228 protein-coding genes, 6 tRNA genes and 2 pseudogenes are annotated in these 222677 nt (G+C 63.9%); 145 read left to right on the top strand and 91 right to left on the bottom strand.

The genetic code is table 11. The annotated features are described in order from the left end of the window. Positions 1-129: 129 nt before the first annotated feature. Complete coding sequence (locus ACM43_RS38665) at positions 130-372, top strand: DUF6719 family protein (RefSeq protein WP_157280607.1); 243 nt, start codon at positions 130-132, stop codon at positions 370-372. A gap of 27 nt (positions 373-399) precedes the next feature. On the opposite strand, the gene ACM43_RS28455 is transcribed toward ACM43_RS38665, so the two are convergent. Together ACM43_RS28455 and ACM43_RS28450 are read right to left on the bottom strand one after the other, a co-directional pair. Beyond that, positions 400-654 (bottom strand): hypothetical protein, encoded by a 255-nt coding sequence (locus tag ACM43_RS28455; RefSeq protein ID WP_036027710.1) that lies wholly within the window; start codon positions 652-654, stop codon positions 400-402. 312 nt (positions 655-966) lie between these two features. Next, positions 967-1338: a hypothetical protein gene (locus ACM43_RS28450; RefSeq protein WP_271544626.1), complete on the bottom strand. Its 372-nt coding sequence runs from the start codon at positions 1336-1338 to the stop codon at positions 967-969. Positions 1339-1437: 99 nt separating this feature from the next. On the opposite strand from ACM43_RS28450, the gene ACM43_RS28445 reads away from it, so the two are divergent. Next, on the top strand, positions 1438-1602 hold the full coding sequence (locus ACM43_RS28445) for a hypothetical protein (RefSeq protein ID WP_198399595.1): 165 nt from the start codon (positions 1438-1440) through the stop codon (positions 1600-1602). Positions 1603-1625: 23 nt separating this feature from the next. Here the strand turns inward: ACM43_RS28445 and ACM43_RS28440 are convergent, their stop codons facing one another. Then, positions 1626-1829, bottom strand: coding sequence for a hypothetical protein (locus ACM43_RS28440; RefSeq protein ID WP_157280605.1), 204 nt, complete (start codon positions 1827-1829; stop codon positions 1626-1628). Between the two features lie 315 nt (positions 1830-2144). Between ACM43_RS28440 and ACM43_RS28435 the strand changes: the two genes are divergently transcribed. Then, positions 2145-2864, top strand: coding sequence for a class I SAM-dependent methyltransferase (locus ACM43_RS28435; RefSeq protein WP_271544623.1), 720 nt, complete (start codon positions 2145-2147; stop codon positions 2862-2864). Here ACM43_RS28435 and ACM43_RS28430 read toward each other — a convergent pair. Together ACM43_RS28430 and ACM43_RS28425 are read right to left on the bottom strand one after the other, a co-directional pair. After that, positions 2852-2926, bottom strand: a tRNA-Thr gene (locus ACM43_RS28430). The genes ACM43_RS28435 and ACM43_RS28430 overlap by 13 nt on opposite strands. Before the next feature lie 171 nt (positions 2927-3097). Then, complete coding sequence (locus ACM43_RS28425) at positions 3098-3592, bottom strand: hypothetical protein (protein WP_271544621.1); 495 nt, start codon at positions 3590-3592, stop codon at positions 3098-3100. 282 nt (positions 3593-3874) lie between these two features. Here ACM43_RS28425 and ACM43_RS28420 point away from each other — a divergent pair, with 282 nt between their 5' ends. Together ACM43_RS28420 and ACM43_RS28415 are read left to right on the top strand one after the other, a co-directional pair. Further along, entirely contained in the window at positions 3875-4357 is a 483-nt protein-coding gene (locus tag ACM43_RS28420) for a hypothetical protein (protein ID WP_271544619.1), read from the top strand. A 41-nt stretch (positions 4358-4398) separates the two neighbouring features. Continuing rightward, entirely contained in the window at positions 4399-4911 is a 513-nt protein-coding gene (locus ACM43_RS28415) for a hypothetical protein (RefSeq protein ID WP_271544617.1), read from the top strand. A 260-nt stretch (positions 4912-5171) separates the two neighbouring features. On the opposite strand, the gene rlmB is transcribed toward ACM43_RS28415, so the two are convergent. Further along, positions 5172-6002 (bottom strand): 23S rRNA (guanosine(2251)-2'-O)-methyltransferase RlmB, encoded by an 831-nt coding sequence (gene rlmB / locus ACM43_RS28410; RefSeq protein ID WP_271544615.1) that lies wholly within the window; start codon positions 6000-6002, stop codon positions 5172-5174. 207 nt (positions 6003-6209) lie between these two features. Between rlmB and ACM43_RS28405 the strand changes: the two genes are divergently transcribed. Further along, positions 6210-6295, top strand: a tRNA-Tyr gene (locus ACM43_RS28405). 602 nt (positions 6296-6897) lie between these two features. On the opposite strand, the gene ACM43_RS28400 is transcribed toward ACM43_RS28405, so the two are convergent. From ACM43_RS28400 to ACM43_RS28390, 3 genes are all read right to left on the bottom strand, one after another. Beyond that, positions 6898-7929 (bottom strand): LLM class flavin-dependent oxidoreductase, encoded by a 1032-nt coding sequence (locus tag ACM43_RS28400; RefSeq protein ID WP_271544613.1) that lies wholly within the window; start codon positions 7927-7929, stop codon positions 6898-6900. Between the two features lie 94 nt (positions 7930-8023). Further along, the gene (locus tag ACM43_RS28395) at positions 8024-9004 is read right to left on the bottom strand and encodes an NADPH:quinone oxidoreductase family protein (RefSeq protein WP_271544611.1); all 981 of its coding nucleotides are present in this window, start codon (positions 9002-9004) and stop codon (positions 8024-8026) included. Positions 9005-9060: 56 nt separating this feature from the next. After that, complete coding sequence (locus ACM43_RS28390) at positions 9061-11118, bottom strand: ATP-dependent helicase (RefSeq protein ID WP_271544609.1); 2058 nt, start codon at positions 11116-11118, stop codon at positions 9061-9063. 121 nt (positions 11119-11239) lie between these two features. On the opposite strand from ACM43_RS28390, the gene ACM43_RS28385 reads away from it, so the two are divergent. Then, positions 11240-11833: a TMEM175 family protein gene (locus tag ACM43_RS28385; RefSeq protein ID WP_157280883.1), complete on the top strand. Its 594-nt coding sequence runs from the start codon at positions 11240-11242 to the stop codon at positions 11831-11833. Here the strand turns inward: ACM43_RS28385 and ACM43_RS28380 are convergent. Further along, positions 11800-12174 (bottom strand): YciI family protein, encoded by a 375-nt coding sequence (locus ACM43_RS28380; protein WP_036027698.1) that lies wholly within the window; start codon positions 12172-12174, stop codon positions 11800-11802. The two genes, ACM43_RS28385 and ACM43_RS28380, sit on opposite strands and share 34 nt — an antisense overlap. Positions 12175-12385: 211 nt before the next feature. On the opposite strand from ACM43_RS28380, the gene ACM43_RS28375 reads away from it, so the two are divergent. The 4 genes and pseudogenes from ACM43_RS28375 (at position 12386) to ACM43_RS28360 (ending at position 15428) form a co-directional block, all read left to right on the top strand. Then, complete coding sequence (locus ACM43_RS28375) at positions 12386-12571, top strand: hypothetical protein (protein ID WP_157280597.1); 186 nt, start codon at positions 12386-12388, stop codon at positions 12569-12571. Between the two features lie 27 nt (positions 12572-12598). Next, positions 12599-12802: a hypothetical protein gene (locus ACM43_RS28370; RefSeq protein ID WP_271544604.1), complete on the top strand. Its 204-nt coding sequence runs from the start codon at positions 12599-12601 to the stop codon at positions 12800-12802. A gap of 477 nt (positions 12803-13279) precedes the next feature. Next, a pseudogene (locus ACM43_RS28365) lies at positions 13280-15025 on the top strand (ATP-binding protein); the annotation flags it as partial. A gap of 329 nt (positions 15026-15354) precedes the next feature. Next, positions 15355-15428, top strand: a tRNA-Gly gene (locus tag ACM43_RS28360). Between the two features lie 70 nt (positions 15429-15498). Here the strand turns inward: ACM43_RS28360 and ACM43_RS28355 are convergent. Together ACM43_RS28355 and ACM43_RS28350 are read right to left on the bottom strand one after the other, a co-directional pair. After that, complete coding sequence (locus ACM43_RS28355) at positions 15499-15699, bottom strand: hypothetical protein (RefSeq protein ID WP_271544602.1); 201 nt, start codon at positions 15697-15699, stop codon at positions 15499-15501. An 88-nt stretch (positions 15700-15787) separates the two neighbouring features. Next, positions 15788-16651 (bottom strand): formate/nitrite transporter family protein, encoded by an 864-nt coding sequence (locus ACM43_RS28350; RefSeq protein ID WP_271544600.1) that lies wholly within the window; start codon positions 16649-16651, stop codon positions 15788-15790. 165 nt (positions 16652-16816) lie between these two features. Here ACM43_RS28350 and ACM43_RS28345 point away from each other — a divergent pair, with 165 nt between their 5' ends. The 4 genes from ACM43_RS28345 to ACM43_RS28330 all read left to right on the top strand — a co-directional run bounded on the left by ACM43_RS28345 (position 16817) and on the right by ACM43_RS28330 (position 19061). Further along, positions 16817-17269 (top strand): DUF2231 domain-containing protein, encoded by a 453-nt coding sequence (locus tag ACM43_RS28345; RefSeq protein WP_271544598.1) that lies wholly within the window; start codon positions 16817-16819, stop codon positions 17267-17269. Further along, complete coding sequence (locus ACM43_RS28340) at positions 17266-18600, top strand: PQQ-dependent sugar dehydrogenase (protein ID WP_271544596.1); 1335 nt, start codon at positions 17266-17268, stop codon at positions 18598-18600. The genes ACM43_RS28345 and ACM43_RS28340 overlap by 4 nt, the downstream gene beginning before the upstream one ends. Before the next feature lie 61 nt (positions 18601-18661). After that, a complete protein-coding gene (locus ACM43_RS28335; protein ID WP_036010879.1) occupies positions 18662-18877 on the top strand; it encodes a hypothetical protein in 216 nt (71 codons plus the stop codon). 13 nt (positions 18878-18890) lie between these two features. Next, positions 18891-19061: a hypothetical protein gene (locus ACM43_RS28330; RefSeq protein ID WP_271544593.1), complete on the top strand. Its 171-nt coding sequence runs from the start codon at positions 18891-18893 to the stop codon at positions 19059-19061. Positions 19062-19115: 54 nt separating this feature from the next. Here ACM43_RS28330 and ACM43_RS28325 read toward each other — a convergent pair whose 3' ends face one another. Then, positions 19116-19499, bottom strand: coding sequence for a type II toxin-antitoxin system VapC family toxin (locus ACM43_RS28325; protein ID WP_271544591.1), 384 nt, complete (start codon positions 19497-19499; stop codon positions 19116-19118). Continuing rightward, entirely contained in the window at positions 19496-19753 is a 258-nt protein-coding gene (locus ACM43_RS28320; RefSeq protein WP_157280592.1) for a type II toxin-antitoxin system Phd/YefM family antitoxin, read from the bottom strand. Before ACM43_RS28320 ends, ACM43_RS28325 begins: the two co-directional genes overlap by 4 nt. Positions 19754-19942: 189 nt before the next feature. Between ACM43_RS28320 and ACM43_RS28315 the strand changes: the two genes are divergently transcribed. From ACM43_RS28315 to ACM43_RS28305, 3 genes are all read left to right on the top strand, one after another. Then, entirely contained in the window at positions 19943-21145 is a 1203-nt protein-coding gene (locus ACM43_RS28315; RefSeq protein ID WP_271544588.1) for an MFS transporter, read from the top strand. A 180-nt stretch (positions 21146-21325) separates the two neighbouring features. Next, positions 21326-22555 carry a CaiB/BaiF CoA transferase family protein gene (locus tag ACM43_RS28310; protein ID WP_271544586.1) on the top strand — a complete coding sequence of 410 codons (1230 nt, stop codon included), beginning with the start codon at positions 21326-21328 and terminating at the stop codon, positions 22553-22555. 206 nt (positions 22556-22761) lie between these two features. Next, positions 22762-22977 carry a hypothetical protein gene (locus ACM43_RS28305; RefSeq protein WP_014494475.1) on the top strand — a complete coding sequence of 72 codons (216 nt, stop codon included), beginning with the start codon at positions 22762-22764 and terminating at the stop codon, positions 22975-22977. Between the two features lie 239 nt (positions 22978-23216). Here ACM43_RS28305 and ACM43_RS28300 read toward each other — a convergent pair whose 3' ends face one another. Beyond that, positions 23217-23879: a TetR/AcrR family transcriptional regulator gene (locus ACM43_RS28300; RefSeq protein ID WP_271544581.1), complete on the bottom strand. Its 663-nt coding sequence runs from the start codon at positions 23877-23879 to the stop codon at positions 23217-23219. Between the two features lie 208 nt (positions 23880-24087). Between ACM43_RS28300 and ACM43_RS28295 the strand changes: the two genes are divergently transcribed. From ACM43_RS28295 to ACM43_RS28275, 5 genes and pseudogenes are all read left to right on the top strand, one after another. After that, complete coding sequence (locus ACM43_RS28295; protein ID WP_225142767.1) at positions 24088-25323, top strand: acyl-CoA dehydrogenase family protein; 1236 nt, start codon at positions 24088-24090, stop codon at positions 25321-25323. 131 nt (positions 25324-25454) lie between these two features. Next, positions 25455-26513 carry a phosphotransferase family protein gene (locus ACM43_RS28290; RefSeq protein ID WP_271544578.1) on the top strand — a complete coding sequence of 353 codons (1059 nt, stop codon included), beginning with the start codon at positions 25455-25457 and terminating at the stop codon, positions 26511-26513. Between the two features lie 64 nt (positions 26514-26577). Next, positions 26578-27159, top strand: a complete 582-nt coding sequence (locus ACM43_RS28285; protein WP_333919947.1) for a DUF2199 domain-containing protein — start codon at positions 26578-26580, stop codon at positions 27157-27159. A 171-nt stretch (positions 27160-27330) separates the two neighbouring features. Continuing rightward, positions 27331-27558: pseudogene (locus ACM43_RS28280) on the top strand (NIPSNAP family protein); the annotation flags it as partial. A gap of 20 nt (positions 27559-27578) precedes the next feature. Further along, positions 27579-28205 carry a LysE family translocator gene (locus ACM43_RS28275; protein ID WP_271544576.1) on the top strand — a complete coding sequence of 209 codons (627 nt, stop codon included), beginning with the start codon at positions 27579-27581 and terminating at the stop codon, positions 28203-28205. Between the two features lie 155 nt (positions 28206-28360). On the opposite strand, the gene argE is transcribed toward ACM43_RS28275, so the two are convergent. Continuing rightward, positions 28361-29533, bottom strand: coding sequence for an acetylornithine deacetylase (argE, locus tag ACM43_RS28270; protein WP_271544574.1), 1173 nt, complete (start codon positions 29531-29533; stop codon positions 28361-28363). A gap of 1089 nt (positions 29534-30622) precedes the next feature. Further along, entirely contained in the window at positions 30623-31408 is a 786-nt protein-coding gene (locus tag ACM43_RS28265; RefSeq protein ID WP_109143341.1) for an SDR family NAD(P)-dependent oxidoreductase, read from the bottom strand. Between the two features lie 134 nt (positions 31409-31542). Between ACM43_RS28265 and ACM43_RS28260 the strand changes: the two genes are divergently transcribed. Together ACM43_RS28260 and ACM43_RS28255 are read left to right on the top strand one after the other, a co-directional pair. After that, a complete protein-coding gene (locus ACM43_RS28260) occupies positions 31543-32241 on the top strand; it encodes a histidine phosphatase family protein (protein ID WP_057029612.1) in 699 nt (232 codons plus the stop codon). 33 nt (positions 32242-32274) lie between these two features. Beyond that, a complete protein-coding gene (locus ACM43_RS28255) occupies positions 32275-33042 on the top strand; it encodes an SDR family NAD(P)-dependent oxidoreductase (RefSeq protein ID WP_036010906.1) in 768 nt (255 codons plus the stop codon). 147 nt (positions 33043-33189) lie between these two features. Here ACM43_RS28255 and ACM43_RS28250 read toward each other — a convergent pair whose 3' ends face one another. Then, positions 33190-34425, bottom strand: coding sequence for a serine hydrolase domain-containing protein (locus tag ACM43_RS28250; RefSeq protein WP_271544569.1), 1236 nt, complete (start codon positions 34423-34425; stop codon positions 33190-33192). Positions 34426-34573: 148 nt separating this feature from the next. Between ACM43_RS28250 and ACM43_RS28245 the strand changes: the two genes are divergently transcribed. Next, a tRNA-Trp gene (locus tag ACM43_RS28245) sits at positions 34574-34649 on the top strand. 125 nt (positions 34650-34774) lie between these two features. Here the strand turns inward: ACM43_RS28245 and ACM43_RS28240 are convergent. Then, on the bottom strand, positions 34775-34912 hold the full coding sequence (locus tag ACM43_RS28240; protein ID WP_271544567.1) for a hypothetical protein: 138 nt from the start codon (positions 34910-34912) through the stop codon (positions 34775-34777). Between the two features lie 149 nt (positions 34913-35061). On the opposite strand from ACM43_RS28240, the gene ACM43_RS28235 reads away from it, so the two are divergent. Beyond that, the gene (locus ACM43_RS28235) at positions 35062-35673 is read left to right on the top strand and encodes a hypothetical protein (RefSeq protein ID WP_271544565.1); all 612 of its coding nucleotides are present in this window, start codon (positions 35062-35064) and stop codon (positions 35671-35673) included. A gap of 1878 nt (positions 35674-37551) precedes the next feature. Here the strand turns inward: ACM43_RS28235 and ACM43_RS28230 are convergent. The 3 genes from ACM43_RS28230 to ACM43_RS28220 form a co-directional block, all read right to left on the bottom strand. Further along, complete coding sequence (locus ACM43_RS28230) at positions 37552-38313, bottom strand: glycosyltransferase family 2 protein (RefSeq protein WP_271544563.1); 762 nt, start codon at positions 38311-38313, stop codon at positions 37552-37554. A gap of 141 nt (positions 38314-38454) precedes the next feature. Further along, the gene (locus tag ACM43_RS28225; RefSeq protein ID WP_157280578.1) at positions 38455-38961 is read right to left on the bottom strand and encodes a hypothetical protein; all 507 of its coding nucleotides are present in this window, start codon (positions 38959-38961) and stop codon (positions 38455-38457) included. A 4-nt stretch (positions 38962-38965) separates the two neighbouring features. Continuing rightward, on the bottom strand, positions 38966-39472 hold the full coding sequence (locus ACM43_RS28220) for a hypothetical protein (RefSeq protein WP_271544560.1): 507 nt from the start codon (positions 39470-39472) through the stop codon (positions 38966-38968). Positions 39473-39608: 136 nt separating this feature from the next. Here ACM43_RS28220 and ACM43_RS28215 point away from each other — a divergent pair, with 136 nt between their 5' ends. Next, positions 39609-41306, top strand: a complete 1698-nt coding sequence (locus ACM43_RS28215; protein ID WP_271544558.1) for a hypothetical protein — start codon at positions 39609-39611, stop codon at positions 41304-41306. Here the strand turns inward: ACM43_RS28215 and ACM43_RS28210 are convergent. The 18 genes from ACM43_RS28210 to ACM43_RS28125 form a co-directional block, all read right to left on the bottom strand. Beyond that, entirely contained in the window at positions 41296-42330 is a 1035-nt protein-coding gene (locus tag ACM43_RS28210; RefSeq protein ID WP_271544556.1) for a Gfo/Idh/MocA family protein, read from the bottom strand. The two genes, ACM43_RS28215 and ACM43_RS28210, sit on opposite strands and share 11 nt — an antisense overlap. A 2-nt stretch (positions 42331-42332) precedes the next feature. Then, on the bottom strand, positions 42333-43538 hold the full coding sequence (locus ACM43_RS28205; protein WP_271544554.1) for a class I SAM-dependent methyltransferase: 1206 nt from the start codon (positions 43536-43538) through the stop codon (positions 42333-42335). Positions 43539-43547: 9 nt separating this feature from the next. Next, entirely contained in the window at positions 43548-44753 is a 1206-nt protein-coding gene (locus ACM43_RS28200) for a class I SAM-dependent methyltransferase (protein ID WP_271544552.1), read from the bottom strand. Between the two features lie 215 nt (positions 44754-44968). Continuing rightward, positions 44969-47257, bottom strand: coding sequence for a hypothetical protein (locus tag ACM43_RS28195; protein WP_271544550.1), 2289 nt, complete (start codon positions 47255-47257; stop codon positions 44969-44971). A 28-nt stretch (positions 47258-47285) separates the two neighbouring features. Continuing rightward, complete coding sequence (locus ACM43_RS28190) at positions 47286-48266, bottom strand: lysylphosphatidylglycerol synthase transmembrane domain-containing protein (RefSeq protein ID WP_271544548.1); 981 nt, start codon at positions 48264-48266, stop codon at positions 47286-47288. A gap of 57 nt (positions 48267-48323) precedes the next feature. Further along, positions 48324-48899, bottom strand: a complete 576-nt coding sequence (locus ACM43_RS28185; protein WP_271544546.1) for a WbuC family cupin fold metalloprotein — start codon at positions 48897-48899, stop codon at positions 48324-48326. Further along, complete coding sequence (locus ACM43_RS28180) at positions 48877-49542, bottom strand: class I SAM-dependent methyltransferase (protein ID WP_271544545.1); 666 nt, start codon at positions 49540-49542, stop codon at positions 48877-48879. The genes ACM43_RS28185 and ACM43_RS28180 overlap by 23 nt, the downstream gene beginning before the upstream one ends. 25 nt (positions 49543-49567) lie before the next feature. After that, positions 49568-49960 carry an LIC12192 family sporadic carbohydrate cluster protein gene (locus ACM43_RS28175; RefSeq protein WP_036027635.1) on the bottom strand — a complete coding sequence of 131 codons (393 nt, stop codon included), beginning with the start codon at positions 49958-49960 and terminating at the stop codon, positions 49568-49570. Further along, positions 49953-50759, bottom strand: a complete 807-nt coding sequence (locus ACM43_RS28170) for a sporadic carbohydrate cluster 2OG-Fe(II) oxygenase (RefSeq protein ID WP_025037016.1) — start codon at positions 50757-50759, stop codon at positions 49953-49955. The genes ACM43_RS28175 and ACM43_RS28170 overlap by 8 nt, the downstream gene beginning before the upstream one ends. Beyond that, positions 50756-51874 carry a DegT/DnrJ/EryC1/StrS family aminotransferase gene (locus ACM43_RS28165; RefSeq protein ID WP_271544542.1) on the bottom strand — a complete coding sequence of 373 codons (1119 nt, stop codon included), beginning with the start codon at positions 51872-51874 and terminating at the stop codon, positions 50756-50758. The genes ACM43_RS28170 and ACM43_RS28165 overlap by 4 nt, the downstream gene beginning before the upstream one ends. Then, a complete protein-coding gene (locus ACM43_RS28160; RefSeq protein WP_157280570.1) occupies positions 51864-52970 on the bottom strand; it encodes a DegT/DnrJ/EryC1/StrS family aminotransferase in 1107 nt (368 codons plus the stop codon). The genes ACM43_RS28165 and ACM43_RS28160 overlap by 11 nt, the downstream gene beginning before the upstream one ends. A gap of 8 nt (positions 52971-52978) precedes the next feature. Then, positions 52979-53938, bottom strand: coding sequence for a transketolase family protein (locus ACM43_RS28155; RefSeq protein WP_271544539.1), 960 nt, complete (start codon positions 53936-53938; stop codon positions 52979-52981). A 10-nt stretch (positions 53939-53948) separates the two neighbouring features. Continuing rightward, a complete protein-coding gene (locus ACM43_RS28150; protein ID WP_082641499.1) occupies positions 53949-54797 on the bottom strand; it encodes a transketolase in 849 nt (282 codons plus the stop codon). Further along, positions 54772-55809 (bottom strand): phosphotransferase, encoded by a 1038-nt coding sequence (locus ACM43_RS28145; RefSeq protein WP_271544536.1) that lies wholly within the window; start codon positions 55807-55809, stop codon positions 54772-54774. The genes ACM43_RS28150 and ACM43_RS28145 overlap by 26 nt, the downstream gene beginning before the upstream one ends. Continuing rightward, a complete protein-coding gene (locus ACM43_RS28140) occupies positions 55806-56417 on the bottom strand; it encodes a hypothetical protein (protein ID WP_271544535.1) in 612 nt (203 codons plus the stop codon). The genes ACM43_RS28145 and ACM43_RS28140 overlap by 4 nt, the downstream gene beginning before the upstream one ends. Positions 56418-56422: 5 nt before the next feature. Further along, complete coding sequence (locus ACM43_RS28135) at positions 56423-57424, bottom strand: NAD-dependent epimerase/dehydratase family protein (protein WP_271544532.1); 1002 nt, start codon at positions 57422-57424, stop codon at positions 56423-56425. Positions 57425-57451: 27 nt separating this feature from the next. Beyond that, positions 57452-59017: a PfkB family carbohydrate kinase gene (locus ACM43_RS28130; protein ID WP_157280567.1), complete on the bottom strand. Its 1566-nt coding sequence runs from the start codon at positions 59015-59017 to the stop codon at positions 57452-57454. Positions 59018-59104: 87 nt separating this feature from the next. After that, positions 59105-60121: an SDR family oxidoreductase gene (locus ACM43_RS28125; RefSeq protein WP_271544530.1), complete on the bottom strand. Its 1017-nt coding sequence runs from the start codon at positions 60119-60121 to the stop codon at positions 59105-59107. Between the two features lie 166 nt (positions 60122-60287). Here ACM43_RS28125 and ACM43_RS28120 point away from each other — a divergent pair, with 166 nt between their 5' ends. The 48 genes from ACM43_RS28120 (at position 60288) to ACM43_RS27885 (ending at position 103939) form a co-directional block, all read left to right on the top strand. After that, positions 60288-60875: an SIS domain-containing protein gene (locus tag ACM43_RS28120; protein ID WP_246732087.1), complete on the top strand. Its 588-nt coding sequence runs from the start codon at positions 60288-60290 to the stop codon at positions 60873-60875. Between the two features lie 12 nt (positions 60876-60887). Next, complete coding sequence (locus ACM43_RS28115; RefSeq protein WP_271544526.1) at positions 60888-61904, top strand: lysylphosphatidylglycerol synthase transmembrane domain-containing protein; 1017 nt, start codon at positions 60888-60890, stop codon at positions 61902-61904. An 82-nt stretch (positions 61905-61986) separates the two neighbouring features. Next, a complete protein-coding gene (locus tag ACM43_RS28110) occupies positions 61987-63255 on the top strand; it encodes a class I SAM-dependent methyltransferase (protein WP_157280563.1) in 1269 nt (422 codons plus the stop codon). 329 nt (positions 63256-63584) lie between these two features. After that, positions 63585-63776 carry a preprotein translocase subunit SecE gene (secE, locus tag ACM43_RS28105; protein ID WP_007611620.1) on the top strand — a complete coding sequence of 64 codons (192 nt, stop codon included), beginning with the start codon at positions 63585-63587 and terminating at the stop codon, positions 63774-63776. Continuing rightward, on the top strand, positions 63776-64330 hold the full coding sequence (gene nusG, locus ACM43_RS28100) for a transcription termination/antitermination protein NusG (RefSeq protein ID WP_018647229.1): 555 nt from the start codon (positions 63776-63778) through the stop codon (positions 64328-64330). The genes secE and nusG overlap by 1 nt, the downstream gene beginning before the upstream one ends. A 129-nt stretch (positions 64331-64459) precedes the next feature. Next, the gene (gene rplK / locus ACM43_RS28095; protein ID WP_011088164.1) at positions 64460-64888 is read left to right on the top strand and encodes a 50S ribosomal protein L11; all 429 of its coding nucleotides are present in this window, start codon (positions 64460-64462) and stop codon (positions 64886-64888) included. Between the two features lie 6 nt (positions 64889-64894). After that, on the top strand, positions 64895-65587 hold the full coding sequence (gene rplA / locus ACM43_RS28090) for a 50S ribosomal protein L1 (RefSeq protein ID WP_025037003.1): 693 nt from the start codon (positions 64895-64897) through the stop codon (positions 65585-65587). Between the two features lie 90 nt (positions 65588-65677). Next, positions 65678-66631: a 2-hydroxyacid dehydrogenase gene (locus ACM43_RS28085; RefSeq protein ID WP_271544523.1), complete on the top strand. Its 954-nt coding sequence runs from the start codon at positions 65678-65680 to the stop codon at positions 66629-66631. A 584-nt stretch (positions 66632-67215) separates the two neighbouring features. Next, the gene (rplJ, locus tag ACM43_RS28080) at positions 67216-67734 is read left to right on the top strand and encodes a 50S ribosomal protein L10 (protein WP_036010998.1); all 519 of its coding nucleotides are present in this window, start codon (positions 67216-67218) and stop codon (positions 67732-67734) included. A gap of 54 nt (positions 67735-67788) precedes the next feature. After that, positions 67789-68169, top strand: coding sequence for a 50S ribosomal protein L7/L12 (rplL, locus tag ACM43_RS28075; protein WP_036027614.1), 381 nt, complete (start codon positions 67789-67791; stop codon positions 68167-68169). Positions 68170-68650: 481 nt separating this feature from the next. Further along, a complete protein-coding gene (gene rpoB / locus ACM43_RS28070) occupies positions 68651-72775 on the top strand; it encodes a DNA-directed RNA polymerase subunit beta (RefSeq protein ID WP_158668572.1) in 4125 nt (1374 codons plus the stop codon). A gap of 129 nt (positions 72776-72904) precedes the next feature. Continuing rightward, positions 72905-77101, top strand: a complete 4197-nt coding sequence (gene rpoC / locus ACM43_RS28065; protein ID WP_036011015.1) for a DNA-directed RNA polymerase subunit beta' — start codon at positions 72905-72907, stop codon at positions 77099-77101. A gap of 193 nt (positions 77102-77294) precedes the next feature. Then, complete coding sequence (locus ACM43_RS28060; RefSeq protein WP_271544519.1) at positions 77295-79349, top strand: FAD-dependent oxidoreductase; 2055 nt, start codon at positions 77295-77297, stop codon at positions 79347-79349. A gap of 134 nt (positions 79350-79483) precedes the next feature. Continuing rightward, positions 79484-81529 carry an ABC transporter ATP-binding protein gene (locus tag ACM43_RS28055; RefSeq protein WP_271544517.1) on the top strand — a complete coding sequence of 682 codons (2046 nt, stop codon included), beginning with the start codon at positions 79484-79486 and terminating at the stop codon, positions 81527-81529. A 901-nt stretch (positions 81530-82430) separates the two neighbouring features. Continuing rightward, positions 82431-82802 (top strand): 30S ribosomal protein S12, encoded by a 372-nt coding sequence (rpsL, locus tag ACM43_RS28050; protein WP_007603006.1) that lies wholly within the window; start codon positions 82431-82433, stop codon positions 82800-82802. Between the two features lie 15 nt (positions 82803-82817). Next, positions 82818-83288, top strand: a complete 471-nt coding sequence (gene rpsG, locus ACM43_RS28045; protein ID WP_018647239.1) for a 30S ribosomal protein S7 — start codon at positions 82818-82820, stop codon at positions 83286-83288. A gap of 33 nt (positions 83289-83321) precedes the next feature. Next, positions 83322-85394, top strand: coding sequence for an elongation factor G (fusA, locus tag ACM43_RS28040; protein WP_036027596.1), 2073 nt, complete (start codon positions 83322-83324; stop codon positions 85392-85394). 40 nt (positions 85395-85434) lie between these two features. Beyond that, positions 85435-86625 carry an elongation factor Tu gene (tuf, locus tag ACM43_RS28035; RefSeq protein ID WP_025036994.1) on the top strand — a complete coding sequence of 397 codons (1191 nt, stop codon included), beginning with the start codon at positions 85435-85437 and terminating at the stop codon, positions 86623-86625. 81 nt (positions 86626-86706) lie between these two features. Further along, positions 86707-87015, top strand: coding sequence for a 30S ribosomal protein S10 (gene rpsJ / locus ACM43_RS28030; protein WP_002712302.1), 309 nt, complete (start codon positions 86707-86709; stop codon positions 87013-87015). 52 nt (positions 87016-87067) lie between these two features. Continuing rightward, on the top strand, positions 87068-87781 hold the full coding sequence (rplC, locus tag ACM43_RS28025; protein WP_271544514.1) for a 50S ribosomal protein L3: 714 nt from the start codon (positions 87068-87070) through the stop codon (positions 87779-87781). 1 nt (position 87782) lies between these two features. Beyond that, a complete protein-coding gene (gene rplD / locus ACM43_RS28020; protein ID WP_018647243.1) occupies positions 87783-88403 on the top strand; it encodes a 50S ribosomal protein L4 in 621 nt (206 codons plus the stop codon). Then, positions 88400-88702, top strand: a complete 303-nt coding sequence (locus ACM43_RS28015) for a 50S ribosomal protein L23 (RefSeq protein WP_025036992.1) — start codon at positions 88400-88402, stop codon at positions 88700-88702. The genes rplD and ACM43_RS28015 overlap by 4 nt, the downstream gene beginning before the upstream one ends. 12 nt (positions 88703-88714) lie before the next feature. Further along, a complete protein-coding gene (gene rplB / locus ACM43_RS28010; protein ID WP_271544512.1) occupies positions 88715-89548 on the top strand; it encodes a 50S ribosomal protein L2 in 834 nt (277 codons plus the stop codon). Between the two features lie 12 nt (positions 89549-89560). Beyond that, a complete protein-coding gene (gene rpsS, locus ACM43_RS28005) occupies positions 89561-89839 on the top strand; it encodes a 30S ribosomal protein S19 (RefSeq protein ID WP_008136357.1) in 279 nt (92 codons plus the stop codon). A 10-nt stretch (positions 89840-89849) separates the two neighbouring features. Next, positions 89850-90236 (top strand): 50S ribosomal protein L22, encoded by a 387-nt coding sequence (gene rplV / locus ACM43_RS28000; RefSeq protein ID WP_008549264.1) that lies wholly within the window; start codon positions 89850-89852, stop codon positions 90234-90236. A 17-nt stretch (positions 90237-90253) separates the two neighbouring features. Then, entirely contained in the window at positions 90254-90979 is a 726-nt protein-coding gene (rpsC, locus tag ACM43_RS27995) for a 30S ribosomal protein S3 (protein WP_036011029.1), read from the top strand. Between the two features lie 30 nt (positions 90980-91009). Beyond that, on the top strand, positions 91010-91423 hold the full coding sequence (gene rplP, locus ACM43_RS27990; protein ID WP_008136349.1) for a 50S ribosomal protein L16: 414 nt from the start codon (positions 91010-91012) through the stop codon (positions 91421-91423). Positions 91424-91428: 5 nt separating this feature from the next. Next, positions 91429-91635, top strand: a complete 207-nt coding sequence (gene rpmC, locus ACM43_RS27985) for a 50S ribosomal protein L29 (RefSeq protein WP_157280557.1) — start codon at positions 91429-91431, stop codon at positions 91633-91635. 13 nt (positions 91636-91648) lie between these two features. Further along, on the top strand, positions 91649-91897 hold the full coding sequence (rpsQ, locus tag ACM43_RS27980) for a 30S ribosomal protein S17 (protein WP_024342452.1): 249 nt from the start codon (positions 91649-91651) through the stop codon (positions 91895-91897). A gap of 84 nt (positions 91898-91981) precedes the next feature. After that, entirely contained in the window at positions 91982-92350 is a 369-nt protein-coding gene (rplN, locus tag ACM43_RS27975) for a 50S ribosomal protein L14 (RefSeq protein WP_007603030.1), read from the top strand. Beyond that, entirely contained in the window at positions 92350-92664 is a 315-nt protein-coding gene (gene rplX / locus ACM43_RS27970; RefSeq protein WP_011088142.1) for a 50S ribosomal protein L24, read from the top strand. Before rplN ends, rplX begins: the two co-directional genes overlap by 1 nt. Further along, complete coding sequence (gene rplE, locus ACM43_RS27965) at positions 92657-93214, top strand: 50S ribosomal protein L5 (protein WP_025036988.1); 558 nt, start codon at positions 92657-92659, stop codon at positions 93212-93214. The genes rplX and rplE overlap by 8 nt, the downstream gene beginning before the upstream one ends. A 46-nt stretch (positions 93215-93260) precedes the next feature. Then, the gene (gene rpsN, locus ACM43_RS27960) at positions 93261-93566 is read left to right on the top strand and encodes a 30S ribosomal protein S14 (protein ID WP_028137018.1); all 306 of its coding nucleotides are present in this window, start codon (positions 93261-93263) and stop codon (positions 93564-93566) included. A gap of 14 nt (positions 93567-93580) precedes the next feature. After that, positions 93581-93979 (top strand): 30S ribosomal protein S8, encoded by a 399-nt coding sequence (gene rpsH / locus ACM43_RS27955; RefSeq protein WP_024342456.1) that lies wholly within the window; start codon positions 93581-93583, stop codon positions 93977-93979. 16 nt (positions 93980-93995) lie between these two features. Beyond that, complete coding sequence (gene rplF, locus ACM43_RS27950; RefSeq protein WP_028177973.1) at positions 93996-94529, top strand: 50S ribosomal protein L6; 534 nt, start codon at positions 93996-93998, stop codon at positions 94527-94529. A gap of 11 nt (positions 94530-94540) precedes the next feature. Continuing rightward, a complete protein-coding gene (gene rplR / locus ACM43_RS27945; RefSeq protein WP_024342458.1) occupies positions 94541-94903 on the top strand; it encodes a 50S ribosomal protein L18 in 363 nt (120 codons plus the stop codon). A gap of 47 nt (positions 94904-94950) precedes the next feature. Further along, a complete protein-coding gene (rpsE, locus tag ACM43_RS27940) occupies positions 94951-95547 on the top strand; it encodes a 30S ribosomal protein S5 (protein WP_014494507.1) in 597 nt (198 codons plus the stop codon). A gap of 25 nt (positions 95548-95572) precedes the next feature. Then, entirely contained in the window at positions 95573-95767 is a 195-nt protein-coding gene (rpmD, locus tag ACM43_RS27935; protein ID WP_025036984.1) for a 50S ribosomal protein L30, read from the top strand. Between the two features lie 75 nt (positions 95768-95842). Continuing rightward, positions 95843-96328: a 50S ribosomal protein L15 gene (rplO, locus tag ACM43_RS27930; protein WP_036011044.1), complete on the top strand. Its 486-nt coding sequence runs from the start codon at positions 95843-95845 to the stop codon at positions 96326-96328. Positions 96329-96476: 148 nt separating this feature from the next. Beyond that, positions 96477-97808, top strand: coding sequence for a preprotein translocase subunit SecY (secY, locus tag ACM43_RS27925; protein WP_157280554.1), 1332 nt, complete (start codon positions 96477-96479; stop codon positions 97806-97808). Further along, a complete protein-coding gene (locus ACM43_RS27920) occupies positions 97805-99016 on the top strand; it encodes a preprotein translocase subunit SecY (protein ID WP_271544505.1) in 1212 nt (403 codons plus the stop codon). The genes secY and ACM43_RS27920 overlap by 4 nt, the downstream gene beginning before the upstream one ends. Continuing rightward, a complete protein-coding gene (locus ACM43_RS27915) occupies positions 99013-99870 on the top strand; it encodes an adenylate kinase (protein WP_271544503.1) in 858 nt (285 codons plus the stop codon). The genes ACM43_RS27920 and ACM43_RS27915 overlap by 4 nt, the downstream gene beginning before the upstream one ends. A gap of 187 nt (positions 99871-100057) precedes the next feature. After that, a complete protein-coding gene (rpsM, locus tag ACM43_RS27910) occupies positions 100058-100426 on the top strand; it encodes a 30S ribosomal protein S13 (RefSeq protein ID WP_008549231.1) in 369 nt (122 codons plus the stop codon). A gap of 131 nt (positions 100427-100557) precedes the next feature. Next, entirely contained in the window at positions 100558-100947 is a 390-nt protein-coding gene (rpsK, locus tag ACM43_RS27905) for a 30S ribosomal protein S11 (protein ID WP_007603045.1), read from the top strand. A gap of 114 nt (positions 100948-101061) precedes the next feature. After that, on the top strand, positions 101062-102093 hold the full coding sequence (locus tag ACM43_RS27900; protein ID WP_029674561.1) for a DNA-directed RNA polymerase subunit alpha: 1032 nt from the start codon (positions 101062-101064) through the stop codon (positions 102091-102093). 145 nt (positions 102094-102238) lie between these two features. After that, the gene (gene rplQ / locus ACM43_RS27895; protein ID WP_126258111.1) at positions 102239-102655 is read left to right on the top strand and encodes a 50S ribosomal protein L17; all 417 of its coding nucleotides are present in this window, start codon (positions 102239-102241) and stop codon (positions 102653-102655) included. A gap of 188 nt (positions 102656-102843) precedes the next feature. After that, entirely contained in the window at positions 102844-103632 is a 789-nt protein-coding gene (locus ACM43_RS27890) for an SDR family NAD(P)-dependent oxidoreductase (RefSeq protein ID WP_157280551.1), read from the top strand. A 10-nt stretch (positions 103633-103642) separates the two neighbouring features. Continuing rightward, entirely contained in the window at positions 103643-103939 is a 297-nt protein-coding gene (locus ACM43_RS27885) for a DUF1330 domain-containing protein (RefSeq protein WP_271544499.1), read from the top strand. A gap of 8 nt (positions 103940-103947) precedes the next feature. On the opposite strand, the gene ACM43_RS27880 is transcribed toward ACM43_RS27885, so the two are convergent. From ACM43_RS27880 to ACM43_RS27870, 3 genes are all read right to left on the bottom strand, one after another. Further along, entirely contained in the window at positions 103948-104925 is a 978-nt protein-coding gene (locus ACM43_RS27880; protein WP_271544498.1) for a Bug family tripartite tricarboxylate transporter substrate binding protein, read from the bottom strand. A 25-nt stretch (positions 104926-104950) separates the two neighbouring features. Next, positions 104951-106444, bottom strand: coding sequence for an amidase (locus tag ACM43_RS27875; RefSeq protein WP_271544496.1), 1494 nt, complete (start codon positions 106442-106444; stop codon positions 104951-104953). 97 nt (positions 106445-106541) lie between these two features. Next, a complete protein-coding gene (locus ACM43_RS27870) occupies positions 106542-107555 on the bottom strand; it encodes a zinc-binding alcohol dehydrogenase family protein (protein ID WP_271544494.1) in 1014 nt (337 codons plus the stop codon). Positions 107556-107677: 122 nt separating this feature from the next. Between ACM43_RS27870 and ACM43_RS27865 the strand changes: the two genes are divergently transcribed. Then, entirely contained in the window at positions 107678-108052 is a 375-nt protein-coding gene (locus ACM43_RS27865; RefSeq protein WP_057029641.1) for a winged helix-turn-helix transcriptional regulator, read from the top strand. Between the two features lie 175 nt (positions 108053-108227). Here the strand turns inward: ACM43_RS27865 and ACM43_RS27860 are convergent, their stop codons facing one another. Continuing rightward, positions 108228-109841: an OprO/OprP family phosphate-selective porin gene (locus ACM43_RS27860; RefSeq protein ID WP_271544490.1), complete on the bottom strand. Its 1614-nt coding sequence runs from the start codon at positions 109839-109841 to the stop codon at positions 108228-108230. 313 nt (positions 109842-110154) lie between these two features. On the opposite strand from ACM43_RS27860, the gene ACM43_RS27855 reads away from it, so the two are divergent. From ACM43_RS27855 to blaOXA, 8 genes are all read left to right on the top strand, one after another. Then, on the top strand, positions 110155-111561 hold the full coding sequence (locus tag ACM43_RS27855; protein WP_271544488.1) for a DegQ family serine endoprotease: 1407 nt from the start codon (positions 110155-110157) through the stop codon (positions 111559-111561). Continuing rightward, positions 111558-112895 (top strand): replication-associated recombination protein A, encoded by a 1338-nt coding sequence (locus tag ACM43_RS27850; protein ID WP_271544487.1) that lies wholly within the window; start codon positions 111558-111560, stop codon positions 112893-112895. Before ACM43_RS27855 ends, ACM43_RS27850 begins: the two co-directional genes overlap by 4 nt. A gap of 52 nt (positions 112896-112947) precedes the next feature. Continuing rightward, entirely contained in the window at positions 112948-114162 is a 1215-nt protein-coding gene (locus ACM43_RS27845) for an RluA family pseudouridine synthase (protein WP_271544485.1), read from the top strand. Positions 114163-114202: 40 nt separating this feature from the next. Beyond that, on the top strand, positions 114203-114502 hold the full coding sequence (locus ACM43_RS27840; protein WP_271544483.1) for a hypothetical protein: 300 nt from the start codon (positions 114203-114205) through the stop codon (positions 114500-114502). Between the two features lie 78 nt (positions 114503-114580). Continuing rightward, the gene (locus tag ACM43_RS27835) at positions 114581-115366 is read left to right on the top strand and encodes an ATP12 family chaperone protein (protein ID WP_271544481.1); all 786 of its coding nucleotides are present in this window, start codon (positions 114581-114583) and stop codon (positions 115364-115366) included. Positions 115367-115430: 64 nt separating this feature from the next. Next, the gene (gene fliK / locus ACM43_RS27830) at positions 115431-117032 is read left to right on the top strand and encodes a flagellar hook-length control protein FliK (protein WP_271544479.1); all 1602 of its coding nucleotides are present in this window, start codon (positions 115431-115433) and stop codon (positions 117030-117032) included. Next, positions 117029-117292, top strand: a complete 264-nt coding sequence (locus tag ACM43_RS27825) for an EscU/YscU/HrcU family type III secretion system export apparatus switch protein (RefSeq protein WP_271544477.1) — start codon at positions 117029-117031, stop codon at positions 117290-117292. The genes fliK and ACM43_RS27825 overlap by 4 nt, the downstream gene beginning before the upstream one ends. 71 nt (positions 117293-117363) lie before the next feature. Then, positions 117364-118182 (top strand): class D beta-lactamase, encoded by an 819-nt coding sequence (blaOXA, locus tag ACM43_RS27820; protein ID WP_271544475.1) that lies wholly within the window; start codon positions 117364-117366, stop codon positions 118180-118182. A gap of 16 nt (positions 118183-118198) precedes the next feature. Here blaOXA and ACM43_RS27815 read toward each other — a convergent pair whose 3' ends face one another. From ACM43_RS27815 to ACM43_RS27805, 3 genes are all read right to left on the bottom strand, one after another. Further along, positions 118199-118618 carry a hypothetical protein gene (locus ACM43_RS27815; RefSeq protein WP_271544472.1) on the bottom strand — a complete coding sequence of 140 codons (420 nt, stop codon included), beginning with the start codon at positions 118616-118618 and terminating at the stop codon, positions 118199-118201. 191 nt (positions 118619-118809) lie between these two features. Beyond that, complete coding sequence (locus tag ACM43_RS27810; RefSeq protein WP_271544470.1) at positions 118810-119400, bottom strand: hypothetical protein; 591 nt, start codon at positions 119398-119400, stop codon at positions 118810-118812. A gap of 151 nt (positions 119401-119551) precedes the next feature. Beyond that, positions 119552-119956, bottom strand: coding sequence for a DUF4260 domain-containing protein (locus ACM43_RS27805; RefSeq protein ID WP_271544468.1), 405 nt, complete (start codon positions 119954-119956; stop codon positions 119552-119554). Between the two features lie 140 nt (positions 119957-120096). On the opposite strand from ACM43_RS27805, the gene ACM43_RS27800 reads away from it, so the two are divergent. The 3 genes from ACM43_RS27800 (at position 120097) to ACM43_RS27790 (ending at position 122454) form a co-directional block, all read left to right on the top strand. Continuing rightward, the gene (locus tag ACM43_RS27800) at positions 120097-121629 is read left to right on the top strand and encodes an acyl-CoA carboxylase subunit beta (RefSeq protein ID WP_128264731.1); all 1533 of its coding nucleotides are present in this window, start codon (positions 120097-120099) and stop codon (positions 121627-121629) included. 96 nt (positions 121630-121725) lie between these two features. Further along, on the top strand, positions 121726-122088 hold the full coding sequence (locus tag ACM43_RS27795; protein WP_271544466.1) for a DUF7674 family protein: 363 nt from the start codon (positions 121726-121728) through the stop codon (positions 122086-122088). Between the two features lie 18 nt (positions 122089-122106). Further along, complete coding sequence (locus ACM43_RS27790) at positions 122107-122454, top strand: hypothetical protein (protein WP_157280538.1); 348 nt, start codon at positions 122107-122109, stop codon at positions 122452-122454. Positions 122455-122573: 119 nt separating this feature from the next. Here the strand turns inward: ACM43_RS27790 and ACM43_RS27785 are convergent, their stop codons facing one another. Both ACM43_RS27785 and ACM43_RS27780 read right to left on the bottom strand, forming a co-directional pair. Further along, positions 122574-122726 carry a hypothetical protein gene (locus tag ACM43_RS27785; RefSeq protein ID WP_198399588.1) on the bottom strand — a complete coding sequence of 51 codons (153 nt, stop codon included), beginning with the start codon at positions 122724-122726 and terminating at the stop codon, positions 122574-122576. Between the two features lie 75 nt (positions 122727-122801). Continuing rightward, a complete protein-coding gene (locus ACM43_RS27780; protein ID WP_271544463.1) occupies positions 122802-123455 on the bottom strand; it encodes a glutathione S-transferase family protein in 654 nt (217 codons plus the stop codon). 130 nt (positions 123456-123585) lie between these two features. On the opposite strand from ACM43_RS27780, the gene ACM43_RS27775 reads away from it, so the two are divergent. Together ACM43_RS27775 and ACM43_RS27770 are read left to right on the top strand one after the other, a co-directional pair. Continuing rightward, a complete protein-coding gene (locus tag ACM43_RS27775; protein WP_271544461.1) occupies positions 123586-123900 on the top strand; it encodes a hypothetical protein in 315 nt (104 codons plus the stop codon). A 200-nt stretch (positions 123901-124100) separates the two neighbouring features. After that, positions 124101-124388 (top strand): twin-arginine translocation (Tat), encoded by a 288-nt coding sequence (locus ACM43_RS27770; RefSeq protein WP_109143375.1) that lies wholly within the window; start codon positions 124101-124103, stop codon positions 124386-124388. Between the two features lie 156 nt (positions 124389-124544). On the opposite strand, the gene ACM43_RS27765 is transcribed toward ACM43_RS27770, so the two are convergent. The 3 genes from ACM43_RS27765 to ACM43_RS27755 form a co-directional block, all read right to left on the bottom strand. Further along, positions 124545-124796: a GCG_CRPN prefix-to-repeats domain-containing protein gene (locus tag ACM43_RS27765; RefSeq protein WP_157280534.1), complete on the bottom strand. Its 252-nt coding sequence runs from the start codon at positions 124794-124796 to the stop codon at positions 124545-124547. A 195-nt stretch (positions 124797-124991) separates the two neighbouring features. Beyond that, complete coding sequence (locus ACM43_RS27760) at positions 124992-126002, bottom strand: alpha/beta fold hydrolase (RefSeq protein ID WP_271544458.1); 1011 nt, start codon at positions 126000-126002, stop codon at positions 124992-124994. A 140-nt stretch (positions 126003-126142) separates the two neighbouring features. Then, on the bottom strand, positions 126143-126841 hold the full coding sequence (locus tag ACM43_RS27755) for a winged helix-turn-helix domain-containing protein (protein ID WP_271544456.1): 699 nt from the start codon (positions 126839-126841) through the stop codon (positions 126143-126145). A 158-nt stretch (positions 126842-126999) separates the two neighbouring features. Here ACM43_RS27755 and ACM43_RS27750 point away from each other — a divergent pair, with 158 nt between their 5' ends. The 3 genes from ACM43_RS27750 to ACM43_RS27740 are packed head-to-tail and all read left to right on the top strand — an operon-like array spanning position 127000 to position 128544. Beyond that, positions 127000-127308, top strand: coding sequence for an NIPSNAP family protein (locus tag ACM43_RS27750; RefSeq protein WP_036011128.1), 309 nt, complete (start codon positions 127000-127002; stop codon positions 127306-127308). A gap of 24 nt (positions 127309-127332) precedes the next feature. After that, entirely contained in the window at positions 127333-127683 is a 351-nt protein-coding gene (locus tag ACM43_RS27745) for an antibiotic biosynthesis monooxygenase family protein (RefSeq protein WP_271544454.1), read from the top strand. 51 nt (positions 127684-127734) lie between these two features. Further along, the gene (locus ACM43_RS27740) at positions 127735-128544 is read left to right on the top strand and encodes an isocitrate lyase/PEP mutase family protein (protein WP_271544452.1); all 810 of its coding nucleotides are present in this window, start codon (positions 127735-127737) and stop codon (positions 128542-128544) included. A 180-nt stretch (positions 128545-128724) separates the two neighbouring features. Here ACM43_RS27740 and ACM43_RS27735 read toward each other — a convergent pair whose 3' ends face one another. Next, positions 128725-129114, bottom strand: coding sequence for a hypothetical protein (locus tag ACM43_RS27735; protein ID WP_157280529.1), 390 nt, complete (start codon positions 129112-129114; stop codon positions 128725-128727). A 163-nt stretch (positions 129115-129277) separates the two neighbouring features. On the opposite strand from ACM43_RS27735, the gene ACM43_RS27730 reads away from it, so the two are divergent. Continuing rightward, on the top strand, positions 129278-129922 hold the full coding sequence (locus ACM43_RS27730; RefSeq protein WP_157280528.1) for a trimeric intracellular cation channel family protein: 645 nt from the start codon (positions 129278-129280) through the stop codon (positions 129920-129922). 55 nt (positions 129923-129977) lie between these two features. Here the strand turns inward: ACM43_RS27730 and ACM43_RS27725 are convergent, their stop codons facing one another. Beyond that, positions 129978-131225: a c-type cytochrome gene (locus tag ACM43_RS27725; RefSeq protein WP_271544451.1), complete on the bottom strand. Its 1248-nt coding sequence runs from the start codon at positions 131223-131225 to the stop codon at positions 129978-129980. A gap of 284 nt (positions 131226-131509) precedes the next feature. On the opposite strand from ACM43_RS27725, the gene ACM43_RS27720 reads away from it, so the two are divergent. The 8 genes from ACM43_RS27720 (at position 131510) to ACM43_RS27685 (ending at position 144382) form a co-directional block, all read left to right on the top strand. Then, the gene (locus tag ACM43_RS27720; RefSeq protein ID WP_271544450.1) at positions 131510-135001 is read left to right on the top strand and encodes an indolepyruvate ferredoxin oxidoreductase family protein; all 3492 of its coding nucleotides are present in this window, start codon (positions 131510-131512) and stop codon (positions 134999-135001) included. 923 nt (positions 135002-135924) lie between these two features. Beyond that, positions 135925-137082 (top strand): thiolase domain-containing protein, encoded by a 1158-nt coding sequence (locus tag ACM43_RS27715; RefSeq protein WP_057029662.1) that lies wholly within the window; start codon positions 135925-135927, stop codon positions 137080-137082. Beyond that, positions 137082-137471, top strand: coding sequence for a Zn-ribbon domain-containing OB-fold protein (locus ACM43_RS27710; protein WP_157280525.1), 390 nt, complete (start codon positions 137082-137084; stop codon positions 137469-137471). The genes ACM43_RS27715 and ACM43_RS27710 overlap by 1 nt, the downstream gene beginning before the upstream one ends. Positions 137472-137685: 214 nt before the next feature. Then, the gene (locus ACM43_RS27705; RefSeq protein ID WP_036011141.1) at positions 137686-138546 is read left to right on the top strand and encodes a MaoC family dehydratase; all 861 of its coding nucleotides are present in this window, start codon (positions 137686-137688) and stop codon (positions 138544-138546) included. A gap of 179 nt (positions 138547-138725) precedes the next feature. Continuing rightward, positions 138726-139604: an SDR family oxidoreductase gene (locus ACM43_RS27700; protein WP_271544449.1), complete on the top strand. Its 879-nt coding sequence runs from the start codon at positions 138726-138728 to the stop codon at positions 139602-139604. Positions 139605-139733: 129 nt separating this feature from the next. Beyond that, on the top strand, positions 139734-140687 hold the full coding sequence (locus ACM43_RS27695) for a dihydrodipicolinate synthase family protein (protein WP_271544448.1): 954 nt from the start codon (positions 139734-139736) through the stop codon (positions 140685-140687). Between the two features lie 4 nt (positions 140688-140691). Then, positions 140692-141507, top strand: coding sequence for an NUDIX hydrolase (locus ACM43_RS27690; protein WP_271544447.1), 816 nt, complete (start codon positions 140692-140694; stop codon positions 141505-141507). Between the two features lie 187 nt (positions 141508-141694). Next, on the top strand, positions 141695-144382 hold the full coding sequence (locus ACM43_RS27685; RefSeq protein ID WP_271544446.1) for a PAS domain S-box protein: 2688 nt from the start codon (positions 141695-141697) through the stop codon (positions 144380-144382). Here the strand turns inward: ACM43_RS27685 and ACM43_RS27680 are convergent, their stop codons facing one another. Beyond that, positions 144383-144736, bottom strand: coding sequence for a GrlR family regulatory protein (locus ACM43_RS27680; protein ID WP_271544445.1), 354 nt, complete (start codon positions 144734-144736; stop codon positions 144383-144385). A gap of 251 nt (positions 144737-144987) precedes the next feature. Between ACM43_RS27680 and ACM43_RS27675 the strand changes: the two genes are divergently transcribed. Continuing rightward, a complete protein-coding gene (locus ACM43_RS27675; RefSeq protein WP_271544443.1) occupies positions 144988-145485 on the top strand; it encodes a hypothetical protein in 498 nt (165 codons plus the stop codon). A gap of 59 nt (positions 145486-145544) precedes the next feature. Here ACM43_RS27675 and ACM43_RS27670 read toward each other — a convergent pair whose 3' ends face one another. Further along, positions 145545-145931, bottom strand: a complete 387-nt coding sequence (locus tag ACM43_RS27670) for a VOC family protein (RefSeq protein WP_271544441.1) — start codon at positions 145929-145931, stop codon at positions 145545-145547. 181 nt (positions 145932-146112) lie between these two features. Here ACM43_RS27670 and ACM43_RS27665 point away from each other — a divergent pair, with 181 nt between their 5' ends. The 3 genes from ACM43_RS27665 (at position 146113) to ACM43_RS27655 (ending at position 147592) form a co-directional block, all read left to right on the top strand. Further along, on the top strand, positions 146113-146685 hold the full coding sequence (locus ACM43_RS27665; protein ID WP_271544439.1) for a hypothetical protein: 573 nt from the start codon (positions 146113-146115) through the stop codon (positions 146683-146685). A 162-nt stretch (positions 146686-146847) separates the two neighbouring features. Further along, the gene (locus ACM43_RS27660; RefSeq protein WP_271544437.1) at positions 146848-147366 is read left to right on the top strand and encodes a hypothetical protein; all 519 of its coding nucleotides are present in this window, start codon (positions 146848-146850) and stop codon (positions 147364-147366) included. Positions 147367-147515: 149 nt separating this feature from the next. Then, positions 147516-147592 (top strand) — tRNA-Arg (locus ACM43_RS27655). 75 nt (positions 147593-147667) lie between these two features. On the opposite strand, the gene ACM43_RS27650 is transcribed toward ACM43_RS27655, so the two are convergent. Then, positions 147668-147925: a DUF3775 domain-containing protein gene (locus ACM43_RS27650; protein ID WP_404655611.1), complete on the bottom strand. Its 258-nt coding sequence runs from the start codon at positions 147923-147925 to the stop codon at positions 147668-147670. A gap of 257 nt (positions 147926-148182) precedes the next feature. Between ACM43_RS27650 and ACM43_RS27645 the strand changes: the two genes are divergently transcribed. After that, positions 148183-148458, top strand: coding sequence for a hypothetical protein (locus ACM43_RS27645; protein ID WP_271544435.1), 276 nt, complete (start codon positions 148183-148185; stop codon positions 148456-148458). Between the two features lie 259 nt (positions 148459-148717). Here ACM43_RS27645 and ACM43_RS27640 read toward each other — a convergent pair whose 3' ends face one another. After that, positions 148718-148981, bottom strand: coding sequence for a hypothetical protein (locus ACM43_RS27640; protein WP_036041425.1), 264 nt, complete (start codon positions 148979-148981; stop codon positions 148718-148720). 300 nt (positions 148982-149281) lie between these two features. Here ACM43_RS27640 and ACM43_RS27635 point away from each other — a divergent pair, with 300 nt between their 5' ends. After that, the gene (locus ACM43_RS27635; RefSeq protein ID WP_157280506.1) at positions 149282-149728 is read left to right on the top strand and encodes a hypothetical protein; all 447 of its coding nucleotides are present in this window, start codon (positions 149282-149284) and stop codon (positions 149726-149728) included. Positions 149729-149827: 99 nt separating this feature from the next. Beyond that, positions 149828-150700: a DMT family transporter gene (locus tag ACM43_RS27630; protein WP_271544432.1), complete on the top strand. Its 873-nt coding sequence runs from the start codon at positions 149828-149830 to the stop codon at positions 150698-150700. A 116-nt stretch (positions 150701-150816) separates the two neighbouring features. On the opposite strand, the gene ACM43_RS27625 is transcribed toward ACM43_RS27630, so the two are convergent. Together ACM43_RS27625 and ACM43_RS27620 are read right to left on the bottom strand one after the other, a co-directional pair. Continuing rightward, complete coding sequence (locus ACM43_RS27625) at positions 150817-151110, bottom strand: histone (protein ID WP_271544430.1); 294 nt, start codon at positions 151108-151110, stop codon at positions 150817-150819. Positions 151111-151176: 66 nt separating this feature from the next. Then, on the bottom strand, positions 151177-152568 hold the full coding sequence (locus tag ACM43_RS27620) for a cryptochrome/photolyase family protein (protein ID WP_271545086.1): 1392 nt from the start codon (positions 152566-152568) through the stop codon (positions 151177-151179). Between the two features lie 170 nt (positions 152569-152738). On the opposite strand from ACM43_RS27620, the gene ACM43_RS27615 reads away from it, so the two are divergent. Continuing rightward, positions 152739-154469: a methyl-accepting chemotaxis protein gene (locus tag ACM43_RS27615; protein WP_271544428.1), complete on the top strand. Its 1731-nt coding sequence runs from the start codon at positions 152739-152741 to the stop codon at positions 154467-154469. A gap of 122 nt (positions 154470-154591) precedes the next feature. Here the strand turns inward: ACM43_RS27615 and ACM43_RS27610 are convergent, their stop codons facing one another. Beyond that, positions 154592-155251 carry a peroxiredoxin gene (locus ACM43_RS27610; RefSeq protein ID WP_157280498.1) on the bottom strand — a complete coding sequence of 220 codons (660 nt, stop codon included), beginning with the start codon at positions 155249-155251 and terminating at the stop codon, positions 154592-154594. Positions 155252-155644: 393 nt separating this feature from the next. Here ACM43_RS27610 and ACM43_RS27605 point away from each other — a divergent pair, with 393 nt between their 5' ends. After that, positions 155645-156217 (top strand): hypothetical protein, encoded by a 573-nt coding sequence (locus ACM43_RS27605; RefSeq protein ID WP_271544426.1) that lies wholly within the window; start codon positions 155645-155647, stop codon positions 156215-156217. Positions 156218-157074: 857 nt separating this feature from the next. On the opposite strand, the gene ACM43_RS27600 is transcribed toward ACM43_RS27605, so the two are convergent. From ACM43_RS27600 to ACM43_RS27585, 4 genes are read right to left on the bottom strand one after another with little or no spacing between them, the layout of a single operon-like run. Continuing rightward, a complete protein-coding gene (locus ACM43_RS27600) occupies positions 157075-157395 on the bottom strand; it encodes a response regulator transcription factor (RefSeq protein ID WP_198399585.1) in 321 nt (106 codons plus the stop codon). A 39-nt stretch (positions 157396-157434) separates the two neighbouring features. Further along, positions 157435-158658, bottom strand: a complete 1224-nt coding sequence (locus ACM43_RS27595) for an ABC transporter permease (protein WP_271544423.1) — start codon at positions 158656-158658, stop codon at positions 157435-157437. Further along, on the bottom strand, positions 158655-159380 hold the full coding sequence (locus tag ACM43_RS27590; RefSeq protein ID WP_271544421.1) for an ABC transporter ATP-binding protein: 726 nt from the start codon (positions 159378-159380) through the stop codon (positions 158655-158657). Before ACM43_RS27590 ends, ACM43_RS27595 begins: the two co-directional genes overlap by 4 nt. After that, the gene (locus ACM43_RS27585; protein ID WP_271544419.1) at positions 159377-160801 is read right to left on the bottom strand and encodes an efflux RND transporter periplasmic adaptor subunit; all 1425 of its coding nucleotides are present in this window, start codon (positions 160799-160801) and stop codon (positions 159377-159379) included. Before ACM43_RS27585 ends, ACM43_RS27590 begins: the two co-directional genes overlap by 4 nt. 587 nt (positions 160802-161388) lie before the next feature. On the opposite strand from ACM43_RS27585, the gene ACM43_RS27580 reads away from it, so the two are divergent. The 7 genes from ACM43_RS27580 to ACM43_RS27550 all read left to right on the top strand — a co-directional run bounded on the left by ACM43_RS27580 (position 161389) and on the right by ACM43_RS27550 (position 164929). Next, entirely contained in the window at positions 161389-162030 is a 642-nt protein-coding gene (locus ACM43_RS27580) for a response regulator transcription factor (protein WP_271544417.1), read from the top strand. A gap of 133 nt (positions 162031-162163) precedes the next feature. Then, entirely contained in the window at positions 162164-162565 is a 402-nt protein-coding gene (locus tag ACM43_RS27575) for a hypothetical protein (protein WP_036029057.1), read from the top strand. A 118-nt stretch (positions 162566-162683) separates the two neighbouring features. Continuing rightward, positions 162684-163076 carry a curlin gene (locus tag ACM43_RS27570; protein WP_271544414.1) on the top strand — a complete coding sequence of 131 codons (393 nt, stop codon included), beginning with the start codon at positions 162684-162686 and terminating at the stop codon, positions 163074-163076. Between the two features lie 26 nt (positions 163077-163102). Continuing rightward, positions 163103-163513 carry a curlin gene (locus tag ACM43_RS27565; protein ID WP_157280482.1) on the top strand — a complete coding sequence of 137 codons (411 nt, stop codon included), beginning with the start codon at positions 163103-163105 and terminating at the stop codon, positions 163511-163513. A 45-nt stretch (positions 163514-163558) separates the two neighbouring features. After that, positions 163559-164020 (top strand): curlin, encoded by a 462-nt coding sequence (locus tag ACM43_RS27560; RefSeq protein ID WP_271544411.1) that lies wholly within the window; start codon positions 163559-163561, stop codon positions 164018-164020. Positions 164021-164032: 12 nt separating this feature from the next. After that, positions 164033-164314: a hypothetical protein gene (locus ACM43_RS27555; protein ID WP_271544409.1), complete on the top strand. Its 282-nt coding sequence runs from the start codon at positions 164033-164035 to the stop codon at positions 164312-164314. Between the two features lie 174 nt (positions 164315-164488). Next, positions 164489-164929 (top strand): hypothetical protein, encoded by a 441-nt coding sequence (locus ACM43_RS27550; RefSeq protein ID WP_271544407.1) that lies wholly within the window; start codon positions 164489-164491, stop codon positions 164927-164929. Between the two features lies 1 nt (position 164930). On the opposite strand, the gene ACM43_RS27545 is transcribed toward ACM43_RS27550, so the two are convergent. Then, entirely contained in the window at positions 164931-165773 is an 843-nt protein-coding gene (locus tag ACM43_RS27545; protein WP_271544405.1) for a GNAT family N-acetyltransferase, read from the bottom strand. A 117-nt stretch (positions 165774-165890) separates the two neighbouring features. Here ACM43_RS27545 and ACM43_RS27540 point away from each other — a divergent pair, with 117 nt between their 5' ends. Continuing rightward, positions 165891-166595: an SDR family oxidoreductase gene (locus ACM43_RS27540; protein ID WP_271544403.1), complete on the top strand. Its 705-nt coding sequence runs from the start codon at positions 165891-165893 to the stop codon at positions 166593-166595. Positions 166596-166605: 10 nt separating this feature from the next. Here the strand turns inward: ACM43_RS27540 and ACM43_RS27535 are convergent, their stop codons facing one another. Further along, the gene (locus tag ACM43_RS27535; RefSeq protein WP_271544402.1) at positions 166606-167661 is read right to left on the bottom strand and encodes a serine hydrolase; all 1056 of its coding nucleotides are present in this window, start codon (positions 167659-167661) and stop codon (positions 166606-166608) included. Positions 167662-167941: 280 nt separating this feature from the next. Here ACM43_RS27535 and ACM43_RS27530 point away from each other — a divergent pair, with 280 nt between their 5' ends. The 4 genes from ACM43_RS27530 to ACM43_RS27515 all read left to right on the top strand — a co-directional run bounded on the left by ACM43_RS27530 (position 167942) and on the right by ACM43_RS27515 (position 169878). After that, the gene (locus ACM43_RS27530; protein WP_271544400.1) at positions 167942-168328 is read left to right on the top strand and encodes an ArsR/SmtB family transcription factor; all 387 of its coding nucleotides are present in this window, start codon (positions 167942-167944) and stop codon (positions 168326-168328) included. A gap of 2 nt (positions 168329-168330) precedes the next feature. Beyond that, a complete protein-coding gene (locus ACM43_RS27525; protein ID WP_128266320.1) occupies positions 168331-168822 on the top strand; it encodes an SRPBCC family protein in 492 nt (163 codons plus the stop codon). A 162-nt stretch (positions 168823-168984) separates the two neighbouring features. Further along, a complete protein-coding gene (locus ACM43_RS27520; RefSeq protein ID WP_036013491.1) occupies positions 168985-169482 on the top strand; it encodes a ferritin-like domain-containing protein in 498 nt (165 codons plus the stop codon). A 129-nt stretch (positions 169483-169611) separates the two neighbouring features. Then, positions 169612-169878: a hypothetical protein gene (locus ACM43_RS27515; RefSeq protein WP_271544396.1), complete on the top strand. Its 267-nt coding sequence runs from the start codon at positions 169612-169614 to the stop codon at positions 169876-169878. Positions 169879-169894: 16 nt separating this feature from the next. Here ACM43_RS27515 and ACM43_RS27510 read toward each other — a convergent pair whose 3' ends face one another. The 3 genes from ACM43_RS27510 to ACM43_RS27500 are packed head-to-tail and all read right to left on the bottom strand — an operon-like array spanning position 169895 to position 173023. Continuing rightward, positions 169895-171106 (bottom strand): ABC transporter substrate-binding protein, encoded by a 1212-nt coding sequence (locus ACM43_RS27510; protein ID WP_271544394.1) that lies wholly within the window; start codon positions 171104-171106, stop codon positions 169895-169897. A gap of 21 nt (positions 171107-171127) precedes the next feature. After that, a complete protein-coding gene (locus ACM43_RS27505) occupies positions 171128-172102 on the bottom strand; it encodes a Bug family tripartite tricarboxylate transporter substrate binding protein (protein WP_271544392.1) in 975 nt (324 codons plus the stop codon). 36 nt (positions 172103-172138) lie between these two features. After that, positions 172139-173023 carry an IclR family transcriptional regulator gene (locus tag ACM43_RS27500; RefSeq protein WP_271544390.1) on the bottom strand — a complete coding sequence of 295 codons (885 nt, stop codon included), beginning with the start codon at positions 173021-173023 and terminating at the stop codon, positions 172139-172141. Positions 173024-173238: 215 nt separating this feature from the next. On the opposite strand from ACM43_RS27500, the gene ACM43_RS27495 reads away from it, so the two are divergent. Then, entirely contained in the window at positions 173239-174081 is an 843-nt protein-coding gene (locus ACM43_RS27495) for a hypothetical protein (protein ID WP_036013504.1), read from the top strand. A 63-nt stretch (positions 174082-174144) separates the two neighbouring features. Here the strand turns inward: ACM43_RS27495 and ACM43_RS27490 are convergent, their stop codons facing one another. The 4 genes from ACM43_RS27490 to ACM43_RS27475 all read right to left on the bottom strand — a co-directional run bounded on the left by ACM43_RS27490 (position 174145) and on the right by ACM43_RS27475 (position 178661). Then, the gene (locus ACM43_RS27490; protein WP_271544387.1) at positions 174145-175356 is read right to left on the bottom strand and encodes an ABC transporter substrate-binding protein; all 1212 of its coding nucleotides are present in this window, start codon (positions 175354-175356) and stop codon (positions 174145-174147) included. 42 nt (positions 175357-175398) lie between these two features. Beyond that, positions 175399-176250 (bottom strand): fumarylacetoacetate hydrolase family protein, encoded by an 852-nt coding sequence (locus tag ACM43_RS27485; protein ID WP_271544385.1) that lies wholly within the window; start codon positions 176248-176250, stop codon positions 175399-175401. A 23-nt stretch (positions 176251-176273) separates the two neighbouring features. Then, positions 176274-177797, bottom strand: coding sequence for a bifunctional 3-(3-hydroxy-phenyl)propionate/3-hydroxycinnamic acid hydroxylase MhpA (gene mhpA, locus ACM43_RS27480; protein WP_271544383.1), 1524 nt, complete (start codon positions 177795-177797; stop codon positions 176274-176276). A gap of 72 nt (positions 177798-177869) precedes the next feature. Beyond that, positions 177870-178661 (bottom strand): DNA-binding transcriptional regulator, encoded by a 792-nt coding sequence (locus ACM43_RS27475; RefSeq protein ID WP_271544381.1) that lies wholly within the window; start codon positions 178659-178661, stop codon positions 177870-177872. Between the two features lie 148 nt (positions 178662-178809). Here ACM43_RS27475 and ACM43_RS27470 point away from each other — a divergent pair, with 148 nt between their 5' ends. Then, positions 178810-179793 (top strand): VOC family protein, encoded by a 984-nt coding sequence (locus ACM43_RS27470; RefSeq protein WP_271544379.1) that lies wholly within the window; start codon positions 178810-178812, stop codon positions 179791-179793. An 18-nt stretch (positions 179794-179811) separates the two neighbouring features. Here ACM43_RS27470 and ACM43_RS27465 read toward each other — a convergent pair whose 3' ends face one another. Together ACM43_RS27465 and ACM43_RS27460 are read right to left on the bottom strand one after the other, a co-directional pair. Beyond that, a complete protein-coding gene (locus ACM43_RS27465; protein WP_109143394.1) occupies positions 179812-180474 on the bottom strand; it encodes a response regulator in 663 nt (220 codons plus the stop codon). After that, positions 180471-181853 (bottom strand): sensor histidine kinase, encoded by a 1383-nt coding sequence (locus tag ACM43_RS27460; RefSeq protein WP_271544377.1) that lies wholly within the window; start codon positions 181851-181853, stop codon positions 180471-180473. Before ACM43_RS27460 ends, ACM43_RS27465 begins: the two co-directional genes overlap by 4 nt. 186 nt (positions 181854-182039) lie before the next feature. Here ACM43_RS27460 and ACM43_RS27455 point away from each other — a divergent pair, with 186 nt between their 5' ends. Then, positions 182040-182924 carry a DUF3280 domain-containing protein gene (locus ACM43_RS27455; RefSeq protein ID WP_271544375.1) on the top strand — a complete coding sequence of 295 codons (885 nt, stop codon included), beginning with the start codon at positions 182040-182042 and terminating at the stop codon, positions 182922-182924. Here ACM43_RS27455 and ACM43_RS27450 read toward each other — a convergent pair. From ACM43_RS27450 to ACM43_RS27435, 4 genes are all read right to left on the bottom strand, one after another. Then, a complete protein-coding gene (locus tag ACM43_RS27450) occupies positions 182914-183945 on the bottom strand; it encodes an L-idonate 5-dehydrogenase (protein WP_271544373.1) in 1032 nt (343 codons plus the stop codon). The genes ACM43_RS27455 and ACM43_RS27450 overlap by 11 nt on opposite strands. Positions 183946-183971: 26 nt before the next feature. Continuing rightward, positions 183972-184739 (bottom strand): SDR family oxidoreductase, encoded by a 768-nt coding sequence (locus ACM43_RS27445; RefSeq protein WP_271544371.1) that lies wholly within the window; start codon positions 184737-184739, stop codon positions 183972-183974. A gap of 145 nt (positions 184740-184884) precedes the next feature. Continuing rightward, positions 184885-186135, bottom strand: a complete 1251-nt coding sequence (locus tag ACM43_RS27440; RefSeq protein ID WP_271544369.1) for an arsenic transporter — start codon at positions 186133-186135, stop codon at positions 184885-184887. A gap of 152 nt (positions 186136-186287) precedes the next feature. Then, positions 186288-188765 (bottom strand): hybrid sensor histidine kinase/response regulator, encoded by a 2478-nt coding sequence (locus ACM43_RS27435; RefSeq protein WP_271544367.1) that lies wholly within the window; start codon positions 188763-188765, stop codon positions 186288-186290. 217 nt (positions 188766-188982) lie between these two features. Here ACM43_RS27435 and ACM43_RS27430 point away from each other — a divergent pair, with 217 nt between their 5' ends. The 4 genes from ACM43_RS27430 to ACM43_RS27415 all read left to right on the top strand — a co-directional run bounded on the left by ACM43_RS27430 (position 188983) and on the right by ACM43_RS27415 (position 193575). Beyond that, positions 188983-190053 carry a zinc-binding metallopeptidase family protein gene (locus ACM43_RS27430; RefSeq protein WP_271544365.1) on the top strand — a complete coding sequence of 357 codons (1071 nt, stop codon included), beginning with the start codon at positions 188983-188985 and terminating at the stop codon, positions 190051-190053. A 179-nt stretch (positions 190054-190232) separates the two neighbouring features. Further along, on the top strand, positions 190233-192248 hold the full coding sequence (locus ACM43_RS27425; RefSeq protein WP_271544363.1) for an acetyl-CoA carboxylase biotin carboxylase subunit: 2016 nt from the start codon (positions 190233-190235) through the stop codon (positions 192246-192248). Positions 192249-192412: 164 nt separating this feature from the next. Continuing rightward, positions 192413-193279 (top strand): isocitrate lyase/PEP mutase family protein, encoded by an 867-nt coding sequence (locus ACM43_RS27420; RefSeq protein ID WP_271544361.1) that lies wholly within the window; start codon positions 192413-192415, stop codon positions 193277-193279. After that, on the top strand, positions 193276-193575 hold the full coding sequence (locus ACM43_RS27415; protein ID WP_157280453.1) for an acylphosphatase: 300 nt from the start codon (positions 193276-193278) through the stop codon (positions 193573-193575). Before ACM43_RS27420 ends, ACM43_RS27415 begins: the two co-directional genes overlap by 4 nt. A 129-nt stretch (positions 193576-193704) precedes the next feature. On the opposite strand, the gene ACM43_RS27410 is transcribed toward ACM43_RS27415, so the two are convergent. Continuing rightward, a complete protein-coding gene (locus tag ACM43_RS27410; protein ID WP_271544358.1) occupies positions 193705-195222 on the bottom strand; it encodes a PAS domain-containing sensor histidine kinase in 1518 nt (505 codons plus the stop codon). 136 nt (positions 195223-195358) lie between these two features. Between ACM43_RS27410 and ACM43_RS27405 the strand changes: the two genes are divergently transcribed. Genes ACM43_RS27405 through ACM43_RS27395 form a run of 3 tightly spaced genes read left to right on the top strand, consistent with a single transcriptional unit; the run spans position 195359 to position 198031 of the window. Next, entirely contained in the window at positions 195359-195916 is a 558-nt protein-coding gene (locus tag ACM43_RS27405; RefSeq protein ID WP_271544356.1) for a GbsR/MarR family transcriptional regulator, read from the top strand. Positions 195917-195932: 16 nt separating this feature from the next. Further along, complete coding sequence (locus tag ACM43_RS27400; RefSeq protein WP_271544354.1) at positions 195933-196598, top strand: DUF4166 domain-containing protein; 666 nt, start codon at positions 195933-195935, stop codon at positions 196596-196598. Next, entirely contained in the window at positions 196595-198031 is a 1437-nt protein-coding gene (locus tag ACM43_RS27395; RefSeq protein WP_271544352.1) for a TIGR01777 family oxidoreductase, read from the top strand. Before ACM43_RS27400 ends, ACM43_RS27395 begins: the two co-directional genes overlap by 4 nt. Positions 198032-198088: 57 nt before the next feature. Here the strand turns inward: ACM43_RS27395 and ACM43_RS27390 are convergent, their stop codons facing one another. Beyond that, positions 198089-198940, bottom strand: a complete 852-nt coding sequence (locus tag ACM43_RS27390; RefSeq protein WP_271544350.1) for a LysR family transcriptional regulator — start codon at positions 198938-198940, stop codon at positions 198089-198091. 111 nt (positions 198941-199051) lie between these two features. On the opposite strand from ACM43_RS27390, the gene ACM43_RS27385 reads away from it, so the two are divergent. Continuing rightward, a complete protein-coding gene (locus ACM43_RS27385) occupies positions 199052-199471 on the top strand; it encodes a tautomerase family protein (RefSeq protein WP_157280447.1) in 420 nt (139 codons plus the stop codon). A 45-nt stretch (positions 199472-199516) separates the two neighbouring features. On the opposite strand, the gene ACM43_RS27380 is transcribed toward ACM43_RS27385, so the two are convergent. From ACM43_RS27380 to lipB, 3 genes are all read right to left on the bottom strand, one after another. Continuing rightward, positions 199517-200050, bottom strand: coding sequence for a DNA helicase (locus ACM43_RS27380; protein ID WP_271545084.1), 534 nt, complete (start codon positions 200048-200050; stop codon positions 199517-199519). Further along, positions 199993-200229, bottom strand: a complete 237-nt coding sequence (locus ACM43_RS27375) for a hypothetical protein (protein WP_271544348.1) — start codon at positions 200227-200229, stop codon at positions 199993-199995. Before ACM43_RS27375 ends, ACM43_RS27380 begins: the two co-directional genes overlap by 58 nt. Before the next feature lie 197 nt (positions 200230-200426). Continuing rightward, positions 200427-201164, bottom strand: coding sequence for a lipoyl(octanoyl) transferase LipB (gene lipB / locus ACM43_RS27370; RefSeq protein WP_271544346.1), 738 nt, complete (start codon positions 201162-201164; stop codon positions 200427-200429). 89 nt (positions 201165-201253) lie between these two features. On the opposite strand from lipB, the gene ACM43_RS27365 reads away from it, so the two are divergent. Beyond that, on the top strand, positions 201254-201496 hold the full coding sequence (locus tag ACM43_RS27365; RefSeq protein ID WP_018647371.1) for a FliM/FliN family flagellar motor switch protein: 243 nt from the start codon (positions 201254-201256) through the stop codon (positions 201494-201496). Positions 201497-201691: 195 nt separating this feature from the next. After that, positions 201692-201776: transfer RNA gene (locus tag ACM43_RS27360), tRNA-Leu, on the top strand. 123 nt (positions 201777-201899) lie between these two features. On the opposite strand, the gene ACM43_RS39020 is transcribed toward ACM43_RS27360, so the two are convergent. Beyond that, entirely contained in the window at positions 201900-202076 is a 177-nt protein-coding gene (locus ACM43_RS39020) for a hypothetical protein (protein WP_404540481.1), read from the bottom strand. A 702-nt stretch (positions 202077-202778) separates the two neighbouring features. After that, positions 202779-202994 (bottom strand): hypothetical protein, encoded by a 216-nt coding sequence (locus ACM43_RS27350; protein WP_074448160.1) that lies wholly within the window; start codon positions 202992-202994, stop codon positions 202779-202781. 696 nt (positions 202995-203690) lie between these two features. Here ACM43_RS27350 and ACM43_RS27345 point away from each other — a divergent pair. From ACM43_RS27345 to ACM43_RS27335, 3 genes are all read left to right on the top strand, one after another. Beyond that, on the top strand, positions 203691-203936 hold the full coding sequence (locus ACM43_RS27345; RefSeq protein ID WP_271544344.1) for a hypothetical protein: 246 nt from the start codon (positions 203691-203693) through the stop codon (positions 203934-203936). 283 nt (positions 203937-204219) lie between these two features. Continuing rightward, positions 204220-205260: a serine/threonine protein kinase gene (locus ACM43_RS27340; protein WP_271544342.1), complete on the top strand. Its 1041-nt coding sequence runs from the start codon at positions 204220-204222 to the stop codon at positions 205258-205260. A 37-nt stretch (positions 205261-205297) separates the two neighbouring features. Then, entirely contained in the window at positions 205298-206326 is a 1029-nt protein-coding gene (locus ACM43_RS27335) for a nucleotidyltransferase family protein (RefSeq protein WP_157280442.1), read from the top strand. Positions 206327-206472: 146 nt separating this feature from the next. On the opposite strand, the gene ACM43_RS27330 is transcribed toward ACM43_RS27335, so the two are convergent. Further along, the gene (locus ACM43_RS27330; protein ID WP_081493007.1) at positions 206473-206859 is read right to left on the bottom strand and encodes an H-NS histone family protein; all 387 of its coding nucleotides are present in this window, start codon (positions 206857-206859) and stop codon (positions 206473-206475) included. Positions 206860-207565: 706 nt separating this feature from the next. Here ACM43_RS27330 and ACM43_RS27325 point away from each other — a divergent pair. Then, positions 207566-207934 (top strand): H-NS histone family protein, encoded by a 369-nt coding sequence (locus tag ACM43_RS27325; RefSeq protein ID WP_271544338.1) that lies wholly within the window; start codon positions 207566-207568, stop codon positions 207932-207934. A 62-nt stretch (positions 207935-207996) separates the two neighbouring features. Here the strand turns inward: ACM43_RS27325 and ACM43_RS27320 are convergent, their stop codons facing one another. The 3 genes from ACM43_RS27320 to ACM43_RS27310 all read right to left on the bottom strand — a co-directional run bounded on the left by ACM43_RS27320 (position 207997) and on the right by ACM43_RS27310 (position 213990). Further along, positions 207997-209466, bottom strand: a complete 1470-nt coding sequence (locus ACM43_RS27320) for an exopolysaccharide biosynthesis polyprenyl glycosylphosphotransferase (protein ID WP_271544336.1) — start codon at positions 209464-209466, stop codon at positions 207997-207999. A gap of 147 nt (positions 209467-209613) precedes the next feature. Then, on the bottom strand, positions 209614-211575 hold the full coding sequence (locus tag ACM43_RS27315; RefSeq protein WP_271544334.1) for a hypothetical protein: 1962 nt from the start codon (positions 211573-211575) through the stop codon (positions 209614-209616). A gap of 78 nt (positions 211576-211653) precedes the next feature. Further along, positions 211654-213990, bottom strand: a complete 2337-nt coding sequence (locus ACM43_RS27310; protein ID WP_271545081.1) for an AAA family ATPase — start codon at positions 213988-213990, stop codon at positions 211654-211656. Between the two features lie 351 nt (positions 213991-214341). Between ACM43_RS27310 and rfbC the strand changes: the two genes are divergently transcribed. The 5 genes from rfbC to ACM43_RS27285 form a co-directional block, all read left to right on the top strand. Next, complete coding sequence (rfbC, locus tag ACM43_RS27305; protein ID WP_271544332.1) at positions 214342-214899, top strand: dTDP-4-dehydrorhamnose 3,5-epimerase; 558 nt, start codon at positions 214342-214344, stop codon at positions 214897-214899. 14 nt (positions 214900-214913) lie between these two features. Beyond that, on the top strand, positions 214914-215972 hold the full coding sequence (gene rfbB / locus ACM43_RS27300) for a dTDP-glucose 4,6-dehydratase (protein ID WP_271544330.1): 1059 nt from the start codon (positions 214914-214916) through the stop codon (positions 215970-215972). A 7-nt stretch (positions 215973-215979) separates the two neighbouring features. Continuing rightward, complete coding sequence (gene rfbD, locus ACM43_RS27295) at positions 215980-216966, top strand: dTDP-4-dehydrorhamnose reductase (protein ID WP_271544328.1); 987 nt, start codon at positions 215980-215982, stop codon at positions 216964-216966. After that, a complete protein-coding gene (rfbA, locus tag ACM43_RS27290; RefSeq protein ID WP_157280437.1) occupies positions 216875-217762 on the top strand; it encodes a glucose-1-phosphate thymidylyltransferase RfbA in 888 nt (295 codons plus the stop codon). Before rfbD ends, rfbA begins: the two co-directional genes overlap by 92 nt. 449 nt (positions 217763-218211) lie before the next feature. Further along, positions 218212-222677, top strand: a 4466-nt coding sequence (locus ACM43_RS27285; RefSeq protein ID WP_271544325.1) for a DUF4082 domain-containing protein, incomplete at its 3' end; no start/stop codon positions are given.

The following is a 222677-nucleotide window of genomic DNA, read 5'->3' as shown; positions in this document are numbered from 1 at the left end:
AACGATGCTGGCGCGCCTTCTCACGCGCGTCATGGGGCTGGCGTAAAGCAAAAATAATTTTTGCGGTTTACGGAACTCGCGCTCCGGAACGCGTTATATGACAATTACCGGGCAGGTGGGACGACGGACATGCGTATCTTGGTGTCGGCAGTAGTGCTCTCGTGCTTCGGCTGCTTGCCGTGCTCTGCACAGACAATCCTCAGATCCGAGCCTCTGATGTTGGCACCGTACGAAGTTGCCTTCGTCAAGGACGCTTCATGTCCGTCGGGCAAGGTCATGAAGGTCACCGGCGCCATCCGCGGGCTGCACCGCCGCAAGGCCTGCGTGACTATGCCGGGCGAGCAGGCCTCGCTTGTGGCGGCCACCCCCTGAGCTTTCGCTCCGGCTCTGTGCCGGAGCTCAGGAATTCAGCTCGAGCTCCATTCTGGACTGCCGATCGGCCTCCGCCTTGTTCTTGGCGGGGTCCTCGCCTTGGGCCGCCTGGCACGGCTCGATCTTGTAATCATTGTCGAGCACCCGGCGCGGTCCCGGCCGCTCGTCGTCCGCCGTGACGTCCACGACGAGACCACTCCGCTCGGCGAGCTTCCAGACGTCGGCCTCGCTCGGATAGGCCTTGCTGATTTGGGCGTCATTGCAGAAGAGGGCGTAGGGCATGCATCCCGACTCCAGGAATGCCCGTTAACGAGCTTACGGGGGGTGGGTTCCGGCCACCCGCCCGATCACGCGCCCGTGATCGTCGCGGACGGCTCGTGAGTCCTTAACGAGTCCTGAATCCCGGAAAAAAGAATCCCTGGGACTCTTCGGCCGGAATCAGCGGATGTTTTCCGCCATGACGAGCGACCTGAACACATCCTGCGGGCACATTCTCCTGCCGCTCACGCTGGCGCTGTTCGGCGCCTGCGCGGCCAATCTCTGGCTGGTCTGGTCGTGGTTGTAGGGTCCTGGCTGTAGGCCCCTGACTCAGCCTTATTTTTCGGCCGGTGGACTGGAAGCGTCGCGGATGGCGGCACGCAATTTGGTCAGGGTCGCCGCACAATATTCCTCACGTTCGCGCTCGAAGCGCTCCTGGTGCTTGCGGAAATTGGCGATGCGGGCCTGCATCTCGGCGCGGAAATCGCCGCTCGTCCGCGGCGGCAGAGGCGCGGGCCGCGGCGGAAGGGGGGCTTGCGGCGGTTCGATCTCGACGGTGACCGCCTCCACGGTGGCGATCTCCATCGCGACGGCCGGGCCAGATGCGGGCGCCTCCGGCTGAAGGACGTCATCCTTCCTGCCGGTCACCGATTGGACGAAGGCCAGTGTCTGCGCGATCAGTGCGTCGCGCTCTCTGATCCATTTCATGATCCACCTCAGCCGCGCGTATTCCAGCAAAGCGGCTGCTTCGAATCAAGGCTGTTTGCAAGGGTTGCATATTTTTCCCGGTAGTCCGAAACTGGGCAGATGGATGCATCGAAAGAAAGACCGAACGAGGCGGAGGGCCTGAGGCTCATCCGCGCGTTCCTGACGCTGCCGCCCGGCAAGCGGGCGGAGGTGATCGCGTTTATCGAGGAATTGGCGCGTGTCCACGGCCGGCCCGAGGAGGGCGCCAAGGCCTCGCCGAGGTGAGCAAGGCCTCGCCGAGGTGAGCGCTATCGCTCGCGCGGCTTGACGTTGGGCTCGAACGGCGCGCCGACCACCCGAACCGGGATCTGAGCTGGCGTGCGCGGAGTGGGGTCGATCACGGCTCGATCGGCGACCAGCTTATCGGGCGCCCGCCCCGGCGCCGGCTCGAACAGCGCCAACGTCCCAGCCACGGCGCTACAGCACAGCGTCACCGTCGCCAGCAGAATCATGTTTCGATTTTCTTCCTGGATCCGCATGCGCCGACAACGGCTGACGCGGGAGCCGGTTCCGGGCCGGCGTTTCTCGATGCGAAAACGGGGGCTTTAGATCGCGCCTAGTGCGACAGCACAAGGCCGAGCGCAAGCACGAATAGCATGGCCGTCGTGACGACGGCCGTCACCGCGCCGGCGACGATCTTGGCCTTCTCTTTGGGCGTGGTGGAGCGCATGGTCTCGACGAGACGAATGACGTGCGTAGGTTCGCTGCCAATTTCGAACAGTTCGGCCGGATCGTATAGTGTACCCGCGCCGCAAAAGGCTCGCCCAATGACCGCCGATCGTCCCCCCGTGCTTGCGCACGAACGCTTCGTTGCCGACCGTGACAATTTCTCAGGCCTCGATCTCGCCGCGCGGTTCGCGCGGATCGAGCGGACCAACCTCTGGGGCGCGGCCACTTCGGTGTCCGGCCTCGGCTCGGAGGATGTCGCCACAGCCGCGATCCAGGAGGCGCTGCCTGCATTGCTGCAACGGCTCGGCGCGCGCTCGCTGCTCGATGCGCCCTGCGGCGATGCCGGTTGGATCGGCCGGCTCGAGCTCGATATCGATTACACCGGCATCGACATCGTACCGTCGCTGATCGAGGCAAACCGCCGGCGTGTCGCAGCCGACGGTTTGTCCGGTCGGTTTCTCGTTGCCGACATCACGCGCGATGCGCTGCCGCACGCCGACGTCATTCTCTGCCGGGATTGCCTGGTGCATCTGAGCTTTGCGAACATCTATCGCGCGCTCGCGCAATTTCGGATGAGCGGCGCGCGCTTCCTGCTCGTCACGACCTTTCCGGAGTGGCAAGACAATCACGATTGCGAGGATGGCGACTGGCGCGCGCTCAACATGGAGAAGGCACCGTTTCACTGGCCGGCACCGCAGGCGCTGATCAACGAGCGTTGCGAGGAGGGCAATGGCGGCTGGCGCGACAAGAGCCTCGGCCTCTGGCGGACGGATGGATTGCCGGAGAACAGTTGCGCGTCAGAAGCTGGTGCCGGCTGAGGGGATTGAACCCCCGACCTTCGGTTTACAAAACCGCTGCTCTACCGCTGAGCTAAGCCGGCGATGCCTCAAGAGGCAGGGGCAGAGCTCGGCTCGCGCCGGGGCCGTCCACCCGTGCGCGCCGCAATACCAGACTTGATCGGAAAGTGCCAGAACCGGGAGGTCGTCGTCGCAGGACGTGAATCGGGCGGCCGCGCGGGCCGCCCGATGTGTTGCGTTCGGCTCAAGCCGGCTTACTGGCAGAGCTGCCGGCGGCCGTCCGCGCCCTTGAACCAGGTGCCGGGCGTACAGACGAAGCCGTTGCGCTGGGCATAGGTGCGCCTGTCCCAGTTACGATTGTCCCAGCCGCGGTCCCACGAATTGTCGTAGGCGTAGGAATTGTCCCAGCCGCGGAATGGTGCGGTGGCAATCGCGCCGGCGGTGCCGATCGCGGCGCCCGCGACGCCGGCCGCCGTCCCGACGGCGCCCGCCGCAACGTCGGTTGGCCAGAAGCCGGTGGGGCTCCTGTTCCAGTCGTTATTCCAGTCGCGGTTGGTCTGGCGATAGGCCGCGCGGCGATGGCGATAACCGCTCTCTGTGGTGGCCTGTCCCGGTCCGAAGGTCTGGCAATTGGCGTTTGGGAATTGCGCCGAGCAGCGGCCCTGATTGGTGACGACGGTCTGCGCCATGGCAGAGCCTGCCAGCATGGTCGCTGCGATCGCCGTGGCCCCGAGAAGCTTGATGGTCATGGTTGTTCGCTCCCATTTTGTGGACAGGAGCTAAACGCTGACGGCGCAGGACGTTCCGATGCAACCTTGGGATTTTTCGGATGCGAGCCGTCAAACCGATGTGAGCAGATGCGTTGTTCCAGTCGCGCGGTTCCGCGCCGTTAACGCTTCGCTAGCTCGCCGTGCAGCATTTGAGCGGCGCGCAATCCTTGCACGTTAGGCTTACCGGAATTTGGTGAGTAGGCCTTAACTCTCTCTGCGTCGCGATCGGTTAGGTTGCGCCCGGATAACCGGGGTCTCCTCATGCGTGCCGTGGCGCTCGCCGCCTTTCTGATCGGACTGCCTGCGACGGCGTTGGCCGGCGGTTTCGAGATCGTCGTTCCTGGCCGTCCCGGCGTGCCTGTAATCATCAACAACATCGATGCGTCCTATGCCGTCGTCGAGGGCACCTGGGGCCTCGGCAAGGGCCAGCAGGTGCAGCCCACGATCTATGGCGGACGCTATATCGCCGAGCGGCAGCCCGACGACGTCGGCCATTATTATCCGACGCTGGGCCTGCGGCCGGGCTACGGCCGGCTCGAGGTCGAGCCGCCGGCGAACCGCAAATTGCCCAAGCCCCCCGAGAGCTACCACCAGAGCTGGGGCGCCTCGTCCGCGCCGCTGCCGGCGCAGATGGATCCGCCCGTCGATCCGCCGCCGGTGATCTACGCGCCCGAGATCAACGACCGTCCTCGGCCGCCTCGGCCGCGGCCGCGCACAGAGATACCCGGCAGGCCGCCGGGTTGAGAAACGTGAAAACCAAAAACGGAAATCAACAGGAGAGAGTAATGCGTCAGATGATTTCGGGACTGGTCGCGGCAACTGCCGTGATGTTCGCCGCCACCGCGCCTGCCGCGGCCTGCGGCTTCACCACATGCGCGCCGGTGGCGCCGGTCTATACCGGCTGCAACACCGGATGCGGCGGATATGGTTACGGTTACGGCTACGGCTACGGCTACGGTGCCTATGAGCGTCTCGCCGAGCCGACCACGCAGTATTACTACGTCAACCAGGGGCCGACCTATACCGGTCCGGGCGCCTTCGCGCCGTATCCAACCTATCGCGAGGACGCGGTCGTCGCGCCCGCCAATTACGGCTATGGCTATGGCTATCGTGCCGCTGCGGTCGCGCCGCCGGCCGCTTATCCCTATCGCCGCCCGTACTTCCGCCCCTATCGCTACGGCTACGGCCCGCGCTACGGCTATCTGCCGCGCGTGCACTACGGCCCCCGCTACGGCTACGCCCGCCGCGCCGCGCCGTACTATTACGGCGGTCACCGCGTGCTGCGCCGCTACTACTGATCTCTGATCCGTTACGTGAAGAGACGCCCGTTCGCGTGATGCGGACGGGCGTTTTGCTTTTCTTCAAAACAACCCCATGCACAGTAGCCGGCAACTGTGAAATCAAGGACTTGAAGCGCAATGTGCCCGAGATGAGCGAGCATCGCTCATTAGCTCGTTGTTCGAGCTCCAGATTTCGGAAAAACAGAGATTTCGAATTGATCCGTCGGGCAAAACAGGCCTAGTATGGCATCGTCCGGATATGCGGGGTGCCCAAAGCGCTAGCGCTTCATCAGCCCCAGCCGGCTCGCGCCGACATAGAGCGAGAGTACGGCCGCATTCGAGACGTTGAGGCTCTTGATCTCGCCGGGCATGTCGAGCCGCGCCACGACGCTGCAGGTCTCGCGCGTCAATTGCCGCAAGCCTTTGCCTTCGGCGCCGAGCACCAGCGCGAGCGGCTCGCGCAGTGTGACGTTCGAGAGGTCCTCGGTACCTTCGCTGTCGAGACCGACGGTCTGGAAGCCGCGCTCCTTCAAGGCCGTTAAGGCGCGGGCGAGGTTTTGCACCGTGACGACAGGCACAAGCTCCAGCGCGCCGGAGGCGGCCTTGGCGAGCACGCCCGTCGCCTCGGGGCTGTGACGCGCGGTGGTCACGATCGCCTTCACCGCGAAGGCCGCTGCAGAGCGCAGAATGGCGCCGACATTGTGCGGATCGGTGATCTGGTCGAGCACCAGCACCATGCCTTCCTGCTTGAGCGTCTCGATGTCCGGCGAGGGCAGGGGATCGGCCTCGGCGAGCAGGCCCTGATGCACGGCGTCGGGCGAGAGCAGGCGGTCGATCTCCTGGGGACGGACGATCTCGGGCGCGATGCGGGTCGCGATGTTTTCGTCCGCCAGCCGCCGCGCGGCGTTCTCGGTTAGCGTCAGCTTGTGGATCCGCCGCTGCGGGTTGGCGAGGGCCATGGTGACGGTGTGCCAGCCATAGAGAATGACGGGCCCGTCGGGGTGCGAATCGCGTTCGCGCCAAGCCGGCCGGCCGGTCGATTTCCCTGGTTTGTTGAAGGGCTTAGCCCCCCTGCGGGGGCCCCTCGGGGCGAATTTTTTGTCCTTCATGGGCTCGCTTGTGTCACGGGGGCCCCAATATGGCAATTTGAGTGGCTTCGAGGGCGATTTTAGCTGCTTGCCTTGGTTGACTTTGCCCCACCGCTTCGCCCATAAACGCGCCCGGTCGCGCCCCGATACGGGTTGCCGCGGCCTTCACGTTCCATGGCCGTCTTCGGTCCGCCGGCAAGGTCCGGCCCGATTGTGCTGCCGTCGAGCGGGGGAGTGTCCCGAGTGGCAAAGGGAGCTGACTGTAAATCAGCCGCCTCATGGCTTCGCAGGTTCGAGTCCTGCCTCCCCCACCAGCCTTCGCCCCCCCCCCCCCCCCCCCCCCCCCCCCCCCCCCCCCCCCCCCCCCCCCCCCCCCCCCCCCCCCCCCCCCCCCCCCCCCCCCCCCCCCCCCCCCCCCCCCCCCCCCCCCCCCCCCCCCCCCCCCCCCCCCCCCCCCCCCCCCCCCCCCCCCCCCCCCCCCCCCCCCCCCCCCCCCCCCCCCCCCCCCCCCCCCCCCCCCCCCCCCCCCCCCCCCCCCCCCCCCCCCCCCCCCCCCCCCCCCCCCCCCCCCCCCCCCCCCCCCCCCCCCCCCCCCCCCCCCCCCCCCCCCCCCCCCCCCCCCCCCCCCCCCCCCCCCCCCCCCCCCCCCCCCCCCCCCCCCCCCCCCCCCCCCCCCCCCCCCCCCCCGCTTCGGCTCGGCAAGCCAGCAATAGGTGCTCGTGGCGCGAAGTGAGCGAAGGCTGTCGCGCCGTAGCCCGCAGGGCGTAGGCGGACTGGCTCCGAGCGTGGGTCACTTATCGCTTTGCGAGCTTCGGCTCGGCAAGCCAGCAATAGGTGCTCGTGGCGCGAAGTGAGCGAAGGCTGTCGCGCCGTAGCCCGCAGGGCTTAGGCGGACCGAGACGGTCTCAAAAGCACGCTACCCCATCATCTCCCGCACCATCGGCACCACCTTCCGCCCGTAGAGCTCGATGCTCCGCATCAGCTTCTCGTGCGGCAATGGCCCCGCCGAATACTTCAACTGAAACCGCGAAAGCCCGAGCGCCTTTGCGGTCTTCGCGATCTTGCGCGCCACCGTTTCCGGCGCGCCGACATAGAGCGAGCCGTGCTCGGCCTCATGGACGAACTCGTCGCGTCCCATCGGCGGCCAGCCGCGCTCCTTGCCGATGCGGTCGCGCATCGCCTTGTAATCGGGCCACAGCTCCTCGCGCGCCTGCGCATCCGTCTCGGCGACGTAGCCCGGCGAATGCACGCCGATCGGCTGCGCGGGGCGGCCGAACTCCTTGAACGCGCGGTGATAGAGCTCGACGTAGGGCGCAAAGCGCGCGGGATCGCCGCCGATGATCGCGAGCATCAGCGGCAGATCGTAATGCGCGGCGCGCACCACCGATTGCGGACTGCCGCCGACGCCGATCCAGGTTTTCAATATGCCGTTCTCTACCGGCGGATAGACCAGCTGATCCCGCAGCGGCGGACGCAGCTTACCTTGCCAGGTGACAGGCTGCTGCGACAAGAGCGCAACGAACAGATCGAGCTTCTCCTCGAACAGCTCTTCATATTTGCGCAGGTCGAAGCCGAACAGCGGGAAGGATTCGGTGAACGAGCCGCGGCCGAGGATCACCTCGGCGCGACCGTTGGAAAGCGCATCCAGCGTGGCAAAGCGCTGGAATACGCGGATGGGATCGTCCGAAGACAGCACCGTCACGGCCGAGCCGAGATGGATGCGCTTGGTGCGCGATGCGATCGCGGCCAGCACGGTCTCCGGCGAGGAGATCGCGAAATCGGCGCGGTGATGCTCGCCGAGACCGATGAAATCGAGACCGAGCTCGTCCGCCAGCACCGCTTCGTCGACGACGTTGCGGATCACCTGCGCATGCGGAATCATGTCGCCGGACGCATCTCTTGTGACGTCGCCAAAGGTATCCAGTCCGAATTCGAGCGGTGCGGTCATCGATCAGGTCTCTGTGGAGGAATGATGAGACTTAATGGACGACGGCCAGCCCACAAGGTGGCTTTCGGAAATGCTTGGTTTCCGTTTGTGAATGCTACCGCGCGATCCGCACCACCATCTTGCCGAGCGCAGCGCGCGCCTGCATCGTCTTGAACGCCTCGCGAAAATCCGCCAGCGCGAAGATCTGGCCGACCACCGGCTTCAGCTTGCCGTCGGCGAGCCAGCCCGTCAGCTCCGACATCAGGCGCTTCTGCACGTCGGGCTCGCGCACGGGAATCTGCGCGAGATCGACACCGAGCAGAGCGCCGCCTTTCAGAAGCGGCAGATTGAACGGCAGCGCGGGAATAGCGCCGGCGGCAAAGCCGACCACGAGATGGCGTCCGCGCCAGGCGATGGATCGAAATGCCTGCACCGAGATTTCGCCGCCAACGGGATCGAAGATCACGTCCGCGCCATGTCCTGCCGTCAACTCCTTGAGCGTGTCGCGCCAGCCGGCCTGCGTATAGTCGATCACCGCATCGGCGCCATGCGCCTGCGCAAACTCGCGCTTCTCCGGTGTTGATGCAGCCGCGATGACGCGAGCGCCGAGCAGCTTTCCGATCTGGACGGCCGCAATCCCAGTGCCGCCGGCGGCACCCAGCACGAGAAGCTGCTCGCCTGCGGCCAGCGAAGCGCGCGCGCCCAGCGCATAAAGGGCCGTCAGGTAATTGGCGCGAAACGAGGCGGCGACCTCGGCTGCGACGCCGTCCGGCAGGGGATGGACCGCTTCAGACCTAACGACGATCTCCTCGGCAAGCGCGCCCGAGCGCGTCATCCCCATCACGCGCATGCCGGGCTGGTAACCGCCGGATGCGCCGGGCGCGTCCGTCACCACGCCTGCGAACTCCGTGCCGGGAATGAAGGGCAGGGGGTCCTTGGTCTGGTAGCGTCCCTCGATCTTCAAGCCGTCGACGAAGCCGATCCCGGCAGCTTCCACGCGGATGCGCAACTGGCCCGGCTCGATGGGCGGGGCCGGAACGTCCTTCAATTCGATCTGATCGATGGGGGCGTATTGCTCGACGACAACGGCTTTCATGTCGGACCTCTGCTGTTCCAGTCATCCTGACAGGTGCCGCGACCAGCCTCTTGCGTCTACCGCCACATCCCCCGCATTCGCGCCCCGATGTCGATCTTCGGCCCCTGCGCCGCGCTGCGCGCGGCGCCGCTTGCTGCCTTCGGCCAGGCGGTGCGCTCGAACAGGTAGACCAATTGCTCCGGGATGAAGCGGGTGCGCGAGGCGTAGACGTGGCGGTCGCCCCTGGCGGCCTGGCCGTGGACGAAGAAGCGCTGCGGCACGACGAGGTGGAGATCGTCCTTGGCGCGGGTCATCGCGACATAGAGCAGGCGGCGCTCCTCCTCGAGCTCGGCGCTGGTCCCGGCGCCGAGATCGGACGGCATGCAGCCGTCGACGACGTTGAGCACGAACACCGATTTCCACTCCTGGCCCTTGGCGGAGTGGATGGTGGAGAGGATCAGGTAATCCTCGTCGAGCAAGGGTGGACCTGATTTGTCGCTGGTCGCATCCGGCGGATCGAGCGTGAGCTCGGTCAAAAATTTCTCGCGGCTGGCATAGCCGCTCGCGATCTGCTCGAGCTGCATCAGATCGGCGCGGCGCGTCTCGGCATCCTCGTGCATGCGATCGAGATGCGGCTCGTACCAGAGCCGCACCCGTTCGAGATCGACGGGCCATTCCGAATAGCGCAAGTTTTCCACCGTGCGGACGAAACAGGTCCAGTCCTGGCCCGTGCGCGCCGGACCCGGCAGCCGCCCGAGCGCGGCGAGCGGGTCGGTGCTCTCCGCCATCTTGTCCAGCACGCGCTGTGCGGTCGCAGGCCCGATACCGGGCAGCAGGTGCAGGATGCGAAAGCCGGCGACGCGGTCGCGCGGATTCTCGGCGAAGCGCAACACGGCCAGCACGTCCTTGACATGCGCGGCATCCAGGAATTTCAGGCCGCCGAACTTGACGAAGGGGATGTTGCGGCGGGTCAGCTCGATCTCCAGCGGGCCCGAATGCGAGGACGTGCGGAACAGCACCGCCTGGTGCTTGAGCAGCGCGCCTTGCTCGCGGTTCGCCAGCACCGCCTCGACGATGTAGCGCGCCTGGTCGGCCTCGTCGTGCACGGTGACGAGCTGCGGCTTCTGACCTGAGGTGCGGTCGGTCCAGAGGTTCTTGGTGAAGCGCTCGCGGGCGAGGCCGATCACGCCGTTCGCCGCCGACAGCACCGCCTGCGTCGAGCGGTAATTGCGGTCGAGCGTGATCATCTCCGCGCGCGGCGAGAAGCTCTGCGGAAAGTCCAGGATGTTGCGCACGGTGGCGGCGCGAAACGAATAGATCGACTGCGCGTCGTCGCCGACCACGGTGAGGCCGCGGCCGTCGGGCTTAAGCGCCAGCAGGATCGAGGATTGCAGACGGTTGGTGTCCTGATATTCGTCGACCAGCACGTGGTCGAAGCGGCCGCCGATCTCCTCGGCGATCAGCGCATCGCTCATCATCTGCGACCAGTACAGCAGTAAATCGTCGTAATCGAGCACGTGCTGGGCCTGCTTGGCCTCGACATAGGCGGCGAACAGACCCTTCAGCTCGGCGGCCCAGCCCGCGCACCAGGGAAAATGCTGGGCGAGCACCTTCTCGATCTCGATCTCCGCATTGACGCAGCGGGAATAGATCGACAGGCAGGTGCCCTTGGCCGGAAAGCGGCTCTCGGTCTTCGACAGGCCGCGCTCGTGCCGGACCAGGTTCATCAGGTCGGCAGAATCCTCGCGGTCATGGATGGTGAAGGCGGGATCGACGCCGATCCGCTCGGCATATTCGCGCAACAGCCGCGCGCCGATGCCGTGGAAGGTGCCGGCCCAGGTCAGCGCATCGCGCATGATTGCGGCGTTGTTCTCGCCCAGCACCTTGCGCGCGATGCGCTCGACCCTTCCGGCCATCTCCGCCGCCGCGCGTCGGGAGAACGTCATCAGCAGGATGCGGCGGGGATCGGCGCCTGCGACGATCAGATGCGCGACGCGGTGGGCGAGCGTGTTGGTCTTGCCGGAGCCGGCACCGGCGATGACGAGCAGGGGGCCGCCCACGATGGCCCCTTCGGCCACGCCATGCTCGACGGCGCGGCGCTGCTCCGCATTGAGCGTGTCCAGATATGTCGCCACGAATCGCCCCGGTGAAAGGATCAGACTCGGCGATCCCGGCGCGAATCGCAATGCGGCTGGACGGAACTGGAATTAGGATTTAGGGGAAGACAGCCCTTTGGTTCCAGGACCCCATGGCGAGATGACCGAGCTCAAGCCCGAACAATTCGAGATGCGGCGGCTGGAGTCGCTCAGCAACACCATTTTCGGCGTCGCCATGACGCTGCTGGCCTACGATCTGCCGAAGGCGGCAGTGTTCAGTGGCGCGCCCGACTGGAACGATCTCGCCCGGGTGTATTCCGGCAAGCTTGCCGGCTTCGCGCTCAGCTTCATCATCGCGGGGGTGTTCTGGATCAGCCATCACCGCCGGCTGGCACGTCAGCCCGTCGGCAGCCGCGGCATGGTGGTCCTCAACCTTTTCTTCCTGCTCTCGATCGTGCTGCTGCCGGTCACCAACGGGCTCTACACCAACTACGCCATGAGCAGCGCGGTGGCGGTGCTCTACGGTCTTCACCTGACCACGATCGGCGGCCTCAATGCCTTGCTGTGGTGGACCATCCTGCGCGGCTGGGGCCGCGAGATCATGGCTTCGCTGTTTCCGGTCGCCGTGTTCATCCCGGGCACCATCGTTGCGGCGTTTGCGCCGCATATCGCGCCCTACGTCTGGTGTTTTGCCTTTGGCGGGCTCCTGATCCAGCGCTTCTACGTCGCGCCGAACCCATCGGCCGGCACGTAAAGCTTGACCGGACGGATCTCGTACACCGCCGTCGGATTGACCGCACGCAGCTTCCGCGCCGCTTCGATCGCCTCCTCCTCGGTGGCGCATTGCATCAAGTGGAAGCCGAGAAGCTGCTCCTTGGTCTCGGCAAACGGCCCGTCCAGCACCATTCCCGCGCCGGGACCCCGCAAGGTGCGGGCCTTCCGGGTCTCATCCAGCCGGGCCGCCGGACCAAACTGCCCGCTGGCCCGCAGCGGCGCCTGAACCTCGATGACCTTGGCGACGACCGCGGCATCCTGCTCCGGCGTCCAGGACAGGACCTCGTCTTCCACGTGATAGGCCAGGATGGCGTACAGCATCGTCACCTCGTTCTTTTCTGCTTTTGTTTCTGCGCAAGTCCTGAGGACGTGGCACGGCAGCCCGTGCCGACACTTCCGAAGCAAAATATTGCGTGGCCGGCAAGCGGCGAAACCGTGCTGAAACCCGATTGCGTCCTCGCCCATGTGAACGCCGCCGGAACTGGTCGCGACTGATGGACCATAAACAACAAGTTCTTTGCTGGAGGCGGCAATGTCGGGTCATACCATTAAGATCATCTGCGACGCGCGGCGGGCAGGGCAGTCGGAGCCGGCCGATCTGCACGACCAGGCCGGCCATCACCGCTATTACGGCAGCTCGGCTGAGAACGGCGGTGAGCGGATCGTCGAAAGCCGGCGCGGCAAACGGCGGCGCGTGTTCAACTTCTTCGGCTTCTGAAGCCTTGCGGCGAGGCCGGCGTTCGAAATGGACGTTCTGCAAATCTCGATCGCGGCGATGCCGTTCCTGCTCGCGCTGATGAGCCGGACTTCCAAGGCCATCGTCCCGTGCCTTCTGACGAGCCTGTTCACGGTGCTGCCCGGCGAGGAGCCGCACCGCGCGGTGGTGGCCTGGTGCGTCGGCATGCTGATCGCCGCCGTCGCACTGCGCGAGCGGCTTCGCGCTGGCTGACGCAGCGTTCGTCGTTGCCCGCTCAAGACCTGCTTGACCAAGGGCTCGCGCAGCATCTCGCCGCCGTCGGCCGCGCGTCGCTACCCCAGGATCATAATGCATGTGCGATCTACCGCAAGTTGGTGCTTGCACGCCGGCTGCCAGCAATCACTGCCCCGCTCGTTCCGCGAGCCATACCGGACTTTCACCGATGTGATTCCTGCACGGGCAGTGGTAGTTTGCCCAGCAGTCCCGCCGCGGGGGCGGAAGACGTGACTTGCCGATCTCGAGCTCGCGGGCCGACGGGATGTCGCTTGCATCGGGTGACGAGACGGGCGTCTCAACCCATGGAATGCGCGAGACTGCAACCGCTCGACCGCAGCAGCGAGCCGCCATTTCGGGACATGGTGCATGGTCAACGCAGGTGACGAGGACGCCGAGCGCAGCCGCGCCATCGCGCCGATGGCGGCGAAGCCTGGTCTGACCGACATCGATACGCTTGCGGCCATTGCCGAGTACGTCAGCAAGTACAGCGTGACCCGGCCGCCACCGCCGTTACGTCTGGAGCGCCGGCGGTCCTCCGGCGCCGACGAGCTGGACACGGTGATCGAGGCCTTCAACGCCATGTGCGCGAACCTCCAGCAGGCCTATGGCGAGCTGCGCGAGGCCAATGCCAATCTCGAGCGCGAGCTCGCCATCCGCCGGCGCGCCGAAGCGGAAGCGCGGGCGAGCGAAGAGCGTTTCCGCGACTATGCCGAGACCGCGTCCGACTGGTTCTGGGAGACCGGGCCGGACCATCGCTTCACCTACCTCTCTGACCGGGTGATTGCCTTCGGCATGGATCCAAAAGTGCGGATCGGCACGCGTCGCATCGATACCGCGCTCGATCGCGATACCGAGGCCGAGAAATGGCGCGCGCATCTGGCGGCGCTGGACCGTCACGAGCCGTTCCGCAAATTCGAATATCGCGGACGCGACACGCGGGGGCGGATGCATCATTTCAGCGTCAACGGCAAGCCGGTTTTCGACGCGGATGGACGCTTCCTGGGCTACCGCGGCTCCGCGACAGACCTCACCGCGCAGCACGAGACCGAGGAGCGGCTGCGTCAATCCCAGAAGATGGACGCGATCGGCCAGCTCACCGGCGGCGTGGCGCACGATTTCAACAACGTGCTCACGGTCATCACCGGCACGATCGAGATCATCCAGGAGGGGCTTGCGGACAAGCCCGAGCTGGCCGCGATCGCGCAATTGATCGATGATGCGGCCGCGCGCGGGGCGGAGATCACCTCGCAACTCCTGACCTTCGCGCGCCGCCAGCCGCTGGAGCCGCGCGAGATCGACGTCAACGCGCTCGTGGTCGAGACCGCGAAGCTGCTGAGGCCGATGCTCGGCGAGCAAATCGAGATCGAGACGCGGCTCGCCGACGAGGCCTGGTCCGCGATGGTGGATCCGTCACAGCTGTCCTCCGCGATCGTCAACCTCGCCGTCAATGCGCGCGACGCGATGCCGGGCGGCGGCAAGCTCATCCTCGAGACAGGAAACCGCGAGTTCGACGGCACCGGGACCGCCGGCGAGGGCGTGCGCGGCGCCTTCGTGATGGTTGCAGTCGGCGACACCGGTCACGGCATTCCGGCCGATATCCGCGATCGCGTATTCGAGCCGTTCTTCACCACCAAGGGGGTCGGCCGCGGCACCGGTTTGGGGCTGAGCATGGTCTACGGCTTTGCCCGCCAGAGCGGCGGCGCCGTCGCGATCGAAAGCGAGGAGGGGCGCGGCACCGTGATGCGGCTGTTCCTGCCGCGGGCAAAGGGCGAGGCGGTGGCCAGGACGGCGCCGGTTCAAGCGCCCGCCACGGCGCGCGGGCGGGAGACGATACTCGTGGTGGAGGACGATCCGCTGGTCCAGGGCTATGTCATCGCGCAACTCGGCGGCCTCGGGTACCGCACGCTCGCCGCGAGCGACGGCGCGTCCGCGCTGACGCTGGTCGACCAGGGTGCCCGATTCGATCTGCTGTTCACGGACATCATCATGCCCGGCGGCATGAACGGGCATGAATTGGCCGAAGCCGTCAGGCTCCGCCGGCCGGGCGTGAGGGTGCTCTACACCTCCGGCTATACCGACAACACCATCGTCCACGACGGACATCTCGATCCCGGCGTGGCGCTGCTGTTCAAGCCATACCGCAAGGCGGAGCTGTCGCAGAAGATTCGCGAGGTGCTTGCCGGCGGGCCCCCCGTCTGAGCCGCGCCGACAGACGAAAAAGGCGCGGCGGGGAGGCCCCGTCGCGCCCGATTTCTTGCTCGCTGGTCCAGGGCTGAGAGCGCCCCGATGCCAAGCCCTACTCAAAGCCTAGCGGGCGATCCCAGCGAGGTGACAGCGCTTGAGATAAGACACTGGATCACCTCCTTTCGTTGGTTTCGGAAGTCTTCAATATAGGCGGCGATCGCGCCGCTGATAAGGGGCGGCGGGTCCGCAGGAACCCGGGTGGTTCGCAAGGCCGCCGAAGACGCCGGAAAGCGACCTCCTGGGCAGTTGAGACCGCAGCCCGGCCGTGTTAGGGAGCCCGTAACGCGGGTGTAGCTCAATGGTAGAGCAGCAGCCTTCCAAGCTGAATACGAGGGTTCGATTCCCTTCACCCGCTCCAGAACCTGTTGGACGCGATATCCCAGCAGGGCGTTTCCACGATAGCCGCCCGTGGCTTGACGGCCGATCAGCTATTCCTCGTCCCGTCGCTCGCGTCCCTTCCGTGCGCGATCGAGCGCGCCGCCTTGAAGCTGTCCGCCGACCTTCACGCCGGGGAGATGATCGACCTTGTTCTTGTCGGCCTCGTCGCCGCGCTGAAGTTCGCGATCAATGATGTCGCGTGATCCTTCGGCCGGTTCCTTGTCGAATGGGCTCTTGCTCTCGATGCTCATGAATGATCCTGCTTGACCGCGTTGATTGCTAGGGCAAACCCAGCTCGTCGCTATCGTTACTGTCCAAAGCAGCCGCTTCGTGCAGGCTCTATTCCCTGTGGCTATCGATTTCGGCGGCGACCTGTCCGTAGTTCAGCAGCGCAACCAGGGTCGTTCCGCCGATAATATTGCCGAGTAGCGTGGGCAGGAAGAAGTCGGAGGCATATTGGCTGAACGAGGCCAGGCCGCTCTGCACCAGAAAGGCGCACTCGATCGAACCCGCGACGATGTGCAAGAACTGGCCGAGTGCGACCACATAGGTCATCACTACGATGATGTGTGCGCGCGAGCCTTTGGCAGCCGGAAGAAGCCAGGCCATCGAGGCGATCAGCCAGCCGGCGAAGATGGCCCTGACGAAGGTGCTTGAGAACGTCCCCTCGATCGTCGGCCGGCTGAGATCGATGAAGGCGTCCACGATGCGAGGTTCGAAGATGCTGGTGCGAGCGAGGACGGAGGCGGCCGCCCAGGTCCCTGCGATATTCGAGGCGAGAACCAGGATCCAGAGCTTGAGCACGCTTGCCAAGGTGCCGAGATCCCTGTTGTGCAACAGCGGCAGGATCGGTGTCAGCGTGTTCTCGGTGAAGAGCTGTTGTCGTCCCAGCACGACGACCAGGAAGCCGACGGTGTAGCCGAGCGGAGCAACTAGGCGGCGGGTCGCCTCATCCGAGATCAGCGCATGCAACTCGCCCTGAACGATCAGCGACAGGCTTATCGAAAGGCCGGCGGCAAAACCGGACAGGACGATGGCCCACCATCGCCGCTCCAGCTCCTGCTCGCCTTCGGCGCGGATCGTCTCATGGATCAGCGCGGCGCTTGGCCTGCTCTGGGATTCGATCTGCCTGGTCTGGCGCCGCGACACGCCGTCGAGCTTGGATGCTGGGTTGAATGAGGCGCCGTCGCCAGACTGATCCACGCTGCGGTCTCCGAAAGCCTGATCCAGTCAAGACTTCCGGATGTCCCATTCAGTTCCCCTTGCGCGGTGCAGCCTCGCTCCGGTCTGCGATACAGCACGCGGAGGAACCTTCGTCATGAGCGGGAGTTCGCCGTGGGGACAAGGCTAAAAGTCACGAGGCCAACCGTGCAAGACGCCATGCGCGTGCGTTCCACCGCGCAGATCGCGGGTCATCCGATTCATCCCATGCTGGTGCCGATCCCAATCACGTGTTTTGTCGGGGCGCTGCTGACCGACATCGCCTATGTTGCCAGCGCCGAGATCATGTGGGCGAATTTTTCGGCCTGGCTGCTGCTCGCCGGAATCGTCTTCGGCGTGCTGGCGGCGATCGTGGGCCTGATCGACTTCCTCGGCAACCGGCTGGTGCGGGCGCAGGCGCCGGCCTGGCCGCATCTGATCGGCAATGCAGTGGTGCTGATCCTTTCGATCGTCAATCTCATGATCCACATGCGCGATGGCTGGACCTCGGTGTGGCCGAGCGGGCTGGTTCTGTCGGGGATCACCGCGCTGATCCTCACCGTCACCGGCTGGCTCGGTTGGGCCATGGTCTATCGCCACGGCGTGGGAGTTGCGCGATGACGTCTGCGATGATCCGCGCGGTGTTGTGCGCGTCGCTTGTGGGCTTGGCCGGCTGCAATGACGGCAGCGGCGATCCCAACGCGCAGGTCGGCGCCAACCCCGCACTTCCCGAGATCCAGCAATATCTGCTGCCGCCGGTCCACATTGCCCGCATCGTCGGCTGGAAGAAGGACGAGACACCGACGGTTGCGCAGGGCTTGCAGGCCAAGGCCTTTGCCACGGGCTTGCAGCACCCGCGCTCGCTCTACGTGCTCCCGAATGGCGACGTGCTGGTGGTGGAATCCAGGCCGCCGAAGCGCGCGCCGATCAAACGGCCCAAGGACGTCCTGGTGGGCTTCGTCATGTCCTTGGCGACCTCCGGCGGCGACAGCGGCGAGAGCAACCGCATCACGCTCTTGCGCGACAGCAACGGCGACGGGGTTCCGGAGACGCAGAGCGTCTTCCTCGACCATCTCAACTCACCCTTTGGCGTTGCGCTGGTCGGCAACGATCTCTACGTCGCCAACACCGATGCCATCGTCAGATATCCCTACACGGAAGGGGATACGAAGATCACCGCCCCGGCCACGGTGCTGACGCCGTTGCCGGGCGGTCCGATCAACCAACACTGGACCAAGAGCCTGGTCGCCAGTCCCGATGGCGCGAAGCTCTATGCCGGCGTCGGCTCCAACAGCAACGTCGCCGAGAGGGGCATGGAGGCCGAGCACAACCGCGCCGCCATCCTCGAGGTCGATCGCGCCAGCGGCCGCTGGCGCGTGTTCGCAAGCGGCCTGCGCAATCCCAACGGCCTTAGCTTCGAGCCGCAGACCGGTGCACTCTGGACGGTGGTCAACGAGCGCGACGAGCTCGGTCCCGATCTCGTGCCTGATTACATGACCTCGGTGAAGGACGGCGGCTTCTACGGCTGGCCCTACAGCTATTTCGGCCAGCACGTCGATCCCCGCGTCAAGCCGGAGCGGCCGGATCTCGTCGCCACGGCGATCGTGCCGGATTATGCGCTGAGCTCGCATGTCGCCCCGCTCGGGCTCGCGTTCAACACCGGCACCAGCCTGCCGGCCGCCTATCGCGGCGGCGCCTTCGTCGGGGAGCACGGCAGCTGGAACAGGCAGGTGCTGAGCGGCTACAAGGTCGTGTTCGTGCCGTTCACGGACGGCATGCCGAGCGGCCCGGCGCAGGACGTCGTCACCGGGTTCCTCAACAGCGACAACCAGGCGCGCGGCCGCCCCGTTGGTGTTGCCATCGACAAGACCGGCGCGCTTCTGATTGCGGACGACAGCGGCAACACGGTCTGGCGGGTGAGCGCGACCCATCCGCAGCTGACGCAACGTTAGGCCCGCCGGCGCGTTATCGTGCAGACCTTTTTTCTGCAATCTAGAGCCAGGAGTTTGGACAATGGGCCTTGCGCAATATGCCATCGTGCCGGTGCGGGACGAATGGGGCGTGCTGCACGACGGCGACGTCAAGAACACCTACGCCACCAAGGAAGCCGCGTTCGAGTCCGCAGTCGCCGCCGCATCCCTCGCGCTGCGTGAGGGACATGAAGTTCAGGTCAGCGTGCCCGGCCGCGAGGCGGGAGGCAACGCGCTCGGCGTCCGGGACAACGCTTGAGAAGGAAGACGCGATGACCAGGCCCCGTGAGCCCAACGGCGTCGAGCCATCCCGCTCCGAGGACGACATCCAGCGCGACCAGCTCGGCCCGCGCGGCGTGCCGGGCGCGCCCGATCCGGCCAAGATGACACCGCAGCGCGAGAAGAAGACGCCGAAGCACGTGGATCCCGGCCACACTGCGTGAGGGCGTGGCGGGCTATCGGCTCGTCGAACGTCAGCGGCGTTACGCCCTGTCGACTTAAGCGATTGCTGCGATATCGGTCTTCGCAAAGTCATCACCGACATAGAGCAGCGCGCAGCCATGCTCCTTGGCGATATCGTAGGCGAAACAGTCGCCGAAGTTGAGGCCGGCAGGTTGATTGCCCTTGCCCCAAAGCGAGTAGATCTGCGCCACGCGTTTGGCGGATGCCTGGGTCACCGAGATCACGTTCAGGCCGAGATGTGCGATCAGATTCTTCATCTCTTCGTACACGCCGCGGCGTGCAGCGACGATCAGGCTCTCTGCCGCGGTGGCGGCTGAGATCAGGATTTCGTCCGCGGTCTGAAGCGCAGCGATGCAGGCATCGGCTTGCGGCTCGTCGAGCACGATTGCCATGAGCGCCGACGTATCGACTGCGATCATTCCGGCAGTCCATCGTTGCCGAAGAGAAAGTCCTGGCTGCGCGCCGCATCCGGGCCGGGAAGAGCTTTGGCCGCGCCACTCTTGCGGGCGGCCTCGAGCACCGCGCGCCGGGTCGCAGCGTCGGCAGGACGCTTGATCGGAACGAGCCGCACCGCTGGATGTCCATGTCGCGTCAGGATCACCTCGTCGCCGGCTTCGGCGCGACGGACGAGATCGGTCAATTGGCCCTTGGCCTCGGTGACGGAGACCCGCATCGCGTTGTCCCTCTTCGCGTTTCCATAAAATGGACCAGAGAGTGGTCCATGTCAATTCAGGTCTGGCTGTCGCCGCTCTGCGAAGCAGGCTTCCATGGCATTCGGAACTGACATTCCTCGGTTCTGCGATCTCCCGCTAAGAGATGTGCGCCGGCGCAATCTGCGCCTGCCGGGCAGGCGACGTTTGGAATGCAGTTCTTGAAATTTGACGGCAGGCTCATCGGGGTCCTGCTGATGCTTGCCACCACGCAGCTGGTCGGATGGGGCACGATCGGGCTTCCCGCCATCGTCGGACGCGATCTCGCCGCCGATCTCGGCATGAGCCTGCCGGCGGTGTTCGCCGGCACGTCCGTTCTCTACGTCTCGATGGGGCTGTGTGGCCCGTTGCTCGCCAAGTCGTTTGCGCGGCATGGCGCGCGGATGGTCATGATGGTCGGCACGATCGTCACTGCGCCGGGCTTCGTGCTGCTGTCGCTGGCGCGCGAGCCGGTGTTGTATTTCGCCGCGTGGATCGTCCTCGGCATCGCCGGCAGCGCCACGCTGTCGACCGGCGCCTATATCATGCTGAACGAGATCGCAGGAAGGCAGGCCAAGAACGCGATCGGCGCGCTGATGCTGGTGACGGGCCTGTCCAGCAGCATCTTCTGGCCGACGACCTCGTTCCTGAGCGGTCACCTCGGCTGGCGGGGGACGTGCCTGGTCTACGCAGCGATGATGCTCCTCGTCAGCCTCCCGCTCTATGCGTTCGGCGCGCCGCGCCGGAAGATCACAAAGGACGAGGGCGCCGCGCCGGTCAAGCGGTCGCCGCCGCCCGCGATCGCACGGAGCACGTTCGGCCTTGTCGTCGCCGCGATCACGCTGAACGCCTTCGTCAATTTCGGCGTCAGTGCGATCCTGATCGAGCTGTTGCGGGCGGAGGGGCTGGCGCCGGCTCAGGCGCTTTTGTTCGGCTCGATGCTGGGCGTGATCCAGGTCAGCGCCCGCGGGCTGGATTTTCTCGGCGGCGGACGATGGGACGGCATCACGACCGGGCTCGTCGCGGGCAGCGCATTGCCGGTCGCCATGCTGCTGCTGATGTCGAGCGAGGGCGCCACCTGGGCGGTCGCGGTCTTCATCCTGCTCTACGGCGCCGGCAGCGGCGCAATGGCGGTGGCGCGGGCGACCATCCCGCTGGTGTTCTATGACCAGGCCGAGTTCGCCAAGGCGATGTCGATGATCTCGCTGCCGCTCAACCTCGCCTCCGCGATCTCGCCGCCATTGCTCGCGGGCCTGCTGACGGAGTTCGGCAGCCGTGCTGCGCTCGGTCTCACGCTGGTGTTCTCCTGCGCGACGGTGCTGATCCTCGTTCTGCTCGCTCGCCGCCGGCCGAGACAGCCGGCGGTCGTGACGTGAGCCGATCACGCAATATTCGCGGCGCGGAAAGTTTGCGGACGGCGATCACCTCAGGCCCGGCAGGAGATAGCCGTATGCCGCCAGTGCAGTGCTCAGCGTGCGAAAATGGTGGTATCGGCAGGGAGCGCGGCCCCGCGATCCCGCCGCTGCGCCAAGGTTAGTTCCCCGGAGGAAATCGACATGTCGGCCCTGCCGCTCTCAGGCATCAAGATCCTTGACCTCACCCGCGTGCTGGCCGGGCCGCTGTCGGCCCAGATGCTGGGCGATCTCGGCGCGGAGGTGATCAAGATCGAGCGGCCGGGCACCGGCGACGACGCGCGCGCTTTCGGTCCGCCTTACCTCGCCGACCCCGAGGGCAAGGCCAACAACAACAATTCGTTCTACCTCTGCGCCAACCGCAACAAGAAGTCGGTCACCGTCAACATCGCCAAGCCCGAAGGGCAGGCGATCGTCCGCGAGCTCGCCAAGGACGCCGACGTTTTCATGGAGAACTACAAGGTCGGCGATCTCAAGCGCTATGGTCTCGACTACGAGACCATCAAGGCGATCAATCCCCGCATTATCTATTGCTCGGTGACCGGCTTCGGCCAGACCGGACCTTACGCGCCGCGCGCCGGCTACGACGCCATCCTGCAGGCGATGGGCGGCCTGATGAGCGTCACCGGCCATATCGACGGCGAGCCCGGCGAGGGCCCGATGAAGGTCGGCCCGTCGATCGTCGACTACATGACCGGCATGAACGCCTCGATCGGAATTCTCTCGGCGCTCTACCATCGCGATGCCAATGGCGGGCAGGGACAGCACATCGACGTCTGCCTGTTCGATACGGTGATCGCATCGCTGTCGCACTGGCTCCAAATTTACCTCGTCAACGGCAAGACGCCGCCGCGCCGCGGCACCTGGGGCAATGGCGGCATGCCCGCCGGCGTGTTCCGCTGTGCCGACGGCGAACTGATGCTGGTGGTCGGCAATGACGGCCAGTTTCAGCGCACCTGCGCCGTGCTCGGCCAGCCCGAGCTCGCGAACGATCCGCGCTTCGTCAAGAACAACGACCGCGTCGTGCACGGCAAGGAGATCATGGCGATCTTCGCCGGCCTGTTCCTGAAGCAAAAGGTGGCCTACTGGCTGGAGAAGCTGGAGGAGGCCGGCGTGCCCTCGGGGCCGATCAACAATTTCGAGCAGGTGTTCTCCGACCCGCACGTCCAGTCGCGCGGCATGCGCGTGAAGGTGAACCATCCCTTCGAGCCCGATCTGTCGCTGGTCCGCAACGCGCTGACGCTCTCGGCGACCCCGATCAAGGACTATCGCGCCCCGCCGCTTCTGGGCGAGCACACCCAGGAGGTGCTCGGCGGCAAGCTCGGCTATGATGCCGGCAAGATCGAGCAGCTGAAGGCGCAGGGCATCATTTGACGCTCTGTTCCGCGCCTGGGGCCAAGAGGCCGGGATTCATGCGCAGCGCGACTATATTGTGACAGCCGTGGACGCGCGCGCCAGGCCGGGGCTTGCGTGAAGCTTACCCGCAATCCCCAAGTAATCCCGGTCCGTAGTCGCACAGGCTTCCGCTTTGCCTCCGACTCTGATTCGATCTCTCCACTTGAAGTCGGGGAGGGAAGTGAATGTCCTACACGATCGGGTTCCAGGCCAAGGACCAGAAGGCCATTCTGGCGACCGAGGCGGCCACCGCCAATCAGGCCGTCGCCATCATTGCCGCGCTGCGGCAGAGCGCTGACGAGATCAAGTTCATCCGCTCGCCGCAGGAAGGCGAGATGGGCATCGAGATGCTGCTGTTGCTCGCCAAGGAAGAGGCCGAGGAAATGCCGCAGCGGGTGTAGTCCCGCCCAGCATTCTCCGATCAGATCGACTGCATCGCCTGAAGCCGCTTACTTCACCTCGCCCCGCTTGCGGGGAGAGGTCGGATCGCTCTTGCGATCCGGGTGAGGGGGTACAGGTCTCCCGAAGACCACACGTGTGGAGAGAGGCCCCTCACCCCAACCCTCTCCCCGTAAGAACGGGGCGAGGGAGCGCACCGCGAATGCGGCTTCCAGCTCCGTACCGTCAACGCCCATCCGCGCTAACGCGCCGCCACCTTTGATGGCGCCTTCGGCTCCGTCCGTCCCGCCGTCAGCGCCATCGTCGCCACGCTGACGACGCGCGCGACCACGTCCTCGACGTCGTCGAGGTCGCATTTGCCCTCCGAGAGCTTGGTCAGCCGTTCGCTCTCGCGGATGGTGTGATGCGCCATCGCGAGCGCGAAATTGAGGCCCCAATAGATATCGACGTCGCTGCGCTCGGGCAGGGATCGCCGCATCGCGCCGGCGAATTTGCGCAAATGGTCGATCTCGCGGTTCTTGATGCGCCGGATCGGCGGCACGGATTCGATCGAGGCCCGGATCATGAAGCGCGCGGCGGTCGAGCGCTGGTTCTCAGGCCCCAGACAGCCGCGCAAGGTCGGCCCGACCAGCGCGCGCAGGATGACCTCGATCGGCGCGCGGCCGCCGCCTTGCTCCTCCGCCGCCTTCAACTCGTGCAGGCGCTCGCGATTGGTGGCGATCGACCGCGTGACGAACAATTCCGCGATCAACTCGTCCTTCGAGCCGAAATGATAGTTCACCGCGGCGAGGTTGACGCCCGCCTCCGCGACGATGTCGCGCAGCGTCACGTCGCCGAAGCCGCGATCGGCATAGAGCCGCTCGGCGGCGGCGAGAATGGCAGACCTCGTATGATCGCTGGCCATGGATGCCCTCGGGGAGGGGAGTTGCAATTCAAACAGTTGTATGAAACTATCGTTTGAAGGCCGGAAAAAGTCAATCCGCAATCGGGACTCGTTCGCAGCTGCAGCCGGGTTTCGACAGGTCCGCAAGGACGCGCATTCGCGCTTGCGGGCCGCGCGAAGCGGGAGGACAGTCCGGCGCAAAAGGACCAGTGAGAGAGAGGAGCGTCGCATGGACTTCGATATGTCGCCCAAGCAAAAGGAATGGCTCGACCGCGTGCGGTCCTTCATGGCCAAGCACGTGCGCCCGGCAGTGCCGATCTACGATCAGCAGGACAAGAGCGGCGACCGCTGGAAGGTGATCCCTGTTCTCGAGGAGCTCAAGAAGAAGGCGAAGGCCGAAGGCCTCTGGAACATGTTCATGCCGCCGAGCGAGCATGAGGACGACGAATTCCGCGGCGCGGGACTGACCAATCTCGAATACGCGTTGCTGTCGGAAGAAATGGGCCGCATCACGTGGGCTTCGGAAGTGTTCAATTGTTCCGCGCCCGACACCGGCAACATGGAAGTGTTCATCCGCTACGGCACCAAGGAGCAGAAGCGGAAATGGCTGCGGCCGCTGATGGACGGTGAGATCCGCTCCGCCTTCCTGATGACGGAGCCGGCGGTGGCCTCGTCCGACGCCACCAACATCGAGACCCGCATCGAGCGCGACGGCGACCATTACGTCATCAACGGCCGCAAATGGTGGTCGTCCGGCGTCGGCGATCCCCGCTGCAAGATCGCGATCCTGATGGGCAAGACAGATTTCAAGGCGGCCAAGCACCAGCAGCAGTCGCAGATCCTGGTTCCGCTCGACACGCCCGGCATCAAGGTCGAGAAGATGCTGCCGGTGTTCGGCTTCGACGATGCGCCGCACGGCCATGCCCAGGTGCTGCTCGAGAACGTGCGCGTGCCGAAGGAGAACATCCTGCTCGGCGAAGGCCGCGGCTTCGAGATCGCACAGGGCCGCCTCGGTCCGGGCCGGATCCATCATTGCATGCGCACCATCGGCAAGGCCGAGGAGGCGTTAGAGAAGATGGTGAAGCGGCTTGCCTCGCGCACCGCGTTCGGCAAGAAAATCGTCGAGCACAGCGTGTGGGAGCAGCGCATCGGCGAGGCCCGCACCAACATCGAGATGACGCGTCTTCTGTGTCTCAAGGCGGCCGACATGATGGACAAGGTCGGCAACAAGACCGCGCAGGCCGAGATCGCCATGATCAAGGTCGCGGCGCCCAACATGGCGCTGAAGATCATCGACGAGGCGATCCAGGCCTTCGGCGGCGGCGGTGTCTCGGACGAGGCCGGCCTTGCCAAGGACTACGCCCACATCCGCACGCTCCGTCTCGCCGACGGTCCGGACGAGGTCCACAACCGCGCCATTGCCAGGCTCGAACTTCGGAAGTATGCCAACTCTCCCAATCACTAAGCGGGGGAGCCCTGCGGCGCTCCCGACTTGAAGAAACGACGGGACATGATCCAATTGCGGTAACCGCTTGACGCAAGTGCGTCAGCGGTTACCGATTAGGATCATGTTCGGACTGAAGAGGGAGCGTGACCGTGGCTGACGGCGTCAGGAAAGACGAGGAGTTTTCGGGCACCAAGCCGGTCGAGGAGCGGCATCGCTTCGACGAGATGCGGCTCGAGGCCTGGATGCGCGAGCACGTCGAAGGCTTCGAAGGCCCGCTTGTGGTGCTGCAGTTCAAGGGCGGGCAGTCCAACCCGACCTATCGCCTCAACACACCGAACCGCTCCTACGTGATGCGCCGCAAGCCGTTCGGCAAATTGCTGCCGTCGGCCCATGCCGTCGACCGCGAGTACCGGGTGATCGCGGCGCTTGGAAAGCAGGGCTTTCCGGTCGCGCGCGCCTATGCGCTGTGCCAGGACGACGGCGTCATTGGAGCTGCCTTCTACATCATGTCGATGGAGGAGGGGCGCGTGTTCTGGGATCCGACGCTGCCGAGCCAGAACAACGATGCGCGCCGACAGATCTTCACCAGCAAGATCGAGACGCTGGCCAAGCTCCACATGTTCGACCCTGTTGCCATCGGGCTCGGCGACTTCGGCAAGCCCGGCAACTATTTTGCACGCCAGATCGACCGCTGGACCAAGCAATATCGCGCGTCCGAGACCCAGCACATTCCGGAGTTCGAGAAGGTCGCCGAATGGCTGCCGAAGACGGTGCCGGAGCAGGCGCGCGTCTCCATCGTCCATGGCGACTATCGCCTCGACAACATGATTTTCCACGCGACGGAACCGCGCGTGCAGGCGGTGCTGGACTGGGAGCTGTCGACGCTCGGCGATCCCATGGCCGACTTCACCTATCTCTTGATGCAGTGGATCATGCCAGGCCTCGACGGTGCCGACCTCAAGGCGCTCAATATCCCGAGCCTCGAAGAGGCCGCGCAGATCTATTGCAGCGTCACAGAGATGACGGTGCCTGATCTCAACTGGTACTTTGCCTACAATTTGTTCCGTCTCGCCGGCATCACCCAGGGCATCGCCGGCCGCGTCCGCGACGGCACCGCCGCCAACGCCAAGGCGCTCGAATCCGCCAAGCGCACCGTGCCGCTGTCGAAGGCGTCGTGGGAGTATGCGCAGAAGGCCGGCGCGGTGTAGGAAGAGCGAAGGCGCGGTTGATGGCCGCGCCTTTCGCTTATGACGTGGAGGCCGCTTCGAAGAGATGGACAACGATCTATCCAACGACCCGCGTTGGCGCCGCATGTGGGAGCGGCCATGGCGCTGCGAGTCCTGCCAGGGCGAGCACAAAGGCATATTCGATCTCGCTTGCGACAATCCCGAGCAATGGCCGGGAAAGGTGCGGATTGCACCGAACAGTGCGCTCGATCTGAACAGCGACTTCCTCTCGGAGGATTTCTGCGTTCTCCGCGGCGAGCACTTCTTCGTGCGCGCGGTGCTCGAACTGCCCATCATTGGCGGTGAGGGCAAGTGCTTCGGGTTCGGTGTATGGGGGACGCTGTCGCGCCAAAACTTCGAGCGTTATGTCGAGAGTTTCGACAGCGGCGAGCAGGCGAAGCTCGGACCGTGCTTTGGATGGTTCTCGAACCGCCTCGCAGGCTACCCGGACACTCTTAATCTCAAATGCCGGCTGCATTTTCAGAGCGGCCGCCAGCGACCAAAAGTCGAGCTGGAGCCGACCGAGCACCCGCTAGCAGTGGAGCAGCAGCGTGGAATAACCTTTGATAGATTGCTCGAAATCTACGCGCTGTACGGCCACGACATCAGGCGCGCGTTGTCGGACTGACCGAGCGGCGACCTTTGACATCCCGTGGCCCGATCCTATCTCCGCCAAGCACGGAGAATGATCATGATCCAGCAACTGCGTATCTACGAAATCTTCGAAAAGAACAAGGCTGCCTTTCACGCCCGGTTCCGCGACCATGCCGCGCGCATTATGTGAACCCGATACGGCTTCCAGATCGTGGCGATGTGGGAGACGAAGTCAGGCGATCGCACCGAGTTCGCCTATCTGCTGGAATGGCCCGATGCCAAGACATCGGGATGGGCGGCCTTCATGGTGGACGCCGAGTGGGCCGAGATCAAGCGGGTCACTCACGCGGAGCACGGACTCATGGTAGGGCAGATCGAGGACCTCCTGCTGGCGCCGGTGGACTATTCGCCGTCGTCTAGCCTCCTACGCTGACCCGCTTCGGAGATTCGACCATGATCGATCGTGCCACGCTCATCACCTACGTCGTCATCGTCCTCGGTTTTGTGTTCATCCCGGGCCCGGCGACGCTGCTCACCATGGCGCGCGCCGCAAGCTCCGGCACAAGGGCGGGAATTGCGACCGGCGCCGGCATTGCGGCCGGTGACTTGATCCACACCAGCATGGCGATCGTGGGCCTCTCGGCGATCATCGCGACCTCAGCGCTGCTGTTCAGCATCGTCAAATATGCAGGCGCGGCCTTCCTGATCTATCTCGGCATTCGCGCCATGCTCGACAGGGCGCCGGTCGAGTTGAACAGCGCCGCGTCCGCGATTGGCGCGGGCCGTGCCTTCCGCCAAGCCGTACTGACCGAAGTGCTCAATCCCAAGACCGCACTGTTCTTCCTGGCGTTCCTGCCGCAATTCGTGAAGCCGGAGCACGGTGCGACCGCACTTCAGCTTGCCATTCTTGGTGTCGTCTTCGTGCTGCTCGGTCTCGTCAGTACCGTCGTATTCGCTGTCGGCGCCGGCCGCCTCGGCAAGCTACTGCGCCGCTATCCGGCGGTGGTGAAGTGGCAGGGCAAAGTGGTCGGGACCATCTACTGCGCCGTCGGCGTGCGGCTGGCCTTGCAGGAGCGATAGGGCGCGGTGAGCCCGTAGTCGCAATGAGTGCGACGATATCCGGATAGGTGGTTCCCCCGCGCTCCGTCATTGCGAGCGAAGCGAAGCAAGCCAGAGTCGTTCCGCGGTGACAGCCTGGATTGCTTCGTCGCTTCGCTCCTCGCAAAGACGGCGGACTACCCTTTCGCACAATGCGCGATCAGCCTTTCCACGAACCCCGCGCATTTCTCCAGCTCCGCCATCTCCACGAACTCATCAGGCGTATGCGCTTGTGCGATCGAGCCCGGGCCGATCACCACGGAGGGAATGTCGGCGATGTCGGCGAACAAGCTCGCCTCGGTGCCGAAGGCGACCTTGGCGTGGTCGTTGCGCCCTGCCAGGCTCTTGGCCAAGGTGACGATGGCGGCGTCGGCGGCGGTGTCGAGCGCGGGATAGTCGAGGATCTCCTCGAAATCGATTCCGCAATCGGGATGTCTCGCCTTCATCGCCGGCTCGATCTCGGCCTTGGCCCAGGCGACGATCGCATCGGTCACCTCCTTGGACTCGGTGATGCCGATGCCGCGGCATTCGAAATCCACGGTGCAGGTATCAGGCACGATGTTCAGCGCTGCGCCGCCGTGCACGATGCTGGTGAGCAGCGTCGAATGCGGGACGTCGTAGAGGCTGTCGGTCGATTGCGCAGCCTCAAGCGCCACGGCGCGGCGGCGGATCTCGACGATCAGCTCGGCGGCATATTCGATCGCATTGACGCCGTCGGGCGCGATCGAGGAATGACGCGCGAGCCCGTGGAACGTGGCGCGTACACCGTGCTTGCCCTTGTGGCCGATAATGACCTGCATCTGGGTCGGCTCGCCGATGAAGGCGCCGAGCGGCCGGACCGTCTTCTTCGCGACCTCGTGCAGCATCGGCCGCACGCCGACGCAGCCGATCTCCTCGTCATAGGAGATCGCCAGATGGATCGGCGTCTGAAGTCTCGCCTCCACCATCTCAGGGACCATGGCAAGGCACACCGCCACATAGCCCTTCATGTCGGTGGTGCCGCGGCCGTAGAGCTTGCCGTCGCGCTCCACCAGCTTGAACGGATCATGGCTCCAGTCCTGGCCCACGACCGGCACCACATCGGTATGGCCCGACAGCACGAAGCCCGGCCGATCCTCCGGCCCGATCGTGACCCAGAGCGAAGCCTTCTCGCCGGTCTCGTCGACGATGCGCTCACCCTTGAGGCCGAACGCGGCGAGATAGCTCTCGATATGGGCAATCAGGGGCAGGTTAGTGCAGTCACTGACGGTGTCGAACGAGACGAGGTCGGCGAGGAGTTTTCGGATGCGGTCGGGTCTTGAGCTTGGCATTGTCATGTTCTGTTGGAGAGCAGGAAGGCTGAAGCGCCTGCAGGAACCATACCAACGTGGCGGCCGGTCGGGCAAATCAAACAGTCCCGTAGCCCGGATGGAGCGCAGCGCAATCCGGGACCGCTGTGCGTGCCGGCGAAACTCCCGGATTACGCCTCCGCTCCATCCGGGCAACAAGCTGTCGCGTTGCCCGACGGGCAAAACACCCAAGATGCCGGTCAATCTCGGTCTCCAAAAATATTTCACTTTACCGAAATTCGGAAATCGCGTATGTGTCGCGCAACCCGGCCCAAGGAAGAGGGGCGTATCGCGATCGTCACGAACGCGGGCCGGGGGGCGGTGGACGCTGATGGCGTTGGCGCGAAAGGGTTTGCAGGGCGGAGAGCCGTGAGCAAAGACCTCGCGCATACGACCGGTGTCATCGGCGTACGGCAAAATCGTATGGTCCTGGCGCCCGGGGTCTGTGCGCCAAGTCTTGTGGTGATGTGAGCGGCTCAACCGGGCCCACGCGTCAGCCATCCGCAAGGCGACGGGGGCAATAGTGCATCGCTCCCGGGGAGAGCACGACATAAGCCGTAAAGCCACTGCGCAGGGAAGGCCGGATGTTTGGCTTCACCTGTATGCCGCTGTGCAAATTCTTCGTTGCCACCTTTCGCACAGTGGACCGTGGGTGCCCGGCCGCACCCGGTCTTCCCTGCGCCCTCTTTCAATTGAGGGTGAGCAAAGCTCGGGCGAGTCCGCCGCGAGGATGCGAAGGTGTGTCCGCAAATGAGATGTCCGTCGCAGAACGGCGCCGGCGCCACTTGCTCCGTCATTGCGAGCGCAGCGAAGCAATCCAGAGTCTTTCCGCGGATGCAGTCCTGGATTGCTTCGCTGCGCTCGCAATGACGATGTTGAGGCAGTATCGCGCCGAGCATCGCTCTCGTGCCCCGGACGCAGCGCAGCGCCTCCCCGGCGATGCGAAGCATCGTCCGGTTGGGCGGTGCGCTGCAGAGCCGGGGCCTATGTTGCAGCGAGTTCTGCAGCCTGCTGGATCCCGGCTCTGCAACGCATCGCTTACGCGCTGCGTCGCGTCCGGGACACCGCGAACTAAACCGGCTTGCCCGTATACGGCATCGATGCCGTCAAGCCGCCGTCGACCGGAAACGCCTGGCCGTTCACATACGAAGCCTCGTCGCTCGCCAGGAACAGTCCCATCGCCGCGAGCTCGTGCGGCTGTCCCGGCCGCTTGAGCGGGTTGAGCTGGCCGATCTTGTCTTGGGTGCCGCGCTCCTTGGCGCGGTCGAAGATCGGCTTGGTCATGCCTGTTTCGATCAGGCCGGGGCAGACCGCATTGATGCGCACGCCGGTGCCGGTGAGCGAATACGCCGTGGTCTGCACCAGGCTGATCACGCCGGCCTTGCTCGCGGCATAGGGATGCCCGCTCGCGCCGGCCTTGAGGCCGGCGACAGAGGCGGTCAGCACGATCGCGCCGGACTGCTGCTTGACCATGTGCGGCATGGCGTACTTCACCGCGAGGAACGGCCCGATCAGGTTGACGCGCAGGATTTCCTGCCAATGCTCGACGGTCTGCTCGGCGAGCGGAACGAGTCCGCCGGAGACGCCGGCATTGGCCCAGATCACGTCGAGCCGGCCGTGCGTCTTCACCGCCTTGTCGATCACAGCGATGACGTCTTGTTCGGAGCCGGCATCCGCAACCATCGCTTCCGCGACGCCGCCGGCCTTCTTGATCTCCTCGACCGTCTCCTTCACCGCCTCGGTGCGATCGACCGCGATCAGCTTGCCGCCTTCCTTGGTGAACAGCAGCGCAGCCGCGCGACCGATGCCGCTGCCGGCGCCGGTGATGATGACGGATTTGCCTTGCAGGCGGCCCATGCGTTTCTCCCTTTATGCTCGTGCACGACGCTTGCCGCGCGACGGAATTTCAAACAAGATTTCAAACGGCAAAGTGTCTTGAGACACGTTCACTACTCACGTACAGCGACAATAGACGGGATGGAAGGGTTTCGATGGCAGGTGCAGACAAGCCGAACGTGGTCATCACGCGGTGGTGGTGGGTCCGTCACGCGCCGGTGCGCAACGACGGCGGCAACATCTACGGGCAGAGCGACATCGCCTGTGACACCAGCGATACTTATGTGTTCAATGCTGTTGCCAAGGTGCTGCCACGCCAGGCGGTCTGGTATTCGAGCAATCTGATGCGCACCCATCAGACCGCCGAGGCGATCTGGGCCGCGGGTTTTCCAAGGCCGGCAGCGCTGAAATGGGAGGCGGATCTCGCCGAGCAGAACCTCGGCCGCTGGCAGGGCATGAACCGCGCCCAGTTCATTGCCAGCCGCCCCGTCGGTGCGAGCTGGTTCGCCGACATCAACGAGCCCGCGCCCGGCGGTGAAAGCTTCATGGACCTGTACAACCGCACGCGCCGCACCATCGAGCGGATCAACGCCGAGGCGGCCGGGAAGGACATCATCGCAGTCGCGCATGGCGGCACTATCAGGGCGGCAGTGGGTTTCGCGCTCGGCGGGCAGCCGGAACGCGGGCTGTCGTTCGACATCGACAATTGCTCGGTGACGCGGCTGGATTATTTTGCGAGTCCCGATCGCACGGTCTGGCGGCTGCCGATGGTCAATCAGCAGCCTTGGATCGCCGATCCCGCGCACGCGGCGATGCATCAGCCGGCGGGACCGGAAGTCAAGAAGCTGGCCTGATACTGAATACGAAAATCAATCTGGGAGAGAAACATGACCTTGTTCGACATGAAGGGGAAAGTCGCCGTCATCACGGGCTCGACGCGCGGCATCGGGCTTGCGATCGCCGAGCGCATGGCCGAGCACGGCGCCAAGGTGGTGATCTCCTCGCGCAAGGCCGACGTGTGCGAGCAGGTGGCGAAAGGCATCAACGACAGATTTGGCAAGGGCACCGCGGTCGCGGTCGCCGCGAACATCTCCTCGAAAGAGAATCTGCAAAACCTCGTCGACGAGAGCAACCGCGCCTTCGGCAAGATCGACGTGCTGGTCTGCAACGCCGCATCGAATCCATATTACGGCCCGCTCGCCGGCATCTCCGACGATCAGTTCAGAAAGATCCTCGACAACAACATCGTCGCCAACAATTGGCTGATCTCGATGGTGGTGCCGCAGATGATCGAGCGCAAGGACGGATCGATCATCATCGTCTCCTCGATCGGCGGCCTCAAGGGCTCGACCATCCTCGGCGCTTACGCCATCTCGAAGGCCGCGGACATGCAGCTCGCGCGCAACCTCGCCTGCGAATACGGCCAGCACAACATTCGCGTGAACTGCATCGCGCCGGGCCTCATCAAGACCGATTTTGCCAAAGCGCTGTGGGACAATCCGGAGAACCTGAAAGCCTCGACCTCGCGCTCGCCGCTCTTGCGCATCGGCATCCCCGACGAGATCGCCGGCGCGGCCGTGTTCCTGGGCTCGAAGGCCGGCGACTTCATGACCGGCCAGACCATGGTGATCGACGGCGGCGCGACGATCAGTTGAGATAACGACCGTGTCCCGGACGCGGTGCAGCACGAAGTGCTGCTCCGCAGAGCCGGGACCCAGAAAACCAAGACCGCGGTTGTGGAGGCATGGGCCCCGGCTCTGCGCAGCAACGCAAGGGCGTTGCAGCGCGTCCGGGGCACGAGACTAATCCACCGCCGCGTACACCAGATCTCGCACCAGGGTCCGCGTGTAGTCGCGCTGTCCCGGCCCCTGGCTCATGAACACTGCGAACAGATCCTCCTTCGGATCGATCCAGAAGAACGTGCCGGCAATGCCGCTCCAGAAATACTGGCCGACGCTGCCGGGGAAGGGCGCGATGCCGGCCTCGCGGCGCACGGCAAAGCCGAGGCCGAAGCCATGGCCCGGCGATAGCAGCGTGCCGTTGGTCGGCACGCCTGGCCCGAGGTGATCGGAGGCCATCAGCTCCAGGGTCTTGCGGCCGATGATCCTGTTGCCGTCGAGCGTGCCTCCATTGCGCAGCATCAGGCAGAAGCGGGCGTAGTCCATCGTGGTCGAGACCAGGCCGCCGCCGCCGGACTCCATCACGGGCTGCTCGAGCATGTTGAACAGGGCGACCTTCTCGCCGGTCCACGGGTCGGCCGCGAACGGCTCGGCAAGGCGGCCGGCATTGGCCTGGCTTGTCGAGAAGCCGGTTTCGGCCATCTGGAGCGGCGCAAGCACGCGCTCGGTGAGGAACTCGCCGAGCGATTTGCCGCTGACGACTTCGATGATGCGGCCCAAAATATCTGTGGAGCGGCTGTAGTTGAACTCCGCGCCGGGCTGGCAGACCAGCGGGAAGCTCGCCACCAGCGCGGCATGTTCGGCGTTGGTGATCTTGCGGCTGCGGACGCGGGACTCCTGGTAGAGCTTGTGCACGGGGCCGTCGCCCTGGTGCTCGTAGGTGAGGCCGGAGGTGTGGCGGAGCAGGTCCTGCACGGTCATGGGCCGCGCCGGCGGTACCAGCTCCAACCGGCCGTCCTTGACGACGCCGACCTGCTGGCTCGCGAACTCCGGGATGAACTTTGCGACGGCATCGCTGAGCAGGAGCTGTCCGTCCTCGACCAGCGCCATGATGCCGACCGAGACGATCGGCTTGGTCATCGAGAAGATGCGGAAGATCGAATCGCGCGCCATCGGCGCCGCGCCTGCCGGGCTCTGCTTGCCGAGCGCCTCGAACCAGCCGATCTGGCCGCGCCTCGCCACCAGGACGGTGACCCCGGGAACGGTTCCCTTGTCGATCTCGCGCTTGAAGGCGTCCGACATGGCCTGGATCCGCGGCCGCGACAGCCCGAGCGTCTCTGGGCGCGCTTCCGGCAAAGCTGGGGTGTGGGGCGCGTTTGCGGCCTGCGGGGCGGCAGTGGCGGTCGCTGTAGCGGTCATGGGCACTCCCGATTGTTTTTCGTTATGGCCGATGGACTGTGACCCAGAACCCCCAGCACAAACAAGCGAAGCCGGCGCGGTTCACCCTTGCAAACCGGCCGCTCTCTGTGCTTGAAAGCGCCCCTGATCCGCGGCGACGCGGGTTCGTAGGAGTGTAGCTCAATTGGTAGAGCACCGGTCTCCAAAACCGGGGGTCGCAGGTTCGAGCCCTGCCACTCCTGCCAGATAATTCAATGGCTTAAGCGGCTCTTTATCTCGAACAGACGCTGAACTGGACCCAAACGGGTCAGGACCCAAAAATCCCGGCAGAGATGGTTTTGATGACGGACGCGACCGATGTGTCCGCCGTCTACTTGCGCTTGGCGTAGTTCCTGAGCAGCACCGCCGGATCGTCGCCGATCCGCTCCGCCACCACATGCACCGGCACGCCCTTGTCGAGCGGCAGGGTCGAGTGTGTGCCGCGTAGGTGGTGAAATTCGAACCCCACGAAGCCCACGGCTTCAGCCGTGCGGCGGAACTGCTTCGAGAAAGAGCTCGCATCACGTGGCTTTGTGAAATCGAAGTCCTCGCCGGCTGCGGGCGGCGCCGGGAAGATCAGCGTGTCCTCGGGTAGGCGGACGAGGCTCGGCCCGCAGCATGCACACCTACATCTTCCGCTGCTATGATCTGGTCCTGACGTCGCCCGAGGCGGACCTGGTTCGGGATGTGGGCTGCCATGTCCATAAGGCCGCGAGCAAGCTGACAGCCATCCGCCAACAGATCCAGCGCGATCGGGAGCATGCGGCGGCCAGGGAGGACCTTTCGACTAAGGCGGAGGCTGGCTGCGGCGCTTGCCGTCGTCTCCAGCGCCTCTGCGGAGGGCTGAGCCATGGCGAAGCAAAGCAGAAGCCCATCACCCCACGGGCATCACGCGGCGTCGCAACGCCGCCAAGCGTCGGCGGCTACGCCTCCGGACACCGTTGGGGCTCGACGCCGACGGTGCGTCGTCAGCGCAGAACATCAACCGGCGCCCTGCTGTGGCTCGCGATCGAACGGGGACTGGAGCGAGCTCCGAAGGTCGGTCACGCGCCGAGCGCCGAGCTGTGCGACCACTGCCGGAAGCACGGGATTAACTTCGACTGGATGCTCGACGGCGATCTAAAGGGCCTCCAGGCCATGATGGACGCCCGCCGCGGCAGGATGACGGCAGCGAAGCCCGACAGCCTCGGGGCCAAGCTGGCGCGCCTCTCAGAGCCGAGCGGGAGGTAGTGAGGAGAGTTGTCGAGGAGCTGAGCCGATGAAGCGTCGCCGTCGAGCACACCGGAAGCGGGACTGCCAGCGCCTGATGACGCACCGCCGACGGCTGAGGCGGTAAGGAGGCCCGCCGGTGCACGCTGGCGGGCTCAAAAATGGCGATAATATCGGCGCCGGGGACCGCGATCGTAATAGTCGCCGCCGTAGTACCCCTGTCGCCCCTGCTGAAACTGCGGGGGGACCGTTCCGTTTGGGTAGCATCGTCCATCTCGGATATCGACGTCGGCGCCGTGGCCGCAGGGCACCGGGTATCTGCCATAGCCATAGCCGCCCCCGCGATAATAGTACTGCCTCGCGGCCTGTTCTTGAGGAGGAAGGTACCCGTTTGGATAGCACATGCCGTCACGGGCGCTCACGTTCCAGCCGTGGCCGCACGGTGGAGGGTGTCTGGGCACGCCATACTGGACCCTGCTGCCTGGGCGGCTGAAAGTCCACGGGTCGGCAAAGCCTGACCCGCCAGTAGCGCGGCGGCGAGCCCAATACTAATCATCTGACCACCTCCATGAGGCGCAGCGTGCTTCAGCGGGTATGAACCCCCCGTGAACAACACGGTTCACGCTCGCGGGCCTTTCTAGCCCGCGAACTGCGGCGGTGCCACTCTCGAAATCCGGCCTGACCTCAGTCCGCGGTTGCCGCAACCGGAGCACACGAAGCGCGGCTCGACATCAGACAAGCGAGCATCATCGGGCTAGCGATCGGCGGCCGCAATGGCAATAGACCAGGACGCCGCACAAGCTCATCTCGCGCATCCCGCCGAAGGTGATCTTGATCGGCCGGCGTCGGCGTGCGTGGGCGTGTGGCGTCGGGCAGGGCGGGGCATGCCGCCATGGAAGCGCGGCGGCGGCGAGAGTCAAATTGTCGATTACTGGCGGATGGGAACGCGCGCGAGCTACTGCCCGTCGTGGGCGGCGAGGAACTGGCTCGCGTCCGCCGCCGGTTCGACGAGCAGTAGATCTATTGATCGACCGATCCCACGATCGTAATGCGGCTCGTTGGCGCGACGCGTGCAGCGCGTTTCGGCGAAGAAGCCACAATTGTCGTGTTCAACAATGTTACCTGAGCAGGTCCGTAAATGCCACCCTGATGCGCATCGTCACATGACAACCAGCCATCGGCCGACGAAAACGCAGGACCAAGTTGTTCGCCGGTCGTGTGCTGCGAGAAGCCACTTCCATCCGCGGTTTGACGAAACACGGTCAATGAATCTTCCTCCAACCTTCGAAGGTCCGCTGGTCTGAGATCGCGTCTTGAGGCCCCAAAGCGTCCCGGCGCTGAGAGCTTTGAGCGGAATCAGCACCTCGAAGACATCGCAAAAGGTTCGGATCAAATTGACGAGGCGCTAGGCCGCCAAGGTGCTACCGCATGCCTGTGGCTGTCGACTTGACGTGTACATGGGCCGCCCGAGTCTTGTCCGCGCCCATGAAGCACCAGCATGAGATCGACGAACTCGCACGCATGGGGCGCATCCGCCTGGAGTTGGCATGGCGCCGGCCCTGCCGGAGGAGCGCGCCGGCTCAACAACTACCGAGCCGCCGCCGATCAGCGTGACCAGCATATATCTCGGACCCAAGCTCGGACCCAAAGGCGAAAACACAGGATTGAACTGGCTGGACAGGGCGGACTCTCAGGGCTTGGAGCTGCCTGAGTTGCCAACTGAAAAGAACAGGGCGGCACTGTGTGGTACAATGCCGCCCGTACTCCAAAACCGGGGGTCGCAGGTTCGAGCCCTGCCACTCCGGCCAGTCAAATCAATCACTTAGACTAGATTCGGCGGGAGGGCGTCCCGCGCGCAGGAAATCCTGCAGTCGCCGTGCTGGACGTGCCGTTCCGGGCCTAGCGCGCCGGGGTCCGTTCCGCGTCGGCGGGAATCTGTCTGAGGTTGACGTTCCGGATGGGAACGCGGCGCAGCAGGGAAAGGATGGTCCCGCCGAGCTCGAGATAGGTGCGCAGCCGCAGCGCGCGCGACGAGCCCCTCAGCTCCGCGTTCAGGCTCACCGGAACCTGAACGTAGGTGAGGCCGAGCTGGAGCAGGGAGATCAGCGCACAGATCTGGTAGCCGTAGCCGTCGGCCTTGACCGCGATCTGGCGCAGCCACTTCACGGGATAGACGATCATGCTGTGATAGTCGGACAGCCAGAAGCCGAACAGGCAGTTCAGGATGAACCGCAGTGAATGCGACTGCAACGAGCGGTTGACCGAGCGGTCCGACTGGTTATCGCGATAAGTAATGACGAGGTCGGCGGCGCCCGCCGCCTTGAACATCCGGGCAATACCTTCGTTCTGGAAGGCGTGATCGCCGGGGATGAGCGTGATGGCATCGAATTTCGCGCGCGACAGCGCATATTCGAAGCCGGCACCGACACCCCGCGGTTCGGCATTGTGATGCACGATGATGCGCGGCTCGCCGGCTGCGAACTCGTCCATGATCGCGCCGGTGGCGTCGGTGCTGCCGTCGTCGATCAGGAAGATCTCGAAATCGTCGAGCAGCTCCCGGGCGAGCGGCAGCACGCCGTCGATCGTATCGGCGATCTTGTCCTGCTCGTTCAGTGCAGGAATGACGATCGTAAGCCTTTTTGCCGCTCTCGAAGGTGTCATTGTATGCGCCCGTTGGCGGGGCCACTCTGTCCCGGTGGCCCCATGCAAGTCTAGGTCATCTGAACCGGGCGAACAATGCGGCTCGCCGGTAGGGACCCCGCACGAACTGCATGAAACCGGCAATGTGTGTGTTCCGCGCAACTAGTCGGAAAAATCATAGAGGCTGGTGTCGCCAATGCCGAAGGCGCGGCGCAGCCGTCCGACGTGGCCTGCCATATTCCGGCCCGCCGCCGTCGCCGCGAAGTGCGAATCGGACCGTTCAACCAGGCCGCCATCGACTAAGTTCCCAATTCGTGCGCGGAACAGATCTGGAACCTGCCCGTCAGCGATCTCCGATAGCGGTGCCCTGCGATCGGGGCGATCGACGAGACTGAGCAGGATGCCCAGCGAAACCGATTTATAAACGGCGCCAAAGGCGAACACGTAAGCCATGACACAAAATCCGAAAATCGATGCGGCGTCCCAGTACTGAAGCTGCGGGACGAAGAGAATTCCGAGCATCACCCCGAGACCGTGCGAGACAACCGTGGCAATCGCCAGCAGGGTCACGGGTCCGAGCGGCCATGCGCGTGCGCGGGCCATGAACTGCAGGGCAGGCGCCAGCAGGGCGAACACGGCGACCGCGGCAAGTCCGACAGCAAAGGACATCGACTCACCCAAGGCCTGTCGACAGACGAACGAGCTTGACGAGGTGCGCTACCGCAACTCCCTTGGTGGTGGGGGCAAGCCGGCCGTCCGCCGTGATCACCATGCCGGTCCCGATCAGGAGCTTCAGGCGATTGTGCGTGAAGGTGCCGAGATCTCCACCTTGCATGTAGGCTGTCGCCCATTGCTCCAAGGTGAGAGGACGTCCAGCCTGAACGAGTGCGGTGAGCAGCGTCAGCGTGAAGCCCCAGGCCAGCAGGCTGAACAGGATGTAGCAGAACATCATTGCGGTCCCGAGCAGGAAGAGACCGCCAACCACGTCGCCAAGGTGGCGCTGGCCTGGAAGGGCGATACACGCGACCGCGTAAAGGATGACGACGCTGATGCAGCCCAGCCGGAAGCGGCGGCCGGATCCGCCGGTGGCGGCGATGCGCGCGTAACACAGCAACAGCAATGGAAAGGCGATGCTGAGACCAATCGCAGCGGCTTGCGTCGGGCCCGGTAGCATGTTCATTGTGGAAAATCGTCCCGGACGCTTCTGAAGGCCCAGCCAGGGTGGCAGTCTATAGGAGGTCGCATTTTTGCGGTCAAGGGAGCCCCGGCGCCCCGGCCTTGCGGTCGCCGCTTGGGCGTGCGAATCCTCGCCGACGATGTCCTCCCTTTCCCCTCCGAGCTTGTCCCCGTCGCTGCGCGCCATAGCCATCCTGATCGTCGTGCTGCTGGTTGCGCATGCGCCGATGCTTCTCAATGACGGCCTGTTCATGGACGACTGGCTGGTGCTCAAGCCGCGTCCGGACTATTTCATCGACATCGATTTCCTGTTGAATGGCGCCGGCCATCCGATCTTCCACAGCTACGACACGTTCGCGAACTGGACCGGCGCCCCAGTCGTTGTGATGGTATCGCTGGCACTGGCCGGAATCGTCTTCGGCGCGGTGTGTCTGATGCTGACGGCGATACGGCTCGATCTACTCGACCGCGCCGAAGCGGTCGGCTTCGCTCTGATCGTCTGGACCTATCCCGGTTATCAGCTTTGGGCCGGCAAGGCGAACGCGGTCTATGTCTTCAGCTTCGGACTCCTGTTCGTCGGCGCATGGCTGCTGACGCTCGCCTTCAGCGCGCAGGGCTGGCGGCGTGTGTTGCTTCGCGTGGCCTGTGCATGCCTATTCGTGCTCAGCTTCGCGCTCAACTCGACGGTTGTGCTCTATGCCTGTGTCATGCTCGGACTGTTCGTTGCAACATGGCGGAGCGGAGCCGTTGCGCAAGGCTTTGTTCGTCGTGCATGGCTCGCAGCCTGGCGCTGTGCTTTGGGCTATCCGGAATTGATTGCCCTTCCTATTGTTTATGCGGGCACGCTTGGTATCTGGTTCAAGCGCATCGGTTTGTACGCGCAGCATTATGGCGCCCATTTGCCGACCCTCGGGGAGCTGGCGAGCGGATGGAAGGCGTTCTTCGACGCCGGCTACAGGGACGTCGTGGCCCACGCGATCAGGGCGGCGATCCAGGTCCCGGCTCCCTTTATCCTGGCTGCGGTGCTCGTCGGCGTCGCATTGCTGCTACTTCGTCCCGGCACAGAGGCAACTGCACTCAGACGGGCGACCGCCTTGCCGCTCATCCTCGCCGTTGGTTTGTTCCTCGCGTTGTCCTCGCCCTATCTGATTGCCGGCCTGCGTCCCTCGTCCAAGCATTTCTACGAAAGCCGTCACCTGCTGCTGTTTGGCGTGCCGGCGGGGCTGGCGCTTCTCGCGTTCAAGCGTCAGGCCGAACGTTGGATCGGCCCGACCGCCGCCGTTGCGATGTTGTTCGGATTGGGCTCGATCCTATGGATCGGAATGCTGTGGAATGACTACGTCTTCATGCAGGCGAGAACGCTGAAGCAGGAGGCTCTGACGCGCAGCCTCGCCGACCGAATCCAGCCCACGGCGACGGTCTACGCGCTCGACGACCGATTCTTCGACTATCGGTCACGGGACGTGCCGTTCGGCCTGGCCGAAGTCACCGGTATGCTCCGGCTCGCCTGGGGCAATCAGCCCTTCTTTGGGTTTGCCTTGCGTGCCGAGCGGCCCGACATCCTCCAGGAAATGGAGTGGAAGCGGGCTGCTCCGGGAACTGCATTCCGTCATTTCGATCCGTCGGGACCGCAGGCGACGATCTCGTTGAAGGCGGGCGGCTCTGGAGCTGCGTCGGACCGGGCATTGGTACGAAAGTACTACGCGTGTCGGTTGCTGGCGCGCTGTGACGTTGCAGAGTTTCTGGCTCAACTCGCGGAGGTCAAGATCACGGTCGGCCCGATCGCTGGAATCTTGCCGCTCAACGGCGCCAGCGAAGATGTCTCACCTAGCCGCTAGCGCGCCGCTTCCAGATCGCTTCTGCAAGCGCGATGTCGGTCACCGAGTCTTGGCCAGGCGCAAGGGGCATCCGTCGTTCGGTAACATCGGAGACAAAGGCAGCGGCCTGGCGCCGAAATGCCCAGCTGGTTGCATGCTCGAGCTGCGTGGACTCGTCTTGATGATCGAGGATGACCCGTGCCTCCTCTTCGGCGAAGGGCGCGGGCAATTCGATGGTCAGGGCGCCGCGCTCGAAATCGATCGTCAGTCCCTCGCGCCAGGCTCCGTCGGACCCGTTCACGAGATCCAGCGTACAAGCGATGCCGTCGAAGTCGAGGGTGATGCGCGCGGCTCCCGAAATTTCGACGGAACTATCGGCGACCGTTGGCGATGATCCGAGCAGGTAGCGCGTCAGATTGATGATATGGCTGAAGACGTTCAGAAAGTTGTCGTAGCCGGCCCGCATCGCGCTCGGCATCCAGTCGGGACCGTCCTGCCAGAGCTCGATTCCGTCCGGCCGTGTTTCGCCGGTCATGACGAAATTGTCGCGCGACCGGCCGGTGTCGCCGCCAAAGCACCAGCCCTTGGCGCGGACCACCCGACCAAGCGATCGGTCGTTGCGCAAGCGCGTCAGCACCTCGAGCGCGCGCGCCACACCGGCATCGTGACGCTTCATGTAGCCGATGCTGTAGACGAGGTTTCGCTGCCGCGCCGCTTCGACCAGCAAATTCGCCTGAGCCGTCGTATAGGCCATCGGCTTCTCCGACAGCACGTGGCGGCCGCTGTTCAACGCGTCCAGCACGATTGGACCGGTGGCTCGCCGCTTCGTCACGACCACGACAGCGGACACCGCAGCGTCCGCGAGCAGCTCCCGATGCGTGCCGTAGACCTGCGAGATGCCGAACTTCTGCGCTGCGGCGGCAGCGAGATCCGGCCGGAGATCGGCGATGGCGACGACGCGGCAGGCGGGATTGGCGACGAAATTGGCGAGGTGGCACATCTGGCCGACCATCCCGGTCCCGATGATGCCAATGCCTGGCCTCACGGCTATGATCCCTTGAAGCGCTTCCGGATGACGAGGAAATGCGCCGGCTGTCCCCAGGTGTTGATGAACGCCGGATCTGTCTGGGTCAGGGCCGTGACCGCGGGCGCATCGCGTCGCCCGATCGCGGCGAAGATGCGGTGGAAACTGTCGAGCGTCGCAACGATGGTTTCGATGTCGGAAGCATCGTCCGCGAGAATGTCCGTCGTTCGGATCGCCTCGCGTAAGGACGCAAGGCTCGCGATCACGCGCGGCAGGCTCTCGCCGAAGGGGGCGTCGATCATCGCGTCGACGTCGAGAACCAGCGTCTCGATCGATGTCGAAATCGCCGCCACGGCATCGGCCTTGCCGACCAGGTAGAGCTTGCGTCCGCCGAGGAAGCTGAGGCGGCTGCGGTCGAGATGGCGCGCCGCACGCCGCAGCTTCTCGTCGGCTGAGAGAACCTTCTTATGCCAGTAGACGTCCAGGCTGTCGCGATAGGCTGGCCACGCCGAATGGATGTCAAATCCCTCTTCATGCGCTGCCGTGCACAAGGCGGCTGCGTCGAGGAAGTACCGATGCCGGACGAACGGGTTCTCGAGCACGTCCATCAGCCAGGATTCGAAGCTGCGGGTGTGCGGAATGCTGTTCCATTTCGCGTCGAAAAGCGTCTTCGCGGTTTCGAGTGCGGGACGGCCCGACAAAGCCTTGCCGGCGGCATGGATTGCCTTGAGCGCGAGCTCGAAGAAGCCGCCATAGCGCTCGTAATAGGACACGACGGCGAAACCGTCGAGATTGAGCAGCCGATGGAAGACGCCGAGCCAAGTTTCGGTCGGCTGCACGGTGTAAATGAAACCTTCGGCATCGATGATGTCGTAGCGGCGCTCGCTGCGAAATCCCTCGACATCGGCCAACGCGAGTTCGCGCAGGCGCTCGCTCAGGCCAAAATGCGCGAAATAGGCCTCAATTTTCGGATGCGCATGCCGGTTCGGTTCGGCAAGCGCCATGTTCGCGCCCCAGCCGGCAAACACCAGCGCATTCTCACCGGAATCTGGACCGAATTCGAGCACCTCCGCATCGCGGAACAGCCGCGGCGGCAGCACGAGCTTGTCGGAAAACAGCTCGTGCCGCTGGCTGGCATATGCATCGAGTTCCGCGGCCGATTTGAAATTCCCGAACGTCGGTAGGACGTCCTGACGTTCGTAGTAATTGAAGAGCTTCTCGTCAGCCATGCCGCGTCCCTAACCCAAGGCCGCCTCGAGCCGGTCGAGCTCGCTCCAGATGTCGGAGGGCGCGAAAATCGAAACGATGTGCAGCGGCCGCTTCACGTTCTCGCGCAGCCGGCCGCTGACCTTGGCTTCGTTTTCCTGGTTCACGGCGAGAAGGCAGACGAGCGGCTCCGATTTGCCGACGAGCTCGTCCGGCGAACGGATCGGTATGCCGGTGCCGGGCAGGAACAGCCCCTGACGCTCCCTCTGGTCGTCGACCGACAGGTCGACGAGATCCGCCAGCTCATGCGCGTTGGTGAAGGTGCAGGCGCGGCAGCCCGCGCCGTAGATCGCGATCTCGGCGCCGCTCGCACGGGCCTTGGCGAGGACCGGACGCAGGCGCGCGCCGTACTCCCTTGCGCGCTGGCCGAATTTCTCACCGACGCCGGAGGGCGCAGGAGGCGGCGTCACGTCGCGGGCTGCACGACGGGCGGCGACCGCGAGGCTGCCGCCGCTGAAATTGTACTTCTTCACCGACACCGCCTCGAAGCCGTGGCGGGCCAAGAGCGCGAGCAGGATCGGCTCGGTGAAGTAGCTGACGTGCTCCTCCCACAGCACGGAGAGGTCTCCGGCCGTCGAACCGGGATCAAAGTCGGGCACGTCGATGAACAGCAGCCCTTCGTCGCTGAGCGCGATCTTCACGCAGTCGAAGAAGTTCTCGAAATCGACGATGTGCTCCAGCACCTGACGGGAGACGACGAGGTCGAACTTGCCGGCCTGGGCGACCGCGTCGTGACACAGCGCCGGGCTGATCATGTCGGCATAGACCTTGATGCCGCGCTCGCGGGCGATCTTGCCCGACACCGGGTTGGGCTCCACGCCCACCAGGACCTTCGCGCCGCGTTCGCGCAGCTTGTCCATGAACAGGCCGTCGTTGCATCCGATCTCGAACACGGATTGATGCTTGGAGAATTTCGCGATGGTGTCGAGCTCGTCGACCTGGTGCGGCTCCGGCTTCCAGCTGCTGAAATTGTAGTTGAACTGGCGATACAGGATGTCCGGATCGATCGGCTTGACGATCTGCGGCAGGCCGCAATCGCCGCAGGCGAGCACCTCGAACGGATAGCGTTCCTCCTGCTCGTTTCGGCTGTGCCGAAGGCGATGCGCAATCGGCATCAGGCCGAGGTCGATGACCGGTCGCAGGTCGGTCGAATGGCAGAGGCGGCAATGGTCGGTCACGGCTCTAGCTCTTGGCAGGACAAGCGAGGAACGTCGGCGCCTCGAAGCGATGTGGGCGCAATTGAAGCCTATATATGGCAACAGGCCGTGCCACAATTCTTAAGTTGCCACGGGCGGGCTATACACAACTGAAGCTGGTACCCCGGGGCCTCTATCGCAGGCTTCGATCTTGCCGAACATGCGCGGAACCGAGGCAATCGCACGCGAGACACGACTCAGTGGCAGGTGGAGAGCTGGTCGAGCGCCCTGATGTCTGCGCGCTGGCCGTCGGGAGGCAGGTGGTGCTTCACCACCTCGAACGGCTCGATCCCGTAGGCCTGCCGGTAGATGTCTTTCGACCTGGTTCGTAGCTCGGAAATACCGGCCTCGACTTGGGGGCTCAATGTTTGCTCGCCATCCCTCCACGTCAACAGCCAGTAGTTCGGGGTCTCGCTGAAAAGGGCGAACCGCTTCTGCAACTCGGCGCCCTGAAAGAGGTCAGAGAAGCCGTTGAGCCAGAAATCGCAATTCTGCTTTTGGACATAGAACAGCTTAACGCCGAGGGATCGAAGGGCGGCCTCTGCCGTGTCGGCGGTCCCCAGTGCGATCTTCCTGAAGTCGCGCGCAACGTCGCTCTCGTAGGTGTGGATGATCTTGCCGCGTGTGAGCAGAAGGGAAAAATAGCACGGCACCATCGCGCGGTAGCCATTAAGAGGGAGAATGCGGTCGGAGCCCGTCGTTTGCTGCAGTTCGTCACAGCGCTGCCAGTTCAGGGTGACGCGGGGCATCTGATCGAGGGGGCGCCCGCGCGCAAAGGCGATGGCCTGGTCCTCTTTGAAGCTCTTCCAGGGAAACGAGATTAATGTCCAGGCGCAAGCGACCAGCAGCGCCAAAATGGCGACACTGGGCGCAAAGCGCCCGACGAACAGCGCCGGGACCAGCCGCCGCACGATGACGAGCGCCCAGCAAGCGATTGCGACAGTTGCGAGCGGGAACAGCGCAGTGACGTGAATGGACAGTCTGATCAGACTCGGAATATTCAGCGTCATGTCCAGCAGTCGCACGCTGGCGATATAGGCGATAATGATGAAAAGTCCGGCAATGCCGGGCAATGCCCGCGATTTCGCGGCGCTGGAGCGATCAGGAAACCGCTTCGAGTCGACGAGAGCGATCGCACAGGTTACCGCCGCGAGGAGAGCTGCAACCAGGAGAACTGACTGGCTTTGCCTGCCGACGGCGACCAATCCCGACTTGCTGAGGAAGTCGGTGACCTCGATCGACTGCGCCACCACGAAGAAATCAAGAATGTCCAGGCTGCCGAATTGTGAGAAACGTTCGACCGACGCGACTTTTCGAAAGAGCGAGTATGGATTGGTCGCGGGGATTCCGAGATAGAAATAGTTGATGGCGAAAGCCAGGATGCATCCGGCAATCGCCCCGAACCCCAGCAGCAGACTAGTGACGAGGCCGGATTGATCTCGCTGAAGCGCCTTGGTGAGCACGCCCAGCGACGAGATCAGGAAGACGAAGGCAGCGTAGAGCGGATAGGAGCCGGCGACGGCAAAGCCACAAATGCCGGCGGCAAACCTGTCGCGACTCTGGGAGGACCGAATGACGACCAGCAGGAAATAGACGAAAAAGGCTGCCGTCTGAAGGTGGTATTTGCCGAACTCCATGATGTAGAGGCCGGCCAAGATGCTCGGCATCGTCCGTGGCCACGCAAGGCCGAGGATTGCCAATCCAAGTGCAATCGGTATCGCGGCGTCTTCCCAGCGGCGTCCAAGGGCCTGCAACGGCACAATGAGACGGGCGAGCTCAAAAACGACCGCGCCGATTCCGACGAAATAGAGAAACGAAATGATCTGGGCGACATGGGGCGGCAGGAACGCCGCCAGGAACAGATGCAGCCCGTTTCCGCGGCCGATCTCGAAGTCGGAAAAGATGGGATTGTCGGCCGCAAGCCAAATGCTGTGATTTCTCGCAACCTCCGCAAGATAGGGCGCGTAAAGCTGCTGAACGTCGGTCGAAATGACGTCGGGTATCACGGCGCGATCGAGGAACACCGTTGCCAGCAGCCAAAGACCCAGCAACAATGTTGCGACTAACGGCAAAGTCACCGTGAGCTTGCGCGGCGTCCTGAGGTCGCGGCTGTCCCACAGCAGAACCGCGATCGCAAATCCGAGAACGATTTGCGGATAGAGGATGGAAAGAGCACCGAGCCCGAATCCCGTCAGGATGAGCGTGGCCGCCCCGACAAAGAACTCGTCGACGCGCTGAGTGGGCTCGTGCCTGATAAGCGAGAACGTCAGGCGTCCGGTCGCCATGATGAGCCAGCCGAGATACGGTGTCAGGACAATCCAGGCGAGGACGTAAAATCGCGTCGTCCAGCCGCCTTCGAACAGCAGGGTACGGTAGGTGCCGGGCCGGTTCACGAACCAGATGGAAAGTGCGACAGGCACGAAAATGAGGATACGCCACCACCAAGCCTCGACGCTGGTGCGCAAACGCACTTCGGCAGTTGCCATCGCTTGTTCTTGTCCAGGGTTACTCATGCTAAACCGGCGCTGCATCCGTTCGCTCGGCGGTGGCCCGCGCCTGCTCGGGACTGAAGCCGGCGCGCTCGGGCGCGAGCAACCAAACCAGCCCGCCGAACAGCCCGACGATCAGGCCGCCAAGTCCAAGTAGGACCGATATTGCGAGCGCCTTGTCGGATCCGATTCCGGCGAGACCAAGCGCGGCCACCATCGCGCCTTCCCGAACGCCCCAGCCTCCGATCGAGATGGGAACCGCGGAAGACAGAATGACGAGCGGGATGAGCGCGAAGGCGTCGAGCGCGGAGAGGGGGGCCTGCAGCCCGATCGCGAGGAGATAGCAGGTCAAGACGGTGATCAGGTGGACGACAATGGCTGATACGACCAGCATGGCTCGCCCATCGGCTGCCAGCAACGGAGCCCGGATCAGCATCGCAAATTGCCTGATCCTGGCCGGCACCGCCGTGATCGGGCGCTGCGGCCAGCGGTTAAGCGTCACGAGGGCGATTGCGCCGAGGCATGCAGCCGCTAGAACGGCCAAGATCGCGAAAAGCAGCGAGTTGTCGCCGACGAGCGGCAGCAGAAACGGCATTCCCGCCAGCACGATGACGCCGAGAGCCAGCAACGCCAGGAAGCGATCGGCCACGATGCTGCTGATGGTCGGCGACCATTGCACGCCCTGCCGCCGCAGCATCCAGATCCGGACCGCGTCACCGCCCGCGGGCAGCACCTGATTGAAAAAGATGCTCACCATGAGAATGCGCCAGCCGGCCAGCCAATCGAGGGGCACGTTCATGGCGCGGAGGATCAGGATCCAACGGTGACAGAGCATGAAGGTCTGGGCGAACAGCAGCAGCACGGCAAGTGCCAGCATGTCCAGTTTGACGGCGAGAAGATCGGCTTGCAGGGACGACAAATCCTGGGCCCGCAGCAACAATGCGAGGATACCGATCGAGACCGCGAACTTGGCCAGAGTAACCAGTGCTTTTGCAGGCAGCTTCATCGGCTAGTGTCGTCCTCGATCATTCACGGATCGTCGATCAGCGACAGCAATCGAAGTCTATTTTCTCGCCAGATGCTCCGCGGCGAGCGTACCAATTCTCGTCACGTAGTCCTGCACCGCGGCAGCGTCGCTGCCATCAGGCGCCCAATCGGGAAATTCGGTGCGCGAAGGATCGAACGGGCCGGCGGTGGTTTCGTGAAATACCAGCCATTCCGAGGTGATCAGGATCGAGTGGAAGACCTGTTCCGGCATGCGATAATAGCAGCGCCTGCCCTGACCGTAAGGCGCCATCTCGAGCACCTCGCGTATGCGGCCGTCGTCCTCGAAGATCACGACCTGCGCGGTCCCCTCGATCACGTGGAACGATTCAGGTTTGCCAAGGTGCTTGTGCGGCCGCACATAGGCTTCGCGATGGTGCACGATCAGCATCTCGTGCAGTCCGGACGAGGGATCGGGATGCGTGCACAGCCGGCTGCGCAGGCGCGGGTTGCCGGCGGCGATGCGTTTCAACTCCGCGATCGTGGCGTCATCCGCGGTGACGATGGCGTCGTCCGAATAGTACACTTCCGGATTTTGCGCGCGCAACGAGGTCGGCCGGTGCAGGCCTGCCTCATTCGAAGAAGATGAACCCATGGTCGCCCCGATACCCGCATTTGTCGTAGATCCAGGCCCATGTTTGCGGACCGTGGAAGCTCAGGCAGGTGAGCTGCCAGTAAAGCAGATTGGCCTTCTCGCGCTCGTTGCGGAAGGATTCGACCATCAGATATTTCGAGGTGCCGCGTCCGACCCGCTCGATTTCAGGTACCGCGCGGAACACGTCCTGGAGCGGAAGGTTGTGCAGCACGCCGAGCGAGACGACGAGGTCGAAGCTGTGGTCGGGGTAGGGGAGCTCGACGGCGCTGCCGACCTTCAAATGCGGCCGCACCTCCTCCTTGGCGTTGGCGATGCCATACTCGGAGATGTCGATGCCGGCGATCCTGAGGTCGGGGACGAGCTGAGTGAACTCGTAGAGCAGGTAGCCCTTGCCGCAGCCGACGTCGAGCACGCTCATGCCCGGCTTGATGCCGTAGCGATCGATCAGGGTCTGGGCGAGCGGGCGCCACCGTCCGTCATAGCGATAGCCGCCGTAGCCGTAGCGCCGGTCGCCGTCCCAATAGTCGCGTCCCCATTGCCGCGCCACGGTGGCGGATTCCGCCTTGTCGTGCTCGACCACGCGCTGGACGTAGTCCCGCCTCGTCGATGCGTGCATCGGCTGGAGCAGGTTGATCTCGGTCATGGGGCCCAACTGCTCCGCGGCATCGTCACAGGATGGTTGCGAACTTGTTGACGAGCAGGATGTCCTCGACGGCCTGGATGTCCTTCTGAGACGCCAGCGTGATCTCCTCGACCGCTGCATGGAGATCGCAGCCCTCGCGCAGCACGCGGTCGTAGATCTGCCGCCGCCGAGCCTCGTCGGGCGGCAGCATGAAAATGCTGTAGAGGATCAGCCCACGCAGCTGCGGCAGCTCGTCCAGGATGTCTTCCAGCACCATGTAGCTGCCGGGCATGGTGTGCTCGGCGGCGCTCAACAGATAGTGCAGGTTCTTGCGCCGCGCATAGTCGCGGATCACGATGTTCTGGACGTGCTGAGGGGTGCGGCTGCCGTTCAGCGGCCTGGCGCCGATATAGCCGCGGTGGCCGGCTCGTTCAGCCATGGAAGCCTCCCGGCAGCTTGTATTGCATCCCGACCCGGGTTGCGGGGCGCAGCAGGATCGGCTCGAAGAACTCGCCGAAGCGCTTGTCTGCGTAGGGCGACATAATGCTCTTGAAGCGGCAGTTCATGCTCCAGCGCGTGCCGGCTTCCTCGTTGACGCGATTGCCGTGCATCAGGGTCTGGTTGAACAGCATGACGTGACCGTAGGGAATCTCGATGAAGGTCGCGTGCGGCTTGATGGTCTTGTAGAGCTCTTCGGCGCTGCGCAAGGCCGCCATCCGGTCCTGCATCTCGCCGTTCAGGGACGGCGGCAGCAGATACATCGACTTGGTGCGGTGGACATCGACCAGGGGCACCCACACCACGACCTCGAACGGCGAGTCGCCCGACCAGACGTCGGAATGGGTGGCGAGCAGCGAAGAGCTGTCGCCGGGAAGCTGGATGCTAAGATTGACGCGGCGCTGCATGCAGAGCTCGTTGCCGACGATGGTCTCGATCGTCGAGCGCGCCAGGCGGAAATAGGTCGGGCGGAACCAGGGCTCGGCGTTGAGGCCGTTGAAGACGTGCAGCCGCAATCCGTTGAGATCATCCACGCTCACCCGCGTGTGGATGGTGTCGAGCATCGCGTAGGGATCGTTGCTGTGCGGCAGCTTCAGGTAGTCGGCCGCGAGCTCGGCGGCACGACGCTGGATCCGGTCGAGCCCGGCGCGATCGTCGGCCGGGGTGGTGACGAAGCCATCGTCGATGAATCGCTGCGCCAGCGCCTGCTCGTCGGCGTGCAGGAAGTCCGTGTCCGTCATGCAAAATACTCCCGGGCGGTCGCGCAAATATAGCTGATGTCGGCGGCCGACAGGAACTGGTTGATGGGAAGCGTGAGGATCTGGTCCGCCTGCCGTTCCGTTACCGGGAACGCGCCGCGGCCATGGCCGAGATGCGCCGCTGCCGGCTGCAGGTGGATCGGGACCGGATAATGGATCGCGGTCTCGATGCCTTTGTCGGCAAGATATTTCTGGAAGTCGTTGCGACGCTCGGTCTGCACCACGAAAGTGTGGAAGGTGTTGAACTCGATGTTCCTGCAGGGCGGAATGAACAGGGGCAGCCCGGCGAGCTCGGCGCGGTATTGCGCGGCGTTGCGCCGCCGGCGTTCGATCACGGAAGGAAGGTGGCGCAGGCGGATGCGCAGCACCTCGGCCTGGAGCGTGTCGAGCCGCGACACGATCCCCCATTCCTGGACGTCGCTGCGGTTGATCAGGCCGTGATTGCGCAGCCGTCGGATTCTTGCGGAAAGCTCGGCGTCGGCAGTGACGAGGAAGCCGGCATCTCCGGCGGCATTGAGATTCTTCAAGGGGTGGGCGGAGAAGCAGCCGAAGGTGCCGATGGTGCCGCTCATCCGGCCGTCATAGGTCGAACCGACCGCCTGGGCGCTGTCCTCGATCACGGCGAGCGAGTGCTTGGCAGCGATCGCCATCAGCGGAGCCATGTCGGCCATGCGTCCGGTCAGATGCACCGGCATGATCGCCTTGGTCCGCGGCGTGACGGCGGCCTCGACCGCGGCCGGGTCGATGTTCTGGTCCGGCAGCACGTCCGCAAACACCGGCGTGGCGCCGACCGCGATGATCGCGGCGGTCGATGCCACGAACGAATTCGGCGGCGTGATCACCTCGTCGCCGGGACCGATGTCGAGAGCCCGCATGGCGAGGATCAGCGCGTCGGTGCCCGAATTCAGCGTCACGACATGCGGTGAGCCGAGATACGCGGACAATTCTTCTTCGAGCTTTCCAACCGCGGCGCCGCCGATGAAGTCGCCGCGGGAAAACACGCCCTCGACCGCCTGCAGGATCTCGGTGCGCTCTTCCTCGAACTGCGCGGGAAGATTGACGTAGCCGATGCGCCGGCGGCCGGTGTCAACGTCCATGGCAGAACTTCCTGACGGTCTCGATGACGCGGTCCTGCTGGGCGCGCGTCAGGTGCTGGTCGACCGGGAAGCTGATGACTTCCTTGGCGTGGCGGTCGGTGACCGGGAACGTGCCCGGCGCGTAGCCGAGATGCTTCAGGCCTTCCTGCTGGTACAGCGGGATGGGATAGTGGATCTTGGCCTCGATGCCGTTGTCCAGGCAATATTTGTAGAGCTCGTCGCGACGTTCGGCGAACACCATGTAGAGATGGTAGACGTGCTTCACGTTGGGACGGCGCGGCGGGACGCGCAGGCCGGGCAGGCCGGCGAGACCCGCGTCGTAATAGGCCGCATTTTCGATTCTGCGGCGCGTGATCTCGCTGGTCTGGCCGATCAGCCAGTTGCCGACCACGGCCTGCAAGGAATCGAGCCGCGAGTTGCAGCCGAGGATCGCGATCTCGTCGCGGTTCTTCATGCCGTGGTTGCGGATCAGGCGGAGCTTTTCGTTCATGCCGTCGTCATTGGTGACGACGACGCCGGCATCGCCCCAGACGTTGAGGTTCTTGAGCGGATGCAGCGAGAAGCCGGCCGCGATGCCGTGGGTGCCGGAGCGTTTTCCCGCAAACTCCGACAGGATGCCCTGGCAGGCGTCCTCGACCACCGGCAGGTTGTGGCGCTGCGCGATCGGCATCAGCTTGCCCATGTCGGTGACCTCGCCGGTCAACTGGACCGGCATGATCGCCTTGGTCTTCTCGGTGATGGCAGCCTCGACTTGGTCCACGTTCATGCAGAAGGAATCGTCGCAATCGACCAGGACAGGCGTCGCGCCGGTTTCCGCGATCGCGCCGACCGTGGCGATGAAGGTGTTCGCGGCGGTGATGACCTCGTCGCCATGACCGATGCCGAGCGCCTTGAGCGGCAGCTTGAGCGCGTCGGTGCCGGATCCGACGCCGATGGCATGACGGACGCCGATCAATTCGGCGAAGCGTTTCTCGAATTCGGCGACGGGCTTGCCAAGGGTGAAGTCACCGGTCGCAACCAGCCGGCCGATCTCGGCGAGGATCGGTGCGGGATCCGCGAATTGCTCGAGCAGATAGGAATATCGAACGTCGTACATGTGACCCGTCAGGTGGAATGAAGTTGAGGTGAGGGGGTGTGCGACGCCGCGAGCGCATGCTCGATCGAGGTCGCAATGGCGCCAGCGGAGAGCCCGTGCTTCTTCAGCAGCGAGTCCTGCGAGCCGTAATTGTGCATGAAGCGGTCGGGCAGCGACAGCCGCAGCATCGCAGGGAAACCGGAGCCGAGCTTGTCGATCAGCGCCTCCGCGACCGCGCTGCCGAGGCCGCCGGAGGGCACGTGCTCCTCCAGCGTTGCCACGAGCCTGGTGCCGCGGATAGCCTGCAGCAGCGCTGCGGTATCGAGCGGTTTCACGGTATGCATGTGCAGGATGCCGGCGCGAATGCCTTGCGCGGCCAGCAGGTCGGCTGCGGCGAGGGCGCGCTGGAGCATGATGCCGGTGGTCACCATGAGGACGTCGCCGGGCGGCCGCATCAGGATGGCTTTGCCGATCTCAAAGCTGTGCTCGGCCTTGGACACGATGGCATCGCCGCCCTTGCCGAGCCGGATGTAGATCGGGCCCTTCCAATCCAGCGTCCGCTCCATCATGCGCGCGGCCTCGTCGGCGTCGCACGGGCAGATCACCGTCATGTTGGGTAGCGCCCGCATGATGGCGATGTCCTCGATCGCCTGGTGCGTGGGACCGAGCGGCGCGTAGACAAGGCCGCCGCCATTGGCGATCAGCCGTACCGGCAGATTGTGCAGGCAGAGATCGACCGCGACCTGCTCGTAGCAGCGGCGGGTGAGGAAGGTCGCAATGGTGTTGACGTAAGGCACGAAGCCCTCCATCGCGAGACCTGCCGACATGCCAATGATATGCGCTTCCGAGATGCCCTCGATCAGGTGGCGCTTGGGAAACTCCTTGCTCATCGCGCGCAGCGTGCCGGCACCCGGATCGGAGCCGATGTAAAGCACACGCTCGTCGCGCGCGGCGAGCTTGTGGACCATGTTCATCGCGGTGTTGCGCATGGGGAGCCGATCAAAAATCGCCGACGGCGACGCGAATGGCGTCGAGCTCGCTGTCGGTCAGCTTGTTCTTGTGATGCCAATCGGCATTGGATTCCGCAGCCGGAAGACCCTTGCCCTTGACGGTATGGCAGATGATGGCGGTGGGCTTGCCGGCAACGGCCGGGAGCTGCTTCAGGACCATGCGCAGTGCGCCGACGTCGTGGCCGTTAACCTCCTGCACTGCGAAGCCGAAGCTGCGCCACTTGTCCGCGAGCGGCTCCAGCGGCAGCACGTAGTCGGTGGGGCCGTAGCTCTGCAGCTTGTTATAGTCGATCAGCGCGACGAGGTTGTCGAGGCCGTGCTTGGTCGCGCCCATCGCCGCTTCCCACACCGATCCCTCGTTGATCTCGCCGTCGCCGAGCAGCACGAAGGTGCGGTAGCTGCGCTCGCGCATGCGGGCGGCGAGCGCAAGGCCGACGCCGATCGAGAGGCCATGTCCGAGCGCGCCGGTCGAGGCCTCGACGCCGGGCACCATGCCGTATTCGGGATGCCCGCCCAGAATGCTGTCGGGACCGCAAAAGCCGTCCAGCTCCGACAGCGGGAAGAAGCCGCGGTCGGCCAATAGCGCATAGAGCGCCAGACATCCGTGTCCCTTGCTGAGGATGGCGCGGTCGCGATCGGGATCGCCCGGGTTCTTCGGGTCGATCCGCAGCACGTCGTCGTAGAGCACGCGGACCATCTCGATCAGCGACAGGGCAGGCCCGACATGGCCGCGTCCTGCGGAGCGGACCGAACCGAGGACCAGGCGGCGCAAATAGAGGCTCCGCTCGTCCAGCGTGCAGGTGAGAGCAGCTTCAGCGTGGGGTGAGATCTGGATCACGTTGGCAAATCGTTTGGTGGAGCCGACGGGCTTTGTCGAGCTGGCCGGCAAGGCGGACCGTCAGATCGCCACCTTGCGCAGCCAGGGCACGCCGGGAGCGGCTTTCCGGCAAATAGGCATTCAGGACAATCAGGCACCAAATCGCCCCGAACACAGGATACAGTACGTCAAGGCGGACCGCAAACGAGTCATCCCCAGCCGCGAAGGCGCGCGAGAGCCGCTCGATCAATCGGTTCGCATCGGCCACGGGCAGACCGCTGCCGGGGTGAATCGCGGTGTCGGACACGAGCTTGACCGGGTCGTCCCAGCCGAAATACTCGAAGTCGATGAAGCGCAATTTGCCGTCGTCGGTGCGCAGTGCGTTGTGCAGTCCGCAATCCGACGGGCTCAATGCGCGTTGGGCGGGCGCAAGGTCCGCGGCGGGATCCAGGCCCCGTTCCGCATAGCGCCGCCGGAGTTGCCGGATCGCGACGGCAGCGGTGGGAACAAGGCTGCCGTCCATGAACGCGCGCAAGTGCGGATGATCATCCGAAGCCCGCCTCAGGTCGTCGAGGCGTTGCTCGTACTGGGCGATGGCCGCCTCGGCCGAGAAGATGCTGGCTGACGCATTCCGCAGAGTCTGCGCGCCTTCAGCGTCGTGCAGCTTTTGCAGCTCGATCAGGAAATCGGCCAACTGGTCGGCGTCGTCGGGCTGCGGATGCAGGACCGCGGGTTCACCGTCTAACCATTGATACAGCGCACAGAACGCGGCCGGATCTTTTGCGATCGGCCGCGGCGTCGCATTGATGCCGTGGCGCGAGAGAAACGAGAGCGCGTCATACTCCTGTCCCAGCCGATCGCGCCCGTCGGACGGGTAGTGCTTGAGGGCGAGGGGCGGGCCTTCCGCCATCTCCAGCCGAAACACCCGGTTGTTGCCGCCGGCCCGCGCCGGTTGCGCCGCCGCGACCCGCGCCCCGGAGAGGCGGCTGCCGATCGAGACCGCATCCTGTACGCTGAGGTCCGGCTGGCTCATGCCCCGAACACTCCGCGGTGGATATCGGCCCAGGTCGCGAGCGGCTCGCAATGCGCCGGATACGGCGGCTGCGACTGCGTGAACAGGATCGATCGCGTCGCCTTCGGAAAATGCGGCTGTTCGAAGACGTCGACGAGATCGTCAATAAAGATGTCGAGCTGTAGGCTTGCCAACCGCTCGACCTTGGCCGCCAGCGTGTCCTCGAAATGGACATTGCCCGCCGAGATCGCCGCGTCGGCGGTGTCGATGAGGCCCGCGCTCTTCAGCCAGCCACGCGCAGCCTCGCGCAAGTCGACCCGATCGGGATCCTGATGGCCGAACTGCGTCTTGTGGCTGACGATATGGACGCTCGCGCCGGCCTTTCGGCACGCGGCAAGGAACTCGCGGACGCCAGGGTTGATCTCGGCGCCGCCGATTCCCTTGCCGTAGACGAAGCCCTGCAGCCCCTGCCAGGCAAGCTCGCCGCCGGCGCGGGATCGCAAGAAATCCCGCACGTCGGTCTTCAGCCCGTCCCAGCCCTCCGGCACCAGCCCGCGCTGGCGCGCGGCGGCGGCAAAGACCTTGTCGTAGCAGATGATCGTGTTGTCGAAATCGATGCCGATCCGCACGCCGCTCACTTCAGGCTGATGTTCTGCATCATCTTGATGTTGAAATACCTGGGATCGTTGAGCGAGTTCGGCAGGCGGCCCGCCCTGAAGGCGTCCACGAGGCCGGACACGGCTTGCTCGATCGTGTGCGTCGGCGCAAAGCCGAGCTCGCGGCGGATCTTCTCCGACGAGACGTGGTAGGAGCGGAGATCGTCGGTCGGCTCGACGGCCACGTCGACATTGTTGCCGACCACCGATTTGACGATGTCGGCGATCTTCATCAGCGAGTGGTTTTCGTAGCCGATGTTGTAGGTCTTGCCGTCGATCTTCGCATCATCCTGCTGCAGCAGGAACAGATAGGCCGCCGTCATGTCCTGGATGTGCAGATTGGGCCGCTTCTGCGTTCCGCCGAACACGCGGATGCGGCCGGTGTTGACGGCCAGATTGGTCAGGATGTTGACGACGACGTCGAGCCGCTGCCGCGGAGCGTAGCCGCAGACGGTGGCGGGGCGAACCGTGCAGGTGACGAAGCCGGACGCGGCCTCGTCGGCAAGATCGGTCTCGCACATCGCCTTGAACTTGGAGTAGTCGGTGAGCGGCTCGCAGGACAGCTCCTCGGTCACCTCGGCCTCATCCTTGATGCCGTAGACGCTCGAGGAGGAGGCGTAGATGAAGCGCTTGATACCCGCCTTCTTCGCGGCGCGCACCATCGGACGGAAGCAGTCGTAGTTGATGGACTTGCCGAGTGCCGGGTCCAGCTCGAACGAGGGATCGTTGGAGATGCAGGCGAGGTGGATCACCGCGTTGTTGCCGCGCAGGGCCTCGTTGACCGCGGCCTCATCGCGGATGTCGCCCTTGATCAGGCGGAGGTTCGGATTGTCACGAACGGCATCGAAGACGTCCTGGCCATACATGAACAAGTCGAGCACGGTGACCTTGTGGCCCGCGGCAAGCAATTGCGGAACCAGCACGCTGCCGACGTAGCCGGCGCCACCGGTGACCATCACATTCCATTTCCGATCAATCACTGTCGTTCTCCGGATTCTTCGATCGCGCTACTTCAACAACGCGGTGACGAACTTGACCAGCGGCGCCTTCTCGACCGAGTTGCGGTGACCGACGATGCCGACCTTGATCGCGCCCGCCGCATTGCCGATGAAGGCGACGTCCTCGATGTTGCCGCCGGCCGCCACCAGCGGCGCCGTGATTGTCAGGAAGGCATCGCCCGCACCGACGGTGTCGACGACGGTCTTGGTGAAAGCAGGGACGCGCGCAACGCCGGTCTTCGACGAGAAGGGGTAGCAGCCGAAGGAGCCGTGCGTGATGATCATGTTATCGCAATCGATCTTGCGATGCAGGCCGCCCTCGATCACCGATGCGATGTCGTTGAACTTGTCGGTGGCGGCCAGGCGCGCTTCCGGTGCGTCGATGCAGATGTAGTCGGCCCGCGGATACTTCGTGATCAGGTTGTAGCCGTGGTTGCCGCTGTTGCTCTGGGCGTTGACGGCCAGGAACTTGGAATTCGCGATCAAGGCGTCGATCGTGCTGGATGCGATCATGCCGTGACCGAAATCGGTGACGATGACGACGTCGGCCCCGCGGACGCGCTCGGCGGTGACGCGGTCGATCTCCGTGCGCGCGGCCTCGTCGAGCGGCGTGTCGTCCATCGTGTAGACTTCGAACAGCTTGTGCAGGTAGCCCATCTCGACGTACCGCAGCTTGCGGGTGGTCGGACGGCTCTGAACGCGGATCGGCGTGAGCGTGACGTTCGGGCGGATATGCGCGCGGATGAACTCTTCGGGGTAGTCGTTGCCACCCAGCGTCGTGACGATCTCGACAGATTTGCAGAAGCTTGCGACGTGATTGGCCGCGGCAATGACGCCGCCGGCAAACTGCTCGCCGTTCTTGAGCAGGGTCGCGACGATGTTCTCCTTGGAGGCCTTCCCGAGCGCCGTGACGTATTGGTATTCGTCGATGATGGTGTCGCCGACCAGCACGACGTGCATGTCCTGGATCTTGTCGATCAGCTTCAGCAGCCGTTCGGCGCCGCCTCCATCGCGCACCTTCTGGAGGTAGTCGCGCAGCGGGGGATCGTAGATGTCGAAATAGCGGTTCAGCAGCGACGACGAGCTGAACGTCACGTCCCGCGTGAAGACGATGCGCCCGCCGTGACGCTCGACCGCCTCGCGCTCCACCGCAATCTTGCCGGTCACGTCATCCTCGGGATTCTCGTAGTCCGAGCCCTTCACGTAGATGTCGGGGCGCACGGTATCGAGGACCGGCTCGGCGCTGGAGGTCTGATTGATGCCGACCCAGTCGACCGTGCCGAGCGCGGCCAGCATCTCGGCGCGCATGTTCTCCGGAAAGATCGGCCGTCCCGGGCCCTTGTTGACGTAACGGTCCGCAGTGATGGTCACCACGACGACGTCGGCCTCGTTGCGGGCTGCCAGGATGTGCCGGACGTGACCGAGATGCACCAGATCGAACACGCCGTGGCAGAGCGCAACGGTCAGGCCCTCAGCCTGCGCGGCGCGCACAATCTCGCCGAGCTCCTCGATCGTCTTGATCTTCTCGTGCGGTGCCGGATGGCCGGCCGGCCTGTCTGTCGCAGCATTACCCATGTGAATGACCCAAGGCGCCGGACGGTCTCAGTTGGCCGGCCCGGACGTGATCGGCTGGCGGCAAAATTGGGGGGTGAACGAATCTGCTCAACGGCTTGCCTTCTGCGGGGCGACCTTGTCGTCACCGAGATATTTGAACCAGTCCTTGGTGGCGTCGGCGATCTTGTCCACCGTCCAGAGCGGAGCGTCCTTGTACTGGTCCATCGACTTCAACATCGTCGCGACGCCGTCCTCGAACTTCACCTTCGGCGCCCATTTCAGGACCCGCTTGATCTTGCTGATGTCGGCGTAGGTGCAGTCGGGCTCGCCCGGGCGCTTGGGAATGTGGACCTTGTCGCCGCCGAGAAGCTCGACCAGGCGGTTCACGCTGTAGGTGTTGTCCGAGCCGACATTGAAGATCTCGTGCGAGACGTCGGAGCGCGCAGCGGTCACGAAGGCATCGGCGACGTCGCTGACGAAGGTGAAGTCGCGCGTCTGCTCGCCGTCGCCGACCACCGTGAAGGGCTTGCCCGCGAGCTTCTGTGCCATGAACACGCCGAACACGGCCCCGTAGGTGCCGGTGGTGCGATGGCGCGGTCCGAACACGTTGAACAGGCGCAGCGCCACGGCAGGCAGCTTGTAGACCTGGCACCAGTGCATGACGCATTGCTCGCCGAGATTCTTGGTGAGCGCGTAGGGATACATCGGCCGGATCTCGGCACTCTCCGGCGTGGGATAGACATCCGGAATGCCGTAGCAGGAGGAGGAAGCCGCATAGATGAAGCGGCTGGCGCCCGCGTGCCGCGCCGCTTCGAGAACGTTGACCGTGCCATCGACATTGGCGCGATGATAGGGGATCGGTGATTCGATCGAGGGTACGATGTCCGCCAGCGCGGCGAGATGGAAGACCCAATCCACCCCGTGGAAATACGGTTTGATCGCGTCGAGGTCGGTGACGTCAGCCCGCACGACCTTCAACTGGCTCGAACCGGCGCGTGCGGCGAGGTTTTCAGCGCGTCCGATCACGAAATTATCGAGCGCAATGACCTCATGGCCGTCATCGAGCAGGCGATCGACGAGGTGACTTCCAATGAACCCGGCGCCGCCAGTAACAATGCATTTCATGGGGAACATCCGTGACGCGAATGCCCAGCGCAATAGGCCCGCCAATGTTGAGTGAAACCCGAAAAGCCGACTATCAGCCGCCCGCAAACTTTGCAAGTATTATACCTTTGCAATCCTTGGTAATAGCCGGTATCACCCGGTAATGTTGCAATCGAGCCGTCAGCCCATGCCTGCCGAATCCGTCGATCCCGATCACAAGGCTTTCCTCGACGATTACGTGGGGCGCCTGCATCGCGCGACGGCGGTCGACGACGGTATTTTTGCGAGGATCTCCGCGACGCGCGCGTCCTGGTTGCGCACGCGCGAGCAGGGCGGTCGCGTCATCTTCATCGGCAACGGCGGGTCGGCCGGCATCGCTTCGCATCTGGCGATCGATCTGGCGAAGAATGCGTCGGTGCCCGCTCTCTGCTTCAGCGATGCGAGCATGATGTCGTGCCTTGCCAACGATTATGGGTTCGAGGACTGGATCGCGCACGCCGTGCGGCTGAACGCGCGCGCCGGCGATTGCCTCGTCGCGATCAGCTCGTCGGGGCGTTCGAAGAACATCCTCAACGCGGTCGCGCGGGCGCGCAAGATGAAGCTCGACGTGATCACGTTGTCGGGCATGAACGCGGACAATCCGCTGCGCAATCTCGGCGACGTCAATTTCTGGGTCGACAGCCGCAGCTACAACATTGTCGAGACCACGCACCAGTTCTGGATGATGGCCGCAATCGACCTCGTCATCGGTCGCGCGGAATATCCGGCGTCCTGAGGCGGGCATCCGATGCAGTCGCGATTCAAGCATGCGGCCCTGTTTTCGGTGAAGCTGCTGCTGTCGATCGCCGTGCTGGTCTACATCGCGCGTGGCCTCGACCTGCGCCAGCTGCGCGACCATCTCGTCTCGGTCGATCCGGTCCTGTTCGTCGTCGCGCTTGCGCTGATCTTCGTCCAGACCTTCGTGCTCAACGGCCGGTGGGAGCTGATCATGCGCGCGCTCGGCGTGTCGCTGGATTGGCTCGCCGGCTGGCGGATACTGATGACCAGCCTCTGGTTCAATCAGGTGTTGCCGTCATCGGTCGGCGGTGACGCGGTGCGGATCTGGCTACTGCGCCAACGCGGCGTGCAGTGGCCGGAGGCGGTCAAGGGCGTTGCAGCCGACCGCTTCACGGCATTGATCGGACTGGTCGTGCTGATGGTGGCCGGATTGCCGTTTCTGCTGTCGCGCGTGTCGAATCACGCTGCGATCCTGGCGATCGGCGGACTGACGGTGGCCGGCGTCGCCGGTACGCTGGTCCTGTTGACGCTGGACCGTCTGCCGAAACGCTTGATCGCGCTTCCCGCGATCGCGAGCTTCGTGCGGTTCGGAACGCTGGTCAGGTTTTTGCTCCTGCAGTCCGAGCGCCGTGCGCTGCTGTTCGGATCGGCGCTCCTCATCCATCTCGTCACCGCCGCGGCCTGCTACACCTTGGCGCGCGGTGTCGGAGCGCAGCTCTCTGTCCTCGATGCCGGCATCCTGATTCCGCCGGTGGTGCTGTTGACGGCGGTCCCCATCTCGATCAGCGGCTGGGGCGTTCGCGAGGGAGCGATGGTCGCCTGCCTGGGTCTGGCGGGTGTGTCGTCCGAGCAGGCGCTGTCGGTATCGCTCCTGCTGGGCGCCATCAGCGTGATCATCGGGCTCGTCGGTGGCGTAATCTGGCTGGCAAGTCCGGAGCGCGGCTCGTATTCGGCCGACAAGGTGGCCAAGGCAGCGGAGGACGCGCCCAGCTACGGGCTGGGCAACGAGGCCTCGAGCCACCCATGACCCGCTTGAGCCCGTTGCCGATCTGGTCTTCACAGGGTGGGATTATCCCACTCGCGCGCGTATCTCATTCTTCGGTTGCACGATGAAAAACCTGTTCTACGTCCGCAATACTTGCCGCCTCTGTCATTCCGACAAGCAAGAGCTGGTCGTCCCGATGGCAGGCATGCCGATCGGCACGCCGAACTTCCAGGTGCCGAACGCCAGCGTCGACGATCCCGTTTTCCGCGCTGCGGTGCCGATGGCGCTGCATCTGTGCCGGGACTGCGGCCACCTCCAGATCCTCCATGTCGGCAATCCGGAGATCCAGTACCGAAACTACGTCTATACCACCTCGCTCTCGCTCGGCTTGCGCGAGCATTTCGCTACCTATGCCGACGACGTCGTCAGCCGTTTCGGCATTGCGCCGGGTTCGCTGGTGGTCGAACTCGGCAGCAATGACGGATCGCTGCTCGGCTTCTTCAAGGAGCGGGGGATGCGGGTGCTGGGTGTTGATCCCGCCGTCGACATCGCGCGGCGCGCCACGGAGGCGGGCATCGAGACCATCGGCGATTTCTTCACCGATGCCGTTGGTCGCCGCATCCTGCAGAGCCATGGCGCGGCGAGCGTCGTGATCGCCAACAACATGATCGCCAATGTCGACAATCTGGATCCGCTGGTGATCGGGGTTCGCGACGTGCTCGCACCGGACGGATTGTTCGTCTTCGAAACGCAATACGGCGTCGACGTCACCGAGAAGAACCTGCTCGATACCGTCTATCACGAGCATCTGTCGTATTTTAACATCAAGCCGCTGATCCGTTTCTTCGCCCGGCTGGGCATGGAGCTGATCGACGTCCAGCACATCTGGACCAAGGGCGGTTCGATCCGCGTGACCGTGCAGCGCGCCGGCGGCGCCAAGAAACCGTCGGCAGAGGTCGCGCGTTTCGTTGCCGAAGAGGAGCGGCTCGGTGTCGATCAGCCGGCTTATTACGCGCCCTATGTGAAGAGGATCGCCGCCATCCGCGACGAATTGGTCGCGATGGCCGATGCCGCCCATGCGCGCGGTCAGCTGGTCGCCGGCTATGGCGTCTCCGTGGGCACCACGACCCTGCTGCCGCAGTTCGGCCTGGAGAACAAGATCGACTTCCTCGTGGACGACGATCCCAACAAGGGGAAGGTGATGGCCGGCCCCGGCTATGACATCCCGATCCTGCCGCCTGCCGCCCTCTACGAGCGCAAGCCGGCGTTCGTCGTGGTCTTCGCCTGGCGCTATGTCGACCCGATCCGGGCCAAGCACGCCCGCTATTTCGCCGAAGGCGGGAAGTTCGTGGTGCCGCTGCCGGGGATTTCCATGGTCGACCGGGCCGACTGACGGCTGCCGGCTCCCGATAGCCTTGCCGGGGATGGCGCGTTCCGGGCGGTCGACAAGTCCTTGATCCGCATGGCTTCTGCACGGGCGTCCGGGGAAGGGCGGCCTGCTGGCGCGACCTCTCTATACCTTGACCTTTGGCCGCATCCGCAGTAGATACCCCGCACTCGCAGCCGGCCCGTTAGACGCGGATTTCCGGCGCGGCCTTGAAATCCCCGAACAATCGAGCCCGGTTTCCGGCTCATCCTTCGAGACAGAGGGCTGAGCCAACGGCGGCTGTTCGGATCCCTGAAATTCATTTGCGTCTGTCGACGGACGTTGGACCTCAAGCGATGGCAGTCAGCCCGTTCAAGTTCTTGCAGGAAGTGCGCTCGGAGACTGCCAAGGTCACCTGGCCGACCCGCCGTGAGACCACGATCACCACCATCATGGTGTTCGTGATGGTCGCCGTGGCCTCGATCTTCTTCTTCGCCGCCGATCAGATCATCCGCTACCTCATCACCTTCCTCCTGGGCATTCACTGATGGCAACAGCAACCGCTCAAGTGTCCGACAAGCGCTGGTACATCGTCCACGCCTATTCGAACTTCGAGAAGAAGGTCGCCGAATCGATCCGCGAGCAGGCCAAGCAGCGCGGGCTCGAGGAGCTGTTCGAGCTGGTGCTGGTTCCAACCGAGAAGGTCACGGAAGTGCGCCGCGGCCGCAAGATCGACGCCGAGCGCAAGTTCTTCCCCGGCTACGTGCTGGTGAAGATGAAGCTGACCGACGAGGCGTTCCATCTGATCAAGAACACGCCGAAGGTCACGGGCTTCCTCGGCGCCGAGAACAAGCCGATGCCGATCTCGGAAGCCGAGGCCATGCGCATCCTGCACCAGGTGCAGGAGGGCGTGGAACGGCCGAAGGCGTCGGTGTCGTTCGAGATCGGCGAGAACGTGCGCGTGGCCGATGGCCCGTTCGCCTCGTTCTCGGGTGTGGTCGAGGAAATCGACGAGGCGCGCTCGCGTGTGAAGGTCGCCGTGTCGATCTTCGGCCGCGCGACGCCGGTCGAGCTGGAATTCGGTCAGGTCGAGAAGGTCTGATCGGGTAACGCGGGAGGCTTCGGTCTCGCGCAACAAGAGGCCGTGGGAGGGAGGGGCGGTTGCCAGCCGCATCCCACCCAGACCACGAACCTGAAACCGCCGGTCCTGCCGGCACAACAGGAGTGATACATGGCAAAGAAAGTGACCGGATACCTGAAGCTTCAGGTCCCGGCCGGTGCGGCGAATCCCTCGCCCCCGATCGGTCCCGCGCTCGGTCAGCGCGGTCTCAACATCATGGAGTTCTGCAAGGCGTTCAACGCCCAGACCCAGAAGGAAGAGAAGAACACCCCGATCCCGGTGATCATCACCATCTATGCGGACCGTTCCTTCACCTTCGAGATGAAGACGCCGCCGATGTCCTACTTCCTCAAGCAGGCTGCAAAGATCCAGTCCGGCTCGAAGGCGCCGGGCCGTGACAAGGCCGGCAAGGTGACCAAGGCGCAGGTGCGCGAGATCGCCGAAAAGAAGATGAAGGACTTGAATTGCGACACCATCGAATCGGCCATGAAGATGGTCGAGGGCTCGGCCCGTTCGATGGGTCTGGAAGTTGCGGGGTAAGCGGCCATGGCAATCGGAAAGCGTTTGAACAAAGCCCGCGAAGGCATTGACCGCGAAAAGCTTTACCCGCTCGCGGACGCCATCAAGATGGTCAAGGAACGCGCGAAAGCGAAGTTCGACGAGACCATCGAGGTCGCGATCAATCTCGGCGTCGATCCGCGTCACGCCGACCAGATGGTCCGCGGTGTCGTGACCCTGCCGAACGGCACCGGCCGTACGCTCCGCGTCGGCGTGTTCGCCCGCGGCGCCAAGGCCGATGAAGCCAAGGCCGCCGGTGCCGACGTCGTCGGCGCCGAGGACCTGGTCGAGAAGGTGCAGAACGGCACGATCGATTTCGACCGCTGTATCGCCACCCCCGACATGATGCCGCTGGTCGGCCGCCTCGGTAAGGTGCTGGGCCCGCGCGGTCTGATGCCGAACCCGAAGATCGGTACCGTGACCATGGACGTCACCGGTGCGGTGAAGGGCGCCAAGGGCGGCTCGGTCGAGTTCCGCGTCGAGAAGGCCGGCATCCTGCAGGCCGGCGTTGGCAAGGCCTCGTTCTCCGAGGAGAAGCTGGTCGAGAACATCAAGGCTCTGGCTGACGCTGTCTCCAAGGCGAAGCCGGCCGGTTCCAAGGGCACCTACATCCAGCGCGTTGCGGTGTCCTCGACGATGGGCCCGGGCGTGAAGGTCGAGCCGGGCACCATTCTCGGCTGAGGTTTGGAAATTGCATGAGGCGAGGGGCGGGATCGGGTGACCGATTCCGCCCCTCGTCGTTTGTGGCGGCGCTCTTCGGAAACAACAACAATGGCTGACAAGGTCCTGATCTACTCGCGCTTTCCCAAGTCGATGATGGCGCGCTTCGCCGAGCGGTTCGAGCTGCTCGACACCGGCGGCAAGCCCGTGCGGGAGGTGTTTCCGGCGGAGGAGCTGGGCGGCATCCGCGCACTGCTGACTGCTGGCGGCTCGCCACTCGGTGCGGAGGCGATGGACCTGTTTCCGAATCTCGGCGCCATCGTCTGCTATGGGACTGGCTATGATGGCGTCGACCTGAAGGCGGCGGCCAGCCGGAACATCGCGGTCGGTCACAGCCCCGGTGCCAATGCGGCTTCCGTCGCCGACATCGCGATGACCTTGATGCTGGCGACGACCCGGCGGATTTTGGTGGCCGACCAATATGTCCGCAGCGGCGATTGGGCGGCCTCGAAACAGTCGCCGATGATGCGTCCCCAGGCCGGCATGCCCGGCCGCCGCATCGGCATCTACGGCATGGGTGAGATCGGCCGCAAGATCGCCGCGCGCTGTGCTGCTTTCGAGAGCGAGGTCGGCTATTTCAGCCGCACTCGGTACGATCTGCCCTATCAGTACTTTCCGACTCTGGAGGCGCTCGCCGATTGGTGCAGCGTCCTGATGATCGCGGTGCGGGCAGGGGCCGAGACCCAGCATGTCGTCAACGCCGATATCCTCAGACGCCTCGGGGCGGAGGGCTACGTCGTCAACATCTCCCGCGGCTCCGTCATCGACGAGAAGGCGCTGGTCGCGGCGCTCACCGACAAGACCATCGCGGGGGCGGGCCTCGACGTCTTCGAAAAGGAACCGCACGCGCCTGACGCCCTGACCGAACTCCCCAACGTGGTGTTCGCCCCGCACATCGGCGGCCACACCCTGGATTCGCACGTCGCCATGCAGAACTGCGTGCTGGCCAACCTGACCGCGTTCTTCGAGGGCAAACCGCTGCCGTATCGGGTCAAATCAGCCTGAATCGGCCCTTGTTGGGCCATCTCAAGCCCAACCGCCAATCGATTGGAACTGGTGTGAATTTTGCTCTTGGCAAGCAGGCTCCGAGCGGTTAAAGAACCGCCTCCGGACGTGCCGGCCTCGGCTGGCGCGTTCGTGCACGCATTCCGAAAACCGACACGACAGGAGATCATTCCTTTTCAGGACGTCCGTGAGGATTTGCCCGAAAAGGAAGGAAGATCCGTCTTTTGGCAGGGATGCGAGCAGAGGTCGGGCGGTTCGCCGGCTGACCTCGTCCTGTCCAAGACTGCAGGCGCCCGCGGGGAATTTCGATTCCTCAACGGCTTAATCGCATGGCCTGCATAGACGGGTGAAGACCGGATTCACTTCGCATCCAGCTTTTTAAGGGCTGGTTTTGCGAAACGGGTCTGGTTCGGACCTCGACACGCCGTGGGCCCTTTGGCTCCCGGAGGGCAGGCTTTGAATTGTCGTCTTGCCCGGCGTGTCCGATGGGTTTTTTGGCCCGGAGGTTCAGGTTTGGGCGGGACGATGGGTGCAACCCGGCGGTCCCGCTTCTCGCGATGACCGCCAACCGGAGAGAGCTTGCTGTGGAACGAGCGGCAAAAAAAGAAGCGGTCGAACAGCTCAACGAGGTCTTCAAGACCACGAGCGTCGCGATCGTTGCTCAATATTCCGGCCTCACCGTCGCCCAGATGCAGAAGCTGCGCCAGCAGATGAAGCAGGCGGGTGCCGCGGTGAAGGTCTCGAAGAACCGTCTCGCCAAAATTGCTCTTGAAGGCACTGACGTCGTTGCCATCGGTCCCATGCTGAAGGGGCCGACCGTGATCGCGACTTCGAACGATCCGGTAGCGGCGCCAAAGGTCGCCATCGAATTCGCCAAGGCGAACGAAAAGTTCGTCATCGTCGGCGGATCGATGGGGAAGACCGTCCTGAATGTCGACGGCGTGAAGGCGCTTGCCTCGCTGCCGTCGCTTGACGAACTGCGCGGCAAGATCGTCGGCCTCATCGTGGCCCCGGCGACCAAGCTGGCCCAGCTCGCCAACGCGCCCGCGGGCAAGCTCGCGCGCGTCATCCAGGCTCATGCCTCAAAGGGCGAAGCGGCCTGACGCCCTTCGCAAAACTCAAACCCGAACCAGACTTACAGTTAAGGAAACTGAACAATGGCTGACCTGCAGAAGATCGTTGACGACCTCTCGAGCCTGACCGTGCTCGAAGCTGCCGAACTCGCGAAGCTCCTCGAAGAGAAGTGGGGCGTTTCGGCTGCCGCGGCTGTCGCCGTGGCCGGCCCGGCTGCTGGCGGCGGCGGTGCTGCCGCTCCGGCGGAAGAGAAGACCGAGTTCACGGTCGTTCTCGCCAGCGCCGGCGACAAGAAGATCGAGGTCATCAAGGAAGTCCGCGCCATCACCGGTCTCGGCCTGAAGGAAGCAAAGGACCTCGTCGAGGGTGCTCCGAAGCCGCTGAAGGAAGGCGTGAACAAGGACGAAGCCGACAAGATCAAGGCCCAGCTCGAGAAGGCTGGCGCCAAGGTCGAGCTCAAGTAAGCACTGCTTACTGGCGGGATCCCGGGCAGGCAACAGCTCTGCCCGGATCCTAGTCCCCCTTCGAGAGGGTGGACCGGAATGCAAAAGGCGTGCGACGGAACGATCCGACGCAGGCCAAACACGAAAAAGTGTGGGGATTTGAGGGTTTGACCCTCGAATCTGCACTATTGTCGCCCCATATCGGGTCGGCAGCACGAAAGCGCGGTGGCAGGGATGCCGGATTTCCCTGTAAGCCGTTGGGAGAGCAGGCTATTTCGGGCTTTTGCAGTCCGTGAAGATGATCGTTGTGACGGGCGGGCGCGCATCTGCGCCCCGCGCGTCGTTTTGCGTTTTGAAGGTCTGAAGAACAGATTCAGGACATCGGCGCCTGAAACTGCGTCTCCGGCCCCCCAAGACGGGTTCGAAAATTCAACCCGGAAAGCGGTGGCAGCCGCGGTCCGGACGGTGCGCCCAGGGCGGGCGACGAAAATGAGAGGCCACGATGGCGCAGCAGACATTCACCGGTCGCAAACGCGTTCGCAAGTTCTTCGGACACATCAAGGAAGTCGCCGAGATGCCGAACCTCATCGAGGTTCAGAAGGCGTCCTATGACCAGTTCCTGATGGTGGACGAACCCCAGGGCGGACGTCTCGACGAGGGTCTGCAGGCGGTGTTCCGCTCGGTGTTTCCGATCTCCGACTTCTCCGGCACCTCGATGCTGGAATTCGTCCGCTACGAGTTCGAGCAGCCGAAATACGACGTCGACGAGTGCCGCCAGCGCGGCATGACCTTCGCTGCGCCCCTCAAGGTGACGCTGCGCCTCATCGTGTTCGATATCGACGAGGAAACCGGCGCGAAGTCGGTGAAGGACATCAAGGAGCAGGACGTCTACATGGGCGACATCCCGCTCATGACGATGAACGGCACCTTCATCGTCAACGGCACCGAGCGCGTCATCGTCTCGCAGATGCACCGTTCGCCCGGCGTGTTCTTCGACCACGACAAGGGCAAGACCCATTCCTCGGGCAAGCTGCTGTTCGCCGCCCGCGTCATCCCGTACCGCGGCTCCTGGCTCGACATCGAGTTCGACGCCAAGGACATCGTCTATGCGCGTATCGACCGTCGCCGCAAGATTCCGGTGACGTCGCTGATGTTCGCCCTCGGCCTCGACGGCGAGGCGATCCTGTCCACGTTCTACAAGAAGATTCTCTACAAGCGGACCAAGGAAGGCTGGCGCGTTCCGTTCGACGCCAACCGCTTCCGCGGCTACTCCACGGTCAACGACCTGATCGATGCCGATACCGGCAAGGTCGTGCTCGAGGCCGGCAAGAAGCTCACCGTCCGCGCCGCCCGCCAGCTCCAGGAGAAGGGGCTGAAGGCGCTGCGCATGGCCGACGAGGAGCTGGTCGGCAATTACGTCGCCGAGGATCTCGTCAACCCCAAGACCGGTGAGATCCACGCCGAGGCCGGTGAAGAGATCACCGACAAGCTGATGAAGGCGCTCAACGAGCAGGGCTACAAAGAGCTGCCGCTGCTCGACATCGACCACGTCAATGTCGGCCCCTACATCCGCAACACGCTCTCGGCCGACAAGAACATGACGCGCGAGGACGCGCTGTTCGACATCTACCGCGTGATGCGTCCGGGCGAGCCGCCGACGCTGGAATCGGCGCAGGCCATGTTCCAGTCGCTGTTCTTCGACGCCGAGCGCTACGACCTCTCCGCGGTCGGCCGCGTCAAAATGAACATGCGCCTCGACCTCGATGCGCCCGATACCCAGCGCACGCTGCGCAAGGAGGACATCCTCTCCGTCATCAAGACGCTGGTGGATCTGCGCGACGGCAAGGGCGAGATCGACGACATCGACCATCTCGGCAACCGCCGCGTGCGTTCGGTCGGCGAGCTCATGGAGAACCAGTACCGCATCGGCCTGTTGCGCATGGAGCGCGCGATCAAGGAGCGCATGTCCTCGGTCGACATCGACACGGTCATGCCGCAGGACCTGATCAACGCCAAGCCGGCGGCCGCCGCGGTGCGCGAGTTCTTCGGCTCCTCGCAGCTGTCGCAGTTCATGGACCAGACCAACCCGCTCAGCGAGATCACCCACAAGCGCCGCCTCTCGGCGCTCGGACCGGGCGGTCTCACCCGCGAGCGCGCCGGCTTCGAGGTGCGCGACGTGCATCCGACGCATTACGGCCGCATCTGCCCGATCGAGACGCCGGAAGGTCCGAACATCGGCCTGATCAACTCGCTTGCGACCTTCGCGCGCGTGAACAAGTACGGCTTCGTCGAGACGCCGTATCGCAAGGTCAAGGATGGCCGTGTCACCGACGAGGTCGTGTACCTGTCGGCGATGGAGGAAGGGCGCTATTCCGTGGCGCAGGCCAACGTGCCGGTCGACGCCAAGGGCCGCTTCACCGAAGACCTCGTGGTCTGCCGCTCGAGTGGCACCCGCGACGTCGTGCCGATGACGCCCGACAAGGTCGACTACATGGACGTGTCGCCGAAGCAGCTCGTTTCGGTCGCCGCGGCGCTAATCCCGTTCCTCGAGAACGACGACGCCAACCGCGCGCTGATGGGCTCGAACATGCAGCGCCAGGCGGTGCCGCTGGTTCGCGCCGAGGCGCCGTTCGTTGGCACCGGCATGGAGGGCGTGGTTGCCCGCGACTCGGGCGCTGCGATCGCGGCGCGCCGTTCGGGCGTGATCGACCAGATCGACGCGACCCGCGTCGTCATCCGCGCCACGGAAGATCTCGATCCGACCAAGTCGGGCGTCGATATCTACCGCCTCATGAAGTACCAGCGCTCCAACCAGTCGACCTGCATCAACCAGCGTCCGCTGGTGAAGGTCGGCGACGTCGTCAAGAAGGGCGACATCATCGCCGACGGTCCCTCGACCGATCTCGGCGAGCTCGCGCTCGGTCGCAACGTGCTGGTCGCGTTCATGCCGTGGAACGGCTACAACTTCGAAGACTCGATCCTGCTCTCCGAGCGGATCGTGAAGGAGGACGTCTTCACCTCGATCCACATCGAGGAGTTCGAGGTGATGGCCCGCGACACCAAGCTCGGACCTGAGGAAATCACCCGCGACATTCCGAACGTCTCGGAAGAAGCGCTGAAGAACCTCGACGAAGCCGGTATCGTCTACATCGGCGCGGAAGTGCGCGCCGGCGACATCCTGGTCGGCAAGATCACGCCGAAGGGCGAAAGCCCGATGACGCCGGAAGAGAAGCTGCTGCGCGCCATCTTCGGCGAGAAGGCCTCCGACGTCCGCGACACCTCGCTGCGCGTTCCCCCAGGCGTGCAGGGCACCATCGTCGAAGTGCGCGTGTTCAACCGCCACGGCGTCGACAAGGATGAGCGTGCGCTGGCGATCGAGCGGGAGGAGATCGAGCGCCTCGCCAAGGACCGCGACGACGAGCAGGCGATCCTGGACCGTAACGTCTACAACCGTCTTGCCGAGCTGCTCGAGGGGCGGCAGGGCATTGCAGGTCCCAAGGGCTTCAAGAAGGACACCAAGATCACCCGTGCGGTGCTCGAGGAGTATCCGAAGTCGCAATGGTGGCTGTTCGCTTCGCCGAACGACAAGCTGATGGCCGAGATCGAGGCCATGCGGAAGCAGTACGACGAGTCGAAGAAGGGGCTCGAACAGCGCTTCCTCGACAAGGTCGAGAAGCTTCAGCGCGGTGACGAATTGCCGCCCGGCGTGATGAAGATGGTCAAGGTCTTCGTCGCGGTGAAGCGCAAGATCCAGCCCGGCGACAAGATGGCCGGCCGCCACGGCAACAAGGGCGTGGTGTCGAAGATCGTGCCGATCGAGGACATGCCGTTCCTCGAAGACGGCACGCATGCCGACATCGTGCTCAATCCGCTCGGCGTGCCTTCGCGCATGAACGTCGGACAGATCCTCGAGACCCATCTCGGCTGGGCCTGCGCCGGCCTCGGCAAGCGTATTGGCCAGACTGTCGATGCGTACCTGTCGAAGCAGGACATCAAGCCGCTGAAGGAGACCTTGAAGAAGGTCTACGGCGAGGACGAGACGATCAAGTCGCTCAACGACAACGAGCTGCTCGAACTCGGCCATAACCTCAGCCGCGGCGTGCCGATCGCAACCCCGGTTTTCGACGGTGCCAAGGAAGCCGATATCGAGGAGATGCTGAAGCTCGCCGGTCTCGACGCTTCGGGTCAGTCGACGGTCTATGACGGCCGCACCGGCGATCCGTTCGATCGCAAGGTGACGGTGGGCTACATCTACATGCTCAAGCTGCACCATCTGGTCGACGACAAGATCCATGCGCGTTCGATCGGTCCGTACTCGCTCGTCACCCAGCAGCCGCTGGGCGGCAAGGCGCAGTTCGGCGGCCAGCGCTTCGGCGAAATGGAGGTGTGGGCGCTCGAGGCTTACGGCGCGGCGTACACGCTCCAGGAGATGCTGACGGTGAAGTCGGACGACGTCGCCGGCCGTACCAAGGTGTACGAGGCGATCGTGCGCGGCGACGACACGTTCGAGGCCGGTATTCCGGAATCGTTCAACGTGCTGGTCAAGGAAATGCGCTCGCTCGGCCTCAACGTCGATCTGCACAACTCCAAGATGGGACCGGCGCCGACGTCGGAAGCGGCCGAGTAGTTCGACCTGTCATGCCCGGCCTTCGCGGCCGGGCATCGGCGCCCCGCCTGAGGCCTTGAGGGCAGGGCGCCATGCAGAAGTGATTTTCGAATTTGCGGCCGGAGGCGACCGGCACGCGAGGAGAAGACGATGAACCAAGAAATTATGAATCTCTTCAACCCGACGACGCCGGCTCAGGTCTTCGACCAGATCCGGATCTCGATCGCGTCTCCAGAGAAGATTCTGTCCTGGTCCTACGGCGAGATCAAGAAGCCGGAGACCATCAACTATCGTACCTTTAAGCCCGAGCGCGACGGCCTGTTCTGCGCCCGCATCTTCGGGCCGATCAAGGACTACGAGTGCTTGTGCGGCAAGTACAAGCGCATGAAGTATAAGGGCATCATCTGCGAGAAGTGCTCGGTCGAGGTCACGCTGTCGCGCGTCCGGCGCGAGCGTATGGGCCATATCGAGCTCGCAGCTCCCGTCGCGCACATCTGGTTCCTGAAGTCGCTGCCCTCGCGCATCGGCCTCCTGCTCGACATGACGCTGAAGGATCTCGAGCGGATCCTCTACTTCGAATATTACGTCGTGCTCGAGCCGGGCCTCACCGCGCTGAAGGACCGTCAGCTGCTGTCGGAAGACGAGTATCTGAAGGCGCAGGACGAGTACGGCCAGGACAGCTTCACCGCCATGATCGGCGCCGAGGCGATCCGCGAGCTGCTCAAGGGCATGGACCTCGAGAAGCTCGAGGCCTCGCTGCGTGCCGAGATGCAGGAGACCGACTCCGACATCAAGCACAAGAAGCTCGCCAAGCGTCTGAAGATCGTGGAAGCGTTCCGCCATTCCGGCAACAAGCCGGAATGGATGATCATGACCGTGATCCCGGTGATTCCGCCGGACCTGCGTCCGCTGGTGCCGCTGGACGGCGGCCGTTTCGCGACCTCTGATCTCAACGACCTCTATCGCCGCGTCATCAACCGCAACAACCGCTTGAAGCGGCTGATGGAGCTGCGCGCGCCCGACATCATCATCCGCAACGAGAAGCGCATGCTTCAGGAAGCGGTCGATGCGCTGTTCGACAACGGCCGCCGCGGCCGCGTCATCACCGGCGCCAACAAGCGTCCGCTGAAGTCGCTCGCCGACATGCTCAAGGGCAAGCAGGGCCGCTTCCGCCAGAACCTGCTCGGCAAGCGCGTCGACTATTCGGGCCGTTCGGTGATCGTGGTCGGTCCCGAGCTGCGCCTGCATCAGTGCGGCCTGCCGAAGAAGATGGCGCTCGAGCTGTTCAAGCCGTTCATCTATTCGCGGCTCGACGCCAAGGGCCTGTCCACCACCGTGAAGCAGGCCAAGAAGCTGGTCGAGAAGGAGCGGCCCGAGGTCTGGGACATCCTGGACGAGGTGATCCGCGAGCATCCAGTGCTGCTCAACCGCGCACCGACGCTGCACCGCCTCGGCATTCAGGCATTCGAGCCCGTGCTGATCGAGGGCAAGGCGATCCAGCTTCACCCGCTGGTCTGCTCCGCGTTCAACGCCGACTTCGACGGCGACCAGATGGCCGTGCACGTTCCGCTGTCGCTCGAAGCGCAGCTGGAAGCGCGCGTCCTGATGATGTCGACCAACAACATCCTGCATCCGGCGAACGGCCAGCCGATCATCGTGCCGTCGCAGGACATCGTGCTCGGTCTGTACTACGTCTCGATCATGCGCGAAGGCCTGCCCGGCGAGGGCAAGGTGTTCGGCGACATGGCCGAGCTCGAGCATGCGCTGCACGCGAAGGTCATCCACCTCCACACCAAGATCAAGTACCGGTGGGAAGGCATGGACGAGACCGGCAAGGTCTCCAAGCGCTGGATCGAGACCACCGCCGGCCGCGTCATGCTCGGCAATCTGCTGCCGAAGAACCCGCGCATCTCCTACGAGATCATCAACAAGCTGATGACCAAGCGCGAGATCTCCGGCGTCATCGACCAGGTCTACCGCCACTGCGGCCAGAAGGAGACGGTGATCTTCTGCGACCGCATCATGGCGCTCGGCTTCTACAACGCGTTCAAGGCCGGCATCTCGTTCGGCAAGGACGACATGGTCGTGCCGCACGGCAAGTGGAAGATCGTCGACACCACCCGTACGCTGGCGAAGGATTTCGAGCAGCAGTACAACGACGGCCTGATCACCCATGGCGAGAAGTACAACAAGGTCGTCGACGCCTGGTCGAAGGCCACGGAAGAAATCGCCAAGGCGATGATGAAGGAGATCTCCGCCACCAAGAAGACGGCGAGCGGAGCCGACGCCGACATCAACTCGATCTACATGATGGCTCACTCCGGTGCCCGCGGTTCGCCGGCCCAGATGCGCCAGCTCGCCGGCATGCGCGGCCTGATGGCCAAGCCGTCGGGCGAGATCATCGAGACGCCGATCATCTCGAACTTCAAGGAAGGCCTCTCGGTGCTCGAGTACTTCAACTCGACCCACGGCGCCCGCAAGGGCCTCGCGGACACCGCGTTGAAGACCGCGAACTCCGGCTACCTGACCCGTCGTCTCGTCGACGTGGCGCAGGACTGCATCATCACGCAGAGCGACTGCGGCACCAAGCTCGGCATCAAGATGCGCGCCATCGTCGACGCCGGTACCGTGGTCGCCTCGCTCGGCTCGCGCATCCTCGGACGCACGGCCTGCGAAGACGTGCGTGACAGCTCGGGCCAGGTGATCGTCAAGCGCGATACGCTGATGGAAGAGAGCCACGTGGATGCCATCCACCAGGCCGGCATCCAGGAGGTGAAGATCCGCTCGGCGCTGACCTGCGAGCTCGTCAACGGCATCTGCGGCAAGTGCTACGGCCGCGACCTCGCCCGCGGCACGCCGGTCAACCACGGCGAAGCGGTTGGCGTCATCGCGGCGCAGTCGATCGGCGAGCCGGGCACCCAGCTCACCATGCGCACCTTCCACATCGGCGGTGCGGCGCAGCTCAACGAGCAGTCCTTCGTCGAAGCCAACTTCGACGGCAAGATCGTGATCAGGAACAAGGCCATCGCCCGCAACAGCGAAGGTCACCTTATCGCGATGGTGCGCAACATGGTTGTCGCGATCGTCGATGCCGACGGCACCGAGCGTGCGACGCACCGGATCCAGTACGGTTCGCGTCTGCACGTCGACGAGGGCGACATGGTCAAGCGCGGCCAGCGCATCGTCGAGTGGGATCCCTACACCCGTCCGCTGCTCACCGAGGTCGAAGGAACCATTGGCTTCGAGGATCTGGTCGAGGGGCAGTCGATCTCGGAAACGCTCGACGAGGCCACCGGTATCGCCAAGCGTGTGGTCATCGACTGGCGCTCGACGCGCGGCGGCTCGGACCTGCGTCCGGCCATCGTGGTCAAGGGCAAGGACGGCAAGGTGCTCAAGCTCGCCCGTGGCGGCGATGCCCGCTACATGCTGTCGGTCGACGCCATTCTCTCGGTCGACATCGGAGCCAAGGTCCAGCCGGGCGACATCCTCGCCCGTGTCTCGACCGAAAGCGCCAAGACGCGTGACATCACCGGCGGTCTGCCGCGGGTGGCGGAACTGTTCGAGGCTCGGCGCCCGAAGGATGCGGCGATCATCGCCGAAATCGCGGGCACCATCCGGTTCGGGCGCGACTACAAGAACAAGCGTCGCATCTCGATCGAGCCGATGGACAAGACCGACGAGCCGCGCGAGTACCTGATCCCGAAGGGCAAGCACATCCACCTTCAGGACGGCGACGTCGTCGAAAAGGGCGACTTCATCGTGGAAGGCAACCCGGCGCCGCACGACATCCTCGCGGTCAAGGGCATCGAGGAGCTCGCGGCCTATCTGGTCAACGAGATTCAGGAGGTCTACCGGCTTCAGGGCGTGCTCATCAACGACAAGCACATCGAGGTGATTGTCCGTCAGATGCTCCAGAAGGTGGAAATCACCGACCAGGGCGACACGGACATGATCTCCGGCGAGCAGGTCGACAAGATCGAGTTCGACGCGCTCAACGTGAAGGCCAAGGAAGAGGGCAAGAAGCCCGCCACGGGAACGCCGGTTCTGCTCGGCATCACCAAGGCGAGCCTCCAGACCCGCTCCTTCTTCTCGGCGGCATCGTTCCAGGAGACCACCCGCGTCCTCACCGAGGCGGCGGTCAACGGCAAGATCGACCCGCTCGAAGGCCTCAAGGAGAACGTCATCGTCGGCCGGCTGATCCCGGCGGGCACCGGCGCCTCCATGGCCAAGATCCGCGAAGTCGCCATGAAGCGCGACAAGCTGATCCTGGACGAGCGCGAGAAGCAGGCCGCCGTCGTGTCGCCGGCGCCGGAAGCCGAGCTTCCTGCGCTGCCGCCGGCGGAATGATCGGTCATCCGTAGGAATACCGAGGACAATGAAAAGGCCGGCTTTCGCCGGCCTTTTTGCTGCTTTGTTTGCTTGTTGCGATGCGGGATCAACCTTTGTTCATCTTTCCTTCAGCCGCAAAAGCGCTTGTGCTATGGCGCCTTAGACCGGTGGTCCCGCCAAGGGGGCAGGGCCGGAAGACCACGGAACTTTCATGCTTGATCTCGCAATCGTAGGCGGCGGCCCCGGCGGGCTGATGAGCGCCTGGTACCTGAAGCGCAAGCTCGGCGACCTCTGCCGCGTCACCATCTACGAGGCCTCCGACAGGCTCGGCGGCAAGATCGTCACCCGCAAGTTCGATTCGGCGCCCGCGATGTACGAGGCCGGCGTTGCCGAGATCTACGACTACTCCATGACAGGCCCGGATCCTCTGCGCGAGCTGATCCAGCATTTCGGCCTTCAGACCATTCCGATGGATGCCGAGCAGGTGCAGTTCGGCGGTGAGCTGCTCAACGACGTTCCCGGCATGCGCCGCAAATACGGCGCCAAGACTGCCGCCGCGATCGAAGCCTTCCGCAAGCGCTGCGCCGAGGTGATGTCGCCGGTGGAATATTACGAGGGCGTCGGCGCGCACGACAACGAACATCCCTGGGCCTACAAGACCGCCGAGCAGGTGCTCGACGAGGAGGTCGAGGACATCACCGCAAAGCGCTTCTTCAAGGTGATGGCGCGTTCCGACATCGCGACCGAGAGCCACAACACCAACGGGCTCAACGCGCTTAAGAACTATCTGATGGACGTCGACGGCTATATCGGCCTCTATTCCATCCAGAACGGCAACGAGCAGCTGATCGAATGCCTGCAGTCGGAAGTCAATGCCGACATCCAGCTCAATCACCGCGTGCTCACCGTCGGCAAGGCGCCGACCGGCCGGTATCAGCTCAAGATGATGAACGGCAAGGGGCCGGAGACCCGTGACTTCGATCTCGTGCTGGTCTGCCTGCCGCATTCCTGGCTCGCCACTCTCGGGTGGGAGGGCGAGCAGCTGCGCAGGTCGATGGTCAAGCACGTCGCCTATTTCGACCGGCCCGCGCACTATCTGCGCGTCTCGATCCTGTTCGACGAGCCGTTCTGGGGCGACAAGATTCCGGGCGCCTGGTTCATGTCGGAAGCCTTCGGCGGCTGCTGCGTCTACAACGAGGGCGCACGTCACGACGTCGGCAAGCATGGTGTTCTGAACTGGCTCATTCCCGGCTCCGATGCGCTGGCTTTTGCCAATCTGTCGGACCAGGAGCTGATCGAGGCCGCCCTGAAATCGCTGCCGGCTTCTCTCGGCGATGCGCGTCTGCACTTCATGGAAGGCAAGATCCACCGCTGGCTGTCCTCGGTGAACGCGCTGCCTGGTGGTTTGCCCGCGCGCGACGTCATGACCAATCACCGGCCCGAGCCGAAGGAGCACCCCGGCATCGTGGTGGTTGGCGACTATCTGTTCGATTCGACGCTCAACGGCCTGCTCGATTCCTCGGACGCGGCGACCGACATCATCCTGACCGAGATGATGCGCCTGCGCCGCCAGCGCGCGCAGGACGACAAGCCGCTCTCGGACAAGATCGATCGCAAATATTTCGAGAATTATCGCGGTCTCGGCCCCTATCACCAGGCGTGGCGGCACTTCACCGATCCCGACTACCTGACGACGCTGATTGGCATTGTCTGGGGCAGGGCGGCGGGCGCCAAGCTGCTGGTCGCGGGCTCCGCCAGCGGCGAACTGGTCGGCGCCCTGCGCGATCGCGGCATCGATGCATGGGGAATCGAGAACAACCGCGCGATCCACGCCAGGACGCCGAAATCGCTGAAGAAGTACAACAAGCTCGGCACGATCACCGACATGCCGTTCAAGGACGGCACGTTCGACTTCGTGTTCGAGACCAGCCTCTGCCACGTTTCCCCGAAGCAAGTGGTCCGCGCGATCCGCGAGCTCAACCGCGTGGTCAAGACCGGCCTCGTGTTCGGCTCCATCACCTCGGACATGGCGCCGGCATTGATCGACCGCTACGACCTCTTGCGCGGAGTCAAGAAGCTCGGCACCTGGTGGGAATGGTCCGAACTGTTTTTCGGCAACGGCTTCGACCTGTCGATGCACCGCAAGGATTGCACCGATGCGCTGTGGGAGGCGACGCTCGCCGCCAACAAGGGGCCGGGGCAGTGGTACGCCGACGCGGACAGCTTGCGCTATTCCTTCTTCGACAAGGTCGAGGACGAGGACTAGCCTGGGGGACGCCAACCGAATCCGCCAATTGTTTTGCCGAATTCATCTTGATCGCATAAAATCGGTGCAATAGCGGTTGCCGCTATTTCCTGCGTTCTCTGCGGTCATGCCGGCCGTCAGCATCGGTTGGTTTCATGGCATCCAAGCCTTTCTTGCCTGGCGACAAGCCTCTATCTCCCGATCAACAGAAGCTCGCCGCGGAGGAGGCGGCCGGGCTCGATGGCAAGCTCGCCGACGCTGCCAAGCCGGATCTCAAGGACGACGAGGACGCCGAAGACGAGGGGGATGACGAGCTGGAGCTCGACGAGGACGATGAGGACGAGGACCTCGTCGTCTTTACCGCGCGCGAAGCCGCCGGGGCCCTTGCGACCATTGTCGGGTTCGTCAAGCCCTATCTCTCCAACTACAAGCGGATGCTGTCATTCGTGGCATTCGGCGTCGTGGTCGAGACGTTGTTCAACGTCATCATGCCGCTCAGCCTCAAGTTCCTGATCGACGATGCGCTCGGCGAGGAGGATTTTCAAGCGCTCTACAAGATCCTCGGCGTGCTCGCCGTCGCCGGCATCTTCACCTCGATCGTTGCGGTCTGGTACGAACGCTGGGACGCGCGACTCGCCGCTTGCGTCATCTCCGATGTTCGCAAACGCCTGTTCGAGCACGTCCAGGACCTGCCCGCCGCCTATTTCGGCCGCACCAGGCGCGGCGAGATCCTATCGCGCTTCTCGGTCGATCTCTCGGCCTTCGAAGGCTCGGTCAAGACGTTCGCCAACAGTGCCGCGCTGCCGTTCCTGGAGCTGATCGCCGGCATCATCCTGATGCTGTTCCTCAACTGGCAGCTCGCCGTCGTCGCGCTGCTGGTGTTCCCGATCACGCTGATCGGCCCGCGGATCCTGACGCCGAAGGCGGTGCAGGCCAATTACGAACAGAAGCTCAATGAATCGGCGTTGCTGGGCCAAGTCCAGGAGAACGTGGCCGCCCAGGCGGTCATCAAGGCGTTCAGCCTGCAACGCAAGATGTTCGGCTTCTTCCGGTTGCGCAACGACGAGACCCGCAACAAGATGGCCTCGGCCACATTCCTCTCGACCATGGTGGAGCGGACCGTCACCATCTCGGTGCTCCTCCTGCACCTTGTGGTGCTCGCGATCGGCGCGTATCTGGCGACCAAGGGCCATATCACCATCGGCACCTTCGTCACCTTCGAGAGCGCGTTCTGGGAGGTCTCCTACAACATCGCCCATGTGATGCATTTCATCCCGGTGTCGATCTCCTCGGCCGCTGCGATCCGCCACATCCAGGAATTGCTCGACGAGCCGACCCGCAGCGCCGATCGCCCGGGCGCGCCCGATCTGCCGCGCATCACCCACGACATTACCTTCGATCACGTCACTTTCCAGTACGAGGGCAGTCAGACGCCGGTGCTGGACAATCTCAGCCTCAAGCTCGATGCCGGCAAGCGCATCGCGATCGTCGGTCCGAGCGGCTCCGGCAAGAGCACGCTGCTCAATCTGATCCTGCGGCTCTACGTGCCCGACGAAGGCCGCGTCACCATCGACGGCGTCGACGTCCGCAAGGTGACGCTGGACTCGCTGCGCCGGAGCATGGCGGTGGTGTTCCAGGAGAACATGCTGTTCAACATGTCGATCCGCGAGAACATCCGGCTCGGCAAGGAGGGCGCAACCGACGAGGAGGTGGAGGAGGCGGCCAAGAAGGCCGAGATCCACCGCTACATCATGAGCCTGCCGCAGCGCTACGACACGCCGGTCGGCGAGCGCGGCGACACACTGTCGGGCGGCCAGCGCCAGCGCATCGCGATCGCGCGCGCGATCATCCGTAACCCCTCCGTGCTGCTGTTGGACGAAGCCACCTCGGCGCTGGACCAGACCACCGAGGCTGCGATCAACCGTACGCTGCTCAGGGTCGCCAAGGGTCGCACCATGATCTGGTCGACCCACCGCCTGACCTCGGTGGTCGAGATGGACGAGATCATCGTGATTTCAGGGGGCAGGGCGATCGAGCGCGGTTCCCATGCCGAGCTGCTCGCCAAGAATGGCACCTATCGCAAGCTGTGGAACGACCAGATCCACCAGTCCCATGCCGCGGCAGCTCACGCCGACGCCGACCGCGATGATGACGACGAGGACGAAGACCTCGATGACGATGAGGACGACGAGGAGGAGTAACCGCGGGCGGTCAGCTTCGAGGGGCCGCGTCTGATCGTCTCGTCTCACAGGCAACGCGCGGTTCAGCGCCGACTCGTCGATTCTCTGATGCAAGGCGTTCGGCCGCCGCGACGCCGCGTTTCTTTTCGCACGCATGGTTTGGGGCAAGAGCCATTCGCGGATCGACCAGTCCGGGCTGAAGCCCCGTCACACCGGGCATCGCGGCGGGCCGGGAAGGTCTGGTTGACCGGCCACCAGCCAGCAAACTGAGCGCAGGCAGGAGAAAAACCCCTGAGCCTGGTAATAAAACTACATTAAGCCCGGGTATAATTGTTTTCAGATCTGGCAGGTCAATCGCCTCGATCCCATATCAGGCAGGTGCGGGGAGTCGGCCAAGAGGCTATTTTTTGCAGGCGCATGAAGCGCTTTGTGACTGTCGTTTCACCTTGACTTGACCGATTCTCACTTATAGAAAGCGCCTCACTTAACGACAGGCGGTGAGCATCGCCAGCGTCGGAACGGGCCACCCGTTGATCCCCAAAGACTAGATCTGCCAGGGGTCGCAAAGACGGGCACCAACCTCGACGAATGCCGCTCAAACGCTGTCGATCATAGCTAGGCAATGCCAGTGCGACTTTAGTTCTCTCGAGCACGTTCTCTTGAGATCGAATTCGGATGCATGACCTCAGTGCGCGGGCCGCGGCGTTAGGCTGAACGGCTTCGAGACTGCGGTCCTCTGTGGCGTCGAAGCGCTTTCCGCTCGTTGATGGAGCGGTTGGCGCAATTTCGCTTTGCGCGGGTCATTCGCGCCAGGCGGCCCGTTCGGGCGGGTAGCTCGAGCAGAATTTGCGGACCCGGTGACGGGCCGCGGCAAGACAGCGGACCCGCGAGGGGCCGCGGCAGAAAAAGGGTGAAGGCCAGTATGCCGACGATCAACCAGCTGATCGCTCAACCGCGGGAAGTGCAGAAGTCGCGCAAGAAGGTGCCCGCGCTGCAGCAGTCGCCGCAGAAGCGTGGTGTTTGCACGCGCGTCTACACCACGACCCCGAAGAAGCCGAACTCGGCGCTTCGTAAGGTTGCCAAGGTGCGCCTGACCAACGGCTTTGAGGTGATCGGCTACATCCCCGGCGAGGGCCATAACCTCCAAGAGCACTCGGTGGTCATGATCCGCGGCGGCCGCGTTAAGGACTTGCCGGGCGTGCGCTATCACATCCTCCGCGGCGTTCTGGACACCCAGGGCGTCAAGAACCGTAAGCAGCGTCGTTCGAAGTACGGCGCCAAGCGTCCGAAGTAAGCGGGAACCAAGCCTATGTCTCGTCGCCACTCTGCGGAAAAGCGCGAAGTTCTTCCGGATCCGAAGTTCGGGAACATCATCGTCACGAAGTTCATGAACTCGGTGATGTACGCCGGCAAGAAGTCGGTTGCGGAAGGCATCGTCTATGGTGCGTTCGGCATCATCGAATCCAAGACCAAGCAGAACCCGCTCGGCGTGTTCGAGCAGGCGCTCGAGAACGTCATGCCGACCATCGAGGTTCGCTCCCGCCGCGTCGGCGGCGCGACTTATCAGGTTCCGGTCGAGGTCCGCTCGACCCGCCGGCAGGCGCTCGGCATTCGCTGGCTGATCGCGGCTGCGCGCGAGCGCAACGAGAAGACGATGACCGAGCGGCTCTCGGCGGAGCTTTTGGACGCATCGAACAACCGGGGGAACGCCGTCAAGAAGCGCGAAGACGTGCACCGGATGGCGGAAGCCAACCGCGCCTTCTCGCACTATCGCTGGTAACGGCGAAACAAACGGACTCGCAAGGAACACCCTATGCCCCGCCAACATGCCATCGAGGACTACCGTAACTTCGGTATCATGGCGCATATCGACGCCGGCAAGACCACGACGACCGAGCGCATCCTCTATTACACCGGCAAGAGCCACAAGATCGGCGAAGTGCACGAAGGTGCCGCGACGATGGACTGGATGGAGCAGGAGCAGGAGCGTGGCATCACGATCACCTCGGCTGCGACCACCGCATTCTGGAACGGCAAGCGCCTGAACATCATCGACACGCCCGGTCACGTCGACTTCACTATCGAAGTCGAGCGTTCGCTCCGCGTGCTCGACGGCGCCGTCTGCGTGCTCGACTCCAACCAGGGCGTCGAGCCTCAGACCGAGACCGTCTGGCGTCAGGGCGACAAGTACAAGGTTCCGCGCATCGTCTTCGCCAACAAGATGGACAAGATCGGTGCCGACTTCTTCAAGTGTCTGGCGGACATCGTCGACCGTCTGGGCGCCAAGCCCGTCGCGATCCAGCTTCCGATCGGTGCCGAGAACAACTTCAAGGGTCTCGTCGACCTCGTGAAGATGAAGGGCGTCGTCTGGAACGATGAATCGCTCGGCGCCAAGTTCGATTATGTCGATATTCCAGAAGACCTTGCCGACCAGGCCAAGGAGTACCGCGAGAAGATGGTGGAGGCCGCCGTCGAGCTCGACGACGATGCCATGGCCGCCTATCTCGACGGCAAGGAGCCGGACGAGGCGACCCTGAAGCGCCTGATCCGCAAGGCGGTGCTGACCGGCGCGTTTTATCCCGTACTGTGCGGCTCGGCCTTCAAGAACAAGGGCGTGCAGCCGCTGCTCGACGCCGTGGTCGACTATCTGCCGTCGCCGCTCGACGTGCCCGCGATCAAGGGCACCGACGACAAGGGCAACGAGGTCGTGCGCAAGGCGGACGACAAGGAGCCGCTGGCGCTGCTCGCGTTCAAGATCATGGACGACCCGTTCGTCGGGACGATCACCTTCTGCCGCATCTATTCCGGCATTCTGCAGAGCGGCACCGGCGTCGTGAACTCGACCCGCGAGAAGAAGGAGCGGATCGGGCGCATGCTGTTGATGCATGCGAACAACCGCGAGGACATCAAGGAAGCCTATGCCGGCGACATCGTCGCGCTGGCCGGCCTGAAGGAAGCGCGCACCGGCGACACGCTGTGCGATCCCGACAAGCAGGTGATCCTGGAGAAGATGGAATTCCCCGAGCCGGTCATCGAGATCGCGATCGAGCCGAAGTCCAAGGCCGACCAGGAGAAGCTGGGCGTGGCGCTGGCCAAGCTCGCCGCGGAGGATCCGTCCTTCCGCGTGTCGACCGACCACGAGTCCGGCCAGACCATCCTCAAGGGCATGGGCGAACTCCACCTCGACATCAAGGTCGACATCCTCAAGCGCACCTACAAGGTCGACGCCAACATCGGCGCGCCGCAGGTGGCGTTCCGTGAGCGCATCACCAAGCGGGTCGAGCACAGCTACACCCACAAGAAGCAGACCGGCGGTACTGGCCAGTTTGCGGCCGTGTCGTTCATCGTCGAGCCGAACGAAGCCGGCAAGGGCTTCGAGTTCGAATCGAAGATCGTCGGTGGCGCGGTGCCGAAGGAATACATCCCGGGCGTCGAGAAGGGCCTGGAGAGCGTGCTGTCGTCCGGCGTGGTCGCGGGCTTCCCCGTGGTCGACGTCAAGGTGCAGCTCGTCGACGGCAAGTATCACGACGTCGACTCGTCGGCGCTCGCCTTCGAAATCGCCTCGCGCGCCTGCTTCCGCGAAGCGCTGCAGATGGGCAAGTCGGTCCTGCTCGAGCCGATCATGAAGGTCGAGGTGGTGACCCCGGAAGACTACACCGGCTCGGTCATCGGCGACCTGAATTCCCGGCGCGGTCAGATCCAGGGTCAGGACATGCGCGGCAACGCCAACGTCATCAACGCGATGGTGCCGCTCATGAACATGTTCGGTTACGTGAACAATCTGCGCTCGATGAGCCAGGGTCGCGCGACCTTCACCATGCAGTTCGATCACTACGCAGAAGCGCCGGCCAACGTGTCGGCAGAAGTCCAGAAGAAGTTTGCCTGATTGTCGTCGGTTGAAAGCTGACGATTGAACGGAGAGTCAAATGGCCAAAGCAAAGTTTGAACGTACCAAGCCGCACTGCAACATCGGCACCATCGGTCACGTCGACCATGGCAAGACGTCGCTGACCGCGGCGATCACCAAGGTTCTCGCCGAAGCCGGCGGTGCGACGTTCACCGCGTACGACCAGATCGACAAGGCGCCGGAAGAGAAGGCCCGCGGCATCACCATCTCGACCGCGCACGTCGAGTACGAGACGCCGAACCGCCACTACGCCCACGTCGACTGCCCCGGCCACGCCGACTACGTCAAGAACATGATCACCGGCGCTGCCCAGATGGACGGCGCGATCCTGGTTGTGTCGGCCGCTGACGGCCCGATGCCGCAGACCCGCGAGCACATCCTGCTCGCCCGCCAGGTCGGCGTGCCCGCGCTCGTCGTGTTCCTCAACAAGTGCGACATGGTCGACGATCCGGAGCTGCTCGAGCTCGTCGAGCTCGAAGTCCGCGAGCTGCTTTCCAAGTACGAATTCCCGGGCGACAAGATCCCGATCATCAAGGGTTCGGCGCTCGCCGCTCTCGAAGACTCCGACAAGAAGCTCGGCCACGACGCCATCCTCGAGCTGATGAAGAACGTCGACGAGTACATCCCGCAGCCGGAGCGTCCGATCGACCAGCCGTTCCTGATGCCGGTTGAAGACGTGTTCTCGATCTCGGGCCGCGGCACCGTCGTGACCGGCCGTGTCGAGCGCGGCGTCGTCAAGGTCGGCGAGGAAATCGAGATCGTCGGTCTCCGCGCCACCCAGAAGACCACCGTCACCGGCGTCGAAATGTTCCGCAAGCTGCTCGATCAGGGCCAGGCCGGCGACAACATCGGCGCGCTGCTCCGCGGCACCAAGCGCGAGGACGTTGAGCGCGGCCAGGTTCTGGCCAAGCCCGGTTCGGTCAAGCCGCACACCAAGTTCAAGGCTGAGGCCTACATCCTCACCAAGGAAGAGGGCGGTCGCCACACCCCGTTCTTCACCAACTACCGTCCGCAGTTCTACTTCCGCACCACCGACGTGACCGGTGTCGTGCACCTGCCGGAAGGCACCGAGATGGTGATGCCGGGCGACAACATCGCGATGGAAGTGCACCTGATTGTGCCGATCGCGATGGAAGAGAAGCTCCGCTTCGCGATCCGCGAAGGCGGCCGCACCGTCGGCGCCGGCGTCGTCGCCTCGATCATCGAGTAACAACGCGAATAGGGAATGGCGAGTGGCGAATAGTTTCTATTCGCTATTCGCTACTCGCCACTCACTAAGAAAGATTCGGCAATGAACGGCCAAAACATTCGTATCCGTCTCAAGGCGTTCGACCATCGTATCCTCGATACGTCGACCCGTGAGATCGTGAACACGGCGAAGCGCACCGGCGCGCAGGTCCGCGGACCCATTCCGCTGCCCACCCGCATCGAGAAGTTCACCGTCAACCGTTCGCCCCACGTCGACAAGAAGAGCCGCGAACAGTTCGAGATGCGCACTCACAAGCGCCTGCTCGACATCGTCGATCCGACCCCGCAGACCGTCGACGCTTTGATGAAGCTCGACTTGGCCGCCGGTGTCGACGTCGAGATCAAGCTCTAAGATTTTGGATCCCGTTCGCCAAAAGCGGACAAAGAGAACAGGAAGCAAGCCGATGCGCTCCGGAGTGATCGCACAAAAGGTCGGGATGACGCGGGTCTTCACGGAGGCCGGCGAACATATCCCCGTGACCGTGCTGAAGCTCGGCAATTGCCAGGTCGTAGGCCACCGCACCGAAGAGAAGAACGGTTACGTCGCGCTCCAGCTCGGTTCTGGCAGCCGCAAGACCGTTTACATGCCGAAGGCCGAGCGCGGCCAGTTCGCGGTCGCCAAGGTCGAGCCGAAGCGCCGGGTCGAGGAATTCCGCGTCACCGCGGACGCCATGATCCCGGTCGGCGCCGAGATCCTGGCCGACCACTTCGTCGTCGGCCAGTTCGTCGACGTCACCGGCACCTCGGTCGGTAAGGGCTTCGCCGGCGGCATGAAGCGCTGGAACTTCGGCGGTCTGCGCGCCACGCACGGTGTGTCGATCTCGCACCGCTCGATCGGTTCGACCGGTGGCCGCCAGGACCCCGGCAAGACCTGGAAGAACAAGAAGATGCCCGGCCACATGGGTGTCGACCGCATCACCACGCTCAACCTTCGCGTCGTCCAGACCGATGTCGAGCGCGGCCTGATCCTCGTCGAAGGCGCCGTTCCCGGCTCCAAGGGCGGCTGGATCCGCGTGCGCGACGCCGTCAAGAAGCCGCTGCCGAAGGAAGCCCCGAAGCCCGGCAAGTTCAAGGTTGCTGGCGACGCGGAAGCAGCTCCGGCTGCGCAGGAGGCGTGAGATGGAATTGAAGGTCACCACCCTCGAAGGTAAGGAAGCCGGCTCCGTCCAGCTGTCCGACGCCATTTTCGGCCTCGAACCGCGCGAGGACATCATCGCGCGCTGCGTGCAGTGGCAGCTCAACAAGCGCCAGGCCGGCACGCACAAGGCCAAGGGCCGCGCCGAGATCTGGCGCACCGGCAAGAAGATGTACAAGCAGAAGGGCACCGGCGGTGCTCGTCACGGCTCGGCCCGCGTGCCGCAGTTCCGCGGAGGCGGTCGTGCCTTCGGTCCGGTGGTGCGTTCGCACGCGACCGACCTGCCGAAGAAGGTTCGTGCGCTCGCTCTGAAGCACGCGCTCTCGGCCAAGGCCAAGGACGGCGATCTCGTCGTGATCGAGAAGGCCGCGCTGGAAGCCGCCAAGACCAAGGCGCTGCTCGGCCACTTCTCGGGCCTCGGCCTCACCAACGCGCTGATCATCGACGGTGCCGAGCTCAACAACGGCTTCGCCGCTGCGGCTCGCAACATCCCGAACATGGACGTGCTGCCGATCCAGGGCATCAACGTCTATGACATCCTGCGCCGTCAGAAGCTCGTTCTGACCAAGGCCGCCATCGATGCGCTGGAGGCGCGCTTCAAATGAGCAAGAACATCGAGCCTCGCCACTACGACGTGATCTTGTCGCCGGTCGTGACCGAAAAGGCGACGATCGCCTCGGAGCACAACAAGGTGCTGTTCAAGGTGGCCGCCAAGGCGACCAAGCCGCAGATCAAGGAAGCGATCGAGAAGCTGTTCGACGTCAAGGTCAAGAGCGTCAACACGCTGGTCCGCAAGGGCAAGGTCAAGGCCTTCCGCGGCACCATCGGCTCGCAGTCGAACAGCAAACGCGCGATCGTGACCCTCGAAGAGGGTCACCGGATCGACGTCACCACCGGTCTGTAAGGTCGTACGACGATGGCACTGAAGACATTCAATCCCACGACGCCGGGCCAGCGCCAGCTGGTCATGGTCGATCGTTCGGCCCTCTACAAGGGCAAGCCGGTCAAGGCGCTCACCGAAGGCAAGAAGTCCTCGGGCGGCCGCAACAACACCGGCCGCATCACCGTGCGCTTCCGCGGCGGTGGTCACAAGCAGACGCTGCGTACCGTCGACTTCAAGCGTGAGAAGATCGACGTGCCCGCCACCGTGGAGCGTCTCGAGTATGATCCCAATCGCACCGGTTTCATCGCCCTGATCAAGTATCAGGACGGCGAGCAGGCCTACATCCTGGCGCCGCAGCGCCTGGCGGTGGGTGACACGATCATCGCCGGCAATTACGTCGACGTGAAGCCGGGCAACGTCATGCCACTCGGCAACATGCCGGTCGGCACGATCATCCACAACATCGAGGTCAAGATCGGCAAGGGCGGCCAGCTGGCGCGTTCCGCCGGTACCTACGCCCAGCTCGTTGGCCGTGACCAGGACTACGTCATCATCCGCCTGAACTCGGGCGAGCAGCGCCTGGTGCACGGTCGTTGCCGCGGCACGATCGGCGCGGTGTCGAACCCGGATCACATGAACACCTCGATCGGCAAGGCCGGTCGCAAGCGCTGGATGGGCCGCAGGCCGCACAACCGCGGTGTCGCGATGAACCCGATCGACCATCCGCACGGCGGTGGTGAAGGTCGTACCTCGGGTGGCCGCCACCCGGTCACCCCGTGGGGCAAGCCGACCAAGGGCAAGAAGACCCGCACCAACAAGTCGACCACCAAATTCATTCTCCTAAGCCGCCACAAGCGGAAGAAGTAAGGAACGCCGGACATGGTTCGTTCAGTCTGGAAAGGCCCGTTCGTCGAGGGTTCTCTGCTCAAGAAGGCAGATGCCGCGCGCGCGTCCGGCCGTCACGACGTCATCAAGATCTGGAGCCGTCGCTCGACGATCCTGCCGCAATTCGTCGGCCTGACCTTCGGCGTCTACAACGGTCAGAAGCACGTGCCGGTGGCCGTGAACGAGGAAATGGTCGGTCACAAGTTCGGCGAGTTCTCGCCGACCCGGACCTTCCATGGCCACTCCGGCGACAAGAAAGCCAAGAAGGCTTGAGGATTAAACGATGAGCAAACCTAAGCGCGAACGGAGCCTCGCCGACAACGAGGCCAAGGCGGTCGCCCGGATGCTGCGGGTGAGCCCGCAGAAGCTCAACCTGGTCGCCCAGCTCATTCGCGGCCGGAAGGCGTCTGCCGCGCTCGCCGACCTGCAGTTTTCGCGCAAGCGGATCGCGGTCGACGTGAAGAAGTGCCTGGAATCGGCGATCGCCAACGCCGAGAACAACCATGACCTCGACGTCGACGATCTCGTCGTGGCCCAGGCCTTCGTCGGCAACGGCCTCGTGATGAAGCGCTTCGCCGCCCGCGGCCGCGGCCGCTCGGGCCGTGTCTACAAACCGTTTTCGCAGCTGACGATCATCGTTCGTCAGGTCGAAGCTGAAGCCGCCGCTTAAGGGCGCAGGAGAACACGATGGGTCAAAAGATCAATCCGATCGGTCTGCGTCTCGGCATCAACCGGACCTGGGATTCCCGCTGGTTCGCCGGCAAGCAGGAATACGGCAAGCTGCTGCATGAGGACGTCAAGATCCGCGAGATCCTGCACAAGGAGCTCAAGCAGGCGGCCGTCGCGCGCATCGTGATCGAGCGTCCGCACAAGAAGTGCCGCGTCACCATCCACTCGGCCCGTCCGGGCGTGGTGATCGGCAAGAAGGGCGCCGACATCGACAAGCTGCGCAAGAGGGTCGCGGACATCACCTCGTCCGACGTCGTCATCAACATCGTCGAGATCCGCAAGCCGGAGCTCGATGCGACGCTGGTGGCCGAATCGATCGCGCAGCAGCTCGAGCGCCGCGTCGCGTTCCGCCGTGCCATGAAGCGCGCCGTGCAGTCGGCGATGCGTCTCGGCGCGGAGGGCATCCGCATCAACTGCTCGGGACGTCTGGGCGGTGCGGAAATCGCGCGCATGGAGTGGTACCGCGAAGGCCGCGTGCCGCTGCACACGTTGCGTGCCGACATCGACTACGGCGTTGCGACCGCGTTCACGACCTTCGGCACCTGCGGTGTCAAGGTCTGGATCTTCAAGGGCGAGATCCTCGAGCACGATCCGATGGCCCAGGACAAGAGAATGGCCGAAGGCGAGACCGGCGGCAGTGGCGATCGCGGTGGCCGTCAGCGCCGCGAGACGGCCGCTGCCTAAGGCCAGACAGGAATTTGAGGGCTTAAAGCCATGATGCAACCTAAGAAAACGAAGTTCCGGAAGGCGCATAAGGGCCGCATCCACGGCGTTGCGTCTTCGGGCGCGACGTTGGCGTTCGGCCAGTTCGGCCTGAAGGCGACCGAGCCTGAGCGCGTCACCGCGCGCCAGATCGAAGCCGCCCGCCGCGCGCTGACCCGCCACATGAAGCGCGCCGGCCGCGTCTGGATCCGCGTGTTCCCCGACGTTCCGGTGTCGAAGAAGCCGGCCGAAGTCCGCATGGGCTCCGGCAAGGGTTCGCCGGAATTGTGGGTCGCGCGCGTCAAGCCGGGCCGGGTGCTGTTCGAGATCGACGGCGTCAACACCCAGACGGCGCGTGAGGCGCTGACCCTGGCGGCCGCCAAGCTGCCGATCAAGACGCGCTTCGTCGAGCGCATTGCGGAGTAATGGCCATGGCACAGATGAAGATCGAAGACATCCGCGCGATGAGCCCCGACCAGCAGGATGAGGCCATCCTCAACCTGAAGAAGGAGCGCTTCAACCTGCGCTTCCAGCGCGCCACCGGGCAGCTCGAGAACACCTCGCGCCTGCGCGAAGCCCGCCGTGACATCGCCCGGATCAAGACCGTCGCCGCGCAGACGCGCGCGAAGAAGAAGTAAGAGGCTTACGAAGATGCCGAAACGTACTTTGCAGGGCGTGGTCGTCAGCGACAAGCAAGCCAAGACCATCGTGGTGCGCGTCGACCGCCGCTTCACGCACCCGATCTACAAGAAGACGATCCGCCGTTCGAAGAACTACCACGCGCACGACGAGAGCAACCAGTTCAAGCCGGGCGACATGGTGTGGATCGAGGAAACGAAGCCGATTTCGAAGTTGAAGCGCTGGGTCGTGATCCGGGGCGAACACAAGAAAAGCGCCTGATCTGTTGGCTTTAGCCGACTGACTTCAGGGAAATGTTGAGCGCCGGCTGGGCTGGCGCAAAGAGAAAGAGGACGAGGTGCATCAATGATTCAGATGCAGACCAACCTCGACGTGGCCGACAATTCTGGCGCACGCCGTGTCATGTGTATCAAGGTGCTCGGAGGCTCCAAGCGCCGCTACGCCACGATCGGCGACATCATCGTCGTGTCGATCAAGGAAGCCATTCCGCGTGGCAAGGTGAAGAAGGGCGACGTGATGAAGGCCGTCGTGGTGCGCGTCCGCAAGGACATCCGCCGCGCCGACGGCTCGGTCATCCGTTTCGACCGCAACGCCGCCGTGCTGATCAACAACCAGTCCGAGCCGGTCGGCACCCGTATCTTCGGGCCGGTGCCGCGCGAGCTGCGCGCCAAGAACCACATGAAGATCATCTCGCTCGCGCCGGAGGTGCTGTGATGGCTGCGAAGATCCGCAAGGGCGACAAGGTCGTCGTGCTGACCGGCCGCGACAAGGGCCGCACCGGCGAAGTGTTCGAGGTACGCCCCGACGCCGGCACCGCGCTGGTGCGCGGCATCAACATGGTCAAGCGTCACCAGAAGCAGACGCAGGCCCAGGAGGGCGGCATCATCTCGAAAGAGGCGCCGATCCAACTGTCCAACATCGCGTATGTCGGTAAGGACGGGAAGCCGACCCGCGTCGGATTCAAGATTCTGGCGGACGGCAAGAAGGTCCGCATCGCCAAGAGCTCGGGAGCTGAGATCGATGGCTGAGGCCGCTTACACGCCGCGCCTGCGCGCGGAATATGACGCGAAGATCCGCACGGCTCTGACCGAGAAGTTCGGTTACGAGAACGTCATGCAGGTTCCGCGCCTGGACAAGGTCGTGCTGAACATGGGCGTTGGCGATTCCGTCAACGACCGCAAGAAGGCCGAGACCGCCGCCGCCGAATTGACCCAGATCGCCGGCCAGAAGGCGATCGTGACCTATTCGCGCATTGCGATCGCGACCTTCAAGCTGCGTGAGAACCAGCCGATCGGCTGCAAGGTCACGCTGCGCAAGGCCCGCATGTACGAGTTCATCGATCGCCTGGTGAACGTCGCGTTGCCGCGCGTGCGCGACTTCCGCGGTCTGAACCCGAAGAGCTTCGACGGCCGCGGCAACTACTCGCTCGGCATCAAGGAGCACATCATTTTCCCCGAGATCGACTTCGACAAGGTCACGGAAGCCCGCGGTATGGACATCACCGTCTGCACCACGGCCAAGACCGACGAAGAGGCGAGGGCCTTGTTGACCGCTTTCAATTTCCCGTTCCGGCAGTGAGACGCTGACTTAGAGCCTCTCAAACGCGGATACCCAGGAGCCAAGCATGGCAAAGAAGAGTTCAGTCGAGAAGAACAACCGGCGCAAGCGGATGGTGAAGAACGCCGCCGCCAAGCGCGAGCGGTTGAAGGCGATCATCGCCGACAAGACGCTGCCGATGGAGGAGCGGTTCGCCGCGACCCTGAAGCTGGCGGAAATGCCGCGCAACTCGTCGGCGACCCGCATCCGCCTGCGTTGCGAGCTGTCGGGCCGCCCGCGCTCGAACTATCGCAAGAACAAGCTGTCCCGTATCGCGCTGCGCGAACTTGGCTCCAAGGGCATGGTCCCGGGCCTCGTGAAGTCCAGCTGGTAAGGAGGGTCGTTTAGATGTCTACGCACGATCCAATCAGCGATCTGATCACCCGTATCCGCAACGCGCAGATGCGTTCGAAGACCAAGGTCTCCACGCCCGGCTCGAAGATGCGCGAGAACGTGCTCGAGGTTCTGAAGGCCGAGGGCTACATCCGCGGTTACGCCACGCTCGAGCACTCCTCGGGCCGCAGCGAGATCGAGATCGAGCTGAAGTATTTCGACGGCGAGCCCGTCATCCGCGAGATTGAGCGCGTTTCCAAGCCCGGGCGCAGAGTCTACGCCTCGGTGAAGAACCTGCCGCGGGTGAACAACGGTCTCGGCATTTCGGTGTTGTCGACGCCGAAGGGGATCATGGCCGACCACAGCGCGCGCGACGCGAATGTGGGCGGTGAAGTCCTCTTCACGGTGTTCTGAGAAGGATTTTCGATCCATGTCACGTGTTGGCAAAAAGCCTGTGACGGTGCCGTCGGGCGTTACCGCGACCGTCGACGGCCAGACCGTCAAGATGAAGGGGCCGAAGGGCCAGCTTCAGTTCATCGTCCACGACGACGTCGAGGTGAAGCTCGAGAACGGCCAGGTCAAGGTCAAGCCGCGGACCGAGACCAACCGCGCGCGGGCGCTGTACGGCACCGCTCGCGCCCAGGTCGCGAATCTGGTCGAAGGCGTCACCAAGGGCTTCGAGAAGAAGCTCGAGATCACCGGCGTCGGCTATCGCGCCGCGATGCAGGGCAAGAACCTGCAGCTCGCGCTCGGCTACAGCCATGACGTGATCTATCCGATCCCCGAGGGGATCACGATCACCGTCCCGAAGCCGACCGAGATCACGGTGGCGGGCAGCGACGTCCAGCGCGTCGGCCAGGTCGCCGCCGAGATCCGCTCCTATCGTCCGCCGGAGCCCTACAAGGGCAAGGGCGTGAAGTATGTGGGCGAATTCATCTTCCGCAAGGAAGGCAAGAAGAAGTAACGGAGCCGGTCATGTCGAAAGCCAAGGTTACGAATGCCCGGCGCAAGCGGAGTGTGCGGCTGAAGCTGCGCCGTTCCGCCGGCGGCCGTCCGCGCCTGTCGGTGTTCCGCTCGTCCAAGCACATCTACGCCCAGGTCATCGACGACCTGAAGGGCGAGACGCTGGCCTCTGCCTCATCGCTCGAGAAGTCGATGCGCGACGGCGGCAAGACCGGCGCCGACATCGATGCGGCGAAGGCGGTCGGCAAGCTGCTGGCTGAGCGCGCTGCAGAGAAGGGTGTCAAGGAAGTCGTGTTCGATCGCGGCAGCTATCTCTATCACGGGCGCGTCAAGGCTCTTGCCGATGCAGCGCGTGAGAGTGGGCTGAGCTTCTAACAGAATTTGAGGATTGGGGCGTAAGCCTCTGAAGGATTGGAAAAACCATGGCAGCTGAACGCGAACAACGTGGTGGACGCGATCAACGCGGCGGCGGACGTGAACGCAGGGAGCGCGAGGAGCGCGACAGCGAGTTCGTCGACAAGCTCGTCCACATCAACCGCGTGGCCAAGGTCGTCAAGGGCGGCAAGCGCTTCGGTTTCGCAGCGCTGGTCGTGATCGGCGACCAGAAGGGCCGCGCCGGCTTCGGTCACGGCAAGGCGCGCGAAGTGCCCGAGGCGATCCGCAAGGCGACCGAGTCCGCCAAGCGCAACCTGACGCGGGTGTCGCTGCGCGAGGGCCGCACGCTGCATCACGACATCGCCGGCCGTCATGGCGCGGGCCGTGTCTATCTGCGTGCAGCTCCCGCCGGTACCGGCATCATCGCCGGTGGCCCGATGCGCGCCGTGTTCGAGACGCTCGGCGTCCAGGACGTGGTGGCGAAGTCGATCGGCTCGTCGAACCCGTACAACATGGTGCGCGCGACTTTCGACGCGCTCAAGCACCAGGATTCGCCGCGTTCAGTCGCAGCCCGCCGCAACATCAAGGTGTCCACCCTCCAGTCCCGTCGTATCGGCGGCGATGCCGAGGCGGCCGCCGACTAACGGAAGCTTTTCGGAGTAGACTCCCATGGCCAAGGCCGCAAAGACGATCAAGGTCGAGCAGACCGGCAGCGCGATCCGCCGCCATCACTCACAGCGTTCGACCCTGATCGGGCTCAAGCTCAACAAGATCGGCCGCACCAGCGAACTGCCGGATACCCCGGCGGTCCGCGGCATGATCGAGAAGGTTCACCATCTCGTCCGCATCATCGACGAGAAGTAAGCAAAGGCGCACGGTCCCGGAGAGCGGGAAGCGGTTTTCGGTGAAGATCGTGCGCAAGACACAAGGAGAAGGGCGATGAAGCTCAGCGATATCGCCGACAACGCCGGCTCGCGCAAGAAGCGTATGCGCGTCGGCCGCGGCATCGGTTCCGGCAAGGGCAAGCAGTCCGGCCGCGGCGGCAAGGGCCAGACCGCGCGCTCGGGCGTGCGCATCAAGGGTTTCGAAGGCGGCCAGATGCCGATGCATCGCCGTCTGCCCAAGCGCGGCTTCAACAACATCTTCCGCGTCGAGTTCGCCGAGATCAATCTCGACCGGCTCCAGGAAGCGGTCGACGCCAAGAAGATCGACGCCGGCAGCGTCGTCAACGTCGAGGCCCTGGTGAAGGGCGGCGTGCTGCGCCGCGCCAAGGGCGGCCTGCGGCTGCTCGGCCGAGGCGAGCTCAAGTCCAAGCTCAACATCGAAGTGCACGGCGCCAGCAAGACCGCGATCGCTGCGGTCGAGAAGGCCGGCGGCTCGGTGAAGATCCTCGCCCAGCCCAAGGAAGAAGGCGAGGCGGCGTAACAACTGCGTCATTGGCCCGCGGCGCGCGGGCCTTTACGCATGCGGGACGTGGACTTATCGAAGCCGAGCCCCAGATAATGTCCGGCGTCCGCTAAACTAGCCCGGCCGCGGGCATGACGGCGCAACGGGCGGCGGGAGAAAGTCCAAGATGGTCTCTGCAGCGGAACAACTGGCAGCCAATCTCAATTTCGGCGCGTTTGCCAAGGCCGACGAACTGAAGAAGCGCATCTGGTTCACCCTGGGTGCGCTGCTCGTTTATCGGCTCGGGACCTATATCCCGCTGCCGGGCATCGATCCCAACATCTGGGAGCAGGTGTTCCGCTCCCAGGCGGGCGGCATCCTCGGCATGTTCAACATGTTCGCCGGCGGCGGCATCCACCGCATGGCGATCTTCGCGCTGAACATCATGCCGTACATCTCGGCCTCGATCATCATCCAGCTCCTCACCACCGTCTCGCCGCAGCTCGAGGCGCTGAAGAAGGAAGGCGAGGCGGGCCGCAAGACGCTCAACCAGTACACGCGCTATCTGACCGTCATCCTGGCCGCATTCCAGTCCTACGGCATCGCCGTCGGCCTCGAAGGTGCCGGCAACGTCGTCAGCGAGCCCGGCATGTTCTTCCGCCTGTCCACGGCGATCACGCTGACCGGCGGCACCATGTTCCTGATGTGGCTCGGCGAGCAGATCACCTCGCGCGGCATCGGGAACGGCATCTCGCTGATCATTCTCGCCGGCATCGTCGCCGAGTTGCCCGCGGCGCTCGCCGGCATGCTCGAGCTTGGCCGTCAGGGCGCGATGTCGACCGGCCTGATCCTGGTCGTCATCATCATGGCCGTCGTCGTGATCGCCTTCATCGTCTTCATGGAGCGCGCCCAGCGCCGCCTCTTGATCCAGTATCCGAAGCGCCAGGTCGGCAACAAGATGTTCGAGGGCCAGTCCTCGCATCTGCCGCTCAAGCTCAACACGTCCGGCGTGATCCCGCCGATCTTCGCATCCTCGCTGCTCCTCTTGCCGACGACGGTTGCGAACTTCAACACGGGCAGCGGGCCGGAATGGTTCCAGTGGATCACCACCCAGCTCGGCCATGGCCGTCCGCTGTTCTTGATCATGTATCTGGCGCTGATCGTATTCTTCGCTTTCTTCTACACCGCGATCGTGTTCAATCCGACCGAGACCGCGGACAATCTGAAGAAGCATGGCGGCTTCATTCCCGGCATTCGCCCGGGCGAACGCACCGCGGAATACATCGACTACGTGCTGTCGCGCATCACCGTGCTGGGTGCGATTTATCTCGCCATCGTCTGCTTGATCCCGGAAATCCTGATCTCCTACGCCTCGGTGCCGTTCTATTTCGGCGGCACCTCGCTGCTGATCGTCGTCAGCGTCACCATGGACACGGTGGCGCAGGTGCAAGGCTATCTGCTGGCGCACCAGTATGAAGGTCTGATCCGCAAGTCCAAGCTGCGAGGCCGCCGTAGATGAGCAGGGAGCTCGCGCGCCGTATCGCTTTCACGATCGGCGCGCTGCTCCTTTTCAGGCTCGGCACGCAGATCCCGATTGCGGGACTGAATCTCCCCGCCGTCTCGCCGACGCTGGATCTCGTCTCCCGGCTTTCGATCTTTGCGCTCGGCCTCATTCCCTATCTGACTGCGGCAATCCTCATCCGGCTGCTGGCCGTGGTGTGGCGCGGCCCGAATTCGCTCGAACGGTCCGGCGAGGGCGGACGGCGTAAGGTCGCGCGTGCCACGCTCGGGCTTACACTCGGAATTGCGGCCTTCCAGGCCTACGGCATCGCCTCGGCACTGACGTCGATCCCGGGCCTCGTCAAAAATCCCGACGGCTGGTTCGTGACGACGGCTACGGCCTCGATGGTCGGCGGCGTCTTCGTGCTGGTGTGGCTCAGCGAACAGATGACCCGCTACGGCATTGGCAATGGCTTGGCGCTGATCTTGAGTGCCGGCTTCATCGTCGCCATTCCGCAAAACATTGCCGGTATCGCGGATCTCGTGCGGAGCGGGACGATCTCGGGCAATCTTGTGCTCGGCCATGTCGTGTTCTGGATCGCGATCGTCGTCGTGATCGTGCTTGTCGAAGGTGCGCGGCGAAATATCCGGGTCCAGTTCGCAGCACAAAGTGTCGGTACGCGGCAACTGCCTGTGCGCGATGCAATGCTGCCGATCAAGCTCAACAGCGCCGGGTTCGTGATTCCCGTCACCGTAGCGCCGTGGATATTCTATCTGCCGCTTGCCTTTGCGGGCTTCATCCTGGGAGGCGATCATCCCCTGGTTGCCGCAACCTACCGGCATCTCCAGCTGGGGCAGCCGGCGTACCTCATCCTCGTGTCGATCGCCGTGTTCGTGCTCGCCTTCGTCTACACTGCTTATGTGATCGATCCCGAATACACCGCCAAATCCCTGAGCCGCCACGAGGGCGCAATTCCCGGTGTCGCTCCCGGCGAGGCCACCGCGGACTATCTCGATCGCGTCGTGTCATTGACGACAGTCGTCGGAGCCGTCTACCTGACGGCGTTGCAGTTGATTCCGGAGGTGTTCGAGCTTTACGGGATCGGGCTGCCTTATAGTATGGTCGTCAATGGTGGTGCAGTGCTGGTTGTGGTTTGCACCGTTCTTGATATCAAAACGCAGGTGCGCGAGGTGTCGCTCACCAATCCGGGGGGCGTACGCCGATGAGAATTATACTTCTGGGACCGCCGGGGTCGGGCAAGGGGACCCAGGCCCAGCTCCTGGTGCAGCGCTATGGCATCGTCCAGCTCTCGACTGGCGAGATGCTGCGTGCCGCGGTTGCGGCCGGCACCCCGGTCGGGTTGAAAGCCAAGGAGATCATGGCGAGCGGCGGCCTCGTGCCCGATGACGTCGTGGTGGGAATCATTTCCGACCGCATCGAGCAACCGGACGCCAAGAGCGGTTTCATCCTCGACGGTTTCCCCCGCACCGTGCCGCAGGCCGAGGCGCTGGACGAGCTGCTCAAGCGCAAGCACCTCAAGCTGGACGCCGTGATCGAGCTCCGGGTCAATGAGAGCGCGCTTCTGAGCCGCGTCGAGACCCGCGTCGCCCAAATGCGGGAGCGCGGCGAGGAGGTCCGGCTCGACGATACGCCGGAGGTCCTGACCAAGCGGCTGGCCAGCTATCGCAGCCAGACGGAACCGCTGATTCACTACTATTCCGAGCGGCGGAAGCTCTCGACCATCGACGGCATGATGACGATCGACGAGGTCACCCGCGCCATCCACCGCCAGCTGCTGGCTCTGGGGGCGGTCGAGCCCAAGACGCATGCTAGGAGCGCCGCCAAGGCGGCGCCGGCCAAAAAGGCCAAGGCGGGGAAGAAGGCGGCGGCAAGGCCGGCAAAAACGGCCAAAAAGGGCGCCAAATCGGCTAAAAAGGCCGCCAAATCGGCGGTGAAAGGCCCAAAGAAGGCGGCCAAGAAAGCCACCAAGAAAACCGTCAAGAAAGCAGCCAAGAAGACGGTCAAAAAGGGTGCCAAAAAGGCCGCAAAAAAGGTCACGAAAAAGCGAGCCAAGCGCTAGCAGCGGTTGACGAAAGCCCCCGGAATCCCCTAATAAGCCCCGCATCCAAGTCGGATAGTTTCAGACGATGCCGGGCCCCAGGAAGACCGGGGGTGGGCGTCGTGTTCGCGTTTGTGAACACCTGCCCGAGAAAGCAAGCACTTAAAGCCCGATTCCTGACGAGGGATCGGCAACAGGAGAGAAGGCCGTGGCCCGTATTGCCGGCGTGAACATTCCCACCAACAAGCGCGTGCTGATCGCGCTCCAGTACATCCATGGCATCGGCCAGAAGATCGCTGGTGAGATCCTCGAGAAGGTGAAGATCCCCGTGGATCGTCGCGTCAATCAGCTCAGCGACGCCGAAGTGCTCCAGATCCGCGAAGTGATCGACCGCGACTATCTCGTCGAGGGCGACCTGCGTCGTGAGGTCGGCATCAACATCAAGCGTCTGATGGACCTCGGCTGTTATCGCGGCCTGCGTCATCGTCGCGGTCTGCCGGTGCGCGGTCAGCGGACCCACACCAATGCGCGCACGCGCAAGGGTCCGGCCAAGGCCATCGCCGGCAAGAAGAAGTAAACTGGCGAATTGGAAGTGGCGAGTGGCGAGTAGGGGGCTTCCCTATTCGCCACTCGCTACTCGCTATTCGCTTCCATAGGTGTAGCCGCTGGCATTACGGCGGCGTTTGAGATCTTCAGGAAAGGGACTCAATGGGCAAGGAAGCCACCCGCGTTCGTCGTCGTGAGCGCAAGAACATCGCCTCCGGCGTCGCGCATGTGAACTCGTCGTTCAACAACACGACCATCACCATCACCGACGCGCAGGGCAATACGATCGCCTGGTCCTCGGCCGGCACGATGGGCTTCAAGGGCTCGCGCAAGTCGACCCCGTATGCCGCGCAGGTTGCCGCCGAGGACGTCTCCAAGAAGGCGCAGGAGCACGGTATGCGCACGCTGGAAGTCGAGGTCGCCGGTCCCGGTTCGGGCCGCGAATCGGCGCTCCGTGCGCTCCAGGCCGCCGGCTTCACCGTCACCTCGATCCGCGACGTGACCACGATTCCGCACAACGGTTGCCGTCCCCGCAAGCGTCGGCGCGTTTGATTTTGACGAGCTGCGGGCGCGTCGGCGCCCGCGGCGACTTTGCAAGAAGCCGCGGGAATGATCTGCGGCCTTTCTCCAACGCCAGTATTTGCACCGTCAAATTGACTGGCCTGTATGGGTGAAACAGTGACGATCCAGAAAAATTGGCAAGAACTGATTCGGCCGAACAAGCTCCAGGTCACGCCCGGCAGCGATCCCTCGCGTTTCGCGACCATCGTCGCCGAGCCGCTAGAGCGTGGCTTCGGCCAGACCCTCGGCAATGCGCTGCGCCGCATCCTGCTCTCCTCGCTCCAGGGCGCGGCGGTGCAGTCGGTGCACATCGACGGCGTGCTGCACGAGTTCTCCTCGATCGCTGGCGTCCGTGAGGACGTCACCGACATCGTGCTCAACATCAAGGACATCTCGATCAAGATGCAGGGCGAAGGCCCCAAGCGCATGGTCGTGAAGAAGCAGGGCCCGGGTGTCGTCACCGCCGGCGACATTCAGACCGTCGGCGATGTGGTCGTGCTCAACCCCGATCTGCAGATCTGCACGCTCGATGAGGGCGCCGAGATCCGCATGGAGTTCACGGTCTCGACCGGCAAGGGCTACGTGCCCGCCGAGCGCAACCGTCCCGAGGACGCGCCGATCGGCCTGATCCCGGTCGACAGCCTGTACTCGCCGGTCCGCAAGGTCTCCTACAAGGTCGAGAACACCCGCGAGGGCCAGATCCTCGACTACGACAAGCTGACCATGACGATCGAGACCAACGGCGCGATCACGCCGGATGACTCGGTGGCCTACGCCGCCCGCATCCTGCAGGATCAGCTCAACGTGTTCGTCAATTTCGAAGAGCCGCGCAAGGAAGTCGCCCAGGAGATCATCCCGGACCTCGCCTTCAACCCCGCCTTCCTCAAGAAGGTGGACGAGCTCGAGCTGTCGGTGCGTTCGGCCAACTGCCTGAAGAACGACAACATCGTCTACATCGGCGACCTCGTGCAGAAGAGCGAGGCGGAAATGCTCCGCACCCCGAACTTCGGCCGCAAGTCGCTGAACGAGATCAAGGAAGTGCTGGCCCAGATGGGTCTGCACCTCGGCATGGAAGTGCCGGGCTGGCCGCCGGAGAACATCGACGAGCTCGCCAAGCGCTTCGAGGATCATTACTGAGCGAATGGCGAGTAGGGAGTGGCGAATAGGGGAAGGACTATTCGCTACTCACCATTCGCCACTCGCAGCCTAGGGCGAACGCAGGAAGCCCACCTGAAAACCAGTCGCTGAACCACCGCGACACAATCGAAGAAGGACTACACACATGCGTCACGGCAAGGTTCATCGGAAGCTCAACCGGACGGCCGAGCACCGCAAGGCGATGTTCGCCAACATGGCGGCCGCGCTGATCAAGCACGAGCAGATCGTCACCACGCTGCCCAAGGCCAAGGAGCTTCGCCCGATCGTCGAGAAGCTCGTCACCCTCGGCAAGAAGGGCGGCCTGTCGCTGCGCCGTCAGGCCATCTCCGAACTGCGCGACGTCGATATGGTCAGGAAGCTCTTCGATACGCTCGCGACCCGCTACAAGGACCGCCAGGGCGGCTACACCCGCATCATCAAGGCCGGCTTCCGCTACGGCGACAACGCCGCGATGGCCGTGATCGAGTTCGTCGATCGCGACGTCGACGCCAAGGGCCAGGATTCCGGCCCGGTGCAGGAGAAGGAAGCCGAGGCGGCATAAGCCCGACCGGCGTGAAGTTTCAAAAGCGGCGTCTTCGACGCCGCTTTTTTGTTGGAACGGTCGGGTTGGCAAAGGCGCGCTCTTCGCGCGCCGTGACCGGCATTCACGCTCCTCACGCGTCGGTGAGCCCTGATTGCGGCTGAAGGAGCCGCTTCCGATATCTCCATCCACATCCATGGAGATAACGCATGAAGATCGACCTTTCCGGCAAGACCGCCCTCGTCACCGGCTCGACGGCCGGCATCGGCCACGCCATCGCCAAGGGCCTCGCAGACTCCGGCGCCAGCGTCGTGATCAACGGCCGCAGCCAGGACAAGGTCGATGCGGCGGTGCGCAGGCTGGAAGGAACGGGCGCCAAGGTCCGCGGCATCGCGGCCGACGTCTCGACCGCAGCAGGCTGCAAGGCACTCGTTGCGGCGCTGCCCGAGGTCGACATCCTCATCAACAATGCCGGCATCTTCGAGCCCAAGGATTTCTTCGACATCCCCGACGAGGACTGGAGCCGATTCTTCGAGGTGAATGTGATGAGCGGCGTGCGCCTGTCGCGCGCGTACATGAAGGGCATGCTCGCGCGCAATTGGGGCCGCATCGTCTTCATCTCCTCGGAATCCGGGCTCAACATTCCCGTCGAGATGATCCACTATGGCATGACCAAGACGGCCCAGCTTTCGGTCGCGCGCGGCCTGGCGCAGCTCACCGCCGGCACCGGTGTCACCGTCAATTCCGTGCTGCCGGGCCCGACCATGTCGGAAGGCGTCGAGACGTTCGTCAAGGATCTCGCCAGGCAGAACGGTCAGTCCGTAGACGAAGCCGCTGCCAATTTCGTCAAGCAGCATCGCCCGAGCTCTCTGCTGCAGCGCTTCGCCAGCGTCGACGAGATCGCCAACATGGTGGTCTATGTCGCCTCGAAGGAGGCATCCGCCACAAACGGCGCAGCGCTGCGCGCGGAAGGCGGCATCGTCAACACGATCGCCTGAGGAGATGCGCATGGCCGCCTATGTGATCTCCGAGGTCGAGGTGCGCGACCAAGCCGCGATGGAGGCCTATCGCGCCCTGGCTGCCAAGACGATCGCGCAGTACGACGGGCGTTATCTCGTTCGCGGCGGTCAGGTCGAGCTGCTGGAGGGCGGTCCACCACCCAACGCCATCGTCATCGCGGAGTTCCCGACGATGGCGCGGCTGAAGGAGTGGTACGCCTCCTCCGAGTATGCCGAAGCCCTGAAGCTGCGCGCGAGCGCACTGGAGCGCAGGCTGCTGCTTGTCGAAGGCGTATTGACGCCGTAGGCGATCGGCTACTCGTCCTTGATCCCGGCCTTCTGCGCGATCTCCTTCATCTTGGCCGTCTCCTTTGTCACCGCACCGGCCCAGTCGTCGAAGCGTGCGAAGCCGGGCTCGAAACCGACCTTGACGAAGCGCTCGGCAACCGAGGGGCTGTTGATGATCTCCTCCAGCGTCGCCGTGAGCTTGTCGCGAACCGGTGGCGGCAGCCCCTTGGGTGCGACCACCGCGCCCCATGACGAGAAGTCGATGGCGGGATAGCCGAGCTCTGCCAATGTCGGTACGTCGGGCAGGAATGGTGTGCGCTGGCTCGAGAACACGGCCATCACCTTGACGGCGCCGGCCTCGATTTGCGGTTTAACGGCAATCACGGTGTCGACATGGTATTGAATGTGCTTGCCGATGAGATCGTTCATGGCCGGCGCGCTGCCCTTGTAGGGCAGGTGGACCATCTTGATTCCGGCATTCGACTTGAACAACTCGCCGGCGAAATGCGACACCGTGGCGACGCCGAAGGAGGCCAGCGACAGCTTGTCCGGATTGGCCTTTGCCGCCGCGACCAGCGCGGGCAGATCCTTGACCGGATTGTCCTTGTAGGTGACCAGCGCCAGGGTGATCTTGCCGACCCGGCCGAGCGGTTCAAAATCCTTGGCCGCGTCGTAAGGAACGCTCTCCTTCACGGCGGCCGGCAAAGTGAAGCTCGAATTCGAGCTGAAGAACAGCGTGTATCCATCGGGCGCCGCGCGCGCGACCTCCTTGGCGGCGATCGTGGTGCCGCCGCCGGGACGGTTCATGATGATCACGGGCTTGCCGAGCCGCGCTTCGAGCTCGCCGCCGATGATGCGGGCCACCACGTCGGAGGCTCCGCCCGGCGGAAACGGGACGATCAATTGCAGGGATTTCTCGGGATAGGTCGATTGCGCGGTTGCTAGCGAGTTGACGCTGATCGAGCCGATGGCGGCGAGCGCGAGCGCCAGGAAGGTTGTTTTCATCGTGTCGTTTTTCCGCAGGTGAGGTTCAATCGAAGGCGAGAAATCCCGGCTTGCCCGCAATTGGCGGCTGCTTGGCAAGCCATGCAATGTCGGGAACGGGGCGGGCGGTGTCCGGATTGGCGGCAAGCACCGCTTCGATTTCGCGCGCGACCGCGAGCGTTAAGAGATCGCCGCCGCGTGGGCCGATCACCTGGACGCCGAACGGCAGGCCGGCCTCGTCCCGTCCGGCCGGGATTGCGACGGTGGGATGGCCGACATTGGTGACGGCATAGGCGAGCGCGAGCCAGTGGAAATAGTTCTTGGTCGGCCGGCCGTCGATCTCGGCTGGATAGAGCTCCGACCACGGCCGTGGGCTGATGGTGACCGCAGGCGCGAGAATGAAATCGTGATCCGCGAAGAAGGTCTGCCAGCGCCGGTAAAGGTCGGTCTGCATCGAGAGCGCACGCGCCACGTCGGCAGCGGAATAGCCGAGCCCCTCCGCAACATTGTCGCGAACGTTGGGCCCGACCTTGTCCGGAAACTTCTCCACGAGCTCGCGGTGGCGGCCGAGGAATGCGACGGCGCGCAGGATGCTGAACACCTCGTCGGCGCCGGTGCAATCAGGATGGGTCCATTCGACTCCGCGAAATACAGTTTCGAACGAAGTGAGCTTCTGCGCGAAGGCGCGGGCGACCGCCCCCTCGGTCGGCGCAAAGCCGAAATCGGTGGTCGCAGCAATGCGGAGCGCGGAGAGATCGACGCGCAGCGGATTGCGATAGAGCACCGGCGTAGGCGCACCGCCCGTATGAAGGATCGCCGATAATGGATCGCGGGCGTCACGATCCAGCATGCAGGACAGCATGAGGCAAGCGTCCGACACGGTTCTCGCCATCGGTCCGAGTTGCGAGATCTGCAGCCAGGCCATGTTGCGGCTGTTGCTGGCGATCAGTCCTGGCGAGGGCCGGAATCCGACCACGCCGCAAAAGGATGCCGGATTCCGTACCGAGCCGCCGGTATCGGATCCGGTCGCGAGCGGCACCATCCCAGTGGCGAGTGCGACGGCCGATCCACCCGACGAACCGGCGGCGGATCGATTGGGATCGAAGGGATTGCCGGTCGCGCCATAGACGGCGTTGCGCGTATTGCCTCCGGCGCCCCATTCCGGCACGTTCGTCTTGCCGATGACGATCGCGCCCTCGCGCTTGAGCATCGCGACGATGGCCTCGTCCTGCGGGGCGACATTGTCCGCGAACAGCACGCTGCCGAAGCTGGTCGGCAATCCTTCGGCGTCGATCAGGTCTTTGACACCGAGCGGCAACCCGTGCACGGCGCCGAGGGTGTCACCGCGCATCACGGCGGCCTCGCGCTCGCGCGCCGACTTGCGCGCGGTTTCGAACGAGCGCGCAACGACGGCGTTGACCGCCGGATCGACCGCTTCGATGCGGCGGATGCAGCTATCCGTGAGCTCGACGGGGGATAGCTTGCGTTGGCCGATCAGCGCGCGTGCCGCGACCGCCGAAAGGTCGCATGGTTCGGTCATCATCAATCTGCTTGTTGCTGGTCCCGGAGGGCGGGGGGCGACCCTCTTTTCCGGGACCGCAGATGCATGATGCCTCAATTGACGCGGAGTGCCAAGCCTACCACCCCTCCAGCACGATCTTGCCGCGCGACTTGCCGCTCTCCAGCAGCGCGTGCGCGCGCTTGAGGTTGGCGGCGTTGATCGTGCCGAAAGTTTGGTCGAGTGTGGTGCGCAACACGCCTTTATCGATAAGGTCTGCCACATCATTGAGCAGATGATGCTGCGCGATCATGTCAGGGGTCTGGAACGAGGAGCGCGTGAACATCGATTCCCAATGCACCGAGATCGCCTTGCCCTTGAACGCGGCGATCGTGAACTCCGGAGGATCGTCGATCAGGCCGAACTTGCCCTGCGGTGCCATGAATTCCGCAATCGCCTTGTAGTGCTGGTCGGTAAAGTTGAGGCTGGCCACGAGTGCGACCGGCGGCAGCTTCAGTTTCTCGATCTGCTCCTTCATCGGCTTGCCATGGTCGATCACCGCATGCGCGCCGAGATCGAGGCACCATTTCTGCGACTCCGGCCGTGTCGCGGTGGCGAGCACCGTGAGGCCGGTGAGGCGGCGGGCGAGCTGGATCAGGATCGAGCCGACGCCGCCGGCGCCGCCCGTGATCAAGAGGGTACGCGGATCGACGCTCTTGCCCGGCACTGCGCCGAGCCGGTCGAACAGCAGCTCCCAGGCGGTGATGGAGGTGAGGGGAAGAGCGGCGGCTTGCGCGAACGACAGGCTCTTCGGCTTGTTGCCGACGATGCGCTCGTCGACCAGGTGGAATTCGGCGTTGGTGCCCTGACGCAGGATCGAGCCGGCGTAGAACACCTCGTCGCCCGGCTTGAACAGCGTCACGTCGGGACCGACGGCATCGACCACGCCGGCCGCGTCGTAGCCGAGGATTTTCGTCTCGCCCTCGGGAGGGGCGGCGCGCCTGCGCACTTTGTAGTCGACCGGATTGGCCGAGATCGCCTTCACGGCGACGCGGATGTCGCGCCCTTTGGGGTCGGGTTTAGCGGTCTCGAAATCGAACAGTGATTCCGCGTCCTCGATCGGAAGCGATTTCTTGTAGCCGACGGCTTTCATGGCGTGTCTCCATCAAATGGCTTTGTTCGCCCGCTGCCCTAACTGTCGCTCTGGCTCCGATTTGGCAAGTACTGTAAATTCGGGGATATAGTCCCTGTTTGGATACTATTGGGAAAAGCCGCATGAAACGCCGTAATTTCGCCCGCCGTCCAGGCTGCTCGGTCGAGGCGACGCTGGACCTGATCGACGGCAAGTGGAAGGGCGTGATCCTCTACCACCTGCAGAGCGGCACCCAGCGCTTCGGCGAATTGCGCCGCCGGATGCCCGGCATCACCCAGCGCATGCTGACGAAGCAGCTGCGCGCGCTGGAGGAAGACAAGCTCGTCATCCGCAAGGTCTATGCCGAGGTGCCGCCGCGCGTGGAGTATTGCCTGTCCGAGCTGGGCGAGAGCCTGAGGCCCGTGATCGACATCCTGAAGGCCTGGGGCGAGAGCCACCAGGAGCGGTTGTCCTGCGCGCCGCCGCCCGTGGTCGTGAAGAAGAAGCGCGCGGCGTAGATTGTAGCCTGCCCGGCGCAGCATTTTCAGTGTCATCCTCGCGAAGGCGGGGATCCATAACCCCAGGGAGAGGTTGTGGTGCGCGCTAGCAACTCCGAGTCATCGCAGCCACGTCCGCCTGTGGTTATGGGTCCCGGGCTCGCGCTTTCGCGCGCCCCGGGACGACGAGTGTGGCCTAGAACGCGAACTGCGTGCGCATCGCGACCGCGTCGAACTTCGAGCCGACGTCGGCGGTCGAGATCGGCGAGGCCTGTCGCGATACCGTGCCGTGCAGATAGTCGAGCATGAAGCGCACGTTGCCGTTGACGTACCAGTTGAGCGCGAGCGTATAGACGGTCTGCCGGCCGCCTGCGACGCCGCTCGCCGTCGCGAGCTGATCGTTGAGGTCGATCGTCGAGAACCGTCCTGCGATCTCCCACGCGCCCCAGCCGCCGCCGTCGAGCGAGAACGGATGCGCCGGCTTGACGCCGCTATAGGCCGCGTTCGCCGCATTGTAGGACCGGCCTTCGCCGGTCAGCACATAGCCGGCCTGCGCGTAGCCGCCTTGGAATTTCAGGCTCGGTGCACCCGTCAGCGGCACGGCTGTGTTGGCGGTGCGATCGACATTGTACCAGAAATACTCGCCCTGGACGATGAACGGACCGTAGGTCGCCGCCGCCTCGACGCTGTAGACCTGCGCGCCCGAGGCATTGGCGATAGCGCCGGTCGAGATCAGCGTGGTCGGGTCGAGCCGCAATTCCGGACGATCGCTGAGCGTGACCGTCTGGGTGTTGGCGATCAGATTGCGCGGCGGCTGGATCAGCCATTGCGCATTGGCGCCGATATGCACCGAGTAGTCCTTGGTGCTGATCGGATTGCCGGCGACGCGCGCCACGGCACCATATTGCTCGCTGGTGCCGGGCGGCGCCGCGCTCGAGGCGGAATGGATCGCACCGGTCGTCGGTCCCGTGATATAGCCGCCGATCCAGAGCTGGTCGTTGAACCAGCGCGCACCGGCCGCGGAACGGAAGTCACCGGCAGCGATGTTGGTCGCGATCACGCCGGGCGAGGCGCGCTCCATGAACATGATGTCGTTCGAGCTCGTCGCTTCGTCGAGCGTGTATGGCAGATCCATGATGCCGGCCTCGATCGCCATCTTGCCGCCGAACGGTTTCAGGCCGGTATAGCTGATATAGGCGTTTTCGACGCCGGAGACGCCGCCGCCGGGCAGCGATCCCGGCGCGGCGCCGCCAAATCCGTCGGACGAGCCGCCGAAATCGTAGACGAGGGCGAAGTTCCAATCGTGGAAGAACTTGCCGGTGACACCGATGCGCGCGCGGCGGACGTTCTGGCCGCTGTCAAGCTTCTGCGGCACCGTCGCCGCGGTGTTGGGACGATAGTCGTAGCCGCCGACATCCCAATGCAGGCGGCTGGTGATGGCGACGCAGTTGGCCTGGTCGGCGGTGCAGATCGTCGGCCGGTTGTTCGGCATCGTCACGACGACGCCGGATGCCGGCGCGGGCCCCTTGACGGGGATTGCCGCGTTGGCATTGGCCACCGCGGCCTTTGCCTCCGCGCGCGCCTCGGCCTTGGCCTCTGCCTTGGTTTCGGCTTTCGCCTTTGCCGCGGCGGCCGTGTTCGCCGCGGTCTGGCTCTGCAGCTTGTCGAGCTTCTGTTCGAGCATCTTCAACTGCTGCTTCAACAGCGCGATCTCCTGCTCGCTGCTGCTTGCCGACTGGGCCTGGGCCTGCGAGGCCGCCAGCGCGCCGGCGAGACCAATCGCTGCGGCCGCAGTTCTTTTTTTGCTCACGTTACGCCTCCATCGTTTGACTGTTTTCCCCAAGTCGCGAACGGAGAGCCTAGGTGTGATCGATGACTGCCCCGCGACGCTGCGAGCGGTTGCGTCGGTTCCTACTGATGCAAATTCGCCGCAACCGAATCCGCCTCACACCACCATGCAAGATGACGCACATCATGCCAATCCGCCGCTGGGCAAATTGCCGATTCGCACGGCACCCTTGCATCCCGGACACGGCTTCGAGGCGGCCGAATATTGCCCTCCGGCGCTCTTCTATTGGGAGGCGAACGCGCCTATATTCCGGCGTCATTTCCAAGAGGTAGGAATGTTTCGAGCGACCTGGACTGCGGCCCTCACGGCGCTGTGCGTAGCCTTTTCGGCCACCCTCAATCCGACTGCTGCGCAGGACCGTCGGGTCCCGTCGTCGCCGGCCGAGCTGCGGATGTCCTATGCGCCGATCGTGCAGCGGGTGCAGCCGGCGGTCGTCAACGTCTATGCCGCAAAGGTGGTGCAGAACCGCAATCCGCTACTGGACGATCCGATCTTCCGCCGCTTCTTCGGTGTGCCGGGCCAGCAGCCCGAGCAGATGCAGCGCTCGCTCGGCTCCGGCGTCATCGTCGATGCCTCCGGCCTCGTCGTCACCAACGTCCACGTCATCGAGGGCGCCGACCAGGTGAAGGTGTCGCTGTCGGACAAGCGCGAGTTCGAGGCCGAGATCCTGCTCAAGGATTCCCGGACCGATCTTGCCGTGCTGCGCCTGAAGGACAGCAAGGAGAAGTTCCCGACGCTGGACTTCACCAATTCCGATGAGCTCTTGGTCGGCGACGTCGTGCTCGCGATCGGCAATCCGTTCGGCGTCGGCCAGACCGTGACCCAGGGTATCATTTCAGCGCTGGCGCGCACGCAAGTCGGCATCACCGACTATCAGTTCTTCATTCAGACCGATGCGGCGATCAATCCCGGCAATTCCGGCGGCGCGCTGGTCGACATGGGCGGCAAGCTCGCCGGCATCAACACCGCGATCTATTCGCGCTCCGGCGGCTCGCAAGGCATCGGCTTTGCGATTCCCGCCAACATGGTGCGCGTCGTCGTCGCCTCCGCCAAGAGCGGCGGCAAGGCTGTGAAGCGGCCCTGGCTCGGTGCGAAATTGCAGGCGGTGACGCCCGACATCGCCGAGAGCCTCGGCTTGCGCTCGCCGACCGGTGCGCTGGTCGCGAGCGTGGTGTCGAACGGTCCGGCGGCGAAAGCCGGCCTGAAATCCTCCGACCTCATCACCGGGATCGACGGCCAGATCGTGGATGATCCCAACGCGTTCGACTATCGCTTCGCAACCCGTCCGCTCGGCGGCACCGCGCAGCTCGACGTGCAGCGCGGCGGCAAGTCGGTGAAGCTCACGGTAGCGCTGGAGACCGCGCCCGACACCGGGCGCAACGAGCTCGTCGTCACCGCGCGCTCGCCGTTCCAGGGCGCGAAGGTTTCGACCATCACGCCGGCCGTCGCCGATGAGCTGCGTCTGGATGCCGACACCGAAGGCGTCGTGATCACCGATATCGGCGGCGATACCGCGGCTGCGAGTGTCGGCTTCCAGAAGGGCGACATCATCCTGGCCGTCAACAACCAGAAGATCAGCAAGACCGGTGACCTCGAGAAGGCCGCAGGTGAACGGGCACGGATCTGGCGCATTACGCTGGTGCGCGGCGGCCAGCAGATCAACGTCACGCTGGGCGGATGAGTCCGAAGCGACCAACGGAGACACCGACTCTCTTTGCCGCGGCGGGGCTCGATCACGATGCTCCGCATCCGCTGCCGGACCGGCTGCGCCCGCGCGCGCTGTCAGAGGTCGTCGGCCAGGACCACATCCTCGGCCCGGACGGTGCGCTGACGCGCATGCTGGAGACGCGCACGCTCGGCTCGCTGGTGTTCTGGGGCCCGCCCGGCACCGGCAAGACCACGGTGGCACGGCTCCTGGCTGACGCGACCGATCTGCATTTCGAGCAGATCTCCGCGGTGTTCTCCGGCGTCGCCGACCTGAAGAAAGCGTTCGATGCCGCGCGCGCCCGCCGCGAGATGGGCAAGGGCACGCTGCTGTTCGTCGATGAGGTGCACAGATTCAACCGCGCCCAGCAGGACTCTTTTCTGCCCGTGATGGAAGATGGCACGGTCGTCATGGTCGGCGCCACCACCGAGAACCCGTCCTTCGAGCTCAATGCGGCGTTGCTCTCTCGCGCGCGCGTGCTGGTGTTTCGCTCGCTCGATGCTGCCGCAATCGAGAAGCTGTTCGCGCATGCCGAGGCGGTCGAGGGTAGGAAGCTTCCCCTCGATGCGGAGGCGCGCGCCGTGCTGGTGCGCATGGCCGATGGCGACGGAAGGGCCTCGCTGACGCTTGCTGAAGAGGTCTGGCGTTCGGCGCGGGCGGACGAGATCTTCAACGCAGCGCAGCTGCAGGAGATCCTGCAGCGCCGCGCGCCGATCTACGATAAGTCGGCCGACGGCCACTACAATTTGATCTCGGCGCTGCATAAATCGGTGCGCGGCTCCGATCCCGATGCCGCGCTGTATTACCTCGCGCGCATGTTGGACGCCGGCGAGGACCCGCTGTTCCTGGCCCGCCGCGTTGTGCGCATGGCGGTCGAGGACATCGGGCTGGCCGATCCGCAGGCGCTCGTCATCGCCAATGCCGCCAAGGACGCCTTCGACTTCCTCGGCCATCCCGAGGGCGAGCTCGCCATCGCCCAGGCCGTGGTCTATCTCGCCACCGCGCCGAAATCGAACGCGGTCTACACTGCCTTCGGCACCGCGATGCAGGTCGCTAAGCAGGCCGGCTCGCTGCTGCCGCCAAAGCACATCCTCAATTCCCCGACCAAGCTGATGAAGTCCGAAGGCTACGGCTCCGGCTACGAATACGACCATGATGCGCCGGACGCCTTCTCCGGCCAGGACTACTTCCCGGAGGCCTTGGGACGTCAGACCTTCTACGACCCGCCCGAGCGCGGTTTTGAGCGCGAGATCAGGAAGCGGCTGGATTACTGGGCCAAGCTGCGCAAGGAGCGGGGCGACTCGCGCTAGAAGCGGCCATTTCGTCGTGACGGAAGGCCGCTTTTAGGGTACGCAGGCAACCATGAGCCGCCGCATCAAGAGAATGAACCCAAAGCCGCGGTCGCGTGACGAACGCGACGACTCGCAGGCGCATCAGGCGCGTAGCGCGAAGAGGGCCGGGCCGCGTCCGGGCGGCAAGCCCGGCGGGAAGCCGCAGCGCTTTGTCGGCGAGCGCGCCGAGCGGCGTCCGCCCAAAGCGGTCCAGGAGAGGCCTGCGCCTGAAAAGTCCGTCGAGGCGCTGCTGCCGACCAAGGTGCAGACCGTCACGGTCACGGCGGACGAGAACAACATGCGCGTTGACCGTTTCCTGGAAGCGCGCTTTCCCGGCCTGTCGTTCTCCCACATCCAGCGTGTCGTGCGCAAAGGCGAGCTGCGCGTCGACGGCAAGCGCGTCGACAGCAAAGACCGGCTGGAGGAGGGACAGAGCGTCCGCATTCCGCCGCTCAAGCTCGATTCGCCGAAGGTCGCCGGCGAGCTCTCGGAGGCCGCGCAGAAGACGCTGAAGGCGCTGAAGGAGATGACGATCTGGGAGGACGACGACGTTCTCGTCCTGAACAAGCCTGCCGGCCTTGCCGTGCAGGGCGGCTCGGGCATGACGCGGCACATCGACCAGATGCTTGAGGTGATGCGCGATGCCAAGGGCCAGAAGCCGCGCCTCGTGCACCGCATCGATCGCGAGACCTCGGGGTGTCTGCTGATCGCCAAGACGCGCTTCGCTGCCTCACACCTGACCGGCGCGTTCCGCTCGCGCTCGGCGCGAAAGGTCTATTGGGCCCTGGTGCCGGGCCTGCCGAAGCCGAAGCAGGGCCGCATCTCGACCTTCCTTGCGAAGGAGGAGGGCGAGGACGACACCATCATGCGCATCGCCCAGCATGGCGATGAGGGCGCCAGTCACGCGGTGACGTACTACGCCGTGGTCGAGACCGCCGGCAACAAGCTGACCTGGGTGTCGCTGAAGCCGGTGACGGGCCGCACCCACCAGCTGCGCGCCCACATGGCCCATATCGGCCATCCCATCGTCGGCGATCCCAAATATTTCAACATCGAGAACTGGCAGCTGCCGGGCGGCCTGCAGAACCGGCTGCATCTGCTCGCACGCCGCATCGTCATTCCGCATCCGCGCGGCGGCGTGATCGACGCCACCGCGCCGTTGCCCCCGCACATGCAGCAGTCGTGGAACCTGCTCGGGCTGGACGCAACCAGATTTGATCCGATCGAGAACGCGCCGGAAGAATAGTGAGGTTGAATAGGGGTGGCAGGCGTACGACATCTCCCCCATGAGACGAGTGTCGATCTGCTTTGCGCTGTTGGCCGCGCTGTTCGTAGGCCAGCCTGCCCACGCCCAGTATGTGTCGCCGGGCGCTTCGCGGCTTGCTCCACCGCTGCCTGCGCCACCACCGCCGCCCAAGATCGCGGTGCCCAAGGTTCCGCAATTCGACGCGCCGCCGCGCTACAACTACCAGCCGCTCCCGCGCAATTCGTTCAGCGATCGGGTCACGAAATGTCTCCACGACGGCGCAGCCGCAGGACTGGGCCCGGCCGATCGCGGCACGTACGCGCGCATGTGTGCGAACTAGCTAGCAGCACTCCTGGTCCTACTGGCGAGGCCGTGACGACACTGGTAATTCGACTGACGACAGGAACCAAAATCCGACATGCGCGAATTGTTCGAAGAAGCAGCAAGTCAGCCCCCGCCTGATCCCCGGGAATCGGCGCGCGTGTCCGCGCGCACGCCGCTGCGCAAGCGCTTCTACAAGGAAGCCGGCATCGCCGATGCCGAGGGCGGCTTCGCCATCACTCTCGACGGCAAGCCGATCCGCACGCCCTCCGGCCGCCAGGTGGTGATCCCGACGCGCGCGCTCGCAGATTGCGTCGCAGCGGAATGGGCCGCCCAAGGTGACACGATCGATCCGGTGACCATGCCATTGACGCGCATCGCCAACAGTGTGGTCGAGGGCGTCGTCGATCGCGTCGAGCTCGTCAGCGACGACCTCGCCAAATATTTCGAATCTGACCTGCTGTTCTATCGTGCCGGCCATCCCGAGGGACTGGTCGCCCGCGAGGCCGCGCATTGGGATCCCGTGCTGTTCTGGGCGGCGCAGACGTTGGGTGCGCATTTCATCCTGTCCGAAGGCGTCATGCACGTGAAGCAGCCGGACGAGGCGGTGAAGGCCGCACGGGCCGCGCTGCCCGGCGACCCCTGGTCGGTCGCCGCGCTCCACATGGTGACCACCCTGACCGGCTCGGCGCTGCTCGCGCTGGCGCTGGACCAGGGCGTGCGCGATGCCGACCAGGTCTGGGCCGCCGCCCATGTCGACGAGGACTGGAACGTGGAGCAATGGGGCGTGGACGAGGAGGCGGCCGCCCGCCGCGCCGCCCGCTTGAAGGATTTCCAGGCCGCCGTGACGGTTCTGGCGGCGGTGAAGCAGCCGGCCATCTGAGGTCCTTAACGAGAGGTTTACGACGCAGCGGTTACGGTGGCCGGCATTCCCTAAGGCTGCCGAGATGCCGACGCCGGTCACCTCCATTGCTCCCGTCAACGCTGCCAGCCGCCCGGCTGATGCGGCGACGCGGGATCTCGTGCTTCAGGCCGGCAGTGTGGTCGATGCCAGGGTGGTCAGCGTGCTCGCCGACAATCTGGTGCGGATCGCGATCGCCAACCTCTCGATGGACGTGATGTCGGAGGTGGCGCTGACGCCGGGGCAGAATCTCCAGCTCGCGGTCTCGCAGAGCAACGGCACCATTCGCCTCGCGGTCATGGGCGGGGCAGGCGAGGCGGCGGGAGATCAGGTCACGCTGACGCCGCGGGCGGCCTCGCTGGTGGAGAGCCCGCCGCTGGCGCCGCCGGTGGCCACGGCACGGAACACCCTCACTCCGTCCGAGCAGGTCGCCGTTGCAACGGCCTCCGCCGAGGCCGCGACCAAGCAGGGCAGCCAGGCGCCGCTGTTCGCCAACCTGGCCTCCGTCGTGACGAGTAGCAATCTGCCCGCTGGGCTGAAGCAGGCCGTGCTCGATGTGCTGGCGCAGCAGACGCCGCTCAACGCAGCCCTCGACGGCGGCGATATCGAATCCGCGTTCCAGAAGTCCGGACTGTTTCTCGAGGCCTCGTTGGCCGCAGGCACAACGCCGTCCTCCGGCGCGATCCCGGACTTGAAGGCCGCACTGCTGGTGTTGCGCCAGACTCTGGCATCGACCTCCGGCGCGCCGCAGGCAACTGCGCAAGGTGTGGCGCTGCCGGCGAGTGCTGCGGCCACGACGCAGACCGCAGCCTCCGCGCTGGCGGGCGAAACGGCCCAAGCGGCGTTGCCGGAACTGGCCCGGCCGGCGCAAGCGTCGCGCGGTGCACTTGCTGCCGCTCTGCTGGCCGATGTGGCGGGCAACAATCCGCAAGCTTTGACGTCGCGCACCATGTCCGCGGGTCTTGCCGCGAGCCTGCTGCAGGAGGTCACGGAAAATCTGCCGCGCCTGACCGGCAACGTGCCGGGCTCCAACAAGTCCGTGCCGGACGCCCATCTCTTCGAGGCGGCCGCACATCCGACACCTCCGCCGATCCGCGGTGCGCTGCCGGCGCCTCAGTCCATCGCCGCACCGGCGCTCGCGCCGGACGCGCCGCTGGCTGCGACCGTGCATCGTCTGCTCGACGACACCGATGCGGCGATCGCGCGGCAGACTTTGCTGCAAATCGCATCGCTTCCCGATCGCAGCGACGCCAGCGGCCACCGCATCGATCCGGCCGCGCCGCAGTGGAATTTCGAGATTCCGTTCGCGACTCCGCAAGGCACCGCGATGGCGCAGTTCGAGATCTCGCGCGATGGCGGCAACGAATCGGCCGATTTCGCCAAGCGCGCCTGGCGCGCACGCTTCTCTCTTGATGTCGAGCCGGCCGGACCCGTGCATGCGCTGATCACGCTGAACGGCGACAAGACCTTCGTTCGGATGTGGGCGGAGCGGCCGGCCACGGCGCAGCAGCTCCGCGCCGGCATCGGTGAGCTCAGCCAGGCCTTGACGAAGGCCGAGCTCAAGCCCGGCGATATCGTGGTCCGCGACGGCATGCCGCCGCCACCGGCGCCGGCCCGCGCCGGCCACTTCCTGGATCGCGCCACATGAGCGATCCCTCCAAGCTCGCGATCGCGCTGCATTACGAGAAGGGATCCGGCGCGCCCGTCGTCGTCGCCAAAGGCAAGGGCACGATCGGCGAAAAGATCGTCGAGATCGCCAAGGCCCACGATATTCCGATCGAGGAGAACGAGGTCCTGGCCGGCGCGCTGTCGAAGGTCGAACTCGGCGACGAGATCCCGCCGGATCTCTACAAGGCCGTCGCCGAGGTGCTGGTGTTCGTGCTGCGGCTGTCGGGCCGGGGGCACTGAGCGCTGTCATCGTTTGACCAGATATCGTCGGCATTGTAGCCGTCGCTTTCATCGTCTAACGGACACCGCCCTTGCTGACCCGCCGTTCCACCCTCGGCCTCCTCGCCGCAACCGCGATCCTGCCTGGACGCGCGCGCGCCCATGTCGCGCCGCCGCGCAATGAAATCCGCGACGCTCTTGCAAAGCGCTTCACCGATCTCGGCACGTCGGGCACCTTCGTCGGCTACAAGGTCGAGGACTATCTGATCGTCGCCAGCGACAAGGAGCGCTCGGGCGCGGGCAAATTGCCGGCCTCGACCTTCAAGATTCCCAACTCGCTGATTGCGCTCGAGACCGGTGTTATCACTGACCCCGACAAGGACGTGTTTGCCTGGGACGGCGTCAAGCGCCCGATCGAGGCCTGGAACAAGGATCACACGCTGCGCAGCGCAATCGCGGTGAGCGCGGTGCCGGTCTATCAGGAGATCGCGCGCCGCATCGGCGAGGTGCGCATGCAGCAATATGTCGACGCGTTCGACTACGGCAATCGCGACATCGGCGGCGGCATCGACCAGTTCTGGCTCACCGGGGCCTTGCGGATCGATCCGGTCGAGCAGATCGATTTCGTCGACCGGCTGCGCCGCCGTACGCTGCCGATCTCAAAGCGCAGCCAGGATCTCGTTGCCGATATCCTGCCGGCGACGAAGGTCGGCGACGCCGTCATTCGCGCCAAGTCTGGTCTCCTGGGCGCCGAGCGCGGCGAGCCGTCGCTCGGTTGGATGGTCGGTTGGGCCGAGAAGGGCGAGGCACATACAGTGTTCGCGCTCAACATGGATTGCAAGGAGCCGCGCCACATCGAGGCTCGCATGACGCTGACCCAAGCCTGCCTTGCCGAGATCGGCGCGCTCTAGCGCGACCGTGTGCACGTCAAGCCGGCACCTGAACCTCGGTCGTCGCAATCAGACGCCAATCGGCGAGCGCGGCCAAGCGGTGGGGTTCGGCCTCACGCCGGTAATCGGAGCTCAAGACGATGACTCGAAAGGTCGCGAAGTCCGGGTAGCGAACGATTGCGGCGTCGTGCCAGGCTTCGCCTTGTGCTGCCACCAGCAGAGCTCCGACAGAGCCAAGCCAAGTTGGCGTCACCCCTTGCGGAATCGCGACCTTGCGAAATGCGGGGACATAGCGCGTGTAATAGGCGTCGCGGCCGCTACAGGCCGGAAGCTCGGATTTGTCTGGGTACAAGGCCTCATCCCGATAGCGTAGAAGATTGAGCATGAAGATGGGTTGATCTCCGGGCAAACTCGAGGCTGCCATGTCGAGTGATGCATGATCGATATCGACGAACATTGTTCTCTCCGGTCGTGGGTTCTTGCTGTGCTGATATCGCTTTCGAACGGCCGGCGTTGTAGTGGTTTCGGTGTCACCGCTATGATGACGTCATGGCAACACCAAGCGGCCATCGGCAACTCCTCGGCAATTCTGAGCGCCAACCCGGCGGTCCAGCTCGAGCTGAAAGTCGACGATTTCGGGGACGGAGTTCAGGCGTTGTCGGGTTTTGCCGTGAGCGCCCGGTCAATCGCAAAGCCGCCGATCTCGCTCATGGCCTGCGAGATCGGATCGCCACGCCGGGCAAAGCCGCTGGAGAGATAATCGAATTGCGTTCGCGCCAGCCGCAGCACCTCGATCGGCACCGAGACCGCGCTCTCGTTGAAGCTGTCGACGGAGGCGCGCAAGCTGTCGAGCTCCGTCGTGAGCTTGCCGATATGTCTCTCGGCATGCTGCATCAGCTCAAGCAGCTTGCCGCGCTCGGCATCGAAGGCGGCGCGCTCGGCTGCGGTCGCGGCGGTGAGCTCGGCGAGCTGTGCCCGCAGCGCCGCGATCTGGCCGACCATGGCGTCGGAGGCGAGTTCGGCGGACTCGCGCAGCTCGGCGTTGCGCGTGCTCTCTTCCTGCGCCTGATGATAGAGCCGCTCGGCCGACATCGCCCGCTGGCCGAGCTGCTCGATCATGCCGGCCGCGCGCAGCAGCATCTCGCCGTTCCGTCCTGACACCATGCCGGCCATGCGGCGCAGGAAGTCGATGGTTTCGGACGCTGGGTTCGGCGGCAAGGGGACGACCGTCGCGGACATCTTGCGTGATGCCAGTAGGTAGATGCTGGAGCCAGGGCATGATGATCACCGCCGTACCGACTGGGCTCACGCAACATTCGGCGCCTGATCTGACTCGGAGCAAGCCTGAATCGGTCGGCCCGGTCAACCTGCCGGGCTGCCAAATTTGAGGTCAGGAGTCCTTCTGCCGCCCGATCCGCCCCAGGTGGGTGAAGCCGAATCCGGCGGAATATTTCAGGCCGTAGCCGAGCGCCCGGTCGATGCCGATATGGGCAAGCCAAATCAAGGCGATGGAGAGGGTGAGGGGCGAGGCGAGGGCGAAGCCCAGCGTCAGCAGCGCCACCGGCGCCATGTAGCTGTGGGCGGCGTTGTAGACCATCGCACCGAACCTGGTGTCGGACAGGTAGGCCAGGAAGCTCAGATCGGGTACGAAGAACAGCAGCGCAAACACCAGCCACGACCCGTCCCAGGCCGCATAGAGCGTCACCATCCCAGCAAACAGGGTGAGGCCCTCCAGCCGCAGCAGGATGTTGACGCCGCCTGTCGCAGCGCCCGTCTCGGCCGTTCCTTCGCTCACGCTTGCCTCCCGGGCAAAACTTTGTAATTCCTTGCGCTTTCCCGCTACGGCAGGGCAGCCCTGCGACCGCGAAACCGGCTTTCCGGGCCGCAAAATGCCGTGTTAGAACCCGCCCATCACTTAAGAACTGGCGGGAGCAAATGAAACACATCCTGGACGCCCTTGAAGATCGTCGTGCCGGCGCAAAGCTCGGCGGCGGGGAGAAGCGCATCGAGGCGCAGCACGCCCGCGGCAAGCTGACGGCGCGCGAGCGTATCGAGCTGTTGCTCGATAAGGGATCGTTCGAGGAGTTCGACATGTTCGTCGAGCACCGCTCCACCGAGTTCGGCATGGAGAAGAGCAAGGTGCCGGGCGACGGCGTCGTCACCGGCTGGGGCACCGTCAACGGCCGCAAGACTTTTGTGTTTGCCAAAGACTTCACGGTGTTCGGCGGCTCGCTCTCGGAAACGCATGCGCTGAAGATCACGAAGCTCCAGGACATGGCGATGAAGGCGAGGGCGCCAATCATCGGCCTCTATGACGCCGGCGGCGCCCGCATCCAGGAAGGCGTCGCCGCGCTCGCCGGTTATTCCTACGTGTTCCGCCGCAACGTGCTCGCCTCGGGCGTGATCCCGCAGATCTCCGTCATCATGGGCCCCTGCGCCGGCGGCGACGTCTATTCGCCTGCGATGACCGACTTCATCTTCATGGTGAAGAACACCAGCTACATGTTTGTCACCGGTCCCGACGTCGTGAAGACCGTGACCAACGAGGTCGTCACTGCCGAGGAGCTCGGCGGCGCCTCGGTGCATGCGACGCGCTCCTCGATCGCCGACGGCGCCTTCGAGAACGACGTCGAAACGCTGTTGCAGATGCGTCGCCTGATCGACTTCCTGCCCTCCAACAACACCGACGGCGTGCCGGAATGGCCGAGCTTCGATGACATCGAGCGGGTCGACATGTCGCTCGACACGCTGATCCCGGACAATCCGAACAAGCCCTACGACATGAAGGAGCTGATCCTGAAGGTCGTGGACGAGGGCGACTTCTTCGAGATTGCGGAAGCCTTCGCCAAGAACATCGTCACCGGCTTTGGCCGCATTGCGGGCCGCACCGTCGGCTTCGTCGCCAACCAGCCGATGGTGCTGGCCGGCGTGCTCGACAGCGACGCATCGCGCAAGGCGGCACGCTTCGTCCGCTTCTGCGACGCCTTCAACATTCCGATCGTCACCTTCGTCGACGTGCCGGGCTTCCTGCCCGGCACCGCGCAGGAATATGGCGGCCTAATCAAACACGGCGCCAAGCTTTTGTTCGCCTACTCGCAATGCACCGTGCCGCTCGTCACCATCATCACCCGCAAGGCCTATGGCGGCGCCTTCGACGTCATGGCCTCCAAGGAGATCGGCGCCGACATGAACTACGCCTGGCCGACCGCCCAGATCGCGGTGATGGGCGCCAAGGGCGCGGTCGAGATCATCTTCCGCAGCGACATCGGCGACCCCGACAAGATCGCCGCCCGCACCAAGGAATACGAGGACCGCTTCCTGTCGCCGTTCATCGCCGCCGAGCGCGGCTATATCGACGACGTCATCATGCCGCACTCGACAAGAAAGCGCATCGCGCGGGCGCTGGCGATGCTGAAGGACAAGAAGACGGAAATGCCGGCGAAGAAGCACGACAATTTGCCGTTGTGAGCGAAGTGTAGCCCGGATAAGCGCAGCGACATCCGGGTATTTGCCCAGGTCCCGCATGTCGCTTCGCTCATGCGGGCTACTCGCTAAGGATACCAAGTGGGCGATCTTCATCGAAGTGTCTTCCTGAAGGAGCTGAAGGACTCCTTTCCGGACTTAAGGCCCGAGATTGACGCGCAGCACGGCCTGCTGAATCTAGAGATGCACGTGTTTACCGACCTCGTGCAGCGAGGCATCGCCGCGAGAAATGCAAAGGAAGTCGCCTCGTGCTTCAAGCTTGCCGAGAAGTACTTCAGGGATGGGAATGATCATTTGCAAAATGCCATCGGCGTTTCCTTCCTCGAGCACCTGAACTTGCAAAACGCGCAATGGGCATGGGAGTTGCTGGGTCCAATTCTGCAGCGAGAGTATTTGCAGTTGGTCGACGCTGGCATGGCCAAGCCTTTTCCCTATCGCCGCTAGCGTCCCGGTTGAGACACGATGACCGAAGACGATCCGACCGACGAAATCTCCGATATCGAAGATCGAATTGAGGCGCTCGCCGAGACCGCCGAGCGGTGCCGCAAGTACATCCTGGCGTCCAAGATCGCCGTCGGAGGCGGGGCGGCGCTGCTGCTCGTGACGATCCTCGGTGTGTTCGGATTCGGTCAGACCGCAGCGCTTGGATCAATCGCCCTGGTGCTGGGCGGGATCGTCTCGCTCGGCTCGAACATCAGCACGCTGCGGCAGACAGAGGAGGCCATCAGTGTTGCGGAGGCGCGGCGGGCGGCGTTGATCGGCAGCATCGATCTGCGCCTCGTCGCCGATGCGCCGCTGAAACTGATGTGAGGCGTAGTGTGGATTAGCGAAGCGTAATCCACCAAGGTATGCGTCATCGGATGGAGAAGTGGCGGATCACGCTATCGCCATCCGCCCTACGCATCAGACGCCTCCAGCGCCAGCGCGCCTCACGCGGCGGACTTGAGCGTCAGCTCCGACAATTCGGCGCGGCATTCGGCGGCGTAGGCCTGGAGCCGCTCGGCGGTCTGCCGGTCGAGGATGGCCTTGGCTAGCCGCTCGGCGCGGGCGATCTGTCGCTTGAGATATTCGATGCGGACCATGGGTCACCTGTCGAATTGAATCGTTCCGATGGTGGCGACTGTACGCCAAGCACGGGATCGACTATGTGAGGCACATCACGCCCCGCGCGCCTTGTCCGCCGCAGCGAAATGCGCCAGCTGGTCGGCGTGGGCTTTGGCAAACGCCGGACGTCCGGTGGCGCGCGCGACGTAGGCGCGGCAGGCAGGACTGTCCGTCAGCCCGTTGAAACCATCGACGACGCGCAGCACGTCCGCCATCAGGATGTCGGCGACGGAGAAGGAGCCCGCCAGCCATTCGCGGCTGCCCAGCACCGGCTCGAGATGCTTGAGCCGAAGCTTGAGGAAGTCGTCCACGAATTTCCATGCTGCCGTGTCGGTCGGATGTCCCATGAACTTCGACATGCCCCATGGCAGGCTGGCCATCTCCACCGAATTGAGCGCCGCGAACACCCATTCCGCCGCTTCAGTGCGGCCGCGCTGGTCCTTTGGCATCAGCCTCTCGCTGAGGCCGCCGAGATGCAGCAGAATCGCGCCGGTCTCGAAGATCGAGAGGTCGCCGTCGGTCAGCCACGGAACCTGGCCGAACGGCTGGTGGGCGAAGTGCGCGGGCCCGCGGTCGTCGAACGGCACGCTGGCGACGCGATAGGGCAAGGCGGCTTCTTCGAGGGCCCAACGCACGCGGAAGTCACGCACGAAGCCTCGCGGCGCTGCGGGAACCCAATCGAAGGTGGTCAGGGTCAGGTTGGCCATTTGCTGTCTCCGTGTCCTGGTTCGATGCAAAGGACGAACGAAGGTCGTTCATTCCGACACCCAGGCCAACTCTTTTTGTCGCCGGCGGCTTAACCGGCTAGGCTCGCCCCAAACAACAGGAGGAAATCCGATGCCAGCAGCCTTCTTCGTCGTTCGCGCCGTCGTCTCCGACGCCGAAAAGCGCGCTGCGTTCGACCGGTGGTACGAGACGGAACACTTGCCCGACGCAGTGAAGGCCTTCGGCGTGAGCAAGGCGTGGCGGTTCTGGAGTCTCGACGATCCCTCGCTGCATCAGGCGATGTATCAGTTCGACGACGAGGCCAAGCTGAACGCGATGCTGAAAGGCGACGCGCTGAAAAAGCTCGTCGCCGATTTCAACCGCGACTGGCCCGACGTGAGGCGCTCGCGCGAGACGCTGGTGCTGGCGCAGGAGTTCGCGACGTAGCGAGGTCCTGTAGCCCGAATGGAGCGCAAGCGTAATCCGGGGTCTTCGCGCACAAATCCCGCATTGCGCTGCGCTCCATCCAGGTTACGAAATTCTCATCTGGGCTCGCCTAATCTGAACGCCGGATTCAGCCTCGGTTCATGGCGTCGCGGCGACACTCCTTCTGCATCACAAGCACGATGATCCAAGAAGGAAGAGCCATGGAGCGCCGGAACTTTTTGAAACTTGCTTTGGGTTTGACGGCGGGCGCCGCCGCTTTCGCTGCGACTGCCGCGCAGGCCGCGCCGCTGTCACCGCAGCCGCTCGCTGATCCCGCCCGCACGCCGCAAGGCAATCCCGACGCTCATCCCGCCGTCACCACCAGCGAGGAAGCTGCGCAGCTCGCTCCCGAGCAGGTCCACTGGCGTGGGCGTGGCCGCCATTGGGGCTGGCACCGCCGTCATTGGCGCCGGCATCGCCGGCGCTGGCACCGCCGTCATTATTGGTAAGCTCGCGACCATTCGCGGACTCGACGGGGATCGCCACTGCCGATCCCCGTTTCGATTTTGGGGAGCGCTCGGGTTCCGCGGCGGATGGATCATCAGCAATAAAAAACGGCCGCGCAGGCTTTCGCCGCGCGGCCATTTGCAACGGAATGGAGGAGATCAGTACGGGCGGCAGCGGCCGGCGTACCAGCGAAAGCCGTAGGGGCATACGCGCGCACGGGGTACGACGACGACCGGCGCCGGCGCGACCACCACCGGGGCGGGGCGAACGACGACAGGGGCGCGCATCGGGCGGCAGCTGCCGTAGGGGCCGCGATACCAGCCCGGGCCGCAACCGCCGGCGGCGCTTGCCACCTCGCTGAAACCGACGACCGCGCTCGCGAGCATCACGGCAGCGAAGAGATATTTCATTTGATCTTCCTTCTCGTCCTTGGGGCAGATTCTTGGGGCACGGCGCTTGAGACGCACAATGAATCAACAGACACGATTCGACACGTTAAATCTGGGAGACTCGTGCCGATACGTCGCGATCCAAACCTGCCAATCATGACCTGAATGCGGCATGAACGTTCCCCGCGTCCTGCCTCGGACGACACGCAGGTGTCGCTAGCGGCCGAGAAAGTTCAGCACCAGTTCCCTGTACGTCTCCGGCGCCTCCAGGAAGACGAGGTGGCCGGTGTCGGGGATCACCTCGGCCCGCGCGTTCGGCATCTTCGCGGCGAGCTGCTTCGCAAGCTCCGCGTTCTGCCCCATCTTGGCCCGCAGCGCCTCCGGCGCGAGCGGCCGGCCCGGCGCGTTGTGGTCGTCCGCACCCATGATGAACAGAGTCGGTGTCGCGATCAGCGGGATCTCGTGCGCCACCGGTTCACGATAGATCATCTGGCCGGAAGAGACGAAGGCGCGCAGCCAGCGCGGATAGTCCGGGCTGCCCTTGATATTGAAGCGGGCCTCGATGAACGGCGTGATCGCCTCGGCCGGCAGCTTGATTGCGTAATTGGTCTGGAGCTGCTTGCGATAGCCGTCGGCGGTGAGCTTGTCCTCGGTCTCGATCATCTTCTCGGTCGGCGTCGGCGGCACGTAGAGGCGGTAGTCCTCGAGCCCGATCGGCGCGGTCAGCACCAGATGGACGAGGCGGTCGGGATAGGCGCGAGCGATGCGCACGCCGAGCATGCCGCCGAGCGAATGCGCGACGATCTCGGCCTTGTCGATTTTGAGGTGATCGAGCAGCGCAATGGTGTTGCGCGTCAGATTGTCGAAATGCAGCTCGCCCGCCGGCTTGGAAGACTTGCCGAAACCGACCTGGTCCGGCACCACGACACGAAAGCCGGCCTCGCTCAGCATCTTGATCACGGGCGCCCAATAGCTCGACGGAAAATTGCGCCCGTGCAGCAGCACGACGGTACGGCCGTTCGGCCGCGCCGCGGCGACATCCATATAGGCCATGCTGAGCTGCTCGCCGTCGTTGACGATGGGGAGCATGTGCACGGGGTAGGGATAGGCAAAGCCTTCGAGCGCGATGCCATAGGGCTCCCGGGGCGCGGCATCGGCGGCGTGGGTCGAGGTGAGTTGGGAAGTAAGAAGGGCGGCGGCGAGCGCGGCCAGGAAGATGCGGTTCATCACAGTCTCCGTCATGCCCCGGGCTTGTCCAGGGCATCCACGTGCCAGCCGCAATAAAGACGTGGATGGCCGGGTCAAGCCCGGCCATGACGAGAGTGCGCATTCACACGCAAACGTGCGATCTCACGCAGCTTGTGTGATCAATCCTTCCCATCCCCGAACAGCGCGGCAAACTGCTTCTCGCCGGTGCGGGTGAAATTCACGATACGGCTGCCGGGCGTGGGATCGCGCGCGGCCCATTTCAGCTCGGCGAAGCGTTGCATCATGGCCGCGCCCAACGTGCCGGCGAGGTGATGCCGCCGTTCGCTCCAGTCGAGGCAGGCCTTGCACACCGGGCGGCGCGGATGGCTGAGCATGTCGGGCGAGATCTGCAAGTGCTTGGCAAGAAAGCGCTCGCCCTCGGCCGTCAGCTCAATCTCCTGCTTCCTCTGCCTGACCAGATGCCGCTCGCGCAAGGAGTCCAGCATCTGCACGCCGAGATCGCCGGCAAGATGGTCGTAGCAGATCCGCGCGCGCCGCAGCGCCGGATCCTTCGGACCGGTGCGCACGCGCATATGGCCGGTCCGCGCGGCAAGGCCGGCGAGCCCCTCGAGCACGCCGGCGACGTCGTCGTCGGTGAGGCGGTAATAGCGATGGCGGCCCTGTTTCTCCGGCTCGATCAGGCCGCCGGCCTCGAGCTTCGACAGATGCGAGCTCGCGGTCTGCGGCGTGATGCCGGCCTCCTGAGCCAGCTCGCTCGCCGTGAGCGCACGGCCGTTCAGCAGCGCCGTGAGCATGTTTGCGCGGGCGGGATCGCCGACCAGCGAGGCGACCATGGCGATGTCGGGTCCTGATTTCATGCTTCGATGGTAACCGAAGCGTTGGTGTCGGGCAAGGGCGTAGCGTGTCATCAAGTCGTCATTGCGAGCGTAGCGAAGCAATCCAGACTGCGTCCGCGGAGGGACTCCTGGATTGCTTCGCTACGCTCGCAATGACGGCGAAAACAAGGGAGCCCATCATGTCCGTCACCGTCTTCATCCGCTACCAGCTCGATCCCTTCAAGCGCGCGCAGTTCGAGGAATATTCGAAGCGCTGGCTCACCATCATCCCGAGATGTGGCGGCGAGTTGATTGGCTACTTCATGCCGCATGAGGGCACCAACAACATCGCGTCCGCCCTGATCTCGTTCGAGAGCCTGGCCGCCTATGAAGCCTATCGCAAACGGCTGCGCGCCGATCTCGACGGTATGGCAAACTTCAACTTTGCCGAGGCGGAGAAATTCATCCTTGCCGAAGAACGCACCTTCCTGCGCAAGGTGGTATTGTAGGCCCACCAACAGCAGGAGACGCCCATGATCGCCGTGATCTTCGAGGTCTGGCCCAAGCCGGAACACCGCCAGACCTATTTCGACCTCGCAGCCGACCTGAAGCCGCTGCTGCAGACCATCGACGGCTTCATCTCGGTCGAGCGCTTCGAGAGCCTGACGGAGAAGGGCAAGATCCTGTCGGTGTCGTTCTGGCGGGATGAAACGGCCGTCCAGGCCTGGCGCAATACGATGGAGCACCGCCGCACCCAGGCCAGGGGCAGGGCGCAGATCTTCGCCGATTATCACTTACGCATCGCCAGCGTCATCCGCGACTACGGCATGAACGATCGCGACGAGGCGCCGAAGGACAGCCGCGTCGTGCACGACGCGCACTAGCGGACTCGAAAACGCAGCCTTATCTCTGCGCGGCTAACAAGGGAGAGAAACATGCACGTGACGACCGCTGACAAGCGCGCGACGTTCAGGAAGATGCACGAGAGCGGCTGCTTCATCCTGCCCAATCCGGTCGATGTCGGCAGCGCGAAAGCCTTGCAGCATCTCGGTTTCAAGGCGATCGCGTCATCGAGCGCGGGCTTTGCCTGGACCATCGGCAAGCCCGACAATCACGTCACCGTCGAGGACGTCTGTCAGCATCTGGCAGCATTGAGCTCGGCTGTCGACATCCCCGTGAACGCCGATTTCGAGGGTGGCTTTGCGGTCGAGCCCGACAAGGTCGCGGACAATGTCGAGCGCGGCGTGCGCACCGGCGTTGCGGGCCTCTCGATCGAGGATTCCACCGGCGACAAGGACAAGCCGCTCTACGATCGCGCGCTGGCCGTCGAGCGCATCAAGGCCTCGCGCAAGGCGATCGGCGACAGCGGCACGCTGCTGGTCGGCCGCTGCGAGGCCTATCTGTGGGGCGTGACCGATCTCAAGCTCGTCATCGACCGGCTCACCGCCTATGCCGATGCCGGCGCCGACTGCCTCTATGCGCCGGGTCTGAAGAGCCGCGAGGACATCGTCGCGGTGGTCAAGGCGGTCGCACCGAAGCCGTTCAATCTTCTGATCGGCGGCTCCGGCCTGTCGCTGCAGGAAGCCCAGGATCTCGGCGTGCGCCGCATCAGCGTCGGCGGCTCGCTCGCCCGCGCCGCCTGGGGCGGCTTCATGCGCGCGGCCAAGGAGATGGCGGAGAAGGGCACCTTCACCGAGCTCGGCGGCGGCTATCCCGGCGGCGAGCTCAACAAGATGTTCGGCTAGAGCATGATCCGGATCCGAAGGGCCGCGTTAGCGCAAAGTGCGTAGCGGTTTTCCGAAAAGATCATGCTCAAACAATAACCTGAAGCGCGACGACGATTCATCCTAATCGCATCGCGCTTTAGCCAAACGAAAAGCGGCGGGATGTTGCATCCCGCCGCTCTCGCGCTTCATTGCGCAATGTTACTTCGCGCCGTCAGAGGGAGCTGGCGTATTCGGGGCCGGCCTGCTCGGCGCTGCACCCGTGGTCACGCCCGGCTCGGTGTTGCTACGCGGCGTCACGTCACGCATGCCGGGAGGTGCGGCCGGATTGGTTGGCTGCGTCTGCGCAGTCTGTGAGGCCGGAGTGTTGCTGGCCTCGTTGGTGGTGCTGGAATTGTTCAAGCCGTAGAACACCGCGCCCAGCACCAGGGCGACTGCGACCGCGAACATCGCGATCTTGCCGCTGGAAGCGGGGCCTTCCCCGAGCTCGGGATCGGCCTGTAGGTCGGCATCCCGGCGCGCCGCGCGAGAATACTCATCGTCGGCGAGGTTCGGGCGGTACGGATCGTTGGGAAAACGGTCGTCTGCCATCGATTGGTCTCCTCGGTTGTGACCCCGGGACAACCCTCAGGTGCGAGATTCTGTTCCGCCTCCTTAATGCTTTCGTCGCATGTTGCCTCCGTGTGGGGAATCGGGAACCTGTTCCATGGGAACCCGCGCCTGAGTTCGAGGAACGCGGAGGAGGGAACTCGCGATGTGGAGCCTGCCGCCTACGGATAGCGTGCTGCATTTCCTGTCCCTGGTCGCGGTGGCCGCGCAGGGCATGACGGCTGCGCTCGCCGCGGGACGCCGCAGCATGGATTGGCTGGGCGTCTGCTTCCTCGGCTGCATCACCGCGCTCGGCGGCGGCACGTTGCGCGATCTCTTCCTCGGACATTATCCGCTGGCCTGGGTGCAGAACCCGATCTATCTCGCGCTCTCCGGCGGCGCCGCCCTCCTCACCATCCTGTTTGCGCGCCTCGTGCACCGGCTGAAGGTCGCCTTCATCGTGCTCGATGCCATCGGTCTTGTCGTTTTCACCATGACCGGCTGCGACGTGGCCTGGCAGATGGGTGCCTCGCTGCCGATCGTCATCGTCTCGGGTATGGTGACGGGCTGCGCCGGCGGCGTGCTGCGCGACGTGCTCTGCAACGACGTGCCGCTGCTGTTTCGCTCCGAGCTCTATGCCAGCGTCTCGGTGGTGACGGGACTGTTCTATGCGACCGCATTCGGTCTCAAGCTCAACGCGGAGCTCTGGACCATTTTGACCTTCGTCCTCGGCATCAGCTTCCGCCTGCTTGCGGTGCGCTACAAATGGGAGATGCCGAAATTCGTGTTCACGGGGGATGAAGAGCGGTAGCGCTGTCGCGCGCGAATGGCGATTTAGCGAATGGTTCTGGGCCATTCGCCACTCGCTATTCCCCATTCGCCTCCCGCTTCCTCGCCTTCGCCACCTGGGCCGGTGTCACCAGCGGGCCTGCATTGCCCCAGGAATTGCGGATGTAGTTCGTCACCGCGGCGATCTCGGCGTCGGACAGCTGCTTGGCGTAAGCCGGCATCTCGCCGGTGTTCGGCGCGCGCGGCGTCGTCACGGTGTGAGCACCGTCGAGGATGATGCGCAAGGTCGAGGACGGATTGTTCGATTGCAGCAGCGCATTGCCCGGCAGCGGCGGATAAATCCGTGGCGCTCCCGTGCCGTCGGCCTCGTGGCAGGCGATGCAGAGCTTTGCGTAGACCGCCTGGCCGGCCTTCATCTCGGCTGCGTCCGGCGGCGTTACGATCGTCTCGCGCCGGGCCGGCGGCAGGCTCTTCAGATAGGTCGCGATCGCGCGCACGTCGGCATCGCTCATCTTCGAGGTCGAGTTGACGACGACCTCCGCCATCGGCCCGCCGGCGTGGCTTTTGGCATTGCGCCCGGTTTGCAGGTACTCCGTGATATCGGCCTCGCTCCAGGATTTCAGCCCGGTGCGCGGGGCGCCATCGAGCCGCGGGGCAAACCAGCCGCCGACCGCGTTGCCGGACAGCGCCTGCGCATCCCGGTCGGCGCCGAAATAATTCTTGGGCGTGTGGCAGGCGCCGCAATGGCCGAGCCCGGTGACGAGGTAGCCGCCTCTGTTCCAGGCCGCGCTCTTGGTCTGGTCCGGCGCGAACAGGCCGGGCTTGAAGTACATCGCGTTCCAAAGCCGCATCAGGCCGCGATAGCCGAACGGCCAGCGCAGCTCCGGCGGCTTGTTGCGGTTCACGACAGGCGCGACCGTGCCGAGATAGGCGCGGATCGCCAGCGTGTCGTCCTTCGTCATCTTCGTGAAGTAGGGGTAGGGAAACGCCGGGTAATAGTTTGAGCCGTCGGGCGCGATGCCATAGCGCAGGGCGCGGGTGAAATCGGCATCCGTCCAGCCGCCGATGCCAGTGCCGCGGTCCGGCGTCAGGTTCGGTGCATAGATCGCGCCAAAGGGCGTGTCGATGCGCTTGCCACCCGCGAACGGTTTTGCCGGATCGGCGGTGTGGCAGCCCGCGCAGTCGCCAGCCTCGGCCAGCGCCTTGCCATAGGCGATCAGCTCGGGCGATGGTCCGGCGGCGCCGGCCGCGCTTGCGGCCGTACTTGCAACCGCACTGCACAATGCCAGGCCCACAAGCGCCAGGCCCGTCAGAATCGTCCGCATCGACAGCCTCTCCTGCGACCCATCGACCCTACCTGCGTGAAGGGAAGCGTCGATTCATTTCGCAACGATGGGGGTATGGTGACACAAACTGAAAATCGCCAACGTGTTTCAGGCCACGAAATTGCGATTTTTACCCGAGGCCTCCTTTGGTCCAGAATTGTGATGCGGATCATGAAATATCCGACATAGAGTGGCGGAGGTGGTCGGCGCGCCCTAGCTAAAACCGACGGGCAGGCAACGACTTAAGTCAGGAAGACCTGAACAGGGCGCGAAGCGAGGACAGCATGGGCATCAACCAGGGTCCGATCAGTCTCGATCAAAAGTACACCCAGCAGACTGGACACGTCTTCACTACAGGCATCCAGGCTCTGGTCCGCTTGCCGATGGCCCAGATCCGGCGCGACCGCGCCAACGGCCTCAACACCGCGGGCTTCATCTCCGGCTATCGCGGCTCGCCGCTCGGCGGCTACGACCAGCAGCTCTTCGCCGCCCGCAAGCATCTCGAGCAATACAATATCAAGTTCCAGCCGGGGGTGAACGAGGACCTCGCCGCGACCGCGGTGTGGGGCTCGCAGCAGCTCAACCTCTCGCCCGGCGCCAAATACGATGGCGTGGTCGGCATCTGGTACGGCAAGGGCCCGGGCGTCGACCGCTGCGGCGACGTGTTCCGTCACGGCAACGCCGCGGGCTCGGCCAAGAACGGCGGCGTGCTCTGCCTTGCCGGCGACGACCACGGTGCGAAATCCTCCACCGTCCCGCATCAGTCCGACCATGCCTTCATGTCCGCGCTGATGCCGTATCTCTATCCCTCGAGCATCCACGAGATGATCGAGATGGGCCTGCTCGGCATCGCGATGTCGCGCTATTCCGGCTGCTGGGTCGGCATGAAGGTGATCACGGAGACGGTGGAGACCACCGCCGAGATCGACCTCACCGACGAGATGAAGCCGTTCATCATCCCCACCGATTTCGAGCTGCCCCCCGGCGGCCTCAACCTGCGCTGGCCCGACGACCGTTTCGAGCAGGACCGCCGCCTGCAGGACTACAAGGGCTTCGCCGCCATCGCCTTTGCGCGCGCCAACAAGGTCAACCGCGTCACCATGGATTCGCCGAATGCGCGCTTCGGCATCATGGCCTCGGGCAAGAGCTACGAGGACGTGCGCCAGGCGCTGCGCGAGCTCGGCATCACCGAGGAGGTCGCCGCTCGAATCGGCCTTCGTCTCTACAAGATCGGCATGCCCTGGCCGCTCGAGCCGGAAGGCGTGCATGAATTCGCCGTCGGCCTGGAAGAGATCTTCATCGTCGAGGAGCGGCGCGAGATCGTCGAGAACCAGGTCAAGCAGGTGTTGTTCAACTGGCGCGACGACGTGCGCCCGCGCATCGTCGGCAAGATGGACGAGCACGACAAGCGCTTCCTGACCTTCGCCGCCGAACTCACCGTCGCCTCGCTCGCGACCTCGCTCACCGAGCGCCTGCTTCGACTTGATCTCAACCCTGAAATCGCGGAGATGCTCCGCGCCAAGGCCGACTGGTTCAACGGCCGCCAGGCGACCCAGATGCAGGCGGTCGCTCCTGTCTCCCGAACCCCGTATTTCTGCTCCGGCTGCCCCCACAACACGTCGACGAAAGTCCCCGAAGGCAGCCGCGCGCTTGCCGGCATCGGCTGCCACTTCATGGCGCTGTGGATGGACCGCTCGACCGAGACGTTCACGCATATGGGCGGCGAGGGCGTGCCCTGGGTCGGCATCGCGCCCTTCACCAACGAGAACCACATCTTCGCCAATCTCGGCGACGGCACCTACTTCCACTCCGGCATTCTCGCCATCCGCCAGGCGATCGCCTCCAAGGCCAACATCACCTACAAGATCCTCTACAACGACGCGGTGGCCATGACCGGCGGCCAGCGTCACGACGGCGATCTCTCGCCGCAGCAGATCACCCAGCAGCTGTACGCCGAAGGCATCCGCGAGCTCTATCTGGTCTCGGAAAACCCCGACGCTTACCCCGCCGATACCATCGCGCCCGGCGTGAAGAAGTATCACCGCGACGAACTCGACAACGTCATGAAGATGTGCCGCGAGTTCAAGGGCACCTCGGCGATCGTGTTCGTGCAGACCTGCGCCGCCGAGAAGCGCCGTCGCCGCAAGCGCGGCCTGATGGAGGACCCGGCGCGCCGCGTCATGATCAATCCGGCCGTCTGCGAAGGCTGCGGCGATTGCTCGGTGCAGTCGAACTGCATCTCGGTCGAGCCGCTGGAGACCGAGTTCGGCCGCAAGCGCGCCATCAACCAGTCGTCCTGCAACAAGGACTATTCCTGCCTGAAGGGATTCTGTCCGTCCTTCGTCACCATCGACGGCGGCGCTCCGCGCCACCGCGCGCCAGCCGAGCTCGCCGAAATCGGCGCGCTGCCCGAGCCGGCCTCGCGCCCGACGCTCGACAAGCCCTATAACATCGCCGTCGGCGGCGTCGGCGGCACCGGCGTGCTCACCATCGGCGCGCTGCTCGGCATGGCCGCCCACATCGAGGGCAAGGCCTCGATGATCCTGGATATGTCGGGCCTCGCGCAAAAGGGTGGGGCGGTGCTCAGCCACGTCCGCCTCTCCGATCATCCGGCCGAGGTGACCTGCTCGCGCATCGTCACCGGCACGGCCGATCTCGTGCTCGCCGCCGACGAAGTCGTCGCAGTCGCCAAGGACACGATCACCCTTTGTGACAGCAGCCGCACCCACGGCATCATCAACAGCCACGTCATTCCCACCGCCGATTTCATCCTCAATCGCGATTTCAATTTCCAGACCCGCAAGCTGAACGGGCTCCTGGAAACGGCGCTGCACAAGGATTCGGTGTTCTTCGACTTCACCAAGCCGGCCGAGCAGCTGCTCGGCGATGCCATCGCCACCAACATGATGATGATGGGCTACGCCTATCAGAAGGGTCTGTTGCCGCTCTCCGCGGAAGCAATCGAGCAGGCGATCGAGGTCAACGGCGTCTCGATCAAGATGAACAAGGAAGCTTTCCGTCTCGGCCGCCTCGCAGTCGCCGATCCCAAGCGCCTGGCCGACATGCTGAAGGGCGGGAACGAAGTGGTCGCGCCGAAGGCGCTGGATGCCATGACGCTGGACGAGGTCATCGAGCACCGCGCCAAGCATCTGACCGCCTACCAGAACGCTCGTCTCGCCAAGCGCTATCGCAAGCTGGTCGACCAAGTCCGCGATGCCGCCGCGAAGGGCGGCTATGGCGACGCACTGCCGCGCGCGGTCGCCGTGAATTATGCAAAGCTCCTGGCCTACAAGGACGAATACGAAGTCGCGCGCCTCTACACCGACGGCGCCTTCGAGCAGCAGCTCCGCGACCAGTTCGAGGGCGACTTCAAGTTCAACTTCAATCTCGCGCCGCCGATCCTCAGCAGCGGTGTCGATGCCATGGGCCGTCCCAAGAAGCGCGCCTTCGGCCCGTGGATGCTGAAGGTCTTCCGCGTCCTGGCCAAGTTCAAGTTCCTGCGCGGCACGCCGTTCGACATCTTCGGCCGCAGCGCCGACCGCAAGCTCGAGCGCGATCTCATCGCCGGCTACGAGAAGGACGTCGCCACCGTGCTCGGCCTGTTGTCGCCGCTCACGATCGACACCGCGGTCGAATTGCTCTCGCTGCCCGACCGCATTCGCGGCTACGGCCCGGTGAAGGAGAAGGCGGTGCACGACGCCAAGGCCCGACACGCCCAGCTCGCCGCCGACCTCGCCAATCCGCCGCCCGCGCCAAGGCAGATCGCGGCGGAGTAGGGAGGTCTCGTAGGGTGGGCAAAGGCGCGCTTGCGCCGTGCCCACCATCTCTCCAAGTCGAGCCAGAAGACGTGGGCACGCTTCGCTTTGCCCACCCTACGACACCACCGCTTGCGCTACCCGTCGGGCGAAACACCCACGCCATGGTCAATCCGGCCGGGCAGAAACATTCCGCTTTACCGAAATTCGGAATTATCGTATCTGTCCGCCACCTCATCCCTCTCAGAGGGGCGTATCGCGATCGTCACGAAACGCGGGGTGAGCGGCGGTGGACGCGGGCTGCGTCGCGCGAGCGGTTGTCTCGTGCACGACGGGCGCGGTCTCGCGTACGGCAAAATCGTGTGGTCCTGACGCCCGGGGTCTGTGCGTCAAGTCTTGCGGGTCGCTCGCAAGGCGACGGGGGCAATAGTGCATCGCTCCCCGGGGAGAGCGCGACATAAGCCGTAAAGCCACTGCGCAGGGAAGGCCGGATGTTTGGCTTCACCTGTATGCCGCTGTGCATCTGTTCTTCGCGCAATTCGCGCACAGCGGACCGTGGGTGCCAGCCGGCACCCGGTCTTCCCTGCGCCCTCTGTTTGGGAGGGTAGCAAGACGGACGCAAAGCTCGGGCGAGATACGCCGCGGGGACGCGGCGCTGTGGCTGCAAGTTAAAGCCTCGTGCCCCGGACGCTGCGCAGCACGAAGTGATGCGCTGCGGAGCCGGGGCCCATGTCGCACTGAGTCCGCGGCCTCCTGGGTCCCGGCTCTACGCAGCAACGCTTAAGCGTTGCAGCGCGTCCGGGACACGAGAGTATCCTTCCCTGGCACCAACCCGCCACCCTCTCGCCCGGCGGAATATTTCCGCGCTTGCCAATCAGCCCGGTGCGGTTCAGAAAAAAGAGCCAAAAAAAGAGCCACGACGAGACGCGAGCGGAGACTGAAGTTTGACCATCAAGGGCAAGGCCTACATTGCCGGGATCTACGAACACCCGACCCGGCATGCGCCGGACAAATCCACCGCCCAGCTCCATGCCGAGGTCGCCAAGGGCGCGATCGAGGATGCCGGGATCAGCAAGGACGATATCGACGGCTATTTTTGCGCGGGCGACGCGCCCGGCGGCGCCTGGCCGATGGTCGACTATCTCGGCCTGAACACCAAGAAGCTTCGCCACATTGATTCCACCGAGACCGGTGGCTGCTCCTACATCATCCATCTCGGCCATGCCGCCGAGGCGATCGCCGCGGGCAAATGCTCGATCGCGCTCGTGACGCTCGCTGGCAAGCCGCGCACCGGCGCGATGCCGCCGCGCGCCGCCGGCGCCGAGGTCGATTTCGAAACCGCTTACGGGGCGACCACGCACAATGCCTACGGCATGTGTGCCATGCGCCACATGCACGACTACGGTACCACAAGCGAGCAACTCGCCTGGATCAAGGTCGCGGCCTCGCATCACGCGCAGTACAATCCGCATGCGATGCTCAAGGACGTCGTCACCGTCGAGGACGTCCTGAACTCGCCGATGATCTCCGATCCCCTGCATCGCATGGATTGCTGCGTCGTCTCCGACGGCGGCGGCGCGCTGATCGTGACGACGCCGGAGATCGCCAAGAGCCTGAAGAAGCCGCTGGTGCGCCTGATCGGCCATGGCGAGGCTATGAAGGGCCCGCGCGGCGGCAAGGATCTCGATCTCACGTACTCCGCCGGCGTCTGGTCCGGCCCGCGTGCGTTCGAGGAAGCCGGCATCACGCCGAAGGACATCAAATACGCCTCGATCTATGACAGCTTCACCATCACCGTGCTGATGCAGCTCGAAGACCTCGGCTTCTGCAAGAAGGGTGAGGGCGGCAAGTTCGTCGCCGACGGCAACCTGATCTCGGGCGTCGGCAAGCTGCCGTTCAACACCGATGGTGGCGGCCTGTGCAGCAACCACCCCGTCAACCGCGGCGGCATGACCAAGATCCTCGAGGCCGTCAGGCAGCTGCGCGGCGAGGCGCATCCGAAGGTGCAGGTCAAGAACTGCGATCTCGCCATCGCCCACGGCACCGGCGGCCTCTTGGGTGTTCGCCACGCCGCCTCGACCGCCATTCTGGAGCGCGTGTGATGAGCGAAGTGAAAAAGTATCCGGCCCCGGTGACGAATCCCGAGACATCAGCGTTCTGGGACGCGGCGAAAGAGGGCAAGTTCATGATCAAGCGCTGCACCGCCTGCGGCGAAGCGCATTACTTCCCGCGCTCGATCTGCCCGTTCTGCTACTCCGACAAGACGGTGTGGGAACAGGCGTCGGGCGAGGGCACGATCTACACTTACAGCCTGATGCGGAAATCGCCGACCGGCCCTTACGCCATCGGCTACGTCACGCTGAAGGAGGGGCCGTCGGTGCAGACCAATTTCGTCGACTGCGATCTGGAGAAGCTCAAGATCGGCCTGAAGGTGAAGGTGGTGTTCAAGCCGACCGACGGCGCCCCGCTGCCGTTCTTCACGATCGCCTGACGCGAAGCAATATGTAACCCTCTCCCCTTGTGGAAGAGGGTGGCAGCCGAAGGCTGCCGGGTGAGGGGTCTCTCTCCACACGAGAAGTGTCACTGCGGAGCCAACCCTCACCCAAACGAGTTTGCCGCACGGCTCTCGCAGCCCTCTCCCACAAGGGGGAGAGGGCACTTCGACTGGCAGCGGCGCACAAGAATCCGGAGAGGAAACCAGAAGAATGTCCGCCAGATACGAAGAGCTCAAAGGCCTGAAAAATCTCGGCCAGAAATACGCCTACACCGATCGCGAAGTCATGCTCTACGCCTACGGCATCGGCCTCGGCGCCGATCCCATGGACGAGAACGAACTCGCCTTCGTCAACGAGGGCACGTTCACGCCGCGGCCGCTGAAGGTGGTGCCGACTTTCGCCTCTGTCGCTGCCTGGGGCTCGGGGCCCGGCGAGATGAACCTCAACCGCGTCATGGTGGTCGACGGCGAGCGCGACATCACCTTCCACCAGCCGCTGCCGGTCGCCGCCAACATCACCGCCGACTCCTCGGTCCTCGAAGTCTACGACAAGGGCAAGGACAAGGGCGTGGTCATCGTTCACCAGACCGTGCTGAAGAACGAGAAGGGCGAGAAGCTCGCAACCCTGGTCGCCTCGCGCTTTGCCCGCGGCGACGGCGGCTTCGGCGGGCCGAACCTGACCCAGCCCGATCCGCACAAGATCCCATCGCGCGAGCCGGACAAGACCATCGACATCACCACGCGCCCCGACCAGGCGCTGGTCTATCGCCTCTGCGGCGACCGCAATCCGCTGCACTCCGATCCCGAGTTCGCCAAGAAAGCCGGCTTCCCGCGTCCGATCCTGCACGGCATGTGCACCTACGGCATCACCTGCCGCGGCGTGCTCCAGACCTATGCCGACTACGATGCGAGCGCCTTCCGTCAGCACGTCGCGCGGTTCTCCTCGCCGGTCTATCCCGGCGAGACCGTGACCATGGACCTCTGGAAGGACGGCAACGTGATCTCGTTCGAAGCCAAGGTGAAGTCGCGCGGGGTCACCGTGATCAAGAACGGCAAGACGGTGCTGGGTTAGCAACAAGGTACGGCCGTCGTCTCCCTCGCCCCGCTCTTGCGGGGAGAGGGCGGGGTGAGGGGCTCTCACCACGAGTCGGGACAGTATTGAGACCTGTACCCCCTCACCCGATCGCTACGCGATCGACCTCTCCCGCAAGCGGGGAGAGGTGGAAGAAAAACAAACAGGGAGACGCCACCATGGGACTACTCGACGGCAAGGTCGCGCTGATCACCGGCGCGGGCGGCGGGCTCGGTGAGGCCTACGCAAAACTGTTTGCGCGGGAAGGGGCCTCGGTCGTCGTCAACGATCTCGGCGGTCCCCGCGACGGCTCCGGCGCCGACAAGTCCATGGCGCAGCAGGTGGTGGATGCGATCAAGGCCGAGGGCGGCAAGGCGGTCGCCAACGGCGCCGACATCTCCACCATGGAGGGCGGCCAATCGGTGTTCGACGACGCCATCAAGCACTTTGGCCGCGCCGACATCCTGGTCAACAATGCCGGCATTTTGCGCGACCAGACCTTCGCAAAAGCCTCGGAAGCCGACTGGGACAAGGTCATCAAGGTCCATCTGAAGGGCACCTTTTGTTGCACCCTGCCGGTGTTTCGCTGGATGCGGGAAAACGGCGGCGGCGTCATCGTCAACACCTCCTCGACGTCAGGGCTGATCGGCAATTTCGGCCAGACAAATTACGGCGCGGCCAAGGGCGGCATCTGGGGCCTGTCCAACGTGCTCGCGATCGAGGGCCGCAAGTACAACATCCGGATCTGGACGCTGGCCCCGGGCGCCCTGACCCGCATGACCGCAGACCTGCCCCGCTATAAGGAGAACCCCGGCGCCGCGCTCGGGCCGGACGGCATCGCGCCGGCCGTGCTATACATGGTCAGCGACTTGTCGGGCGACCAGACCGGCAAGGTGCTGGGCGTGTCCGGGCCCCGCGGCGTGCGCGAGATGCGGATGATGGAAATGGAAGGCTGGAAGCCGCCGCACTCGGGCTGGAAGGCCCAGGACATCGTCGATCACGCCAAGGAGATCTTCTTCTCCGAGGAGCAGATCAAGATGGGGGCGCGGCGGTTTTAGCCAAAACTGTCATTCCGGGGCGCGACGAAGTCGCGAACCCGGAATCCATAACCACCAGCCGGGGTTATGGATTCCGGGCCTGGCCCTGCGGGCCATCCCGGAATGACGACAGAGAGACAAGGAAAGACGATGAAACTCGCCGCCGACGCCAAGGGCACCTTCGCAATCGCGCCGACGCCGTTCCATGATGACGGCCGGATCGACGAGCGCTCGATCGATCGCCTGACCGATTTCTACGAGGAGGTCGGCTGCGACGGCGTCACGGTGCTGGGCATTCTCGGCGAGGCTCCGAAGCTCGACGCCGCCGAGGCCGAGCAGGTGGCGATTCGCTACGTCAAGCGTGCCAAGAAGATGCAGGTGATCGTCGGCGTCTCCGCGCCGGGCTTTGCCACCATGCGTTCGCTGGCCAAGGCCTCGATGGATGCGGGCGCGGCCGGCGTCATGATCGCGCCGCCGCCCTCGCTTCGCACCGACGACCAGATCATCGGCTATTTCAAGCAGGCGGCGGAAGCCATCGGCCCTGATGTGCCCTGGGTGCTGCAGGACTATCCGCTGACCTTGCAGGTGGTGTTCACCCCCGCCGTGATCCGCAAGATTGTCATGGACAATCCGAACTGCGTGATGCTCAAGCACGAGGACTGGCCGGGCCTGGAGAAGATCTCGACGCTGCGTGGCTTCCAGAAGGACGGTTCGCTCCGTCCGCTCTCGATCCTCTGCGGCAATGGCGGCACCTTCCTGGACTTCGAGATGGAGCGCGGTGCCGACGGCGCCATGACCGGCTATGCCTTCCCAGAGCTCCTGATCGACGTCGTGAACCTCTCCAAGGCCGGCAAGCGCGACGCCGCGCATGACATTTTCGACGCGCATCTGCCGCTGATCCGCTACGAGCAACAGCCCGGCGTCGGCCTCACAGTGCGCAAATACGTGCTCCAGAAGCGCGGTATCATCGCCTCCAGCGCGCAGCGCAAGCCCGGTGCGACGATGACGGCGACGGCGAAGGCCGAGGTCGATTATCTCCTGTCGCGCGTTGCCCGTTTCGACAAGCGCGCCAATCTCGGCCCGCAATCCAGCGCCGCAGGCTAGTTGCATGGCCGAATCATCAGCATCACGCCCGGCCTCGACGATCCTCCTGCTGCGCGACGGCGCGAAGGCCGATGGCAAGAGCCGCGGCGAAATCGAAGTCTTCATGATGGTCCGCCATCATCAGATCGAGTTCAACTCGGGCGCGCTGGTGTTTCCCGGTGGCAGTGTCGATGCCGGCGACAACGAGATCGTTGCTCGCGCCGACCTCTATTCGGGCGGCGAAAGCCTCAGCGAAGCGGACCGCGGCTTCCGGATCGCCGCGATCCGCGAGACCTTTGAGGAAAGCGGCATCCTGCTGGCGCGGTCGAAGGACACCGGCGCGCCAATCGACGCCAAGCGCGCCGGCGAGATCGCGGACGCTCACCGCGTCGCCCTCAACGAGCACAAGATCAGTTTCCTGAAGATCCTCGACGACAACGGCCTCCAGCTCGCGCTCGACACGCTCGTGCCCTATGCGCACTGGATCACGCCGGAGGGCATGCCGAAGCGGTTCGACACGTGGTTCTTCCTAGCCGCGGCACCGCCCGACCAGCTCGGTGCCCATGACGGACGGGAATCCACCGATTCGATCTGGGTCTCGCCGCGCGAGGCGGTGGAGGGCGGGGAGAGCGGCCGCTTCAAGCTGCCGTTCCCGACCACACGCAACCTGATCCGGCTCGCCAAGCAGGGAAGCGTGAGCGCGGCGCTGGAGCACGCCCGCGGCCTCTCGATCGTCACGGTGATGCCGGTGATGACCAAGACCGAAACCGGCCGTCAGCTCCGCATCCCCAGCGAGGCCGGCTATGACGGCGAGGTGTTCGAGGTCGGGGCCGTCGGCTAGTACACTTCGACACGCAACGAAGTATCGACGAATCCCGGCCCGCAGGGCAGCCAGCGTCAAACTGTCGTAAAGCTGAAGCGGGCGGCAGGTCCCGATATTAACGATATTCCGCGTCCCGAGGCATGTTCCCCCCGGGCAGGAATACGTCGTATATTAGACCTCCAGCAGTCCGGTCCTCAAACCACCAATGTCCGCCGAATTGACGCCGTCCCCTGAGAAAAGGCGAACCTTCTCGCTCTCCATCGGCCAGCTCACCTTCGGTAGCTTCCTGTTGGTGCTGGCGGTGATCATTGTCACCTCGACTGCGAGCGTGATCGCGATCCGGCACATCGATACAACATTCGCGGAGCTGCAGCGGCTGCAGAGCGTCGGCGACCTCGCCGAGGACATCGATCGCCGCATGAACGAACTGCGTCTTGCCGCGCGCGACTTCGTCACGGATCCGGGTGCCGGCATCCAGTTCCAGCAGGTCGGCGAGGCGGCCTCGACGCTCAGCGACATCCTGAAGAAGACCCGCATCGAGCTCGCGCCCGAGCAGCAGGACATGCTCGACGGGGTCACCGAGCGGCTCGCAACCTATCGCTCCGGCCTGGAGCGGATCTCCACGCTGATCGACCGCCGCGCCCAGCTGCTCGCCGGACTGCCGCCGCTGCGCGAACAATTCGACGCAGCGGTTGAAGGCACCGCGGACCGCGAGCTGGCGTCCCGCTTGTCCGAGGCACAGGGCCGGATCGCGATCGGGCTGCTCGCGCGCAACCCGTCCGCAGCCGAGCAGGCTGCACAGGGAATGCGGGGGCTCGATATTGCCGATGCCAAGCTGAAGTCGGCGGTGAACGACTATGCAGAGGCGATCATGGCCGTCGCCGTCCGCGAGCGGCAGATCGCCGACATCGATCGCGAGGTGCTGGGAACCGAAGGCCGGTTGATCGGCCGCGTCACCGAATTGCTGCGCGAGGTCAGCTCCCGGCGCGGCCACGTGCTGTCGCGCGACTTCGCGCGGACACTGACCGAGGCGCGATGGCAAAGCATCGTGCTCGGCACGGTCGGCGTGCTCATCGGCATCGGCGCTGCCTGGTTCGTGGTTCGCAGGACGGTGCGTCCGCTCGCCCAGATCGCGCGATCCATTCGCGCGCTAGCCGGCGGCCGGAAAGACGTCTCAATTCCGTCCGCCGACCTCGGCAACGAGATCGGCGACATTGCGCGGGCGGCCGAAGTGTTTCGCCGCGCGTTGGAGGAGGCCGACACCGCGCGCGAGGCGGCGGTGCGCGCGCTCACCGAGCAGCGCCTCGCCGAGGAGAGCTACCGAAAACTGTTCGAAGGCTCTATCGACGGCATCTACGTGACGACGCCAGCCGGTGACCTCCTCAACGCCAATCCCGCGCTGGCGCGCATGATGGGCTACGACAGCCCGCAGCAGCTGATCGACAGCATCAGCGACATCGCCCACACGATCTACGTCCACCCCGAGGCGCGCGCCGAATACCAGCGGCTGATGGCGCGCGACGGCATGGTGCGCGAGTTCGAGTATCAGGTGCGCCAGCGCAGCGGCGACATCCTCTGGCTCTCCGACAGCGCCACGGGCGTGCGAGACGAAGCGGGCAACATCATCCGCTACGAGGGCACGCTGCGCGACATCACCGACCAGAAGCGGGCGGAGGAAGCCATCGCCGAAGGCCGGCGCCTGCTCCAGCAGGTCATCGACACCGTGCCGGCGGTGATCAACGTCAAGGATCGCAATCTGCGCTACGTGCTGATGAACCGCTACATGGCCGGCATCTTCGGCATCGAGCCCGGCGAGGCGCTCGGCCGCACCACGGCCGACCTGATGTCGCGCTACGGCGCATCCAAGTCCGACGAGAGCGACAAGCGGGTGCTCAAGCTTCGAAAAGGTCTCGGTTTCTATGAGGAGGAGTATCAGGACGCCTCCGGCAACATGCGGCAATGGCTGGTCAACAAGTTGCCGCTGCTCGACGCCGAGGGCGAGATCGAGCGGATCGTGACCGTTGCGCTCGATATCGGCGAGCGCAAGCGCGGCGAGCAGGAGATGCGCAAGGCCAAGGAAGCCGCCGAAACCGCGCTGCGCAATCTCCGCGAGACCCAGGCCTCCCTGATCGAGGCCGAGAAGCTGGCCGCGCTCGGGCGCCTCGTCGCCGGCGTCGCCCACGAGGTCAACAATCCCGTCGGCATCAGCCTCACGGTTGCCTCCGCGCTAGAGCGCAAGACGGCCATGTTCACCGCCGAAGTCGAGCGCGGCGAGCTGCGCCGCTCCACGCTCAACGACTTCCTCAGCACCAGCCGCGATGCGTCCTCGCAGCTCGTCTCCAATCTCAACCGCGCCGCCGAGCTGATCCAGTCGTTCAAGCAGGTCGCCGCCGACCGCAACTATTCGGATCAGCGCACTTTCGATCTCGGCGATCTCACCGAGCAGGTGGTGATGAGCCTGCGGCCGGGCCTGCGTAAGCACAATCTGACGCTCAACGTCGAGTGTCAGCCGGACCTGACCATGAACAGCTATCCCGGCCCGTACGGCCAGGTGCTGACCAATCTGTTTCTGAACTCGGTGGCGCACGCCTTCCCGGACGGCCGGCCCGGGACGATCGAGATCCAGGTGCGCGAGTCCGGCAAGGACAACGTCGAGATCATCTTCTCCGACAATGGCTGCGGCATGTCGCTCGACGTCCGTCGCCGCGCCTTCGATCCGTTTTTCACCACGCGGCGCGACCAAGGCGGCACCGGCCTCGGGCTGCACATCGTCTACAGCATCGTCACCAACCGGCTCGGTGGCCGGCTCGATCTCGATTCCGAACCGGGTGGCGGTACGCGCATCCAGATGATCCTGCCGCGTGTGGCGCCCCTCGAACAGGCCGCGGAATAGCTAATCGACGTCTGCAAGCTTGTGCAGCGTCGCGCCGAAGATCTGGCTGGCCTTGCCGACCAGCGCGGTGCCGGTCATCTGTCCGCGCGTGTCCGTGAACGTGCCGGTGACGCCGATGCCGACCGGGGCAGGGCCGCCGAACAGCGGATTGTCATCGCCTCGAGGCGAGGTGTGCCGTTGCACCAGCACCTCGCCCTTGAAGCTGTTGTTGTCCTTCACCATGTAGCTGCCGGTGTAATAGAGGTAGGCATCGCCGCCGAGAATCTTGCCGTCGCGGAAGAGAATCACGCCGCTGCCCTTGCCGACTCGACCATCGAGCAGGGTGACATGAATTGAATAGAGGCCGTTTTTCATAACGTCCCGTAGGCCGGCCGCCATCGCCCAATGGCGCAACCGGTCCCGCTTTTATGCCAAAGCCCATCCCTGCGCGCAACGAGGCAGTTTGCCGGTCGCGGCGGCCTGCGAGCCGTAGTTGTTCCAATTTGTCCATGACACCGTCGTGACGCTCTGATGGTGAGGCGAGGCCCGACGTTGCGAATCAGAGTTGGCCCGCGAAATGCATAACCATTGCTGCACTGGCCGCGGGGTGCTGGAGCAAGACGAACGTGACCAACTGGATCGATTCCGGCGGCAATGAGCCGCGTCTGTACAGTGCGCGTCCCACGAATTGCAAAAGCGAACAACGGCGGATTGGCGATGCGATAGGCCGGGCAAACCTGACGAGGCTGGCGCCCGCGTTGGCTTTGATCGCGCTCGCAGCCCCCTCGGGGCACGCGCGCGACCGCGGGCAGGTCGCCAACACCAATCCCGAATTGAAGGCTTGGTTCGACAGTCTGCGCAGCGGCAAGGGGCCTTGCTGCTCCGATGCCGACGGTTCGGCGCTCTCGGACTCCGACTGGGACAGCAAGGACGCGCATTGTCGCGTCCGCGTCCCGCGCTATGGCTATGCGCTCGATGGCCAGCAGCAGGAGTTCGTCTGGCTCGACGTGCCCGCGGAGGCCGTGATCTCGGAGCCGAACCGGGTGGGACGCACCATGGTCTGGCCGATCTACGGCTACATGGGTGTCACCATCCGTTGCTTTATGCCCGGTAGCATGACTTAGCCTTCGGGCGTGACGTCGTCGCCGGCTCGGATGCCTGGACGGCGGGGCGCCCCGTCGCGTCAGGTATATTTCTTGTCGCGCTCGAGCAGCTCGATCGAGATGCCTTCGGGCCCGCGGATGAAGCAGATGCGTACGCCGGGACGAATGGTCGTCGGCTCGCGCGTGAACGTGACACCCTTGGCCTTGATCTCGGCGGCGACCGCGTCGATGTCCTTCACCGTCAAGCCGAAATGGTCAAGGCCCTGATGTGGGTGCGGAGGTGGCGGGCTGACGGCGCTGTCGCCCTCGAGTGGCGCGATGAAGATCCTGGCTCCGCCGAGGTTCACGTCGATTCGTCCTGGCGCGTGCACGATCTCGCCACCAAGGATGTCCCGCAGCCAGGCCGCGGTGGCCTCCGGATCGGGGCTGCGCAGATGGACGTGATCCCAAGCGACGGCGAACGGCATTTCATAATCTCCCAACGGGACTATTCGATGCTACGGCGCATGCTAGCAGTATCGCCGGTGGTCACCACCGCCGTTGCCGACTCGCATGACGTTGGGGGAACCTTAGTTCGTCGCCCGAATTAAGGTAAGCTGTGACTAAATCCATCTTCGATGGTGCTGCGGTCGCGATCGGTGTGCAACCATGAATGCGAGGCTCGACCGACTCGGATTGGGGCGCTTGGCCGGCACCGGCGAACGACTGGCGCGGGCGGTGACGATTGCGAGCGTCTCATTTGGCCGAAGCCTTCTATGGCTGCTGGCGGCAATCATCGTCGGTTGCGGCATTTGGATGCTGCTACCTCTCTCCAAGGGCAACAGTGCTGAGCCGGTGAGGCCTGAGCTGGCGGCTGTTGAAGCGCCTCCCTCCGGCGATTCGTCCAAAGTGGCCTCGCCTGTGTCCGAAGCTCAGGTGCCGGCGACAGCAGAACTTGGTCGTCTCAGGATTTCATCACAGACCTGGCGTCGCGGCGGCCTCGGCTCCAAAGCCCTGGTGACGTTCACGCTGCGAAACGACAACGACTATGCCGTAAAAGATGTCGAGATCGTCTGTGCCTTCACGCGGCGCGACGGAAGTCATCTGACCGACCGCAGCCGCGTGCTGGCGGATCCGGTCAGCATGAAGAGCCGCAAGACCTTCGTGCGTATCCCAATTGGCTTCGTTAACGTGAATGCCGATCAGGCAAAATGTTCCCCGGTTGCAGCACGCCGCGCTTGAAGGCGGCCTGTCCCGGTAGCTGAAAAGTTACCTTCTGCGGTCCTTGGCCGAAAAACCATGCATCACCATTTGAACCGAACGGCTGGGCCAGGAACCAATTGGAAGATCGCCTGTTGAGGCGAGCAGAGCCCACGCGGGGATGCGGGGGGCGGAGCGCGGCCAATGCCCATCTTTAGGTATCTCATCTTTGTCGGTGGAGCTTTGCTCACACTGCTGTTCGCGGCGGATTTCGTTTTCCCGGCGGCGCCCCTAGCGCAGGCCGTTGCGACCGCAAGCAACGACCAGCCGCTGATCCGAATCCGGTCCGATCGTCATCTGCCTGAGCGCGTCGTCCTCGACACGAGCCAGCCGACGATTGCCGCACCCGCGGTTCAGACTGCCGCAGTTGCGGCTCCCCAGCCACCGGTACAGGAGAGCCTGTCGCCGGCTTTGGCCGAGATGTCGGCCAAGACGCGGGTGCGCGAGACCTTCGCCCAGTTCACGCCAGAGCCGAGGGCCGGGACCGCCGCAGCCAGGAAGTCCGAGGCCGTTCAGCCGCAGACGTCCCCGGCTCAAGCGTCTCCGGTCCAGGCCCAGCCCAAGCGTAAGATCGTCAGGACCTATTCGGTGCATCAGCCGGGCCGCCCCATGATGCTGGTCGCTCAGCAGCCGCATTTCGGCCTCTTCAACACGACCTGGTAACAGCGCCTTCGGTAGCCTCGATCGAGGCGGGAAGGGCTTTTTATTGGCCGGCCTCTCTGCTAATTCGAACCAATCCGACCGCTGTCGGGTGTGCTGGCTCCTCGCCAGCGCCGGCCGGCGGATCTCGGTGGCTCGCTACTCGGGCCAGGGCGCTCGTAGCTCAGCTGGATAGAGCATCGGATTTCGATTCCGAGGGTCGGAGGTTCGAATCCTTCCGAGCGCGCCAATCTTCTTTGTTCCATATATGTTCTAAAGCGGCGCGGGCGGCGGATCACGCCGATGGGCCCGCGGCGCGCGTGCATCAGCTTGCCGGGATGCCGGTTTGCCGCCGCGCGCCCGACCGCAGCAATTGCTTCTCGATCTCGTAGTTCGGTGAGAGGCGGTCCCCCTGGTTGTGCGTCTGCGCGGCCTGAGCGCGCAGTCGACGCCAATCGGAGAGATCACCGTCGCCGTGGCCAATCCGGGTCAGCGCCACCCAGATTGATCTCAACATTGAGAGCGTGTGGATGAAGCTCGCGAACTCCGCACGGTGGTTTCGCCGCGCCCACCGCCGCCGCAGCTCAAGTCGTCGTCACCGATGTCCAGAACGACGCCACTCCGCCCGCTTCGCGGTGGGATCACTCGATTTCGAGATGATGAAGAAGACCTTCTCCGGCGAGATCGACAGATATGGATGACTGGCATTCAGCGGCTGCCGAGCCGTGATGTCCCGGTCAGCTCGCCGAAGGTTTGTTCATCTGTATTACATTTCGGTTCGGCCACAATTTGATCAGAACGACCTCGATATCCTGCATCGCGCAAGCGGAGGAAGACATCATGAAACTCAATACTGGCCGATTGGCTACGTCCCTATTCGGCGCTCTCGTTGCGTCATCGACGGCATCCGCCATGCCCATCGCGCCTGCGCCTGCGACACCGCAGGTCTCCGGCATCGAGCAGGTCCGCATGGTTTGCGACGCCTGGGGACGGTGCTGGTGGCGGCCAAGCTACTATGGCTACTACAGGCCGCGGCCATATTACGGCCCGCGGTATTACGCGCCGCGCTATTACGGTCCGCGCCCTTATGGGTACTACGGCTATCGCCGCTGGTAACGTTTGAAGGGGGCCCCTCGGGGCCCCTTCGCTTTTGCGAGGTCATGTCTTGCGCAATGATCACTGGCCTGCAGCATCAAAAGATGAGGTCAGCGGATAAGGCCACTTGTCGTGACTTGACCGGTACCATCAACATGAAAGTGCAAACATCTCGAGCCGGCCATGATCCGACGATCATCCTGCGCACGTGCCCAAGGCTTCCATCATCCCGGCGAATTTGCCGCTGGCCAAATAGAGGAGCAGCAGCGGCCGCGGCCCCTCAGTAGCAGGGGTGCCGCCGGCCGTCCTGACCAATATAAGCGGCCGCGCTGCGGTAGCAGTGGTTGGTCGCCGGGCCGTCATAGTAGGCGAAGGTGCCGGGGGTGATACCCGGGCCGTAATTGTGCAGGTAGCTGATCGGGTAGGGCAGCGGGTTGGCGTAGGAGCGGTGGTACCGGTGGCGGCCGTTCGCCTCCGCGAGGGCGGGGGCCAAGACCGCAGCCGTCAAGGCCGCAACCGCGGCGACACGCGTCAACTTGCTCATCTCGATTCTCCGGAACCCGCTCGAATAGGTCAGCCTGTTATAGCAATTTCGAGCGGCCAAGCATCGCTCCGGAGGCCCGAAATCACGGCCAATCCCGCAGATTTCCGGGTGGGTGTGACAGAATTGCCGGACATGCGGCGAAAGCTGCCCATTTTTGGCCTTTTCGGGATGCTTAACGAATTCCCCACACAAGTATGACCAAAGACTATTCGGTTAAGAATTCTGCCGCCGGCCCCGGGGGATCATTTGCCGGCCCCTCGAGTCCGGTACATTCCTGAAGGCCTTCGTCGTCGTCTCGCCATGCGCATCACGCTTCCGAGTCTGCTGTTGCTCTGCCTCGCCGCCGCCACGCCCGCGCGCGCCGAGCTGCACATCACGCGCGACCACGGCGGCTATGTCGAGGAGTACAAGGCCAAGTACAAGCGGGTGCGCGAAAAGGGCGAGCGGGTCATCATCGACGGCATCTGCAATTCGGCCTGCACGCTCGTGCTCGGCATCGTGCCGATGAACAAGATCTGCGTGACGCCGCGCGCGAGCCTCGGCTTCCACCAGGCCTATTACGACAAGGCGTTCACCTTCGGCATCAAGGTCACCAGCGCCGAGGGTACCTCCGATCTCATGTCCTACTACCCCGACACGGTGAAGGACTGGATTCGCCGCAATGGCGGGCTCACCACCGACATGAAGAAGATCAAGAACGGCGTCGAGCTCTGGAAGATCGTCAATCCCTGCCCGGAAGAATGGTGAGCGGCTGAGACGCACCGCGATCGTCCGTCGCAGCGCAGCATATTGTTACCACGAAATTCGCATTGCCGCATGGCCGAGGGTCGGGCAATGAGGGCGGCAATGAACCATAATCAAGAAACCCTGGCGGCCCGCGCCGCGCCGATCCTGTTCGTGCTGCTCTGGAGCACCGGATTCATCGGGACCAAATACGTCGTCAACAATGCCGATCCCTTGACCTATCTCGCCATTCGCATGGCGATCGTGGTCGGGCTGATGGCAATCATCGCAGGCATCGCGCGGCCGAAATGGCCTGATAGCGCCGGCATCGCGCACAGCGCGGTCGCTGGCATCCTCGTCCACGGCTTCTATCTCGGCGGCACCGCGATTGCGATCGCGCATTCGATTCCGGCCGGCCTGTCGGCGCTGATTCCAGGTCTGCAGCCGATTCTGACCTCGACCATCGCCAATCGCTGGCTCGGCGAACGGGTCACGCCGCTGCAATGGGCCGGGCTCGTGCTCGGCCTCGGTGGGGTGGTGCTGATTCTGCACAACCGCCCGATGACCGGCGAAGCTGGGCTCGGCTGGCTCGCCTCGGTGGTCTCGCTGGTCAGCATCACGCTCGGCACGCTCTATCAGCGCCGCTACTGCAATCACATCGACTGGCGCGCCGGCAATCTCGTGCAGTATGTGGCCGTCACCATCTTCTTCGCGGTCGGCGCCTTCCTGTTCGAGGATCGCGTGGTGCACTGGACGCGGGAGTTCGTGCTTGCACTCGCCTGGCTCGCCGTCGCGCTCTCGATCGGATCGATCGGGCTGTTGTACTGGCTGATCCGCCACGCCGCGGCGACCTCGGTCGCAAGCCTGTTCTATTTGGTTCCGGCCGTCACGGCCCTGATGGCCTATCTGCTGTTCGGAGAAACGCTGGACGCGATTGCCATTGCAGGCATGGCGCTCTGCGCCGCGGCGGTCTTTGTGGTCAATTGGCGGTCCTGACGGCACGCAGTTCGGCTCGCCGGAAACGCGGAAGTGCTTCAACGCCGAGCAAGCGGCGAGGATAGATGCGGGCTGTCTCCGGGCGCGCCCGCACCCGGAGACGTCTTCCGGTGCGATCAGCGCTTGGCCTTCTTGGCCTTCTTCTTCGACTTGCCGGCTTTCTTGGCTGCCTTTTTCGCAGACTTTTTCGCGGCCTTCTTGGACGACTTCTTTGCGGCCTTCTTCGTCGTCTTCTTCGCAGCCTTCTTGGTTTTCTTCTTGGCCGCCTTCTTCGGCGCTACTTTCTTCGCGACCTTCTTGGCGGCTTTCTTCACCTGCTTGACTGCGGCGACTGCCGCGTCCTTGGTCGTTTCCACGGCAGTGGTGATCGTCTCCATCGCCTGTTCGGTGATCGGCTTCTCGTCGTCCATATCGTCCCCCACGGTTTGCATGGAGCGATGACGATAGCGGGTTTCGAAATCGTGTCAAAGCGCCGCTCAACCTTTGCGGATCTTTGCGTAGGCGGCGAGCGCGCGTTCGCGTGCGCTGGCATGATCGACAATCGGCTGCGGATAGGTCTTGCCGATGGTGATGCCCGCGCTCGCAAGCTCGATCGGCGTTGCCTGCCAGGGCCGGTGGATCAGCTTGGCCGGCAGGGCCTTCAGTTGCGGAACCCAGCGTCGAACATAGGCTCCGTCAGGATCGAATTTCTCGCCCTGAAGCTGCGGATTGAACACGCGGAAATAGGGCGCAGCGTCCGCGCCGCAGCCGGCGACCCATTGCCAGTTGGCAGAGTTGCTGCCGGCGTCCGCGTCGACCAGCGTGTCCCAGAACCAGGTCTCCCCCTCGCGCCAGTCGATCAGGAGGTGCTTGACCAGGAAGGAGGCCACCACCATCCGCACCCGGTTGTGCATCATGCCGGTGCGCCAGAGCTCGCGCAGGCCGGCATCGACGATGGGGTATCCGGTGCGCCCGCGCTGCCAGGCGGCGAGCGCTTGTTTGTCGGGCTGCCAAGGGAAGCCATCGAAGCTCGCCTGCAGGTTTTCGGCGGCGAGGTTGGGGTGATCGTGGAGGAGGTGGCGGCCGAATTCGCGCCAGCCGAGCTCGCTCAGGAATTTTTCGACGCCTTGCCCGCGTGCCGGATCTTCCGCCGCGGCAAACCGGGCGGCGTGCCAGACCTGACGCGGGCTGAGCTCGCCGAAGCGCAGATGCGGCGACACCCGTGAGGTGCCCTCTCGATCCGGACGGTCGCGGTCGCCGAGATACATTCGAACATTGTGCTCGAGGAAGTCGCGCAAGCGCAGTTGGGCGGACGCGGCACCGGGGGTCCATGCCTCGCGCAGGCCGCCCGCCCAATCGGGCGCGGTCGGCTCGAGCTGCCAGCTCTCCAGCCGATTGCTTGGGATGATCGGTGCAGGGCGCAGCTCCTTTGGTGCAGGCAGGGGCTTTGGCGGGTCGCCGAGCGCCAGCACGCGGCGCCAGAACGGGGTGAACACGCGCAGGCCCCGGCCGTCCTTGGTGCGAATCGCCGCGGGCGGGACGAGCAGGTCGCCGGGGAAGCTTTGCGTGTGCGTGCCCAGCTTTGCCAGGGCCGCTTGGAGCTGTCGCTCAATTGCCTGATGAGGCGCCTGCGCGATTTCGTTCCAATAAACGGCGCGGGCACCGCTCTGTCGCACCACCTCAGGGATCACCTTGGCCGCGGGCCCTCTGCGCAGGACAAGCGAGCCGCCGCGCGCGGCGATCTCGGCGCCGAGCGCCCGCAGCGACTGCGCCAGCCACCAGCGTGCCGCGCCGCCCGGCGCTCGCCCCGCCGCCTCGTCCAGTACGTAGAGGCAAAGCACCGGCGCTCCGGACTTGGCGGCGGCGTGGAGGGCGGGGTGGTCGGACAGGCGGAGATCGTCGCGAAACCAGACGATGATGGACGGCTGACTGGGCGGGGTCAGGGAAGGCCTCGTTTACCACTTGGAAACCATCCCGCGTGCTGCCCGCGGGAACCGTCGTTAATCGGGCTGTAAGTCAATTGCACCAATATGCAGGAATTACGGGGGTCATTCCATCCATGTCCAATCTTCTAACGGCGAAGTTCCTGCCGCGTTTCAAGCTCGGCACCAAGGCGGTCCTGTGCGCGGTGCTGCTGATCGCAATGAACACGGCGCTCGTGGTCGGCGCAGGCTATTGGTCACTGACATCCGCCTTCAATGACCGCGCCCTGCGCGACATCGAGGTCAATCTGCGCACGCTGGGGCTGGCCTTTGCGGAGACCGTTCCCGAAGCCAAGATCACGATCCGGGATGGCGCGGTGGTCCGCGCCGAGATCCCCAAAATGCCCGACTTCAGGGATCACGCCATCGTCGACCGGGCGGTGTCCTATGTCGGCGGCAACGCGACGCTGTTCGTGTTCGACGCGGCGAGCGGGCAGTTCATCCGCCGCTCGACCAACGTGAAAAAGGAAAACGGCGACCGCGCCGTCGGGACCCAGCTGGCCGCGGATCATCCGGGGCAGGCCCCGCTGCGCCGTGGCGAGCCCTATAAGGGGCCGGCGACGCTATTCGGCAAGACGTTCATGACCGCCTATTTCCCGATCGCGGATGCCACCGGCAAGGTCGCCGGCATTCTCTATGTCGGCATCCCCATGACGCAGTTCGAGGGCATGCTGTCCCAGGCGATGGAGAGCATGGCTGCCGCTGCCGGCCTTGCCGCGCTTCTGGTGCTGGTCCTGACCCTGCTGGTCGTCCGCCGCATCACGCGGCCGCTGACCTCGGTGACGCATTCGCTCACCGCGCTTGCCAACGGCCAGGGCGACGTCGCGATCGAATGCGAGGACCGTGCCGACGAGATCGGCGAGATCGCCCGCACGCTCGCGGTGTTCAAGAGCAACTCGCAGGAGCGGGCGCGCCTACGCACCGAGCAGGCGGCGGCTACCGCTGCCGCAGCCGAGCAGCGCAAGGCCGAGCTGCGCAACTTCGTCGAGGGGTTCCGCGGCAGCGTCGGCGGCATTGTCGACAAGGTGCTGGCATCGTCCGGCGAGTTCGAGCGCGCCGCGCGACAACTGACCGACGCCGCGCGCTCCACGGCAGATCTGTCGGCGCAGTCGGCGGGAGCTTCCGAAAGCGCCTCCGAGCATGTGCGTTCGGCCGCGTCCGCTTCCGACGAGCTGTCTCAATCCATCTCCGAGATCACCCGCCGGGTGCAGGAATCGAACGAGATCTCCGCCGAGGCGGTGCGGCAGGCCGAAGCGACGGACCAGCGCATCGCGCAGCTCTCGGAGGCCGGCTCGCGCATCGGCGACGTCGTCAAGCTGATCACCTCGATCGCCGAGCAGACGAATCTGCTGGCGCTGAATGCGACCATCGAGGCTGCGCGCGCGGGCGATGCCGGCCGCGGCTTCGCGGTGGTGGCTCAGGAGGTCAAGACGCTCGCCGGCCAGACCGCGAAGGCGACCGACGAGATCTCGAACCAGATCGAGAGCATGCAGCTTGCGACCGAGGAATCGGTTGCAGCCATCAAGGCGATCAGCCAGACCATCGAGCGCATCAGCGGCATCGCAGGCTCGATCTCGGCGGCGGTCGAGCAACAGAAAAGCGCGACGCACAACATCGTGGCCAGCGTGCGCGCCGCGGTGTCAGGCACGGCCGATGTCGCGGTCAATGTCCGTCACGCCGCCAAGGGCGCCAGCGAGACGGGTGAAACGTCGAGCCGGATGTTTGCTTCCGCCCAGGCGCTGTCGGGCGAGAGCCTGCATCTGAAGGCCGAGGTCGAGAGCTTCCTCGACCGCGTGCACGCGGCGTGATTCTGGGTCGTCATCCCGGGATGGTCCTAAGGACCAGCCCCGGGATCTCGAGATCCCGGGTTCGATGCTGACGCATCGCCCCGGGATGACTTTTTGCGGCCGCTATCCGCGACCGCCAAAAGTCATCTGGGCTGCGGGACGATGCGGATGTAGGGCTTCGGCTCCTTCCACCCCTGCGGATAGATCGTCTTGGCCTCGTCGTTGGAGACCGAGCCCGCGATGATGACGTCGTCGCCCTGCGACCAGTCGGCCGGGGTGGCGACGCGATGCTTGGCGGTCAGCTGGAGCGAGTCGATGACGCGCAGGATCTCCTGGAAGTTCCGGCCCGTCGTCATCGGATAGACCAGCACCAGCTTGATCTTCTTGTCCGGGCCGATGATGAAGACGTTGCGGACGGTTTGGTTGTCGGCCGGCGTCCGGGTGAGGGGATCGCCAGAGGTCGAGGCCGGCAGCATGCCGTAGAGCTTGGAGACGTTGAAATCGGTGTCGCCGATCATCGGGTAGTTTGGCGCGGCGCCTTGAGTCTCCATGATGTCTTCCGACCATTTGGCATGACGGTCGACCGGATCGACCGAGAGGCCCATCAGCTTCACCCCGCGCTTGTCGAATTCCGGCTTCAGCTTGGCGAGGGCGCCGAGCTCGGTGGTGCAAACCGGCGTGAAATCCTTCGGGTGTGAGAACAAGAGGGCCCAGCTGTCGCCGATCCAGTCGTGGAACTTGATCTTCCCTTCGGTGGTTTCGGCTTCGAAGTCAGGGGCGGTGGCGCCGATCGGAAGTGTCATGATCTTACCTCATCTCATTGAATCTAATCGAGAATTCGTCTCCGGCCGTCACATCCATTATAAGGGCTTCGCCGGCCTAAGTGAACGCCAACTGAACCGGCTCAAGTAGAATGTGAATTTCTTCTTTGACGGGCCGATTTTCTAGCAACTTATTGTTACAGCGGCAGCTGCGGCGAAACAGCTCCACCCGGGGTCACACGGTCTCGCTCGCCCCGATAATGCCTTTTATGACTTTCATCACGCTCGCCCGGCGCGTTCTAGAACCAGATTGGTCCTGATAGCGACCAATTGGCAACCATCTAGAAAAGTCGCGATCCCCGTATCGAATCGTTAACCACCCCTTTACGCCGGCATGGAAATGCTGGTCGATCAGAAGAAGTCTGGAAGTGAACTATGTCCGCCGCTGCGCCTAAGCCTACCGAGTCGTCGTCCCTCGTGCCGTCCTGCCGCGATACTGCAACTCATGCCCTTTCCGTCGTGCGCGACGGCGTGATCACGGGCGAAGGCCCGACCACCAAGGGACGGGTGCATTTCTCCCGCTCGCTCGACGCTGATGACACCGCCTGGTGCATGCGCATCCTCACCGCCACCGCCGTCAACGACCAGCCGGTCAGCCGCGCCGAGGCCGAAGTTCTGTTCGAGATCAACGAGGCCGCGACCGAGCGCACCGATGGCGGCCGGTTCGACGACCTGCTTGCCAAGGCGGTCGCCCATTATGCCGCGAGCGCCTCGGGCCTGAAGGTGCCGCCGCGCAGCGTTGCGCTGTCGGCCGACACCGAGATCGAGAGCTGGGCGCCGTCCTATGCTTCCAAGGTCAACAGCGAGATGCTGGAGTGGATCGCCGGCCAGATGCGCGGCAAGCGCCAGAACAACCGTCGCCTGATGGCGATGGTGGCGACCTTCCTCGGCGCCACCGCACTGCCTCTGGCGGGCCAATTGCCGAACGTGTTCGACATCGGGATGTAAGGCAAATGGGCCGCGGTCGCGGCTCACAGCTTCGTTTAGTTTCGCTGGATGAAGGGCTCTGGCCGCTGCAACAGGCCAGGGAAGTCGTGTCACGCTCGTGTCCCGGACGCTGCCTCAACACCGTCATTGCGAGCGGAGCGAAGCAATCCAGAATCCCTCCACGGAAAGACTCTGGATTGCTTCGCTGCGCTCGCAATGATGGAGTGTGTGGTGGGCAGCGCGTTCTTCAATTCGCATTTCGGTCGCGGACACGCCTTCGCATCCTCGCGGCGGACTCGCCCGAGCTTTGCTTCTTGCTCACTTTCAATTGAAAGAGGGCGCAGGGAAGACCGGGTGCCGGCCGGGCACCCACGGTCCACTGTGCGAAAGTGGCAACGAAGAATTTGCACAGCGGCATACAGGTGAAGCCAAACATCCGGCCTTCCCTGCGCAGTGGGTTGACGGCTTATGTCGTGCTCTCCCCGGGGAGCGATGCACTATTGCCCCCGTCGCCTTGCGGATGGCTGATGCGTGGGCCCGGTTGGGCCGCTCACATCACCGCAAGACTTGGCGCACAGACCCCGGGCGCCAGGACCACACGATTTTGCCGTACGCGAACCGCACCCGTCGTTGGCGCGAGGTCTTCGCTCACGGTTACCCGCCCTGCGAAGCTTTTCGCGCCGATGTGGCCCGCGTCCACCGCCCCCCGGCCCGCGTTCGTGACGATCGCGATACGCCCCTCTTCCTTGGGCCGGGTTGCGCGACACATACGCGATTTCCGAATTTCGGTAAAGTGGAATATTTTTGGCGACCGAGATTGACCGGCATCTTGGATGTTTTGCCCGTCGGGCAACGCAAGGGATGGTAGCTGCAACCATTCAATCCGGCGCGGTCTGCGCCGCCGGTGGATTCGGTGCAAGCGCCTGCGCCGGCTTCGTCGCGGCCGGATAGAGTTCGGTCTTGGCGAGATCACGGCGGAGCGAGGATGGAGCCGTGTGCAGGGCAAAGGCGATCGCGATCTGCGTTCTGTTCTGAAGCCGGTACTTGCGCATGATGTTGCCGATATGAGCCCGCACCGTGTTTTCCGAGATGTTGAGCTCGTAGGCGATGTTCTTGTTCTGCATCCCCCGTGCGATCAGCGTCATCAGCTCCCGTTCGCGCGGAGTCGGTGCAATCAAGTCTTTCGGATCCGAGCTCATGGCTGCCTCCGTGGCCTTTGCGAACATCCCGGCATGCTCTCACTCCGTCTTGAGTGCCTCGATCGGGCTCAGCTTGGACGCCTTGTGGGCTGGATAGAAGCCAAAGACGAGGCCCGTCGCGATCGAGAAGGCGAGAGACAGGCCGATCGCCTGGCCGTCGATCGAGGTGACCCAACCGGCCATGCGGGCGACCGTCATCGAGAGCGTGATGCCGCCGGCGACGCCGATGGCGCCGCCGAGCAGGCAGAGGACGAGCGCTTCGCAGAGAAACTGCAGACGGATGTCGCGCATCCGCCCGCCGAGCGCCCGGCGGATGCCGATCTCCCGCGTGCGCTCGGTGACCGACACGATCATGACGTTCATGATGCTGATGCCGCCGACGAGCAGCGAAACCGAGGCGATGGCGACGAGCAGCAGCGCGACGGTGCGGATTGCGCCCTGCTGCGCTTCCATGGCGGCGGCGGGATCCTGGACCTTGAAGTCGTCGTCCTGGCCGGCGGGGATGCGGTGGCGCTGCCGCAGCAGGTTCGCGATCTCCGCGCGCGCGCCCGCCATCTGACCGTCTGCGGCCACCTTGGCGATGATGTAGGCGACCGAGTCGCGGTTGATGTTGCTGGCGCTGCCGAGGAAGCGCAGCTTGGCCGTGGTGAGCGGCACGAAGGCGACGTCGTCCTGGGCCGGTCCCTTGCGGTCGAGCACGCCGACCACCTCGAGCGGGACCTTCATGATCCTGATCTGCGCGCCGATGGGATCGTCGCCGGGTGCGAACAGCTCGCGCGCGACCGTGCTTCCGAGGATCACGACCTTGCCGGCACCGGCCTCCTCGGTGGCGGAGAAATAGCGCCCGGCCGCCAGCTGCCAGTCGCGCACCATGAAGTGACCGGTGGTCGTGCCGTTGATCGTCGTGTTCCAGTTCTTGCCTTCGTGGATGACTTGCGCCGTTCCTGCGATGGAGCCGGCTGCGGCCTGGATTTCCGGAATCTGCTCGAGGATGGCCTGCACGTCGCTCTCGGTCATCGTCAGCTTGCTGCCGTCCTTGAGACGCACGCCGCCCTGGTAGACCGCGCCGGGGGTGATCATCAGCACGTTGGCGCCGATCGATCGGATCTGTTCCTGCAGGCGCAGCTGCGCGCCGGATCCGATCGCGAACACCGTCACGATCGAGGCGACACCGATCACGATGCCGAGCATGGTGAGGAAGCTGCGCAGCGGATTGAGGCGCAGGGCGTGGAATGCGATCTGGAAGCCCTGCAGCATCGTCATGACACAGCGCTCCGTTTCGGCAGAGCAGGGGCCTGCGTTTCGTCGCCGACGAGCTCGCCGTCATGCAGGTGGATCGTGCGCCGGCACTGGGCCGCGATGCCGGGATCGTGGGTGATCATGACGATGGTCTGGCCGCTCCGGTTGAGCGCGGCGAACAGGGACAGGATCTCGGCGCCGGTGCGGCTGTCGAGCGCGCCGGTCGGCTCGTCGGCGAGCACGATCAGGGGAGAGGCGATCAGTGCCCGCGCGATTGCGACGCGCTGCTGCTCGCCGCCGGAGAGCTGCCGCGGGAAGTGATGGGCCCGGTGCAGCATGCCGACCGCCCGAAGGCTCGCTTCCGCGCGCGCCAGGCGTTCCTTGCGCGCGATCCCGCAATAGACCAGCGGCAATGCGACGTTCTCGATGGCATCGTGGCGCGCGAGCAGATTGTAGGATTGGAACACGAAGCCGATGCTGCGAGCGCGCAGGGACGACCGGCGATCTTCCGTGAGATCGGCAACGTTGGCGCCCTGAAGATAGACCGCGCCCGCGCTCGGCAGGTCGAGCAATCCGATCATGTTCATCAGCGTCGACTTGCCGGAGCCGGACGGTCCCATCACGGCGACGATCTCGCCTTGCGCGATGTCGAAGCTGACATTGCGCACCGCGGCCACCGCGACGCCCTCGGTGCGATAGGTCCTGCTGACCGACTGGAGGCTGATGAAGGGCGCAGCGGCGGTCATGACCCAAACCTGATTCCGAGAATTTCCATGCCCGCCGGGCGGATGGCTTGGCCGACGGCAACCTCGCTGCCCTCGACGAGGTCTCCGCTCCGAAGCGCGACCTGCTCGGTGCCGGCGGCGCCGACCGTGACCGCGACGCGCTGCAGCGCGCCGCTGGCGGTGCGCACCCACACGCCGCTGCGTCCGGTGTCCGGCCGCGTGCCGGTCGGCTGGAATCGCAGCGCTGCAAGCGGCACTTTCAGCACGTCGTCCTGGCGTTCGATGACGATCTTCACCAGGGCAGTCATTCCCGGCAGCAGCGCGCCGTCGAGGTTGGCGGTCGCCAGCACCACGGTGTAGGTGACGACGTTCTGCTGGGTCTGCGGCGCCTTGCGCACCTGGCGCACCACGGCCTCGAAGCGGCGGTCCGGGTAGGCGTCGACGGTGAAATGCGCGTGCTGCCCGGGTGCGATGCGGCCGATATCGGCTTCATCGACCTGCGCGTGAATTTCCATGTCCTCCAGGCGGTGCGCCACCATGAAGGTGGTGCGCGCTTCCAGTCCGACCGCGAGCGTCTGCCCCTCGTTGACGAACCTGCCGACCACGACGCCGTCGATCGGCGAACGGATCATGGTGCGGTCGAGATCGGCCTGGGCTGCGGCGAGGACGGCGGCTTTCTCCGGCACCGCCATGCGAGCCTGCTGCAGCTCCGCCTCGATGCGGCGGACGTCGGCCTGTGCACCCTCCACCGAATAGGAGTTGAGGGACATCAGGATCTCGGCTTCGCGTTCCTGGGCGAGGCGCGCGGTGAATTCGGTCTGTGCGTCGTCGACCGCCGTCGTCGCCACCACGTTCTGCGACTGCAGCGCCAGCTTGCGCTGCAACGTCTTCTGAGCCGAGGACTTCACCGCCTGCGCGCTCTCGAGCTTGGCCGCGAGCACGTCGCGGCTGCCCCTCGCGTTCTGCAGATCGATTCTGGCGCGGTCGAGCTTGGCCCTGGCGATGTCGACCAGGGCATTGGCGACGGCCAGCGACGCCCGGGCCTCGTCGACCTTGGCTGCAAAGCTGCGCGGATCGATCAGAGCAAGCGGCTGATCCCTGGTGACGGTGTCGTTGAAGTCGACATAGACGCGGGCGAGCTGCCCCGACAGTTGCGATCCAACCTCGATCGTCTTGACCGGCTGCAGGGCGCCGGTGACGGTGACGGTCTGCTCGATGCTGCCGCGCTGGATCGAGGCATAGCGGAACAAGGGGGCATCCGATCCGAAGGTCGGCGCTTCGTGGCCGCCGGGCACGAGCAGCCGCCTGGTCTGCTCATAGGCGCGAGCCGCCGTGTCCGCCGCGCTCCCGGCAGCGCCGGCGATCGTGCCCGGACCGGCGTAGAGGATCGCAGCGAGGCCGCATGAAGCTCCGAGCAAGGCAAATGCTGGCACAAATCGCATATCAAAACTCGCCGATTGAATTGATTTCGGGGAATCGGGAGAAAGTGGCAAGCTCGCTATGGTTGTAAAACGTCTAAGGTTGTATCGAATGTCAGTATGTCGTCCTCGCCGGGCTGACGGTCGGGCGTGGCGCATCATCCAGTGGTAAAGCAGGTGGGGTGCTACTTTTCGTGATTTGATCAGGATGCATACGGAGCGTATCGATATGAGGCGCGCGGTATCGAACTCGATAAGCTGACTAAACGTCCCGTCTGATCCGGCCGGAGCGGCAGCAGCTGGCGTCGAGTCGTCACATGGGTGGCGTGCCATGATGCAGCCGGCGAGACCACGACGCAGCATTGCCGCATTCTCGATGTCGTTGCTCCCCGATGCCGCCGGCGGCAAGATGGACGCCCTTCCATCACGAAGCCCGATATGTGAACGCCTTCACTCGCCTCCGGCGCGCGTTGGCCCTATGACTTCGAACCGGCGGACCGACGCGCTTCGCTCGATCTGCGCGAATCATCCAAGCACCTTGATCTCGCTTGCAAGAAGAATGGATAGCTCGCTGCCTTTTCATCGAGCCCCAAGCCGGGGAGCCCATTGCCATGAGTTCGGACCAAGCCACAGTTTATGTCGTTGACGACGAAGCCCAGATTCGAGCCGCGATCGGAAGTCTCTGCGAGGAGACCGGGCATCAGGTGAAGTTGTTCGCCTCGACCGACGAGTTCCTCACCGAGACCGTTTCGCAAGGGCCGTCATGCCTCGTGCTCGACGTGAGGTTTCCCGGCACGTCGCCGACCGGGCTCGAGCTTCAGCGCCGGCTGGCCGAGACGGGCGTGTCCATTCCGATCGTTTTCATCAGCGGCTACTCCGACGTCCGCGTCTCGGTCGAGGCGATGAAGCGCGGCGCGGTCGAGTTTCTGCCAAAGCCGTTTCGCGAGCAGGAGATCCTCGATGCGATCAGGCACGGCATCGAGCGCGACCGCAGGCGGCTGCAACGCGAAGATAGCGTCCGTGAAGCCCGCCAGCGCGTCGAGACGCTGACGGCCAGAGAGCGCGAGATCATGCTGCTGATGGCCGAAGGGCTCGTCGCCAAGCAGATCGCCGCACGACTCGGCGTGAGCGAAGTGACGGCGAAGGTTCATCGCGCCAGGATGATGCGAAAGCTGCAGCTGCGTACGCCGATCGAGGTGGTGCGGCTGGTCGACAGCATGGGGCGCCAAGCCGAGACGACACGCAGCGTCTAGTCCGTAGCGACTAGCATGAACTGCAGTCTGTTGCGCCGGCCACGATCGGCTCATGCTCATCCCTACGATGTCGGCCTGTTTCCGGGAAGGCATCCGAAACCAGTCAGACAACTTGGCCAGAAAGGGATACTCCATGCGTAAATTGTTTTTTGCTTCCGTTGCCGTGTTCGCTCTGTCCTCCGCAGCTCAGGCCGCCAACACCTCCACCACGGTGCAGGTCGGCGTCGTGAACTCTTCGAGCGTTTCGCAGCAGGGACTCACCAACTCGACCTCGTCGACCAGCCAGCTCGGCATCATCAACGGTGCGACGACGATGCAGGGCACCAGTGCTGCCTCGCTCAACAACGGCAGCACCGTGAACCAGATCGGCGTGCAGAACACGGCGGCCACCGGCCAGGTGGCGCTCGGCAACAACGGCAGCGCGATCACCCAGAACTCGTTCGGGCCGGCCGCGCTCCAGAACAACTCCGCCGCCGTCGGCCAGCTCAGCGTGTTCGGCATCAACGGCAGCACCGTCTCGCAGACGGCGAACTGAGCCACGGTTGGTTTGGGTCGGACGCACCAGGTTGGTGCGTCCGGGCCACTCTCTAGAGCACCGCTACCGGGCAGGACGGTCAATTGCGACGCCGGCTCATTCTCGCGGAGGACAGGACATGCGGATCACCTATTTCATTGCAACTCTCGCAGCATTCGGTGCACTGACGGCAGCCGATGCCCGGGCCGGCAACTCGGCCAGCGTGCTGCAATTCGGCACGACCAACTCTTCGTTCATTTCGCAGAGCGGCGGCACCAGCAACAACGCCACCACGATGCAGTTCGGCGCCACCAATGCCGCGACGACCTTGCAGACGGGCTCGCTGCTCACCGTCAACACCTCCGTGATCGGGCAGGGCGGCACCACTGCGACCGCAACCAATACCGCACTGGCCGGCCAGGTTGGCGGCTCCAATTCGAGCCTGATCGGCCAGATCGGCGCGAACAACACCGCCGGCGTCGGACAGCTCGGGATCCTGAACGGATCGACTGTCCTCCAGCAGGCTCCGTGAGCTGATCCGAAGTGGTGAGGCATGTCATGAAACGTCATTTTGGCGGCGCATGTGCCGCAACGCTCGCTCTGTACCTGGCCGGCGCCCTTTCGGCGCAAGCGCAGACGGCCGACATCAAGACCATCGTGTCGGTCGGCGGGCCGCCCGTCGTGCTGAACCAGAACAGCCAGCTCAACATGGCGGGCGTGTTCATGATCGGGGGCACGACCAGCGCGACGGTCACCCAGAACGGCACCAACAACGCCACCGGCGTGCTGCAGTTCGGCGGAACGAATTCCGCATCGATCGGGCAGGCCGGCGTCAACAACTTCGCCTATGTCGGCCAGGCCGGTCAGTCGGCGACCAGCCTGATATCGCAGCTCGGCACGATGAATGCGGGCACGGTGGCGCAGTTCGGCACCGTCAACGCCTCGACCATCGTCCAGACCGGTCCCTGATGCGCGAGCGATCTCGCCAGTGTCGACAACGAACGAGGAAGCGCGATGCGAGGCGGCAGACAGGTGCTGAGGCGGGCTTTGGTCCTGGCGGCGATGCTCGCCGCCGTCGGTGCGGCAACGCCGGCATGCGCCGGGACCGTCCAGCGCAGCTTGACCAACCGGAACGTAAGCATCCAAACGGTCGTGCAGTTCGGCGACAATGTTCAGCCTGTCACGATCGAGGAGAACAGCCGCATCAACATCGCGCGGGTGATCCAGATCGGAGGCACCGGCACGGTGGACGCGACCATCATCCAGAACGGCACGCACAACTATGCCAATGTGATCCAGGTCGGCGGCACCACCAATGCGGCGATCGGTCAATCCGGGGTGAGCAACACCGCCGAGATCACCCAGATCGGCAATTCCACCAACGCGCTCCTGCTCCAGATCGGCGACATGAACACGGGAGCGGTGAGGCAGTTCGGGCGTTTCAACTGGCTGGCGATCTTCCAGTTCGGCCGATGATGGAGGTGTAAGATGAAGCTGCTTCTGCTCGCATCCGGACTGGGATTCATGACCGTGGTTGCAATGGCGCCGGCCGGCGCCGGCGACGGTCACACCACCGTGGTCCAGGACGAGAACGGCACCTCGGTGATCACGCAGAGCGGTGATCCGGCGGAGGCCGAGGTCAAGATCGAGAAGGAGCCCGGGCGCACGACGGTCACTCGCCGCAGCGGCGGCAACACCGCGATCGTGACACAGGGCAGCGCAAGCCCGCAGGACATGCTCGACTGGCTGCGCAAGCTGCAGGGCCACTGACGGACGAAGCCATTGAAATAAGAGAGGAATTCCGGGCGTTCTGCGGCACCTTATTCCCGGTTATTCGCGTGCCTTAACCAATAATTAATTATACGTTTGCGGGTGGGCGACAGCCCGGCCTAGCCTCCGTTCGGGGAGCCGCTATCGCGAAGTCAAACGAGTGTGGTGCGTATCATGATTGCCAGATCATATGGGGCGTTGTTCGCCTCGCTCAGCGCAGCTGCGCTGCTGCTTAGCTCCAATGACAGTCCTGCCGGACCTGCTGGCGCCACAGCGTCCGGCGTCGCAGCCCCGCCGGCTGCGGCACGTCCGCACGTTGGGCCGGGCGCCAGGTTCCACCGCCGCGGCGCTCCCTGGGTGTATTGGCCGGGCGGCGGCAGCTATTTCTACGACGGCGCCGGCTACAGCCAGCACTTCGCCGATGTGAACCAGTCGCTCTCCGCCGATGTGCGCTACACCTACACGTATGATGTGCCCTGGGACTGGACGCATCGCTATCCGCCGAACGTCGTGCCGTCCAATCGGCCCTACGTGCCGAGCTGCCCGACGGAGCAGGTGACGGTGCCCGGCCGCGGCGGCAGCGAGCACACCGTCAACATCATGCGGTGCTACTGAGCTAGCCCAGTTCGAAGCTGGTGACGCCGAAGACGCGGTCGAGCCGCAGCGGCGGGATCGGCCCCGTATACATCCGCGCCGTCTCGAACACCGGCTCGAGGCCGAGCGCCTCGGCGAGCGCGATCGCGGCGGGATTGACGGCGGGGACGTCGAGGAAGACCTCGCCGGCGCCCGCGCTTCCCATTAGGGCCTGCACGACGTCATCCGCGGCGGCGCGATCGTCGGCTACGAGCGGGCCGATCTTGTAGCCCGTCCGGCAGGGGCGGATCACGCCCCATGCAGCGAGCCTGCCCTCGCGCAGCAACGCGCGGCCGACATGACCTCGCGTGTTGATCCAGGCGCGCAGGAAGGCGCTGCGCGCGGCGGGGAATACACGGGCGTCATCGGCTTCCACCAGCGCAAACGGGACCTTGTCGAGCGCAACGACATCGGCGGGCGGCTTCACCGATCCCGCGACGGTGCCGCCATAGCGGATATTGGCGTAGGCGAGCTGGAAACCCGACTTCTTGTAATTCTCTTGCTGCGCCACGACGCCGTCGAGGCCGATCACGCGCGCGCCTGCATGCGCGATCGCGGCATTCCAGATGCGCAGGCCATGGCCTGCGCCGCGAAAGCGCTCGCGCACGATGTAGAAGCCAAGGAAGGCGAAGCGGTCGTCGTAATTGACGCAGGAGACGGTCGTGACCGGCTCGCCCTCGATCTCGCCGACGAAGAAGCCTCGGGCGTCGGGGATCGCGAAGCAGGCGGCATCCGCCAGCCCCGGATTCCAGCCCTCCGCCGCGGCCCAGTCGACGGCGAGGGCGATTTCGTCGGGGCGCAAATTGCGGATCTGCAAATCACTCATTTTCAAGCGCCTCATGATGGATGCCTTCGGCCATGGACCTGACGACGGGTCTGGCTGTAGAAGGCCTCATGATAGGCCGAGCCTGCGGCTCGCCTCAACTGAAGGGATCATCGGATCATGGCAGTAGAGAAGGTTGCGCTCGTCACCGCCGGCGGCAGCGGCATGGGGGCGGGGGCTGCGCGGCGGCTGGCGGCGGACGGGTTTGGCGTCGCGATCCTGTCGTCCTCGGGCAAGGGCGAGGCGCTGGCGGCCGAGCTCGGCGGGCTCGGCGTTACCGGCTCGAACCAGTCGAACGACGACTTGAAGCGCCTCGTCGAGGCTGCGTTGGCGAAGTGGGGACGGATCGACGTTCTCGTCAACAGCGCCGGGCACGGGCCGCGTGCCCCCATCACCGAAATCACCGACGAGCAATGGCACACCGGCCTCGACACTTATCTCCTGAACGTGATCCGTCCGACCCGGCTGGTAACGCCGCTGATGCAGGCACAGAAGGGCGGTGCCATCATCAACATCTCGACCGCCTGGGCGTTCGAGCCCAGCGCGATGTTCCCGACCTCGGCGGTGTTCCGCGCAGGGCTCGCCGCCTTCACCAAGATCTTCACCGACACTTACGCGGCCGACAATGTCCGCATGAACAACGTGCTGCCGGGCTGGATCGACAGCCTGCCGCAACAGGACGCGCGGCGCGACAGCGTGCCGATGAAGCGCTACGGCAAGGTCGAAGAGGTCGCGGCGACAATCTCGTTCCTGGCCTCCGACGGCGCCGCCTACATCACTGGCCAGAACATCCGCGTCGACGGCGGGCTGACGCGCTCGGTCTGAGGCGGCCGCCTCAATGTGAGGCGATAAGCTGCGCCAGCTCCGGCAGGATCTTGTAGCGGGCGATCTCGTGCGGATACTCGCCGCGATTGGCCAAGAGGACGATGCCGATCCGCCGCGCCGGCACCAGGCCGATATAGCCGGAGGCGTTGTTGAGGCCGCCCGGCTTGTCGACGATGGTAATGCCTGGAAGGCGCACGGTCTCCCAGGCTAGGCCCTGTCCGAATTTTTCGTCGACGCGGAAGGCCTCGCGCTGCGTCAGCCGCAGGGCTTCGCGCAGATGCGGATCGATCGCGCGGCCGTCGACGCAGGCGGCCGCGAAGGCGGCAAGGTCGCGGGCGGAGGCGAACATCTGGCCCGTGCCGGGAAAATCGAAGTAGCTCTGCTGGTTGCCGATCGGCCCGATCGCCATCCCCTGGTCGGAATAACCCTGGACCACGCGCTGCATCGCCGCCGCGTCGATGACGGCGCGATTGTCCGGGCCGCGCTCGGGGACGAAGGTGGAGCCCATGGCGAGGGGGCGGAGAATGCGGTGCTGGATCAGCGCATGGATCGGCTTGCCGTAGCAACGCTCGAGCACGAGCTGAAGCAGCACATAGCCGGCATGGGTGTAGACGCGTTGCCGGCCGGGTGCGATGCCGGGTGCCGGCGTGAAGGCGTTCAGCATCGCGATGAACTGCTCGCGCGTATACTCTTCGTTCGGCCAGGGCGGATGATCGGTTGGGAGCAGCAGGCCCGAAGTGTGCGTTGCTAACTGGCCCACAGTGACGTTGCGGATGTAGTTGCCGCTCAGCTCGGGCAGGTATTTCGCCAGACGATCGTCGAGCCGCAGCTCGCCGCGCAGCACGCCGAGCGCCACGAGCGTGGCCTCGAACGGCTTTCGCAACGAGGCGAGGTTGAACAGCGTGTCGGGCGTCACCTTCCGCCTGGTGGCATCATCGGCGAACCCGTAGCTGAAGAATTCGACATGGCGCCCGGCATAGATGGCTGCGGCGAGGCCGCCCGCATGGTCCGCCGTCGCGGTCGGCGCCAGCTCGCCGGCGACGATGTCGCGCATTTGCGCAATCATGTCGGAATCGGCCGAGGCGCGGCGGGGGCAAAGCGCCATCGCCATAGCAATGGATGCGGCCTGGGCGAAGCCTCGCCGGGTGATCTGGGATGAGATGACAACAGGCGCCACGTGCTCTGATCGATCATGCTGATGCGCCCCCGGGATGGTTTTAGCGAGGAGGGCGCGAGGTCCCAATTCACGATTGCGCGTTGTGGGTTCCCGCCAATCCAGATCACAAAACTGAGCCGTCCGGCTAACAATTGTTGACGTCCGCGACCAGGCCTGTATAGTTAGCTTCATGGCTAACCAATTATCCGATCTCGACCAGATCTTCGCCGCGCTGGCCGATCCGACGCGGCGGGCGATCGTGATGCGGCTGTGCGCGGGCGAGGCGTCGGTCGGCGAGCTCGCCGATCCCTTCGACATGGCCCTGCCGAGCTTCATGAAGCACATCCACGTGCTCGAGACGAGCGGGCTCGTTCAGTCCGAGAAATCGGGACGCGTGCGCACCTGCCGTCTCAGCGCGGATGCGCTTGTCGGCGCCGAGGATTGGTTCCAGCAGCAGCGCGCGGTCTGGGAAGCGCGGCTCGACCGGTTCGAGGCCTACGTGATGAAGCTCAAGAAAGAGAAGGAAAGGGCGGCCGCCAAGCGGCCGGCCCGAACAACCAAACGGAAAGGTTCCTGACAATGACGAGTTCTGCCAACCCCGCTCTGTCGCAATGGTCGCTCGACCGCGAGATCGTGATGTCGCGCGTGATCGACGCGCCGCGCGATCTGGTGTTCGAGGCATGGTCCGACCCGAAGCATCTGCCGCAATGGTTCGGCCCGAAGGGATTCAAGGTCGAGACCTTCGAGATCGACGTTCGTGTCGGCGGCGTCTGGCGCTTCAACATGATCGGGCCCGACGGCACGGTCTATCCGAACCGGATGCGCTTTCGGCGCATCGAGCGGCCGTCGCTGATGGAGATGGATCACGGTACCGACCAGGATGACGATCCCCGCATGTTCCGCTTCACCGTCACCTTTGCCGAGCAGAGCAACGGCAAGACCGTGCTGATGATGCGCCAGCTGGCCTCGAGCACCGAGCAGCGCGATGGCATGATCGGCTTCGGCGCCGTCGAATACGGCTACCAGACGCTCGACAAGCTGGCGGCCTATGTGGCGGGCATGAAGCGGTGATACGGGTGATCGTTACTATCGCAGGTTAGCGCCGGATCCCTCGGCCGGAACAGGCGATGAAGACGGTCGTCTCTCCTGCGGCAATCAGCGCGGCATTGTTAGGAACAATCGCCTGTGCTTGCCGGTTGCGCGAACGACGCCAGTCAAATGGAGAACAGGAAAATGGCCAATGCAGCCCGCGATACGTTCGTGGTGGGACTACGCAATGCGCATGCGATGGAAGTGCAGGCGCGAGAATTGATGGAGCGCCAGTCGGAGCGGCTGGACGAATATCCCGAGGTCAAGGCGAAGATCACGGCGCACCTTCAGGAGACCAATGAGCAACTGCGTCGCCTCGAAAAGTGCCTGGAAGCCTGTGGCGAGAGTACGTCGAGCCTGAAGGATACGGCGCAGTCGGTGATGGCCAACATGATGGCCATGGCGCATTCGGTTGCCGGCGACGAGATTCTGAAGAACACTTTCGCGAACAACGCCTTCGAGAATTTCGAGATCGCCGCCTACAAGTCGCTGCTCGCGCTGTGCGGCGCCGCCGGCATGCCGGAGGCGAAGGAGCCGCTCGAGACGTCATTGAAGGAGGAGCAGCGCATGGCCGCCTGGATCGATTCCAATGTCGAGAAGGTCACCATGGAGTATCTGACGCATCAGCGCCAGGCCGCGTAGTTCTTCGCGTTCCTCGCCGACAGCGAACCACCGGCACGCACAGCGGCCGGTGGCTTTTTCGCTCCGCCGGGTTCCCTGCCATCTGCGCGTGAGCCTAGGAACGATCGCTGCGATCAGGCTTTGGCAGTGATGACGCACATCATCTTCAGCGACTACCGCAACCCCGCGGCGGAGCAAGCCTACGAGATCGCCTGGGACTTTCTGGTGCGAACGGGCGCCATCAGCGACGAATTCGACGCCTGCGTGTTCCTGGCGCAGCGTATCACCGTGATGGTCGAGGAGGGACACACGAATCGGATCCGCATGGCGAACCGCGCGATCTCCGAATTTCAGCGCCATGCCGCGGAACGCGACGATATCATCCGTGGCGGCGGCCGTTACGCCGAAGGGCGTTGAGCGCCGCGAAGCGGGTTCACTCCCTGGCTTCGTCCGTGACGATGTTGCCGAGCTTCTGCCAGCGCACGCCATCGAACTGTACCATCTGGAACTGCTTGTTGACGCGATAGTCCGTTGGCGTGGTCGTCACCGAGATTCCGGGGAGCGTCAGGTCGAGCTCGATGTTCTTGAGGTTGGCCTGTCGCATCACGTTCTCGCGGGTCAAATCGTCGCCGCATTGCTTCAGTACCTGCACCAGGAGCTGCGCGGTGATGTAGCCGTAGACGTTCAGGTTTGAATCCTTGTCGCCTTCGGGATAGTACCGGGCCATGAAGGCGAGATAGCGCTTCATGCCCGGGTCGTCCTTCCATTCGGGATCCGCGGCATCCTTGACGTAGCCGACGCTGATGATGCCCTTGGAATTGTCGAGCCCGGCGGGCTTCAGCACGGCGCTGAGCGAGGAGGCGTTGATGTCGATGATGTGCAGCGCCTTCCAGCCGATCTCGGCGACCTTCTTGATGGCCTGCGCCGCCTGCTTCGGCGTCGTCGCGCTGAACAGCACGTCGGCGCCCGCATCCTTCAACCGCAGGATCTGCGAGTCGATCGTCGGCTCGCTGATCTCGTAGGAGGTCTCGGCCACGACCATGCTCGCCTTGTCGCCGAGGCCCGCCTTGAGGCCAGCGAGATAATCCTTGCCGAGATCGTCGTTCTGGTAGAGCACGCCGATCTTGGCGTTCGGATGGTTCTTCAGCAGGTACTGCGCGTAGATCCGGCCCTCGACGAGGTAAGACGGGTTGAAGCCCATGGTCCAGGGGAAGTTCTTCGGGTCGGTGAAGCGTGCGGCGCCGGTGGCGGCGAAGAGCTGCGGGATCTTCCTGGCGTTGAGATATTTCTGCACGGCGACGTTCGGCGCGGTGCCGATGATCTGGAAGGTCAAAAGCACTTCGTCGCTTTCGACGAGCTTGCGGACCTGCTCCACCGTCTTCGGCGGCGAATAGGCATCGTCATACTGGATCAGCTCGACCTTGCGGCCGTTCACGCCGCCCTGGTCGTTGATCATCCTCATATAGGCGGCCTGGGTCTTGCCGATCACCGCATAGGCCGAGGCCGGGCCGCTGAGCGGCACGGTCTGGCCCACCTTGATCGCGGTGTCGGACGCGCCGGGATCGTATTTCTTTTGTGCCTGCGCTGCCGCGACCGAGAGGAGAAGCGCGGAGACTGCGACGAATTTTGTGACGACGTTTTTCATGTCGGTTTCCCCCAGCAATCCTCATTCGCCCTTGAGGCCGGCGTCGCGGATCAGCTTGGTCCATTTCTGCGTTTCGGCGTCGATGAACTTGCCGAACTCGGCGGCGGTGCCTGGGCGCACTTCGAGCCCCTGCGCGGTCAGCTTGTCCTTGATCGCAGGCTCGGCGAGCGCGCGCAAAACCTCGGCCTGGAATTTGTCCACGATGGCGCGCGGCGTCGTGGACGGCACCATGAAGCCGTACCAGCCGGCGGCGGCGACGTTGGGAAAGCCCTGCTCGCGCAGCGTCGGCGCCTGCGGGTAGAGCGCGCTGCGCTCGGCCGAGGCGACGCCGAGCACGGTGAACTTGCCGCTCTGGATGTAGGGCAAGGCGGTCGGCAGCGCGGTCAGCGTGGCGTCGACGCGGCCCGCGAGCAACTCGGTGTAAGAAGCCGCATCGCCCCGGAACGGGATGTTGAGGCCTTTGACGCCGGCATCGCGGAACAGGAGCTCTCCGGCGAGATGCGGCTGCGAGCCGGCGCCGGGGGAGGCGAAAGTCAGTCCGTCCGGCTTCGACTTGCCGTAGGCGATCAGGTCGGGAAGCGTCTTGAATGGCGCGTCGGCGCTGATGATGAGGAAGAGCGGCGCGATCACCACCATCGCCACCGGCTGCAGATCCTTGCGCTTATAGGTCAGCTTGCCGAACAGCGCCTCGGCGGTCGCGTAGGGCGCCGCGACATAGAGGATGGTATAGCCGTCGCCCGGCGCATGGGCGACCATGTCGTTAGCGATGCGCGTGCCGGCGCCCGGCTTGTTCTCGACGATGAATTGCTGGCGCAGGCTGCGGCCGAACTCCTCGGCCAGCAAGCGCAGCGAGATGTCGTTGGAGCCGCCCGGCGCGTAAGGCGAGATCAGCCGCACCATCCGCGACGGCCAGACCTCCTCAGCGCGCAAGGAAAATGGTGAGGCCGATACGCCGGCGGCGACGGCGCCTAGCAGTGCTCGGCGTGTGATGGTCATGACGGCCTCCCGGGGATGGGGCGCCAGCTTGTTTGTTCATGTCCTGGCGCTCTTCTTGTTTTGCTTGTGCGTCTCGGCCGTCGGCATCGCCGCGTCGACCATGGTCCGGATGCTATCGGCGAGCGCCGCGATGCGCGGACCGATATCGCCCTCGAGTTGCCCGGGCTGGAGCCGGAAGGCGGGGATGCCGCAATTGATCGAGAATGATTGTTTCGCTTCGCTGATGTGAAACAGCGGCGCGGCGACGGCATGGATCGAGGCCATGTACTCGCCCCAGCAGGTGCAAAAGCCGCGGCTTTTGCATTGCGCGATGCCGGCGCGGTATTTGTCGCGGAGCGCCGACCACAATCCGGCATCCTCGGCGGCGAGATTGCGTTCCAGCCGGTCTGCGTCGGCCGGCGGCAGGCTCGCCGCCGCAGCGCGGCCCATGGCGGTCATCACGACGGGAATGGGCATGCCGATGTCGGGCACGTGCGGGCCGACATCGCCGGAGCGCGCGGTCTCGACATAGATCATCGATGTCGCATCGAGCAGGCCGATCGAGACCGTGCCGCGGACGCTGTGCGCCAGCTCCTGCATCATCGGCCGCGCTACTTGGCGGAATTGCATTCCGGCGAGCAGGGGATGCGCCATCCGCAGCGCCCGTGCACCGACGCGGTACTTCGACCGCTCGGCGTCGTAACGGAGATAGCCGAGCTCGGCCAAGGTATGGGTCAGCCTCGCCACCGTCGGGCGCGGGATGCCGGTCAGCGTCGACAGCTCCATATTGCCCAGCAGCGTGCTCCCGGCCTTGAACGCCTCGAGCACGACGAGCCCCTTTGCCAGCGTCGTGGCGAAAGCGGCGTCATCGGCGCTCTCGGCCAGCACGGCTGCGGCAGAGGAGAGCGGGCGCTGCGGCTTGGGTGAGTCAGTCGGAGCCATCCGGAATATCAGACGGACAGATTTCGAATGTCCAATAGATTCGCCATCTGCGACAAAATTGTCCGATATGTGGACACTCGGCTCGCAGCGCTTCTTGCGCCTTCCGGGCACCGCTGCAACGACTGGGCACACAGATTTTTGTCGTGATTGCATGCCGTTCTGTGACAGGATTATTACGACGACGTGTCAGATCGATAATTTTTGCGGAGCGGTTCATGTTGCAGTGGCAGGCGCGGTCAAATCCCCTGGCGTGGTGGTGGGGATCCCTCACGCTTGTGAGCAGCGCCAATATCCTCGTCTGGTTCATGCTCTATCGTGAGTTCTATCCGACGCCTTCGGCCAGCCTCGGTGGCGGCTCGGACATCGGGCTGATGTTCCTGCTGTGCGCCGGCTATGTGTTCGGCTGCGCCTTCCGTTCGGTGCTGCCGCGCGCCGACGTGCAGCGCATCTGCCTGTTCGACACCTGGCTCTCCAGCGTCGCCGTCGGCCGGACGGTGGCGACGGTGGCCGAGCTCTGCTTCGCCGCGCAATGGGCCATCATCCTGCATCAGCTCGGCAAGATGACGGGCGCGGAGACCGCGGTGAACATCGCGCTCGTGATCGTGCCGATCATCATCATCGCGGAATGTTTCTCCTGGTACGCGGTGGTGACGACCAACTTCCTCTACAACGCGATCGAGAATTCGCTGTGGGCTGTGACCTTCTTCCTGGCCGGCATCGCGCTGTGCCGTCTGATGCCGGAATTCCAGGGCGTAGTGCGCTGGGCGCTGATGTCAGGTATCGTCGGCATCGCCTGCTTCCTTGCCTTCCTCATCACAGTCGACGTGCCGATGTATCTCAGCCGCTGGCGGGCAGGGCATGAAGAGGGCAACACATTCCTCGGCTTCCTCGAAGGGCTGCATGACGTCTCGACGCGCTGGGTGGTGACCCACGACATCGCGCACTGGAAGGGCGAGCTAACCTGGATGTTCCTGTATTTCAGCGCGGCGGTGTGGTCGAGCCTCGCGCTCTGCGCGCTCTACGCGATGGAAGGCTATCTGACGCGCTATCTCGCCTGACGGTCAGATTCCAACTTGACGCGTTCTTTGAAGCGAAGCGGTATCCACTTCGCATCAGAGGGCTTACTTGCCGACCAGGCTGCATTTGCTGCGATCGAGCGGGCGGAAGGCCTGGTCGGGCGGGATCGTCGCGACCAGCTTGACGAAGTCCCACGGGCCCTTGGATTCCTCGGGTGTCTTGACCTGCACCAGATAGAGATCGTGCACCATGCGTTGGTCCTCGCGGATGCGGCCGTTGGGGGTGTAGGCGTCCGACACCGGCGTCGCCTTCATCTTGGCCATCACGATGGCGCTCTCGTCGGAACCGGTGTCCTTGATAGCCTGCAGATAGTGGCGTACGGCGGAGTAGACGCCGGCCTGGATCTGCGAGGGCATCGCCTTGCGGCGAGCATAGAACGCATCGGAGAATTTCCGGGCGGCCGGCGAGACATCCTCGAAGAAGGAGGTGACGATGAGATCGCCGCGCGTCGCTTTGAGCCCGACCGCTTCGATGTCGACGTTCTGGAACGACATCGGCACGATCTTCATGCCTTGGCTGGCGAGGCCGAATTCCTCGGCCTGCTTGATCGCCGTTGCATTATCGCCGGCAACGTTGATGGCCAGGATCTTGGCGCCCGACGACTGCGCCTGGAGCAGGAATGAGCTGTAATCGGGCGTGCCGAGCTGCGCCTTGACGCTGCCGGCGACCTTGCCGCCGAGTGCGGCGATGCGCTCGCGTGCGGTCACCTCGATCGAATGGCCGAAGGCGTAGTCGCCGGTGATGAAAAACCAGGGCTCCTTGCTGGTCTGCATGATGCCGGAGACCACGGCGGTCGCGGTGGAATAGGCGTCCTGGGTCCATTGCACGCTGGTTGGCGCGCACGCTTCATCGGTCAGCTGGTTGGCGCCGGCGCCGGAGATGAGGAATATCTTGCCGTTGCTGCGCACCAGCTCCTGCACCGCCAGCGCCGAGCCGGAGCTTCCGCCATCGGCGACGGCCTGGACCCCATCGCTGAACCATTTTCGCGCCAGCGATGCGGCGAGATCCGGCTTGTTCTGGTGATCGGCCTGCAAGATCTCGATCGGCTTGCCGTTGATCTTGCCGCCGAACTCCTCGGCGGCCATTCGCGCCGCTTCGACCGAGCCCGGACCCATGGCGGTCGCGAACACGCCGTTCATGTCCGTGAGGACGCCGATGCGGATGGCCTCGCCCTTGATCTCGGCCCGCGCGGGGAGGGGCGCGAGCGCAAGTGCGATCAGGAGGGTGGCGACGGAGGTGGTGCGGGTCGTGCCCATGGCGTTTCCTTGATGTTATCGTTGATTGATCGATGTTGACCGTCAGGCCGGTTCGGCGATCACCGTGTTGCGCAGGATGCCGATGCCGGAAATCTCGACCTCGACAGTGTCGCCGGGGCGCATCCACAGCGGCGGCGTGCGCTTGGCGCCGACACCGCCCGGCGTGCCCGTGACAATGACGTCGCCGGGCACGAGCGGGCAGATGGTGGAGATGTAGGCCATCAGCTCGGGGATGGCGGTGATCAGGAGATCCGTCGTGGTGTCCTGCACGACATTGCCGTTCAGCCTTGTCTGCAAGGTGAGCTTCGACGGATCCGGAATCTCGTCGGTCGTCACCAGCCACGGACCGAAACTGCCGCTCTCGGCAAAGGTCTTGCCGGCGAGGAATTGGCTGGTGTGGCGCTGCCAGTCGCGGATGCTGCCTTCGTTGTAGCAGGAATAGCCGGCGACGTGATCGAGCGCGCGGTCGGCCGGGATGTGACGGCCCGCTTTGCCGATGACGAGCGCGAGCTCGCCTTCGTAGTCGAAGTCGTCGCTCACCCCAGGTTTGACGATGGGCTGGAGATGGCCGACCTGGCTACAGGCAAATCGCGCAAACAGCGCCGGCTTTTCGGTGACGGTGCGGCCGGTTTCGGCGACGTGATCGCGATAGTTGAGGCCGACGCAGATGATCTTGCCGGGATCGGGAATCACGGGCGCGAAGTTGATCTTGTCGAGCGGATGATCAGGGGCCGCGGAGGCGGCCAGCCTTGCCGCTTCGGCGAGCCGACCGGTTTCGAACAGCTGCCGCAGCGTGGCGCACCCCGCCATCCGCGCGCCGAGATCGACGACACCATTGTCCTTGACGGCGCCGAAGGTGGGGCGTCCATCCACACTGAATGAGAGCAGCTTCATGAAATGTCCTTGAGAGGGTTCGGTCAGGCCGCGGAGGGCGCTTGGGCTGAGGGAATTTGGGTTGGAGGCGCGATGGCGGCGATGAGGCGGTCGAGCTCGGTCTCGTTGCGGGCGGAGCCGCGGATGTAACGGTCGGGGCGAACGAGTGCGGCAATGATGCCGTGCTCGCGCAGCCAGGGCCCAAGGCCGTTGGTATCGTCGCTGGTCAGGATCTTGATCTCCGTCTGCGACAGCGCGAGACGCGATGAGAGTGCCGCCGCCGTCTCGACGAGCAGCACGTGGCTGTAGCCGGTCCGGTCATCGCTGCGGCTGGCGTCGGTCAACGTGAACTGCGGCGCGAGATGTCCGGCGAGCGGCGGGTCGCCGAACGCGAGTCCAGGGCCGAGCAGGGGCTTCTTCACGTCCAGCTTGACCGGCGCGTTCTCGCGCGCTTCGCCGGCAGCAAGGCCGGCCTCGATCGCCTTGGTGTTGATGACACCGCCGAGGCGAATGGCGAGCGCGATGAACTCGCGCACATGCGGCAGCCGTTCGCTCTGATAGGTGTCGAGCAGATCGGGCGCGGCGCCTTCGCGGATCACGCTCGCCAGCTTCCAGGCGAGGTTGGCGGCATCGCGGATGCCGGCGCACATGCCCTGGCCGAGGAAGGGCGGGGTCTGGTGCGCGGAATCGCCGGCAAGCAGCAATCGCCCGTTCCGCCATTGCTGCGCGATGACCGAATGGAACGTGTAGACAGAAGCGCGCTCGATCTCGGCATCGTCGGGCGTGATCCAGCGCGACAGCAGCTCCCAGACTTTCGCGGGTTGCGCGACCTCCTGCGAATCCTCGTCCGGGAGAACCGTGATCTCCCAGCGCCGCCGCGTGCCGGTGCCGCGCACGTAGGTTGCGGGCCGGCGGGGATCGCAATGCTGGAGGCTGTAGTCGCCGAGGTCGTCGCGCGCGCGCTTGAGCAGAACGTCGATCACGAGCCAGCGCTCGTGGAAGCCGAGGTCGTCCATGCCAGAACCGATGAAGCGGCGCACCAGCGAGCGGGCGCCGTCGCAGCCGATCACGTAACCGGCCCGGACCTCGCTGAGCCTCCCGTTGGAGAGGTCTTCACAGCGGACGCGCACGCCGTGCTCGTCCTGATCGAGCGCGAACACCTCGCAGCGATTGCGCAAGGTGACGTGCGGCCACCGGGCGAGGCCACCGATCAACACGTCCTCCAAATCCGGCTGGTGGAAGCGGTAGCTGAGATGCCAGCCCATCGGCGTCAGCGTTTGCGGACGGGACCAGTCCAGCAGCATGCGGCCGGCTGCATCGAGAAACAGCATGCCGGGACTGAGAATGACGTGCGGCAGGATCGCCTCGGCAAGCCCGATGGTCTGGAACACGCGCATGCATTCATCGTCGAAATGCACCGCGCGCGGCAGATGATAGGTCCGCGCCTCGCGCTCCAGCACCAGCGTCCGCACGCCGCACAGGCCGAGCAGGTTGGCGAGCGTGGCGCCTACCGGCCCGCGGCCGACGATCACGACGTCAAACTCTTCAGACGTGGATTTATCTTGCATGGGGTATCTCTTCCCCAAGCAGGGCCGGCGCTTCAACGCCGGCGCGCCAAGTGTCCGCCCAGCGGACGGCCTCTATTCCGCAACAGGAATAGTCGACGCCGTTTCCAGCAGCTGGCTCGCAAACTCCGCGACCGCTTCCTCGATCCCCAGCGCCGAGCGGATCCAGATGATCGAGATGCAGCCGAATACGGCGCCGTCCCGCACGATGGCAACGGCAATCGAAGCCGTCTTGGGATTGTATTCGCCCTCGCTGCGGATGGCGTAACCTCGCGCCGCGATCTCGGCGATCATGCGGTCGAGCCGGCCCTGGTCGAGGAAGGGGCGGTCGTCGGCCTCATCGATGCGGCGGAGATGATTGATGATGAGATCGCGTTCGCGCGCCGGGCAGGCGGCGAGATAGGCGCGGCCCGCAGACGTGCGCAGCATCGGCAGGCGCTTGCCGATCATGCCGCGATCGATCGAAAGCGGGCTGCGAGAGTGCGTGGTCTCCTGCACCACCATCGCCGCGTTCTCGTAAGTCGAGAGATCAACGGGCCAGACCAGTTTCTTGCTGAGATCGGCGAGATAAGGCGCCGCCGCCTGGCAGATCACCACGCCGGGATCATAGCCGTCGCCGAGGCTCAATGCGCGCCGGGTGACCCGAAACCGGTCGTCGCTGGCGCTTCGGGCGATATAGCCGAGCTCCTCCAGGGTTTCGAGGAGGCGGTAGACGGTGGGTCGAGGCAGATCGAGCGCGCGGGCAACGTCGCCGGCGCGGATGCCGCCGGAGCGGTTGACCTCCTGCAGCACGTCGAGCCCGCGCTTGAAGGCGCGGACGCCCTCAGACTGCCGAGGCTGGCCGTTCCGCGTCCGCTCCTTGGACACTTCCTATTTCCTCCCTTGTGGCACATCGCGGCGCGCTTATTGTCGCCTGCGAACGCGAGGCGATTGCGGAACGCCACCGTAGGATCGCGCGCGGCCGGTATCAAGCTCGCCGCAGTACGGCGACCGCGATGCCTCCGGGAGGAATTCGATGGAAATCGCAGCGCTCGGATATATCGGAATCAGTTCATCCCAGCTCGACCAGTGGAGCCGGATGGCGACCGGCCTGCTCGGCATGCAGCAGGTCGATCGCGGCGGGAAGATGCGGGCCTTCCGCATGGACGACCGCAAGCAGCGGCTGATCGTCGACGGCGGCAGCGATGCCGGTCTTGCGATGATGGGATGGGAAGTTCCTTCGACCGCCGAACTGGATAAGCTGGCAGGACGGCTCGAAAGCCATGGCATCAAGGTGGCGAAGGGCTCGCGCGCACTCGCTGACGAGCGGCATGTCGCCGAGCTGATCGCGTTCACTGACCCCGCCGGCAACCGGCTGGAGGCTTTTTGGAAGCCGGAGCTTGCGAGCGAGCCGTTCAGGCCAGGCCGTCCGATCTCGGGCTTCCGCACCGGGGCGCTCGGCATGGGGCATGTCGTGCTCAACGTGGAGAATGTCGAGATGCTGTTGCCGTTCTATCGCGACGTGCTCGGCTTTCACGTCTCCGATTTCGGGCTGAAGCCCTACGGGCTTTATTTCTTCCACGTCAACGGCCGCCACCATTCCTTTGCGATGGTCGGATCAGGGCGGAAGGCGATGCATCATTTCATGGTCGAGCTCGGCTGCCTCGATGATGTCGGGCAGGGCTACGATCTCGCGCAGATGGACGAGGGACGCGTCGCCTACACGCTGGGCCGGCACACCAATGACCATATGACCTCGTTCTACGTGAATACGCCGTCCGACTTCTTCATCGAATATGGCTGGGGCGGACGCGTCATCGATCCCGAAAACTGGCAGCCGCACGAGACCTTTGATGGGCCCTCCCTTTGGGGCCACGAGCGGCTGCATATGCCGGAAGAGCAGCGCACGCGATTGCGCGACATGCGGCTCGACGCGGCTGCCCGCGGCGTGCGCGTCGCCGATCCGCGCGTGCCGCCGCTCAATTGCGCGTGGCTGGACTCGGTGGTCGCGCGTGAGTGATCTGCGGCGACGCCGCGATCAGGCTTCGCCGAGATCGACCTCGGTCAAGATGCCCTGGCGCAGCGCCAGGCGGACCAGCTCGATGTCGGAGCCGACGCCGAGCTTGTCCTTGATCAGCGAGTGCAGGTTCGCCACCGTCTTGGGGCTGACATGCAGCGTCTCGGCGATCTCTTCCGTCGTGTTCTCGGCGAGCAGCAGCCGCAGCACCTCGAACTCGCGCGGCGTCAGCACGTCGGCGGCGGAACTCTCGCCGCTGATGCGGCTCAGCGCTAGCTCGTGGTCGATGTCAGGGCTGATGGCAATCTTGCCGGCGAGCACGTCCTTGACCGCGCGCACGAGGGTCTCGGGCGGGCTGGTCTTGGTGACGTAACCCCGTGCACCGGCGCGGATCGCCTGCACGGCGAAGCCGGCATTCTCGTGCATGGTGAAAACGAGAATCCGTGCCGCCTTGTCCCACTGCCTGATCCGCCTGACGGCCTCGATGCCGCCGATGCCGGGCATGCTGAGGTCCATGATGACGAGGTCGGGCGTCTCGGATTTGTAGAGGCGATAGGCTTCCGCTCCGTCGGCCGCCTCAGCGACGACGCGCAGGCCCGGCTGCTTCTGCAGCACCGAGCGATAGCCCTCGCGGACGACGGAATGGTCGTCGACCAGCAGGATGGTCGCATCCGCCGCACTCATGCCGCGTGCTCCAGGGCCTCAGACGCGGCAGCCGCGAGCGGAATGAATACGCGCAGCGAGGAGCCCTCTGGGCTGGTCTCGAAGCTGAGCCGGCCGCGAAGCGCGGCGACGCGTTCGCGCATGCCGAGCAGGCCCATGCCCGATTTGGCCGAAGCCTCGTTCGGCCGGCCGTCGTCTTCGACCACGAGGGCAATCTCGCTTCCGGTCGCCGTCAGATGCAGGCTGACCCTTGTTGCGCCGGCATGCTTGGCCGCATTGGTGAGCGCCTCCTGCACGATCCGATAGAGATTGGCGCTGACGTCGGCGGGCACGCTGTCGAAGGCGCCGTCGAACCGGATCTCGAAGCGGGGCTGGCCGCGGCTGCGGCCGTTCCACCCCGAGACCAGACCTTCGAGGCTGGCGACGAGGCCGAGTTCGTCGACATCGGGCGGCCGCAGCCGGAACAGTGCGCCGCGCAGCGTCTCCATCATGCCGGTCGCGGTGCGGGCAATGCTGTCGCATTCGCTGAGCAGGTCGGGACAGTCCTGCGCCGCAGTCTGGCGGGCGGATGCGGCCAGCGCGCGGATCGCGGCGAGGGACTGGCCGAATTCGTCGTGCAGTTCTCGGGCGAGATGGCGGCGCTCCTCGTCCTGGAGCGCGATCAGCTTCCGCGTCAGCTCGTTGCGCTCGGCAAGCGCCGTGTCGAGGCTTTCGGCGAGGTGGTTGAAGACGTCGCGAATAGCCGAGAGCTCGGCGAGGTCGAACGGCGGCAGCCGCGTGGTGAGGTCGCCGGCGGCGATGCGTTCGAGGCCGCTGCCGATCATGCGGGTGGGGCGCAGGGCACGGGCCAGTGCGGCATAGACCAGCGCGCAGAGCAGCGGCAGCGCGATCGCAAGCGCGATCATCAGGCGGCCGGCCTCGTGCCAGGCCTCCGCCGTCTGCACCGCCGGATCGATAGAGACCACGGTCTCGCCGAGCTTGGTTCCGCGCACGATCACGGGCCGCGCCGCCTCGCGGCCGGGGTCGAACAGGCTGCGATAGAAGGCGGCGAAGGCTTGCGGCGGCGGGCTCGCCGGGGCAGGCGCGCCGCTACAGAAGCGCTGCAGCATGTCGCCGCTCGCGCTGCGGAAGCCGAGGCAGAGGCCGGGCGTCATCACATGGGCCGACACCGGGTCGAGGTCCGGAAAGTCCGAGCGGGGGCTCGCCCCCCATTGCACCTTGCCTTGCTGCAGCTCGAGCGTCTTGGCCACGATGGCGGCGATCCCGTCGATCCGCGCATGCGCGGCGTTATCGGCGGCGACGAGGAAATAGGTCGAGATCACGGCGAAGCAGGCAGCCGAGATCGCGGCCACGCGCAGCGTCAGACGGACCTTGAGATCGAATCTCGGGCGATTCCACATCGGCTTGCACCTGGTGCGAACGGGCTTGTCGCGCCTCATTAAAGGGCAGAACGCCGGCGGCGGGAAGCGTTCCCGACTTGCCGCACCGCAATGTCGTGAAAATTTCCCGGCATTGGTCGGGATAGTGGCAGCTGCGGGGCCTCAGGCGGCCCATCCAGATTTGCGTTGCATCCACGAGGTCCGTTCATGCACCGCTGCCGGCTGGTTCTCTCTGCCTGTCTCCTCCTCGTCCTCTCTTGCTCGCCCCTCGCTGCGCAGGCCGCCATCGGCGTCGCCATGGACGATTTCAGCTACACCGATACTTCGGGCGAGCCGACCGACCAGACCGCGGCCCACGAGCGGCGGCTGGCGGCGTTCATGGCCGCGCTTCGAAGGGACATTGAGGCAGACCAGCGCTACCGCTTGGTGCGATCCGCCCAGGACGGAGCGGTGTTCAAGGTGGTCGGCGGCATTCAGAAGACGAGCACGCTGGTGCAATGGGCCAAGGTCGCCGTGATCGACGTCGGCGCCAAGACGCTCGTGCTGGACAAGCTCTACAGCTTCCGCGGCGACAATGACCAAGCATGGGAGCGCGCCCAGATGTTCGTGTCCCGCGAGGTCATGGCCGCGCTCGGCGCGCCTGCGCCGGTCGCGCTGGCCGTGTTCGATTTCGAGCTCGAGGACATGACGGCCGCCTCAGCGGGGGCGTCCGCTGCGTCGGATTCGTCATATCTCGCGGAGGTCACTGGCGGTGTGCGCGAGGCGCTCGGCCAATCCGGCCGTTACCGCATCGTCGAGGTCGGCGCAGAGGCGGGGAAGGCCGGCGCTTTGCGGGATTGCGGCGGCTGCGAGACCTCCATTGCGCGCAAGCTCGGCGCGGACCAATCACTGATCGGCGTGGTGCGCCGCGTCAGCCGCACCGAATACACGCTTGGTTTCCAGGTGCGCGATGCCAGGACAGGCGCGGTGCTGGCGCGCGGCGACAGCGGACTGCGCATGGGCGCGGACTATTCGTGGAAGCGCGGGGCCGTGCGGCTGGTCACCGACCGGCTGATCGAGGGGCAACAGGCCAACGACGCGCCTAGAAGGTAAGCTGGACCTTCATCGACTGCGCGCGGTCGCTGGCGAGCTCGAAGGCGGCGACCGCGTTCTCGAACGGCATGGTGGCCGTGATTAGCGGCTTGACGTCAATCAGGCCTTCGCCCATCAGGCGCACCGCCAGCTCGAACTCGGGATCGAAGCGGAATGTGCCGCGCAGCTGCAATTCCTTGGCGACGATGGAGTTGATCGGCAGCGTCATCTCGCCGCCGAGGCCGAGCTGCACCAGCGTCGCGCCGGGCCTCAGCACGTCGAGCGCGGTGCGGAGCGCGGCCTGGTTGCCGGAGGCCTCGAACAGCGTGTCGAACACGCCCTTGCCGGCGCGCCAGGAATCGAGCGCAGTGGCATTGGTCGCGACGTTGATGGCATGCGTGGCGCCGAGCTTTTTCGCGACCGCGAGCGGGGCGTCGGCCACATCGGTGACAACGATCTCCGACGCGCCGCCGAAGCGCGAGACCAAGATCATCAGCGCGCCGATCGGACCGCAGCCGGTGATCAGCACGCGCTTGCCGAGCAGGGGACCGGCCTGCTTGCCGGCATGCAGGCACACCGCAAGCGGCTCGGCGACCGCGGCTTCCGCCAGCGACAGCTTGTCTGAGATCGGCACGGCCTGCGTCGCGTCGACCGTGATGAACTCGCGAAAGCCGCCCTGCACATGGGGAAAGCGCATCGCACTGCCGAGGAAGCGCATGTCGAGGCACTGGTTGCGCATGCCCTCCTGGCAATGCAGGCACGCCCCGCACGGCTTGCTCGGGTTGACCGCGACGCGCGTGCCCGGCCTGACATTGGCGACGCCGTCACCGACGTCAGCGACGACGCCGGCGATCTCGTGACCCAGGGCCATCGGTTGCTGAATCCGCACGACACCGAAGCCGCCGTGATGATAGTAGTGCAGATCGGAGCCGCAGATTCCGCCATTGGCGATCTTGACGCGGACCTCGCCAGGGCCGGGGGCGGGATCGGCATAGTTGTCGATCCGCAGGTCCTTCGGGGCGTGGATGACGACGGCGCGCATGGCTTGCTCCTTCGTAGTCTTGGCGGTCACATCGCGGCGATCATGCCGCCATCGACATAGATGATCTGGCCGTTGACGTAGGTGGAGGCATCCGAGGCGAGGAAGATCGCGGCGCCCACCAGCTCATCCGGCTTGCCCCAGCGCTTGGAGGGGATGCGGCCCATCAGCCAATTGTTGAAATCGGTGTTGTTGACCAGCGCCTCGTTCATGTCGGTGAGCATGTAGCCGGGGCCGATCGCATTGGCCTGGATGCCGTGCTGGGCCCATTCCACCGCCATCGATCGGGTCAGGTTCTTGATGCCGCCCTTGGCCGCGGTGTAGGGCGCAATGGTGGGGCGGGCGAGCTCGCTGCCGAGCGAGCCGATGTTGATGATCTTGCCGTGCTTGCGCGGGATCATGCGCTTGGCCGCCTCGCGGCCGATCACGAAGGCGCTTGTGAGATTGGTCTCGATCACCTTGCGCCATTCGTCGGTGGTGAACTCCACCAGCGGCTTGCGGTGCTGGATGCCGGCATTGTTGACGAGGATATCGACGGCGAGGCCTTGTTTGTCGAACTCGTTGAAGGCGGCGACGATTGCGGGCTCATCGGTGACGTTGAAGGCGGCACCTTCGGCCTGATGGCCCGCGCTGCGAAACTCGGCGACGGCCTGCTCGACTCGCTCAGGATCGACGCCGTTGATGATGATCTTCGCGCCGGCCTTGGCCATGCCTTCGGCGATGGCGCGGCCGAGACCGCGGGACGAGCCGGTCACGAGCGCGGTGCGGCCGGAGAGATCGAAGAGGGAAGTGCTCATCTCAAGAATTCCTCAGACGTTGGAGCGGCGCACGGTAGATCGGTGCGCTCGAAAACGGAAGCAGGAGGTCGACGCCAAGGCCGGGTCCTTCCATCGGGTTTTGGTACCAGGCCGGCTTGTAGGGCTCGAGCGCACGGGCGATCTCTCACCAGATTGCAGCCGCCAATGCCGCGATCAGGGCCGGCGGCGTCACCAGGAAGCCGAGCTTGAGGAACGGCCAGGCACCGACCTCGATCTTCTCCCGCCGGAGCGCCACCAGCCAGAGGATTGTTGCGAGCGAGCCGGTGACCGACAGATTGGGGCCGAGATCGACGCCGATCAGGATGGCGCTGACCACGGGCGCGGGCAGATGATCGCTGGCGGCGACCGAGCCGGCGACGAGGCCGACCGGAAGGTTGTTGGCGATGTTGTCGGCGAGCGCGGTGGCAATACCGACGCTCCAGGCCGCCTGCGGGACCGATTGAGCCACCGCCTGGTGCAGCAACGCGCTGAGCTGCCCGATCACGCCGGTCTTGATCAACGCCTCCACCATGACGAAGAGCCCGCCGACGAGCGGCAACACGCTCCACGATACGCCCCTGAGCATAGGCAGTGGTGACTGGCGGCTGAGCAGCAGCACGAGAGCGGCTGTCACCACGCCGCAAATGAAGGTCGGCAGGCCCAGTTGCTTGTCCAGCGCAGACGCGGTGACCAGCACGACGCCGATCGCGACGATGCCTATTGCGGTGAGCTTGCCGCCGCGGCTGAGCTTGGGATGCGGCACGCTGTGCGCGATCGTCTCTTCCTTCAGCGCGCGGTGCTGGGTCAGGCGCAGCACGATGTAGGTCAGCAGGATCGACGCCGCCGAGGGCAAGGCGAACAGGCGCAGCCATTCCGTCAGATGCGGCATGCGCGCGCCGAACACGACGAGGTTGGCGGGGTTGGAGATCGGCAGCACGAAGCTCGCGGCATTGGCGATGAAGGCGCAGACGAACAGATAAGGCAGCGGCTTCGCGCCGGCTGCGCGCGTTGCGGCATAGACGGCCGGCGTCAGCACGATCGCGGTCGCATCGTTGGAGAGCAGCACGGTCACGAGCGTGCCGACGAGATAGATCAGCAGGAACAGCCGCTGCGGCGAGCCACGTGCGTATTCCACCGCAAGCGCGGCGAGATAGTCGAACAAGCCTTCGAGCCGCGCGAGCTCGGCGATCAGCATCATGCCGATTAGGAAGAGATAGACGTCGAGGCCTTTCTCGATGCCGACAAGCGCGTCCTGCCATGGCAGCAGGCCTGATAGCACCAGGGCGCTCGCGCCGATAGCGGCCCATATCGCTTCGGGCAGGGATAAGGGCCGGATGATGACGCAGGCGGTCGCGACGGCGATGATGCTCCAGGCCCAGATGGCGTCAGACGGCACGGTCAGTCCTTGAGATTCGGTCAGTCATTCGGCATCGATAACCGATGCGGGAACGGCTGTCTTCCCCTAGAGTCTTGCCGCGGTAACAGTCTGGATTGCTTCGCTGCGCTCGCAATGACGGAGTATGTGGCACCTTGGCGAGAACCCCACGCTCACCTTGCCACCGATAACTTCTCCATGATCGCCTTGCGCAGGATTCGCGAGAGCGACTCGACCGAATACGGCTTCTGGATCAGCTCGAATCCGCGGTGGGCGTTCTCGGCCAGCACGTTGCTGTAGCCGGAAGTGAGCACCACGGGCAGGCCCGGATAGCGCTCGCGGATGATGCCGGCGAGCTCGACCCCGTTCATGCCGGGCATGATGACGTCGGAGAACACGAGGTCCACGGCGAATTCATTCTCGCCGAGGATCGCCAGCGCCGCGTTGGCATTGGCGACGCGACGGACGACATAGCCGAGATCCTCCAGGAGCTCGGTGGAGAAGCGGCCGACCTCGTCGTCGTCCTCGACCACGAGCACGCGATAGCCACGCCCGGTCGTGGCCGCCTCGTGGCTCAGGGCCGCGGCTTCCTTCTCCGTGATGGGGCTTTGCGCCTGCGGCAGGTAGATGGTGAAGGTGGTACCTTCACCTTGCGTGCTCGTCACCGCAATGTCGCCCTCGGACTGCTTTGCGAACCCGAAGGCCTGGCTGAGCCCGAGGCCGGTGCCCTTGCCGACCTCCTTGGTGGTGAAGAACGGCTCGAAGATCGAGTCGAGATGTTCCGGCGCGATGCCGCTGCCGGTGTCGGTGACGGAGATCGCGACATAGTCGCCGCGGCGCGCCGATTGTGCGCGCAGGCTCGGTATTCCCGAGACCTTGCGCACGGCGATGGTGAGGCGGCCTTCGCCATCCATGGCGTCGCGGGCGTTGATGGCGAGGTTGATCAGCGCGGTCTCGAACTGGGCGATGTCGGCCACCGTGAAGCAATCGGCATCCTGAAGCTCCACGGCGATATCGATGCGGGCGCCGACCAGCGGCCGCACCAGCTGCGCCACGCCCTCGACCTGGCTGCCGACGTTGAAGATCTGCGGCTTCAGCGGCTGCCGGCGCGCGAAGGCCAGAAGCTGAGCGGTCAGCTTGGAGGCGCGCTCGACCGTCTCGGAGATGGCATCGACGTAGCGTCGGCGGCGCTCCTCCGGCAGCTCGCGCCGGCGCAGGAAATCGGTCGCGGAACGAATGATGGTGAGGAGATTGTTGAAGTCATGCGCGACGCCACCGGTGAGCTGGCCGATCGCCTCCATCTTCTGCGACTGCCGCAGCGCTTCCTCGCCGCGGCGACGCTCGGTGATGTCCACCGCCTCGGGCACGGCGCCGGTGATGTTGCCGTGGCGGTCGAGCACGGGGCGCATGCCGAAGTCGAAATCGCGCTCGCCGATCGGAAGGCGCAGGCGCATCTCCAGCCGCACGGGTTCGCCCTTGAGCACGGTGTCGAAGGCCTCGCGCACGGCGGCACTCATGCCCTCCGTGCCGGTGAACCAGGGTGTGTCCCAGAACGGCTTTCCGACCGCGTCCGCGGAATTCGCCTTGATGCCGGCGAGCGCGGTCTTGTTGGCGTAGACCAGCTGGCCCTCGAGATTGACCAGGCCCTGATACTGATTGCTGGTCTCCAGGATCGCGCGCAGCCGCGCCTCGTTGGCTTCGAGCTCGGCGGTGCGCTGGGCGATGCGCTCTTCCAGCGTCTCGTTGAGTTGCCGGAGCTCGATCTCCGCCTGCTTGGCGACGGTGATATCGTGGGCGACGCCGATGAAGCCGATATGCTTGCCTGTCGCATCCCAGCGCGGCTGCGATTCCGAGCGCAGCCAGCGCCATTCGCCGCCGGCGTTTTTGTAGCGCGCTTCCAGCACGAAGGGTTTGAGGGACGCTTCACCCTGCACGGATTGCTGCAGCACGTGCGGCAGGTCGTCGGGATGCAGCACCTTGCGCCAATCGAAGTCGATGGCCTGGTCGTAGGGCAGGCCGACGAAATCGACATAGGCCTGGTTGGCGAAGGACCGCTTGCGGTCGAGCTTGGTGACCCAGATCGGCACCGGCGCGCTGTCGGCGATCAGCCGGAAGCGCTCCTCGCTTTCGCGCAGCGTCTCGCGCGCCAGCGCCTGATCGGTGATGTCGATATGAGCGCCGACGAGCCGGATGGCGCGGCCGTCCTTGTCGCGCTCGATCTTTGCGACTACGCGGATCCAGCGGGTCTCGCCGTCGCTGGGGCGGACGATGCGGTATTCGGCGCTATAGTCTTCGCTCGCTCCGGCGAGCGCTTCGAAGAAATGCTTGACGGTGGCGTCGCGGTCGTCGGGATGGATACGGTTGACCCAATCCTCGTGCGACTCCTCGGCGGCTTCCGGCGGAAGGCCGTGGATCATCAGATATTCGGGCGAACGTCGGTTCTTGAAGCCTTCGCGGAAATCGACCTCGACGCCGCCGACCTTGCCGATGCGCTGGATGCGCGCCAGCTCGGCCTCGCGCTCTTGCAGCGCGCGATAGGCGTTGTCGCGCTCGCGCGCGACGTCTTCGAGGTGCTGGCGCAGCCTTTCGGCGGCGATGGTCTCGGGCAAGGGATCGTTCAAGGCATCGGCCGTTGTCATGCAGGTGCGCACGTGCCGGACCGATATTCACACAGACGGAGCGTGATGGCCATTGTTTAGAGGGCAGGTGGTGCCGGGAAATGGGGGCGCGCGCCTGAACGCGGAGAAGTACGCGGTGGTAACGTCCGGTATGGCAATTTGTTCCGAATACTGGAACGATCGGCGGATTGAGGCGTCGTCGCGACGTACCAGCGCGCTCATAAGCTTTCCTTTCCCACGAGGCTAAATCTTGAAGCTCTTTATCTGCCAGGCCTGCGGCAACGTCCTTTATTTCGAGAACCGCGCCTGCGAACGCTGCGGCCATCGGATCGCCTTCCTGCCAGAGAAGGAGACGATGTCGGCGATTGAGGCCGACGGAGAGGCCTGGAGCATCCTCGCCGACAAGGGCGAGAGCCGGATGCTGTGCCGGAATGCCGAGTACGACGCCTGCAACTGGCTGACCGACGCAGGCGATAGCACCGGCTATTGCCGCGCCTGCCGCCACAATGGGACAGTGCCAAACCTTTCGGATCCGGCGCAGCTCGCCGGCTGGCGCGAGCTGGAGGTGGCCAAGCACCGGCTGTTCTATTCCCTGATCCGCTGGAAGCTGCCGCTCCAGACCCGCCAGGACAATCCCGAGCATGGCCTGATCTTCAACTTCCTCGCCGACGATCCGCACAGCGGCGAGAAGGTCATGACCGGCCATGACAACGGCCTGATCACGATCGCGCTGACCGAGGCCGACGACATCGAGCGCGAGCGGCGCCGGCTCGAGATGGGAGAGCCCTACCGGACGCTGCTCGGGCATTTCCGCCACGAGGTCGGACATTACTTCTGGGATGTTCTGGTGCGCGATGGCGGCAAGCTCGACCAGTGCCGCGCCGTCTTCGGCGACGATAGCGCCGATTACGGCCAGGCACTGCAGCGCCATTATGCCGAGGGCGCGCCGCCGGACTGGCAGCAGAACTACGTCTCGGCCTATGCCACGACGCATCCGTGGGAGGATTTTGCCGAGACATGGGCGCATTACCTCCACATCGTCGATGCCCTGGAAATGGCCGCCGAGTTCGGCATGGAGGTGCGTCCCAAGGTCGACCGCGACGGGGAGCTGACGGCGCGCATCCGCTTCAACCCGTACGAGGCGAGAGATGTCGAGGTGCTGGTCAACGCATGGCTGCCCTTCACCTTCGCCATGAACAGCGTCAACCGCGCCATGGGCCTGCGCGACCTCTATCCTTTCATCCTGTCGCCCGCGGTGGTCGGCAAGCTGGGCTTCATTCATGACCTGGTCCGGGACGCGGCCAAGGTCGGGAAGCCCTAGGGATGCCGCACGGCGGGCGCGCCCGGCGCATTTCGGTCTTGCGCTGGTACGCCAAAGGCGGCCCGATTTAGACCGTTGCCTCCGGCCCATTTTGATGTACCACGGGAGCCACACGGCCCCTCCCAAAGGCCCCAACGGCCAGGGAAGGGTCCCGCCCAAGGTCGAGACTCAAGAAAAGCATGTTCAAACGCATTCTGATCGCCAATCGCGGCGAAATCGCCTGCCGGGTCATCAAGACTGCCCGCAAGATGGGAATTCAGACGGTCGCGGTCTATTCCGAGGCCGACCGCGATGCCCTCCATGTCGAGATGGCCGATGAGGCGGTGCTGATCGGCCCGCCGGCCGCGGCCGAGAGCTACCTGGTGATCGAGAAGATCGTGGAGGCCTGCCGGAAGACGGGCGCCGAGGCTGTGCATCCCGGCTACGGCTTCCTGTCCGAGCGCGAGGCGTTTCCGCGGGCGCTGGAGGCCGCAGGAATCGTTTTCGTCGGCCCGAATCCCGGCGCGATCGCCGCAATGGGTGACAAGATCGAGTCCAAGAAGGCCGCCGCAAAAGCAAAAGTCTCGACCGTGCCGGGCTATCTCGGCGTCATCGAGGACGACAAGCACGCGGTGCGGATCGCCGACGAGATCGGCTACCCCGTCATGATCAAGGCCTCCGCCGGCGGCGGCGGCAAGGGAATGCGCATCGCCCATTCCAAGGCCGAGGTTGCCGAGGGCTTCAACCTCGCCAAGGCGGAGGCGAAGGCCTCGTTCGGCGATGACCGCGTCTTCGTCGAGAAGTTCATCGTCGATCCCCGCCACATCGAGATCCAGGTGCTGGGCGACAAGCACGGCAACGTGATCTATCTCGGCGAGCGCGAATGCTCGATCCAGCGCCGCAACCAGAAGGTCATCGAGGAAGCGCCGTCGCCGCTGCTGGACGAGGCGACCCGCCGCAAGATGGGCGAGCAGGCGGTCGCGCTGGCCAAGGCCGTGAACTACGATTCCGCCGGCACGGTCGAGTTCGTCGCAGGCCAGGACAAGAGCTTCTACTTCCTTGAGATGAATACTCGCCTCCAGGTCGAGCATCCCGTCACCGAGCTCGTCACCGGCATCGATCTCGTCGAGCAGATGATCCGCGTCGCGAGCGGCGAGAAGCTCGCCATCGCGCAGAAGGACGTCACGCTGACCGGCTGGGCGGTGGAATCGCGCCTCTACGCCGAAGATCCGTTCCGCAACTTCCTGCCCTCGATCGGACGCCTGGTGAAATATCGTCCGCCGGCGGAAGCGAGCCACGACGGCATCACCATCCGCAACGATACTGGCGTGCAGGAGGGCGGCGAGATCTCGATCCACTACGATCCGATGATCGCCAAGCTCGTTACCCATGCGCCCTCGCGCGCGGCGGCGATCGAGGCGCAGGCGACTGCACTGGACTCGTTCTATGTCGATGGCATCCGCCACAACATCCCGTTCCTGTCGGCCTTGATGCATCATCCGCGCTGGCGCGAGGGACGGCTCTCGACCGGCTTCATCGCCGAGGAATTCCCCAAGGGTTTTGCGGTGCGTGTGCCCGAGGGCGAGGTCGCGCGTCGCATCGCCGCGGTCGGCGCCGCGATCGATCACGTGCTCGGAGCGCGCAAGCGGCAGATTTCCGGCCAGATGGGCGGCCGCGTCGTGCAGCGCGAGCGGCGTCGCGCGGTCTGGCTCGACCGCCAGGAGATCCTGCTCGAGGTCGCGCGCGAAGGCGAGGCGATCGCGATCCGCTTCATCGACGCCGACGGCAAGGCCGGCAACACGCATCTGTTGCAGTCGCCGTGGAAGCCGGGCGATCCGGTCTGGCAGGGCACCATCGACGGTCAGTTCGTGGCCGTGCAGGCCCGCCCGATCGCCAACGGCATCCGCCTCGCGCATCAGGGCGTCGAGGTGCCGGTCTATGTCTGGACCGAGGCCGAGGCGGCCTCCGCGCGTCTGATGCCGGTGACCACGGCCTCCGACAGCGGCAAGAAGCTGCTCTGCCCGATGCCGGGCCTTGTCGTCTCGATCGCGGTGAGCGAGGGGCAGGAGGTCAAGGCCGGCGAGACGCTGGCGGTGGTCGAAGCCATGAAGATGCAGAACGTGCTGCGCGCCGAGCAGGACGGAACCGTGAAGAAGATCCACGCCAGCGCCGGCGCGACACTCGCGGTCGACGCGCTGATCCTGGAGTTTGCGTAAGATAAAAGATGTGAGTGGGGGTCTTGCCGGGCCCCAAGCTCACCGTCATTGCGAGCGCAGCGAAGCAATCCAGACCGCCGCTAGGGAAAGACACTGGATTGCTTCGCTGCGCTCGCAATGACGGAGTACGTTGCGGCTGCGTCGCAATAATTGGGAGGGCAACCATGGCCTTTCGTTCCCGCCGCGAGAAACTGCGATCGATCCTGTCGGGCGGGACGTGCGTCCATCCCGGCTCGGTCTATGATGCGATCTCGATCCGCATTGCCGAGGATCTCGGCTTTCCGCTCGGCATGTTCGGCGGATCGGTGGCTTCGCTCGCGGTGCTCGGCGATCCCGATGTCACGCTGATCACGCTCACTGAGCTCGCCGAGCAGATGCGGCGGATGTCGCGGGCCTCGGCGCTGCCGGTGCTCGTCGATGCCGATCACGGCTATGGCAACGCACTGAACGTGCGCCGCACGGTGCAGGAGCTGGAGACGGCAGGCGCGGCGGGCCTCACCATCGAGGACACGCTGCTGCCCGCGGCATTCGGTGAGACGAAGGCGCAGCTGATCTCGCTGGAGGAAGGCGTCGGCAAGATGAAGGCGGCGCTCGCGGGCCGCAGCGATCCCTCGCTGGTCATCATGGGCCGCACAGGCGCAGCCGCGATCACCTCGATCGAGGATGCGGTGCGCCGCGCCCAGGCTTATGAGGCCGCCGGCGTCGATGCGCTGTTTTTCACCGGCATCAAGTCGCGCGCCGAGCTCGAGGCCATCGTCTCCGCCACGCGGCTGCCGATCGTGCTCGGCGGCGCGCCGGAGGAATTGAGTGGGCTCGATTATCTCCAGGGCCAGCGCGTGCGCATCGCGCTGCAGGGCCATGCGCCGATCGCCGCCGCGACGCAAGCCGTCTACGAGACGCAGAAGGCGTTGCGCGAGGGTATGGCGCCAAAAAGCCTCAAGGGCCTGGCATCGTCGGAGCTGATGGCCCGCGTTACGCGCGAGGCCGCGGTCAAGGCGCGCAGCGCCGATTTGCTCGGATCGAAGCCATGAGCCGGGCGATTCTCCAAGTCATGGTCCGCGGCCGCGTGCAGGGCGTCGGTTATCGAGCCTGGGTGGAGTCTCAGGCCACCGCGTATGGCCTCGAAGGCTGGGTCCGCAACCGCCGTGACGGCAGCGTGGAAGCGCTGTTCGCCGGCGCGCCGACGCACGTTGCCGACATGGTCGCGCTGTGCCGCCACGGGCCGCCATCCTCGCGCGTCGACAGTGTCACCAGCGAGACGGCAAGCGTGGATGAGCTGAATTTGCGCAGGGCAGGGGAAGCATTTTCGGTGCTGCCGACGGTGTGATAGTTCACAAGCGATCGTCATGCCCGGGCTAGTCCCGGGCATCCACGTTCTTGGTGCACGTGTCCAGGCGTGGATGGCCGGGACAAGCCCGGCCATGACGGCGAGTTGGCCTTGGTAAGCGGTGAACATTCACCTCGGCAATTTCGCGATCGCCTCGCTCAGCTCGTGGATCTCATAAGGCTTGCGCAGGATCGGGAAATCGCCGCGGACGCCGGCGGCGACCTCGCTGTAGCCGGTGGCGAGCAGGATCGGCAGGCCGGGACGGATCTGACGGAGGTGATGGGCGAGGCTGAGGCCGTCCATCTTGCCGGGCATGACAATGTCCGAGAACACGAAATCGACGCCATCGCTCTCGAGCTCGCGCAATGCCGCTTCGGCATCGGCGACACGGCGCACCCGGTAGCCGAGCTGCTCCAGAAGACCGATGCTGACCAGCGCGACGTCGGGATTGTCCTCGACCAGCAGCACCGTGCCGCTGCCGCGGAACGCCACTTCCGGTACCTCCCGCGACGGCACATCTGTGCCGCGCGGCAGGACGATGGTGAATGTCGTGCCCTTGCCGAGCTCGCTCGCGACCTTCACCGTGCCGCCGGCCTGGTGGGCGAAGCCGTGGACCTGCGAAAGGCCGAGGCCGGTGCCCTTTCCGATCGGCTTGGTCGTGAAGAACGGCTCGAAGATCTTGTCGAGAACATCGGAAGGAATTCCGAGCCCGGTATCGCGGACGTCGATTGCGACGAAATCGCCGATGAGGGGGGCCTCGTTCAGCATGACGTTGCGCGCACCTATCGTCACCGTGCCGCCGTCCGGCATCGCGTCGCGCGCATTGATGACGAGGTTGAGCAGCGCGGTCTCGAGCTCGGAGACGTCGGCCTTGATCGGCCAGGTGTCGGAGTCGATCTCGAAAGCGAGACGCACGGAGCTGCCGACGCCCGCGTCGAGCACCTCGCGAATGGCTGCGATGCGTTCGCTAAAATCAATTGCCTGCGGGTTGACGCTTTGTCGCCGCGCGAAGGTGAGAAGCTGGTTGGTCAGCGCTGCGCCGCGCTTGGTCGCGGTGTCGATCGCCGAGATGGCTCGCTCGAGCTTGGGATCGTCGGCAGCGCCCTTCTTCAGGATGTGAAGGCTGCCGCTGATGATCATCAGAAGATTGTTGAAGTCGTGGGCGACCCCGCCGGTGAGCTGCCCGAGCGCATCGAATTTCTGCGACTCGGCCAACTGCCTCTGCATCGCCTCGAGCTTGAGCTGGGCATTGCGGCGCTCTGTGATGTCGCGTGTGATCTTGGCGAAGCCGATCAGCCTGCCGTCCTCGTAGATCGGGTCGATCACGACGCTCGCCCAGAAGAACGTACCGTCCTTGCGGACGCGCCAGCCTTCCTCCTCGTACCGGCCCTTTTCGCGCGCGATTCCGAGCGCCCGCGCCGGCTTGCCGTTGGCGCGGTCGGTTTCGGTGTAGAAACGGGAAAAATGCTGGCCGAGGATCTCCTCGGGGGAATAACCCTTGATGCGTTCGCCGCCGATGTTCCAGCTCGTAATGACCCCGTTGGGGTCGAGCATGTACAGGGCGTAGTCGGCAACCCCCTCAACTAACAGCCGGAAACTGCGCTCGCTCTCGAACAGGTCTCTCTGTTGACTGAACTTTTCGGCCATTCCGGACCCCGCCTCGACGGGAGCAAACGCGCCAATTGCGGGATGGTTCCCGCTCTGTGGGACATTTTTAGGCAGGACTGACGGGCGGCATGCAAGGCGTCTTGACAAGAAGGCGAGTTCGTCAGATATTTCTGTCATGACAGAAATAACCGGAAAGAAGAAACTCCCTGCTGCCGTCGAGCGCTTCATCCTGCACTGGGGCGACATGGGGGACGAGTGGGGAGTGAACCGCTCGGTCAGCCAGATTCATGGGCTGCTTTATCTCGCCGAGGCGCCGATGACGGCCGAGGACATCGCCGAGACGCTCGGCATGGCACGGTCCAACGTCTCCAACTCGCTGAAGGAGCTGCTCGCCTGGAATCTGATCCGGCGGGTGCCGATCCTGGGCGACCGCCGCGACCATTACGAGGCTGAGACCGACATCTGGGAGATCGCCGCGAGGATCGCGGCGCGGCGCAAGGAGCGGGAGATCGACCCGGCGATCGCGGCGCTTCGCGCCTGCGTGTCCGATGCCACGGACGATCCCGGCATCAGTCCCGTCGCTGCCAAGCGCCTGAAGGAGATGCTGGCGTTCACCGAACTCGCCGACCACTGGTTCATGCAGATGCTGAAGGTGCCGCGGCCGCGGCTGGTCGCCTTGATGCGGCTTGGCGAGAAGATCGCCAACCTGCTGCCGATCGGCAAGGTCAAATAGGATCGAGGAGGTTGCGATGACGTCGGCAAGACTATCGGGCTCCAACGCATCGACCTCCGCTCACGTAAGACTGCTCGACGACCGGCGTTTCCGCACGCTGCTGTCGGACGAGGATTGGGGCCGCCTGCCGCTCGCGACCTGGCGCCGCTTCTCGAAACGCGTCGCCGACGGCGACACTATCGTCTATGTCGGCGTGGTCGACGAGATCGCCTTCAGCGATTTCGGCTGGTGGTTTGCGCAGGCCGCACGCCTGATCGGCGGACCATTGCCGACCGGCCGCGATATCGGCATGCCCTTGATCGTCACGGTCACCGAGGACGGCGCGACCGGCGGCCAGACCTGGACACGCATCTGCGCGCGCAAGCGCGGCTTTCCTCAGGTGATCCATTCCGCAAAGCGTTTTGCCGGCCCAACCGGGCTCGAGGAATATGTCGGCTTCGGCGTGTCGATGGCGCTGCGCATCGCGGTCGAGGATCAGGTGCTAATCTTTCGCAGCGCCGGCTACGGCCTCCAGCTTGGACGGCTGTGGCTTCCGGTGCCGCGCTGGCTGACGCCGGGCGAGCTCATCGTGACACATCGAGATCTCGGCGAGGGCGCCTTCCGCTTCACCCTCGATGTCACTCACCCGCGTCGCGGCGCGCTGATCCATCAATCCGTCCTGTTCAGGGAGGCCGTATCATGACGCCGCTGTTGTGGACACTCATCGCCATCCAGATCGTGATGGGCGTGTTCGACACCTTCTATCATCACGAACTGACCGAGCGCCTGGCTTGGCGGCCATCACAGCGCTTCGAGCTGAAGCTGCACGGCATCCGCAACATGCTCTATGCGCTGCTGTTCCTGGTGCTCGGCTGGCTCGAGGTGCACGGCGTGCTGGCGCTGTTGATCGTCGCGGTGCTGGTTGCCGAGATCGTCATCACCTTGATGGATTTCGTCGAGGAGGATCTGAGCCGCAAGCTGCCGCCGAGCGAGCGCATCAATCACACGCTGCTTGCGATCAATTACGGCGCCATCCTGGTGCTGTTGATGCCCGTCCTGATCGCCTGGGCGATGCAGCCCGTCGGCGTGATCGTCGTCTATCAGGGTCTGCTCAGCATCGCCGCGACGGCCTGCGCAGTCGGCGCGGCACTGTGCGGCATCAGGGATTTTGCGGCGATGCGCCGGCTCGGCCGCATGCGAAGCGCGCCGGCGGCCGGGCTTGTCGAACAGCTACCAGGCCGCAAGACCGTGCTAATCACCGGCGCCACCGGCTTCATCGGCAGCCGGCTTGCGGCAAGCCTCAGCGGGGCAGGGCACCATGTCATCGCACTGATCCGCAATCCTGCGAAAGCCGAGATGCTGCCGCTGCCGGTGACGCTGATCACCAGCCTCGATCAGCTCGCCTCGGACACACAGATCGACGCCATAGTCAATCTCGCGGGTGAGCCGATCGGCAACGGCCTGTGGACCGATGCGAAGCGTGCGAAGATCGTCGGCTCGCGCATCGACACGACCGGTGAGGTCGTCAGGCTGATCGCGCGGCTCGCGCGCAAGCCAGAGGTGCTGATCAGCGGCTCCGCGATCGGCTGGTACGGCCTTTGGGCCGACCAGGTGCTGACGGAATCGGCAAAGTCGCATGCCTGCTTCAGCCACGAGCTGTGCGCGGCCTGGGAGACAGCGGCGCGGCCGGCGGAGGAGCTCGGCGTGCGCGTGGTGTATTTGCGCATCGGCCTCGTGCTCGGCACGGAAGGCGGCTTCGTCACGCGCATGCTGACGCCGTTCGAGTTCGGCCTTGGCGGCCCGCTCGGCACCGGGCGGCAGTGGATGTCCTGGATCGAGCGCGACGATCTGATCCGGCTGATCGCCTATCTGATCGCGACGCCGGATCTGTCGGGTCCCGTCAACGCCACGGCGCCGATCCCCGTCACCAATGCGAAATTCACCGAAGAGCTCGGCCGCCGCCTGCACCGGCCGGTCGTGTTCCGCATTCCCGGCGGCCTGTTGCGCCGGATCGGCGGCGGCTTTGCCGACGAGCTTCTGCTTGGCGGCCAGCGCGTGCTGCCGAACAAGGCGCTGAGCCGCGGCTTCGTGTTCCGCCACGAGACGCTGCGCAGCGCGTTCGAGGCGATCCTGTGAGGTGATGATATGCCTTGCGCGACTTGCGCACGAACAAGGCGAGGTTGGCTTGGCGCCCTAAGCTGCCAGGCTCCGGAATGTCGCCGCCACCGCACGCAGCGCGGCAAGTTTCGCGGGATCGCTGATCTTCGAATGCAGCATCACCTTCGAGCTGCCGAGCTTCGGCAGCTTGTGCGTGGGCCCGATGTCGATCAACCCAGGTGGCGCGATCCGTCGCGCCAGCGGCGCAATGGCGAGACCGGCGAGTGCGGCTGCGACCACGGCCGTGACGCCGCCGCCCATAAAGCGCTCGCGCCAGGCGATGCCGGCCTTGTCGAGCGCGCGCACGGCGACGGCGCGCACCCCGCAGGGTGGGGCGAGGGTCGCAAGCGGCAATGGTTCGCCCTTCGGCAGCGTGAAGCGGCGTGCGGCGAACCAGCCGAACTCGTCCTCAACCAGCTTCTCGCCGCCGCGGCGGCTGCCTTCCTGGCGCACGATTACCGCATCGAGCTCGCCCGAATCGTAGGCATCCTGCATCTCGCGTGAGAAGCCGATGGTGACGGCGAGGGTGAGGTTCAACGACATCGCATGCAGGCGCTCAAGTAGCGGCACCAGTTCGGGCCCTGCGGCGTGATCGGAGATGCCGAGCGAGAGCGACTGCGCGGCCGGCGCGCCGCCCGACAATGCGAGATCGTGCGCCGCGATCAGCGCGCGGGCGCGATCGAGGAACGCGGCGCCATCGGCGGTAAGGCGGACTGCGCGCGGCGAGCGCTCGACAAGGCGCTTGTCCAGTACGGTCTCCAGCCGCTGCAGCTTCAGGCTAACCGCGGCCTGCGTCGTGCCGAGTGCTTCGGCCGCACGCGTAAAGCTCTGGAGGTCGGCGACCAGAAGGAAGGCCTGGACGGTAGCGATGTCGAGTGTGGCGGTCATTATAATCTGTTATCACTGATATCAATATTGATAAGATACCAAGATGACAGCGGCAGGTCTAGTTTCTTCCCGACCCCGCGCAAGTTGCGCGGCATATCGAGGAGAAAGACAATGCCCCTGATCACCGTGTCTTACACCACGTCCCGCCAGTCCCCCTCGCTGAAGGCCGATATCGCGAGCGCGGTATCCGCGCTCACAGCAAGTATCCTGCACAAGGATCCCAAGGTGACCGCGATCATCGTGAAGTCGGTCGAGGCAGGCGACTGGTTCGCTGGCGGCAAGTCGCTCGCCGAGCAGAAGCTTGCAAGCTACTGGATCGATATCCACGTCACCGAAGGCACCAACACCAAGGACGAGAAGGCAACCTATCTCGCCGCCATGTTCAAGCGCATGGCCGAGATCCTGGGGCCGCTGCATCCCGAGACTTATCTGCATGTCGACGAGGTCAAGGGCGACGCCTACGGCTTTGGCGGCCTGTCTCAGGAGCGGCGCTACATCGCAGGCAAGCTCGAGGTTTCGCTGCAGGCGTGATGCGAGAGGCCGCGGGTGAGCCATCTCACCCGCGGCCTGCAGCCATCAGCTCGCCGCGCGGAATTGCACTTCGGCGTTGTTGATGAAGCATGTTTTATCGAACAGCTTCAGGTCCAGCGGGTTCGGCAAGCGGACATCGCTGAGATCGGGGCAGGGCTTCGCTGCGGGATCATAGGATCGATCGATCTGCGAGATGAAGACGACGATCAGCCCCGTGTCGCGCGCGAACGACCTCAGCGCGCGCACCTGCACCGTCAGGTCGGGGTTTTCTCGCCTCTGATCGAGCAGTTGCAGATAGTCGATCACGACGAAGGTGCCGCGCGGCGCCGCTTCCATCTGCTTGACGATGTAATCGGCGCTGATTGCGTCCGAGCAATCCACCTCGAACAGCTTGACGAACTGTGCAGGCTCCACGCCGATCGCACGGAGGCGGTCCAACACATCCTTCTCGGTATATTCGAGCGAGAAGAACGCGGCGCGATGGCCGGACTTCATGGCTTCGACGGCAAGTTCGAGGCTCATCAGCGTCTTGCCCAGTCCGGGACGGGCCCGACCAGCACCAAATCGCCCGGCCGGAATTGCGGGAACAGTTTGCTCGCGGGCGTCAGTGCGGCTGCTTTCGCCGCGAGCATGCTCCAGGCGGAAAAGCCCTCCGTCGCAGCGATGCGGTCAAGCGCGTCGTGGAGCGGAATGCCGGCCTCGCGGGACAGGCGCCTGGCCTTGCGCTTCAGATGGTAGATGGGCGCAGACAGTTTCATCGTCAAAACCTCCCATTGCGAGCATGGATCGCAACCCCTCCTGATGCCTGGCGCTCGAACAGTCGGCCGATGATCAACTCGCCCGGCATGAGGTCTGCTTTCCCGGCGGAGGGGGGAGGCGTGGGCGGCACCGAAATGAAGCGTAGCTGATTCCGCGGCGGGCGGAGAGCGGCGCGGTCGGCTCAAACAAAAAAGTATTAGACTGCCGCTTCCGGCAGCAGCGCGCGGGTCGGTCCGAACAGCTCTTCGAACGCCTGCCTGAGCGCGATATCGAGATCGGCCATGGTCACGAGCTGGCCGAGATCGACCAGCGAGGTGACGCCGTAACGGGGATCGACGACACCACAGGGCACGATGCCGGCGAAATGCGACAGCTCCGGCTCGACATTGATGGCGATGCCGTGAAACGAGACCCAGCGCTTCAGGCGGACGCCGATCGCCGCGATCTTGTCTTCGTGCTCAGGTCCCTTGTCGGGCCGCCTGACCCAGACGCCGACCCGGTCCTCGCGCCGCTCGCCGCGGACGTTGAAGGCGGCGAGCGTCTTCAGGATTAGCTCTTCCAGGCTCGCGACATAGGCCCGCACGTCCGGCCGGCGGCGCTTGAGGTCGAGCATGATGTAGGCCACGCGCTGGCCGGGCCCGTGATAGGTGAGCTGCCCGCCGCGCCCGGTCGCGAAGGTCGGGAATCGGGCCTCGAGCAGGTCGCCTTCCTTGCCCGAGGTGCCGGAGGTGTAGAGGGGGGGATGCTCGAGCAGCCAGACTAGCTCCGGCGCCTCGCCCGCGGCAATCGCCGCGACCCGCGCCTCCATGGCGGCCACGGCCTCCGGATAGGGCACCGGTGCGTCCGAAATCCGCCATTCGACGACCTCGCCGCCTGCGGCGGAAAACGACGTCAAATCGAGGTGTTGGCGGTGGCTTTCAGGGGAATTAACCATTGGCTAACCATAACGTGGTGATGATCTCTGGAGCAAATGAAGAGTCCCAAGTCCCAAGTCCCAAGTCTCAAGTTACGGCGGTCCTGACAGTGCCCACTCTCGACAAAGTCACCGTGGATCTCATGGTCGTCCTCGGGACGACCACCATGCCGATCCATCAGGTATTACGTCTTTCCCGCGGCGCCATCATCGAGCTGGACGCAACTGAGGCCGACGAGGTCAAGGTGCTCGCCAATAATCTGCCGGTCGCCTCCGGCGTTGTGCTGGTCGACCGCAACAGAATCGCGGTCGAGGTCAAGCAGATGCTGCCGCGCTCGCCGGGGACGCGGTAGGCCCCGGGTCACACGGACCGGGCAAGCGGTAGCGGCCAGGGTATCCTATAAGGCCGATCTCCTGGGGGAGGGCGGCGTTTTTCCTGCCAAGCTTGTGGAATTCAGGGCTTTTGCAGGCTTGTATCCCCCTGATGGATTTGTTAGATCGGCGCCGCTGATCCGGCCGCCCGAACGACCTCAGGCCGGCATCTCCTAGCGCTCGTGGCGGAACTGGTAGACGCGCTGCCTTGAGGTGGCAGTGGGTAACACCGTGGGGGTTCGAGTCCCTCCGAGCGCACCATAATTTGCAAATCGATGGCGGGTTGCCCACCGCGGCGGTGAATACGAGTGTGCCAGAGCTGTCGAAAGTGAACGCAAACTCACTGTGTGGCTTGCTCGTTGCCTTCAAAATTTCACCCCCATCCTAAGTAATGATGAGTTTCAGCGGAGAGCTGGCCGCAATGACCTCACGCCCTCGGGCACGTTGCGGACGATTGGGGGCGGGGTAATCCGGGAAAATGCCTGGCATGCTCGGCAAGTTGCCGACGCTGCTGTTGAGCTCGCCAAACAAGCGGCGGATCGCGTCCACGTTCTTCGTCATCGAGTAGAGGTTGCACACGTTCAGGTTTCGGAAGGTGCCTGGCGAGGACGGTTGTCAGTTGCGGGTTGGGCATGCGCCAGCTCGCGGGTCGGTCAGACATACCAATTAGAACAGAATGGGAACGAAAGAGGCGATACCGTCGCTTGTTATCGACCGGGGGGCCACCAATGTTCTCCTGGGCCGTTGGGTATCGATGAAGTGGTCCTACACTAACGGGGTCCAGAAGAGCGCTTGCAATTCCATGCTGGCCTTCAACTCCAGGGAGCATAGTCGTCACAAATGCCCTGAACTGCGGATGCCTTGCATGCGATGTCTCATGCTCGGCGGCCTCGGGCGCGCGATGCGGACGCTGATCGTCGTCGTTGTCCCGAGCGCCGTGCTTCCGCCCTTCTTACTCTCTCGCGGAGCCGCCTCAATTGAGCCAGCAGGCTGACGAGCTCGATTCTTGTGTCACGCAGAACAGCCAGGCTGGAAATCCCACTACTCACTACAACACCCCCAAACAGGCCTTTGCCGAACTCGTGACGGAAGCTCGGATTTGTGGCGACGTGCCAACAACGTCTAAGCGATGGCCACCGGGGGCGTCGGTTCGTTTTACGACAATGCGCGAAAATATTCTAAATGGTTGCAATGCGTTGCAACAGCAACGCGCTATCGGAAGGGAACATCAACACACTCTCCGAAGCGCGCGCGTCATTTGCATCAGCACGTTGGCGCTGTACGAGCTACCTCTACTGTTCTGACGATCGGCTCCTCGACCCAGGCCTCGCGGGCAAACCAGTTGTGATTGGCCCGACAGTCCGGACAAAGAGTATTGCCGAAAAACACGATGCTTCGCAGGAAAGTCTCACGATCGGATTTGATGCCGGTCGGAATCGCGCGGCCGGATTGCGGACACTTGACCATGATCATGCCCATACGAGCCTCCCTGAAACACGTATTTGTGGGTAAAAGGGCCGGCCGGCTGGAGTGCGCTCTCGTCGGTGCGGGTGACTTGGGGGGCATCGCACCTGGGGTCGTTGTCGAGCAAAAGGGCAGCTTGCTCGTGACGACGCTTCTCCAACCGACCGGATTCCTGCTTGGCGAATTCTTGGGATAGCTGCGGGCTTTCGCCGCAACTCTGAATAATGTCCGACCTCAACCGAACGCTTCTGGGAGGCGCCTAATAACCGTCATGTCGAAATACCCGCGACTTCGTGTCGAACGTTCCCCCTGCGACGAAACCATCAATTTCCTCTCGACGGACAGATCAGCCAACCGCATCACTGGTGTCACTCCCCTCGGTGCAGTCCGTTAACTATTCTCTTTTTTATTATTTGTGCAAATTAAAACTCGCCTTGTCGGTCTGATTTACGACTCTCGGCAGATTTATCTTTTTGCGCGGCGCGATGCATTGCCGAAAAACGTCAGTCCCTTTTCTCGTAGGCTTCTGCAGGCCATCATTCTCAAGTCGGTTCGGCACGTGGTTGCGCTTTGTCAACGGTATTGAATGCTCGCCCGAGGTTCAAATATGAAACAAATTTTGATTATAAGCAAAATCTGTAAATCTCGTTGGTTAATTGCTGCCGATCACGTAAGGTACACTCGTCCAGGTTTCTTCGGCTGGAGGAGACAATGTGGGAATTAATTCTTAACCAGTGCAACCTCACCTCGGAGACGCTGCAGCTGGCTCAGATGCGCGCAGAATTGGTCAGCATTGGCGAGAAGGAGCGCATTCTAAGAGAACGGAGTGCCGATCGCGAAGCTTATCGGTACCTATTGGATGCTCATCGGTTGATCGCCAGGCCGAACCTCATGGGAGAGCAGGGGTTGAACATTTCTCCTCAAGACGGGGGCAAGGACGGTCAGCTCGCGGCATGACCAGCCGGATTGACATGTCCAAACGAGCCGGACCGGGTCGTGTATGTTCGTGTGAACGAAATCGCAGGCGCCGCAGGCCGGGCTAGATTGAGTCTCGCAGGTGGCGGCGGTCCGCTTGTCCGGTGCCGCGACAACATCGCATCCCGGAGGCTGTCGCCGCCTCGCCGGTACAGGCGAGGCAGAATGGTTCACATTGGTGGAAGCCGTGCTGGAAAGATCGTCGGCAGAGATAGTGTTGAGACCGGCTCCGGATGCAGTATTCGCGCTGTTGGATGGTCGACCAATGATCTTCAGCGAAGCGGGGCAGAAGATTTTTGAACTCGACCGAGTAGGGGCATTCATCTGGTGTAAGTTAGGGGAAGGCGCCTCGCTTGGAGACATTTATCGGGGGCTTGCCGCGCAAGGCATTGACGAGCACACGGCACGCCAGTTCACGCGACAGGTCGTAGATGTCTGGATCGATCGAGCGTTGCTCGAAGTCGATTGGCGAATGCCGACCGATTGCGCCTTCTCAGCTCATCTCGGTCGCCACAGAATAGACATCCGGGCTGCAAATCCGGACCTCTTGAGGCGGCTGCTGTCGCCATTCAGTGTGTCGGACCAGAGTGCCGGCGGCGACGGCGACATCGCGATCGAGGCAATGATACTGGATGAGCAAGTGTTCTTGCGCGCAGAGGATTCCAGCATTTCCAGATGCGAAGTCGATGCACTAGCCCCTACGATCAAAGCTCACGTCACCGAGCGGCTTATTCGAAACATTCGTTGGGTGTTCTCCCTTCATGCCGCTTCTCTCGTGAACGACGGCATGGGCCTGTTGTTATGCGGCCATCCGGGAGCAGGAAAGTCTACCCTCACACTGCAGCTGGTGGACGCCGGATTTCGGTACGCTGGCGATGACGTCGCGCTGGTTGGCGGTGACGGAACGATCTGCGGAGTCCCGTTTGCGCTCACCCTCAAGGAAGGATCGTGGGACTTGCTCTCGCGACTACATGGCGACCGCTACGATGCGACGCATTGCCGCTCCGACGGCGTTCGGGTGCGGTACGTACCCATTCCTGATGCGCAGAACGAAAGCTTCTCCGCAGGCTGGATCATCTTCTTGAACCGGGTCGCGAACGGTCCGACCGAGCTAACCGAAATAGATCGTGTGGATTCGATGAAGCGGCTCATCGAGCACGCATTCGCCGGCGATGGTAGACTGTCGCAGACTGGCTTTCTTGCTTTAAGGCGGATTGTCGCCGGCGCGCAATCGCTTCAACTCACCTACTGCGAGGCCGGAGAGGCTCGGCGCCTGCTTGTGGATCTGTGCAATGGCAAGGCATAGCAGCGCGGTCAGGAGCCTCTGCAACTGCTTGCGCGGCATGCCGCCCGTCGACGTAGAGTGGACCTCCGTCATCGGGCTCGCAAATCAGACCCTGACGACGCCGGCGCTCATCGACTTTGTCGACAAATTCGCGTCGGTGCTGCCGGAGGACGTCTGCGCCTATATTCGCCATATCCACCGCCGAAACGGGCTGCGCAATGACCGCCTCGTCGCTCAACTCGAAGAGGCCGTCGTTGCGCTGAACGGTCATGGCATTACGCCGGTCCTACTCAAGGGAGCTTCGACACTGGCGACCGCGCCCGAGGCGCGAAGAGGTGTTCGGATAATGTCCGATCTGGATATCATGGTCATGCCGGACGAGGCCAGAACGGCTGTCGCCGCGCTATCTGGAATTGGTTACGATATCCATAACCAGACCCCTCCCGAAAGCCATAGATGGTATGCCGATCTGAATCGCCCCCAGGATGTCGGGTCCATCGACCTGCAGCAGGCAGCTCCAGGTCCTGCGTACCTCTACCAGAACTTCGGGCATGCGCTGAACCATTGTATTCCTGCGCCGCTCGGACGGGCACGCGTATATATCCCTACGCCAACCTTCCAAGCGCTGATGTTGATCATCCATGACCAGTTTCAAGACTATGGTTATTGGCTTGGCGACCTCGACCTGCGGCACCTTGTTGAACTGCGCGACCTAAGCCATTCAGCCGAGCCTGTCGATTGGGAGAAGCTTACCTCTCGTGTCTCCGGCGACTTGATGAAGAACGCGGTTGAAACCCAGCTGATCGCCGTTGCCGAGCTGCTTGGCGTCGATATTCCACACGCGTTGCGCTCCCGACTGATTCCTCGCCTGCAGTTCATGCGTCAGTTGATGCAAGCACGCTTTCCGGCTACGCGCGTGCCTCTCCTGGCGATGAGCCTTCTGGACTTCAGAAACTACCGCAGAGAGGCAACTATCGTCTCGACAAAAACAGGGGCGAACCGACGGGGATTGTGGACTGTGCCAAGAGCTAGCACCTTACGACTTCTTTTGAATGCGACGACCGCAGCTCGTGCGGGCAAGGTCTAAGGCCAGCGAACGTCAGCGCTTTCGCGATTGAGGCGTCGGTTGGCCAAGCGGGTTTTCGATCCGCCGCCTGTTCGAGGCGGAATTCGCCGCTCGGGACGCACGGTGGAAATTCCCAGCTCGATGCGGTGTGTCCGACTTTCGCGCATCTAGGAATGCTCTCGGCCACCAGCATTCCGTTCGGACGATTCACCGTTCTCGGGGATCTTGAACTCCTCGAGCGTGTGGCCCGATTGCAGGGCGGCAACGAGCCAGCGGGGCTGCTTACCACGTCCAGACCAAGTCTCTGTTGGCTGGAGCGGATTGAAGTACTTCGGCACGACCTTCGGGTATTTGCGACGGGGCGGCTGGCCTGTTCCCGCCTCAGTCGCCCCGCTTTCAGCTCCACCGAGTTGATCCGGCTGGTTGAGCTGCGCAAGACGCTTTTCTAGCTCTCGCTTTTCGGCGGTGATCTTTTCGGCGAGAATCTTTGTCAGCTCCTCGTGAAGGAGCCAAAGTTCCTCAAAATCCATGGCTTCGAGATCTTGCCTTCGCATTAGCATCTCTCGACTGACCCGTCGTCATCCAGCCATTCTTCGTCAGTGACGAATGAATGTTTGACCAAATCAGTGCTCAAATTGACCATGCAATAAATCTATTATATATTATTTAATAATTATTGCGACGATTATTTTATTAATTGATCTCGGTGGCAAAGAATCTTGCGAAGATGCGTAGAGGAGGCATGGTTTGATAGAGTATCCTCTTGAACGTCTTCAGGATTCAGTCGGCCGGTTTGCGGCTCCGCCGACCGTGTTGTCCAATATCCGGGCCCTGAGCTTCCAAATCGAGCTCAGACGGCGCGCGCTGAAGGAGATTGGGATTATTAGCTGCCGTTTGCGTCTCGGGGGAGGCCGCAAGGCGGTAGGCAAGCCGAGGCTCAACAAAAAGCAGTCCGGCGCGTCAGCATCTAATACTGCGGCGTGGCAGGTCCCTGACGGGATCGGCTCATATGCCATCTCTGATGGGGCTTGAGCAGTTCCCGCACGGCGATTAAGCAAATAGATGTGCTCATGTCCTGTCCGTAGTTAAATTGTGCGGATCGCTCATTTTCCTGGCTTGATTATTAACGTGGACCCAGTTATCTGGAGCGACAGTTCCAGTTCGGTTCCCCACATTCTCTTGGGATAATCGGGATTCTCTGTCTTGATTAATATATGGACAGAGGCGATATTTGATTGGGCGCAACTACACGGTGAGACCATGTCGGCTAAGAAACTTGAGTTAGAGGCGATGTCCCTTGACGATCTCTGGTCGCTTCATGAGGAAATCAGCGGGATCCTGTCTGACCGGATCAAGGCGGAAAAGAACGAGCTGGAAAAGCGCTTAGCGGCACTTGGGGGCGGGATGGCTGTTTTGGCGGATTCGAACCCGGCAGGCGGGTCTTCGACCGGCAAGCCGAGACGCAAATATCCTCGGGTGCTGCCGAAATATCGGAATCCGCAGACGGCCGAGACCTGGTCGGGACGTGGTAAGCGGCCGCGCTGGTTGGTTGCCGCAATGAAGTCTGGCCGGAGAATTGAAGAGTTTCGCATTGGCGAAGCAAGTCCGAAGCTTCGCCAGCGGGCGTGACTAGTCGGCGATTGGCAGGAGTGTAAGAGCCAATAAGAGGCGCTACTCGCATGATCTGTGCTCTAGTAGGCATTGCGCCCTCGCAAGACCTCTACCGGAGTTCGCAGGAGGATTGCGAGATCCAGCCCAAGACTCCAGTTGTCGATGTACCAGAGATCATATTGGACACGTGTTTCGACCATGACTGCTGTGGGAGTGGCGCCCCGGCAGCCATGGACTTGAGCCCAGCCAGTCAATCCTGGCCTGACCCGATGCCGAAGCGCGTAGTTTCGCACAAGCTTGTCAAATTCACTGTCGTGAGCCACGGCGTGAGGACGTGGGCCCACGAGCGACATGCTGCCATCGAGAACGTTTAACAGTTGCGGCAATTCATCGAAGCTCATTCGGCGCAGCCATTTGCCGACGCGGGTAACGCGTCGATCGGCGCGGTTGGCCTGAAGGATTACGGGTCCGTCCTCGAGCACACGCATGGTCCGGAATTTACGGATCAAGAAGATTCGGCCGTTAAAGCCACAGCGTTGCTGCCGAAAGAATACAGGCCCGGGGGAATCTAACTTGATCGCCACCGCGGTGAGCGCAAGCAGCGGGGCGAGCATCACCAATGCGAGGCCCGCACCGATTACGTCAATCGTCCGCTTGATCGCGCACTCCAGCGGTGTGAGGGGGCCACGCTGGAGTTCTACACAAACGGCGCTTCCAAGACTCCGCTTGGGGTGTCGAAGCAATTCGGATGTCGTGCCAACGGGCACGAATATAATCGGGAAGGGCAAAACGCGCAGATCGGCAACAAAGGCTCGCAGTTCGGGCCATCGCTCCGGTTCAGCTTCCACCACTACCTGATCGAGATTGCAGGTGCGGATGTAGTCGATGACGCGCGTCGTGAGCCGCCTTCGGCAGGCAGGACCGAAGCCTAACGGAGGCAAGCTGAACCGTCCCTTGATGAGATACCCGTGCATCGACAAGGTCTCGGACAATCCCACGTTCTTCGCCAATGGTTGATCGCTGATCAGAACAATGTTTGTAGTGGCGAACCTCCTGCCGCTCAGGGCCCTTCCGAGAAGCACCTTGACTCCCCACCGTTCGCCCAAAAGTAAGCTCAGGCCCAAGACGGCGAAGAGCAGGACTGGGTGCTGAGAGGTGTCCGGGCGAATTGCGAAGCCGTACACCGCCAAGATGAAAAGTACTGAGGACATCCAAGCCAAACAGACCGCGCGCATCTGGTTCCGGAGAACGAGGAGCTCAACCGGCTGATAAAGGCCGTAGGTCTTCAGCAGGCAAACGAGACAAGCTGCGCTAACCAGCGCCAGGCCAAGCGCGTTGGCGAAGTTGGCCGCGGCTTGCCCATACTGAGCTTGGTAAAGCAATGTAGAGACGAGGCTGGCAAACAGAATAGTCGCAACATCAGCACCGAGCACCACGTGCTCGACCGCGTCATAACGGAGGGGCCATTTGGGCTCGCGGGATACCGTCGGTTCGGGACTGAGACGATCCGTAACCTCCCGATTGGGGAAATGTCGGTTCACGAAGTTCATGTGCCGGGGCTCTGCTATTTAATATTTAATTATTTATTAATTAATCGCTCTTATCAAGCAAAAACCCCGGTTCCGCGCATTTAATGGCGTGCGCCCCTTTGTCGCCGATCTGCGATCGCGGCTTGGGCTGAAGGCGCGCTCTTGAAGTTAGCGAGAACCCCTTCGCGAACTCTGCGCGTGCACCTGGTCGAGGAACGCCGGATCGAGTTCCGAAATCAGGCCTTCGAAATAGATCTTCCCATCAGCCGAGGCTAACCGGTACGCGGTCACAAGGGCTGGCTTGAGGGCAGGCCGATGTCTAACGACGAGGCTGACGTCCCGTTTGATCAATTCACGCAGGTCGGGCTCCCGCACCATGACATCTGCGGCGAGTGCGACCGATACGCGCAACGGAAGCAGGTCCAAATCATTCGGCGCAGTATAGTATGACATTCTAAGCATCGCTGCCGTGTTGGGCTGAGGCGAACTGTGCTTCGACGTCGCCGCGAGCAAGAGCCAAATGTCACCGCGGAGTGGCGAAGAGCGCAATGCAGCCAGAGCCGAATCCCGGTTGAATCTTGATCCCCCTCGGATCCATAGATCTTCACGCGCTGCCGCAAGGGAACTCGTCTTTGACATCGCGCTCGGCCCTGCTGCTGCAGTCGACAGAACTGACGGCAAAGACGATCTTGCGCCGAGATACCGCTCAGGAAGGGCCATCCACGCTGCTTCCACGATCAGCACAATACCAAGTACCATCAGGCTAACGCGGGGCCAAATGGCGACAAGCGTTGGGGTCAACGTTCGGCGAGGCGCAGGTGCTTGATCTGCAATTTGGTCAGACGTCGCTTTCGACCCAGACGATATGGCGTCACGTGCTGCGTCGGAGAGGCTTTGACCGAACGCCAGACCAATAAGCGCAGCGACCAAAAGCGATGCTCCCAATCCCAGAATTCCATGATCGGAGAACGCGAGTATCGTCACTGCAATCAAAGCGCCGGCGCCCAGCGCTGGGAAGACGTAATCGTAAGCACGTAACAGAGCACGTCGGATCAGCACAGTAGCGCAGAGCAAGGCAGCAACCACGACGGCGCAAAGAAAAGCCCATCCCATGTCTATAACGATTGTGGCGGCGGCGGTTGGTCTCTCTGGCGAGTCGCCAACGCCGGCGTCCTGGTAAATCGGCAAAAGTACCGTCGAAGCACCCGCACCGGATCCTGCCGGCGCGACGTCCTGCAGCATCCGTTCTGTTGCGGCCTGACTGCTCGTTGACAAGACGATCGTCAGGTCGGTGTTCGTTCTGAAGGGAATGACCGTAGCCGTGGCAATGAAGACAATCGTGGCAGTCGCAAGGACGCCAGCAGTACCCCACAATCCCGGGAACCACCTGCGAACCGCGAACACCGAGAGCAAGATTTCTAAGCCGAGGATGGCCGAGACGACTGCAGTCGCGTTGCCCCGAATGAGCAGCGCCGCCATACAGACAATCAATGCGATGGTCGCGACTGACAGCGCAGGGAGCGGGCCTAGCGCAATTGTCCCTGGTCGACTGCGTCGGAGTATTTGATCGACCGCACGAATTGCCGTTGCGCAGGAGAGCAACACACCGAGCACCGCGACGGTCGAGCCATCGGGCCCAGCCACACCGGCTATTTCCCTGCCGAACCACAAGGCGGTAACGATTGTGGCTATCGACAGCAGAATATGTAGCAGTTGCGCTGCGCGATACCGGTCAAGCGCGATGACTGCTGCAGCGAGAGCTGCAGCAAGCACGGCGCAATACTGCACGAGCGAGACCATGGTCGCCGTGGTGTCGACTGTGATTTTTTCGGCGAGGGGCTCGTTTAAGGTCGCCGATGCAGTTGCCCAAATGGGATTGCCGAGTTTGCCAATCGGCATCGGCACCGCCTGCAAAGCCATCCAGAGCGCCGGAGCCGCGAGTACAACGACGAGACTAGGACGGAGTAGTTTAGCGAGCCCGAGGGAGGAGGGCGGTGGAAAGATCGCGACCATTAGCGCCGCGGTTGCGAGTACCACCGATATCAATACCCAGGCCTGCAGGCTCTCCGGCATTGCGAACGCCGCGGCAATCGCCACCAACTCGGCCAATATGACAAGCCGGACCATCATGTGAACACCCGTGGTGTTGTGCGGCCACTCCGCTGGTCCCTCAGGCCAGCTAAAGGGGCAGGCCGCTATGAGCCAGCCTCAAGAGCCAGAAAGGCCATAACGGATGTAATGGCTATCATGGTAGTAGTAGCTCCGATGCCCGTCATATCGAGCCATCGCCTTGGTATCGGTCTTGCTGAGAACTGCCCCAATCAGAGATTCGTGAATGTTCGGTGCCGTGTGCAGTGCGTGTTGCACTACATCGATCTTGGTCCGGCCCCATTCAACAACGAGAATGTAGCAGTCAATCAGGGATGACGTGGCTCGAACATCCACCAGCGGTGTCAATGGCGGAAGGTCGACGATGATGTAGTCATACTCGGCCCGTAAACGGTCGAAGAGCTTGCTTATCGAGTCCGCACAAAGAATTTCGCTGGTGTGAAGCAAAGGTCCCCGGCGCACGGCGGGCAGAAATGCAAGATTGGTCGCCGGGTCCCTCCAGACAGCGTCGGCGAGCGACCGGCTACCGTTTGCAACTTCGATGATCCCACAGGCCGCCTTGGGCGCGAAGATGCCGGTCAGTGAGGGATTCCTGAGGTCGCAATCGACGATGATAACTCTTTTGCCGGTGTGCCCGATCAACTGTGCGAGCGAGGCTGCAATCGTGGTCTTCCCCTCATTCGGTAACGCAGAGGTAATGCCGATGACCTGGGAAGAGATTTTCGCCGGGTTGTGGTCGATCGCTAGCTTGATGGAACGAATGGCCTCCGTATATCGAGATAGTGGCATCCCGACCACGGTCTGATGAATTGCAGTTGGAGACGAGGCTATCCGTCGCTGAACATCATCATCGGTCTTCTGAAGGCGGATTGGTGGTTTGGGAGATTTGCGGGCCGGCAACAACGGGACCAAAGATAGACAAGGCAACTCCAGTACGGTTTCCACCTGTGAAGAGGTCCGAAAGACACGGTCCATGAGGTCTCTGAGGAGCGCCAAGCCGATGCCCAGCGCGAGGCCGCCGAGAATACCAAACGCCAGGATCAACCTTGCTTTCGGCTTGCTCTTGCTCGCCGGCGGCGAAGCCGGAAAAAGTACCCGCGTATCCGAGGTGGGAAACGTCTCCTGCTGTGTAGAGCCCATGTAACGCTGAAGGAAGGTCTCGTACAAGCTATGCAGGCCCTTTGCCCTGCTTTCCAAGTCCTTGATGGTCAGCTCAGCAGAATTGACCGAACGGGATTGCGAAACGGCTTTGGTCAATTGCTTTTCGATCTCTTCCTGGCGCTGTTTAGCCAGTTCGAATTCGCTTCGGCTGACCTCGGCAAGTCTCTTGACCTCGTCAAAAATGGAGACGCGGAACTCTCGTGCGCGGTTCCGGATATTGACGACTGCCAAGTGGTCACGACCGACTCTCGCGGCCAACTCGGCCTCACGCCTGGTGAGCTCCAGATATTGCTGGCGCAGCCCCGTAATAATCTGGCTGTTCAGCGCATCCGTCCCGATAGCATCCAGATTGTCTATCGAGGACGGCCTTTTCGGGTCGACGGCAAGGAGAGTTTCATAACGAGCCAACTTGGCGGTGGCTTCAGATGTCTGAGCACGTGCGGCGGCCAGTCGATTGTTGATCTCCGTAATCTGCTGCTCGTCGATGGGCTTTCCACCCAGAGAAACAATGTTGTTCTGAGCCTTGTAGACGTCGACGGCACGTTGCGCGGCGAGGGCTTGGTCGCCGAGATCACGCAGCCTCTCCTGCAGCCAACTGGTTGCCTTGCGATTGGCGTCGAATTTTGCATTGAGCTGGTCTGCAACATAAGTGTCGGCTATCGCATTCACGATCTCCGCGGCTCGAGCTGCGTTGCTCGAACTGTAGCTGATCTCAATGACCCGGCTGTACCCGACACGTCCAGCGGAAAGCCGACTGAGAAATGCGTCTACGAGAGTGTCCGACGGTTCGCCATTCGTCTCGTGTGGCGCATCCTTCTTCGATCTGATCGACGGCCATGGCCAAATTCGTTGCCAGATCGCCTGCAAAGTGAGGCCGGACGCACTAAAGTCCGGATCGTCGGCCAGTTTCAACTTGTCGATTACCGCAACCGCATTGGCCTTTGACCTCAGGAGCTGAAGCTGGGTCTCGATTTGACTGAGATCGAAGGCCGGTTCGGCAAGGAGTGATTGCTGCTGGACAAATTGAGGCCTGGGATTGGCCAACAGGATCTGAACCTGCGCCGTATAGGTTGGGGACACCAAACGGAGATAGAGCAAGCTGGCCGCAGTGGCGAGTACGGCGGTAACAAGGATTACGAGATACTGGCGCCGTAGAAGCCCGATGCCGAAATTGATGATGTCGGTGATCCCTCCGCCGTCTGCCTGCGCGGGTTGAGCCGGTCCGTTCACCGGCAGCCGCATTCTATCCGCATGTTGAAGATTGTTCTGAAGCATCACGTACCTGTCCGACGATTGGTCACGTTGCGCCCGCCCACCCGAAGGCGGCATTTAAAGCGTTCTGCGAGATAGTATGAAATTATATACCTTATAAAAACCCGCTTGCCAAATTAAATAAACAATATATTAATCGAAGTGGAGATGAAAAATGCAAGTGCGGCAGTTTTGTTCGAGGGTGCGTTTGATATTCCAAACGATTTCCGTGACTTGCAGCTGATCCAATGACCTTCGCCGAAATCGTGCGACCGTTTCGCGGTGGATTGTGAGGGTGGAGAATTAATCTCGACGGGGATTATGGTCGACCTCATCGAAGCCGATCTGAATTGAGAGCGGGCAGAAGGGTATCCAATGTTGGAGCTGCGATCCTTGGCGATCCCTGATGTCAAAGTCATTCGCACAGATCGGTTTTCCGACGCCCGCGGTTACTTCTCTGAGACCTTCCAGCGATCAGCGTTTGCAGAGAAGGGAATTCTCCATGACTTTATTCAAGACAATCAGTCCAGCTCGGATTGGATCGGCACGGTGCGCGGCCTGCACTTCCAGCGGCCGCCCTTCGCCCAGGCGAAGTTGATACGGGTGTTGAGCGGGGCGATTCTCGATATTGCAGTTGACCTTCGGCGTTCATCGCCCAGCTTCGGCAAGCACATCTCGATACAACTGGATAGTGAAGGCGGCGAGCAGGTATTCATTCCGAAGGGGTTCGCGCACGGCTTCTGTACGCTGCAGCCCAAGACCGTCATCTTATACAAAGTCGACCAGGTGTATGCCCCAAGTCATGACGGTGGCGTTTATTGGGCTGATCCAAAGTTAGCGATCGAGTGGCCGGTGACGCCCTCAGAAGCCCACGTGTCGCCAAAGGACCAGACTCTTCCTACGCTCAGCCAGCTCGGTTGCGTTTTCGACTAGTGGAGACGAGTAGAATGCGTATCTTGGTGACTGGCGGAGCGGGCTTTATCGGTTCTGCGGTCTGTCGCCGTTTGGTGTTACAGACTGGTGCCGCAGTGATCAACATAGACAAGTTGACGTACGCGGCCAACCTGACTTCGCTCGCGAGCATCGAGAAGCTGGAGACTTATGCATTCCTGCAATCCGACATCTGCCATCGCGCGGCCATGGATCTTGCGTTCGCCAACTATGAGCCGGACGCGATCATTCATCTGGCCGCCGAAAGCCACGTCGACCGCTCCATCAACGGACCCGACGCCTTCGTCAATACCAATGTGGTTGGCACCTACACGCTCTTGGAGACGGCCAGAGCCTACTATGAACGTCTACCACCTTCCAGGCGGAAGCACTTTCGATTCATCCATGTGTCCACAGACGAAGTCTACGGCTCGTTGGGACCAGATGATCTATTTCGCGAGGATACGCCCTACAGGCCGAGCTCGCCCTATTCGGCGAGCAAGGCCGCCGCGGACCACCTCGCACTCGCATGGTTTCGGACCTACGGCCTGCCGGTGATCGTGTCGAACTGCTCGAACAATTACGGGCCGTATCAGTTTCCGGAAAAGCTCATCCCGCTGACGATTCTCAATGCGATCGACCGGAAGCCTCTGCCGGTCTATGGCGACGGAAGGAATATCCGCGACTGGCTTCACGTCGATGATCATGCCGCGGGCTTGATACGACTTTTGCACGAAGGAAGGCCCGGCGAGAAATACAACTTCGGCGGAGATGCCCAGCGATCCAACCTGGAGGTCGTCACCCGGATCTGTGACGTTGTGGATCGCTTATCTCCGGGCGCAGGGTGCAGACGTTCTCTCATTACGTTCGTGCCGGATCGACCCGGGCATGATACCCGCTATGCAATAGACGCATCGAAAGCACATCGCGAGCTCGGCTGGAAACCGATCAGAACCTTCGAACACGGCCTGTTCGAAACCGTCGGATGGTATCTCAAGAACCGTTCCTGGTGGGAGCGTGCTCGCAGCGGAGTCTATGACGGCTCGCGTCTGGGTCTCCTGGCCGCCCAAAGCTGAGGTCGAGATGACAGATCGACCAATCCTCTTTGCCGGACGGAATGGTCAGCTGGCAATGTGCCTTCGTGATCTTGCCACAAGGCGCGGTTTGCCTGCGATCGCTCTCGGGCGCCCAGAACTCGATCTAGAGAACCGGGAAGGCATCGACAAGCTCATTGCGTCGATCGGGCCGTCTGCGATCATCAACACGGCCGCCTATACGGCGGTAGATCAGGCCGAATCTGAAGTGGCGAGGGCCTTCAGCATCAATCGCGATGGCGCGGCCGCGCTGGCGGATGTCGCGTGGCAAATGAACATTCCGCTCATCCATCTCTCGACCGACTATGTATTCGACGGTGCGAAACCCGAGGCGTACGACGAAAGCGACATTCCGGCGCCGTTGAACGTCTACGGCGCATCCAAGCTTGCTGGGGAGGCTGCTGTATTGGCAGCGCACCCGCTCGCGACCGTGATCAGATGCTCCTGGCTTTACAGTCCCTATGGCAGCAACTTCGTCCGAACGATGCTGCGGCTATGCGAGACGCAGCAGGTCGTGAGGGTTGTCAGCGACCAACATGGTAACCCGACTTACGCGTTCGACCTCGCGGAAGCCGTCCTCCGGATTGCACAACAGTCAGTAACGGAAGATCGCAGGGCCACCGCCGGGATCTTTCATCTCGGTGGCCAAGGTGAGGCAAGCTGGCACGATTTTGCGCAGGCAATCTTCCACGAGTGTTCCCGTCGTGGAGCGCGGATTCGGGCGCTCGAGGCGATAACGACTGAGGAGTTTCCGACCGCTGCGCGTCGGCCTCGGAACTCGCGCCTGGACTCATCCAAGGCCGAACGCGTGTTCGGGATTCGCCTGGCGCCTTGGCGCCATTCACTCCAAGCTTGTCTGGACCAGCTGGTCGGAGGAGAAACCGATGCTGAAGGGAATCGTGCTGGCTGGCGGCAGCGGAACGCGCCTCTATCCGATCACACGAGTGGTCAGCAAGCAGTTGCTCCCGATCTATGACAAGCCCATGATCTACTATCCCCTGTCGACGCTGATGCTGGCAGGGATCCGCGAAATTCTGATCATTACCACGCCTTCGGATCGGTCTCAGTTCGAGGGATTGCTAGGCGACGGCAGCCAATGGGGGATCAAGCTTAGCTATGCCGAACAAACCCGACCCGCTGGTCTGGCAGACGCGTTCATTGTCGGGGCCGATTTCATCGGAAGCGATCGCGTGGCGATGGTGCTTGGGGATAATATTTTCTTCGGCGATGGCCTGAGCGAGTTGCTTGCCAGGGCGGCAGGTCGCGCGGAAGGCGCAACCGTCTTTGCCTATCACGTGCGAGACCCAGAACGGTACGGCGTGGTCGCGTTTGATGAAGCGGACCGCCCCGTGTCGATCGAAGAGAAACCCAAACGGCCGGCTTCGAACTGGGCAATCACAGGGCTGTATTTTTTCGACAACCGCGTCGTCCGCTACGCTCGCCGTGTCGAGCCATCGGCGCGCGGCGAGCTCGAGATTACCGATCTTCAGATGCGTTACCTTTCGGCCAATACGCTCCACGTTGAACGCATGGGGCGGGGATTTGCGTGGTTGGATACCGGCACGGTCGAATCTCTCATCGACGCAGGGACGTTCGTCCAGACCCTGGAAAAGCGGCAGGGAATGAAGATTGCGTGCCTCGAGGAGGTCGCGTTCAGGCTTGGCTTCATTGATCGCGATCAACTACTAGCGTTGGCTCAACCGTTGGAGAAGAGCGGCTACGGCAAATATCTGAGCGAAATCACGCGACTGCCGCAGTTTGCCTCGCGTTAGCACCACTCAGCCGATATCGAAACGGAGCTGAATTATATGTATTGAATTGACCGTGATTTAAAATACGATTAAAATGCTGAGAGGCGATTATTCATTTAATCGGTATGCTCATGCTGGTTCAAAAGGCGACCGCCTTCGGACGGGGAACTCGGCTTTGGGAGCAGGATATTCCAGCCCTTTGGCAGGAATCGCCGTTCGCGAGCGCTTTCGCGGGTTTCGACGCACTTGGCCTTTGGGCTCCGCGGGTTTTTGATCGGTCAGTAAGCGGGTCATTCGCTGCAGGGGGGAACGCCTCGTTCTTCGAACGGACGTCTCGGGCCGACTCGGCGGGCTTTCTCGGCGTTATGCCCGCTCTCTTCGCTGCACCTTCCCGGTCGCGACTGCCTGCGCTGCTATCTTCGACGTCTTTGACGGGCACTCATAACGGCCTGACGCCAACGTTCTCATCTGTGGCGAACGGAGCGGCGCAGAAATCACAATCGGCCTCCACCCCCGGCGCCACTCACTGGGTCCATCCGGCTGACGGAGCCTGGAATGTCGCAGCGAACTGGAGCGCTGGGCTCCCAGGCACCATCGACGCTGCGTTCCTCGATGCAGCAGGAACGTACGTCGTCACGAGCTCGACCGGTGTTGATATTGAGAGTCTGATCCTCGATGCAGGTGCGACGCTTTCGTTGGATGCCGGCTCGCCGTTTATCGTCGAAGGCGATGTGCTGAACAATGGGACGGTCGAGGTTGGAGCGTTCCTCGGCAATCGCATTCCGACCGGGGAGTTCAGGGGTGACGTCAGCGGTACTGGATCTTTCGAGATTGCAGACAAGGCGATCCTAGATATCGGAGGTTCGGTTTCCGGCCGATTCTTGAATGGATCGTTCTCCGGCATAACGGTGTCGTTCGAAACGGGAACTGGCACGCTTGTCCTCGATCAGTCGGCCAACTTCCACGGCTTGATCGCGGGTCCGTCGCCGGGAGCGCCGCTCGCGCCAGGCAACCTCATCGACTTGAAGGATCTCCCCTTTACATCGTCGATGTCGGCAACCGTCCACTACGACAATAGCTCGAATATCAGCACGGTCGATTTCAGCAACGGTGCGGCCAATGTCTCCTTGCTGTTCTCGGGGATGAACTCGAATTGGAATTTTGAAAGCGATGGGCAGGGAGGCACCATTGTTTCCGATCCGCCCACGAATCCCATCGTGCTGGAAAACCAGAAGCCAGGTACGCCGAAGAGTGTCTGGCAGATTCAGCCGGGCGAGAATTCAACTCTGACCGAAGGGTTTGCGACAGCGATCAGCACCAATGTCGGGGGGACGGTCCAATTCAAGATCAACAACTTGACCGGCAACCCGAACTATCGCGTCGATGTCTACCGGCTGGGCTATTACGGCGGCGATGGTGCCAGGCTGGTTACGAGCCTGCAGCATCAGGCCGCAACGGCGGTCGTCCAACCCGATCCATTGCGCGATCCGTCGACCGGCCTCGTCGATGCCGGCAATTGGAACGTGACCGATTCCTGGAGCGTACCGAGCGATGCGGTCTCGGGCGTCTACATAGCCAGCGTGGTCAACGGCAACGAGATTTTCCAGATCCCATTCATCATAAGGAACGACGCATCGCACAGCGACATCGTCCTCCAGACAAGTGATCAGGACTGGCAAGCCTACAACGGCTGGGGAGGAGCCAACCTATATTTCGGGAATGGTCCGGGCGTCCGTGGATCAGCCTACGCGGTCAGTTACAATCGCCCCCTCATAACGCGTGACGGCGAGGGAACCTTTTCTGAGGGGGGAGACTCCCCGTTCACGGCTGAGTTTGCGGCCATTCAGTGGCTCGAGCAAAACGGGTACGACGTTTCCTACATTTCGGGAATCGATGCTGCGACGAACGGCTCGTTGTTGCTCAATCACAAAGTCTTCATGGACGCGGGGCATGACGAGTATTGGACAGAAGCTCAGCGTGCCAACGTACAGGCTGCAGCGCATGCTGGCGTGAACCTTGCCTTTCTCACAGGCAACGAGATCTATTGGAAAACAAGGTTGGCACCCAGCATCGATGGTAGCGGATCAGCCAATCGCACACTCATTAGCTACAAGGATACACACGCAAATGCGTTGATTGATCCAACAGGACAGGCGACCGGCAATTACTCTGACCCGCGGTTCGGTCCGCCTCTCCCCTCGAACGAGTTGACCGGTACGTTGTTCGCGGTCAACGCATTCAGGTACGATACGATCACGATACCGTATCCAATGACCCAATTGCGCTTCTGGCGCAATACGGCCGTCGCGCAAACGTCACCCGGGCAGACCGCCTCGCTCGTACCTGGCCTGTTAGGCGTTGAATGGGACACGGCGCCCGACAACGGATTTCGCCCAGCGGGGTTGATGAGTGTCTCATCTACCACATTGCAGGTGAATGGACAGCTTCTCCTCGATTATGGCAACTCGTTCGCAAACGGCACGGCAACCCACAATCTTGTGCTGCATCGAGATCCCGTCAGTGGCGCACTGATATTCTCGGCCGGTTCGATCAACTGGCCGTGGGCGCTTGCAAGCGACCACGACGGACCTGCGACTCCGGTAGACCCTAATGTCCAGCAGGCGATGGTCAACCTTTTCGCTGATATGGGCGTTCAGCCGGCGACGCTGCAAGCGAACCTGACGGCCGCGATTCGGTCGACCGACACCACGGCGCCGACGTCTAGTATCGGCAATCTCTCCGCTGCCAGCGTTGTCGAGGGGCAATCGATCACGGTGACGGGGACGGCCAATGACGCGGGCGGAAAGATTGCCGGCGTCGAAATTTCCACAGATGGTGGAAACACCTGGCACCCAACCAACAGCAATGTCGGCGCGGCGACCGTGACCTGGTCATACACGTTCGTCACAGGGGCACGAGGGACCTATAATCTCAAAACCAGGGCGGTCGACGACAGCCTGAACCTGGAAACATCCGGTGCGGGCGCAACCTACACGGTCACACCATCTTCCAACCTGACACTCTTCAGTAGCACCGATACGCCTGCGTTGCTCTCAGACAGCGACTCCGCCTCGGTTGAGCTTGGGGTCAGATTCGTCCCGGCCGTGTCGGGGAGGATCACCGGCATTCGCTTCTACAAAGGGCCTCAGAATACTGGCACCCACATCGGAGATCTCTGGACCGCAAACGGCACGCTGCTTGCGAGCGCCACCTTCACCAACGAAACCGCGAGCGGCTGGCAGCAGGTTAATTTCGCCACGCCTGTCAGTGTGAACGCTGGCACGACGTATGTTGCTTCCTACCACGCGAACACCGGCCACTATTCCGCGACCGACTTCTACTTCATCGGTTATGGAGGCGTTACGAAAGGTGCGCTCACCGCGCCGGGTAGCAGCCTCAACGGTGTCTATGCCTATGGCAGCGGCCCGACCTTCCCCGGCAACGTTTCCTCCACGAAAGCCCCGAATTACTGGGTAGACGTCGTTTTCGATGATTCAGGCGTGGCGTCGCCACAAGCTAATGGCGACACTGGCTTCACGGTTACCCAGAATGGCTTGCTGAATATTGCGGCATCGACGTTGCTTGCGAACGACACCCATCCCTCCGGGCTGGCTTTCTCGCTCACCAGCGTCGGTAACCCGGTCAACGGAAGCGTGAGCTACAACTCGCAGAACCAGACGGTGACCTTTGCTCCTACCAATGGCTATGCCGGCGCGGCGAGTTTCACGTACACGATCACAGACACGAGCGGCCAAAGTGGTTCCGGCCAAGTGTCCCTCAAGGTCAACTATCCGGTCTCCGCGCAGAGCCTGTTCGGCACCAATGATGCGCCAAGCGTCCCCAATTCCGGGGATACCAGCCCCGTCGAAGTCGGAGTCAAGTTCACCGCATCGGTGAACGGCACGATAACCGGCCTGCGCTTCTACAAGGGATCGTTGAATACGGGTCCCCATATTGCGGATCTCTGGAGCTCGACCGGAACCCTGCTTGCAACTGCGACATTCACGAACGAGACAGCCAGCGGCTGGCAGCAGGTCAACTTCTCCACGCCTGTGGCGATTACGGCAGGCACCACCTATGTCGCATCCTACCACACCAACGGCAATTATTCCGGTACCCAGAACTATTTCACGACATCGCTTGCCAACGGGCAGCTAACGGCTCCGGCTGGCAGCAACGGGGTCTATGCCTACGGATCTGGAAGCACGTTCCCGGCGAATACCTTCAAATCCTCCAACTACTGGGTCGACGTCGTCTTCAACGGCTCCTCCAGTCCGAACAATACGGCGCCAACCGCGGTCGCCGACACCGGTGATGCCACCGAAAAGGGCGGCGTGAGCAACAGCGTCGGTGGCACGGCGGCGACTGGCAACGTGCTGACCAATGATACCGATCCCGACGCGGGCGATACCAAGACGGTCACCGCCGTCAGCTTCGGCTCGACTGGCGGCACACTCGGTTCAGCGCTGTCTGGAGCGCACGGCAGCCTTGTGCTCAATGCCTCGGGCGGCTTCACATATACGGTCAACGAGACGAATGCGGCCGTGCAGGCCTTGCGGCAGTCGACCGACACGCTCAGCGATATCTTCAATTACACGATGCGCGACGCCGCCGGCGCCACGTCATCGACCACGCTCGCCGTCACGATCCATGGCGCCAACGACGCGCCGGTGCTGGCCGCCCAGACCGGCAATCAGACCGCAACGGTCGGTGCGTCATTCTCCTTGACGCTGCCTGCGGGTACCTTCACCGACGTCGATTCCGGGGATTCGCTCGCCTACACGGCGACAGCCGCCGACGGCACGGCACTTCCCGCATGGCTGACCTTCAATGCCTCGACGCGGACCTTCAGCGGTACACCAACGTCCAGCAATGTTGGCACCCTCAGCATCAAGACCTCGGTCACCGATCTCGGCGGCCTGTCAGCCAGCGAGAC

It is taken from the genome of Bradyrhizobium sp. CCBAU 45321, assembly GCF_028128975.1.
Lineage (GTDB): Bacteria > Pseudomonadota > Alphaproteobacteria > Rhizobiales > Xanthobacteraceae > Bradyrhizobium > Bradyrhizobium yuanmingense.
The sequence above is the reverse complement of the archived record's forward strand: the minus strand, read 5'-3'. Positions and strand labels throughout refer to the sequence as shown.

Bases quoted from the DNA above. Each gene is read 5' to 3' on its own strand.
- ACM43_RS27730 (WP_157280528.1), top strand. From the start codon at position 129,278: ATGTGGAGCCTGCCGCCTACGGATAGCGTGCTGCATTTCCTGTCCCTG.
- ACM43_RS27520 (WP_036013491.1), top strand. From the start codon at position 168,985: ATGGCCAATGCAGCCCGCGATACGTTCGTGGTGGGACTACGCAATGCG.
- ACM43_RS27405 (WP_271544356.1), top strand. From the start codon at position 195,359: ATGACAGAAATAACCGGAAAGAAGAAACTCCCTGCTGCCGTCGAGCGC.
- ACM43_RS27500 (WP_271544390.1), bottom strand. From the start codon at position 173,023: ATGGCTCCGACTGACTCACCCAAGCCGCAGCGCCCGCTCTCCTCTGCC.
- ACM43_RS27585 (WP_271544419.1), bottom strand. From the start codon at position 160,801: ATGCGATTTGTGCCAGCATTTGCCTTGCTCGGAGCTTCATGCGGCCTC.
- ACM43_RS27610 (WP_157280498.1), bottom strand. From the start codon at position 155,251: ATGACACTTCCGATCGGCGCCACCGCCCCTGACTTCGAAGCCGAAACC.
- ACM43_RS27345 (WP_271544344.1), top strand. From the start codon at position 203,691: ATGTGGGAATTAATTCTTAACCAGTGCAACCTCACCTCGGAGACGCTG.
- ACM43_RS28160 (WP_157280570.1), bottom strand. From the start codon at position 52,970: ATGTACGACGTTCGATATTCCTATCTGCTCGAGCAATTCGCGGATCCC.
- ACM43_RS27690 (WP_271544447.1), top strand. From the start codon at position 140,692: ATGGCCGAATCATCAGCATCACGCCCGGCCTCGACGATCCTCCTGCTG.
- tuf (WP_025036994.1), top strand. From the start codon at position 85,435: ATGGCCAAAGCAAAGTTTGAACGTACCAAGCCGCACTGCAACATCGGC.
- ACM43_RS27570 (WP_271544414.1), top strand. From the start codon at position 162,684: ATGCGGATCACCTATTTCATTGCAACTCTCGCAGCATTCGGTGCACTG.
- ACM43_RS38665 (WP_157280607.1), top strand. From the start codon at position 130: ATGCGTATCTTGGTGTCGGCAGTAGTGCTCTCGTGCTTCGGCTGCTTG.
- ACM43_RS27625 (WP_271544430.1), bottom strand. From the start codon at position 151,110: ATGGACGACGAGAAGCCGATCACCGAACAGGCGATGGAGACGATCACC.
- ACM43_RS27735 (WP_157280529.1), bottom strand. From the start codon at position 129,114: ATGGCAGACGACCGTTTTCCCAACGATCCGTACCGCCCGAACCTCGCC.
- rplV (WP_008549264.1), top strand. From the start codon at position 89,850: ATGAGCAAACCTAAGCGCGAACGGAGCCTCGCCGACAACGAGGCCAAG.
- ACM43_RS27535 (WP_271544402.1), bottom strand. From the start codon at position 167,661: ATGATTGCGCAAATGCGCGACATCGTCGCCGGCGAGCTGGCGCCGACC.
- rplP (WP_008136349.1), top strand. From the start codon at position 91,010: ATGATGCAACCTAAGAAAACGAAGTTCCGGAAGGCGCATAAGGGCCGC.
- ACM43_RS27495 (WP_036013504.1), top strand. From the start codon at position 173,239: ATGTTGCAGTGGCAGGCGCGGTCAAATCCCCTGGCGTGGTGGTGGGGA.
- ACM43_RS27465 (WP_109143394.1), bottom strand. From the start codon at position 180,474: ATGAGTGCGGCGGATGCGACCATCCTGCTGGTCGACGACCATTCCGTC.
- ACM43_RS27575 (WP_036029057.1), top strand. From the start codon at position 162,164: ATGCGTAAATTGTTTTTTGCTTCCGTTGCCGTGTTCGCTCTGTCCTCC.
- rplF (WP_028177973.1), top strand. From the start codon at position 93,996: ATGTCACGTGTTGGCAAAAAGCCTGTGACGGTGCCGTCGGGCGTTACC.
- rpsJ (WP_002712302.1), top strand. From the start codon at position 86,707: ATGAACGGCCAAAACATTCGTATCCGTCTCAAGGCGTTCGACCATCGT.
- ACM43_RS27760 (WP_271544458.1), bottom strand. From the start codon at position 126,002: ATGAACCGCATCTTCCTGGCCGCGCTCGCCGCCGCCCTTCTTACTTCC.
- ACM43_RS27455 (WP_271544375.1), top strand. From the start codon at position 182,040: ATGCACCGCTGCCGGCTGGTTCTCTCTGCCTGTCTCCTCCTCGTCCTC.
- ACM43_RS28110 (WP_157280563.1), top strand. From the start codon at position 61,987: ATGAAAAACCTGTTCTACGTCCGCAATACTTGCCGCCTCTGTCATTCC.
- ACM43_RS28155 (WP_271544539.1), bottom strand. From the start codon at position 53,938: ATGCGCAACACCGCGATGAACATGGTCCACAAGCTCGCCGCGCGCGAC.
- ACM43_RS27790 (WP_157280538.1), top strand. From the start codon at position 122,107: ATGACCGAAGACGATCCGACCGACGAAATCTCCGATATCGAAGATCGA.
- rpmD (WP_025036984.1), top strand. From the start codon at position 95,573: ATGGCCAAGGCCGCAAAGACGATCAAGGTCGAGCAGACCGGCAGCGCG.
- rpoC (WP_036011015.1), top strand. From the start codon at position 72,905: ATGAACCAAGAAATTATGAATCTCTTCAACCCGACGACGCCGGCTCAG.
- fliK (WP_271544479.1), top strand. From the start codon at position 115,431: ATGCCGACGCCGGTCACCTCCATTGCTCCCGTCAACGCTGCCAGCCGC.
- ACM43_RS27325 (WP_271544338.1), top strand. From the start codon at position 207,566: ATGTCGGCTAAGAAACTTGAGTTAGAGGCGATGTCCCTTGACGATCTC.
- ACM43_RS27525 (WP_128266320.1), top strand. From the start codon at position 168,331: ATGACGAGTTCTGCCAACCCCGCTCTGTCGCAATGGTCGCTCGACCGC.
- ACM43_RS27920 (WP_271544505.1), top strand. From the start codon at position 97,805: ATGAGCAGGGAGCTCGCGCGCCGTATCGCTTTCACGATCGGCGCGCTG.
- nusG (WP_018647229.1), top strand. From the start codon at position 63,776: ATGGCAACAGCAACCGCTCAAGTGTCCGACAAGCGCTGGTACATCGTC.
- rpsL (WP_007603006.1), top strand. From the start codon at position 82,431: ATGCCGACGATCAACCAGCTGATCGCTCAACCGCGGGAAGTGCAGAAG.
- ACM43_RS28435 (WP_271544623.1), top strand. From the start codon at position 2,145: ATGACCGCCGATCGTCCCCCCGTGCTTGCGCACGAACGCTTCGTTGCC.
- ACM43_RS27835 (WP_271544481.1), top strand. From the start codon at position 114,581: ATGCGCGAATTGTTCGAAGAAGCAGCAAGTCAGCCCCCGCCTGATCCC.
- ACM43_RS27870 (WP_271544494.1), bottom strand. From the start codon at position 107,555: ATGAAAGCCGTCGGCTACAAGAAATCGCTTCCGATCGAGGACGCGGAA.
- ACM43_RS27780 (WP_271544463.1), bottom strand. From the start codon at position 123,455: ATGGCCAACCTGACCCTGACCACCTTCGATTGGGTTCCCGCAGCGCCG.
- ACM43_RS28170 (WP_025037016.1), bottom strand. From the start codon at position 50,759: ATGACGGACACGGACTTCCTGCACGCCGACGAGCAGGCGCTGGCGCAG.
- ACM43_RS27815 (WP_271544472.1), bottom strand. From the start codon at position 118,618: ATGTTCGTCGATATCGATCATGCATCACTCGACATGGCAGCCTCGAGT.
- ACM43_RS27395 (WP_271544352.1), top strand. From the start codon at position 196,595: ATGACGCCGCTGTTGTGGACACTCATCGCCATCCAGATCGTGATGGGC.
- ACM43_RS27875 (WP_271544496.1), bottom strand. From the start codon at position 106,444: ATGACCGAACCATGCGACCTTTCGGCGGTCGCGGCACGCGCGCTGATC.
- rlmB (WP_271544615.1), bottom strand. From the start codon at position 6,002: ATGAAGGACAAAAAATTCGCCCCGAGGGGCCCCCGCAGGGGGGCTAAG.
- ACM43_RS27400 (WP_271544354.1), top strand. From the start codon at position 195,933: ATGACGTCGGCAAGACTATCGGGCTCCAACGCATCGACCTCCGCTCAC.
- ACM43_RS27505 (WP_271544392.1), bottom strand. From the start codon at position 172,102: ATGACCATCACACGCCGAGCACTGCTAGGCGCCGTCGCCGCCGGCGTA.
- ACM43_RS28320 (WP_157280592.1), bottom strand. From the start codon at position 19,753: ATGCGGGTCTCCGTCACCGAGGCCAAGGGCCAATTGACCGATCTCGTC.
- rplC (WP_271544514.1), top strand. From the start codon at position 87,068: ATGCGCTCCGGAGTGATCGCACAAAAGGTCGGGATGACGCGGGTCTTC.
- ACM43_RS28370 (WP_271544604.1), top strand. From the start codon at position 12,599: ATGGACGTTCTGCAAATCTCGATCGCGGCGATGCCGTTCCTGCTCGCG.
- rfbD (WP_271544328.1), top strand. From the start codon at position 215,980: ATGACAGATCGACCAATCCTCTTTGCCGGACGGAATGGTCAGCTGGCA.
- ACM43_RS28275 (WP_271544576.1), top strand. From the start codon at position 27,579: ATGATCGATCGTGCCACGCTCATCACCTACGTCGTCATCGTCCTCGGT.
- ACM43_RS27335 (WP_157280442.1), top strand. From the start codon at position 205,298: ATGCCGCCCGTCGACGTAGAGTGGACCTCCGTCATCGGGCTCGCAAAT.
- ACM43_RS28130 (WP_157280567.1), bottom strand. From the start codon at position 59,017: ATGGGTAATGCTGCGACAGACAGGCCGGCCGGCCATCCGGCACCGCAC.
- ACM43_RS27635 (WP_157280506.1), top strand. From the start codon at position 149,282: ATGCGCATCACGCTTCCGAGTCTGCTGTTGCTCTGCCTCGCCGCCGCC.
- ACM43_RS27775 (WP_271544461.1), top strand. From the start codon at position 123,586: ATGCCAGCAGCCTTCTTCGTCGTTCGCGCCGTCGTCTCCGACGCCGAA.
- ACM43_RS27630 (WP_271544432.1), top strand. From the start codon at position 149,828: ATGAACCATAATCAAGAAACCCTGGCGGCCCGCGCCGCGCCGATCCTG.
- ACM43_RS28015 (WP_025036992.1), top strand. From the start codon at position 88,400: ATGAGCAAGAACATCGAGCCTCGCCACTACGACGTGATCTTGTCGCCG.
- ACM43_RS28165 (WP_271544542.1), bottom strand. From the start codon at position 51,874: ATGGACGTTGACACCGGCCGCCGGCGCATCGGCTACGTCAATCTTCCC.
- ACM43_RS28400 (WP_271544613.1), bottom strand. From the start codon at position 7,929: ATGACCGCACCGCTCGAATTCGGACTGGATACCTTTGGCGACGTCACA.
- ACM43_RS27725 (WP_271544451.1), bottom strand. From the start codon at position 131,225: ATGCGGACGATTCTGACGGGCCTGGCGCTTGTGGGCCTGGCATTGTGC.
- ACM43_RS27680 (WP_271544445.1), bottom strand. From the start codon at position 144,736: ATGAAAAACGGCCTCTATTCAATTCATGTCACCCTGCTCGATGGTCGA.
- ACM43_RS27800 (WP_128264731.1), top strand. From the start codon at position 120,097: ATGAAACACATCCTGGACGCCCTTGAAGATCGTCGTGCCGGCGCAAAG.
- ACM43_RS28125 (WP_271544530.1), bottom strand. From the start codon at position 60,121: ATGAAATGCATTGTTACTGGCGGCGCCGGGTTCATTGGAAGTCACCTC.
- ACM43_RS28380 (WP_036027698.1), bottom strand. From the start codon at position 12,174: ATGCTGTACGCCATCCTGGCCTATCACGTGGAAGACGAGGTCCTGTCC.
- ACM43_RS28055 (WP_271544517.1), top strand. From the start codon at position 79,484: ATGGCATCCAAGCCTTTCTTGCCTGGCGACAAGCCTCTATCTCCCGAT.
- ACM43_RS28310 (WP_271544586.1), top strand. From the start codon at position 21,326: ATGTCGGCCCTGCCGCTCTCAGGCATCAAGATCCTTGACCTCACCCGC.
- ACM43_RS27485 (WP_271544385.1), bottom strand. From the start codon at position 176,250: ATGAAGCTGCTCTCATTCAGTGTGGATGGACGCCCCACCTTCGGCGCC.
- ACM43_RS27750 (WP_036011128.1), top strand. From the start codon at position 127,000: ATGTCCGTCACCGTCTTCATCCGCTACCAGCTCGATCCCTTCAAGCGC.
- ACM43_RS28455 (WP_036027710.1), bottom strand. From the start codon at position 654: ATGCCCTACGCCCTCTTCTGCAATGACGCCCAAATCAGCAAGGCCTAT.
- rfbB (WP_271544330.1), top strand. From the start codon at position 214,914: ATGCGTATCTTGGTGACTGGCGGAGCGGGCTTTATCGGTTCTGCGGTC.
- ACM43_RS27545 (WP_271544405.1), bottom strand. From the start codon at position 165,773: ATGAGTGATTTGCAGATCCGCAATTTGCGCCCCGACGAAATCGCCCTC.
- ACM43_RS28195 (WP_271544550.1), bottom strand. From the start codon at position 47,257: ATGGCAACTGCCGAAGTGCGTTTGCGCACCAGCGTCGAGGCTTGGTGG.
- ACM43_RS27450 (WP_271544373.1), bottom strand. From the start codon at position 183,945: ATGCGCGCCGTCGTCATCCACGCCCCGAAGGACCTGCGGATCGACAAC.
- ACM43_RS28180 (WP_271544545.1), bottom strand. From the start codon at position 49,542: ATGACCGAGATCAACCTGCTCCAGCCGATGCACGCATCGACGAGGCGG.
- rplN (WP_007603030.1), top strand. From the start codon at position 91,982: ATGATTCAGATGCAGACCAACCTCGACGTGGCCGACAATTCTGGCGCA.
- ACM43_RS27445 (WP_271544371.1), bottom strand. From the start codon at position 184,739: ATGAGCACTTCCCTCTTCGATCTCTCCGGCCGCACCGCGCTCGTGACC.
- ACM43_RS28425 (WP_271544621.1), bottom strand. From the start codon at position 3,592: ATGACCATCAAGCTTCTCGGGGCCACGGCGATCGCAGCGACCATGCTG.
- rpsS (WP_008136357.1), top strand. From the start codon at position 89,561: ATGGTTCGTTCAGTCTGGAAAGGCCCGTTCGTCGAGGGTTCTCTGCTC.
- ACM43_RS27740 (WP_271544452.1), top strand. From the start codon at position 127,735: ATGCACGTGACGACCGCTGACAAGCGCGCGACGTTCAGGAAGATGCAC.
- ACM43_RS27900 (WP_029674561.1), top strand. From the start codon at position 101,062: ATGGGTGAAACAGTGACGATCCAGAAAAATTGGCAAGAACTGATTCGG.
- ACM43_RS27865 (WP_057029641.1), top strand. From the start codon at position 107,678: ATGAAACGCCGTAATTTCGCCCGCCGTCCAGGCTGCTCGGTCGAGGCG.
- rfbC (WP_271544332.1), top strand. From the start codon at position 214,342: ATGTTGGAGCTGCGATCCTTGGCGATCCCTGATGTCAAAGTCATTCGC.
- rplX (WP_011088142.1), top strand. From the start codon at position 92,350: ATGGCTGCGAAGATCCGCAAGGGCGACAAGGTCGTCGTGCTGACCGGC.
- ACM43_RS28250 (WP_271544569.1), bottom strand. From the start codon at position 34,425: ATGACCGCTACAGCGACCGCCACTGCCGCCCCGCAGGCCGCAAACGCG.
- ACM43_RS27310 (WP_271545081.1), bottom strand. From the start codon at position 213,990: ATGCTTCAGAACAATCTTCAACATGCGGATAGAATGCGGCTGCCGGTG.
- rplA (WP_025037003.1), top strand. From the start codon at position 64,895: ATGGCAATCGGAAAGCGTTTGAACAAAGCCCGCGAAGGCATTGACCGC.
- ACM43_RS27590 (WP_271544421.1), bottom strand. From the start codon at position 159,380: ATGACCGCCGCTGCGCCCTTCATCAGCCTCCAGTCGGTCAGCAGGACC.
- ACM43_RS28420 (WP_271544619.1), top strand. From the start codon at position 3,875: ATGCGTGCCGTGGCGCTCGCCGCCTTTCTGATCGGACTGCCTGCGACG.
- ACM43_RS28060 (WP_271544519.1), top strand. From the start codon at position 77,295: ATGCTTGATCTCGCAATCGTAGGCGGCGGCCCCGGCGGGCTGATGAGC.
- ACM43_RS27330 (WP_081493007.1), bottom strand. From the start codon at position 206,859: ATGCGAAGGCAAGATCTCGAAGCCATGGATTTTGAGGAACTTTGGCTC.
- ACM43_RS28145 (WP_271544536.1), bottom strand. From the start codon at position 55,809: ATGAGCCAGCCGGACCTCAGCGTACAGGATGCGGTCTCGATCGGCAGC.
- ACM43_RS27375 (WP_271544348.1), bottom strand. From the start codon at position 200,229: ATGAAACTGTCTGCGCCCATCTACCATCTGAAGCGCAAGGCCAGGCGC.
- ACM43_RS27645 (WP_271544435.1), top strand. From the start codon at position 148,183: ATGAAACTCAATACTGGCCGATTGGCTACGTCCCTATTCGGCGCTCTC.
- ACM43_RS28235 (WP_271544565.1), top strand. From the start codon at position 35,062: ATGCACACCTACATCTTCCGCTGCTATGATCTGGTCCTGACGTCGCCC.
- ACM43_RS28445 (WP_198399595.1), top strand. From the start codon at position 1,438: ATGGATGCATCGAAAGAAAGACCGAACGAGGCGGAGGGCCTGAGGCTC.
- ACM43_RS28230 (WP_271544563.1), bottom strand. From the start codon at position 38,313: ATGACACCTTCGAGAGCGGCAAAAAGGCTTACGATCGTCATTCCTGCA.
- rplD (WP_018647243.1), top strand. From the start codon at position 87,783: ATGGAATTGAAGGTCACCACCCTCGAAGGTAAGGAAGCCGGCTCCGTC.
- ACM43_RS27515 (WP_271544396.1), top strand. From the start codon at position 169,612: ATGACGCACATCATCTTCAGCGACTACCGCAACCCCGCGGCGGAGCAA.
- rplK (WP_011088164.1), top strand. From the start codon at position 64,460: ATGGCAAAGAAAGTGACCGGATACCTGAAGCTTCAGGTCCCGGCCGGT.
- ACM43_RS27565 (WP_157280482.1), top strand. From the start codon at position 163,103: ATGAAACGTCATTTTGGCGGCGCATGTGCCGCAACGCTCGCTCTGTAC.
- ACM43_RS27600 (WP_198399585.1), bottom strand. From the start codon at position 157,395: ATGAGCTCGGATCCGAAAGACTTGATTGCACCGACTCCGCGCGAACGG.
- ACM43_RS28175 (WP_036027635.1), bottom strand. From the start codon at position 49,960: ATGGCTGAACGAGCCGGCCACCGCGGCTATATCGGCGCCAGGCCGCTG.
- ACM43_RS27765 (WP_157280534.1), bottom strand. From the start codon at position 124,796: ATGAAATATCTCTTCGCTGCCGTGATGCTCGCGAGCGCGGTCGTCGGT.
- ACM43_RS27510 (WP_271544394.1), bottom strand. From the start codon at position 171,106: ATGAAAAACGTCGTCACAAAATTCGTCGCAGTCTCCGCGCTTCTCCTC.
- ACM43_RS27555 (WP_271544409.1), top strand. From the start codon at position 164,033: ATGAAGCTGCTTCTGCTCGCATCCGGACTGGGATTCATGACCGTGGTT.
- ACM43_RS28085 (WP_271544523.1), top strand. From the start codon at position 65,678: ATGGCTGACAAGGTCCTGATCTACTCGCGCTTTCCCAAGTCGATGATG.
- rpmC (WP_157280557.1), top strand. From the start codon at position 91,429: ATGGCACAGATGAAGATCGAAGACATCCGCGCGATGAGCCCCGACCAG.
- ACM43_RS27540 (WP_271544403.1), top strand. From the start codon at position 165,891: ATGGCAGTAGAGAAGGTTGCGCTCGTCACCGCCGGCGGCAGCGGCATG.
- ACM43_RS27490 (WP_271544387.1), bottom strand. From the start codon at position 175,356: ATGGGCACGACCCGCACCACCTCCGTCGCCACCCTCCTGATCGCACTT.
- ACM43_RS27885 (WP_271544499.1), top strand. From the start codon at position 103,643: ATGGCCGCCTATGTGATCTCCGAGGTCGAGGTGCGCGACCAAGCCGCG.
- rpsE (WP_014494507.1), top strand. From the start codon at position 94,951: ATGGCAGCTGAACGCGAACAACGTGGTGGACGCGATCAACGCGGCGGC.
- rplR (WP_024342458.1), top strand. From the start codon at position 94,541: ATGTCGAAAGCCAAGGTTACGAATGCCCGGCGCAAGCGGAGTGTGCGG.
- ACM43_RS27880 (WP_271544498.1), bottom strand. From the start codon at position 104,925: ATGAAAACAACCTTCCTGGCGCTCGCGCTCGCCGCCATCGGCTCGATC.
- ACM43_RS39020 (WP_404540481.1), bottom strand. From the start codon at position 202,076: ATGACGAAGAACGTGGACGCGATCCGCCGCTTGTTTGGCGAGCTCAAC.
- ACM43_RS27315 (WP_271544334.1), bottom strand. From the start codon at position 211,575: ATGATGGTCCGGCTTGTCATATTGGCCGAGTTGGTGGCGATTGCCGCG.
- ACM43_RS28440 (WP_157280605.1), bottom strand. From the start codon at position 1,829: ATGATTCTGCTGGCGACGGTGACGCTGTGCTGTAGCGCCGTGGCTGGG.
- ACM43_RS27710 (WP_157280525.1), top strand. From the start codon at position 137,082: ATGAGCGAAGTGAAAAAGTATCCGGCCCCGGTGACGAATCCCGAGACA.
- ACM43_RS27560 (WP_271544411.1), top strand. From the start codon at position 163,559: ATGCGAGGCGGCAGACAGGTGCTGAGGCGGGCTTTGGTCCTGGCGGCG.
- ACM43_RS27770 (WP_109143375.1), top strand. From the start codon at position 124,101: ATGGAGCGCCGGAACTTTTTGAAACTTGCTTTGGGTTTGACGGCGGGC.
- ACM43_RS27595 (WP_271544423.1), bottom strand. From the start codon at position 158,658: ATGACGATGCTGCAGGGCTTCCAGATCGCATTCCACGCCCTGCGCCTC.
- ACM43_RS28120 (WP_246732087.1), top strand. From the start codon at position 60,288: ATGCCTGCCGAATCCGTCGATCCCGATCACAAGGCTTTCCTCGACGAT.
- ACM43_RS27420 (WP_271544361.1), top strand. From the start codon at position 192,413: ATGGCCTTTCGTTCCCGCCGCGAGAAACTGCGATCGATCCTGTCGGGC.
- ACM43_RS27340 (WP_271544342.1), top strand. From the start codon at position 204,220: ATGATCTTCAGCGAAGCGGGGCAGAAGATTTTTGAACTCGACCGAGTA.
- ACM43_RS27845 (WP_271544485.1), top strand. From the start codon at position 112,948: ATGAGCCGCCGCATCAAGAGAATGAACCCAAAGCCGCGGTCGCGTGAC.
- ACM43_RS27705 (WP_036011141.1), top strand. From the start codon at position 137,686: ATGTCCGCCAGATACGAAGAGCTCAAAGGCCTGAAAAATCTCGGCCAG.
- ACM43_RS27720 (WP_271544450.1), top strand. From the start codon at position 131,510: ATGGGCATCAACCAGGGTCCGATCAGTCTCGATCAAAAGTACACCCAG.
- ACM43_RS28225 (WP_157280578.1), bottom strand. From the start codon at position 38,961: ATGTCCTTTGCTGTCGGACTTGCCGCGGTCGCCGTGTTCGCCCTGCTG.
- ACM43_RS27745 (WP_271544454.1), top strand. From the start codon at position 127,333: ATGATCGCCGTGATCTTCGAGGTCTGGCCCAAGCCGGAACACCGCCAG.
- argE (WP_271544574.1), bottom strand. From the start codon at position 29,533: ATGCCAAGCTCAAGACCCGACCGCATCCGAAAACTCCTCGCCGACCTC.
- rfbA (WP_157280437.1), top strand. From the start codon at position 216,875: ATGCTGAAGGGAATCGTGCTGGCTGGCGGCAGCGGAACGCGCCTCTAT.
- ACM43_RS27640 (WP_036041425.1), bottom strand. From the start codon at position 148,981: ATGAGCAAGTTGACGCGTGTCGCCGCGGTTGCGGCCTTGACGGCTGCG.
- ACM43_RS28255 (WP_036010906.1), top strand. From the start codon at position 32,275: ATGACCTTGTTCGACATGAAGGGGAAAGTCGCCGTCATCACGGGCTCG.
- ACM43_RS28450 (WP_271544626.1), bottom strand. From the start codon at position 1,338: ATGAAATGGATCAGAGAGCGCGACGCACTGATCGCGCAGACACTGGCC.
- ACM43_RS27385 (WP_157280447.1), top strand. From the start codon at position 199,052: ATGCCCCTGATCACCGTGTCTTACACCACGTCCCGCCAGTCCCCCTCG.
- ACM43_RS27825 (WP_271544477.1), top strand. From the start codon at position 117,029: ATGAGCGATCCCTCCAAGCTCGCGATCGCGCTGCATTACGAGAAGGGA.
- ACM43_RS28205 (WP_271544554.1), bottom strand. From the start codon at position 43,538: ATGGCTGACGAGAAGCTCTTCAATTACTACGAACGTCAGGACGTCCTA.
- ACM43_RS28315 (WP_271544588.1), top strand. From the start codon at position 19,943: ATGCAGTTCTTGAAATTTGACGGCAGGCTCATCGGGGTCCTGCTGATG.
- ACM43_RS27840 (WP_271544483.1), top strand. From the start codon at position 114,203: ATGAGACGAGTGTCGATCTGCTTTGCGCTGTTGGCCGCGCTGTTCGTA.
- ACM43_RS27670 (WP_271544441.1), bottom strand. From the start codon at position 145,931: ATGCCGTTCGCCGTCGCTTGGGATCACGTCCATCTGCGCAGCCCCGAT.
- rpsH (WP_024342456.1), top strand. From the start codon at position 93,581: ATGTCTACGCACGATCCAATCAGCGATCTGATCACCCGTATCCGCAAC.
- ACM43_RS28265 (WP_109143341.1), bottom strand. From the start codon at position 31,408: ATGGGCCGCCTGCAAGGCAAATCCGTCATCATCACCGGCGCCGGCAGC.
- rpsG (WP_018647239.1), top strand. From the start codon at position 82,818: ATGTCTCGTCGCCACTCTGCGGAAAAGCGCGAAGTTCTTCCGGATCCG.
- rplQ (WP_126258111.1), top strand. From the start codon at position 102,239: ATGCGTCACGGCAAGGTTCATCGGAAGCTCAACCGGACGGCCGAGCAC.
- ACM43_RS28190 (WP_271544548.1), bottom strand. From the start codon at position 48,266: ATGAAGCTGCCTGCAAAAGCACTGGTTACTCTGGCCAAGTTCGCGGTC.
- ACM43_RS27890 (WP_157280551.1), top strand. From the start codon at position 102,844: ATGAAGATCGACCTTTCCGGCAAGACCGCCCTCGTCACCGGCTCGACG.
- rpsN (WP_028137018.1), top strand. From the start codon at position 93,261: ATGGCAAAGAAGAGTTCAGTCGAGAAGAACAACCGGCGCAAGCGGATG.
- rplO (WP_036011044.1), top strand. From the start codon at position 95,843: ATGAAGCTCAGCGATATCGCCGACAACGCCGGCTCGCGCAAGAAGCGT.
- secY (WP_157280554.1), top strand. From the start codon at position 96,477: ATGGTCTCTGCAGCGGAACAACTGGCAGCCAATCTCAATTTCGGCGCG.
- ACM43_RS27810 (WP_271544470.1), bottom strand. From the start codon at position 119,400: ATGTCCGCGACGGTCGTCCCCTTGCCGCCGAACCCAGCGTCCGAAACC.
- ACM43_RS27350 (WP_074448160.1), bottom strand. From the start codon at position 202,994: ATGGGCATGATCATGGTCAAGTGTCCGCAATCCGGCCGCGCGATTCCG.
- ACM43_RS27665 (WP_271544439.1), top strand. From the start codon at position 146,113: ATGAATGCGAGGCTCGACCGACTCGGATTGGGGCGCTTGGCCGGCACC.
- ACM43_RS27615 (WP_271544428.1), top strand. From the start codon at position 152,739: ATGTCCAATCTTCTAACGGCGAAGTTCCTGCCGCGTTTCAAGCTCGGC.
- rpoB (WP_158668572.1), top strand. From the start codon at position 68,651: ATGGCGCAGCAGACATTCACCGGTCGCAAACGCGTTCGCAAGTTCTTC.
- ACM43_RS27755 (WP_271544456.1), bottom strand. From the start codon at position 126,841: ATGAAATCAGGACCCGACATCGCCATGGTCGCCTCGCTGGTCGGCGAT.
- ACM43_RS28415 (WP_271544617.1), top strand. From the start codon at position 4,399: ATGCGTCAGATGATTTCGGGACTGGTCGCGGCAACTGCCGTGATGTTC.
- ACM43_RS28300 (WP_271544581.1), bottom strand. From the start codon at position 23,879: ATGGCCAGCGATCATACGAGGTCTGCCATTCTCGCCGCCGCCGAGCGG.
- ACM43_RS28305 (WP_014494475.1), top strand. From the start codon at position 22,762: ATGTCCTACACGATCGGGTTCCAGGCCAAGGACCAGAAGGCCATTCTG.
- rplL (WP_036027614.1), top strand. From the start codon at position 67,789: ATGGCTGACCTGCAGAAGATCGTTGACGACCTCTCGAGCCTGACCGTG.
- rpsK (WP_007603045.1), top strand. From the start codon at position 100,558: ATGGGCAAGGAAGCCACCCGCGTTCGTCGTCGTGAGCGCAAGAACATC.
- ACM43_RS27390 (WP_271544350.1), bottom strand. From the start codon at position 198,940: ATGACCGCCACACTCGACATCGCTACCGTCCAGGCCTTCCTTCTGGTC.
- ACM43_RS28285 (WP_333919947.1), top strand. From the start codon at position 26,578: ATGGACAACGATCTATCCAACGACCCGCGTTGGCGCCGCATGTGGGAG.
- ACM43_RS27700 (WP_271544449.1), top strand. From the start codon at position 138,726: ATGGGACTACTCGACGGCAAGGTCGCGCTGATCACCGGCGCGGGCGGC.
- ACM43_RS27915 (WP_271544503.1), top strand. From the start codon at position 99,013: ATGAGAATTATACTTCTGGGACCGCCGGGGTCGGGCAAGGGGACCCAG.
- ACM43_RS27425 (WP_271544363.1), top strand. From the start codon at position 190,233: ATGTTCAAACGCATTCTGATCGCCAATCGCGGCGAAATCGCCTGCCGG.
- ACM43_RS27530 (WP_271544400.1), top strand. From the start codon at position 167,942: ATGGCTAACCAATTATCCGATCTCGACCAGATCTTCGCCGCGCTGGCC.
- ACM43_RS27410 (WP_271544358.1), bottom strand. From the start codon at position 195,222: ATGGCCGAAAAGTTCAGTCAACAGAGAGACCTGTTCGAGAGCGAGCGC.
- ACM43_RS28385 (WP_157280883.1), top strand. From the start codon at position 11,240: ATGACCGAGCTCAAGCCCGAACAATTCGAGATGCGGCGGCTGGAGTCG.
- rpsC (WP_036011029.1), top strand. From the start codon at position 90,254: ATGGGTCAAAAGATCAATCCGATCGGTCTGCGTCTCGGCATCAACCGG.
- ACM43_RS27660 (WP_271544437.1), top strand. From the start codon at position 146,848: ATGCCCATCTTTAGGTATCTCATCTTTGTCGGTGGAGCTTTGCTCACA.
- ACM43_RS27850 (WP_271544487.1), top strand. From the start codon at position 111,558: ATGAGTCCGAAGCGACCAACGGAGACACCGACTCTCTTTGCCGCGGCG.
- rpsQ (WP_024342452.1), top strand. From the start codon at position 91,649: ATGCCGAAACGTACTTTGCAGGGCGTGGTCGTCAGCGACAAGCAAGCC.
- ACM43_RS27550 (WP_271544407.1), top strand. From the start codon at position 164,489: ATGATTGCCAGATCATATGGGGCGTTGTTCGCCTCGCTCAGCGCAGCT.
- ACM43_RS28395 (WP_271544611.1), bottom strand. From the start codon at position 9,004: ATGAAAGCCGTTGTCGTCGAGCAATACGCCCCCATCGATCAGATCGAA.
- ACM43_RS27320 (WP_271544336.1), bottom strand. From the start codon at position 209,466: ATGAACTTCGTGAACCGACATTTCCCCAATCGGGAGGTTACGGATCGT.
- ACM43_RS27460 (WP_271544377.1), bottom strand. From the start codon at position 181,853: ATGTGGAATCGCCCGAGATTCGATCTCAAGGTCCGTCTGACGCTGCGC.
- ACM43_RS27685 (WP_271544446.1), top strand. From the start codon at position 141,695: ATGTCCGCCGAATTGACGCCGTCCCCTGAGAAAAGGCGAACCTTCTCG.
- ACM43_RS28260 (WP_057029612.1), top strand. From the start codon at position 31,543: ATGGCAGGTGCAGACAAGCCGAACGTGGTCATCACGCGGTGGTGGTGG.
- ACM43_RS28185 (WP_271544546.1), bottom strand. From the start codon at position 48,899: ATGGGTTCATCTTCTTCGAATGAGGCAGGCCTGCACCGGCCGACCTCG.
- ACM43_RS27580 (WP_271544417.1), top strand. From the start codon at position 161,389: ATGAGTTCGGACCAAGCCACAGTTTATGTCGTTGACGACGAAGCCCAG.
- ACM43_RS28340 (WP_271544596.1), top strand. From the start codon at position 17,266: ATGACGTCTGCGATGATCCGCGCGGTGTTGTGCGCGTCGCTTGTGGGC.
- secE (WP_007611620.1), top strand. From the start codon at position 63,585: ATGGCAGTCAGCCCGTTCAAGTTCTTGCAGGAAGTGCGCTCGGAGACT.
- ACM43_RS28325 (WP_271544591.1), bottom strand. From the start codon at position 19,499: ATGATCGCAGTCGATACGTCGGCGCTCATGGCAATCGTGCTCGACGAG.
- mhpA (WP_271544383.1), bottom strand. From the start codon at position 177,797: ATGCAAGATAAATCCACGTCTGAAGAGTTTGACGTCGTGATCGTCGGC.
- ACM43_RS28355 (WP_271544602.1), bottom strand. From the start codon at position 15,699: ATGAGCATCGAGAGCAAGAGCCCATTCGACAAGGAACCGGCCGAAGGA.
- ACM43_RS28215 (WP_271544558.1), top strand. From the start codon at position 39,609: ATGTCCTCCCTTTCCCCTCCGAGCTTGTCCCCGTCGCTGCGCGCCATA.
- ACM43_RS27785 (WP_198399588.1), bottom strand. From the start codon at position 122,726: ATGGTCCGCATCGAATATCTCAAGCGACAGATCGCCCGCGCCGAGCGG.
- rplE (WP_025036988.1), top strand. From the start codon at position 92,657: ATGGCTGAGGCCGCTTACACGCCGCGCCTGCGCGCGGAATATGACGCG.
- ACM43_RS27470 (WP_271544379.1), top strand. From the start codon at position 178,810: ATGGAAATCGCAGCGCTCGGATATATCGGAATCAGTTCATCCCAGCTC.
- fusA (WP_036027596.1), top strand. From the start codon at position 83,322: ATGCCCCGCCAACATGCCATCGAGGACTACCGTAACTTCGGTATCATG.
- ACM43_RS27605 (WP_271544426.1), top strand. From the start codon at position 155,645: ATGTCCGCCGCTGCGCCTAAGCCTACCGAGTCGTCGTCCCTCGTGCCG.
- ACM43_RS28375 (WP_157280597.1), top strand. From the start codon at position 12,386: ATGTCGGGTCATACCATTAAGATCATCTGCGACGCGCGGCGGGCAGGG.
- ACM43_RS28295 (WP_225142767.1), top strand. From the start codon at position 24,088: ATGGACTTCGATATGTCGCCCAAGCAAAAGGAATGGCTCGACCGCGTG.
- ACM43_RS27415 (WP_157280453.1), top strand. From the start codon at position 193,276: ATGAGCCGGGCGATTCTCCAAGTCATGGTCCGCGGCCGCGTGCAGGGC.
- rplB (WP_271544512.1), top strand. From the start codon at position 88,715: ATGGCACTGAAGACATTCAATCCCACGACGCCGGGCCAGCGCCAGCTG.
- ACM43_RS28115 (WP_271544526.1), top strand. From the start codon at position 60,888: ATGCAGTCGCGATTCAAGCATGCGGCCCTGTTTTCGGTGAAGCTGCTG.
- ACM43_RS28220 (WP_271544560.1), bottom strand. From the start codon at position 39,472: ATGAACATGCTACCGGGCCCGACGCAAGCCGCTGCGATTGGTCTCAGC.
- lipB (WP_271544346.1), bottom strand. From the start codon at position 201,164: ATGGTTAATTCCCCTGAAAGCCACCGCCAACACCTCGATTTGACGTCG.
- ACM43_RS28335 (WP_036010879.1), top strand. From the start codon at position 18,662: ATGGGCCTTGCGCAATATGCCATCGTGCCGGTGCGGGACGAATGGGGC.
- ACM43_RS28330 (WP_271544593.1), top strand. From the start codon at position 18,891: ATGACCAGGCCCCGTGAGCCCAACGGCGTCGAGCCATCCCGCTCCGAG.
- ACM43_RS27695 (WP_271544448.1), top strand. From the start codon at position 139,734: ATGAAACTCGCCGCCGACGCCAAGGGCACCTTCGCAATCGCGCCGACG.
- ACM43_RS27855 (WP_271544488.1), top strand. From the start codon at position 110,155: ATGTTTCGAGCGACCTGGACTGCGGCCCTCACGGCGCTGTGCGTAGCC.